This is a genomic window from Pseudomonadota bacterium (assembly GCA_038533575.1).
Lineage (GTDB): Bacteria > Pseudomonadota > Alphaproteobacteria > Rhodobacterales > Rhodobacteraceae > Shimia_B.
This window is the reverse complement of the sequence record JBCAYL010000003.1, coordinates 55,734-235,000: the sequence shown is the minus strand read 5'-3', so window position 1 is coordinate 235,000 and position 179,267 is coordinate 55,734. Positions and strand designations below refer to the sequence as shown.

176 protein-coding genes, 3 tRNA genes and 2 riboswitches (2 of these 181 cut by a window edge) are annotated in these 179,267 nt (G+C 67.2%); of the genes, 90 read left to right on the top strand and 89 right to left on the bottom strand.

What is annotated here, in order from left to right:
• Window positions 1–334, bottom strand: the 5' end (the start) of a protein-coding gene (msrP, locus tag AAFM92_15130) for a protein-methionine-sulfoxide reductase catalytic subunit MsrP (GenBank protein ID MEL7301713.1). It extends 578 nt beyond the left edge of the window; only the first 334 of its 912 coding nucleotides appear in the window; its start codon is at window positions 332–334; the stop codon falls past the left edge of the window.
• Between the two features lie 340 nt (window positions 335–674).
• Here msrP and AAFM92_15125 point away from each other — a divergent pair, with 340 nt between their 5' ends.
• A complete protein-coding gene (locus AAFM92_15125) occupies window positions 675–1,157 on the top strand; it encodes a fasciclin domain-containing protein (GenBank protein MEL7301712.1) in 483 nt (160 codons plus the stop codon).
• 93 nt (window positions 1,158–1,250) lie between these two features.
• Window positions 1,251–2,003: an SDR family oxidoreductase gene (locus AAFM92_15120; protein MEL7301711.1), complete on the top strand. Its 753-nt coding sequence runs from the start codon at window positions 1,251–1,253 to the stop codon at window positions 2,001–2,003.
• A 133-nt stretch (window positions 2,004–2,136) separates the two neighbouring features.
• Here the strand turns inward: AAFM92_15120 and clpB are convergent, their stop codons facing one another.
• Window positions 2,137–4,749, bottom strand: coding sequence for an ATP-dependent chaperone ClpB (gene clpB / locus AAFM92_15115; GenBank protein ID MEL7301710.1), 2,613 nt, complete (start codon window positions 4,747–4,749; stop codon window positions 2,137–2,139).
• A 189-nt stretch (window positions 4,750–4,938) separates the two neighbouring features.
• Between clpB and AAFM92_15110 the strand changes: the two genes are divergently transcribed.
• The gene (locus AAFM92_15110; GenBank protein ID MEL7301709.1) at window positions 4,939–5,253 is read left to right on the top strand and encodes a hypothetical protein; all 315 of its coding nucleotides are present in this window, start codon (window positions 4,939–4,941) and stop codon (window positions 5,251–5,253) included.
• A 101-nt stretch (window positions 5,254–5,354) separates the two neighbouring features.
• Complete coding sequence (gene pyrF / locus AAFM92_15105; protein ID MEL7301708.1) at window positions 5,355–6,074, top strand: orotidine-5'-phosphate decarboxylase; 720 nt, start codon at window positions 5,355–5,357, stop codon at window positions 6,072–6,074.
• 74 nt (window positions 6,075–6,148) lie between these two features.
• Here pyrF and AAFM92_15100 read toward each other — a convergent pair whose 3' ends face one another.
• The 4 genes from AAFM92_15100 to AAFM92_15085 all read right to left on the bottom strand — a co-directional run bounded on the left by AAFM92_15100 (window position 6,149) and on the right by AAFM92_15085 (window position 9,362).
• Window positions 6,149–6,433, bottom strand: coding sequence for a hypothetical protein (locus tag AAFM92_15100; GenBank protein MEL7301707.1), 285 nt, complete (start codon window positions 6,431–6,433; stop codon window positions 6,149–6,151).
• Entirely contained in the window at window positions 6,430–7,323 is an 894-nt protein-coding gene (locus AAFM92_15095; protein ID MEL7301706.1) for an SPFH domain-containing protein, read from the bottom strand. The genes AAFM92_15100 and AAFM92_15095 overlap by 4 nt, the downstream gene beginning before the upstream one ends.
• 60 nt (window positions 7,324–7,383) lie before the next feature.
• Window positions 7,384–8,631 (bottom strand): D-amino acid dehydrogenase, encoded by a 1,248-nt coding sequence (locus tag AAFM92_15090; GenBank protein MEL7301705.1) that lies wholly within the window; start codon window positions 8,629–8,631, stop codon window positions 7,384–7,386.
• Window positions 8,632–8,775: 144 nt separating this feature from the next.
• A riboswitch (glycine riboswitch) is annotated at window positions 8,776–8,863 on the bottom strand.
• A 61-nt stretch (window positions 8,864–8,924) separates the two neighbouring features.
• Entirely contained in the window at window positions 8,925–9,362 is a 438-nt protein-coding gene (locus AAFM92_15085; GenBank protein MEL7301704.1) for an NUDIX hydrolase, read from the bottom strand.
• 83 nt (window positions 9,363–9,445) lie between these two features.
• Between AAFM92_15085 and AAFM92_15080 the strand changes: the two genes are divergently transcribed.
• The gene (locus tag AAFM92_15080) at window positions 9,446–10,696 is read left to right on the top strand and encodes a DNA polymerase IV (GenBank protein ID MEL7301703.1); all 1,251 of its coding nucleotides are present in this window, start codon (window positions 9,446–9,448) and stop codon (window positions 10,694–10,696) included.
• A gap of 3 nt (window positions 10,697–10,699) precedes the next feature.
• On the opposite strand, the gene AAFM92_15075 is transcribed toward AAFM92_15080, so the two are convergent.
• Complete coding sequence (locus AAFM92_15075) at window positions 10,700–11,560, bottom strand: N-formylglutamate amidohydrolase (protein MEL7301702.1); 861 nt, start codon at window positions 11,558–11,560, stop codon at window positions 10,700–10,702.
• A gap of 128 nt (window positions 11,561–11,688) precedes the next feature.
• Between AAFM92_15075 and AAFM92_15070 the strand changes: the two genes are divergently transcribed.
• Window positions 11,689–11,763 (top strand) — tRNA-Val (locus AAFM92_15070).
• A 46-nt stretch (window positions 11,764–11,809) separates the two neighbouring features.
• Entirely contained in the window at window positions 11,810–11,935 is a 126-nt protein-coding gene (ykgO, locus tag AAFM92_15065; GenBank protein ID MEL7301701.1) for a type B 50S ribosomal protein L36, read from the top strand.
• Window positions 11,936–12,032: 97 nt separating this feature from the next.
• Here ykgO and AAFM92_15060 read toward each other — a convergent pair whose 3' ends face one another.
• Together AAFM92_15060 and AAFM92_15055 are read right to left on the bottom strand one after the other, a co-directional pair.
• On the bottom strand, window positions 12,033–13,640 hold the full coding sequence (locus AAFM92_15060; GenBank protein ID MEL7301700.1) for a peptidoglycan-binding protein: 1,608 nt from the start codon (window positions 13,638–13,640) through the stop codon (window positions 12,033–12,035).
• A 57-nt stretch (window positions 13,641–13,697) separates the two neighbouring features.
• The gene (locus tag AAFM92_15055; protein ID MEL7301699.1) at window positions 13,698–14,912 is read right to left on the bottom strand and encodes a phenylacetate--CoA ligase family protein; all 1,215 of its coding nucleotides are present in this window, start codon (window positions 14,910–14,912) and stop codon (window positions 13,698–13,700) included.
• A 68-nt stretch (window positions 14,913–14,980) separates the two neighbouring features.
• On the opposite strand from AAFM92_15055, the gene AAFM92_15050 reads away from it, so the two are divergent.
• Together AAFM92_15050 and AAFM92_15045 are read left to right on the top strand one after the other, a co-directional pair.
• Window positions 14,981–15,796, top strand: a complete 816-nt coding sequence (locus AAFM92_15050; GenBank protein ID MEL7301698.1) for a hypothetical protein — start codon at window positions 14,981–14,983, stop codon at window positions 15,794–15,796.
• 68 nt (window positions 15,797–15,864) lie between these two features.
• The gene (locus tag AAFM92_15045; protein ID MEL7301697.1) at window positions 15,865–17,169 is read left to right on the top strand and encodes a dienelactone hydrolase; all 1,305 of its coding nucleotides are present in this window, start codon (window positions 15,865–15,867) and stop codon (window positions 17,167–17,169) included.
• A 7-nt stretch (window positions 17,170–17,176) separates the two neighbouring features.
• Here AAFM92_15045 and AAFM92_15040 read toward each other — a convergent pair whose 3' ends face one another.
• From AAFM92_15040 to AAFM92_14995, 10 genes are all read right to left on the bottom strand, one after another.
• Window positions 17,177–18,142, bottom strand: a complete 966-nt coding sequence (locus AAFM92_15040) for an NADPH:quinone reductase (GenBank protein MEL7301696.1) — start codon at window positions 18,140–18,142, stop codon at window positions 17,177–17,179.
• A gap of 54 nt (window positions 18,143–18,196) precedes the next feature.
• A complete protein-coding gene (locus tag AAFM92_15035; GenBank protein MEL7301695.1) occupies window positions 18,197–19,021 on the bottom strand; it encodes an ABC transporter ATP-binding protein in 825 nt (274 codons plus the stop codon).
• Complete coding sequence (locus AAFM92_15030) at window positions 19,018–20,178, bottom strand: patatin-like phospholipase family protein (GenBank protein MEL7301694.1); 1,161 nt, start codon at window positions 20,176–20,178, stop codon at window positions 19,018–19,020. The genes AAFM92_15035 and AAFM92_15030 overlap by 4 nt, the downstream gene beginning before the upstream one ends.
• 56 nt (window positions 20,179–20,234) lie before the next feature.
• Window positions 20,235–21,530 carry an ABC transporter substrate-binding protein gene (locus tag AAFM92_15025; GenBank protein MEL7301693.1) on the bottom strand — a complete coding sequence of 432 codons (1,296 nt, stop codon included), beginning with the start codon at window positions 21,528–21,530 and terminating at the stop codon, window positions 20,235–20,237.
• Between the two features lie 44 nt (window positions 21,531–21,574).
• Entirely contained in the window at window positions 21,575–22,642 is a 1,068-nt protein-coding gene (locus AAFM92_15020; GenBank protein MEL7301692.1) for a branched-chain amino acid ABC transporter permease, read from the bottom strand.
• Complete coding sequence (locus AAFM92_15015) at window positions 22,642–22,884, bottom strand: hypothetical protein (protein MEL7301691.1); 243 nt, start codon at window positions 22,882–22,884, stop codon at window positions 22,642–22,644. Before AAFM92_15015 ends, AAFM92_15020 begins: the two co-directional genes overlap by 1 nt.
• The gene (locus tag AAFM92_15010) at window positions 22,884–23,054 is read right to left on the bottom strand and encodes a hypothetical protein (GenBank protein ID MEL7301690.1); all 171 of its coding nucleotides are present in this window, start codon (window positions 23,052–23,054) and stop codon (window positions 22,884–22,886) included. The genes AAFM92_15015 and AAFM92_15010 overlap by 1 nt, the downstream gene beginning before the upstream one ends.
• 212 nt (window positions 23,055–23,266) lie before the next feature.
• Entirely contained in the window at window positions 23,267–24,220 is a 954-nt protein-coding gene (locus AAFM92_15005) for a branched-chain amino acid ABC transporter permease (GenBank protein ID MEL7301689.1), read from the bottom strand.
• Between the two features lie 22 nt (window positions 24,221–24,242).
• The gene (locus tag AAFM92_15000) at window positions 24,243–25,058 is read right to left on the bottom strand and encodes an ABC transporter ATP-binding protein (GenBank protein MEL7301688.1); all 816 of its coding nucleotides are present in this window, start codon (window positions 25,056–25,058) and stop codon (window positions 24,243–24,245) included.
• Window positions 25,059–25,184: 126 nt separating this feature from the next.
• Entirely contained in the window at window positions 25,185–27,161 is a 1,977-nt protein-coding gene (locus tag AAFM92_14995; protein MEL7301687.1) for an AMP-binding protein, read from the bottom strand.
• Between the two features lie 298 nt (window positions 27,162–27,459).
• Between AAFM92_14995 and AAFM92_14990 the strand changes: the two genes are divergently transcribed.
• Window positions 27,460–27,972, top strand: coding sequence for a DUF2087 domain-containing protein (locus AAFM92_14990; GenBank protein ID MEL7301686.1), 513 nt, complete (start codon window positions 27,460–27,462; stop codon window positions 27,970–27,972).
• A 49-nt stretch (window positions 27,973–28,021) separates the two neighbouring features.
• Complete coding sequence (locus tag AAFM92_14985; GenBank protein MEL7301685.1) at window positions 28,022–28,420, top strand: STAS/SEC14 domain-containing protein; 399 nt, start codon at window positions 28,022–28,024, stop codon at window positions 28,418–28,420.
• 90 nt (window positions 28,421–28,510) lie between these two features.
• Here AAFM92_14985 and fdhF read toward each other — a convergent pair whose 3' ends face one another.
• Window positions 28,511–31,303, bottom strand: coding sequence for a formate dehydrogenase subunit alpha (gene fdhF, locus AAFM92_14980; GenBank protein ID MEL7301684.1), 2,793 nt, complete (start codon window positions 31,301–31,303; stop codon window positions 28,511–28,513).
• Window positions 31,304–31,627: 324 nt separating this feature from the next.
• Here fdhF and AAFM92_14975 point away from each other — a divergent pair, with 324 nt between their 5' ends.
• Together AAFM92_14975 and AAFM92_14970 are read left to right on the top strand one after the other, a co-directional pair.
• Entirely contained in the window at window positions 31,628–32,272 is a 645-nt protein-coding gene (locus tag AAFM92_14975) for a histidine phosphatase family protein (GenBank protein MEL7301683.1), read from the top strand.
• 10 nt (window positions 32,273–32,282) lie between these two features.
• Entirely contained in the window at window positions 32,283–33,332 is a 1,050-nt protein-coding gene (locus AAFM92_14970; protein MEL7301682.1) for a saccharopine dehydrogenase, read from the top strand.
• 123 nt (window positions 33,333–33,455) lie between these two features.
• On the opposite strand, the gene AAFM92_14965 is transcribed toward AAFM92_14970, so the two are convergent.
• The 5 genes from AAFM92_14965 to AAFM92_14945 are packed head-to-tail and all read right to left on the bottom strand — an operon-like array spanning window position 33,456 to window position 38,036.
• Complete coding sequence (locus AAFM92_14965) at window positions 33,456–34,184, bottom strand: SDR family NAD(P)-dependent oxidoreductase (protein MEL7301681.1); 729 nt, start codon at window positions 34,182–34,184, stop codon at window positions 33,456–33,458.
• Window positions 34,184–34,741: a DUF3833 domain-containing protein gene (locus AAFM92_14960; protein ID MEL7301680.1), complete on the bottom strand. Its 558-nt coding sequence runs from the start codon at window positions 34,739–34,741 to the stop codon at window positions 34,184–34,186. Before AAFM92_14960 ends, AAFM92_14965 begins: the two co-directional genes overlap by 1 nt.
• A gap of 9 nt (window positions 34,742–34,750) precedes the next feature.
• The gene (locus AAFM92_14955) at window positions 34,751–35,995 is read right to left on the bottom strand and encodes an MFS transporter (GenBank protein MEL7301679.1); all 1,245 of its coding nucleotides are present in this window, start codon (window positions 35,993–35,995) and stop codon (window positions 34,751–34,753) included.
• The gene (locus AAFM92_14950) at window positions 35,992–36,753 is read right to left on the bottom strand and encodes a DUF1365 domain-containing protein (protein ID MEL7301678.1); all 762 of its coding nucleotides are present in this window, start codon (window positions 36,751–36,753) and stop codon (window positions 35,992–35,994) included. The genes AAFM92_14955 and AAFM92_14950 overlap by 4 nt, the downstream gene beginning before the upstream one ends.
• Window positions 36,750–38,036, bottom strand: coding sequence for an FAD-dependent oxidoreductase (locus AAFM92_14945; GenBank protein ID MEL7301677.1), 1,287 nt, complete (start codon window positions 38,034–38,036; stop codon window positions 36,750–36,752). The genes AAFM92_14950 and AAFM92_14945 overlap by 4 nt, the downstream gene beginning before the upstream one ends.
• 115 nt (window positions 38,037–38,151) lie before the next feature.
• Between AAFM92_14945 and AAFM92_14940 the strand changes: the two genes are divergently transcribed.
• The 3 genes from AAFM92_14940 to AAFM92_14930 all read left to right on the top strand — a co-directional run bounded on the left by AAFM92_14940 (window position 38,152) and on the right by AAFM92_14930 (window position 40,252).
• Window positions 38,152–38,826: a sigma-70 family RNA polymerase sigma factor gene (locus AAFM92_14940; protein MEL7301676.1), complete on the top strand. Its 675-nt coding sequence runs from the start codon at window positions 38,152–38,154 to the stop codon at window positions 38,824–38,826.
• Between the two features lie 44 nt (window positions 38,827–38,870).
• A complete protein-coding gene (locus AAFM92_14935; GenBank protein ID MEL7301675.1) occupies window positions 38,871–39,524 on the top strand; it encodes a ChrR family anti-sigma-E factor in 654 nt (217 codons plus the stop codon).
• A gap of 131 nt (window positions 39,525–39,655) precedes the next feature.
• Window positions 39,656–40,252, top strand: coding sequence for a YceI family protein (locus tag AAFM92_14930; GenBank protein MEL7301674.1), 597 nt, complete (start codon window positions 39,656–39,658; stop codon window positions 40,250–40,252).
• 108 nt (window positions 40,253–40,360) lie between these two features.
• On the opposite strand, the gene rmuC is transcribed toward AAFM92_14930, so the two are convergent.
• The 9 genes from rmuC to AAFM92_14885 all read right to left on the bottom strand — a co-directional run bounded on the left by rmuC (window position 40,361) and on the right by AAFM92_14885 (window position 51,771).
• A complete protein-coding gene (gene rmuC / locus AAFM92_14925; GenBank protein MEL7301673.1) occupies window positions 40,361–41,476 on the bottom strand; it encodes a DNA recombination protein RmuC in 1,116 nt (371 codons plus the stop codon).
• Complete coding sequence (gene mutL / locus AAFM92_14920) at window positions 41,473–43,278, bottom strand: DNA mismatch repair endonuclease MutL (protein MEL7301672.1); 1,806 nt, start codon at window positions 43,276–43,278, stop codon at window positions 41,473–41,475. Before mutL ends, rmuC begins: the two co-directional genes overlap by 4 nt.
• Window positions 43,279–43,317: 39 nt before the next feature.
• Window positions 43,318–44,628, bottom strand: coding sequence for a pitrilysin family protein (locus tag AAFM92_14915; GenBank protein MEL7301671.1), 1,311 nt, complete (start codon window positions 44,626–44,628; stop codon window positions 43,318–43,320).
• The gene (locus AAFM92_14910) at window positions 44,625–45,965 is read right to left on the bottom strand and encodes a pitrilysin family protein (protein MEL7301670.1); all 1,341 of its coding nucleotides are present in this window, start codon (window positions 45,963–45,965) and stop codon (window positions 44,625–44,627) included. Before AAFM92_14910 ends, AAFM92_14915 begins: the two co-directional genes overlap by 4 nt.
• 74 nt (window positions 45,966–46,039) lie before the next feature.
• Window positions 46,040–46,513 (bottom strand): DUF3035 domain-containing protein, encoded by a 474-nt coding sequence (locus AAFM92_14905; protein ID MEL7301669.1) that lies wholly within the window; start codon window positions 46,511–46,513, stop codon window positions 46,040–46,042.
• 47 nt (window positions 46,514–46,560) lie between these two features.
• On the bottom strand, window positions 46,561–47,031 hold the full coding sequence (gene lspA, locus AAFM92_14900; GenBank protein MEL7301668.1) for a signal peptidase II: 471 nt from the start codon (window positions 47,029–47,031) through the stop codon (window positions 46,561–46,563).
• A gap of 1 nt (window position 47,032) precedes the next feature.
• On the bottom strand, window positions 47,033–48,613 hold the full coding sequence (gene purH, locus AAFM92_14895; protein ID MEL7301667.1) for a bifunctional phosphoribosylaminoimidazolecarboxamide formyltransferase/IMP cyclohydrolase: 1,581 nt from the start codon (window positions 48,611–48,613) through the stop codon (window positions 47,033–47,035).
• A gap of 14 nt (window positions 48,614–48,627) precedes the next feature.
• The gene (locus AAFM92_14890; GenBank protein MEL7301666.1) at window positions 48,628–50,352 is read right to left on the bottom strand and encodes a heparinase II/III family protein; all 1,725 of its coding nucleotides are present in this window, start codon (window positions 50,350–50,352) and stop codon (window positions 48,628–48,630) included.
• Window positions 50,353–50,499: 147 nt separating this feature from the next.
• A complete protein-coding gene (locus AAFM92_14885; GenBank protein ID MEL7301665.1) occupies window positions 50,500–51,771 on the bottom strand; it encodes a transcription antitermination factor NusB in 1,272 nt (423 codons plus the stop codon).
• Between the two features lie 44 nt (window positions 51,772–51,815).
• On the opposite strand from AAFM92_14885, the gene AAFM92_14880 reads away from it, so the two are divergent.
• On the top strand, window positions 51,816–52,046 hold the full coding sequence (locus tag AAFM92_14880; GenBank protein MEL7301664.1) for a DUF1674 domain-containing protein: 231 nt from the start codon (window positions 51,816–51,818) through the stop codon (window positions 52,044–52,046).
• Here AAFM92_14880 and AAFM92_14875 read toward each other — a convergent pair.
• Both AAFM92_14875 and dapB read right to left on the bottom strand, forming a co-directional pair.
• Window positions 52,043–52,411, bottom strand: coding sequence for a dihydrodipicolinate reductase (locus AAFM92_14875; GenBank protein ID MEL7301663.1), 369 nt, complete (start codon window positions 52,409–52,411; stop codon window positions 52,043–52,045). The two genes, AAFM92_14880 and AAFM92_14875, sit on opposite strands and share 4 nt — an antisense overlap.
• Window positions 52,412–52,500: 89 nt before the next feature.
• Complete coding sequence (gene dapB, locus AAFM92_14870) at window positions 52,501–53,313, bottom strand: 4-hydroxy-tetrahydrodipicolinate reductase (protein ID MEL7301662.1); 813 nt, start codon at window positions 53,311–53,313, stop codon at window positions 52,501–52,503.
• A gap of 116 nt (window positions 53,314–53,429) precedes the next feature.
• Between dapB and rbfA the strand changes: the two genes are divergently transcribed.
• The 12 genes from rbfA (at window position 53,430) to AAFM92_14810 (ending at window position 61,852) form a co-directional block, all read left to right on the top strand.
• Window positions 53,430–53,825 (top strand): 30S ribosome-binding factor RbfA, encoded by a 396-nt coding sequence (rbfA, locus tag AAFM92_14865; protein ID MEL7301661.1) that lies wholly within the window; start codon window positions 53,430–53,432, stop codon window positions 53,823–53,825.
• Entirely contained in the window at window positions 53,809–54,513 is a 705-nt protein-coding gene (locus tag AAFM92_14860) for a phosphodiester glycosidase family protein (GenBank protein ID MEL7301660.1), read from the top strand. Before rbfA ends, AAFM92_14860 begins: the two co-directional genes overlap by 17 nt.
• A 16-nt stretch (window positions 54,514–54,529) precedes the next feature.
• Window positions 54,530–55,432 carry a tRNA pseudouridine(55) synthase TruB gene (truB, locus tag AAFM92_14855; protein ID MEL7301659.1) on the top strand — a complete coding sequence of 301 codons (903 nt, stop codon included), beginning with the start codon at window positions 54,530–54,532 and terminating at the stop codon, window positions 55,430–55,432.
• A gap of 85 nt (window positions 55,433–55,517) precedes the next feature.
• Window positions 55,518–56,702 (top strand): leucine-rich repeat domain-containing protein, encoded by a 1,185-nt coding sequence (locus AAFM92_14850; GenBank protein MEL7301658.1) that lies wholly within the window; start codon window positions 55,518–55,520, stop codon window positions 56,700–56,702.
• Between the two features lie 39 nt (window positions 56,703–56,741).
• Window positions 56,742–57,254: a DUF1643 domain-containing protein gene (locus AAFM92_14845; protein ID MEL7301657.1), complete on the top strand. Its 513-nt coding sequence runs from the start codon at window positions 56,742–56,744 to the stop codon at window positions 57,252–57,254.
• Complete coding sequence (locus AAFM92_14840; GenBank protein ID MEL7301656.1) at window positions 57,251–57,511, top strand: DUF5665 domain-containing protein; 261 nt, start codon at window positions 57,251–57,253, stop codon at window positions 57,509–57,511. Before AAFM92_14845 ends, AAFM92_14840 begins: the two co-directional genes overlap by 4 nt.
• 107 nt (window positions 57,512–57,618) lie before the next feature.
• On the top strand, window positions 57,619–58,707 hold the full coding sequence (locus tag AAFM92_14835) for a calcium-binding protein (GenBank protein MEL7301655.1): 1,089 nt from the start codon (window positions 57,619–57,621) through the stop codon (window positions 58,705–58,707).
• Between the two features lie 141 nt (window positions 58,708–58,848).
• A complete protein-coding gene (gene rpsO, locus AAFM92_14830; GenBank protein ID MEL7301654.1) occupies window positions 58,849–59,118 on the top strand; it encodes a 30S ribosomal protein S15 in 270 nt (89 codons plus the stop codon).
• Window positions 59,119–59,255: 137 nt separating this feature from the next.
• Window positions 59,256–59,615, top strand: a complete 360-nt coding sequence (locus tag AAFM92_14825) for a hypothetical protein (GenBank protein MEL7301653.1) — start codon at window positions 59,256–59,258, stop codon at window positions 59,613–59,615.
• On the top strand, window positions 59,612–60,172 hold the full coding sequence (locus AAFM92_14820; GenBank protein MEL7301652.1) for a helix-turn-helix domain-containing protein: 561 nt from the start codon (window positions 59,612–59,614) through the stop codon (window positions 60,170–60,172). The genes AAFM92_14825 and AAFM92_14820 overlap by 4 nt, the downstream gene beginning before the upstream one ends.
• Before the next feature lie 45 nt (window positions 60,173–60,217).
• On the top strand, window positions 60,218–60,949 hold the full coding sequence (locus AAFM92_14815; GenBank protein ID MEL7301651.1) for a sterol desaturase family protein: 732 nt from the start codon (window positions 60,218–60,220) through the stop codon (window positions 60,947–60,949).
• Between the two features lie 39 nt (window positions 60,950–60,988).
• Window positions 60,989–61,852, top strand: coding sequence for an NAD(P)H-binding protein (locus AAFM92_14810; protein MEL7301650.1), 864 nt, complete (start codon window positions 60,989–60,991; stop codon window positions 61,850–61,852).
• Here the strand turns inward: AAFM92_14810 and AAFM92_14805 are convergent.
• Window positions 61,849–62,517 (bottom strand): DUF2306 domain-containing protein, encoded by a 669-nt coding sequence (locus tag AAFM92_14805; GenBank protein ID MEL7301649.1) that lies wholly within the window; start codon window positions 62,515–62,517, stop codon window positions 61,849–61,851. The two genes, AAFM92_14810 and AAFM92_14805, sit on opposite strands and share 4 nt — an antisense overlap.
• Window positions 62,518–62,728: 211 nt before the next feature.
• On the opposite strand from AAFM92_14805, the gene pnp reads away from it, so the two are divergent.
• On the top strand, window positions 62,729–64,858 hold the full coding sequence (gene pnp / locus AAFM92_14800; GenBank protein MEL7301648.1) for a polyribonucleotide nucleotidyltransferase: 2,130 nt from the start codon (window positions 62,729–62,731) through the stop codon (window positions 64,856–64,858).
• Between the two features lie 95 nt (window positions 64,859–64,953).
• Here the strand turns inward: pnp and AAFM92_14795 are convergent, their stop codons facing one another.
• Window positions 64,954–65,817 (bottom strand): glycosyltransferase family A protein, encoded by an 864-nt coding sequence (locus AAFM92_14795; GenBank protein MEL7301647.1) that lies wholly within the window; start codon window positions 65,815–65,817, stop codon window positions 64,954–64,956.
• A 90-nt stretch (window positions 65,818–65,907) separates the two neighbouring features.
• Between AAFM92_14795 and AAFM92_14790 the strand changes: the two genes are divergently transcribed.
• Both AAFM92_14790 and AAFM92_14785 read left to right on the top strand, forming a co-directional pair.
• Complete coding sequence (locus AAFM92_14790) at window positions 65,908–66,885, top strand: glycosyltransferase (GenBank protein ID MEL7301646.1); 978 nt, start codon at window positions 65,908–65,910, stop codon at window positions 66,883–66,885.
• Complete coding sequence (locus AAFM92_14785) at window positions 66,882–67,748, top strand: glycosyltransferase family 2 protein (protein MEL7301645.1); 867 nt, start codon at window positions 66,882–66,884, stop codon at window positions 67,746–67,748. The genes AAFM92_14790 and AAFM92_14785 overlap by 4 nt, the downstream gene beginning before the upstream one ends.
• A 15-nt stretch (window positions 67,749–67,763) precedes the next feature.
• Here AAFM92_14785 and AAFM92_14780 read toward each other — a convergent pair whose 3' ends face one another.
• Window positions 67,764–68,417 (bottom strand): peroxiredoxin, encoded by a 654-nt coding sequence (locus AAFM92_14780; GenBank protein ID MEL7301644.1) that lies wholly within the window; start codon window positions 68,415–68,417, stop codon window positions 67,764–67,766.
• Window positions 68,418–68,596: 179 nt separating this feature from the next.
• On the opposite strand from AAFM92_14780, the gene AAFM92_14775 reads away from it, so the two are divergent.
• Window positions 68,597–70,024 (top strand): aldehyde dehydrogenase family protein, encoded by a 1,428-nt coding sequence (locus AAFM92_14775; protein ID MEL7301643.1) that lies wholly within the window; start codon window positions 68,597–68,599, stop codon window positions 70,022–70,024.
• 9 nt (window positions 70,025–70,033) lie between these two features.
• Here AAFM92_14775 and AAFM92_14770 read toward each other — a convergent pair whose 3' ends face one another.
• The 10 genes from AAFM92_14770 to AAFM92_14725 all read right to left on the bottom strand — a co-directional run bounded on the left by AAFM92_14770 (window position 70,034) and on the right by AAFM92_14725 (window position 80,938).
• Window positions 70,034–70,492: a hypothetical protein gene (locus AAFM92_14770; protein MEL7301642.1), complete on the bottom strand. Its 459-nt coding sequence runs from the start codon at window positions 70,490–70,492 to the stop codon at window positions 70,034–70,036.
• Window positions 70,493–70,632: 140 nt separating this feature from the next.
• Entirely contained in the window at window positions 70,633–71,286 is a 654-nt protein-coding gene (locus AAFM92_14765) for an RluA family pseudouridine synthase (GenBank protein ID MEL7301641.1), read from the bottom strand.
• Window positions 71,273–72,154, bottom strand: a complete 882-nt coding sequence (gene rarD / locus AAFM92_14760; protein ID MEL7301640.1) for an EamA family transporter RarD — start codon at window positions 72,152–72,154, stop codon at window positions 71,273–71,275. The genes AAFM92_14765 and rarD overlap by 14 nt, the downstream gene beginning before the upstream one ends.
• A gap of 170 nt (window positions 72,155–72,324) precedes the next feature.
• On the bottom strand, window positions 72,325–74,763 hold the full coding sequence (locus AAFM92_14755) for an FAD-dependent oxidoreductase (GenBank protein MEL7301639.1): 2,439 nt from the start codon (window positions 74,761–74,763) through the stop codon (window positions 72,325–72,327).
• Window positions 74,764–74,766: 3 nt separating this feature from the next.
• Window positions 74,767–75,642, bottom strand: coding sequence for a homocysteine S-methyltransferase family protein (locus AAFM92_14750; protein MEL7301638.1), 876 nt, complete (start codon window positions 75,640–75,642; stop codon window positions 74,767–74,769).
• 49 nt (window positions 75,643–75,691) lie between these two features.
• Entirely contained in the window at window positions 75,692–76,147 is a 456-nt protein-coding gene (locus AAFM92_14745; protein MEL7301637.1) for a pyridoxamine 5'-phosphate oxidase family protein, read from the bottom strand.
• Complete coding sequence (locus tag AAFM92_14740; protein MEL7301636.1) at window positions 76,144–78,594, bottom strand: FAD-dependent oxidoreductase; 2,451 nt, start codon at window positions 78,592–78,594, stop codon at window positions 76,144–76,146. Before AAFM92_14740 ends, AAFM92_14745 begins: the two co-directional genes overlap by 4 nt.
• Before the next feature lie 47 nt (window positions 78,595–78,641).
• Window positions 78,642–79,211 (bottom strand): helix-turn-helix domain-containing protein, encoded by a 570-nt coding sequence (locus AAFM92_14735; protein ID MEL7301635.1) that lies wholly within the window; start codon window positions 79,209–79,211, stop codon window positions 78,642–78,644.
• 84 nt (window positions 79,212–79,295) lie between these two features.
• Complete coding sequence (locus tag AAFM92_14730; GenBank protein MEL7301634.1) at window positions 79,296–79,793, bottom strand: GAF domain-containing protein; 498 nt, start codon at window positions 79,791–79,793, stop codon at window positions 79,296–79,298.
• Window positions 79,793–80,938 (bottom strand): acetyl-CoA C-acyltransferase, encoded by a 1,146-nt coding sequence (locus AAFM92_14725; GenBank protein MEL7301633.1) that lies wholly within the window; start codon window positions 80,936–80,938, stop codon window positions 79,793–79,795. Before AAFM92_14725 ends, AAFM92_14730 begins: the two co-directional genes overlap by 1 nt.
• Window positions 80,939–81,018: 80 nt before the next feature.
• On the opposite strand from AAFM92_14725, the gene AAFM92_14720 reads away from it, so the two are divergent.
• The 3 genes from AAFM92_14720 (at window position 81,019) to AAFM92_14710 (ending at window position 83,769) form a co-directional block, all read left to right on the top strand.
• On the top strand, window positions 81,019–81,357 hold the full coding sequence (locus tag AAFM92_14720; GenBank protein ID MEL7301632.1) for an STAS domain-containing protein: 339 nt from the start codon (window positions 81,019–81,021) through the stop codon (window positions 81,355–81,357).
• A 9-nt stretch (window positions 81,358–81,366) separates the two neighbouring features.
• Window positions 81,367–81,822, top strand: coding sequence for an ATP-binding protein (locus AAFM92_14715; protein MEL7301631.1), 456 nt, complete (start codon window positions 81,367–81,369; stop codon window positions 81,820–81,822).
• A 369-nt stretch (window positions 81,823–82,191) separates the two neighbouring features.
• Complete coding sequence (locus tag AAFM92_14710) at window positions 82,192–83,769, top strand: gamma-glutamyltransferase family protein (protein MEL7301630.1); 1,578 nt, start codon at window positions 82,192–82,194, stop codon at window positions 83,767–83,769.
• 34 nt (window positions 83,770–83,803) lie between these two features.
• Here AAFM92_14710 and hspQ read toward each other — a convergent pair whose 3' ends face one another.
• Window positions 83,804–84,130 (bottom strand): heat shock protein HspQ, encoded by a 327-nt coding sequence (hspQ, locus tag AAFM92_14705; protein ID MEL7301629.1) that lies wholly within the window; start codon window positions 84,128–84,130, stop codon window positions 83,804–83,806.
• 62 nt (window positions 84,131–84,192) lie between these two features.
• On the opposite strand from hspQ, the gene AAFM92_14700 reads away from it, so the two are divergent.
• On the top strand, window positions 84,193–85,074 hold the full coding sequence (locus AAFM92_14700; GenBank protein MEL7301628.1) for an AEC family transporter: 882 nt from the start codon (window positions 84,193–84,195) through the stop codon (window positions 85,072–85,074).
• 74 nt (window positions 85,075–85,148) lie between these two features.
• Window positions 85,149–85,736, top strand: coding sequence for a lytic transglycosylase (locus tag AAFM92_14695; GenBank protein ID MEL7301627.1), 588 nt, complete (start codon window positions 85,149–85,151; stop codon window positions 85,734–85,736).
• A gap of 103 nt (window positions 85,737–85,839) precedes the next feature.
• Here AAFM92_14695 and AAFM92_14690 read toward each other — a convergent pair whose 3' ends face one another.
• From AAFM92_14690 to AAFM92_14675, 4 genes are all read right to left on the bottom strand, one after another.
• Window positions 85,840–86,439: an outer membrane lipoprotein carrier protein LolA gene (locus AAFM92_14690; GenBank protein ID MEL7301626.1), complete on the bottom strand. Its 600-nt coding sequence runs from the start codon at window positions 86,437–86,439 to the stop codon at window positions 85,840–85,842.
• 91 nt (window positions 86,440–86,530) lie between these two features.
• On the bottom strand, window positions 86,531–89,479 hold the full coding sequence (locus AAFM92_14685; GenBank protein MEL7301625.1) for a DNA translocase FtsK 4TM domain-containing protein: 2,949 nt from the start codon (window positions 89,477–89,479) through the stop codon (window positions 86,531–86,533).
• Between the two features lie 4 nt (window positions 89,480–89,483).
• Complete coding sequence (locus AAFM92_14680; protein ID MEL7301624.1) at window positions 89,484–90,674, bottom strand: aminotransferase class I/II-fold pyridoxal phosphate-dependent enzyme; 1,191 nt, start codon at window positions 90,672–90,674, stop codon at window positions 89,484–89,486.
• 138 nt (window positions 90,675–90,812) lie between these two features.
• A complete protein-coding gene (locus AAFM92_14675; GenBank protein MEL7301623.1) occupies window positions 90,813–92,144 on the bottom strand; it encodes an amidase family protein in 1,332 nt (443 codons plus the stop codon).
• Window positions 92,145–92,197: 53 nt separating this feature from the next.
• Between AAFM92_14675 and AAFM92_14670 the strand changes: the two genes are divergently transcribed.
• Window positions 92,198–93,418, top strand: a complete 1,221-nt coding sequence (locus tag AAFM92_14670) for a UbiH/UbiF/VisC/COQ6 family ubiquinone biosynthesis hydroxylase (protein MEL7301622.1) — start codon at window positions 92,198–92,200, stop codon at window positions 93,416–93,418.
• A gap of 132 nt (window positions 93,419–93,550) precedes the next feature.
• Here AAFM92_14670 and AAFM92_14665 read toward each other — a convergent pair whose 3' ends face one another.
• Genes AAFM92_14665 through trxA form a run of 3 tightly spaced genes read right to left on the bottom strand, consistent with a single transcriptional unit; the run spans window position 93,551 to window position 95,297 of the window.
• Entirely contained in the window at window positions 93,551–93,703 is a 153-nt protein-coding gene (locus tag AAFM92_14665) for a Trm112 family protein (protein MEL7301621.1), read from the bottom strand.
• A 20-nt stretch (window positions 93,704–93,723) separates the two neighbouring features.
• Window positions 93,724–94,362 (bottom strand): LON peptidase substrate-binding domain-containing protein, encoded by a 639-nt coding sequence (locus AAFM92_14660; GenBank protein ID MEL7301620.1) that lies wholly within the window; start codon window positions 94,360–94,362, stop codon window positions 93,724–93,726.
• Between the two features lie 26 nt (window positions 94,363–94,388).
• Window positions 94,389–95,297, bottom strand: a complete 909-nt coding sequence (trxA, locus tag AAFM92_14655) for a thioredoxin (GenBank protein MEL7301619.1) — start codon at window positions 95,295–95,297, stop codon at window positions 94,389–94,391.
• 238 nt (window positions 95,298–95,535) lie between these two features.
• Between trxA and AAFM92_14650 the strand changes: the two genes are divergently transcribed.
• The 3 genes from AAFM92_14650 to AAFM92_14640 all read left to right on the top strand — a co-directional run bounded on the left by AAFM92_14650 (window position 95,536) and on the right by AAFM92_14640 (window position 99,678).
• Window positions 95,536–96,747: a Hint domain-containing protein gene (locus AAFM92_14650; protein MEL7301618.1), complete on the top strand. Its 1,212-nt coding sequence runs from the start codon at window positions 95,536–95,538 to the stop codon at window positions 96,745–96,747.
• A 134-nt stretch (window positions 96,748–96,881) separates the two neighbouring features.
• Complete coding sequence (locus AAFM92_14645) at window positions 96,882–97,601, top strand: heparin lyase I family protein (protein ID MEL7301617.1); 720 nt, start codon at window positions 96,882–96,884, stop codon at window positions 97,599–97,601.
• A 145-nt stretch (window positions 97,602–97,746) separates the two neighbouring features.
• Window positions 97,747–99,678: a calcineurin-like phosphoesterase family protein gene (locus AAFM92_14640; protein ID MEL7301616.1), complete on the top strand. Its 1,932-nt coding sequence runs from the start codon at window positions 97,747–97,749 to the stop codon at window positions 99,676–99,678.
• 57 nt (window positions 99,679–99,735) lie between these two features.
• Here the strand turns inward: AAFM92_14640 and xth are convergent, their stop codons facing one another.
• From xth to AAFM92_14615, 5 genes are all read right to left on the bottom strand, one after another.
• Complete coding sequence (xth, locus tag AAFM92_14635; GenBank protein MEL7301615.1) at window positions 99,736–100,524, bottom strand: exodeoxyribonuclease III; 789 nt, start codon at window positions 100,522–100,524, stop codon at window positions 99,736–99,738.
• Window positions 100,525–100,623: 99 nt separating this feature from the next.
• Entirely contained in the window at window positions 100,624–101,034 is a 411-nt protein-coding gene (locus AAFM92_14630; protein MEL7301614.1) for a VOC family protein, read from the bottom strand.
• A 31-nt stretch (window positions 101,035–101,065) separates the two neighbouring features.
• The gene (locus tag AAFM92_14625) at window positions 101,066–102,568 is read right to left on the bottom strand and encodes a hypothetical protein (protein MEL7301613.1); all 1,503 of its coding nucleotides are present in this window, start codon (window positions 102,566–102,568) and stop codon (window positions 101,066–101,068) included.
• A gap of 183 nt (window positions 102,569–102,751) precedes the next feature.
• Window positions 102,752–103,552 carry a methyltransferase domain-containing protein gene (locus AAFM92_14620; protein ID MEL7301612.1) on the bottom strand — a complete coding sequence of 267 codons (801 nt, stop codon included), beginning with the start codon at window positions 103,550–103,552 and terminating at the stop codon, window positions 102,752–102,754.
• 206 nt (window positions 103,553–103,758) lie between these two features.
• Complete coding sequence (locus AAFM92_14615; protein ID MEL7301611.1) at window positions 103,759–104,445, bottom strand: response regulator transcription factor; 687 nt, start codon at window positions 104,443–104,445, stop codon at window positions 103,759–103,761.
• Window positions 104,446–104,603: 158 nt separating this feature from the next.
• On the opposite strand from AAFM92_14615, the gene ribA reads away from it, so the two are divergent.
• Together ribA and AAFM92_14605 are read left to right on the top strand one after the other, a co-directional pair.
• Window positions 104,604–105,650, top strand: coding sequence for a GTP cyclohydrolase II (ribA, locus tag AAFM92_14610; GenBank protein MEL7301610.1), 1,047 nt, complete (start codon window positions 104,604–104,606; stop codon window positions 105,648–105,650).
• A 138-nt stretch (window positions 105,651–105,788) separates the two neighbouring features.
• On the top strand, window positions 105,789–106,283 hold the full coding sequence (locus AAFM92_14605; protein MEL7301609.1) for a L,D-transpeptidase family protein: 495 nt from the start codon (window positions 105,789–105,791) through the stop codon (window positions 106,281–106,283).
• On the opposite strand, the gene AAFM92_14600 is transcribed toward AAFM92_14605, so the two are convergent.
• A complete protein-coding gene (locus AAFM92_14600; protein MEL7301608.1) occupies window positions 106,280–106,933 on the bottom strand; it encodes a YggS family pyridoxal phosphate-dependent enzyme in 654 nt (217 codons plus the stop codon). The two genes, AAFM92_14605 and AAFM92_14600, sit on opposite strands and share 4 nt — an antisense overlap.
• A gap of 240 nt (window positions 106,934–107,173) precedes the next feature.
• Here AAFM92_14600 and AAFM92_14595 point away from each other — a divergent pair, with 240 nt between their 5' ends.
• From AAFM92_14595 to AAFM92_14570, 6 genes are all read left to right on the top strand, one after another.
• On the top strand, window positions 107,174–108,307 hold the full coding sequence (locus AAFM92_14595; GenBank protein MEL7301607.1) for a porin: 1,134 nt from the start codon (window positions 107,174–107,176) through the stop codon (window positions 108,305–108,307).
• Window positions 108,308–108,443: 136 nt separating this feature from the next.
• Entirely contained in the window at window positions 108,444–108,872 is a 429-nt protein-coding gene (locus tag AAFM92_14590) for a DUF3576 domain-containing protein (GenBank protein ID MEL7301606.1), read from the top strand.
• A 179-nt stretch (window positions 108,873–109,051) separates the two neighbouring features.
• Complete coding sequence (gene leuS, locus AAFM92_14585; protein ID MEL7301605.1) at window positions 109,052–111,634, top strand: leucine--tRNA ligase; 2,583 nt, start codon at window positions 109,052–109,054, stop codon at window positions 111,632–111,634.
• Window positions 111,621–112,127, top strand: coding sequence for an LPS assembly lipoprotein LptE (gene lptE, locus AAFM92_14580; GenBank protein MEL7301604.1), 507 nt, complete (start codon window positions 111,621–111,623; stop codon window positions 112,125–112,127). Before leuS ends, lptE begins: the two co-directional genes overlap by 14 nt.
• On the top strand, window positions 112,124–113,149 hold the full coding sequence (gene holA, locus AAFM92_14575; protein ID MEL7301603.1) for a DNA polymerase III subunit delta: 1,026 nt from the start codon (window positions 112,124–112,126) through the stop codon (window positions 113,147–113,149). Before lptE ends, holA begins: the two co-directional genes overlap by 4 nt.
• Window positions 113,149–113,739: a glutathione S-transferase gene (locus AAFM92_14570; protein ID MEL7301602.1), complete on the top strand. Its 591-nt coding sequence runs from the start codon at window positions 113,149–113,151 to the stop codon at window positions 113,737–113,739. The genes holA and AAFM92_14570 overlap by 1 nt, the downstream gene beginning before the upstream one ends.
• Before the next feature lie 59 nt (window positions 113,740–113,798).
• Here AAFM92_14570 and AAFM92_14565 read toward each other — a convergent pair whose 3' ends face one another.
• Window positions 113,799–114,992, bottom strand: coding sequence for a TIGR03862 family flavoprotein (locus AAFM92_14565; GenBank protein MEL7301601.1), 1,194 nt, complete (start codon window positions 114,990–114,992; stop codon window positions 113,799–113,801).
• A gap of 43 nt (window positions 114,993–115,035) precedes the next feature.
• Here AAFM92_14565 and AAFM92_14560 point away from each other — a divergent pair, with 43 nt between their 5' ends.
• Window positions 115,036–115,350, top strand: coding sequence for an HNH endonuclease (locus AAFM92_14560; protein ID MEL7301600.1), 315 nt, complete (start codon window positions 115,036–115,038; stop codon window positions 115,348–115,350).
• Window positions 115,351–115,383: 33 nt separating this feature from the next.
• On the opposite strand, the gene AAFM92_14555 is transcribed toward AAFM92_14560, so the two are convergent.
• Window positions 115,384–115,983, bottom strand: a complete 600-nt coding sequence (locus AAFM92_14555) for an enoyl-CoA hydratase/isomerase family protein (protein ID MEL7301599.1) — start codon at window positions 115,981–115,983, stop codon at window positions 115,384–115,386.
• A gap of 89 nt (window positions 115,984–116,072) precedes the next feature.
• Between AAFM92_14555 and AAFM92_14550 the strand changes: the two genes are divergently transcribed.
• The 5 genes from AAFM92_14550 to lpxK all read left to right on the top strand — a co-directional run bounded on the left by AAFM92_14550 (window position 116,073) and on the right by lpxK (window position 122,144).
• Window positions 116,073–117,641 (top strand): DUF2125 domain-containing protein, encoded by a 1,569-nt coding sequence (locus AAFM92_14550; GenBank protein MEL7301598.1) that lies wholly within the window; start codon window positions 116,073–116,075, stop codon window positions 117,639–117,641.
• Between the two features lie 74 nt (window positions 117,642–117,715).
• Window positions 117,716–119,068 (top strand): metallopeptidase TldD-related protein, encoded by a 1,353-nt coding sequence (locus tag AAFM92_14545; protein ID MEL7301597.1) that lies wholly within the window; start codon window positions 117,716–117,718, stop codon window positions 119,066–119,068.
• A 22-nt stretch (window positions 119,069–119,090) separates the two neighbouring features.
• Window positions 119,091–119,849, top strand: coding sequence for a 3'(2'),5'-bisphosphate nucleotidase CysQ (locus AAFM92_14540; GenBank protein MEL7301596.1), 759 nt, complete (start codon window positions 119,091–119,093; stop codon window positions 119,847–119,849).
• Between the two features lie 106 nt (window positions 119,850–119,955).
• Window positions 119,956–121,146: a glycosyltransferase N-terminal domain-containing protein gene (locus AAFM92_14535; protein ID MEL7301595.1), complete on the top strand. Its 1,191-nt coding sequence runs from the start codon at window positions 119,956–119,958 to the stop codon at window positions 121,144–121,146.
• A complete protein-coding gene (lpxK, locus tag AAFM92_14530) occupies window positions 121,146–122,144 on the top strand; it encodes a tetraacyldisaccharide 4'-kinase (protein ID MEL7301594.1) in 999 nt (332 codons plus the stop codon). The genes AAFM92_14535 and lpxK overlap by 1 nt, the downstream gene beginning before the upstream one ends.
• A gap of 54 nt (window positions 122,145–122,198) precedes the next feature.
• On the opposite strand, the gene AAFM92_14525 is transcribed toward lpxK, so the two are convergent.
• Together AAFM92_14525 and AAFM92_14520 are read right to left on the bottom strand one after the other, a co-directional pair.
• Window positions 122,199–122,861 carry a thioredoxin domain-containing protein gene (locus tag AAFM92_14525; protein ID MEL7301593.1) on the bottom strand — a complete coding sequence of 221 codons (663 nt, stop codon included), beginning with the start codon at window positions 122,859–122,861 and terminating at the stop codon, window positions 122,199–122,201.
• Window position 122,862: 1 nt separating this feature from the next.
• A complete protein-coding gene (locus AAFM92_14520; protein MEL7301592.1) occupies window positions 122,863–123,369 on the bottom strand; it encodes a DUF721 domain-containing protein in 507 nt (168 codons plus the stop codon).
• Between the two features lie 109 nt (window positions 123,370–123,478).
• On the opposite strand from AAFM92_14520, the gene mutY reads away from it, so the two are divergent.
• The 4 genes from mutY (at window position 123,479) to AAFM92_14500 (ending at window position 127,702) form a co-directional block, all read left to right on the top strand.
• On the top strand, window positions 123,479–124,606 hold the full coding sequence (gene mutY, locus AAFM92_14515) for an A/G-specific adenine glycosylase (GenBank protein MEL7301591.1): 1,128 nt from the start codon (window positions 123,479–123,481) through the stop codon (window positions 124,604–124,606).
• A gap of 3 nt (window positions 124,607–124,609) precedes the next feature.
• A complete protein-coding gene (locus AAFM92_14510; protein ID MEL7301590.1) occupies window positions 124,610–125,752 on the top strand; it encodes an alkane 1-monooxygenase in 1,143 nt (380 codons plus the stop codon).
• Window positions 125,753–125,798: 46 nt separating this feature from the next.
• Window positions 125,799–127,235 carry an alpha/beta hydrolase gene (locus tag AAFM92_14505; GenBank protein MEL7301589.1) on the top strand — a complete coding sequence of 479 codons (1,437 nt, stop codon included), beginning with the start codon at window positions 125,799–125,801 and terminating at the stop codon, window positions 127,233–127,235.
• 89 nt (window positions 127,236–127,324) lie between these two features.
• The gene (locus AAFM92_14500) at window positions 127,325–127,702 is read left to right on the top strand and encodes a hypothetical protein (GenBank protein ID MEL7301588.1); all 378 of its coding nucleotides are present in this window, start codon (window positions 127,325–127,327) and stop codon (window positions 127,700–127,702) included.
• A gap of 147 nt (window positions 127,703–127,849) precedes the next feature.
• On the opposite strand, the gene AAFM92_14495 is transcribed toward AAFM92_14500, so the two are convergent.
• Window positions 127,850–128,776: a hydrogen peroxide-inducible genes activator gene (locus AAFM92_14495; GenBank protein ID MEL7301587.1), complete on the bottom strand. Its 927-nt coding sequence runs from the start codon at window positions 128,774–128,776 to the stop codon at window positions 127,850–127,852.
• Window positions 128,777–128,904: 128 nt separating this feature from the next.
• Here AAFM92_14495 and AAFM92_14490 point away from each other — a divergent pair, with 128 nt between their 5' ends.
• Entirely contained in the window at window positions 128,905–130,035 is a 1,131-nt protein-coding gene (locus tag AAFM92_14490; GenBank protein MEL7301586.1) for a calcium-binding protein, read from the top strand.
• Window positions 130,036–130,137: 102 nt separating this feature from the next.
• Here the strand turns inward: AAFM92_14490 and AAFM92_14485 are convergent, their stop codons facing one another.
• From AAFM92_14485 to AAFM92_14470, 4 genes are all read right to left on the bottom strand, one after another.
• Window positions 130,138–131,241: a site-specific DNA-methyltransferase gene (locus AAFM92_14485; protein MEL7301585.1), complete on the bottom strand. Its 1,104-nt coding sequence runs from the start codon at window positions 131,239–131,241 to the stop codon at window positions 130,138–130,140.
• A gap of 126 nt (window positions 131,242–131,367) precedes the next feature.
• Complete coding sequence (locus AAFM92_14480; GenBank protein ID MEL7301584.1) at window positions 131,368–131,988, bottom strand: ribonuclease HII; 621 nt, start codon at window positions 131,986–131,988, stop codon at window positions 131,368–131,370.
• Between the two features lie 82 nt (window positions 131,989–132,070).
• A complete protein-coding gene (locus AAFM92_14475) occupies window positions 132,071–132,265 on the bottom strand; it encodes a hypothetical protein (protein ID MEL7301583.1) in 195 nt (64 codons plus the stop codon).
• 189 nt (window positions 132,266–132,454) lie between these two features.
• Window positions 132,455–132,874 carry a hypothetical protein gene (locus AAFM92_14470; GenBank protein MEL7301582.1) on the bottom strand — a complete coding sequence of 140 codons (420 nt, stop codon included), beginning with the start codon at window positions 132,872–132,874 and terminating at the stop codon, window positions 132,455–132,457.
• A 159-nt stretch (window positions 132,875–133,033) separates the two neighbouring features.
• Here AAFM92_14470 and AAFM92_14465 point away from each other — a divergent pair, with 159 nt between their 5' ends.
• Together AAFM92_14465 and AAFM92_14460 are read left to right on the top strand one after the other, a co-directional pair.
• Window positions 133,034–133,327, top strand: coding sequence for a hypothetical protein (locus AAFM92_14465; protein MEL7301581.1), 294 nt, complete (start codon window positions 133,034–133,036; stop codon window positions 133,325–133,327).
• Window positions 133,299–134,003, top strand: coding sequence for a hypothetical protein (locus AAFM92_14460; GenBank protein ID MEL7301580.1), 705 nt, complete (start codon window positions 133,299–133,301; stop codon window positions 134,001–134,003). The genes AAFM92_14465 and AAFM92_14460 overlap by 29 nt, the downstream gene beginning before the upstream one ends.
• A 6-nt stretch (window positions 134,004–134,009) precedes the next feature.
• Here AAFM92_14460 and AAFM92_14455 read toward each other — a convergent pair whose 3' ends face one another.
• Window positions 134,010–134,303: a hypothetical protein gene (locus AAFM92_14455; GenBank protein MEL7301579.1), complete on the bottom strand. Its 294-nt coding sequence runs from the start codon at window positions 134,301–134,303 to the stop codon at window positions 134,010–134,012.
• Between the two features lie 205 nt (window positions 134,304–134,508).
• On the opposite strand from AAFM92_14455, the gene AAFM92_14450 reads away from it, so the two are divergent.
• Window positions 134,509–135,297, top strand: a complete 789-nt coding sequence (locus tag AAFM92_14450; GenBank protein MEL7301578.1) for an alpha/beta fold hydrolase — start codon at window positions 134,509–134,511, stop codon at window positions 135,295–135,297.
• Window position 135,298: 1 nt separating this feature from the next.
• Here AAFM92_14450 and AAFM92_14445 read toward each other — a convergent pair.
• A tRNA-Arg gene (locus AAFM92_14445) sits at window positions 135,299–135,375 on the bottom strand.
• Window positions 135,376–135,501: 126 nt separating this feature from the next.
• Between AAFM92_14445 and AAFM92_14440 the strand changes: the two genes are divergently transcribed.
• From AAFM92_14440 to AAFM92_14395, 10 genes are all read left to right on the top strand, one after another.
• Window positions 135,502–137,364, top strand: coding sequence for a hypothetical protein (locus AAFM92_14440; GenBank protein ID MEL7301577.1), 1,863 nt, complete (start codon window positions 135,502–135,504; stop codon window positions 137,362–137,364).
• A 24-nt stretch (window positions 137,365–137,388) separates the two neighbouring features.
• Complete coding sequence (locus AAFM92_14435) at window positions 137,389–138,477, top strand: LacI family DNA-binding transcriptional regulator (protein ID MEL7301576.1); 1,089 nt, start codon at window positions 137,389–137,391, stop codon at window positions 138,475–138,477.
• A gap of 115 nt (window positions 138,478–138,592) precedes the next feature.
• Window positions 138,593–139,531, top strand: a complete 939-nt coding sequence (locus AAFM92_14430) for a hypothetical protein (GenBank protein ID MEL7301575.1) — start codon at window positions 138,593–138,595, stop codon at window positions 139,529–139,531.
• A 176-nt stretch (window positions 139,532–139,707) separates the two neighbouring features.
• Window positions 139,708–140,361 (top strand): ABC transporter ATP-binding protein, encoded by a 654-nt coding sequence (locus tag AAFM92_14425; GenBank protein MEL7301574.1) that lies wholly within the window; start codon window positions 139,708–139,710, stop codon window positions 140,359–140,361.
• The gene (locus tag AAFM92_14420) at window positions 140,361–142,739 is read left to right on the top strand and encodes an ABC transporter permease (protein ID MEL7301573.1); all 2,379 of its coding nucleotides are present in this window, start codon (window positions 140,361–140,363) and stop codon (window positions 142,737–142,739) included. The genes AAFM92_14425 and AAFM92_14420 overlap by 1 nt, the downstream gene beginning before the upstream one ends.
• Complete coding sequence (locus AAFM92_14415) at window positions 142,729–143,772, top strand: lipocalin-like domain-containing protein (protein MEL7301572.1); 1,044 nt, start codon at window positions 142,729–142,731, stop codon at window positions 143,770–143,772. Before AAFM92_14420 ends, AAFM92_14415 begins: the two co-directional genes overlap by 11 nt.
• Entirely contained in the window at window positions 143,765–144,325 is a 561-nt protein-coding gene (locus AAFM92_14410) for a pyridoxamine 5'-phosphate oxidase family protein (GenBank protein MEL7301571.1), read from the top strand. Before AAFM92_14415 ends, AAFM92_14410 begins: the two co-directional genes overlap by 8 nt.
• Before the next feature lie 459 nt (window positions 144,326–144,784).
• Complete coding sequence (locus AAFM92_14405) at window positions 144,785–146,386, top strand: hypothetical protein (GenBank protein MEL7301570.1); 1,602 nt, start codon at window positions 144,785–144,787, stop codon at window positions 146,384–146,386.
• Window positions 146,387–146,422: 36 nt separating this feature from the next.
• Window positions 146,423–147,532 (top strand): phosphatase PAP2 family protein, encoded by a 1,110-nt coding sequence (locus AAFM92_14400; protein MEL7301569.1) that lies wholly within the window; start codon window positions 146,423–146,425, stop codon window positions 147,530–147,532.
• A gap of 41 nt (window positions 147,533–147,573) precedes the next feature.
• Window positions 147,574–149,541: a hypothetical protein gene (locus tag AAFM92_14395; protein ID MEL7301568.1), complete on the top strand. Its 1,968-nt coding sequence runs from the start codon at window positions 147,574–147,576 to the stop codon at window positions 149,539–149,541.
• 65 nt (window positions 149,542–149,606) lie between these two features.
• On the opposite strand, the gene AAFM92_14390 is transcribed toward AAFM92_14395, so the two are convergent.
• Window positions 149,607–150,836, bottom strand: coding sequence for a hypothetical protein (locus AAFM92_14390; protein ID MEL7301567.1), 1,230 nt, complete (start codon window positions 150,834–150,836; stop codon window positions 149,607–149,609).
• Between the two features lie 259 nt (window positions 150,837–151,095).
• Here AAFM92_14390 and mnmH point away from each other — a divergent pair, with 259 nt between their 5' ends.
• The gene (gene mnmH / locus AAFM92_14385) at window positions 151,096–152,187 is read left to right on the top strand and encodes a tRNA 2-selenouridine(34) synthase MnmH (GenBank protein ID MEL7301566.1); all 1,092 of its coding nucleotides are present in this window, start codon (window positions 151,096–151,098) and stop codon (window positions 152,185–152,187) included.
• Here mnmH and selD read toward each other — a convergent pair.
• Both selD and AAFM92_14375 read right to left on the bottom strand, forming a co-directional pair.
• Entirely contained in the window at window positions 152,136–154,205 is a 2,070-nt protein-coding gene (selD, locus tag AAFM92_14380) for a selenide, water dikinase SelD (protein ID MEL7301565.1), read from the bottom strand. The two genes, mnmH and selD, sit on opposite strands and share 52 nt — an antisense overlap.
• Before the next feature lie 81 nt (window positions 154,206–154,286).
• A tRNA-Lys gene (locus AAFM92_14375) sits at window positions 154,287–154,362 on the bottom strand.
• A gap of 224 nt (window positions 154,363–154,586) precedes the next feature.
• On the opposite strand from AAFM92_14375, the gene dapF reads away from it, so the two are divergent.
• The 4 genes from dapF to AAFM92_14355 all read left to right on the top strand — a co-directional run bounded on the left by dapF (window position 154,587) and on the right by AAFM92_14355 (window position 157,662).
• Complete coding sequence (dapF, locus tag AAFM92_14370) at window positions 154,587–155,423, top strand: diaminopimelate epimerase (protein ID MEL7301564.1); 837 nt, start codon at window positions 154,587–154,589, stop codon at window positions 155,421–155,423.
• Entirely contained in the window at window positions 155,420–156,685 is a 1,266-nt protein-coding gene (mtaB, locus tag AAFM92_14365; GenBank protein MEL7301563.1) for a tRNA (N(6)-L-threonylcarbamoyladenosine(37)-C(2))-methylthiotransferase MtaB, read from the top strand. The genes dapF and mtaB overlap by 4 nt, the downstream gene beginning before the upstream one ends.
• 84 nt (window positions 156,686–156,769) lie before the next feature.
• Entirely contained in the window at window positions 156,770–157,051 is a 282-nt protein-coding gene (locus tag AAFM92_14360) for a hypothetical protein (GenBank protein MEL7301562.1), read from the top strand.
• Between the two features lie 5 nt (window positions 157,052–157,056).
• Window positions 157,057–157,662 (top strand): glutathione S-transferase family protein, encoded by a 606-nt coding sequence (locus AAFM92_14355; GenBank protein MEL7301561.1) that lies wholly within the window; start codon window positions 157,057–157,059, stop codon window positions 157,660–157,662.
• Window positions 157,663–157,669: 7 nt separating this feature from the next.
• Here the strand turns inward: AAFM92_14355 and AAFM92_14350 are convergent, their stop codons facing one another.
• Window positions 157,670–158,332 (bottom strand): outer membrane beta-barrel protein, encoded by a 663-nt coding sequence (locus AAFM92_14350; GenBank protein ID MEL7301560.1) that lies wholly within the window; start codon window positions 158,330–158,332, stop codon window positions 157,670–157,672.
• Window positions 158,333–158,614: 282 nt separating this feature from the next.
• Here AAFM92_14350 and petA point away from each other — a divergent pair, with 282 nt between their 5' ends.
• From petA to AAFM92_14335, 3 genes are read left to right on the top strand one after another with little or no spacing between them, the layout of a single operon-like run.
• A complete protein-coding gene (gene petA, locus AAFM92_14345; GenBank protein ID MEL7301559.1) occupies window positions 158,615–159,187 on the top strand; it encodes a ubiquinol-cytochrome c reductase iron-sulfur subunit in 573 nt (190 codons plus the stop codon).
• Window positions 159,188–159,198: 11 nt separating this feature from the next.
• Window positions 159,199–160,545: a cytochrome b N-terminal domain-containing protein gene (locus AAFM92_14340; protein ID MEL7301558.1), complete on the top strand. Its 1,347-nt coding sequence runs from the start codon at window positions 159,199–159,201 to the stop codon at window positions 160,543–160,545.
• 13 nt (window positions 160,546–160,558) lie between these two features.
• Window positions 160,559–161,374 carry a cytochrome c1 gene (locus AAFM92_14335; GenBank protein MEL7301557.1) on the top strand — a complete coding sequence of 272 codons (816 nt, stop codon included), beginning with the start codon at window positions 160,559–160,561 and terminating at the stop codon, window positions 161,372–161,374.
• 105 nt (window positions 161,375–161,479) lie between these two features.
• On the opposite strand, the gene AAFM92_14330 is transcribed toward AAFM92_14335, so the two are convergent.
• Genes AAFM92_14330 through thiB form a run of 3 tightly spaced genes read right to left on the bottom strand, consistent with a single transcriptional unit; the run spans window position 161,480 to window position 164,686 of the window.
• Window positions 161,480–162,172 (bottom strand): ATP-binding cassette domain-containing protein, encoded by a 693-nt coding sequence (locus tag AAFM92_14330; protein MEL7301556.1) that lies wholly within the window; start codon window positions 162,170–162,172, stop codon window positions 161,480–161,482.
• Window positions 162,159–163,733, bottom strand: coding sequence for a thiamine/thiamine pyrophosphate ABC transporter permease ThiP (locus tag AAFM92_14325; GenBank protein MEL7301555.1), 1,575 nt, complete (start codon window positions 163,731–163,733; stop codon window positions 162,159–162,161). The genes AAFM92_14330 and AAFM92_14325 overlap by 14 nt, the downstream gene beginning before the upstream one ends.
• On the bottom strand, window positions 163,709–164,686 hold the full coding sequence (gene thiB / locus AAFM92_14320) for a thiamine ABC transporter substrate binding subunit (GenBank protein ID MEL7301554.1): 978 nt from the start codon (window positions 164,684–164,686) through the stop codon (window positions 163,709–163,711). The genes AAFM92_14325 and thiB overlap by 25 nt, the downstream gene beginning before the upstream one ends.
• 32 nt (window positions 164,687–164,718) lie before the next feature.
• Window positions 164,719–164,818, bottom strand: a riboswitch (TPP riboswitch).
• Between the two features lie 75 nt (window positions 164,819–164,893).
• Here thiB and aroC point away from each other — a divergent pair.
• The gene (aroC, locus tag AAFM92_14315; protein MEL7301553.1) at window positions 164,894–166,006 is read left to right on the top strand and encodes a chorismate synthase; all 1,113 of its coding nucleotides are present in this window, start codon (window positions 164,894–164,896) and stop codon (window positions 166,004–166,006) included.
• Window positions 166,007–166,112: 106 nt separating this feature from the next.
• Here aroC and AAFM92_14310 read toward each other — a convergent pair whose 3' ends face one another.
• From AAFM92_14310 to ade, 7 genes are all read right to left on the bottom strand, one after another.
• A complete protein-coding gene (locus AAFM92_14310) occupies window positions 166,113–166,526 on the bottom strand; it encodes a thioredoxin family protein (protein ID MEL7301552.1) in 414 nt (137 codons plus the stop codon).
• 11 nt (window positions 166,527–166,537) lie between these two features.
• Window positions 166,538–167,251: a cytochrome c biogenesis protein CcdA gene (locus tag AAFM92_14305; protein MEL7301551.1), complete on the bottom strand. Its 714-nt coding sequence runs from the start codon at window positions 167,249–167,251 to the stop codon at window positions 166,538–166,540.
• A 51-nt stretch (window positions 167,252–167,302) separates the two neighbouring features.
• Window positions 167,303–168,214 (bottom strand): DMT family transporter, encoded by a 912-nt coding sequence (locus AAFM92_14300; GenBank protein ID MEL7301550.1) that lies wholly within the window; start codon window positions 168,212–168,214, stop codon window positions 167,303–167,305.
• Window positions 168,215–168,265: 51 nt separating this feature from the next.
• Window positions 168,266–168,646: a VOC family protein gene (locus AAFM92_14295; protein MEL7301549.1), complete on the bottom strand. Its 381-nt coding sequence runs from the start codon at window positions 168,644–168,646 to the stop codon at window positions 168,266–168,268.
• Between the two features lie 122 nt (window positions 168,647–168,768).
• Window positions 168,769–169,056 carry an HU family DNA-binding protein gene (locus AAFM92_14290; protein ID MEL7301548.1) on the bottom strand — a complete coding sequence of 96 codons (288 nt, stop codon included), beginning with the start codon at window positions 169,054–169,056 and terminating at the stop codon, window positions 168,769–168,771.
• A gap of 142 nt (window positions 169,057–169,198) precedes the next feature.
• Window positions 169,199–170,677 (bottom strand): AMP nucleosidase, encoded by a 1,479-nt coding sequence (locus tag AAFM92_14285; protein MEL7301547.1) that lies wholly within the window; start codon window positions 170,675–170,677, stop codon window positions 169,199–169,201.
• 69 nt (window positions 170,678–170,746) lie between these two features.
• A complete protein-coding gene (gene ade, locus AAFM92_14280) occupies window positions 170,747–172,540 on the bottom strand; it encodes an adenine deaminase (GenBank protein ID MEL7301546.1) in 1,794 nt (597 codons plus the stop codon).
• An 81-nt stretch (window positions 172,541–172,621) separates the two neighbouring features.
• Between ade and AAFM92_14275 the strand changes: the two genes are divergently transcribed.
• From AAFM92_14275 to AAFM92_14255, 5 genes are all read left to right on the top strand, one after another.
• Window positions 172,622–173,593: a DNA topoisomerase IB gene (locus AAFM92_14275; protein MEL7301545.1), complete on the top strand. Its 972-nt coding sequence runs from the start codon at window positions 172,622–172,624 to the stop codon at window positions 173,591–173,593.
• A gap of 55 nt (window positions 173,594–173,648) precedes the next feature.
• Window positions 173,649–174,404, top strand: coding sequence for a class II aldolase and adducin N-terminal domain-containing protein (locus AAFM92_14270; GenBank protein MEL7301544.1), 756 nt, complete (start codon window positions 173,649–173,651; stop codon window positions 174,402–174,404).
• Window positions 174,394–174,696, top strand: coding sequence for a hypothetical protein (locus tag AAFM92_14265; protein MEL7301543.1), 303 nt, complete (start codon window positions 174,394–174,396; stop codon window positions 174,694–174,696). The genes AAFM92_14270 and AAFM92_14265 overlap by 11 nt, the downstream gene beginning before the upstream one ends.
• A gap of 215 nt (window positions 174,697–174,911) precedes the next feature.
• Window positions 174,912–175,049: a hypothetical protein gene (locus AAFM92_14260; GenBank protein ID MEL7301542.1), complete on the top strand. Its 138-nt coding sequence runs from the start codon at window positions 174,912–174,914 to the stop codon at window positions 175,047–175,049.
• Window positions 175,030–176,190: an acyl-CoA dehydrogenase family protein gene (locus AAFM92_14255; GenBank protein ID MEL7301541.1), complete on the top strand. Its 1,161-nt coding sequence runs from the start codon at window positions 175,030–175,032 to the stop codon at window positions 176,188–176,190. Before AAFM92_14260 ends, AAFM92_14255 begins: the two co-directional genes overlap by 20 nt.
• A 61-nt stretch (window positions 176,191–176,251) precedes the next feature.
• Here AAFM92_14255 and AAFM92_14250 read toward each other — a convergent pair whose 3' ends face one another.
• Complete coding sequence (locus tag AAFM92_14250; GenBank protein MEL7301540.1) at window positions 176,252–176,449, bottom strand: hypothetical protein; 198 nt, start codon at window positions 176,447–176,449, stop codon at window positions 176,252–176,254.
• 173 nt (window positions 176,450–176,622) lie between these two features.
• Between AAFM92_14250 and AAFM92_14245 the strand changes: the two genes are divergently transcribed.
• Window positions 176,623–178,647, top strand: coding sequence for an acetate--CoA ligase family protein (locus tag AAFM92_14245; protein ID MEL7301539.1), 2,025 nt, complete (start codon window positions 176,623–176,625; stop codon window positions 178,645–178,647).
• Window positions 178,644–179,267, top strand: partial view of a carnitinyl-CoA dehydratase gene (locus AAFM92_14240; GenBank protein MEL7301538.1) — the 5' portion only. 162 nt of this gene lie beyond the right edge of the window; the window shows 624 of its 786 coding nt (coding positions 1–624); its start codon is at window positions 178,644–178,646; its stop codon lies off the right edge, out of view. The genes AAFM92_14245 and AAFM92_14240 overlap by 4 nt, the downstream gene beginning before the upstream one ends.

Below are 179,267 nucleotides of genomic sequence, written 5' to 3'. Positions count from 1 at the left end.
CGTCGAGCCCGCCGATGAGGTCCTCGAGGGCGTATTCGCCGGGATTGTCTACGAGGCCATCGACCACGATGGACCAGGGCTGCGTGGTGAGCTGCCCGGCAAAGCGTGCCGGGTCTTCCTTGCCCGTGCCGAACTCGTAGAAGTTGTTGTAGGAGGTGATCTCCTCCCAGGTGTTGGGCTCGAGGTTGGAATTATCGACCTGCGCGGCGAGCGGACCGGCGATGGAGGCCGCGCCGGCACCGAGCGCACCGGCGATGATCTGGCGACGGTTGAGCCAGCCCGCCTCGGGCGTGACGTCGTTCCAACCCAAGGTGTTTTTCCAGCGCTGCGCCATTCCGTTCTCCTGCGACCCTTGCCTTGGCGTTTAATGAAGAGCGAGCAGCGGGCCAAAGCAACTCCACTGACAGCCTCGTGCACGGCTGTAACACGGCGCGCCCGAGGCGTGACGTCCCCCGAAGCCCAATAAATGCGCACTATCGCCTCACGGCGGGACCGGCCCCGTTGACACTTACGTGACTGGAAACGCGCGGCATGCGCGGCTTAGCGCGGCCACGGGCCCGGTCAATCGGCAGAACCGGGCCACAAGCGGGTCCGCGCGCATGGAAGCCCGCGGAAGCACACCCATCTCTCACGCATCCGCGGCTGGTGCCGCACTGTATGATCAGGAGAAAGCCATGATCCGTAAGACCCTTTTCGCACTCACCGCCTCCGCCGCGCTCGCCACGTCCGCCCTCGCGATGAGCTCGAAGGATATCGTCGACACCGCAGCCGAGGCCGGCTCGTTCGAGACGCTGCTCGCAGCCGCCACCGCCGCGGGCCTCGTGGATACGCTGAAGGGCGAAGGCCCGTTTACCGTCTTCGCGCCCACGGATGAGGCTTTCGCCGCGCTGCCCGAGGGCACCGTCGAGACGCTTCTGATGCCGGAGAACCAGGACCAGCTCGTGGCGATCCTCACCTACCACGTCGTGCCGGGCAAGGTGATGTCCACCGACCTCTCCGACGACATGATGGCCGCCACCGTGAACGGCGCCGAGATCATGATCGATCTTGATGACGGCGTCATGGTCAACACGGCCAGCGTCGTCTCCGCCGACATCGAGGCCTCGAATGGCGTGATCCACGTGATCGACAGCGTCATCCTCCCGCCGGAGAGCTGATTCCCCACCTGAGGATCTCGAGAAGGCCCCGCCCATGCGGGGCCTTTTTCGTTTGCGCTTGCTCGCGGCGCGCGAAGCGGCTTTCGTCGCGCCATGACAGAACCGAAGACCGCACTCATCACCGGCGGCGCCCGCGGGATCGGCCTTGCAACGGCGCTCCAGTTTCTCGCCGATGGCTGGCAGGTGGCCCTCGTGGACTGGGACGAGGCAGAGCTCGCCCGCAGCGCGCCCGAGGGCGCGCTGGCACTCCCCCTCGATATCTCAAATCCGCAGCACGCCCCGCAGATGGTGCGCGAGACCGTGGCGCGCTTCGGCCGGATCGATGCGCTGGTCAACAATGCCGGCATCGCCGATTTCGGCCCCATCGAAGAGACCGACTTCGAGCGCTGGCGCCGCGTGATGAGCGTCAATCTCGACGGCACCTTCCTCGTGAGCCAGGCCTCGGTGCCCGAGCTGAAGAAGACCCGCGGCGCGATCGTCAATATCGCCTCGATCTCTGGCCTGCGCGCCTCCACGCTCCGCGTGGCTTACGGCACCTCCAAGGCCGCCGTCATCGCGCTCACCGAACAGCAGGCCGCCGAACTGGGCGAATACGGCATCCGCGCCAACGCCATCGCACCCGGCCCCGTGCGCACGAAACTCGCCATGGCCGTTCACACACAGGACATCATCGACGCCTACCACGACGCGATCCCGCTCGGGCGCTACGGGACGGAGGCGGAACTGGCGAACGCCATCGTGTTCCTGTGTTCGGAAAAGGCCAGCTACATCACAGGCCAGACGCTCGCCGTAGATGGCGGGTTCGAGAGCACGGGCATCGGTCTCCCCTCCCTGCGCGACGGCTAAGAGCGGGAGCCTCCGGCGGCCCTCCGGGGGAGGTACAGGGCACAAAGAAGGGGCGGCCTCGTATCATGAGCCCGCCCCAGTTTCTTTGTGCTCCGTACCTCGTGGAGCGCGAGGGGCAGCGCCCCTCGCATCGTCAGTGGATGACAGCGTCATCCGGGCGCGGGCGCTCGGAGGCGCTGAGCCTGTCGCCCACGATGAGGCCGTCCGCGCCGGCCGAGACGGTGATCGTCTCGCCATCCTTCACGTCGCCCGCGAGGATCATCTCGGCAAGCTGATCCTGTAGCGCGCGCTGGATGACCCGCTTCAGGGGCCGCGCTCCGAAGACAGGGTCGTAGCCTTCATCCGCCAGCCATTTCTGCGCGCCGTCATCGAGCTCGAGCGCGATCTTGCGGGCCTTGAGCCGCGCCTCGAGGCGGGCGAGCTGGATCGTGACGATGCCGTCCATGTCCTGCCGCCCGAGGCGGTCAAAGATGATCGTCTCGTCGAGCCGATTGAGGAACTCGGGGCGGAAATGCGCGCGGACGGCGTCCATCACGTCCCGCTTGGCCTGCCCTGCATCCGCGCCGTCGGGCAGCTGGCTGAGCGCTTGCGCGCCGAGGTTCGACGTCAGCACGATGAGCGTCTGCTTGAAATCCACCGTCCGGCCCTGGCCATCGGTCAGGACACCGTCGTCGAGCACCTGCAGGAGCACGTTGAAGACATCCGGATGTGCCTTCTCCACCTCGTCGAAGAGCACGACCTGGTAGGGCTTACGCCGCACGGCCTCCGTGAGCACGCCGCCCTCGTCATAGCCCACGTATCCCGGGGGCGCGCCGATGAGGCGGGCCACGGCGTGTTTCTCCATGAACTCGGACATGTCGATACGCACCATCGCGCTGTCATCGTCGAAGAGGAACTCGGCCACCGCCTTCGTCAGCTCTGTCTTGCCCACGCCGGTGGGCCCGAGGAAGAGGAAGGAGCCCAAGGGCCGGTTCTCGTCGTTGAGCCCGGCGCGCGCCCGGCGCACGGCATTGGCCACCGCGCGCACGGCGGGCTCCTGACCGATCACGCGGCCATGGAGCGCCTCCTCCATGCGGAGGAGTTTCTCGCGCTCGCCCTCGAGCATCTTCGAGGTGGGGATGCCCGTCCAGCGTTCGACGACCTGCGCGATCTGTTCGGGGCGCACGGCCTCCTCGACCATCACGTCCTCGGCGTCTTCGGCCTCGCCGAGCTTTTTTTCGAGTTCGGGGATGATGCCGTAGCTGAGCTCGCCTGCGCGGGCCAGATCGCCCTCGCGCTTCGCGCGGTCGAGGTCTGCGCGGGCACGGTCAAGCTCTTCCTTCACCTGCTGGGCGGAGGCCATCTTGTCTCGCTCGGCCTGCCACTTGGCGGTGAGCTGCGCGGATTGATCCTGCAGATCGGCAAGCTCCTTTTCGAGCGCGGCGAGGCGGTCCTTGGAGGCAGCATCATCCTCCTTCTTCAGCGCCTCGGCCTCGATCTGAAGCTGGAGGATCTGGCGGTCGAGCGCGTCGAGCTCCTCGGGCTTCGAATCCACCTGCATCCGGAGCCGCGAGGCGGCCTCGTCCATCAGGTCGATCGCCTTGTCCGGCAGGAAGCGGTCGGTGATGTAGCGGTGCGAGAGCGTCGCCGCGGAGACGAGTGCGCTGTCGGCGATCCGCACGCCGTGGTGCAGCTCGTACTTCTCTTTGATCCCGCGGAGGATGGAGATCGTGTCCGGCACCGTGGGCTCGTGCACCATGAGCGGCTGGAAGCGCCGGGCTAGGGCCGCGTCCTTTTCCACGTGCTTGCGGTATTCGTCGAGCGTCGTGGCGCCGACGCAGTGGAGCTCGCCCCGGGCCAGGGCCGGTTTCAGGAGGTTCGAGGCATCCATCGCCCCGTCGGCCTTCCCCGCGCCCACGAGCGTGTGCATCTCGTCAATGAAAAGCACGATTTCGCCCGCTGCCGCCGTCACCTCATTCAGGACGGCCTTCAACCGCTCCTCGAATTCGCCGCGGTACTTCGCGCCCGCGATGAGCGCGCCCATGTCGAGCGCGAGGAGCCGCTTGTTGCGCAAGCTCTCCGGCACATCGCCGTTGACGATCCGCAGCGCGAGGCCCTCGGCGATGGCGGTCTTGCCCACGCCGGGCTCACCGATGAGGACGGGGTTATTCTTCGTGCGGCGCGAGAGCACCTGCATGGCGCGGCGGATCTCCTCGTCACGGCCGATGATGGGATCGATCTTGCCCTCGCGCGCCCGCGCGGTGAGATCGGTGGCGTATTTCTCGAGCGCCTCGTAGCTGTCCTCGGCCGAGGCGCTGTCGGCCTTGCGGCCTTTCCGGAGATCGTTGATCGCGCCGTTGAGCGCCTGCGCCGTCACGCCGCCCTGCTCAAGCGCCACCTTCGCGGCTGATTTCACCATCGCGAGCGCCATGAGGATGCGCTCCACGGGCACGAAGCTGTCCCCGGCCTTCTTGGCGATGGCTTCCGCCTCGCCCAGCACCTTGGTGAGGGTCTGGTCGACATAGACCTGCGCGGCGTCGCCGGAGACCTTCGGGAGCTTCCCCACGGCGAGATCCACGGCCTGCAGCACGGCGCCCGGCTGACCGCCGGCGCGGCTGATTAGGTTGGCTGCGAGCCCTTCGGCATCGTCGAGCAGGGCCTTCAAAAGATGTTCGGGGGTGAGCCGCTGATGGCTTTCGCGGGCGGCAATGGTCTGCGCAGCCTGCAGAAACCCGCGGGCGCGCTCGGTGAACCTCTCCAAGTTCATCGGTCTCTCCTTCTCTCAGCACCCATGTTGCGCCCGCCCATCGCGGCACGCCCCTCGGGCCTCTCACGTAAATGGGAGCTGCAGGCCCCCGGCGCAAGCTCCGGGGTAAGGCGCGCAAGGAAGCACGGCATCGCTTTACGTCTCATTAAGGCTGCCTCGCTACCCTGTGATCAGCAGGCGGAGGGGCCCATGACACTTCTCGATATCGTGGTCTTGAGCATGGCGTTCACCGCCATGGGAGACGAGGTCTTTGGCAAGGTGCAGGTCATCCTCGCGGAGGATGACGGCACGCGGGTGATGACGCTCCAGTGCCGCGCGCCGGCCTCCCGGCGCATCCAGCCCGATGCCATTCTCATCGGCGAGGCCATTCGGCAGGTGCGCCGCATGCCGGAGGTGCTTAGTGGCGAGGTGCGGCTGAAGTTCTCCCGCTCCCTGCGCCCCATTGGGAAGGCGGGCAGAACGGGCCGGGCGGATCGCGTGGGGAGCAGCGGCCACGTCGCCTAAGCGCTACGCCCGCATCACCCAGAGACTTCGGCGCGCTCCCCGGGGCCGTCCGCGCGAAGCAACCGCTTGTCATTCCCACGCCGCACGCCTACCCCGCCGCCATGGATGACAGATTGATCGTCGCGATGGATGTCCCCAATGCGCTGGCGGGCCTGCAATTGGCCGAGCGGCTCGGGGAGAGCGTGTCGTTTTACAAGATCGGGCTCGGCATGCTCACCGGCGGCGGGCTCGCCCTGGCCAACGAGCTCAAGGACGAGCACGGCAAGCGCATCTTCCTCGACATGAAGCTCTTCGATATCGGCGCGACGGTCGAGGCCGCCGTGCGCGGCCTGGCGCAATTCAACCTCGATTTCCTCACCGTGCATGGCGACCCGCACGTCGTGCGCGCGGCCAAGGAGGGTGCGGCAGGCAAGGACCTCAAGATCCTGGCCGTGACGGTGCTCACCTCGCTGGACCGCGCCGACCTCGATGCCGCGCTCATGCAGCCGGGGGACCTCTCCGAGATCGCCACGGAGCGTGCTGCACGCGCCTTCGAGGCGGGTGCGGACGGTGTCATCTCCTCCCCGCGCGAGGCCGCTGCGATCCGCGCGCTCCCGGGCGCGCAAGACCGCCTCATCGTCACGCCGGGCGTCCGTCCCGCGGGAGCAGCGCTGGGAGACCAGAAGCGCGTGACGACCCCTGCCGAGGCCATCGCCGCGGGCGCTGATCACGTGGTCGTCGGTCGCCCCGTCTGGCAGGCCCCAGACCCGCGCGCGGCGGCAGAGGCCATCGTCGCCGAGCTCAGCTCGGCGCAGGCTAAACGACCGAACCGCCTCCACTGACAGCCGGTCCACCTATCACTGGAAAAATGCGCCCGTGGGCCAGCAGCGCGAGGCGCATCCCCGCGCCGACCTCTTCAGTCGTTGATATCGGACTTGAAGACCTTCACCTGCTGCCCGATGCGCAGCCGGAACACATAGCGCAGGATGAGCCACGCGATGAGCGAAGTCGCGGCGAAGATCACGAGCATCCAGCCCACGGATCCGCCCACAGCGGTGGCCCCGCCGATCGCCAGAAGGATCGCCACCACGCCCGCGCCGATGGCAAACCCGAGGAAAACCGCCGCGGGGACCACGATCTCGAGGATCCCGAGCACGAGGCCGAAAATCGCCCAGACCCACCAGACAAATGCCAAGTTCATGACCGTCCTCCCAGGAGCTTGAATGCGTCGCCAAAGGCTTCGAGCGCGTTGGCAGGCAGGACGATCGTCTGCTGCCCCTGGCCGCCGCCCAGCGCATTGAGCGCCTCCACCTGCTTGAGCGCCACCTGGTATTGTGCGGCCTCGAGCCCATTCTCGGCGATGGCCGCCGCCACGACGGCGGTGGCGAAGGCCTCCGCCTCGGCTTCCACCCGCCGTGCCTCGGCGGCGCGTTCGGCGGCATAGAGCTCGGCATCCGCGGCAAGCTCGACGGAGCGCTTCTGCCCCTCCGCCTCGGTCACCGCCGCGCGACGCGCGCGCTCGGCGTTGAGCTGCTGGAGCATGGCGGCGCGGGTCTGCTCATCGAGATTGACGTCAAGGAGTTCCGCCCGCGTCACCTCGATCCCCCAATCATCCACCACCGTGGCGAGCGAGGATTTGATCGTCGCCGTGAGCGTGGAGCGGTTGGTCTGCACCTCGTCGAGCTCGAGGCGCCCGATCTCCGAGCGCACGATTCCCGCCACCGTCGTCTGGATCGCCGGGTCGATGTCGCGGATCCGGTAGACCGTCTTTTCCGGCTCGGTCACGCGGTAGAAGACGCTCGTCTCCACCTGCACGAGCACGTTGTCGGTGGTAATCGCGTCCTGGCTCATCGTCGGCAGCTGCCGCTCGAGAATCGAGACACGGTGCGCCACGCGGTCGAGGAAGGGGACGATGAAGTTGATCCCCGGCCCGAGCACCGAGCGCAACCGCCCGAAGCGCTCCACCACGAATTGCTCGGATTGCGGCACGATCCGCACCCCGGCGAACACCACAACGATGAGGAAGATCGCCAGAACGATCAGGAAGGCATTGTCACCGAGAAAGGCGAAGAGGAGCTGCTCGAAATCCATGTGATGTGTCCTTAATGGCTTTTGCCACAACATAGCGACACATTCACGGCCCGTGAAGCGCTAGACGACCGCCGCGCCTCCCATCGCGACGGCGCGTTTGCCGTGCCGTTCCCGCGCCACCTCGGCCGCAACCATCTCCGCCGTGGCCGCGCTCAGCGTCCAGCCCAGATGCCCGTGCCCTGTGTTGTAATAGACCCGCGCCGAGCGGCCCTGGCCCACCCGCGGCATCATCGAGGGCATCATCGGGCGCAGCCCGGCCCACGGCACGACCTCCTCGGTGGACACGCCGGGGAAATGCGTCTCCACCCAGCGCACGAGCGGTCGGATCCGGTCATCGCGGATGTCGCGGTTCTCCCCGTTGAACTCCGCCGTCCCCGCCACGCGGAACCGGTCCGGCCCGAGGCGCGAGGTGACGATCTTGGCCTTGTCATCGAGGAGGGAGACCTGCGGCGCGGCCTGCTGCGAGGCACGGTCGCGGAGCATCACGGTGATCGAGTATCCTTTGACGGGGTAGATATTCACCCGGTCGCCCAATTGCTGCGCGAGCGTGCGGGAGCCGATGCCTGCGGAGACGACAACGGCGTCGCTGTGGATGGTCTTGCGCCCGGTATCGATCTCGATGCCAGCCTGCGTCTCGCGGACGGCTTCCACCGGCGCGCCGTAGACAAAGCGCACGCCCTGCCGCTCGAGCCAGCCGGCGAGGCCAGCCGTGTATTTGTGGATGTCGCCGGTATAGTCGCTCTCCGTAAAGAACGCCCCCGCGTAGTTTCCGCTCAGCGTGGGCTCGATCTCGCGGATCTCGCGCGGCGTGAGCGCGCGGCGGGTGAGCCCGCCCTCGGCGTAGAGCTTGGTGACCTTGTGGGCGGCGGCGAACTCCCGGTCGGTCTCGTAGAAATGCAGGATCCCCTCGCGCGCGAGGTTGAAATCCACCCCCGCGATATCGGCCATCGCCTGGTGCGTGGCGCGCGCCGCCAGCGCCATGCGCACGGTCTCCACCGTGTGCTTGCGGTAGTTCGGGATGTTGCCGAGGAATTCGGCCATCCAGCTGATCTTGTGCCAGGAGGGCTTCGGGTTCACGAGGAGCGGCGCGTCCGAGCGCAGCATCCATTTCAGGCCCTTGAGCACCGTGCCCCAGTTCGTCCACACCTCCGCGTTCGAAGCCGAAAGCTGCCCGCCATTGGCGAATGAGGTCTCCATGCCCGCGTAGCGCTGCCGGTCGATCACCGTGACGGCAAAGCCCCTCTGGTGGAGCTGGAAAGCGGTGGTGATGCCGGTGATCCCGGCTCCGATGACGGCGATGTGATCCATGTCCAAGCTCCTCTCGGCGCACGCGGCGCGCAAAAGCAGCCCCCTCCGTTCATGACCTGAGCGTTTTCGCGGTACAGCCCTTGGGAAGCTGTCTCGCTTGCGCCTTCGGTGCCCGCGTGATGTGCGCGAGCTCTCCGGAGTATTGCCCTCTGACCGGTCCCTTTGCCTGAGAGTTTACCGGGGCGGTTGCTCCTTCGGCGGCAGCAATGCTGCGCTCTCCCGACCAGAGGTCTGATGCCGAACATATTGCGCGCGTTGGCCCGAGTCGCGCAATTCAATTCGCGTCATAGTGATCATGACGCCAAGTGATGATGCAAATATGCGCGAAGCCGCTGCTTGAAGTGCGGGATGCCCCTGGGATGGGCAAGATAGGCCTCCGGGTGCCATAGTTCCCAGCGCTGCCCCTCCCCGCCGAACATCACGCCCGTCTCCGCCCCGGCCGGCAAGTGCTGCACGAAGAAGTAGGTCCCCTCCCGCGTCGAGGTCAGGTAGCGCCGCTTCCAGACGAAGGCGCCGGGGTCGAGGGCGAGCCCGACCTCCTCGCGGGTTTCGCGGATCGCCACCGCCTCCGGCGTCTCGGCGCCTTCGCGCCCGCCCCCGGGGAAATCCCACCAGCCGGGCCAGGGGATGTCGCGATCCTCGTCCCGCAGGATCACGAGAAGCCGCGCGCCGATGAAAAGCGCCACTTTCGCCCCGATGAAGGGGCCCTCCTCCGCCGCATCCTGGTCCATGGGAGTGCGCTCCACGCTTCTTTGTGCTCCGTACCTCCGCCGGAGGCATTCCGCCGCCCGCCGAAAGCGCATAAATAGGGGCCATGCCCGCTCTCTGCCGAGATTGCCTGGAGACCTTCGAGGAAGGCAAGCGCTGCCCGGCCTGCCGGAGCCCGCGGATCATCTCGCATCCAGAGCTCTTCGATCTCACCATCGCCCACATGGATTGCGACGCCTTCTACGCCTCGGTGGAAAAGCGCGACAATCCCGAACTCGCCTCGAAGCCGGTCATCATCGGCGGCGGGCGGCGCGGTGTCGTCTCCACGGCCTGCTACGTGGCCCGCATCCGCGGCGTGAAATCGGCCATGCCCATGTTCCAGGCGCTCAAGCTCTGTCCGGACGCCGTCATCGTGAAGCCGCGGTTCGACGCCTATGTGGAGGCCTCCCGCGCGATCCGGGCGATGATGGAGGAGATGACCCCCTCCATCGAGCCGCTTTCCCTCGACGAGGCCTTCATGGATCTTTCCGGCACCACGCGGCTCCACGGTGCGCCGCCGGCCGTCATGCTGGCGCGGCTCGTCAAGCGCATGCGCACCGAGCTCGGGCTTACCGGCTCCATCGGGCTTTCGCACAACAAGTTCCTCGCCAAGGTCGCAAGCGACCTCGAAAAGCCCCGCGGGTTTTCGATCATCGGCAAAGCCGAGACGGCGGACTTCCTCCATGACAAGCCCGTCCGCCTCATCTGGGGCGTGGGCGCCGCGGCCCAGGCCTCCCTCGACAAGGCTGGCATCCGCACCTTCGCCGATCTCAAGCGCTGGGAGCGGGACGACCTCTTTGCCCGCTTCGGCTCCATGGGCGCGCGGCTCTGGCATCTCGCGCGCGGCGAGGATGCGCGCCGCGTGGCCCGGGACCCGAGCGTCAAAGGCATCTCCAACGAGACGACCTTCGGCGCCGACACCGCCGACCCCGACATCCTCGACGGGCATATCTGGCGCATGGCCGAAAAGGTCGCCGACCGCGCAAAGGCCAAGGGCATGGCAGGCCGCGTCGTCGTGCTCAAATTGAAGCGCGCCGACCATTCCCTCGTCACCCGCCGCGTGACGCTCCACGAGCCGACCAACATCGCCGACAAGCTCTACCGTACCGCGCGCGGGCTCTTCGACGCCGTCGATCACAAGAGCCCCTACCGCCTCCTCGGCGTGGGGCTCTCGGACCTCAGCGATGCCGAGGCGGGGCTCGCGGGCGATCTCCTCGATCCGCTGGGCGAAAAGCGCGCCCGGGCCGAGCTCGCCACCGACAAGATCAGGGAGAAATTCGGGGCAGATGCGATCTTGAAGGGCCGCACGCTCCGCTAGGCGCTACTCGGCCGCGAGCTGATGCCCGAGAGGCCGCCCGATCTCGCAGACCTCGCGCACCACTTCGGAGATGAGCGCGCGGAAGGCCGCGAAGTTCGCGCTCGGCTGCACCGTGGCCTCGTTCATATAGAGCGCGCGATCGAGCTCCACCTGCACCACGTGCTGACGCCGCGAGGGGCGCCCGTATTGCTGCGCGATATAGGCGCCCGCGAAAGGCGCGTTGCGCGCCACGCGGAGCCCGGCATTGGTGAAGGCCGACTCTACGCAATCCACGATGTCCGAGGCCGCCGCCGCGCCGAAGCGGTCGCCGAGCACCACATCCGCGCGGCGCGCGCCGCCGCGACTGTTCTCGATGGCCTCATGGGGCATGGAATGGCAGTCGATCAGGACGGCGGTGCCGAAATTCGCCCGCGCCTCGTCGAGGAGGCCCTGCAGGCGCGTGTGGTAAGGCTGCCAAAAGCTCTCGATCCGGGCCTCCGCCTCCGCGCGGGTGATCTTGCCCCGGTAGATGGCGCGGCCGTTGGAGACAACGCGCGGCACGACACCGAGCCCCGAGGCCACGCGGGGATTGTGCGCCGATTTGTTCAGGTCCGAGATCAGCGCGGGATCGAGTTCTTCTGCCGCGCGGTTGAGGTCGATGAAGGCCCGCGGCGCGCCCGCGAGCAGGAGCGGCGCCCCGAAGCTCGGCGCGCGTTCAAAGAGCCGGTCGACAAAAGCGTCCTCGGAGGAGCGAATCGTCCGCTCGTCGAGCACCGTCTGCTTCAGGAACCATTCCGGGTAGTCGCGCCCCGAATGCGGCGACGCGAAGACCACACCGGTCGTCTGAGCTTCCGGGCGAAGCAATGTATAGGCGCTCTTTGGCACGGGCCTGCTCTCCTCCAACACGAGAGACAATAGCACGCGAAGGCCGGTCCAAAAGGCCTTGATCCCTGACAAGGCCGCATTTATACGCCGCATCCTGACGCAGGGCTTGCTCTGCGCACGGCTTCAACGGACGCGTAGCTCAGCGGTAGAGCACTTCGTTGACATCGAAGGGGTCACTGGTTCGATCCCAGTCGTGTCCACCATGTTCACCCCGGGCTTCACCGCGGCCCGATGGAGAGGAGACAGGCCATGAAGGTCAAGAACTCGCTGCGTTCTCTCAAGAACCGCCATCGCGACTGCCGCATCGTGCGTCGCAAGGGGCGCGTCTACGTCATCAACAAGACGCAGCGCCGCTTCAAGGCACGCCAGGGCTGACGCCCGGGTCGCATCATGCAGAAAAGGCCGCTCCCTCGGGAGCGGCCTTTTTCGTTGCCGGCTCTCAGCGCGTTCTTGTCCGGGCGGGAAGACCCGCCTACCGGCCCGCCGAGGCCAAGAGTGCCACCCCGGTGGCCCGGCTCACGAAGCCCGTGGCCGGCAGGTTGCGGCTGCGCTGGAAAGCCTGGACCCCGCGCCGCGTGGCATTCGTGAAGCGCCCGTCCACCGGCCCGATATCGAGCCCGAGCGCGGCGAGCTGGCGCTCGGCGAGAAGCCGGGCGATCGGGTTGGCGAGCACTTCCGCCTCCTGCGCGCGATCTTGGGCGATCTGTGCATCGCTCGCCCCGCGCGATGCACCGTTGAGCTCGGCGATGCGAGCCTGTGCATCCCCGGCGAAGCGACCCTCCGGGTAGCGCTGGAGAAAATCACTGTAGGCCGCCTGCGTGTCGGTGGCGCGCGCCTCGTCCCAGGCGGCGCGCTCGGCGGCATCGCGTTCGGCCTGCCGCGCTCCCTCGATCTCGGCGAGGTCGGCGCGGGCCGTCTGCGCGAAGCGGCCCTCGGGATAGCGCTCGAGATAGGCGCGCAGGTCCGCCTCCGCGCCGCTCGCCCCCGTCCGCGCCCAGAAGGCCTCGTCTTCTGCCGCGATCTGCGCGCGCCGGGTTTCTGCCTGGTTGCGGAGTGCGATGAGCTGGTTGCCGGTCAGAAAGCCCGTCGCCTCGAAGCCCCGCGTCTCCTGCCACGCCGTGATCGCGCCCCGGGAGCCGGGGCCGAAGATCCCGTCCACGCCGCGCGTGTTGTAGCCCAGAAGCACCAGATCCTGCTGCACGCCGCGCCGCTCGTTGCGATCAAGTCCGAGCGCCGCTTCGGCGGCCTCGGCCTCCTCCTCGGGGCTGAGTGCCGGCGGCGGAGCTAGCGCGGCCAATGCCGCCTCGGCCTCCGCGCGAAACGCACCGTCGGGGAAGCGCCGGAGGTAGGCGGTGTAGGCGCCCTCGCTGGCGATCTGCTGCGTGAACTGCCAGAAGAGCGCATCCTCGTCGGGCGCAGCATCAGCCCCGGTCTCCTCGGTCTCCTCGGGGATGAAGGCGGCGACCGCACGGGCAAACGCCACGCCTTCGGGTGCAAAGCCCGAAATCTCCGCCCCGGCAAAGGCCCGGGCAAGCGAAATGGGCTCCTCGGCGTCGAGCGCCGCCAGACCGGCGAGGAGCGCGTCTTCCCGCCCCTCCACGAGGGCCACGCCCGCAGGCATCTCCGTCACCCGCGCCTCGACGGCGCCAGGCCCCACACGCACGGCGTCGGCCTCCGTGGCGATGAGAAGCGCCGCGCGCCCCGGATAACCCGCCAGCGCCTCGAGCACGGGGCCGAGTTCCACGCCGTCACGCGCCACAGTGAAGGTGTTCGCGCGGTCCGTCACCCGGGAGAGTTGGTAGGTCCGGGTGCCCACGAGGGCCGTCTGCCCACCCATGTAGACGATGACCCGCTCCTCCGGCGCGAGCGCCTCGAACCCTTCGGCCAAGGCCTGCGTCACCGCGCCCGTCGCGGCGGAGCGCTCCGTGACCACGGTGAAGCCCTGGTCCGAGAGGGTGCGCGACATCTGTCGCTCCGTGCTGCGGCTCGTCGTGTCCATGGACAGAAGGATCGCCACGTCGGCGAGGGCGGGGGCGCCCGCGAGGCAGAGCGCGGCGGCAAAGAGGTGGCGGCGGGGCATGGCAGTCTCCCAGGTGGTCTCGGCAGCATGTGGCGCGGGGGCGGCCGTTATGCGATATCAGCCGCCCTCGTAGCTGCGCGTGTCCTCTATCAACACGCCGTCCTTGGGCAGCGTTCCCGCCTCCACGACCTCGATCTCGGCGCTCAGCTTCAGAAGCTCCTTGACCGACGCGGCGTAGGCTGCGGCTGCGTCAGCGGTGCCCTCGAGGCGCACGAGCATGGTGTCTGCCTCCCCGTCGCGCCCCGCGATGACCCGCGCGCGGCCCACCTCGGGGTGCCGCGCCACGAGCGCCGCCACCTGTTCGGGGCGCACGAACATGCCCTTGATCTTCGTAGTCTGGTCGGCCCGGCCCATCCAGCCTTTGATGCGCATGTTGGTGCGTCCGCAGGGGCTCTCGCCGGGCAAGACGGCGGACATGTCCCCCGTGGCGAAGCGGATGAGCGGGTAATCGGCGTTGAGGGACGTCACCAGCACTTCGCCCACCTCGCCCGGCGGCAGCGGGTCGCCGGTGCCTGGTGTCACGATCTCCACGATGACGCCCTCGTCGCAGATGAGCCCCTCCATCGCCTCGCTCTCATAGGCGATGTTGCCCAGATCGGCGGTGGCATAGCACTGCCGGCAGGCGATGCCGCGCCCAGTGTAGTAGTCCCGAAGCGACGGGAAGAGCGCCCCGCCAGAGACCGCCGCCTTGGCGAAGGACAGCGCGAGGCCCAACTCATCGGCCTTCTCGAGGATCACCTTCAGGTAATCCGGCGTGCCTGCGTAGGCGGTGGAGCCCAGATGCGCCGCGGCGGTGGCCTGCTGCTCCGTCTGGCCTGTGCCCGCGGGCAGCGTCACCGCGCCCACGGCCCGCGCGCCGTTTTCGAACATGATGCCGGCGGGCGTGAGATGGTAGCTGAAGCAATTCTGCACGACATCGCCCGCGCCGATCCCCGTGGCATGGAGAAAGCGCCCGAACCGCCACCAATCCTGCCCGAAGCGGCCGGGCTCGTAGAGCGGGCCCGGGGACTGGAAGACATGGGTGAAATCCACGGGCCCCGTGAACCCGCCAAAGGGCGGGGCGGCCTTCTGCGCCGCGCCGAGCTCGGATTTGCGCAGGACTGGCAGCTTGGCCAGCGCGGCCGCGTCGGTGACCGCTGCGGCGTCGAAGTCCTTCAGCCCCGCATAGCCGGGAAGCGTCTGCACGCCCGCGATGAGCGCGGGCAGGCACTCCGCCAGCCCGGCCGCCCGCGCATCGGCGCTGCGGGTCTCAAGTTCGTCGAAGAATGTCATGGTCGTCCTCCCGAGCCTTACCCTAGGCCCGCTGGCGCGGCTGGCGCAATGGCGATAGGACAACGGCCATGGACGCCTTTTCTCCCGAAGCGCTCGACGCGCGCATCACGCTCCACGAGGCCGCCGAGGTGCTCGAGATCGACCTCGCGGGTCTCGTCTTCAAGGAAAGCGCCCATGCCAATGCCTACTATGACCGGCTCGAGGCCCGCATCGCGGAAAGCGGCGAGGGGCTCTGGTTCTTTCTCGTTAAGAACGGCGATTACCGCGTGTGGGACGAGGCATGGTTTGCCTATACCCGCCGCGGGAAGGAGTGCCACGCGGCCCATTCCATGGGCACCGTCCATGTGGACGAGAGCGATCTGACACGGCAGCAGATCGCGCGCACCAGAGGCACCGATCTCTATGACGAAAATCTCTTCGCCAGCCGCACCGACGCATGGGAGGCCCTGAAGGCGCGGCCCTCGAAACGTCGCGAGCGCGTGGTGCATATCCCCAACTTCCGCCGCGCCTCGTTCACCAAGCGCTTCGTCTTTCGGCCCAAAGAAGACCGCCTCGACATCGATTTCAGCTATGTCGACATGGAGCACAGCCGCGATGTCCACGACATCTACAACTGGCTGGAACACGCCATCCGGGCGACGGGGCGCAAGTGGTGGTTTCTCGTCGATTACAATCACTTCCGCATCCAGTCTGGCGCCTGGGTGGCCTATGACCAGCGCAAGACCGCCTGCGAAGCCGCGTATTCTCTCGGCACCGTCCGCTATGCGCCGGGCGCGGAGACGGAGACCGACATCCGCCTGCGCATGGAGGCCCGCGGGACGCGCCCCAATATCCGCAACAGCCGCGCGGATGCTCTCGCGCGGCTGGCCGAATTGCAAAGCTGAGAAACCCCGCCGCTGCCATGGGCGCATCTCAGGCTAGGTAATGCGCGAGCAGCCCTCGGAGGAGCCCCATGTCCCATCTCGCCCGCGCAGTCCTCGTCCTCGCAGCCCTTCTCGCCGGAGCCCGAGCCATGGCTGAAAACCGGATCGATCTCATCCGCCCCGACGCGCCCGCGCTCGCGGCCCATGGCGACCTGCTTGTGGGCGTGCGGACGCTCACGCTCACCGATCCCGGCCGGATCGACATCCTGGGCGTCACCGAGGCCGCGATCCCCACCTATGACCGCCCGCTCACGGTGGAGCTCTGGTATCCGGCGGCGGCAGGAACGGTGCCCGGCACGACCTACGAGACGGTCATCCGCGACGGTCTCACCCCCGCGACGCTCACCGGCATGGCCACCCGTGACGCTCCACCCGCGGCAGAGGGGAGCTTCCCCGTCGTCGTCATCTCCCACGGCTATCCGGGCAACCGGATGCTCATGGCCCATCTGGGCGAAAACCTCGCCTCGAAGGGCTACGTCACCGTCTCCATTGACCACACCGACAGCACCTATTCGGATCAGGCCGCCTTCGGCTCCACCCTCGTGAACCGCCCGCTCGACCAGCGCTTCGTCCTTGACCAGATGGGCGAGGCCGCCGTCGTGGGCGCGGATATCGCTGCCATCGCCGACACTTCGAGCGCCGCCGTCATCGGCTATTCCATGGGCGGCTACGGCGCGCTCATCTATGGAGGCGCGGGGGTGACGCAAGCCTCCACCGAATACGCATGGGGCGCGCCGCGCGGCCTCCTCGGCGCCCATCTTGCGGGCTCCGAGAGCCATGCCGCGCTTGCAGACGACCCGCGCCTCAAGGCCGTCATCGCCATCGGCCCCTGGGGCCGCAATACGGGCTTCTGGGATGCCGAGGGCATGGCAGGCTTTTCCCGCCCGCTGATGGTCATGGCCGGCAGCATGGACGACGTCTCGATCTACTCGGCCATGCGCGCCATCTTCGAGGAGGCCACGGGCACCGAGCGCCACCTCCTCACCTTCAACCACGCCAATCACAACGCCGCAGCCCCCATGCCAGCGCCGCTTGAAAGCTTCGCGCCGGTCGACACGCTCGATTTCATCCCTTTCGAGCACTATGCCGATGCCGTCTGGGACACGACGCGCATGAACAACATCGCCCAGCATTTCGCCACCGCCTTCCTCGACCTCCATCTCAAGGGCGAAGAAGGGCGCGCCGCCCTCCTCGATCTCGTCGAGGTCTCGGACGAGGGGGTGGTCTCGCTCAACGAAGACGGCAGCGAGGCCGAAGACCATACCTATTGGGAGGGGTTCGCCCCCCGCACGGCGCTCGGTCTGCGTTTCGAGACGCGGGCGGCGGGCCAGTAGCCGGGCGTCAGCCGTCTGGCATCTCGAGGACCACGGTCCCGAGCTTCTCGCCTGTCGCCACGCGGTCATGGGCCGCGGCGATATCCTCCAGACCGCCACCGGGGACGACCGCGTGGCGCAGTGCCCCTGCCGCGAGCCACGCATTGAGCGCCTCCGTCCCCCGGGCGCGGTCGGCGCCCGCGAGCTGGTAGACGATCAGCATCCGCAAGGTGATGTTCTTGAACATGAGCGGGTAGAACTGGAGCTCCGGCACCATGCGGGAGGCCGAGGCATAGCTCGCCACGACACCGCCGGGCTTCAGGCAGGCCACCGCCACCGTCTGGTTGGCGGCGAAATCCACGTCCACGATCCTGTCGAGCCCCGCCTCGCCCGTCAGGTCCATCACCGCTTCCGGGACATCCGCGTCGCGGTAGTTGATCCAGTCCGCGCATGTCGAATGGGCCGCCTTCTCGGCGGAGGAGACCGTGGTGATCACACGTGCGCCCAGGAGCGCGCCCATCTGGCAGGCATAGCGCCCCACGCTGCCCGCCCCGCCCGTGACGAGGACGGTGTCGCCGGGCCCCACGCCGTCGAGCGCGTACCACGCCGTCATCGCCGGGATGCCGAGGCAGGCCCCTTCGGCGAAGCTGGTCCCGTCAGGCAGTTCAGCGACCTGTGACACCGGCAAACACACATATTCCGCCGCCGTGCCCATGGCCCGCTGCCAACCCGCGTTCCAGACCCAGACCCGCGTGCCCTCGGCCATGGCGCCGCCCACGACGACGCCCGCGCCATCGGAATGCGGGACCACGCGCGGATATGCCATCTCCGCCCCGGGCCGCGCCCCGGCCCGCAATTTTACATCGCTCGGATTGATCCCAGACGCGTATAGACGGATCAGCACCTCGCCCGGCCCCGGCTCAGGCACGTCCATCTCCCCCACCTCCAGCACCTCGGAGCCCGCGCCGAACCGCTCATACCACGCCGCACGCATCCTATCTTCCATTGGCCAAAAATACTCCGGGGGTCTGGGGGCTGGCCCCCAGGGTCAACTCAGCCAGCGCTTGCGGCGGCGGTAGGAGCGCACGTCGCGGAAGGATTTGCGTCCCTCCTCGCTGACGCCGAGGTAGAATTCTTTCACATCCGGGTTCTCGCGCAGCTCGGCGGCGGGCCCGTCCATCACCACGCGCCCGTTCTCGAGGATGTAGCCGTAATGCGCGAAGCGCAGCGCCACGTTCGTGTTCTGCTCGGCGAGGAGGAAGGACACGCCTTCGTTCTCGTTGAGCGATTTCACGATCCCGAAGATCTCCTCCACGAGCTGCGGCGCGAGCCCCATGGAGGGCTCGTCGAGCAGGATCGTCTCGGGCCGCGACATCAGCGCGCGCCCGATGGCCGTCATCTGCTGCTCGCCGCCCGAGGTATAGCCCGCTTGGCTTTTCCGTCGCTCCTTGAGCCGCGGGAAGTAGGAATAGACGAGCTCCAGATCCTCGGCGATCTTCGCCGCGCCATCGCCGCGCGTATAGGCCCCGGTCAGGAGGTTCTCTTCCACCGTCAGGTGCTGGAAGCAGTGCCGCCCCTCCATGACCTGCACGACGCCCCGCTTCACGAGCGCGGCGGGGTTCAGGGATTGGACCCGCTCCCCGCGGTAGACGACGGAGCCCTTCGTCACCTCGCCCCGCTCGTTGTGAAGGAGGTTGGAGATGGCCTTCAGGGTCGTCGTCTTGCCCGCGCCGTTGCCGCCCAGAAGCGCGGTGATCCCGCCCTTCGGCACGCTGAGCGAGACGCCCTTCAGGACGAGGATCACGTGATTGTAGATCACCTCGATGTTGTTGACGTCGAGGAGCACCTCCTCCTCCACGGCCATATCCTTCATCGTTCCACTCTCCCTTGTTCCAGGGCGTCCCTGAGTTCGCGGACGCTGAGCCACGGATCGGCCCGCTGCGCCAATTCCTGCCCGTGATCGAAGAGGCCTTCGGTCACGCAGCGCGAGAAGAACGCGCCGTCGGCGTCGCTGCACTCCGGCAGCTCCTCGATGGCCGCCGCGCGCAGCGTCCAGCCGTTGAGTTCAGCGCGCGCGAGCACGCGGAGAATCGAGGCGCGCATCCCCTCGTCCGTGAGGATCTCGAGGTTGCGCCCCACGAGCGACAGGAGCCGTGGCTCCACCGCGCTATCGGGGAACTCGAGGGTTCCATTGATGAGAAGGTAGACGTCCGTGCCGCCCGCGCCCCGGCGCGCGTTCAGTTCCTCGACGATCTCGTCGAGAAAGATCGCCTGCCGCACGCCGGCATCCACGAAGAGCCGGTCGTTGATCTTGCGCGGCGGGAAAAAGCCCGGGATCGCGGCGGAGGCGAGCGTGGCCTCCACGAGGCACTCTTTCTTTGAGTCCACCGGTTTGTCGGCACGCAGCAAGCTCGCGAAATCGAAGCGCTGGAAGCGACCCGTCTCGATGTCGGTGGCGCCGATGAGGAGGAGGCGTCGCGATTGCGTTTGCGCGATCAGCGCGTCCCAGAAATCCGTGCGCGCATAGAGCTCCCGCACCCGCCGCTCGAGGGGCGAAGTATCGAAAAAGGAGGTCGATAGGAGGGCCGTCAGGGTGCCGCGGCGGCGGAAGATGTCCTCGTCCCCGATCCCGGTGTTGCGCCTGAGGTCGGCGTCGAAGTCGGGGCCGAGGAAGGCCACGGGGGCCACGAGCGCGCCGGCGGATGCTCCGGTGACGATGTCGAAATCGGGCCGGTCGCCACGGGCCGTCCAGCCGGTCAGAAAGCCGCTGGCGAAGGCGCCGTTCTGGCCCCCCGCGGAGATCGCGAGGACGGAGCGGCGGGCGCTGTTTCTCGCCGCCATCGGCGCGGACATGGCATTTGCGATGTCATCTTCGAGTGCAGCGCCCATGCCGTCGCTCAGCGCCGCCGCCCGCGCGGAAGCATCCGACCCGCCGAAGGACTCGAGGGCCACGCAGGTGGGCCCCGTGGGGCTGCCCGTGGCGCAGGCCGACAGGACGAAGAGGCCTATGATGGCAAGGAGGCGCAGCATGGGAGGCAAGGCGTCGGCGGCGCGCGCATGAACGCGGCGCGCCGCCAGGGCCGAGATCAGCTCTCGGCGTTGCAGTCTTCGTTCACGGCCCAGGGCGCGTTCTGCTCGGCATAGTCGGCGGCAGAGGCGGCCAGGAGCTCGCGATACTCGTCCACGCGGGGCTTCAGAAGCTCGGAGGCGCGGTCGAACTCGGTACCGTTCCACTCGATCACCCAGCCACCGGCATGGCCGGTGTGGTTGGCGCAGGAGGTGGAGAACGGCGGGACCATGCCCTGCATGCCGAGCTCCTCGAGGCGGGCCTCGGTGATGTCGAGGTTCTCGAGCCCCCAGCGGAGCTGCGTGGCATCGATCATCGCGGTCCCGAACTCGGCCTGCGCACCGGCGATGGCCTCGGCGAGGATCATCGACATGACGAGCCCCCGCTGGTAGAACACGCCCTGCATTTCCTCCGGGTTCGAAAGCGTCTTGCCCGTGTCGACGACATGGGTCTTCAGCTCGGCCTGGATCGGCGCATCCTGGTTCGGGTAGGACCAGGAGATGGCCTTGTAGCCCGCGCCGTCCTCACCCACGAGGCGGAGGTCTGCGTCCTGGCCGGACCACCAGACACCGATGAACTGGTCCATCGGGTAGCGCGTCTTGACGGCTTCGGTGATGGCGCCCGCGTTCATCGCGCCCCAGCCCCACATCACGACGTAATCGGGACGCTCGCGGCGGATCTGCAGCCACTGGGAGGACTGGTTCTGCATCTCGTTGAGGCCCACCGGGATCGGCAGAAGCTCAAAGCCGTTGGCGGCCGCGAGGGCCTCGAGCAGCGGAAGCGGCTCTTTGCCGTAGGGATGGTCGAGATGGAGGAACGCGATCTTCTTGCCTTCGAGCGGCTCCTCGGAGCCGAGATACTGCACGATCATGTCAGCGGCATCCCAGTATCCGCCCGGCACGTTGAAGGCCCACTGGAAGGTGCGCCCGTCGGCCATGGGCGAAAAGCCGTAGCCAGGTGCCAGGATCGGGATCTGGTCCACATTGGTCTGCGGCAGGACCTGCAGCGTGATGCCGGTGGACCAGGGCTGCGTGACGATGGCTTCGTTCTTCGTGCGCTCGTAGCACTCCACGCCCTTCTCGGTGGAATAACCCGTCTCGCATTCCTCGAAGTCGATCATGACCCCGCCGATGCCGCCGTCGCGTGCATTGAGCATCTCGAAATAGTCGAGCTGCCCGTTCATGAGCGGGATCCCGGTGGAGGCGAAGGGGCCAGTCCGGTAGCTGAGATTGGGCACGTAGAGGCTCTCTGCCGCCGCGGCCACGCCGCTCACGGCCAGAGCCGCAGCCGCGGCCAGTTTGGTGAAGTGCTTCATTGTGGTGTCTCCTCCCTGAGACGAGTGTGGAGGGCCTGCCCGTTCTAGTGCGGGAATGGCCAGATGATGAGCTTTTCACGGATCAGCGCCCAGAGGCGGGCGAGACCGTGCGGCTCGATGATAAGGAAAAAGACGATGAGCGCACCCACGATCATGACGTTGATGTGCTCCACCGTCGCGGACTTGATCTCGAGCCCGATGAGGCCCGGCACCGTGTTGAGCACGACCGGAAGGCCCACGATTAGGATGGCGCCGAGGTAATTGCCGAGGATCGAGCCCAGCCCGCCGATGATCGCGATGAAGAGGATCTGGAACGAGAGCGGGATGTCGAAGAGGTTGGGCTCTGCCGCGCCGCGCCACATGAAGACGAAGAGCGCCCCCGCCACACCCACGATGTAGGACGAGATAGCGAAGGCGGTGAGCTTCGAGCGCATCAGATTGATGCCGATGAGCTCTGCGGCGATGTCCATGTCCCGCGTGGCTTTCCATGTCCGGCCGAGGGTCCCGCGGGTGAGGTTGATGCAAAGCATCGTCATGACCGTGACGATGCCGAGGATCACGTAGTACTGCGTCATCGAGGTGGCCTGCGGCCCGGTGACGAAGATGCCGAACGTGTCGAGATTGGGCACCTGGATCGCGCCGGAGGCGTTGTAGTTATAGAGCCAGGCCCATTTCTCGAAGAGCCAGACGAGGAAGAACTGCGCGGCGAGCGTGGCGATGGCGAGGTAGAAGCCCTTGATGCGCAGGGAGGGGATACCGAAGATCACGCCGATCCCGGCGCTGAAGACACCCGAGGCGAGGATGGCGAGGATCGGGTCCATGACCTCGATGAGCTTGTAGCAGGCATAGGCCCCCACCCCCATGAAGGCCGCGGTGCCGAGGCTGAGCTGCCCGGCGTACCCGGTGAGGATATTGAGCCCCATCGCCGCGAGCGAATAGATCAGGATGGGGATGAGCAGCGTCTGGAAGGTGAATTCCGACGCCGTCATCGGGAAGATCACCCAGGCGAAGACGAGGATGACCCCGAGGAGAAACGCATCCTGCCGGACCGGGAAAAGCGCTTGGTCGGCGCGGTAGGTCGTCTTGAACTGTCCAGCGGTCCTGTAAAGCATCAGAGGGTCCTTCCCGTCCAGAAAGCCAGCACGCTCAGCGCGGCGCAGAGGAGCGCCACCGCACCGTAGAAAACCATCGCGAAGCGCGCGTCAGGCGCCCCGAGGCTGTCGGCGCCGCGAAAGGCCAGATCGTCCTGCGCCACGGTAAAGAGCAGGATGGCCAGACCGGCACAGAGGGCGAGCCCGATCCCGGCGCAGAGCCACGCGACGCGCCAGGCGCGGTGAAGGGCGGATGCGGGCATCACTTCCCCTCCATCTGCTTGATCCGCAGATAGGCCACGGCGGCGCAGAGCGCACCGAGGATCACGGAGGTGGTCACCTGCCCCGTGGCCCCATCCTGGAACGCCAGCCAGCCGATGATGGCGTTGGCCACGACCCCGAGAAGCAGAAGGATGATCCAGACCTGTTGCATCCTAAAGCGCCCAAAATTTTTCAAAAAATTTTCCATGCGCGGCGGTGGCCGCTGGGCGGGAAGACTTTTGGGAAAAGTCTTGGCAAATTCCTTTGAAGGAATTTGGGCCGGGCCCGGCGCTCAGCGAGCCGAGGAGACAACCCTCTCCGCCCGGCCCAAGGCTTTTCGAAAAGCCGTGGACGCGATCTTGAGATCGCTTTGCGCCCGAGGCCTCAAACGCGCTCAATGATCTTCTCCCCGAAGAGGCCCTGGGGCCGGAAGAGCAGCACCACGAGCGCCAGCACGTAGGCAAACCATGCCTCGGTGCCGCCGCCGAGGAGCGGCTGGCCCCAGTAGATCTCGAAGAGCTTCTCGAGCATCCCGATCATGAGCCCGCCCACGATGGCGCCCGTGATCGACTCGAGCCCGCCCAGCATCAGCACCGGGAGCGCCTTGTAGGCGATGACCTCGAGCGCGAAGGACACGCCCGCCCGGCTGCCCCAGGCAATGCCAGTGACGAGCGCGATGATCCCCGCGATGAACCACACGAGCACCCAGATTGTCTGCAGCGAGATGCCCACCGAGAGCGCCGCCTGGCTGTCATCGCCCAGTGCGCGGACGGCGCGGCCCATCCGCGTGTAATTTAGGAACCCGAGCAGCGCCACGACGAGGAGTGCCGCGACCACCACCGCCGTGATGTCCCGTTGCTCCAGGATCAGCAGCCCGCCGAAGGGCTCGAGGAGCACGGAGCCCGTGGGAATGCCCAGCTCCTCCGTGATCATCTGCTTGTTCTCGCCGCCGAAGACCGTCTCGCCGAAGCCAATGAGAAAGAGCGTGATCCCGATCGTGGCCATGAAAAGAATGATGTCGGGCTGGCCCACAAGCGGGCGCAGCACAACGCGCTCGATCGTGACCGCGAGCACGAGCATCACGCCGAGCGTCAACCCCACGGAGATCCACGCCGGTACGCCGGCCGCGTGAAAGCCCACGAGCGTCAGCGCGGCAAAGACCACCATGATCCCCTGAGCGAAGTTGAAGATCCGGCTCGAGCGGAAGATGAGCACGAAGCCCAACGCGATGAGCGCGTAAAGGATGCCCGAGACGAGCCCCTCCCACAGCACCTGCAAGAGGAAGTCCGGCGCCGCGAACATCTCGATCCAGGGCCCGATGAATATATCGTACATCAGCCGCGTCCTCCCATGACCGCCCTCATGCCTCGACCCCGAGATAGGCCTCGATCACCGTGGGATCGCTGCGCACCTCGACGGGCGTGCCGTCGCCGATCTTCTTGCCGTAATCCATCACCACCACGCGGTCGCTCAGGTCCATGACCACGCCCATATCGTGCTCGATGAGCGCGATGGTGGTGCCGAATTCATCGTTCACGTCGAGGATGAAGCGGCTCATGTCCTCCTTCTCCTCTACGTTCATGCCGGCCATGGGCTCGTCCAGCAGCAGGAGTGAGGGCTCGGCGGCCAGCGCCCGCGCCAGCTCCACGCGCTTTTTCAGGCCGTAGGGCAGCCGCCCCACGGGCGTCTTCCGGATGGCCTGGATCTCGAGGAAGTCGATGACCCGCTCCACGTGTTCGCGGTTTGCGATCTCTTCGTCGCGGGCCTTCCCCCACCAGACCGCCTGCGCGAGGATGCCGGCCTTCATGTGATTGAGGCGGCCGGTCATGACGTTGTCGAGCACCGTCATCCCCTCGAAGAGCGCGATGTTCTGGAAGGTCCGCGCCACGCCCATCCGCGCGACCTCGTAGGGCTTCATCGCGGGGCGCGGCTTCCCCTTGTAAAAGACCTCGCCCTCCTGGGGCGTGTAGAACCCCGAGATCACATTGAGCATGGAGGACTTGCCCGCGCCGTTGGGCCCGATGATCGCGCGGATCTCGCCTTCGTGGATGTCGAAGGAGATGTCCTTGATCGCCGTCACGCCCCCGAAGCGGAGCGTGATGTTCTTCATCTCCATCAGAACGCCGCCGATCTGGCGGCCGTCGGGGGTGGTGTAGCCTTGGGTTTGGTCAAGCATACTTTTGGTCTTTCGGCGATGGCGTGGCCTGGGGCCCCACACGCTCCGGGCCTGACCCGGAGCCTCCACCTTCCGCAGGGGAGAGGTCCCGGGTCATGCCCGGGACGGGAAATGCACGTTCAGGTCTCACTCCGCGGCCTCCAGCGTCTTCACTTCCACCGGCACGGTGGCGGCATCCATCAGCTTGAGCGTGGCCTTGATCGAGCCTTTGCGGCCGTCCTCATAGGTCACTTCCGTTTCCGTGCTCACGGTGTCGGAGCCGTCATAAAGCGCGGTAATGAGGTCGGCGTATTTCTCCTCGATGATCCGGCGGCGGACCTTGCGGGTGCGCGTCAGCTCGCCATCATCGGCGTCGAGCTCTTTATGCAAAACAAGAAACCGGTGGATCTGGCAGCCGTTGAGCATCTCATCCTCTGCCACCGAGCGGTTCACCTCTTCCACGTGCTCGCGGATCGTCTCGCGCACTTGCGGGTGCTGGGAAAGCTCCTGGTAGCCGCCATAGGCGATGTTGTTGCGCTCCGCCCAGTTGCCCACGGCAGTGAGGTCGATGTTGATAAAGGCCGTGCAGGTCTCGCGACCATTGCCGAAGACCACCGCCTCGAGCACGTTGGGGAAGAACTTGAGCTTGTTTTCCACGTATTTCGGCGCAAAGAGCGCGCCGGAGGCCATTTTGCCCACGTCCTTGGCGCGGTCGATGATCCGGAGATGGCCCGTGTCGGTCTCGAGGAAGCCCGCGTCGCCCGTGGCGACCCAGCCCTCTGCATCCTTGGTCCCGGCGGTGCTTTCGGCGTTCTTGTAGTACTCCACGAAGACACCGGGCGAGCGGTAGTAGACCTCTCCGCTGTCGTCGATCCTGATCTCTACCCCCGGCGTGGGCGTGCCGACCGTGTCGGGCCGGACCTCGTCGTCCTTCTGCTGGGTGATGAAAACCGACGCCTCCGTCTGCCCATAGAGCTGCTTCAGGTTGATGCCGAGCGAGCGGTAGAAATCGAAGATCTCGGGCCCGATGGCCTCGCCCGCCGTGTAGCCCACGCGCACCCGGGAGAGGCCCAGCGTGTTCTTCAGCGGCCCGAAGACGAAGAACTCTCCCAGCGCGTAGATCAGGCGGTCGAGCGCGCCCACCGGCTTCCGGTCGAGGCGCTTCGGCCCCACGAACTTGGCGTGATCCATGAACTTCTTGAAGAGCCACTGCTTGAACTTTCCGGCATCCTCCATGCGGATCATCACCGTGGTAAGCTGCGTCTCGAAGACACGCGGCGGGGCAAAATAGTAGGTCGGGCCGATCTCGCGAAGATCGTGCATGACCGTGTCCGCGCTCTCGGGGCAATTGACGCAGAAGCCCGTCCAATAGGCCTGCCCGATGGAAAAGATGAAATCCCCCACCCAGGCCATGGGCAGGTAGGCCAAGACCTCGTCACCCACGCGCAGCCGGTCGAACTCTGCCGAGGCCCGCGAGGTCTCGATGATGTTGCGGTTCGAGAGCACCACGCCCTTTGGCCGCCCCGTGGTGCCCGAGGTGTAGAGCATCACGCAGGTGCTGTCGTAATCGAGCGCGCCCTTGCGCGCGGCGAGCTCCGCGGTGTCGCCCGCGGCACGCCCCGCCTCCTGTAGCTTGTCGAACTGCGTGAGCTTGGCGTGGTCGTATTTCCGCATGCCGCGCGGATCGAGGTAGACGATGTGCTCGAGCCCCTCGAGGCTCTCCTGGATGTCGAGGACCTTGTCCACCTGCTCCTGATCGCCCGCGATGATGAAGCGCGCGCCGCAATGGTCGAGGACATAGGCGATCTCCTCGCCCACCGCGTCTTGGTACAGCGGGACAGGCACCGCGCCCACGCATTGCGCCGCAACTATTGACCAATAGAGATAGGGACGGTTGCGCCCGAGGATGGCCACGTGATCGCCCGGCGCCACGCCGAGCGTCAGGAGCCCGAGCGCGAGGCCTTCGATCTCCCGCGCGGTCTCGGCCCAGCTCCAACTCTGCCAGATGCCGAGCTCTTTCTCCCGGTAGGCCGCCGAGGCACCGAACTCCGTCGCGTTCCTGTCGAGGAGCGCAGGCACGGATTGGAAACGGGGCGCTGGGGCGCTTGGGGTCGTCGCAGCCATCAAGGGTCTCCCTCGCCCTTGCCGCCTCTCTGGGCAACTTCCTGGGCGCAAAGTAGACAATGGAGGAATGATCTTGCGCGTCAAATTCTTTTTTTGAACGATCGTTCAATTAGAGGGTCTGGGCAGCGTGCGGCCCCTGCGCTAACCTGCGGTGCGGTCGGCAGAAACCGAGGCGTCGCCACCTCCCGCACGGAGGGCTAAACCTGCCAAATTTGCGACCCGGAACGCTTCACCTTGGGGCGCCGTGTCACCAAGGGCGACCAGTGACACGATGGCACGCGCCCTTCGAGGACAGATCATGACCCGGACAACACTTTCCCTGCCTGTCGAGGATGTCTCGGCCTTCGCGAGGGCGCTCGCGCGCGAACTCGGCGATGCCACGCCCGGCCACCTGCGGCTGATGCATGCCCTGGCCCGCGCAGCGGGCTTCGAAAATGTGCAGCACCTGCGCGCGCGCCAAGCCGCCGCACGCAGGCTCGCGCAGCCAGTATCTGCCATCGACGCGCGGCTCGTCGAACGCACGCTCACCCGCTTTGACGGCGCGGCACGCCTGACGGCGTGGCCCGCCAAACGCGCGGTGCAGACCCTTGCGCTTTGGGCACTCTGGGCGCGCCTGCCCCGAGGGGAGATGACGGAAAGAGAGGTGAGCCGCGCATTGGACAAGCTCCACACCTTCCAAGACGCCGCCACGCTACGCCGGGTCATGAACGGCGCCGCCATGCTGGAGCGGACGACCGATGGCACCGTCTATCGCCGGACGGGGACGCCGCCCCCGGAACTGCCCGTCCTCATGGCGCGGCTGCGTCGCTGACATTGCGGCAGCGGAGGCGGGTGCCCATTTAACGAGTGGAGGACCTGCCATGATCAAAGTCACCAAAACCGCCCAGAACCGCATCGATCTAACCATTCAGGGCCAAGTGGACAGCGCCGGCATGACCGAAGGGCTCAATGCCCTGCTCGAGGCCGCCGAGGGCATGGAGGAAGGCCGGATGCTCTACCGCATCACGGGCTTCGCGATGCCCACGCCCGGCGCCTTCGCGGTGGAGTTCGGCTACATGCCCAAGCTCTTCGGGCTCATCGGCAAGATCCGGCGCGCCGCCGTCGTGAGCGATCAGGCCTGGATCCGCACCGCTGCCGAGATCGAGGGCGCGATCATACCAGGGCTCTCGATCCGGGCCTTCGAGCCCGGGCAGGAGGCCTCGGCCGAGGCCTGGCTCGCCGAGGACGGGGGCGATGCCTCCGAAAACGTGCCGGTCTAGGGGCAGAAAGAAAGCCCTGCGAAGGGCTTTGAAGCGGATGGGTCCGGCGCGGCGAAGAAGGCGTGCCCAATCGCCTTCGAGGGCGCTTCCTTACTCCGCCGCGATCTTCCGCTCGACGGGCTCCGCACGGACCGCCGAGTACTTGAATTCGGGGATCTTGCCGTAGGGGTCGATCGCCGGGTTCGTGAGGATATTGGCCGCCGCCTCCACGTAGGCGAAGGGCAGGAAAACCATGTCCGGCGCCACCGCCCGGTCGGCCCGCGCCATGATCTCGATGGAGCCCCGCTTCGTCGTGAGCCGGATCATGTCCCCCGGCTCCATCCCCAGCTGCCTGAGCGTGCCGGGGTGCAGCGTGCAATTGGCCTCGGGCTCCACCGCGTCGAGCACCCGCGCGCGCCGCGTCATGGAGCCCGTGTGCCAATGCTCGAGCTGCCGCCCCGTCGTCAGGATCATGGGGAAGTCTGCATCGGGCGTGTCATCGGGCGGGATGACTGAGGCGGGCGTGAACCGCGCGCGCCCCTCGGGCCGCGGGAAGCCGTCGCCGAACACCACTGTCTGCCCGGGATCATCGGGCGCGAGCGACGGGTAGGTCACGGCCTCTCCTTCGAGCCGCGCCCAGGTGATGTTGGAAAGCGAGGCCATGTTGAGCGTCATCTCGTGGAACACCTCGCGCGGATGCGTGTAGGTCCAGGGCAATCCGCAGCGCTTGGCGAGCTCCACCTGGATCCACCAGTCCTCGCGCGCCTCGCCGGGCGGCGCCACGGCGGGCCGCACCATCTGCACGGTGCGGTTCGTGTTCGAGACGGTGCCTGCCTTCTCGTAGAGCGAGGAGGCGGGCAGGATCACATCGGCATAGTTCGCCGTTTCGGTGACGAAGATGTCCTGCACGACGAGGTGATCGAGCTTGGCGAGCGCGGCCCGCGCATGGGCCACGTCGGGGTCCGACATGGCCGGGTTCTCGCCCAGGATATACATCGCCTTGATCTGGTCCTCGTGGACCGCGTCCATGATCTCGGTGACCGTGAGCCCCTTCTCGCTCGAGAAATCCTCCGTCCCCCAGACCTCCGTGAAGGCCGAGCGGACGCCGTCATCCATGACGCTCTGATAGTCCGGCAGGAACATCGGGATGAGCCCGGCATCGGAGGCGCCCTGCACGTTGTTTTGCCCCCGGAGCGGGTGGAGCCCGGTCCCCGGGCGCCCCACATGCCCGCACATGAGCGCCAGCGAGATCAGGCAGCGCGAATTGTCGGTGCCGTGGATGTGCTGGCTCACGCCCATGCCCCAGAAGATCATGCCGGCCTGCGATGTGGCCCAGTCCCGCGCGACGGCACGGACCGTCTCCGGAGCGATCCCCGTCAGATGCGCCATGTCCTCGGGCGCAAAGCCCGACAGATGCGCCTTCTCGGCCTCCCAGTTCTCGGTATAGGCCTCGATGTACTGCGCGTCGTAGAGCCCCTCCTCCACGATGACGTGCATGATCGAATTGAGCAACGCCACATCCGCTCCAGGCCGAAACTGCACCATGTGCGTGGCAAACCGGCTGAGCGCCTGTCCGCGCGGATCCATCACGACAAGCTTGCCGCCGCGCTTGGCGAACTGCTTGAAATACGTCGCCGCGACCGGGTGGTTCTCCAGCGGGTTGGCCCCGATCACGATGGCCACGTCCGCGTTCTCGATCTCGTTGAAGGTGGCCGTGACAGCGCCCGAGCCCACGTTTTCGATGAGCGCGGCCACCGAGGAGGCGTGACACAGCCGCGTGCAATGATCGACGTTGTTGTGGCCGAATCCCTGCCGGATGAATTTCTGGAAAAGGTAGGCCTCCTCGTTGGTGCACTTGGCCGAGCCGAAACCCGCCACCTCGCGCCCCCGACCGCGAAGCCCGCCGGCGGCGATGTCGAGCGCCTCGTCCCAGCTCGCCTCGCGGAACACCTCTCCCCAATTGCCGGGATCGACGTTGAGCCCCTTCGGCACGCCCGCCCGGCGGACAAGGGGCACGGTGAGCCTGTGCCCGTGATGGATGTAGTCGTAGCCGAACCGACCCTTCACGCAGAGCCGCCCCTCGTTGGCCGGGCCGTTGATACCCTCGACATACTTGACGCGCCCGTCCTTCACCTTGATCGAGATCTGGCAGCCGACGCCGCAGAACGCGCAGACACTCTCGACGGCGCTGTCGTAATCCTTGCTGTCGCCCACGCCCGCACCCTCCGTCACCGAGGAGGGCATCAGCGCACCCGTGGGGCAGGCCTGGACGCATTCCCCGCAGGCCACGCAGGTGGAGGCGCCCATGTCGTCGCCCAGGTCGAACACGGGGTAGGCATCGGCCCCGCGACCGGCCATCCCGATGACATCGTTCACCTGGACCTCGCGGCAGGCGCGCACGCAGAGCCCGCAGGAAATGCAGGCATCGAGATTGACGGCCATGGCCACGTGACTGTCGTCGAGAAGCGGGATGCGCTCGGCCTCGAGGGTTGGAAAGCGTGGGGCGGCTTCGGTGCCCTGGACCCCGTCGGCCCCGTCTCCCGTGCCGCCCGCATCGGCCATTTCCCAGAAATGCGAGGAACGATCATGGGCCCGCTCGGGCTCCGGCTGGTCGGTGACCAGCATCTCCATCACGAGGGCGCGCGCCGCCTCGGCCCGCGCGCTCTGGGTGTGCACGACCATGCCCTCCGAGGGCTGCCGTATGCAGGACGCAGCCAGCGTCCTCTCGCCCTCGATCTCCACCATGCAGGCCCGGCAATTGCCATCCGCGCGGTAGCCGGGCTGGTCTTTGTGACACAGATGCGGGATCGTGAGACCGCCGCCCCGGGCGACCTCCCAGATCGATTGCCCCGGCCGCGCCTCGACCTCGCGCCCATCGAGCGTGAATGTGACTGTTTGTGCCATCAAGGCCTCCCTCCGACCCGACGATAGAGCATGGCACGGGTCTGGCGCGAGCCCCCGTATGCGACGGCGAAGCGGCGAATTCCGCCATGGGGGCCGTTCGCGTTTCCGATCGGAGCCGCGCGCCACTGGCCACGGCGGGAGCGAGGGGCCAGCCCCTCGCGCTCCCCGAGGTACGGGGCACAAAGAAACCGGGCACAAAAAGAAGCGGCGATGCGCGTCTTGGGGCTTCTTTGTGCCCCGTACCTCCCCCGGAGGGCCGCCGGAGGCATCCAGTGCTTGCAGCGCGCGCAGCCCTTTGAAAGGAAGCGCGGGAGGAGGCGCACCATGGGCGAGATCATCCTTGTCCGACACGGGCAGGCGAATTCGGAAGCGACCGACGAGGCGAGCTACGACCGGCTCTCGGAGCTCGGCCACGCGCAGGCACGGTGGCTCGGCGCGCACCTGCGGGAGACCGAGGCCGCGTTCGACCTCGTGCTCTCGGGCTCCCTGCGGCGGCACCGAGAGACAGCCGCGGGCATGGGGCTCACTCCGGCGCGGCTCGATCCACGGCTCAACGAGCTCGACTACTTCAACCTCTCGGACGCCCTTGAGCAGGCGAGAGGCATCCCGCGCCCCGATGGAACGGGCTTCGCGGCGCACATCCCCATCGTCATGGAGGCCTGGCACGCGGCCGAGATCCAGGGACAGGAGAGCTTTGCCACCTTCGAGACCCGCATCGCCGAGGTCATCGCCGAGGCCCAGCAGCCCGGGCGGCGTGTCATCTGCATCACCTCGGGCGGGGTCATCGGCATGGTGATCCGCCAGATCCTCGGTCTCGATCCCACGCGCATGGCCCATATCCTCCTGCCGATCTTCAACACCTCGATCCACCGCGTGGCGGTGCGACCCGAAGGGGCGATGCTCGCGGGCTTCAACGCGACGCCGCATCTCGACGGGCCCGAGCGCGCACACGCCAAGACGAATTACTGAGGAGGCCGCCATGCATCTCTGGGTCAGAGCCGAACCACGCGCCAACGAGGCCCGTGTGGGCCTTACGCCCGAGGGCGTGACCGCGCTCCGCTCGCGCGGCGCGCGGGTGACGGTGGAAGAGAGCGCGGCGCGCGCGATCCCGCTCGCGGGCTACCGGGACGCCGGCGCAGAAATCGCGGCCGAAGGCAGCTGGCCCGACGCGCCCGGGGACGCCATCATTTTCGGCCTAAAGGAACTGCCCGACGATGGCACGCCGCTCCGCCACCGGCACATCATGTTCGGCCACGCCTATAAGGGCCAACCGGCGGGCAAGGCCCTCCTCCGGCGTTTCCGCGCGGGCGGCGGCACGCTGCTCGATCTCGAGTATCTCACCGATGGCGCGGGGCGCCGGGTGGCGGCCTTCGGCTACTGGGCAGGCTATGCGGGTGCAGCCGTGGCGCTGAAATGCTGGGCCGCGCAGCAGCGCGGGGGCCTCGCGGGGCCGGTGCACCGCTACGACAGCGCCCCGGCCCTCCTGGCCGACCTGCAGGCGGAGCTCTCGGGGCTCTTCACGCGGCCCTCCGCGCTCATCATCGGCGCGCTTGGCCGGGTGGGCCGGGGCGCGGCAGACCTCTCGACGCATATGGGCGTGCCCACCACGCTCTGGGATCTCGCGGAGACCGCCCATGGCGGGCCGTTTCCCGAGGTGCTGGCCCACGATATCTTCTTCAACTGCATCCTTGCGCGCCCCGGCACGCCGGTCTTCGTGCCCGCATCGGCCAAGACCGCCCCGCGCAAACTCTCGGTGATCGGCGACATCGCCTGCGATCCCGATAGCGACTTCTCCCCGGTCAAGGTCTACGACCGCGTCACCCCGTGGGAGGCGCCAGCGCTGCGTGTCCACGAGACGCCCCCGCTCGACGTCACCGCCATCGACAACCTGCCCGCGATGCTGCCGGTGGAAAGCTCGGAGGATTTCGCGGCCCAGCTCCTGCCCGCGCTGCTGAAACTTCCGACCATGCCGGACGAATGGATGCGCGCCGAGGCGGAGTTTGAGCGGGCCTTGGCCGCGCTCGACTGAAAGGATTTTACGAATACCCTTCCAAGAGTTTTTGCGAAGGCTCTTGGATGTCGCGACCAACGACCGCCACGTGGGCCAAGGACCTTCGCAAGGTCCTTCCCAAAAGTCTTCGCAAGACTTTTGCTAGGAGAACACCCGGTAGTAGAGCCAGTCCGGCCAGAATTGCGAGAACCGGAAGAGGAGCGAAAATCCGTAGGGAAAGCTCCGCTTGAAGCCGCCCAGCTTCATGTGATCGAAGAACACCTTCGCCGCCTCCCCGGGCTCCATGATGAAGGGCATCTGGAAATCGTTCTTGTCGGTGAGCCGGGTCTTGATGAAGCCCGGGTTCACCAGCTGCACGTCGATGCCGGTATCCTTCAGATCCGCGTGCATCCCCTCGGCGAGATACATCACCGCCGACTTCGACGCGCCGTAGCCCACCGTCTTCGGCAGGCCGCGGAACCCGCTGAGCGAGCCCGTGATCACCACGTGCCCGGCGTCGCGCTCGAGCATCTGCGGCAGCACCGCTCCAATCGTGCGAAACGCGCCCATCACGTTGATCTCGGCCATCATCGTGGCCTTCTCGGCATCCCACTCCTGGGCGGCCATGGGCCAGTAGACCCCGGCCAGGTAGACGATCCCATCCACCTGGCCGATCTTTTCCACCGCGGCATCAACGCTTTCCTGGTCGGTGACGTCGCAGGCCACCGCCTCCCCGGAGCCCATCTCCTCCACCAGCTCCTCGAGACGATCCTGGCTGCGGGCGGAGACGATGACCTCCGCCCCTGCCTTGGCCATCTCCAGCGCCAGCGCCCGACCGAGCCCCTCGGAGGCACCTACGAGCCAGTAGCGTTTGCCGCGGACTTTGCGCATCAGCTTTCCTTCGGGCGCATGGTGGCCACGAGCTCGGCCACCTTGATGCCAAACTTGCGGAACTGGCTGCGGTTCATGATCGTCCCGTTCTCCACGAGATACATCCAGTCCGTGGTGCTGAGCACGTGCCCGCCGCTCTTCTCCGGCAGGCGAATGCTGTAGTTGAGCTGCACGGCATTGCCTTCCTGCCGGCCGGAGCCCTGGCCCACGAGGTCGTCCGCATCGGCCTTGATCGTGCCGTCATTGCCCAGCGTCAGCCGCCACTCGCGGTCCTGCACCTCGCCGCTGTCATAGCGGAAGGTTTCTTTCATGACGCCGGTATTGCCTTCCCACTGCGCGTCGAAATCTGCCACGAAGCGGGAGGTCACGCGGCCCGTGGGCCCATAGATCACACCTTCGCAGAGGATCGGCCCCTGCAGATGCTGACGGATGTCGAATTGCGGGCCCTTGGTGGCATAGTCCTGCGGCTTTTGCGCGGTGAACGACCAGCGCGTCGCGACGAGAAGTGACGCGCCAACCACAAGCGCCGCCCCCGCCAAGAGATAGATCAATTCCATCTGTTCCTCCTAAATCCTCGTCAGATCCGTCCGGGCGAGTATCGCGATGGCAATCAGCTTCAGGCCACACGGTACAAGTGCGTATAGGATCGTCAGAAGTGTCAGCGCCTCGGGGGGTTGTGTTGCGGACCCCGCTTCAAACCCCGAGGCTTCAAGAAGCGGTAGAAGGGCGATGGCGGCAAACGCCAACGTGAATTTCTGCACGAGCGACCAAAGACCGAACCCCTGCCCTCCGTTGGGGGAGATCGCCGCCATGCGCGCGCTGAACAGGGCGGGAAGTAAAACGAGATCCGCTCCGATCGTTGCACCAGATGTTACGCAGATGACGGCGAAAAGGATCACATCGCCCTCATCTAAAAATGCAGCTCCGCCAAAGGCCGCGATCGCGGTGACCATGGCGGTGAAGAGGACGGGCTTCGGGCCGAAGCGTTCGGCGGCCTTCGACCAGAACGGCGCGGCCGCCGCGCCTGACAGGAAGAAGAGCACGAGAAGCGGCCCCTCCCATCCCGGCGCAGCCAGCCGATCCTCCACGAAAAAGAGAAAGAGCGTGGATGAGACGGCGAGCGGCGTCGCATTCACGAGCGCCAGCACGAGGAGCTTCAGCGCCAGCGTGTCCTGCAGGATCACCTTCACGGGCGTGGCCTGCGCCTCCATCTTGCGGGTCCATTCCGGCGCCATGGCGAGCACGGCGAAGAACACGACGACGGCAAAGGCGAAGGCGAAGGTGGCAAAGGGCGCAGCGACGTAGCCCTCGAGCAGAGTGGGCGCCACGGCCGCGATACACACGCCCAGGAGCGCGCCGCCCTCGCGCCACATGGCGAGCCGCACATGGCCCCCTTCGATTGACTCCGATTTCTGCACGCCCTGGGCGTAGAAGTTGATGTTGAGGAAGGAGAAGCTCGAGAAGAGCAGCGTGATCGTCAGCGCGAACCACGCCAGCGGCCAGAAGGGCGGTGTGACCGCGAAAAGCCCCACCATCGCGAGCGCGAGGCACCCGCCTCCCAGCGCCACGGCGAGGCCGCGGCGGCCACCCAGCCGCTCGCTCACCCAGCCCAGCGCCGGGTCCTGCACGGCATCGAAGAGGCGCAGCCAGAAGAGTACCGCGCCGATCCCGGCGAGGCTCACACCGTAGGTCTCGGCGTAATAGGGGGGCGCGTAGATGTAGATCGGCAGCCCCGCCGCCGCGAGGATCGCGCCGAACAGGGTATAGGCTGGAAGCCTGTTCTGGAGTGGGGAGACCGCCGCAGCAGTCACCGGGAGACCTCCTCCGAGGGCGCCACGGGCTGCGGGCGATAGCGCACGCCCTTCCACCAGAGCTTCAGAGCCTGCCAGTGAATGAGCGCGAGCACCCGGCGCGAGCCCATGGGCCGGCGCAGCGCCGCGCGCAGCAGGCTCCACGTCGTCATCGGGCGGCGCGCGCCTGTCAGAGTGGCGATGAGCCCGTTTTCATTGCCCTGCCGGTAGTCGATCCAGACGCCTATGGCGTCCGCGGTGATGTCAAACCGGAAACGGTAGCCACCCTCCACGGGCATGAAGGGAGAAACATGCATGACCTTGGTCGCACGCACCTCCACGTCGCGGGTGAGCGCGCGCAGGTCCTCTGTGTGACAGAGATAGGAATGCCGGTCGCCGAAGGTATTGGTGACTTCCGCGATCACGATGGTCAGGTCGCCCGACGCATCGTAGCAAAGCCAGAAGGAGACCGGGTTGAAGACATGGCCCCAGAAGCGCGGCTGCGCGAGGAGCGCGATGCGCGCGGGCTGCGGCAGGTCATGGGCACGCAGTACATCCCGCACCCAAGGCGCTCCGCGGCCCGCATGGGGCGGCCCGCCATGGTCGCTGTCATGGAGCGACGCGATCCCGGCGCGGTTGCGCCCGAAGCCCAGCGGCCCGCGGACCGGGCCCTCGGCCTCGCTGAGCACGTAGTCGATGGAATAGCGAAAGGCGTTCTTCGTCTCGCCGCGGCGGCCGTGATAGGTCTGACCCTCGATATGCTCGATGGGCGCGCTCACTGCGCGGCGACCCCCATCGCCGCCTGCGTCTCGATGGCCTCGACCACGTCCACGGCGCTCGAGATACCGTCTTCGTGGAAGCCGTTCTTCATCCAGGCGCCGCAGAACCACGTGTTGTTGGCCCCGTTGAAGCGGCGCACGGCCTCCTGGGCCTCGAGCGCGGCAGTGTCGAAGACGGGGTGGCGGAAGGTGTAGGTGTCGTGGATCAGCTCCTCCCGGATCGCCTTCTGCGAATTGAGCGTCACGAAGTAATCCGTGGGCCCGGGAATGTTCTGAAGGCGGTTGATCCAGTAGGTGAGGTCGATCACGTCGCTCTCGGCGCTTTCGGTGTAGTTCCACGCGGACCAGACGGCCTTGCGCTTGGCCATCACGGCCGGATCGGAGTGCATCACGGCGTGATTGGGCTGGTAGGCCACCGCGCCGAGCGCGGCGCGCTCCTGGGGTGTGGCATCGGAGAGAAGGCGCAGCGTATCGTCGGAATGGGTTGCAAAGACCACCTCGTCGAAGAGCTCCCACTCGCCGCCCCGGGCCTTGATCTCGACCCCGGCCTGCAGGCGGCGCACGCCCTCGATGGGCGCGCCGAGCCGCAGGTCCGCGCCCCGCTTTTCCAGCGCGGCCTGGAGCCGGCGGACATACTGGATGGAGCCACCATCGACCGTGTACCAATCGTGCTGCTCGTTGTCCTTCATGAGCCCGTGATTGACGAAGAAGTTCACCATCGCCCGCGCCGGGAAATCGGTGATCTTCGTCGTGGGCGTGGACCAGATCGCCCCGGACATGGGCAGGAGGTAGTAGTCGCGGAACCACGTGCCGAGCCCCATGACCTCGATGAGCTCGCCCACCGTCATCTCGTCATCGACGATGCGGTCGGCCTCTTTGCCGAAGCGGATCATGTCGGCGAGCATCTTGTAGAATTGCGGGCGCAGAAGGTTGCGTTTTTGCGCGAAGATCGCGGAGCGCTCGAGGATGCCGTATTCCATCCAGCCGTCCCCGATGGAGCAGCCAAAGCTCATGTCCGAGAGCGCCACCGGCACGGCGAGCTCATGGAAGAGCGCGGTCAGGTGCGGGTAGGTCGCGTAGTTGAAAACGAGGAAGCCGGTATCGACGGGCTGTTCTTTTTCGCCGACGAAGATGGTGCGGGCATGGCCGCCCAGCCGGCCTTCAGCTTCGTAAAGAACGACAGCATTGGCGCCGGAAAGCATGTGCGCGGCGCTGAGCCCGGAAATGCCGCCGCCGATGACAGCGATACGCTTGGGGCCGCCGGCCCCGTGTTCAAATGGCATATAGCTGCCCTCTTACCCCGTGAATTCTCGTCCTCTTACGCACGCAGGAAGTCCATGGATGAGTTTCAAAAATTCTTTTGCATGCGGTGATCCACCGGAGCGCAGGGCGCGTATCATGAACATGTTAACGTCTGCACGCCTGGGTCAGGAAAAACGTGCATCCAACCCGGATGTGTCTTATGGTGTTGTCGCCAAGCTGACAACCAGGGCTGACACTTTCGCCCAGAAAGATGCCGACGTGAACGTACAGGAACGCGTGAGCGCAGCTCCGTGGGTGGCTGAAATCGAGGCTATCCGGCTGCATCAGGACCAGGCCGCCTTCGCGGCGTTGTTCCAGCACTTTGCCCCGCGGGTGAAGGCGTTTCTGATGAAATCGGGCGCCAACGCGGCGCTCGCGGAAGAAACGACGCAGGAGGTGATGGCCACCCTGTGGACGAAGGCACACATGTTTGATCCGGCCCGCGCCTCCGCGGCCACCTGGATCTTTACAATCGCGCGGAACCGCTCGATCGACGCCCTTCGGAAGCAGAGACGACCAGAGCCCGAGGACCTCCCCTGGGGGCCCGAGGCCGAGCCGGACCAAGAGGACGCGCTGGCCCTGCAACAGGAGAGTTCACAACTGGCTCGGGCCCTGTCCGAGCTGCCGGAGAAGCAAAGGGTGCTGATCGAGCGCGCGTATTTCGGAGACCTGAGCCACAGCGAGATCGCTGCGGAAACCGGCCTCCCGCTCGGCACGATCAAATCCCGCATCCGCCTGGCGCTTGATCGATTGCGCCATGCGATGAAATAAAGAGAGAGAGGCGCGTTGGGGAACGCGAATGATGGGACCGCAAGATGACTGAGCAGAAGATCAAACATCACCTCAGTGACCAGCTGTTGATGGGCTACGCTGCCGGCACCCTGCCGGAGGCTTTCAACCTCGTGGTCGCCACGCACATTTCGCTCTGCGACGAGTGCCGCGCGCGCCTCGGGGAATTCGAGGCCGTGGGTGGCGCCGTGCTCGACGGAGCAGAGGCCGCAGAGATGTCGGAAGGATCCCTCGACGCGACGCTGAAGCTTATCAGCCGCCGCGCAAAGGACCCGATCAAGACGGCACGCGTCTCGCAGGGCGTCTTCCCGAAGCCGCTTCAGGATTACGTTGGCGGCGACGCCGAGGCCGTCAAATGGCGGCGCGTGGGCGGCGGCGTTAAGCAGGCCATCCTGCCCACGTCGAAGGATGCCAGCGTGCGCCTGCTCTACATTCCCGCCGGGATGGAGGTGCCGGATCACGGCCATCACGGGACTGAACTGACCCTCGTACTGCAGGGCGCCTTCGTCGATGATGACGGCCGCTTCGCTCGGGGCGACATCGAGATCGCCAACGAAGAGCTCGAGCACACGCCCGTCGCAGATATCGGCGAGGATTGCATCTGCCTCTCGGCCACCGATGCACCGCTCAAGTTCAACAGCCTCCTGCCCCGGGTCGCGCAGCGCTTCATGCGCATCTGAGACCCCGCCGGAGGGAACACTGACAGACGCTGACACGCCGCTCCCCCGGGAGCGGCGTTTTGCTTTTCCGTGATCGGGCTCGCCACGGCCACCCCTGACGCTACGTCATGTCGCATCAAAGGGAGGATGACATGATCAAACCGCTACTCACCGCCAGCGTATGGGCCGCCACGCTCGCCACCGCCACCATCGCACAGGCCGAGATGTGGACGCTAGACGGCGCGAATTCCAAGATCGGCTTCGGCTCCGTCAAATCCGACGTCATCGGAGAAAGCCACAGCTTCTCGGGCCTCTCGGGCACGGTCTCCGAGGAGGGCATGGTCGCCCTCACCATCGACCTCGCCACCGTTGATACCGGCATCGACATCCGCAACGAGCGCATGCAGGAGCATGTCTTTTCCATGATGCCCACGGCTGAGCTCATGGCCGAGGTGGACATGGGCGCGATGGAGGCCCTCGGCGTGGGCGAGACCATGACGAGCACCGTGGAGGGCACGCTGATGTTCCTCGATGAGGAAGTCTTTGTGGATCTCCCGGTCATCGCCGCGCGTCTGGGCGAGGACCAGGTGCTCATCGTCTCCGATGGGATCACCTACGTCTCCACCGAAGAGCTCGGCATCGACGCAGGGATAGACACGCTCATGGAGATCGCGGGCCTCGAGCGCATCGACCGCGCCGTGCCCGTGAGCGTGCGCCTTATGTTCAACGCGGGCGACGGCAGCACCTGACCCCGCACCGCCACCCGCCTCGGCGCGGGTGCCGACCCACTGCCCCTGCCCCCCGGCAGGGGCTTTTTCTTACCGCAAAGTGAAGACGTGGCGTCGATCGCTGTCCCGTTACCGGCGCACGATGCGGCTCTGGACGGCGGCGTCCTCTGCCTCGAGCTCTTCGAAATCAAAGGCATCGAGGCGCCGCGCCCGCGTCCCCGCCTTCTCGGCGCTGATCTTGATCTCCGCGAGGTCCTTCGACGCCATGCCGAAATGCCGGTCGAGATTGCCCACCCGCGTCGTCAGCCGCTCCACATCCCCGTGCAGCATGGCGAGCTCCTTGCGGATCGCGCCCGCCTGCTCGCGCATCCGCGCATCCTTGAGGATCGCGCGCATGGTATTGAGCGTGGCCATGCAGGTCGTGGGCGACACGATCCAGACCCGCGCAGCAAAGCCTGCGCGCACGAGCTCCGGGAAATTCGCGTGGAGTTCCGCGTAGATCGCCTCCGACGGCAGGAACATCAACGCGCCATCGGCCGTCTCACCCTCGAGGATGTACTTCTCGGAGATCGCGCGGATATGGGTCTTCACATCGGCCTTGAGTTGCCGCGCTGCCGCTTGCACATCCGCGTCGGTCGCGGCGTTCCGCAGCCGCTCATAGGCCTCCAGCGGAAACTTCGCATCGACGACGATGGGCCCCGGCGGGTTCGGCAGATGGATCAGGCAATCGGCGCGCTTCCCGTTCGAGAGCGTGGCCTGCAAGCTGTAGCTGTCGGCAGGCAGCGCCTTGGAGACGATGTCGGCGAGCTGGATTTCCCCGAACGCGCCCCGCGTCTGCTTGTTTGACAGGATATCCTGCAGACTGAGGACATCGCCGGACAGCTTGGTGATGTTGTCCTGCGCCTTGTCGATGGCCTGCAGTCGCTGCTGGAGCGCGCCGAGCGAGGCCGCCGTGGCCTTCGCACTGGTCGTGAGGTTCTCATTCATCTTGTCGGAGACGGTGGCGAGGCGCTGCTCCACGAGCCCCATCATCTGCGCCTGGGACGCGGCCTGCGCATCGCTCACATGGGTGAGCCCGCCTGCCAGCCTCTGCTGACCTTCAGCGAGCTGGAGCTGAACTTGCGCCAGCTGCTCCATACGCCGCCCCACGCCGCGCATCGACAGAAAGACGATCACGATCAACAGGGCAAACCCCGCCGCCGCCAGCACGCGCGGGTCGTCGAGGGGAAGGTCTGCGAGCGTCATGACCGCCCGAAAAGCCGCTCGATATCGGCGAGCTTCAACTCCACGTAGGTGGGCCGCCCATGGTTGCACTGCCCGGAATGGGGCGTGGCCTCCATCCGGCGGAGGAGCGCGTTCATCTCGTCGGCCTGCATACGCCGCCCCGTCCGAACCGAGCCGTGGCACGCCACCCGTGACAGCACCGCCTCGATCCGCTCCGAGACGACCCGGCTCGTGCCCCCATCGGTGAGTTCATCCACCACGTCGAGAAGGAGGGCGCGCGCGTCACAGGCCCCGAGGATCGCGGGCACTTCGCGGACGGCCACGGAGCCCGGCCCAAAGGCTTCGATCACGAGCCCGAGCGCGGCAAGCGCCTCCGCCTGCTCTAGGATCGCCGCCGCGTCGCCCTCGGAAAGGTCAACGATTTCGGGGATGAGAAGCGCCTGCGAGGCCACGCCCCGCGCGGCCATCCCAGCCTTGAGCTCCTCGTAGACGAGCCGCTCATGGGCCGCGTGCGCATCGACAAGGATCATCCCGTCCGCTGTCTGCGCGACGATGTAGTTCTCATGCAAATGGGCCCGCGCGGCGCCGAGCGGATGGTCCCCCTGCGCGTCGGGCTCCGGCTCGACGCGCGCGGCGGGGGCCTCCTCGAAGCCCTGAGGTTCCCGGGCCATGGGCGGCATCTGGCGGGCCGGGCGAGAGGCGAAATCCATCTGATAGACAACCGCCTGCGGCGCCTCGGGCCGCATGGCGCCCAGCGTCTCCGTGGCCACGGTGGTCGACGCGCGATGCCCCGCCCGCGCCAGCGCCTGCCGCAGGCCGTTGACGACGAGGCTCCGCACCGCCGCGGGCTCCCGAAAGCGCACCTCCGACTTCGCCGGATGCACGTTCACGTCCACGCGCATGGGCGGGCATTCCACGAAGAGCGCCACGGCCGGGTGCCGGTCCCGGCTGAGGAAATCCGCATAGGCCCCGCGCAGCGCCCCGAGCAGAAGCTTGTCCCGCACGGGCCGGCCATTAACGAAGAAGAACTGCGCCACCGCCGCGCCGCGCGAATAGGTGGGAAGCGCCGCAAAGCCCGTCAGGTGCACTCCCTCCTTCTCCGCCTCCACCGGCACGGCGTTCTCGATGAACTCCCGCCCGAGGATCTGCCCGAGCCGTGCGCGCAACGCGTCGACCGGCCCGCCCATGCAAGGCTCGGCCCGGAAGACCTCGCGCCCCGTGCCGAGGTCGCGCAGCGTGAAGCCTACGAAGGGCTCGGCCATGGCGAGGCGTTTGACGACATCCGAGATGGATTGCGCCTCGGCCCGTTCCGAGCGCAGGAACTTGAGCCGCGCGGGCGTGGCGAAAAAGAGATCGCGCAGCTCCACCACCGTCCCCCGGCTGAGGGCCGCGGGCGCGACCGGGGCCATGTCCCCGCCGGCCACGGCGAGCTTTGCCGCCTCCGCCGCGCCCTCCGCGCGGGAGATGACGGAGAGCCGTCCCACCGCGCCGAGCGATGGCAGCGCCTCGCCCCGAAACCCGAAGGTGTGGATGTTGAGCAGGTCCGAGCCGTCGATCTTCGACGTGGCGTGCCGCGCCAGCGCCAGCGGCAGGTCAGAGGGCGGGATGCCGCAGCCATCATCTGTCACCCGGATCAGGGTCTTGCCCCCCGCCTCGTAGGCCACGTCGATCCGGGACGCGCCGGCGTCGATGGCGTTCTCCACGAGCTCTTTCACCGCGCTCGCGGGCCGCTCCACCACTTCGCCGGCAGCGATGCGGTTGATGGCGGCCTCGTCGAGCTGCCGGATGGTTGGGGCGCTTATCTTGGGGTCCGGGCTGGCCATGACCCAAGGGGTAGCATGGCCAGCGCAGATTCGGAACGTCTAGTTGGTGGTCGTCGTCAGCCCGACAGGCTCGCCCACCACCACGAAGTGAAGCTCATCCGGCAGCAGGATCTCACGCGCCACCTGGTTCACCTCCTCCAGCGTCACGGCCTCGATGTTGTCGTTGCGCGTGGCGATGTAATCGATCCCGAGATCGGCCTGCTGCATCCCCGCCAGGATGTTGGCGATGGTGCCGTTGCCATCGAAGCGGAGCGGATAGGCCCCGGTCAGATAGGTCTGCGTGCGCGCGAGTTCCGCGGGCGTGACGCCCTCGGTCGCGGTCTGTTCCCAGACGTCGCGGGTCACCTCGATGGCCTCCGCGATGGTCTCGTTGGAGGACCGCACGCGCCCGAGGATCATCTCGGAGAGATCGCGCGGCACGAGGAAGGAGGAGATGCCATAGGTGAGGCCGCGCTCCTCGCGCACCTCGAAGCCGAGCCGGCTCTCGATGCCGCCCCCACCGAGAATCTCCATGAGGATGAAGGCCGCGAAATAACGCGGATCATCGCGCTCGATGCCCACATGGCCGAAGAGCGCGGTGGATTGCGGGCCCTCGAATTCGATGACCGTCGTGCCTCCCGGCAGCGCGAAATCCACGCGCGGGGGCGTGTCCGGGCCGCTGGCGGGCAGGTCGCCCAAGAGCTCGTCGAGCAGCGCACCGAGTTCGTCGGCCGTGATATCGCCCACCGCGCCGACATGGAGCCTGTCGAGAGCCAGCGCGTTCTGCCGGGCCGTCTCCAGATCCTCCCGCGTGATCGCGGTCACGGAGGCCTCCGTCCCAGCGAGGTCGCTGCCATAGGGATGGTCGCCGAAGGCCATCTCGAAAAAGCGCGCCGACGAGATCTCATCGGGGTCGAGCAGGTCGGAGCGGATGCCCGTCAGCACCTGCCGCTTCACGCGCTCCACGGCGATCTCATCGAAGGTGGGCTGGGTGAGCGCCTGGCGCAGCAGCGCCACGGCTTCGTCGCGGTTCTCGCTGAGGAAGGACGCGCTGATGGATACGCTGTCGCCGAAGGCATCGAATTCGAAGCGCGCCGCCAGCGTCTCGCGGGCCTCGGCGAAGGCGCGGGCGTCCATGTCGCCAGATCCTTCTTCGAGCATGCCCATCATCAGGTTGGTCACGCCCCGCAGGCCCTCGGGGTCGAGCGAGGCGCCCCCGTCGAAGCGAAGCTCGAGCGCGGTGAACGGGATGGAGCTTTCCTCCACGAGCCACGCGTCGATGCCGCCGGGCGAAGTCACTTCCTGGATATCCACTTCGGCCCAGGCGGGCAGGGCGAAGAGGGCGAAAACGGCGGTCAGTCGGGCGATCATTGCGTCACCTCCGGCTGGTCTGGTTGCATGAGATAGCCGGTGACGGCGTTGGTCCGGTCGAAGACGCGCGCGGCGGCGGCGACGATCTCGTCGCCCGTGATGGATTGGATGATCTCCGGCCACTCCTGCACGTCCTGCACGGTGAGCCCGGAGGTGAGCGCGGCGCCGTAGCGGCGGGCGATGCCGCCCACGTCGTCGAGCGCGTAGACCTCCGAGGCGCGCCACTGCGCCTTGATCCGCTCGAGCTGCTCGGGGTCCACGCCCTCCTCGAGGAAGCGGGCGATTTCGGCATCCATGGCAGCCTCGAGCTCTTCGAGGGAGGTGCCCGGCGATGGCACCCCGATCAGGCCGAAGGTCGTCTCGTCGAGCGAGGTCCCCTGGTAGTATGCGGAGGTGTAGACGGCGATCTCCTGCTCGAATTCGAGGGTCTCGCCAAAGACGGAGGTCGCCCCCGACCCGCCGAGCACCGATGCGAGGAGCCGCAGGGCGGCTGCCTCCCGCTGATCTCCGGCGTTCCGCTCGGGCGCGAGGTAGGTGCGTGTGAAATAGGGCTGTGCCACCCGTGCATCCCGGTAGACGAGGCGGCGCTCGGCCCGCTGCGGCGGCTCTGCCGGGCGTGCGCGCTCGGTGATCGCCGGGTTCGCAGGGATGACACCGTAGTGTTCCTCGGCAAGCATGCGGACCTCTTCGGGCGTCACGTCTCCGGCCACCACGAGAATGGCGTTGTTGGGCGCGTAATGCGCCTCGTAGAAGGCATTGGCATCCTCAAGCCCCAGCGTCTCCATCTCGTGGCGCCAGCCGATGATCGGCACGGCGTATTGATGATTGAGGAATTGCGCGGCCCGGACCTGCTCTTGCATGAGCGCGCCGGGCGAGCTGTCGGTGCGCTGGTTGCGCTCCTCGATGATGACGCCGCGCTCCGTGGCGATGTCGTCCTCGTCGAGCGCGAGGTTGACCATCCGGTCGGCCTCCATCTCCATCATCAGACCGAGGCGGTCGGAGGCCACGCGCTGGAAATATCCGGTGTAATCGTAGCTCGTGAAGGCGTTATCGGTGCCGCCGTTCTCGGTGACGATCCGCTGGAATTCACCGTCCTCGAGGGTGTCGGTGGCCTTGAACATCAGGTGTTCGGTGAAATGCGCGATCCCGCTCTTCGTCTCTGGCTCGTCGGCGGAGCCGACCTTGTACCAGACCATGTGCACGACGACCGGGGCGCGGGTGTCCTCGATGACGACGACCTCCATCCCGTTGTCGAGAAAGAAATTCGTTACGGCCTCGGCGGCGGCAAGCGGGGTCGCGGCCAGCGCGACGGCGGCGGCGGTGAGCATTCGGATCATCAGGCATCGTCCTCCTGCGCCATAAGGTACGGCCGGCGCGGGCGGCTTCAAGCGCGGTGACAGCGATGTGACGGCTAGTTGGGCGGCGCGGTGGGGACGGAGACCCCTGCCTCGCGGAAGCGCGCAAGCTCGGCCTGGGCGTCGAGAGTTTGTCGCGCATAGGCGCTGAAATACCGGTCGCCGCGGCCAAGCCCGAGGAACCGCAGGCGTCCCCTTCGGTCGCGGAATTGCTCGTCCGCCGCGAAAAGCTCCGCGCGGATGTTGGGGTCCACGCCAAACCGCGAGGCGAAGCTCACGAGCCCACCGTCACCGGCTGGGATGCCCGGATCGCGGAGCGTGCCGCCGAGGGCGGCGGCGGCATCGGCTGTGGGGGTCACATCGGCCCGGTTACTCGCGCCGGGCGTGGGCGGCGGCAGGTCGGAGAAGGTAGGGGGCAGCTCGAGAGGCAGCGACGGGACAACGCCGAACTCGTCGGGCCCCTCGCTTCCATCGGCGTTCGCACAGGCCGATAGGGCCAAGGCCACCAATCCCAAGACGATCCAACGCATGACACACCCCATTCTTTCTGCTGGGTTACACCAATGCGCCGGGCGCGTCACGCCTCCGCCTCCGGCGCATCCTTGACGAAGAAGACGAGCCCGAGCGCGCCGATGAAGATCGCGATATCAGCCAGATTGAAGGCGTAAGGGTTGTTAATCCCGCAGCAGGACATGTTGAGAAAGTCCGCCACACCGCCATAGACGATCCTATCGATCACGTTGCCCGCGGCCCCGCCCACGAGGAGCCCCGCGGAAACGAGCGCCAGCGTCCCCTGGCCCTTGCGCATCCACCACAGCACGACCGCGCAGATCACCACGGCGATAGCGATGAGGATCCACCGCGTATTGCCGCCTCCCGAGAAGAGCCCGAAATTGACCCCGTAATTCCAGGTCATGCGCAGGTTGAGAAAGGGCGGGAGAACGTCGATCGCCCGGATCCGGTCGAGATCGAGCACGTGCAGGATGTAGTACTTGAGCGCCTGGTCCCCCAGGAAGGTCAGCGCGGCCGTGATCCAGAGCGCCCGCATCTCAGTGCCGGAAATGCCGTTGACCGGTGAAGACCATGGCGAGCCCGGCCTCGTTGGCGGCTGCGATCACCTCGTCGTCGCGCATGGAGCCTCCAGGCTGGATGACCGCCGTGGCTCCGGCCTCGGCCACGGTGAGGAGGCCGTCGGGGAAGGGGAAGAAGGCATCAGAAGCCGCCACCGAATTCTGCGTGAGCGGCGTCTTCAGGCCGAGCTCCTTGGCCATGTCCTCGGCCTTGCGCGCGGCGATGCGGGTCGAATCCACCCGGCTCATCTGGCCCGCGCCGACGCCTACCGTGGAGAGGTGATTGGCATAGACGATGGCGTTGGATTTCACATGCTTGGCCACGGTCCAGGCAAAAGCCAGGTCGCGCAGCTCTTCCTCGGATGGCGCCCGCTCGGTGACCACGGTGAGCGCGCCCGGCGCGCCCACGTCCTTGTCCTGGAGAAGAAAGCCCCCGGCCACCTGCTTGAGGTAGGCGCGCGCAGTGGCGGTGTCCGCGAGGCCCTCGGTGGTCAAGAGCCGCAGGTTCTTCTTCTTGGCAAAAACGGCACGAGCCGCGTTGCTCGCGCCGGGGGCGATCACGACCTCAGTGAAGATCTTGGTGATCTCCTCTGCGGTGGCCTCGTCGAGCGGCTGGTTGAGCGCGATGATCCCGCCGAAGGCCGACGTGCGGTCGCAATCGAAGGCGCGCGCATAGGCCTCCGCGAGGGTTCCGCCGCGCGCCACGCCGCAGGGATTGGCGTGCTTGATGATGGCGCAGGCCGGGCCCTCGGCCGGGTCGAACTCGCTGACGAGCTCGAAGGCCGCGTCGGTGTCGTTGATATTGTTGTAGCTAAGCGCCTTGCCCTGGTGCTGGGTGGCCGTGGCCACCCCCACCTGCGCGGAGCCGTCGACGTAGAACGCCGCCGCCTGGTGCGGGTTCTCGCCGTAGCGCATCTCCTGGCGGAGCGTGCCGGCGGTGGCGTAGCGGCGCGCGCGGGTCTCAAGCGCCCCTGCCATCCACCCGGAGACCGCCGCGTCATAGGCCGCCGTGCGCGCATAGGCCTCGAGCGCGAGTTTCTGGCGGAAGCCGTAGCTCGTGGCGCCGTCATGTTCTTCGAGCTCGGCGAGGAGCGGCGCGTAATCCTCTGGGTCGGTGACGACGCTCACATAGGCGTGGTTCTTGGCCGCCGAGCGCAGCATGGCAGGCCCACCGATGTCGATATTCTCGATCACCTCGGCATAGCCCGCCCCCTGCGCCACGGTGGCCTCGAAGGGGTAGAGATTGACGACGACGAGATCGATCGCGCCGATGCCATGGGTCTCCATGGCGGCCGCGTGGGCCGCGTCCTCGCGCACCGCCAGAAGCCCGCCATGGACGACCGGATGCAGCGTCTTCACACGCCCGTCCATCATCTCGGGAAAGTCAGTGAGATCGGAGATATCGCGCACCTCGAGCCCCGACTCGCGCAGGCTCCGCGCTGTACCGCCCGTGCTCACAAGCTCCACGCCGCGCGCCGCCAGCGCCTGCCCCAGCTCCACGATCCCCGCCTTGTCGGATACGGAAAGCAGCGCGCGTCGGAGCGGCACGAGATCGGGCATGGGCGGAAGTCCTTCTAGTCGTCGTCTGTGGCGAGCGGATCGTCCCGCCGGAGGTCGCGGACAGATAGCGGAGTTTCCTGCGCTTTGGCCAGAGACCACCTGACGCGCGACTGGTCGGTCAGGGCGCTGCCCGAAAGCACGATCTGCTCGGCGCCGCGGGGCTTGAGCCGCCCGCGCTCCAGGTAGACACTCGGCTCGATCGACAAGGTCGCCTTGGCATCGTGCCGAAACACCCAGATTTCGCCGCTGCGCAGGGCCAGCGAGACCGCCGCGCCCCCCATGTCGAGGGCGGCGTCGACATCGGGATGCAAGTGAAAGCGGATGCTGAAGGGGACGCCCTTGAGCCCGCCGCCATCGAGGTGGCTTTCGAAGCGGCCGCGATCCGCGGCGTTGAGCGCGAGCAGGAGCTCCTCGCCGACGAGGCCGCGCCCGTCATGGCCGAGCTCGAGCGTGCGGACATGGATGAGACCGTGAGTGGCGCGGTAGCCATCGTGGCTCACCTGCAACCGGGTGGCGAACTCGGTGTCGCGCCAATCGCAGCTCAGCTCCCTGGGCACATCCGTGAGAAGCTCCCGCGCCCGCCCTGACAGGAACTTGCGCGGCCCGAGCCGGGAGGAGGAGTAGCCAGCGAGCGAGAGCGTGGAATGGGAGGGCGTCGCCCGGCCCGCGCGCCGCCAGGCTTCGCCGAACGCCGCGCCTGAGCCGCAGCTCACCACGAGCGGACGCCGCCCCGATGTGAGCTCGAAGGCCAGGGTGGAGGCATGGGCGTTGTAGCTGGCCGCGCCCTTGGGCGGTGCGGCGACATCCACGAGGACCGATGTCCGCCCCACGGCGAGCCTGGCATAGCCCATGGCCTCGCGGCCCTGCGGCCCCGCCGGTTCGGCCTTCACACCCGAGAGCGCGAGCGCCGCGTCGAGTCGCCCCTCGAGGCCACGCCCTCCCCCGTGAAAGCGCGCGAGCCCGCCATCGGCGTGCCTCAACGTGCGCAGCACGGGTGCGATCCGCTCGATGGCGGCGAGATGCGCCGGGGCCGCCGCGCGGCCCGCATCGTCGAGGGCAAGCGCTGCCCAGTTCAAGAGCGTGAAGATCTCGAGCAGCTCTTCGGGGTTGCGCGGGGCCATGGCTCCCGTCTTGTCGATCTGCCGTTCGCAGGCGCGACCGAGGGCCGAGATGGCCGTGGGCACGAAACGCTCCATGCCCGTGAGCGAGAGGCCCGCATAGATGAGCCCCGTGAGCGCCTCGATCCGAGGCAGGCCCGCCGTTGTCGAGTGCCAGCGACGCCCGAGGAAGCGGGTCTGCTGGGCGAGCGAGCGAAAGAAGAGTTCGCCATGAATGCTGCCATTGCCCGACAAGAGGAACAGCGCGTGGTTGATCCAGCGGATGAGCCTGCGCCCGGTAAGGTCCGGGCTCCAGCCCGGCCCGCGCCCGCGCCCGAATTCCCTGATCCAGCCCGCGGCCCAGTCCTGCGCCAGCGCGCGGGCGGCCCCGTCTCCCACAGCGGCCAGATCGTCGAGCCAAAGGAAGCCATGCGCCTCCTCGGCGAAGGTGTCCGAGGGCGCGGCCACATCCCAGAGTGACGTCCCCGGAGCGGTCTCCACGAGGTAACCGGCGAAGAGGTAATTGCCCGCGATGAGCTGCTTTCCCTTGGCGAAATGACCGATGGAGCGGGGCTCGGGCTGGCTCACGAAGGCCGTGGCAGGCCGCCCCATGGCCGCGAGCCGGGCGTGAAGCTGCGTCATCAAACGCGTGCGTGGGGCCGGCATATCGGGGTGGGTCGACACGTCTGTCCGAGACCTATTGCGGGGGCTGCTCTTCTTCTGGTTCAGGCCGCGCGGGCCCGTGCCGCTCTGCTACCTGAGCCCCCGCCGCAAGTCACGCGCCATACGTCACGTCCGGCGAAGAAGCGCCATGTAAAAGCCGTCCATGCCGCCGGCCTTGGCCCAGTAATCGGGGCGGAGGCGAAGGCCGCCTTCCTCGGTGATCCAGACTGGTTCGATCCCCGGACGCGCGAGGGCGTCGCGGTCCACGGTGAAGCCACTGTGGCGCTTGAGCGCTTCCTCCACCTGCACCTCACCCTCGTCGGGCAGAAGCGAGCACGTGCAGAAGACGAGCCGCCCGCCAGGCTTCACGAGCTTGACCGCGTGGTCGAGGAGCCGCGTCTGAAGCGCGATGAGGTCGCTGATCTGCTCGCCGCGCTGGCCATGGGGTAGATCGGGGTGGCGGCGCAGCGTCCCCGTGGCCGAGCAGGGCGCATCGAGAAGCACGGCGTCAAAGCGTCCCGCCGTCGCGGTGACATCAGCGACCTGCACATCGGCGGAGAGACCTGTCCGCGAAAGGTTCTCGCGGAGACGCCCCATCCGGTATTCATTCGAATCCACCGCCGTCACGAGCGCGCCCGCAGCGGCGAGCTGCATGGTCTTGCCGCCGGGCGCGGCGCAGAGATCGGCCACTCGCTCCCCGGGCTTAACGTCGAGAAGCTGCGCGGGGAGGGCTGCGGCGGCATCCTGCACCCACCACTCTCCTTCCGCGTAGCCCGGAAGGGCAGAGATCTGCCCGGCGTCCCGCAGCCGCACGGAGCCCCAAGGCAGGAGCTCGCCGCCGAGCCGCTCCGCGAGCGCGCCCGGTTCGGTCTTGGCGGTGAGATCGAGGGGCGCGCCGCGCATATGGGCCGTCTCGATGCCCTGAATGGCGGAGTTGCCATAGGCTTGCCCCAACGGCTTGCGCAGCCAGTCAGGCATGCGGCCCACCGGCAACTTGCCCCACTTGCCGTCAGCGGCCTCGATGGCCCGGCGCAGGACGGCATTCACCATCCCTTTGAGCCCCATCGTCCGCTTGTCGCCGCCTGCGGCATTGACCATGTCGGAGACTACGCCGTGCGCCGCCCCATCGAGCGCGGCCACCTCCACGAGACCGAGCCGCAGCATGTGCTGCACCGCCTCGGGCGGCGTTTTGCGCAGAAGCGGCTTGAGCACCCGGTCCGCCCGATCGAGATGGCGGAAGGCCTCCGTCGCCAGCCGCTGCGCGCGGGCGCGATCAGCCGGGGCAAGCTCGAGAAACCAGGGCGCGCCCGTGAGTTCGGAGAGGAGCCGCCCCTCCTCGGTCACGCCGGTCATGAGCTTCAGGGCCGCGGCGCGGGCGGGATGGGGTTCTTGCGGCACGGGAACTCCTTGGAGCGGCGAGACCGGCGGGCTATATCAGCGCCATGGCCGATGACAAGACACCCGCAGAAGACACCGCCCCCGCCACAGGCGAGGCCCCCGTCTACGATCCGTCCACTCTGCCGCCCGCTGCCCAGCGCGCGCTGGCGGAGGCTGCCGAGCGGAAGAAGGCCGAGAAGGCGCAGGATATGCCCAAGGAGTTGGGTGGCCGCGAAGGCCCAGAGCCCGTGCGCTTTGGCGATTGGGAAAAGAAGGGAATCGCCTACGACTTCTAGCGGAGGTCGAAGACGGCGTTGCGTCCGGCGCCACGGTCAGTCGTGAAGCGCATTTCCTCGCCGTTATACTCCACGAGCTGGCAATTGTAGGGGATGGGGGTCGAGCCCCAGCTCATCTCGCGGCAGAAATAACCGTCCTGCCAGGCCCAGTCACCGGTGATGTCGGCGCCCAGCGCGCGGCCCACAATCTGCCCTTCCTCGAAGACCTGGAGGTTGATGGCGACGCCGAGGTAGCGGGTCTGCAGCACCTGACCCTCAACCCGGTCGACGAATTCGCCGCGGTCCGAGATCTTTTCCATGGCCATGGCCGGGAGCGCCGCGAAGAGCGCGAAGGACGTGGCGAGAAGATGTATCCGAGCAGACATGCGAGACCTCCTTTGGAAGTGACGCAAAATATACGCCCCAGACCCCTCCTCGGATGCATGTAGCCGGGAATTTCGGCGAAAATTCGCCTTCAGCGCAGCCCGAGCACGTCGATCATGTCGTACTGGCCGGGAGCCTTGTCCTGCCCCCAGAGCGCGGCCTTGAGCGCACCGCGCGCGAATATGGCGCGATCCGTGGCCACGTGGCGGAGCACGATGCGCTCGCCCTCGCCGGCGAAGAGCACGTCATGCTCGCCCACGATGTCGCCCCCGCGGATGTTGGAAAAGCCGATGCGCCCCCGGTCCCGCGCCCCGGTCATCCCGTGGCGGGCATGGTCCGACACTTCCTCGAGCGAGACGCCTCGGCCCTCGGCCGCGGCCTGCCCCAGCATGAGCGCGGTCCCCGACGGGGCATCCACCTTGTGCCGGTGATGCGCCTCGATGACCTCGATGTCGAAATCAGCGTCGAGCGCCTCGGCCACCATGCGCGTGAGCTGGGTCAGGAGGTTGACCCCGAGGGACATGTTCCCGGCACGCACCTGAACGGCGTGCCGCGAGGCGGGCTCGAGCGCGGCGATGGCGTCAGCGTCCATGCCGGTCGTCCCGATCACGTGGACGGCGCGGGCCTGCGCGGCCAGCGCTGCAAACTCGAGCGTGGCCGCGGGTGCCGTGAAGTCAACGATCGCCTGCGCCTGCGCGAAGGCCTCGAGCGGGTCGTCCGTGACCGTCACGCCGAGCGCGGTGCCGCCCATTGCGACCCCTGCATCTTGGCCCACCCAGTCATGGCCCGCGCGCTCCACCGCGCCCACCAGCCGCGCCTTGTCCGAGCTCGTCACGGTTTCGATGAGCATGCGGCCCATGCGGCCGGACGCGCCGGTGATCACGATCCCTGGTAGCTCTGCCATGGCGATCTCTCCTTTGCGCGGCCTTCTGCACGAAGCGCACGGTGCTGGCAACGCGCCCGCGCCTCGGCGGGTGTCGCCCCCTTGGCAAGCGACGCCCCCGCCCGTATCTGGCGCCCATGGCAAAGAACAAGTTCCATGACGGGCCCGGCCCGAGCCAGCGCCAGCTGCGCGTGGGTGAACTGATCCGACGCACGCTCTCCGAGGTGCTGGCGCGCGGCGATATACACGACCCCGATCTCACGGGCCGCTCGATCACCGTGAGCGAGGTCGCAGCCTCGCCCGATCTCAAGATCGCCACGGTCTACGTGATGCCCCTCGGTGGGACGGGCCATGACGAGGTGATCGAGGCCCTGGCCCGCAACAAGGGCGAGATGCGCCGCATGATCGGCAAGAAGAGCGCGCTCAAGTTCACCCCCGACCTGCGCTTCCGGATCGACGAGACGTTCGACCGCCTCGACGAGACGCGCGCCATGTTTGCCCGCGACGAGGTGCGCCGTGATCTGGAGGATTAGCGCACTCCTGGCCCTCTTCGCCGCGCCGGCCCTCGGAGCGAGCTGCGATGACGTCACGGTGGACGGCGACCGTTTCACCGTCTGCGAAGTCGATCTTTCGGCACACGGCGCGCGCCTCTTCTGGCGGGACGGGAGCGGCGCGCTTTACGGAGATTTCTCCGCGCTGCCTGACGACGTGCTCATCGCCACCAACGGCGGGATGTATCACGAAGACAGGCGACCCGTCGGCCACTACCTCGAGGCTGGCACCGAGGTCGTGCCGCCGATCACATCGGACGGGCCCGGGAATTTCGGGCTCCTGCCCAACGGGGTCCTTTGCCTCAACACGGGCCGCGCGGCGATCATCGAAAGCCGTGCCTACGCCGCCGCGCGGCCCGACTGCACCTACGCGACCCAATCGGGGCCCATGCTTGTCATCGACGGCGCGCTTCATCCCCGCTTTCTCGCCGACAGTGACAGCCGCAAGCGCCGGGGCGGCGTGGGCGTCTCCGAGGACGGGAAGACGCTCTTCATCGCCGTCACCGGAAACGCCGTGAACTTCCACACCTTCGGGCGTGTTTTCCGCGACACGCTGGGCACGCCTAACGCGCTCTTCACCGACGGGACCATCACCCGCCTTTACGATCGCGCCGGGGGACGCGCCGATCCCGGGCCACGCATGGGCCCCATCCTCGCGATCACGAACTGACAAAAAGAGGCCAGTCATGGCACGCAAGAAGAAAGGCCGGCCGATCTCCGGCTGGCTCATCGTCGACAAGCCCGCCGGGCTCACCTCCACCGCCGTCGTCAACAAGGTGAAATGGGCGCTCGACGCGCAGAAAGCGGGCCATGCCGGCACGCTCGACCCCGCGGCCACCGGCGTTCTTGCCGTGGCGCTGGGGGAGGCGACGAAGACCGTCCCCTACGTGACCGACGCGCTCAAGGCCTACCGCTTCACCGTCCGCTGGGGCGAGGCCACCAACACGGACGACGCCGAGGGCGAGACCATCGCCACCTCCGAGGCGCGCCCGACCGAGCAGGCGATCAAGGACGCGCTGGGGCGCTTTGTCGGCGAGATAGAGCAGGTCCCCCCGGCCTTTTCAGCCGTGAAGATCGACGGCGTGCGCGCCTACAAGAAGGCCCGCGATGGCGAGGAAGTGACGCTCGCCGCGCGCCCGCTCTGGGTGGAGGAGCTCACGCTGATCGACCGCACCGAGGACACGGCAGAGCTCGAGCTCGTTTGCGGCAAGGGCGGCTATGTCCGCTCCATCGCGCGCGATCTGGGCGAGGTGCTGGGCTGCCACGGTCACGTGGACCGGCTGCGGCGCACGTGGTCGGGCCCGTTCGAGGTTGAAAACGCCTTGTCCTGGGAGGCGCTCGAGGCCGAAGCCCGCACCGACGCGCTCGAGGCGCGCTTGCTGCCTGTCGAGACCGGCCTCTCGGAGCTGCCGGAGCTGCGAACGACGCTCGAAGGTGCCGCGCGCCTGAGAAACGGCAACCCCGGCTTCATCTATCCAGGGGACGCGGACTATGGCGACGAGGCCTGGGCCTCGCTCGACGGGCGTGCCGTGGCCGTGGGCATCCTCAAGGGCGGCGAGCTGCATCCCAGCCGGGTCTTCGCCACCTAGGCCGGGAAAAACCTCGCTGGATGCCGCATTCCTGCCGGAAACATGGGCGAGGCGTTGGGCGATCATTGCCCTGCCGGAGCCTTCTATGCGCACTCTCTTTCTCTCGGCCTCCCTCGCCGTGTCGGCCATCGCGACCCAACCCGCCGCCTGCATCGCCATCGGCGCCGACTGCGTCGATGCGAGCGCGGAGCGGGTCGGCATCACGCTCCGGGAGGACGCCCACGACCTGACCGCGCTCAGCGAGCTCACGCAGGTCACGGATTTGCGCATATCGAGCCTGGGCTTCCCGGAGGCCGAGATCGACCTGGCGCAGATCGCCTCGCTGGAAGGGCTCGAACGCCTGACGCTTGACCGCGTGGCCGTCTCCGATCTCGCCGTGCTGGCCCGGCTCCCGGAGCTCACGCGCCTCTCGCTCGAGAACCTGCCGGAGACAGATCTGAGCCCGCTCGGCGAGCTCACCCAGCTCGAAACGCTCAGCCTGCGCGGCAATGCGTGGCTCACGGAGGCGCCCCTTGAAAACCTGCGCAACCTGCGCAGCCTGAACCTCGCCAATACCGGCGTCACGAGCCTCGCGGGCGTGGAGGCCATGGCCGATCTGCGGAGCCTCTTCGTCTTCCGCACCGCGCTCACGGATCTGGGCCCACTCGGCACCACGTCGTCGCTCACTTTCCTCGACATCTCGTTTTCGCCGGTGACCTCGCTCGCGCCGCTCGGCGGCCATACCGGCCTCGTGCAGCTCTGGATGAAAGACACGTCCGTGACGTCGCTCGCGGGCCTCGAGAACGCCGCGAGCCTCAAGGTCATCGAAGGGGACGGAACGCGTGCGCTGCGCGATATCTCGGCCCTCACGGCCAAGCCCGCTCTCGAAACGCTGAACCTCAACGGCAGCGATATCGCGGACCTGTCGCCCCTAGGGGATGCGACCGCGCTTCGCGAGCTCGGTTTCAACGGCAGCCGTGTTACGGACCTGACGCCTCTTTCAAGTCTCACGAGCCTCCGCGACCTCAAGTTCAAGGAGACGCAGGTAACCGATATCTCGGCCCTCGGGGGAATGACGCAGCTCCGGGGCCTGAGCCTGCCTCAACAGGACCTCGATCTCTCGGTCCTACGCGCACTCCCGATGCTGAGCGTGCTGCGCGCCCCCGATCTGCCGGGTGTCGACATGCGCCCGATCCTTGCGCTCGACCTCGCGCTCTTTCTCCCTGGCGAAGCCCGCATGCCCCTGGGAAGCAAGGAGGAGGTGACCGCCTTCATCGAGGCACGCCCGTAGTGCATTGCACTCCGAGGGGTGCAGCGCGACAAGGCGCGGATGATCACCCGCACCCACATAAAGGGCGACGCGCCCTCCACAGCGATCTACTCGGACTGCGAGCGCTACCGCTACATGCTCACCCGCGTCTGGGACGCGGGCGGGCGGAAGGCGCTCTTCATCATGCTGAACCCGTCCACCGCCACCGAGGTGCAGAACGACCCCACCGTCGAGCGCTGCGAGCGGCGCGCGCGGGCGCTGGGCTTCGGCGCGTTCCGGGTGTTGAACATCTTTGCGTGGCGCGACACGGACCCCAAAAAGATGCGCGCGGCCGCTGATCCGGTGGGCCCGGGCAATGACGCGGCCATCGCCGAGAGCCTGCCCTGGGCTGACCAGATCATCGCGGCCTGGGGCACGCACGGCGCGCACCTCTCGCGGGGTCCCGCCGTGGCCGAGATGCTGCGCGCGTCGGGCTTCCCGGTTTACCATCTCGGGCTCTCCAAGGGTGGTCATCCAAAACACCCTTTGTATATCCCCTATGAACGGCAACCCGAGCTTTGGAGCGCCCCATGAGCCAAGAGACCGACGACCTGACCCGTGAATTGCGCAACCTGCAGGGCCACTACGCCATGCGGTCCATGTCGTCGCGGTTCAGGATGATGCAGGCGCAGTTCCTGCGAGGGCTCGCCTTCGGCCTCGGCTCGGTGGTGGGTGCGACGTTTCTCGTCTCCGTCCTTGCCTTCGCATTGAGCCAGATCGATTTCGTGCCGATCATCGGCGATTGGGCGACGCAGATCGCCGAGGAAATCCAAGCCCCCGACAGCCAGTAGGCGCGCGCTCGCGGCCCCGCACGCGCGTTAACCCTGATCCCACGTCTTCAAGGATTGTTCACTCCCGGGCGCGTATGACGCGGCAGGTTGGTGTGGAGTGAGTGGATATGTTGATGCTGGCGGGCCTTTTGGGCGTGATGATGATGGGAGCGGCCTTCGTCGGCGGGCTCGAGACGGATGGCGAGGAGACCGAGGGCGACGATGACGCCGCCCCGGAGCTGAAGGACGAGGCTCCCGTGGGCGACCTCGGCACGCTCTTGATCGAAGCCGATGCGCCGGGCGCAGCGCCCACTGACCCGTCGCCAACCGCAGCAGCGCTGTCCGAGCCGGCGGCGGATACAGGCCCGCCCGCCATCGAGGGCACCGAGACCGCCGACCGCCTGGTCGGGGGTGACGGCGACGAGCGGATCTTCGGCCTCGGCGGCAATGACGAGCTCGGCGGCGGCGGCGGCGACGACCTCATCGATGCAGGCAGCGGTAAGGACATCGTTCATGGCGGCGCGGGCGATGACAGCGTGCAGGCAGGCGCGGGCGATGACACGGTCTTCGGCCACGATGAGGACGACGACTTGCACGGCGAAGACGGCGACGATCACCTCTTCGGCGGGCTGGGAGACGACGCCCTCTCGGGCGGAGAGGGTGACGATTCTCTCGTGGGCGGAAGCGGGCACGACGCGCTCACAGGAGACACAGGCGACGACTCGCTCGAAGGCATGTCCGGCGATGACAGCCTCTCGGGCGGGCTTGGCGAGGATGTCCTCTTTGGCGGCTACGGTGCCGACAGCCTCGACGGGCGCGTCCTGGACGAGGCGAGCACAGACGTCGATGCACCGGACTTCCTCAATGGCGAGGCGGGGGACGACACGGTCTTCGCCGGGCAAGGAGATCACGTCTCCCTCGGCAGCGGCGCGGACACGCTCTTCGTCGGCGACTGGATCGAGGGCAAGAACGCGACCCTCTCCGACTACGACCCGGCGGAGGACAACCTCGTCGTGGTGTTTGATGACAGCGCGGGCAGCGCGCCGCACCTCGCAGTGCAGGCAAGCGATGCAGACCCCGACGCCGCCGTTCTCACGCTCGATGGCCATCCCATCCTCACGGTGAACAACGCCGCGGGGCTCTCGCTCGAGGATGTTTCCCTCGTCCCGCAGAGCACGCTTATCGACGTGCAGAGCGGCACGGGCACCGACCGGTAGCCACCGCCGCCGCCCCTCTTTCCTCTTTCCAACGGCGCACAATCTGCTATCAGGCCGCGTCCCGCGACGGGACACCCTCCATGGGCCTTGCTGGACGACATCCCGGCTCGCGCCATCCACACGAACCGATAGGAGACCCCGATGTCGATCACTGCTGAAGAAAAAGAGCGCCTGATCAAGGAATTCGCGACGAAGGACGGCGATACCGGCTCCCCCGAGGTGCAGGTGGCAATTCTTACCTCGCGCATTTCCACGCTCACCGAGCACTTCAAGACCCACAAGAAGGACAATCACGGCCGCCGTGGCCTTCTCAAGATGGTCGCCCAGCGCCGCAAGCTGCTGGATTACACGAAGGCGAAGGACGAGGCCCGCTACCAGGATCTCATCAAGCGTCTCGGCATCCGCCGCTAAGCACGCGCACCCGGAATTCGGAAAGGCCGTGCCTTTGGGCGCGGCCTTTTTTTTTGGCCCAAGCGCGAAACATACCAAAAGGTATTGTCAGGCTCGCAAAAGCATACCATAAGGTATGGAGACCAACGGAGCCCGCCATGACCGCTTTCCTGATCGCCACCTGCCTCTCGCTCGCCTGGGCGCTGGTGCATACCTTCGTCGGCGGGCGCCAGGTCGCGCGGCCCCTTCGCGCGGTGTCGATGCCGCACACGGCGCGCGCCACGGCATGGATGTGCTGGCACTACGTCACCGTCGCGCTCTTTCTCATGTCCGCCTTCTTTCTCGCGGCGGCCCTGGGCGAGGTCGGTCTCGGCCTCGCGGCCACGCTCCTCGCCGGCGCGTTCTTCCTCACGGGCCTCTGGGCCAAGGTCGCCACGGGCGAAGCCTTCGCGCGGCTGCCGCAGGGCTGGCTCTTTCTGCCGGTGATGCTCGCCGGGATTTGGGGACTGCTGGCATGAGCGCAAAGCGCCTCGCACGCGAGGATTGGCTCGCGCTCGGCCTCGCGCAGCTCGCCGAGCATGGTCCCGGCGCGTTGAAGCTCGCGCAGATCTGCGCGGCCGCTGGCATGACGCGGGGCTCATTCTACCACCACTTCGCCGATCACGGTGCTTTTCTCGAGGCGCTTGTCCTCCACCGCCACGCGGAGGAAGAAAACGTGCTCGCGGAGATGCTGCCCGCGGGCACGCCACCCGCGGACGCGCTCGACCGGTTGACCGATCTGGCGCTCGATCTGGATTTCCGGCTGGAGCTCGGCCTGCGCGAACTGGCGCGGGAGCATGAACCTGTCGCCGCGGCCATGGAGCGGGTCGATGCCACCCGCCTCGCGCTCATGGTCCCGCTCTACGCCGCGCGCTACGGCATCGCCGAGGCGGAGGCGCGCGATGCGGCGCTTCTCGAATACGCCACCTTCCTCGGCCTCATGCTCATGGATCCGACCCGCAGCACGGAAGAGCAGCGCCGCCTCTACGAGGTCTACCTCGCCATGCAATCCGCCCGCTACGAGCGCCCCGCTTGACGCGGCGCAGCCCCTGCCCCAGCCTGATCCAACGGAGGACAAGCCATGTTAGCCACCCTACGCGTCCTGATCCACATGGGCGGTCTCCAGCGCCTCGCGCCGTTCTGGCTCTCGGGCGTGGCGGCCATGGCGGTGTTCTGGACGCCGTGGTTCCTTTTGGCGCTGGTCTACGGCGTGGTGATGCAGTTCTTCGTGGAATACCTGATCCACCGCTTCCTGCTGCACCGCGAACCGCCCACCGACCAGGGCACGTTCAACGCGCTCTACCGGAGCCATATCGGGCACCACGAGTTCCCGAAGGATCCCGAATTCTTCACCGGTGATGATCATTGGTACGCGGTGCGCTTCGGCCTGATGTCGGTGGCCCTCCACGCGCTGGTGCTGTGGCCGTTCGTGGGGCTCCCCTACGCGGTGCTATGGCCCGCCGTGGCGGTCTTCGTGGGATCTGTCTCGGCCTTCGCGTTCTACGAGTATTGCCACACGCTCTCCCATCTCAACGTGCCCAAGGGGTGGTTTGGCCGGAAGGTCACCGAGAGCCACATGCGCCACCACTTCGCCGATCACGAGGCGACCTTTCACGTGAGCTTCGGCATGGGCTGGATTGATCGCCTCTTCGGAACACCCTATGACCGCGGCGCCGCCAAGGAGCGCTACGACCCGCAGACGATCCTCTCCATGGGCATGGACCCGGACGATCTGCGCCTCGTGACCGCGCGCAAGGCCTATGGCATCTCGAAGCATCCGCGCCGCAAGGCACCGGTGACGCCCGCGGAGTGAGACCTTTCGCGCACGCGCCTGCCCGCCTAGACTGTCGACATGAAAGTCACCCTACTCGGCGCCACGGGCACGATCGGGCGCGCGGTCCAGTCCGAGCTGCGTCTAGCAGGGCATGACGTCGCCACGCCGGGCCGCGCTGATCTCGCCACGCTCGATCTCAAGGGGCAGGAGGCGGTCATTTCCTGCATTGCATCGCGCAACGGCACGCCGCGCGATGCCTGGGCGGTGGATCACGATCTCAATCTCGGCGCGCTCGAGGCCGCGCAGGCGGCTGGCGTGCCGCGCTTCGTGCTCCTGTCCGCGATCTGCGTGCAAAGACCCCGCCTCCCGTTCCAGTTCGCCAAGCGCGCCTTCGAGGAGAAGCTCGCAGCCTCCGGGCTCCGCTACGCGATCATCCGCCCCACGGCCTATTTCAAATCCCTCTCGGGACAAGCCGACCGCCTCCGCGCGGGCAAGCCGTTTCTCACCTTCGGAGACGGGACGCGCACCGCCTGCAAGCCGATCTCCGACCGCGACCTTGCACGCTACATCGTGCGGGCGCTGACCGACCCGAACATGGAAAACCACACCCTGCCCATCGGCGGTCCGGGCCCCGCGCTGACGGCGCGGGAGCAGGGCGAACTCCTCGCCGAGGCGCTCGGCGTCCCTTTCCGAACGCGCAGCGTCCCGCCGGGGCTCCTCAAGGGCATCGCTGCGATCCTCGGCGCGCTCGGCATGAAGGAGAAAGCCGCCCTCGCCCGCATCGGGCACTACTACGCCACCGAATCCATGCTCGTCTGGGATGGCCAGCGCTACGACGCCGACGCCACGCCCGAATTCGGGCAGGACAGGCTCGCCGATCACTACCGCCAGCTCGCCCGCGGCACGGCGCCGGATGATCGCGGCGCCCACGCCGTCTTCTAGGCGAGGCCGGGCACCGCCCGCCGCCCACGCCATAGCCGCACGGCCTCGTAAAGCGCGAGCCACGGCAGGTAGAACCCGAAGACCATCGCCCTGTCGAACGCGCCCGTGAAATCCTCGGCCATGCCCACCTCGCCCACGGCCAGCACCCAGAGCCCGTACTGAACCCGGTAGAAGAAGGAGGCGAGCGCGAGGATCACGAGCCGCCCCGCCCAGGCCGCGTGCCGCGCATCTCGAGCCACCGCGAAGCGTACTGTCTGCAAAGCCGCCAGTACGAGGAGCGCTCCGTAGAGCGTAAAGCCCGCGCTCATCCACGCCCCCCCGATGGTGCCCTGCCGCGCGATGTAGAAGAGCCCGGCGAGGCCGGTCGCAAGCGCCAAGGCCGCGACGAGCCGCCCGTTCCAGTGGTGCAGGCGGGGAAAGCGGCGTCGCAAAGCGCCGGAAAGCTGCACCGGGGCCAGCGCCGTCAGGAGGCCACCCACGACCATGTGCGCATAAACGCTCAACGTCGCCGCGCCATCGGCGCTGATGAACCGCGACACCGCCTGCTCCTCAGCCGAGCCGAGCGAGAGCCCCCGCCCCACGGAATGCACGTAGAACGGCAAGGCCAGGAGGAGGATCGCCCCGATCCCCAGCCCGCCCCGATATCGCCGCCAAAGCCCTGCCATGCCCCGGAAAGTGACACCTCGCCGCCGAGGGTCAACCGGCGGGGGGAGCGCCGCTTTCCATTCCAGCCCAAACCGTGTATGCGCCACGCATCTGAGACGTAACGCTAAGGCCCTGGCGTTGTGCAAAGGAAATAGGGGCCGGCGGGATGGGCCCGCCATTGAAACGGAGGACCCGCGACCGCGCGGGAGCGCCTCCAGACAGGATACGCATATGTTTACCGAAACCAAGAAAAGCATCCAGTGGGGTGAGGAAACGCTCACGCTGGAAACCGGCAAGGTCGCGCGTCAGGCCGACGGTTCCGTCATCGCCACGCTGGGCGAGACCTCCGTCATGGCCAACGTCACCTTCGCCAAGACCGAGAAGGAAGGCCAAGGCTTCTTCCCGCTCACCGTCCATTACCAGGAAAAATACTACGCCGCGGGCAAGATCCCCGGCGGCTTCTTCAAGCGTGAGGCACGGCCCACGGAGAAGGAGACGCTGACGGCCCGCCTGATCGACCGTCCGATCCGCCCGCTCTTCGTGCCGGGCTTCAAGAACGAAGTGCTCGTGATGTGCACCGTTCTCTCCCATGATCTCGTCAACGACCCCGACATCGTCGCCATGATCGCGGCATCCGCGGCGCTGACGATCTCCGGCGCGCCCTTCATGGGCCCGATCGCCGGTGCGCGTGTGGGCTTCGAGGACGGCGACTACGTCTTGAACCCCACCGTCGACGACATGACGAAGCTCCGCGAAAACCCCGAGCAGCGGCTCGACCTCGTCGTCGCGGGCACCAAGGACGCCGTGATGATGGTGGAATCCGAGGCCTACGAGCTCACCGAGGAAGAGATGCTCGGCGCCGTGACCTTCGCCCATGACTCGATCCAGCCGGTCCTCGATCTCATCATCGACCTGGCAGAGGAATGCGCAAAAGAGCCGTTCGACTTCCAGCCGCCGGATTACTCCGAGCTTTTCGAGGCCGTGAATGCTGCGGGCGAGAGCCAGATGCGCGACGCCTACGCCATCGGCGACAAGCAGGAGCGCACCGCCGCCGTGGCCGCCGCGAAGGAAGCCATCGTGGCAGCGCTCTCCGAGGAGCAGCAGGCCGACAGCAACCTGGGTTCCGCGCTCAAGAAGCTGGAAGCGGGTGTGCTTCGCGGTGACGTCGTGAAGAACGGCCGCCGCATCGACGGGCGCAAGCTCGACGAAGTGCGCGATATCGTCTGCGAGACGGGCATGCTGCCCCGGACGCACGGCTCCGCGCTCTTTACGCGCGGTGAAACGCAGGGCCTCGTGGTCACGACGCTGGGCACCGGCGACGATGAGCAGATGATCGACGCCCTCGAAGGCACCTACAAATCGAACTTCCTGCTGCACTACAACTTCCCGCCCTACTCGGTCGGTGAAGCGGGCCGCGTGGGCCCTCCGGGACGCCGAGAGATCGGCCACGGCAAGCTCGCCTGGCGCGCGCTTCAGGCCGTGCTGCCCGCCGCAACGGACTTCCCCTACACGATCCGCGTGGTCTCCGAGATCACGGAATCGAACGGCTCCTCCTCCATGGCCTCGGTCTGTGGCGGGTCGCTCTCGATGATGGACGCGGGTGTGCCGCTCAAGGCACCGGTCGCCGGTGTGGCCATGGGCCTCGTGCTCGAGGATGACGGCTCCTACGGCATCCTGACGGACATCCTCGGCGACGAGGATCACCTCGGCGACATGGACTTCAAGGTCGCCGGTACGGAAAACGGCATCACCTCGCTCCAGATGGACATCAAGGTCGCTGGCATCACGCCCGAGATCATGAAAGCCGCGCTGGCGCAGGCGAAGGAAGGCCGGATGCACATCCTGGGCGAGATGGCGAAATCCATCACGTCCGCGCAGGAATTCTCCGTCCACGCCCCGCGCATCGAGACGATGAACGTGCCCACCGACAAGATCCGCGAAGTGATCGGATCGGGCGGCAAGGTCATCCGCGAGATCGTGGAAGTCTCCGGTGCCAAGGTCGACATCAACGATGACGGCGTGGTGAAGATCGCATCGCCCAACGGCGACGCGATCAAGAAAGCCTACGAGATGATCCACGCCATCGTGGCCGAGCCCGAAGAGGGCGCGATCTACAAGGGCAAGGTCGTCAAGATCGTGGACTTCGGTGCTTTCGTGAACTTCTTCGGAAAGCGCGACGGCCTCGTGCATGTCTCTCAGATCGAAAACCGCCGCCTGAACCATCCCTCCGATGTTCTGAAGGAAGGTCAGGAAGTCTGGGTGAAGCTCCTGGGCTTCGACGACCGCGGCAAGGTCCGCCTCTCCATGAAGGTCGTCGACCAGGAGACCGGCGAGCCCGCCAAGAAAGAAGAAGAAGCCTGATTGCCCTTCTCGCGCAGCCGTTGCCTAGATCGGCTGCCGTAGGGTGCGGTTCCAAATAGGACCAAAGCAAGATCAAAGAGCGCCGAAGTTAGCCACTATCGGCGCTCTTTTTCTGTGCGCAGCCAAGTCAGGCGCAGCTGTTCCCAGATTAGCGCGCGGCGGATCCGGTTGTGCTCTGCGATGACTGCTCGCTTTTTGTCGACGCTGATGCCGCTTTCGCGCGCCATAAGGCGGCGGATCCCCACAGAGGGCAAAAGCCGCCTGAGCGGCGGCAAATAAAAGGCAAGCCGCCCCGGCCCGGAGGCGGCAGCGATGCGCCCCCCCAGAAGACGCCGGGCTTTAGTCAGGTTGTCCTCAAAGGACGCGCGCGCCGGATGATCGACTTTGACGTCAGGCGCAAAACGCAGTGCCAGGCCAGCCGTCGTCGCCCGCTCGGCCCATTCCATGTCACCGCCAGACAGGCGCGTCTCGTCGAAAAGGCCCACCATCTCGAAAGCTGCGCGTCGCATGAACACGTTCGCCGTCGCGGCTCGATTCTGGCTGGCGTAGCGGGCCTGATCGAGGCTTTTGATCCGATCGTAAAGCTCAGAGGGCGTCCACTCGTCCCCCTGAGGCACCAGCTCGATCCCACCAGCGAAGCGGAAGGTGTCTGGATGGTCTTCAACAACTGCCCAGCCGGTCGACAGGTAATCAGAATGGGGTCGGCAATCGGCATCAGTGAAAAACAGGACATCGGCTCTGGCAGCGCGGATGCCAGCATTGCGCGCCGCGTAAGACCCAGGCCGTGCCTCTGAAATGACACGCAAGGGCGCGTTCCTCGGAAGGTTGTCCGGCACGGGGTCGTCAGGATCGTTGTTAACCACGATAACTTCGTAGCGCGCAGGGTCGAAGTCTTGGCGAGCGAGGCAATCGAGGCACAGCTCCAGCGCATCCCACGACCTGTAAGTCGGTATGATCAATGACAAGTCCGGACTGGATGCAGAACGAGGGACAGTCACAGAACTCCCTTCCTCCTTGCGGCGCCTATTTTCGGACTGATACAGCGAGTTATGGAAAGGGAAAAGCACCTGAAGGTCGTCGTCGCCACACTGACGCGCGAGCGGCCCGAGATGCTCAAGAAGCTCCTTTTCAGCTGGTCGAACATGGCCCTACCGCCCAACATTGACGCGCAGTGTTTAGTTGTCGAAAACGACGACTCTCCCAAATCTCTCTTGGTGGTGGAAGCGTGCTCGACCTTCGCCAATGGGCTAGCGCTAAAGTACGTGCACGAAACCGAACTTGGCATCCCGTTCGCGCGTAATCGCGCCGCGCGGGAAGCGCTGGAATCTGGCGCGGACCTCCTCGCCTTCGTCGATGACGATGAACGCGTCGACAGTGAGTGGCTCGTTGAATTGGTCCGCACCCACCGCGAGACCGGTGCCGAACTTATAGGCGGCCCCGTGCGCGTGGAGCTTGGCCTCGCCGATCCTAGCCTGACAGAGCGGATGATCTTCGGCTCACTGGAGCAACGCTTCCGGCGGAAGGAAAATCGCGCCTGCGCCAAGACCCGTCAAGGAGGCACTGATGGGGTCACGATCGTGACCAGCAACTGGCTCGCGCGGACTGGGCTCTTCCGTGACCATGGCCTCTGGTTCGACGAAAAGATGCGCTTCACCGGTGGCACCGACGCGAAGTTCTACGCCGAGGTCAGAGAGAAGGGCCTGAAAACAGCCTGGTCGCACAAAGCCATCGTCTACGAGGAAATCCCTTCAGGCCGCCTGTCGTTGGGCTACCAGTTCAAGCGCGGGCGTAACCAATCCTCCAGCGCGTTCCACCGCAAGCTGATGAAGAACCGGCTGATGGCGCTGACGCTGCTGGTGATCGTGCCGTTCAAGCTCCTTGCGGTAGTGGCGCTGATCGTGGCGCTGCCCTTCACGCGGGGCCTGACGCTGGCCGATATCGCGCGGACATCGGGTGGGCTCCTGGGCCGCTTCGACGCGCTCCTCGGGCGCCGCTCGGACCTTTACGAAGTGGTGACGGGAGAATGATCGGCCGCCGCGCAGTCAAGGCCCATATCCGTGACTTCAAGCAGGCACGGGAGGCCGCGCGCCGCCACGCGCTGGAGGTCGAGGTCCCGCGCCTAGGCGCCCTGGCACTGTCGGAGTTTCCCGAAAGCCCGATGCACACCTTGCCGCATCCGGTCATCGTCACCCTGACCTCATACCCCGCGCGCTTCGCGACGCTGCACCTGACACTCCGGTCACTCCTGTTGCAGACGGTGCGGCCGGACGCTATCGCCCTGTGGTTGACCCGCGAAGACCGCGCCCTCGTACCCGAAAAGGTCACGGAGTTGGAGGCGCTGGGCCTCAAGATCGAAACCTGTACGGAGCTTCGGTCCTACAAGAAGATCGTGCCCGCGCTGAAAGCTTGGCCCGAGGCAGTGCTCATCGCCGCCGACGATGATCTCTACTTTCCGCAGGACTGGCTGGAACGACTGCTGGCGGCCTATGACGGAAAGTCGGTGCAATGTCACCGCGCCCACCGCATCCGCTCCACTTGGTCCGGCAGACCGCGACCTTATGCTGATTGGGACCGCTATTTGACGGCGGCAACTAGCGGTAGCATGATTTTTCCGACCAGCGGCGGAGGAGCGACCTACAGCGCAGACCTGCTGCACGAGGATGTCACGCGCGAGGACTTGTTTACGGAACTTGCACCCACGACCGACGACGTCTGGCTCTATTTCATGACGCGCTTGGCGGGGCGCCACGCTTCGAAACTGGCAGGCCAATTCCACTTAATCGAATGGCCCGGGAGCCAAGAGACCAACCTCAAGGGAGCCAATCTCTACGGAGAAGGCAACGACAAAGCCCTATCAGCGATGACCCGCTACTATGGCTGGCCTCGCTGATAGGGCGCCGCACGGTCAGGAGGCGAGTTTCGCTGTCCGCAGGTAGGGCAGGCGCGTTTCGATGGCGCCGTATTTCGCGATGGCGTCGGCGTCGCTTACGGCGACGGGCACGACGATGTCGTCGCCCACCGACCAGTTCGCCGGCGTCGCCACGTTTTCGCGGCCGCTCGTTTGGAGAGCGTCGAGGGCACGCAGGATCTCTGAGAAATTGCGGCCCACCGTCATCGGGTACGTCATGGAGAGCTTCAGCTTCTTGTCCGGCCCCACGATGAAGACCGAGCGCACTGTGGCGCTGTCGGCGGGCGTGCGGCCATCGGGGAGCACGGCCTCGGCGGGCAGCATGTCAAAGGCCTTCGCCATCTCGAGGCCGTCATCGGCCACGATGGCAAATTCAGGCTTCGCGCCCTCGAGGCTCTCGATATCGGCCTTCCACTTCACGTGATCTTCCACGCCGTCCACGGAAACGCCGAGCACTTTCGTGTCGCGCTTGGCCCATTCCTCGGCCAGCTTGGCGACGGCGGAGAACTCGGTCGTGCAGACCGGGGTGAAATCCTTGGGGTGCGAGAAGATGATCGCCCAGCTGTCGCCCACCCAATCGTGGAGCGCGATCTCGCCCTTGTCGGTGGTGAGCTTGAGATCGGGGATCGTGTCGTTGATGCGCAGGGTCATCGGAAAAAACCTCGTGAATGTTCAACATGCAAACTAAGCTCTGGGCCGAATTTTGTAGAGGCCCCCGCGAGATATAGGGACGGTTTCCTCTCCCGCGCGCCACGCTGGAACGCGCGGCCTTGACGATGCCTCGGCGGCGGGACAACTCTGGCCCAAACCACGCCAGCGGAGGCCGTCCCATGATCGAGAACCGTCAATTCTACATCAATGGCGCGTGGGTCGATCCGGCCGCGCCCAACGATTTCGCCGTCATCGATCCCTCCACCGAAGAGCAATGCGCCGTCATCTCGCTGGGCGACGCGGCCGATACGAATGCCGCCGTCGCAGCGGCGCGTGCCGCCTTCGAGAGCTGGTCACAAACCAGCCCCGCCGAGCGCAAGGACCTCATCGAGGCGATCTTCGCCGCCTACGAGGCCCGCGCCGAGGACATGTCGCGCGCGATCTCGCTCGAGATGGGCGCGCCCATCGACATGGCCCGCGCCAGCCAGACCACCTCGGGCACCTGGCACATCAAGGGATTTCTCGAAGCCTTCGAGGCCATCGAATGGGAGAGCGTGCGCAGCGAGAAATCTGGCGAGCGCATCCACCGGGAGCCCATCGGCGTCGTCGGCATGATCACGCCGTGGAACTGGCCTATGAACCAGGTGACGCTGAAGGTCATCCCCGCCATCGCGGCGGGCTGCACCATGGTCCTCAAGCCCTCCGAGATCGCGCCACTCTCTTCCTATGTCTTCTCCGAGATCATGCATGAGGCCGGCTGCCCTGCGGGCGTCTACAACATGGTCAATGGCGATGGGCCGGGCGTCGGCACGCAGCTCTCCGAGCACATGGATGTGGACATGATCTCCTTCACCGGGTCGACGCGGGCCGGGCGGCTGATCACCGCCGCTTCGGTGTCGAACCTCAAGCGCGTGAGCCTCGAGCTTGGCGGAAAAGGCGCGAATGTCATCTTCGCGGATGCCGATGAAAAGGCCGTCATCCGAGGCGCGCGCCACTGCTTCAACAATTCCGGCCAGAGCTGCAACGCGCCCACGCGCATGCTCGTCGAGCGCGCGCGCTACGACGAGGCTGTGGAACAGGCCGCGGAGACCGCGGAAGCCACCAAGGTCGCCGCTGGCTCAGAGGAAGGCCGCCATATCGGCCCCGTCGTCTCGGAGACGCAGTTCGACAAGATCCAGGGCCTCATCCAGGCGGGCGTCGACGAAGGCGCCCGTCTCGTTGCCGGCGGCATGGGACGCCCGGACGGGCTCAACCGCGGCTATTACGTGCGCCCCACCGTCTTCGCCGATGTGACGAACGACATGACCATCGCGCGCGAGGAAATCTTTGGCCCGGTCCTGTCCATCATCCCTTTCGACACCGAGGAAGAGGCGGTGCGCATCGCCAATGACACGCCCTATGGCCTGACGAACTACGTCCAGACCAGCGATGACGACCTCCGCCTGCGCATGGCGCGCAAGCTCCGCGCGGGCATGATCGAAACGAACGGCAAGGGCTTCGGCCGCGGCTCGCCCTTCGGTGGGATGAAGCAATCCGGCAATGGCCGCGAGGGCGGGCTCTTCGGGATCGAGGAATTCCAGGAGGTGAAGGCGATCAGCGGCTGCTGATCCACTGGATTACTCCGATGCCGTGGGCCGCGCACCGGGGCCATGGCTCAATGCACGCGTGTAGGACGGGGCGTCGTCGCAGACATAGCTGCTCTCGGCCACCTTCCAGGCCCCGTCTTCCTCCACATAGGTGGAGTAGATCACAAACGGCGCGCGCACGAGGATCTGCCCTGCGAGCACGCGGCACTCGAGCGTGCCCCTGATTGTACCGTCCACATATTCGGCGGCGATCACGCTGCGCACGATGTCGGTCGCGCCGATCCTTGCGTAGTGGTCGCAAACGCCTTCGAAGGTTTCTTTCACTTCCGCGCGCGTGCGCAGTTGCCGACGTCCGTCGAAGGTTTCCACGGTCGTGGGCACTTGGGTCATCGAGAGGAAGCTCTCGAAATCCTTGGAAAGCAGCGCCTCGGCACTGCGGGCCGCGAGCTCCTCACAGATTGCTCGCGCGTCGACATGCGTCTTCGCCATTCGCCTCGCCCGTCTTCACCCACGCCACACATGCCGGATGTGTCACCCTACATCGCGAACCTAAGGGCGCGGGGACGGGAGGCGAAAAGAAATCGTGGCACGCCCGCGCCCGTGCTCGCTTTTCCGCCGATGCCCGACGACTAGAAGGGCGGTTGCGCCCGAAATTCGAGGCGTTCGCCCCCGTCGGGATGCCGGAGGCTCAGTTTCCAGGCGTGGAGCATGAGCCGCGGGCGGCTCTGGCGCGTCTCCTCCGTGCCGTAAAAGACATCGCCGAGAATCGGGTGCCCGATATGCTCCATGTGCAGCCGCAACTGGTGGGAGCGGCCGGTCTGCGGGCGCAGCTCCACGCGGGTCGTCTCGCCAGGGCTCTTGGCGCGCCACTCGGTGAGCGCCGCGCGGCCTTCCCCAGCGTCGATCTTCTGGCGCGGGCGGTTCGGCCAATCGACGGTGATGGGCGCATCGATGACGCCCTGCCCCTCGAGCCGCCCGGCCACCTCGGCGAGATAGACCTTCCGCACCTGCCGCTTCTCGAATTGCAGCCCCAGGTGGCGCTGGGCGAGGGCCGAAAGCGCAAAGATCATGACGCCGGAGGTGTCGCGGTCGAGCCGGTGCACGAGCCGGACGCCGGGATAGGTCGCCTCCAGACGGCTCAGAAGACAGTCCGCAAGGTGCGCGCCCTTCCCCGGGACGCTGAGAAGCCCGGCGGGCTTGTCCACGGCCAGAAGCTCATGGTCGAGGTGCAGGATCGTGAGCGGGTCGCTGGGCGGATTGTAGGGATCCTCAAGGGCGGGCACGGCGCACCTGCCTGAAGAGCGAGATCGAATAAAGGGCAAGCGCGGCCCAGATCATCGGGAAGGCCACCGCGCGGGCGGTCCCGAAGGGCTCGCCAAAGATCACCACGGCGATGATCAGGATCATCGTCGGCGCGAGGTATTGCAGCATCCCGATGGTCGAGAGCTTCAGCCGCTTGGCGCCGTTGGCGTAGAGCATGAGTGGGACTGCCGTGACGAGCCCGCAGCCGAGGAGAAGCCAGGGCGCGGCAGCAAAGCTGCCCGCGCCGGTGCCTTCGAGCCACGCGATATAGGCCAGCGCGGGGGGCGTCAGGATCAGCACCTCGAGGAGAAAGCCCTGGTTCGGCCCGATGGGCAGCTGCTTCTTGGCCAGCGCGTAGAAGCCGAAGGTGAGCATCAGCGCGAGGCCGATGATCGGCACCTCGCCCGCATCCACCGTGAGCACGGCGACGGCGATGCCGGCGAGCCCGATCGCCGCCCATTGCAGCCCGTCGAGCCGCTCGCCCAAGAGGAGCGCGCCGAGGAGGACGGAAAAGAGCGGGTTGATGTAGTAGCCGAGCGCAGCCTGAACGGCCTGCTCGCTTGCGATGGCATAGACGTAGACGGCCCAGTTCGTGGAAATGAGCGCCGCCGTCACCGCCGCCATTCCGAGCGCCCGGGGATCACGGAGCGCGGCGCGCAGCGTGTCCGTCCGCCCGAGCGCGATGAGCACCGCGCCCGCCACCGGGACCGACCAGATGACGCGATGCGCCACCACCTCCACGGCAGGCACATGCTCCAGCCATTTCAGGTAGAGCGGAAGGAAGCCCCAGAGCCCGAAGGCTCCGAGGGCAAAGGCGAGGCCTTCGGGCGTGTCGCGGTTCTCGGTCATGTGATGCCCTTACGCCCTTCGTGTAGGGCGCGGAAGCCGTCTCTCCCCTCCTCGGGCCTGACCCGGGGCCTTCACCAACAAGGGAACTGTAGCTGACGGGAGAAAATCATGCCATCGAGGAAAACGGAAAATGCCCCGGATCAAGTCCGGGGCAGAGCGCGCCCGCTGTTTCAGGCCTTCGCCCGCGCGCCCATCGGATCGTAGAGCGGCTTCAGCGAGGCCTCTGCCCGCACGCGTGCGCCCATGACATCGATCTCGTAGGTGGAGGCGAGCACGTCGTCGGCCGTCTCCCCCGCGCAGGGCACGTAGCCCATCCCCATGGCCCCGCCTAGCGCATGCCCGTAGCTCCCGGAGGTCAGGAAGCCCACGATCACCCCGTCCCGGAGCACCGGCTCGTTGTGGTAGAGGAGCGGCTCGGGATCGGTGAGCTTGAACTGGAGAAGCCGCTTCTCGAGCCCTGCCTCCCGCTTTCGCAGCACGGCCTCGCGCCCGATGAAATCGGGCTTGTCGCGCTTCACGGCAAAGCCCAGCCCAGCTTCCAGCACGTGATCCTCGGCGGTGATGTCATGGCCGAAATGGCGGAAGCCCTTCTCGATCCGGCAGGTATCCATCATGTGCATGCCGCAGAGCTTAAGCCCGTGATCCTCGCCCGCCTCCGCGAGCGTCTCGAAGACATGAGCGGCCATATCGGCGGAGACATAGACCTCCCAGCCGAGCTCCCCCACATAGGTCACGCGGTGGGCCCGCGCGAGGCCCATGCCGATCTCGATCTCCTGCGCCGTGCCGAAGGGGTTGGTGTCATTGGAGAAATCAGCGGGCGACACGGAAGAAAGCAGATCCCGCGATTTCGGCCCCATGACAGCGAGCACGCCCTCGGCGGGCGTGACATCCGTGATGACGACGAGGAAATCGCCCCGGTGCCGCTCCATCCAGGTCTGATCGGCGAGCCGGGTGGCCGCGGGCGTCACCACGAGGAAGGCAGTCTCTGAGAGCCGGGTGATCGTCACATCCGCCTCGATCCCCCCGCGTGAGTTCAGGAACTGCGAATAGACGATTCTACCCACCGGCACGTCATACTGCCCGCCGGCCACGTAGTTTAGGAAGGCCACCGCATCAGGCCCCTCCACGCGGATCTTCCCGAAAGAGGACATGTCATACATGCCCACACCCTCGCGGATGGCCATGTGCTCCTCGCGGACGTTCTCGAAGAAGTTCTGCCGCTTCCAGCTATACTTGTACTCCGCCTCCTGGGAGCCGCGCGCGAACCAGTTTGCCCGCTCCCAGCCCGCCAGCTCGCCGAAGACCGCGCCGCGATCGGCGAGCTGTGCGTGAAACGGCGAGCGACGCACGCCCCGCGCCGTGCGCTTCTGGAGATAGGGGAAGTGGTCCGCGTAAAGGAGGCCCAGCGTCTCCCGCGACCGCTCCCAAAGGTAGGTCTTGTTGCCCTGGAAGGGCTCCATGCGGGAGATGTCCACGTCGCCCAGATCGAAGGGCTTCTCGCCCGCTTCCATCCATTGCGCGAGCGCCATGCCCGCGCCGCCCGCGGACTGGATGCCGATGGAATTGAAGCCCGCCGCCACCCAGACATTGTCCATCTCCGGGCAAAGGCCGAGGTGGTATGCGTCGTCGGGCGTGAAGCTCTCGGGCCCGTTGAAGAACGTGTGGATGCCCGCCTCCACAAGCATGGGCATGCGCGCCACGGCCTGTTCGAGGATGGGCTCGAAATGGTCGAAATCCTCGGGCAGCTGATCGAACTCGAAATCGTTCGGAATCGGCCCCCAGGGCTTGGCCTCCGGCTCGAACGCGCCGAGGAGCATCTTGCCCGCGTCTTCCTTGTAGTAGGCGCATTCATCCGGCACGCGCAGCACGGGCATCTGGGTGAGGCCCGCGATGGCCTCGGTGACGATGTAGAAATGCTCGCAGGCCTGTAGGGGCACGTTCGTGCCGAGCATCCGCCCCACGTCGCGGCCCCACATGCCCCCGCAATTGACCACGTGCTCGCAGGCGATTTCGCCCTGTTCGCCCGCTTCATTGGCCCAGGACACGCCGGTGATACGGCGCCCCTCGCGGCGCACGTCCACGGCCCTCGTCCGCTCGAGCACCGTCGCGCCACGCTGCCGGGCGCCCTTGGCGAGAGCATGGGCAATGTTGGCCGGGTCACCCTGCCCGTCGAGGGGGAGCCATACGCCGCCCGTGACGCCCGCGATGTCGAGATGGGCGTATTTCTCCTTCACCTCCGCGGGGCTGATTTCTTCGACCTCCACGCCAAAGGCGCGCGCCATGGCGGCCTGGCGGTTGATCTCCTCCCGCCGTTCCTCGGTGAGGGCGACGGTGATCGACCCGCAGCGCTTGAAGCCGGTGGCCACGCCCGTCTCCTCCTCGAGTGCGCCGTAGAGCTCCTGCGAATACTTGGCGAGGCGGGTCATGTTGGCCGAGGCCCGCAGTTGCGCGATGAGCCCCGCCGCATGCCACGTCGTGCCGGAGGTGAGCGATTTGCGCTCGAGCAGCACCACGTCCTGCCAGCCAAGCTTCGTGAGATGGTAGGCCACCGAACACCCGATGACCCCGCCCCCGATGATTACGACACGTGCATGGGAGGGCGGGGTCATTGCTCAGTCTCCTTTGAAATGCGCCGAAAGGGCTGCGATATGATCGGGGCCCACTTCGCAGCAGCCGCCGATGAGCGTGGCACCGAGCGCGGCCCAAGCCTTCGCATGCTCGAGATAGGCGGCGGGGCCGAGATCCGTGCGCGCAGACAAGAGATCCACCGTGGCGTTGTCGCTGTTGAAGGCGTCCACGATGCCGGTGAAGCCGTTGGCATAAGCGCCGAGCTTGACCTTCGTCTCGCGCAACATCTCGACGGCGACAGTCACGGCTTCAGGCCGCGCGCAATTGATGAGGAGCGCGTCAGGTCCAAATTCGTCTACTAATGGCAGGATATCCGTCACCGCTTCGCCCGAGCGCAGCTTCGTGCCATCCGCATCCGACACGCTCACCGCGAGCCAGACGGGCTTCCCCTTGCCCGAGCAGCCCATGAGCGCGCCGCGCGCCTCTTCCACGCCACCCATGGTTTCGAGGATGTAGGCATCCACGTAGGGCTTCTGGAGCTCGCACATCTCCGCGAAGGTCCGCGCCGCCTCCTCGGCGGGCGGCGCCTGCTCCGGCCGATAGGAGAAGCCGAGGGGCGACATGCCACCGAGCACGAGCCCCCCGCCATGGGCATCGCGTGCCTCCATGGCGATGCGGCACGCAAGGACCTGCAGCTCCTCGTAGCGCTCGGAGATGCCGTGGTGCTTCATCCGGTTAGGGCGCACGGAATAGGTGTTGGTCGTGGCGACCTGCGCACCGGCCGCGAAGAACTCGTCATGGACCTGCCGCACGAGGCCCGGATTGTCGATCAGGGCCTGCACCGACCAAAGCGAGGTCGCCTTGCCCGCGCGCTTCACGAGCTCCTGGCCCATGCCGCCGTCGAGGATCATCACGCCCATGGACTGACCCCGCCGCGGACACGAATTTTTGCAAAGATTCGTGGCGCTCTCATGGGTACATCTCCGCGAACTTCGTCTTGTACATCGCCACCATCTCTTCCTCCGTTGCACCGTCGTCGTAGGGTGGGGTGCGATATGTGGCGACCGAGAAAATATCAACCAGAACGAAGGCCCGCATGCGGTGGCTGAGATCGGGCCAGACCGCGTGCCAACAGGGCAGGAGCGCGTCGTACTCCGCCTCGCCCTTGGGCACGATCCGCGCGCGCCCGGCAAGCCGCGCGCCCTTTCGCTTCAGAATATCGATGAAATTGATCTCACAGGCCGGGTTGGCCCGCAGATTGCGCAGCGTCCCCGGCGAGCGGATATCGGCAAAGCCCAACGTAGCGTCATCCAGCACGAGGAACGTCCCCTTGGGTGCCACGGCGGGCGCGCCCTCGGGCGTCACCGTCGCCGTGAACCCGAGCGGGAACGCGGCAATCAGAGCTTTGACGCCCGCATCGATCATGCGCGCAGGCGGCTGTTGTCAGGGTCCCAGAGCGGGCCGTCCGGCTGCACCGTCGCGCGGAACTTCTCGCCGAAGATATCGACCTCAAGCTCCGTGCCTTCGACAGCCAGATCGGTCCTGAGCATGCCGAGCGCCACCGAATGCCCCACGCGGTAGCCCCACGCGCCGGACGTCGTCTCCCCGACGATCTCATCGCCCGACCACAGCGTCGACATGTTGGGCGCATCGTGGCCGTTCGCCTCGACCTTAAGCGTGACGAAGCTCTTCTTCGAGCCTTGCTGCTTTTCGTTGAGCAGCGCTGCCTTGCCCGGGAAGTCCTGCGGCTTGTCGAGCTTTGTGAACCGGTCGAGACCGCCTTCAAGCAGCGTGTAGTCGGTGCTCAGATCACCTTTCCACGCGCGGTAGCCCTTTTCGATGCGCATGGAATTCAGGGCATACATTCCAAAGGGCTTCACGCCTGCGGCGTAGAGAGCGTCCCAGATCGCGGGCATGGCTTCGGGGGCGGCGTGGATTTCCCAGCCGAGCTCGCCGGCGAAGGAAACGCGGATAAGCGCAGCTTCCTGCCCCGCCACAGTGCCCTCGAAGCTCACCGAGAGCCAGGAGGCCGAGAGGTCGTGCCCCTCGCAGAGCGGCGCGAGAATCTCGCGGGCCTTGGGACCGGTCACGAGGAGACACTCGACCTCCTTCGTGTGGTCGGTCACGGTGATCCCCTCCGGCGCCTGGCGCGAGAAAATTTCCGCGTCGTGCCATTGCGCCGTGGCCGCGGTGATGAGGCCCACATCGTCCTCTCCATGAACCATGACCGAAGTCTCGGTCAGGATGCGGCCGCGCGAATCCGGGAAGTACGCCAGCGATACGCGGCCGGGCTTCGGCAGGCGCGAGGCGGTAAGGCCATCGACGAAGTCGCGCGCGCCAGGCCCCTCGACCTTGAAGCGCGAGAACCCGGTAATGGGCAGCATCCCGCATTGGTCGCGCACGGCCTCGCATTCCTCGCGGATGCGCGGCTCCCACGGGCCATTGCGGCTCCAGGTCTCGGTCGCCTCGAGCGAAGTGTCGTCGCCCTCTTTGGCAAACCAGTTCGCCCGCTCCCAGCCATTGTAGGCGCCGAATTGCGCGCCTGCGGCCTCGAGCCGGGAATGCAGCGTGGAAAGCTTGCGCCCCCGCCCCGCCGGCCATTCCTTGTAGGGGAAGTGCATGCCGTATTCGTGGCCATAGACCTCCATGGCCTTCTCGATGCAGTAGTCGCGATCCGTGTGGTCGGTGTAGCGGCGCGGATCGACGGCCCACATGTCCCACTCGGTCTCGCCCTCGACGATCCATTCGGCGAGCACCTTGCCCGCGCCGCCGCCCTGCGTGATCCCGAAAGTGAAGACGCAGGCCTCGAAAGCATTCTTCACGCCGGGCATCGGCCCGACGAGCGGCAGCCCGTCCGGCGCGTAGGGGATGGGGCCGTTGATGTTGCGGCCCACGCCGCCTTCGCCGAGGATCGGCACGCGCGCCATGGCATCCTCGATGTACCATTCCAGCCGCTCGAGATCGTCGGGGTAGAGCTGGAAGGAGAAATCGTCGGGCATTGGATCGTCAGGCGTGATCCAGTGCGCCTTGCAATTCCTCTCGTAGGGGCCGAGGTTGAGCCCGTTCTTGTCCTGCCGGAGGTAGTAGGAGCTATCGACGTCGCGCAGGAGCGGGATCTTGCGGCCGTTGGCCTCCGTCCATTCCTTGAGCGCCGGGATTTCCTCGGTGAGGAAATACTGGTGGCTCATCACCGCCATGGGCACCGTGCGCCCGCCATAGGGCTTGAACCATTCGCCCACCCGCTGAGCGTAATATCCCGCAGCGTTCACAACGAATTCACAGCGGATCTCGCCTTTTTCCGTCTCAACGACCCATTCATCGCCCTCGCGACGCACGCCCGTCGCGGGGCAGAACCGTGCGATTTTCGCGCCCATCTCGCGCGCGCCTTTGGCCAGCGCCTGCGTGAGCTGGGCTGGGTCGATATCGCCATCGTCGGGGTCCCACATGCCGCCCGCGAGGTCGTGGGTCTCCATAAAGGGATAGGCTTCCTTCATCTCGGCATTGGTCATCATATGAAGATCCATGCCCTGGTAGCGGCCCATGCCCACGGCGCGCTCGAATTCCTGCATCCGCTCCTTGGAATGCGCGAGCCGGATGGAGCCCGTGACGTGGTAGTTCATCGGGTAGTCGACCTCTTCCGCGAGACCGGCATAAAGCGACAGCGAATAGCGCTGCATGTTCATCACCGCCCAGGAGGTGGAGAACGAGGGGCAGTTCCCCGCGGCATGCCATGTGCTGCCTGCCGTGAGTTCGTTCTTCTCGAGGAGCACGCAATCGCTCCAGCCCATCTTGGCCAGGTGATAGAGGCCAGAGACGCCCACGACGCCTCCTCCGATGATGACCACGCGGGCCGTGCTGGGCAGGTCAGACATGTCGGTTCTCCTTTCGTGGCGCGGCGGGCGCGGGCCGCGGGCTCAATTCAATAGACCGGGGGCGCGATCACCCAGATCGCGACGCAGGCGGTGTCATGGGGGTTGGCCCAGCGGAAGCTCTCGCCGCGTATGCGGAAGCTGTCCCCGGCACGCAGCTTGTGCAATGCGCCGTCGATCCAGAGATCGAGCTGGCCTTCGATGATGTATCCCACCTCTTGTGTGGGGCGGCTCACGGGCACGGCGAGCGCCGAGCCCGGCTCGAAGACCGAGCGCACCATCTCGAAATCGTCGGTGAGGTCAGGCGACAGGAGCTCTTCCGTCAATCCAGCCTCCCGGGAGCCGATGGGCCGCCGCGCGGCAGCGCGCACTACCCGGCCCGCATCGTCGGCGGCCATGGCGTCAGAGCGGAAGAGCGAGGAAACAGAGACGTCGAGCGCCGCGGCAAGCTGCCTCAGATCGCTCACGGAGGGCTCAGAGAGATCGCGCTCCACCTGGCTCAGCCACCCCACAGAGCGCTCGAGCCGCTCCGCGAGATCCTGCAGCGTCAGCCCACGCGCCTTCCGGAGGGCGCGAAGATCGGCCCCGAGGGAAAAGGTCGTGCTGGCTTGTGTGTTCACGGCGCGCCTCGCATGCTCGAAATATCAGGCCCCGCTGCCGTGAAATTTTCAAGCGAAATTTCACGGCAGCGCCGGGTGCGCGCCCTAGGCGGGGGCCGTCGGCACCGCGCGAAAGGTCGCTTCGAGGATCCGTATCAGGAGCTCCGCATCGGCTTCGGTAAAGGCGGCGGGCTGGTCGCTGTCGATGTCGAAGACCCCGAGCAGGGAACCGTCGCCCGCAAAGACCGGGAGCACGAGCTCCGAGCGCGTGCTCGACGCGCAGGCGATGTGGCCGGGGAAGGCCTCCACATCGGGCACGAGCTGCACCCGCCGCTCGCGGGCCGCCGCGCCGCAGACCCCGCGCGCGAAGGGGATCGTAAGGCAGCCATGGCCGCCCTGGTAGGGCCCGATCTTCAGGAGCTCCGGCGCCACGACGCGGTAAAAGCCCGTCCAGTCAAAGCGCGCGTCACTCCGGTGCACCTCGCAGGCCACCGTGGCCATGAGCGCGATGACGTCGGTCTCGCCTTCCGTGAGCGCGGCGATGCGGGCCTCGAGCCCGCCGAGCCCGTCATGACCTTCCAGCCCCTCCGCCGCGCCGTCCATCAGACGCGCTCCACGGCGATGGCCGTCGACTCACCCCCGCCGATGCAGATCGCGGCCACCCCGCGCCGCCCGCCCGTCACCTCGAGCGCGTTGAGCAGCGTCACGAGGATGCGCGCGCCCGAGGCTCCGATGGGATGGCCCAGCGCGCAGGCCCCGCCATGGATGTTCACTAAGTCGTGGCCGAGCCCCATCTCTTTCATGAAGGCCATGGGCACGACGGCGAAGGCCTCGTTCACCTCCCAGAAATCCACGTCGCCCACGCGCCAGCCGATCCGCTCGAGAAGCTTTTGCGCGGCGGGCACGGGCGCCGTAGTGAAGAGGCCGGGCGCCTGGGCGTGGGAGGCGTGGCCTACGATGCGCGCCCGGGCGCCCGCCCCGTCGGCGGAGAGCTCGAGCGCCGCCGCGCCGTCGCTGATGCTGGAGGAATTGGCCGCCGTCACCGTCCCGCCCTCGCGGAAGGCGGGCTTCAGCTGGGGGATCTTGTCGGGGCGCGCGGTCTTTGGTTGCTCATCCTCGCCCACGGTCAGGGCGCCCTTCCGCGCGGGCACCTCCACCTCCGTGATTTCAGCGGCAAGCGTGCCCGCGCCCTGCGCCGCCAGGGCTCGCTCGAGCGAGGTGAGCGCGTAGCCGTCCTGCGCCTCGCGGGTGAACTGATAGGCCTCCGCGCAATCCTCTGCGAACGTGCCCATGAGGCGACCGGGCTCGTAGGCGTCCTCGAGCCCGTCGAGGAACATCGAATCCATCACCTGCCCGTGGCCCAGCCGCGCCCCGCCGCGCATCTTGGGCAGGAGATACGGCGCGCGGCTCATGCTCTCCATTCCGCCAGCGATGATGCGCTCCGCGTGGCCCAGCGCGATCTGGTCGTGCGCCAGCATCACGGCCTTCATGCCGGAGCCGCACATCTTGTTGACCGTGGTTGCAGGCACCTCCTCACCCAGACCCGCGGCAAAGGCCGCCTGCCGCGCGGGGGCCTGTCCCTGCCCGGCTGGAAGCACGCAGCCCATGATGACCTCGTCCACCGGCGCGCCCGTCATCGCGGCCTTGATCGCAGCCCCGCCGAGCACTGCCGCTGGCGCCGAGCTGAGCGCGCCCTGCAGCCCGCCCATGGGCGTTCTCTTGGCCCCGGTGATGTAGACATCGCGCATGGCAGCGCCCCCTTCGTAGTCAAACGGTTTGGTAATCCTTCCTGCGTAGCCTCTCGAGAGGGCGACAGGAAGGGCAGTCCATGGAAGTGCGCACACGCGATATCGGCCAGACGCGCATCGTTGAGGTCATCGACACGCGCATCGACGCGGCGGTGGCGATCCAGTTCAAGGATGCCCTGCGCGCCGCGACAGAGGGCGGGCCGGAGCGCGTGGTGCTCGATCTGTCCGGCGTCAATTTCATCGACAGTTCGGGCCTCGGCGCCGTGGTGGCAGCCAAAAAGCTCCTGAACGGCGCGCACAGGCTGGAGCTCGCGGGGCTTACGCCCGTGGTCGCCAAGGTCTTCAAACTCACCCGCATGGACACGATCTTCGAGATCCACGCCGATGTGACCGCCGCCGTCCCGGCGCGCGCCTCCTGAGGTCCCTCGATGATCGAGGTGGAAACCGACGAGAACACCATCCGCGTTCGGTGCCTCTCGGACAGTTTCGAGGTCCGCTCCTCGCTGGAGATGCTGATGTCGGACATGGCGGGGCGCGATTTCCTCCCCGAGGAGCGCGGGACGGTGGAGCTCGTGCTCGCCGAGGTGCTCAACAACGTGGCCGAACATGCCTACGAAGAGGCTGGTGATGGGCGCATCGAGCTCGATCTCAGCTACGTCCCCGGAGGCATCTCGATCGCACTGCAGGATTTCGGCAAGCCCATGCCCGGCGGGCAGACGCCACTGGGAATGCCCGCCAACCTCGACGTACCCGTGCAGGACTTGCCCGAGGGCGGCTTTGGCTGGTTTCTCATCGGGGAGCTCGCGAAGGATCTCTGCTACGAACGGCGCGGGGAGGCAAACCACCTGACCTTCCGCATGACTCTCGGCGCTGGGCCGGGGTGACGGCGCACCGTCGGTTCTCCCAGGCTGCCTGGCACCCTCTCGGACGCCCGGAATGACAAGGGGAACGGACGAAGACACTTTGTTTCTCGCGCGGAGCGCTTTGCCCCGATTCTGCCACCATCCCTCCGCTTGAGCGGCCCGATCCGACGTCAATCCTAAGGGCGTAGCTGCTAAGAGCTTCACCCCGGCGTCGTGTGTCATAGCCCCCACCCAGAACGCGACGCCGGGGTTTTTCCCCTTCCAAGCGGCCTCCCGGCCCCAAAAGCGGCTCACAGCGCCCCTGCGCCGGTGCACGTCGTTTGCCATTGCGCTTCCGGACGACCGCTTTAGGTCTGCGCTCGCGAGAAAATTCCGAAGGGGGCGCTGCCCATGCGCGATTTCCACCTGCCCGGCCGGTCCGCGGTCTACGCCACGAATGGCATGTGCGCGACATCCCATCCGCTCGCGGCCAAGGTCGCCGTTCAGATCATGGAATCAGGTGGAAACGCGGTGGACGCGGCCTTGGCAGGGGCCGTGCTGCTCGGCATATGCGAGCCGCAGATGACGGGGATCGGTGGCGATCTCTTCGCCCTCGTCGCGCCCTCGCGCGAGGCGGACATCATCGCCCTGAATGGCTCTGGCCGCGCGCCCGCCGCGCTTTCGGCAAAGGCGCTGCGCGATGCGGGCCACGGTACCGTGCCCCCCTACGACCCGGCAGCCGTGACCATCCCCGGTGCGGTCGACGCGATCTGCCGCCTGTCGGAAGACCACGGCAAGATCGGCCTCGCCTCGATCCTCGCCCCCGCGATCTACTACGCCGAGGCGGGCATCCCCGTGGCGCCCCGCGTCGCATTCGACTGGGCCGCGGCCGTGGGCAACCTTCAGCCATCGGGCCTGCCCGGATATTCCGACGACGGCGCGCCCTTCACCGCCGGGCGCGTCTTCAAATCCCCCATGCAGGCGGAGGTCCTGCGCCGCGTGGCCGCCGATGGCCGTGCGGGCTTCTACGAGGGAGAGGTGGCCGAAGACATGGTCGCCAGCCTCCGCGCGCTGGGCGGCGTGCACGCGCTGGAGGACTTCGCCGCCAATACGCCCGACTACACGCAGCCCATTTCCGGCCAGTACGGGGATCTCGAGCTCGTGGAGCATCCGCCCAATGGGCAGGGTGCAACGGCGATCCTGCTCCTCAACATGCTCAAGCATTTTGACCTCGCGCGCATGGATCCGTGGGGCGCGGCGCGCGTCCATATCGAGGCGGAAGCGACGCGGCTTGCCTACGATGCGCGCAACCGGCTCCTCGCCGATCCCGACCACACCGCCCGGCTGGAGCATATGCTGTCTGAGGAGACGGCCGCCCGGCTCGCCGGGCTCATCGATCCCAAGCGCGCGATGGCCGATCCCGCGCCGCTCTCGGAAGCGGTCCACAAGGATACCATCTACATCACCACCGCGGACGCGAGCGGCATGAGCGTGAGCCTGATCTACTCGATCTTTCACAGCTTCGGATCCGGCATCGCCTCCGACCGCTTCGGGATCCTCTTCCAGAACAGGGGCGCGGGGTTCACGCTCGAAGCCGGCCACCCCAACGAGGCGGGCCCCGGCAAGCGCCCGATGCACACGATCATCCCGGGCATGCTGCGCAGAAACGGAAGCGTGACGATGCCCTTTGGCGTCATGGGTGGGCCCTATCAGGCCACAGGACATGCGCGTTTCGTCACGAACCTTGTTGATTTCGACCTGGATGCGCAATCAGCCATCGATGCGCCCCGCTCATTCGCGGATCAAGGCGCGCTCAAGGTGGAGCGCGGCTACTCCGATGCGGTCCGCGCGGAACTCTCCGACATGGGCCACGCGGTGACGATCCCGGCCACGGCAATCGGCGGCGCACAGGCCATCGAGATCGGGGCGGACGGGGTCCTCATCGGCGCGTCTGATCCGCGGAAAGACGGCTGCGCGCTCGGCTATTGAGCGCTCCGCGCCGGGAAATCGGCTTGCGCGAGGCTCAGTTCAGCTGGAATTGCAGCGGGTACCCGCCGTCTTCGAAGGGTCCGAAAAGATCGCCGATATCGGGATGGTCCACCGGCCGCCCCGAGTAATCGGCCACCAGATTCTGCTCGGAGACGTAGGCCACGTAGTAGCTTTGATCGTTCTCGGCGAGGAGATGGTAGAAGGGTTGTTCTTTCGGAGGTCTCGAATCTTCGGGAATGGACTCGTACCATTCTTCGGTATTCGCAAATTCGGCGTCGACGTCGAAAATCACTCCACGGAACGGATGCTTGCGGTGCCGGACGACTTGGCCCAGGTGATATTTCGCGCGCGTCTTAAACATTACAGCCCCTACCACTGCCTTGGGTGTCGGCGATTCTCTAGAAATATCAAAGGAAACACTGTGTGAACCTCGCCCTGACAGTGCTCGAAATTGTGGCGCCCGTCTTCGCCTTGGCGGGCATCGGCTTTGCCTGGGTGAAGCTCGGGCTAGAGTATCGGGTCGAATTCGTGACCCGCCTCGCGATGACGCTCGGCATCCCCGCGCTCATCTTCGTGGCGCTGATGGAGACCGAGATCGCGCCCGCCGCGCTCACACAGCTCACCGTGGCGGCCATCGTCACCTATGCCGCGCTCACGCTTGTCATGCTCGCCGTCGTGACACTCGGGCGGCTCGATCCGCGCACCTGGCACGCACCGCTCGTGATGTCGAATACCGGCAATATCGGGCTGCCGCTCGCCTTTTTCGCCTTCGGGGACGAGGGGCTGGGATATGCCGTTGTGGTCTTCGCCGTCAGCACGGTGTTTGCGTTCACCATCGGTCTCTGGCTCGTCACACGGTCCTCCAATCCGCTCACCCTAGTCAGGGAGCCCATGGTGGGTGCGACGCTTCTCGGCGCGCTCTTTCTTTGGCAGGGATGGGAGACGCCAGACGTTGTCACCAACACACTCCGCCTCGTGGGTCAGCTTGGCATCCCGCTCATGCTGATCACGCTGGGTGTGGCCATCGCGCGCATCTCGCCGGGCAATATCGGGCGCGCGGCGGTGATGGCGGCGCTCAAGCTCGGCCTCTGCAGCGGGGCCGCCGTGGTGATCGGGATCATCTTCGCACTCCCGCCCGTGGCCTTCGGGATCCTCGTGCTGCAATTCGCGGCCCCCGCCGCCGTCACGAGCTACCTCATCGCCGAGAAATACGGAGCCGACGCCGCGCCAGTGGCGGGCCTTGTGGTGCTGACCACCGCCGTTTCCGTCGTCACGCTCCCGCTCCTCCTCGCGCTCGTCCTCTGATCCCGCCAAATCGTGATTTCGCCACTGGGGCGAATGCGGTAGAGTACCGAAAAACCAATAAGCGAGTGAGGCAGATGAGCAGATCCCTCCGCGCATTGATTCTGATGACCTTTCTGGCGAGCTGCGCCGGCGGAGGGTCAGGCGAGGCACCGCGCAACCTCGACAACGCCTGTTCGATCCTCGATCAGCGCTCCGGCTACCTGCGCGCCTTCAAGGCCGCGGAGCGCAAATGGGGCGTGCCGGTCGCCGTGCAGATGGCGACGATCTACCAGGAATCGAAGTTCATCTCGGACGCGAAGACCCCGTTCCGGTACCGGCTAGGCATCATCCCCGTGGGACGCCAGTCGAGCGCGTTCGGCTATTCGCAGGCCCTCGACGGCACGTGGGACGAGTACCGCGACCAGGAGGGGGGCTTCCGCTCCCGACGAGACAACATCCGCCACGCCGCCGATTTCATGGGCTGGTACATGGCCAAATCGCATCAGGAGCTCGGCATTCCGCTCAACGACGCCACGAACCAGTACCTCGCCTACCACGATGGCCGCACCGGCTATCGCCGCGGCAGTTATCGGAGCAAGCCCTGGCTGATGCGCGTGGCACGGGAGGTAGGCGACCGCTCGGTGCTTTACCACAGCCAGCTTCAGGCCTGCCGCAAGATCTGAGCCGCGGTCTACCTGCGTGCGCCAAAAGTCTTCGAAGACTTTTGCGAAGGGTTTTCGAAAACCCTTGTAAGACTTTTCGAAAAGTCTTGGGCGCGCGGGGCCGTCATTGTGCCCAGAGACGGGCCTCGGTCACGATGTTGAAAAGCCGGTCCCGCACACGCCCGCCGGTCTCGAGCGCGCCGAGGATCACGGTGGTCTCCGCGCCATTGCCGTCTCGGATCACCCACTGGCGCAGCTCCACGGGATTGGCCGTGAAGACGAGGTCGATGGACCCGTATTCCGGATTGTCGGGGTCTTGCGCGCGCACGGTCGTTGTCTGCCCGTCGCTCCTGACGCCGGTGACCATGTTCGCCCGCGCGAGATCCACGTCCCGCGCCAGTATGATCGAGAGCGGCGTCTGGTTCAGCGGGTAGCGCGTGGGCTCGTCGGAGCGGGGATCGAAGATGGCGAGCTGCCCGCCTGCCGCGATCACCATGGCACGTTCGGGCGGATCATACTCGAACCGCACCCGCCCGGGCCGCTTGATGTAAATCGTCCCCGTGCTCACGTCGCCCGCCTCGGTGACTTGCGTGAAGGCGCCCGTGGCCGTGGTGAGCCCGTTGAGATAGGCGCTGAGCTCCGAAAGCGGGATTTCCTGCGCCCGGACGGGCAGCGCGGCGAAGGCCAGCGCGGCGGCGCCGAAAGCTCTGCGGGTCAGTGTCATCTCGAACCTCTCATCGGTGGGCCATGCGTACATAAGCCCACCAGACGTCATTGCCGAGTGCTAGGCGATAGCAGCCGCGTGAACGCGCCGATCAGCCTTGCTCGGGGACGAGGATTTCGCGTTTGCCGACGTGGTTGGCTGGGCTGACGACCCCCTCGTCTTCCATCTGCTCCACGAGGCGCGCGGCCTTGTTGTAGCCGATGGCGAGCTTGCGCTGGATGTAGGAGGTCGAGCACTTCCGGTCCTTGATGACGATCGCCACGGCCTGGTCGTAGAGCGCATCCTCGCTGTCGGTGTTGCCGCCGATCCCGCCCGCAAGCCCGAGCACGAGGTCGATGTCGTTCTCTTTTTCCTCCGCGGGCCCTTCGACCACGCCGCCCACGTAATCAGGCGGGCCGTAGGCCTTGAGATAGGTCACGATCTCTTCGACCTCCTCATCGGAGCAGAACGGCCCGTGGACGCGGGTGATCTTCGCACCGCCGGCCATGTAAAGCATGTCGCCCATGCCCAGGAGCTGCTCGGCGCCCTGCTCGCCGAGGATCGTGCGGCTGTCGACCTTGGACGTCACCTGGAAGGAGATCCTCGTCGGGAAGTTCGCCTTGATCGTGCCTGTGATGACATCGACGGAGGGCCGCTGTGTGGCCATGATGAGGTGAATGCCGGAGGCCCGCGCCATCTGCGCCAGGCGCTGGATACAGGCCTCGATCTCCTTGCCGGCGACCATCATGAGGTCGGCCATCTCGTCCACGATGACGACGATGTAGGGCAGCTTCTCGGGCTGCATTTCCTCGGTCTCCCAGACCGGCTCGCCCGTATCATCGTCAAAGCCTGTCTGCACCGTCCGCGTGAACATCTCGTCCTTTGAGAGCGCGTCGGCCACGCGGGAATTGTAGCCCTCGATATTGCGCACGCCCATCTTGGACATCTTGCGGTAGCGGTCCTCCATCTCGCCCACGACCCACTTCAAAGCGACGACCGCCTTCTTGGGGTCCGTCACCACGGGAGAGAGGAGATGCGGGATGCCGTCATAGACACTGAGTTCCAGCATCTTCGGGTCGATCATGATGAGGCGGCATTCCTCGGGCGTGAGCTTGTAGAGGAGGCTTAGGATCATGGTGTTGATCGCCACGGACTTACCGGAGCCCGTGGTGCCCGCGATCAGGAGGTGGGGCATCTTGGCGAGGTTCGCCACGATGGGGTCGCCGCCAATATCCTTGCCCAGCGCCAGCGGCAGGCGCATGTTCGTGTCGCCGAAATCGCGGCCAGACAGGATCTCGCGGAGCGCGACCATCTCGCGCTTCTCGTTCGGCAGTTCGATCCCGATGACGCTCCGGCCCGGCACGGTGGAGACCCGCGCGGAAAGCGCGGACATCGAGCGGGCGATATCGTCGGCGAGGCCAATGACGCGGGAGGCCTTGAGGCCCGGCGCGGGCTCCAGCTCGTACATCGTGACCACGGGGCCAGGGCGCACGCTCACAATCTCGCCCTTCACACCGTAGTCATCGAGCACGTTCTCGAGCATGCGCGCATTCTCCTCGAGCGCCTCGTCGCTCAGGTGATGACGCTCCACCTTGTCCGGGTTCATCAGGAGCGAGAGCGGCGGGTGCTCGTAGTCCGGCTTGTCCTCGGCGAAGGCGAGCTTGGGCTGCGCCTCCTGCCGCGCGCGGGTCGACGGCTTTACCGGCTTCTTCGTTGCGTGCTGGACGACGCGCTTGGGCTCGGGCGTGGGGATCGCGAGGGCCTCACCCTCCATGGCATCGAAGGCCGCGCCATCATCGAAATCGTCGAAGATGTTCTCGTCTTCATCGTCGTTGAACATGACCGGCGCGGGCGGTGCGGCCGACACCGGGCCCCGCGTCAGCTGCGGCTCGGCGCGGAGCAGCTGGGAGACAGACGCCTCTGGCTCGAGCTTCATCGTGCGGTCGGTGGCCTCGCGCCCGCGGGTGCGGATCGCCTTGGCGATCTTCGAGCGCACCCGATCCTCGGAGACGGACGGCACGGCGGCCTCGAAGGGGGCCGGGGTCACGAGCTCGGGCTCGGGCATCTCGGCGGGAGCGGCGGCAAGCGGCTCCCGGCGGGTGAGCGGCGGCAGAAAGGCGCGGAGGCCACCGGCCCGTTCCGCGGGCTTGGGCGCGGGGGCCGCGGCCCCATGGCTCGGCTCTGCGAGAGCGCCCGCAGCCTGCTGCGGCGCGGCCACCTGGCCTGCGAGCTTCTGACGGATGACCTGCGCCACGCGCGCGCGCTCCTCGGCGGTGGCATCGGCCTCGGCCTCGCCCACGGCCCCCATGTGCTGGGCCCAGAGCTCCTCGTTCGCGGCTGCATCCTCGCGGCGCGCGGCACGGGTCGCCTGATAGGCCTGCGCGGCAGCGAGGCTCTTCTCGTAGGAAATCTGCGCGCCCCGCCCGAGGACCCGCATGGCATAAGCATAAAGCAGAACGAGGCCCACGAGCATCCAGCGCGACAGCCGGTAGAGCTCGTTCCACGTGAAGCCCAGCACGAAGGCGGTGAGGGAGAGCATGAGAAGCGCCGCGACAAAGGAGATGAGTTTTGCGCCCAGCGCCGCAGACCACGGCACGATCTGCAACACCATGAGCAGGACCGTGTCCCCGAAAAGGCCGCCAAGCCCGAAGGAATGCCCCCAATCAGCCGGCGGGGCCAGCGTCGCGGCGTAGATCGCCATGAGCGCCACGGCGATGGGCGCGAAGATCAGCCGGCTGAAGGCGCGCTCGCGCCCGAGATCAAGCGTGAAACGTGCGCCCCAGACCATGAAGAGCACCGCAAGGCCGAGCGCGCCCCAGCCCACAATCATGAAGAGCGGCGCCGCCACCGTGGCCCCGGTGCGCCCGAGCCAGTTCTGGACCGGCGCATCTGTGGCCACCATCCAGTTCGGATCATCGGGCGAATAGGTCAGGATCATCACCGCGGCCGCGAGTCCCACTGCCGCCAGAAGCACGCCGAGAAGCTCCCGGCCCCGGCGCTCAAGCGCCTCCTGCATGCCTTGGTCAAGTAGCGGGTCACGCCCCTGGGTCTGATACGCCATGTCGTCAGCCTCGTCCTGTAGTCACGAGAAAGTCCCGCAGCGTGGTGAGGCCGCGGATCGTCTCTTCCATGGGGGCCACGAGCGCCACCCTGATGTAATCAGCGCCGGGGTTCATGCCCCGGACGTCTCTGCTCAAATACGCCCCCGGCAGGGTGCGCACGCCGGTGTCCTTCCACAGCGCTTCTGCGAACGCTTCGCCCCCGCCCACGCGGAGCCAGAGGAAAAAGCCGGCCTCGGGGCTGTCGTAGCCCTCAATCTCGGCGAAAATGTGGTCAGCTTGTTGAAATTTGTCCGAATATTGGCGGCGGTTCTCGACCACGTGGTCTTCATCGGCCCAAACCGCGGCGCTCACACGCTGCACCGGATTGGGCAGGGGCGCGCCCGCCAGCGCGCGCATCCGCTTGATCTCTGTCATCGAGCGTGGCCCGCCCGCCACGAAGCCCGAGCGCAGGCCCGGCAGGTTCGACCGCTTCGAGAGCGAATGGAAAACGGTGACACGCTCAGGATCTGCGCCGTGGGCGGCGGCCATCTCCAGCCCGCCCGGCGGCGGCGCGTGGCGGTAGATCTCGGAGTAGCATTCGTCTGAAAAGATGCGGAAATCGTAGCGCTCCGCGAGGGCCAGAAGGTCATTCCAATAGTCGGGCGTGGCCACACGGCCCTGCGGGTTCGCGGGCGAGCAGATATAGGCGATGGAGGTCCGGTTGAGCACCTCTTCAGGCAGGCTGGCATAGTCCGGCAGGTGGCCCGTCTCCGCCGTGGCGGGCACATAGATAGGCTCCGCCCCCACCGAGAGCGCCGCGATGCCGTAGACCGGATAGAACGGATTGGGCAACAGCACCGCGGGCTTTGCCCCGCTCCCGGCATCGGGCGCGAGCGCAAGCGCGGCGTTGAAGAGCCCCTCTCGCGTCCCGTTCAGGGCCATGACTTGGCTGTCGGGGTCGACAGTCACCCCGTAGCGCCGCGCGATCCAAGCCGCGATCGCCGCGCGCAGCTCCGGCAGGCCGGTATTGTCTGGGTAGCGCCCGTATTCGGCACTGTGGCTGGCGAGCATTTCGGGCAGCCAGTCGGGAAACGGGTGCTTCGGCTCCCCGATGGTCATGTTCACAGGCACGCCCCCCGGCGCATGGGCGTCGAGCAGCGCCCGCAGACGCGGCCACGTGGCATCAGGGAGGGAACGGTACCTCTCGGGGGTCATCACTACTGCCTCAGATCGGGGTCTTTTGCCCCGTATTGCAGGAGTTCTAGCCCAGCACGGACTCACCCGTCCATATGAAAGGTCGCGCGCCGCGCGGCAGCGCCACGGCGATGCACCCTATCGGCCACACTCCCGCGCTCACGCCGCAGCCAGCGCCCGTTCCGCCGCAGCGCCCAGCCTCAGGAGCCGCTCCTCCTGCATCGGCGGCACCATCAGCATGAGCCCGCAAGAGGGCACCCCGGTGGGCAGGGTCAGCGACGCCGCGCCCATGAGGTTGGCCACGCGCGTGTTCCGCAGCGTGTAGAGATTGCGCGAGACGTAGTAGTCATGGTCGGTGCCAAGCCGTGCGATCTGGGGCGGCAGGATCGGGCAGGAGGGCATGATGACCGCGTCGTATCCCGCCGTCGCGGCAAAGAAGGCCTGCCTGAGCCGCGTGAGGCGCGCCCAGCCGGCCACGTAGTCGGCCGCGGAGACGCCCGCGCCGAGCCGGAAGCGTTCGAGGATCTCGGGAAACATCTTCTCCGGCGCGGCTTCTATCACGTCCCGCCAGAGACCGTAGGCCTCCGCCGTGTAGAGAGAGAGCGCAAAGGAAAACGCCTCCTCAATCTCCACCGACGGCGCACGCTCAAGAACCGCCCCCGTCGCCGAGAGCCGCGCAGCGGCCATCTCGTAGGCGGTAGCGGGCGCTTCCTCGATGTCGTCGAAGACGATGCTCTCGAGCACGAGGAGCCGCGCGCCAGACAGCCCGGCGCCGAGCAAATCCGCGGGCCGCCGCCCTTCGAGCGCCGCGAGGAGGAGCGCGGCATCCTCCACGCTGCGCGTCAGAGGGCCCACCGTGTCAAACCGCGCGCAGAGCGGGACGAGGCCTGCATTGGAAATCCGACCGGCCGTGGTCTTGAGCCCCACGAGATCGTTCCATGCCGCGGGGATCCGCACCGAGCCGCCGGTATCGGTGCCGATTCCTGCCGCTGCGAGCCCGTGAGCCACGGAGGCCGCCGCGCCGGAGGAAGAGCCGCCCGACACGCAGTCCGGATCATGAACGCAAGGCGATGTGGCCGTGATCGGATTGTAGCCCAACCCGGAAAAGGCCAGCTCCGACATGTGGGTCTTGCCGAGGCAGACGAGCCCCTGTGCCGTGGCCGCCGCCAGGACCTCCGCGTCCCGCGCGGGTACCCGACCTTCGAGGAGGGCCGAGCCCGCCTCCGTGACCACGCCCGCCGTATCGAACAAGTCCTTCCAGGAGATCGGCACCCCGTCGAGCGGGCCGCGGCGCGTGCCGGTGCGGGCCCGGGCGCGCGCCGCCTCCGCTTCCGCGCGGGCCCGCGGCGCTGTGAGGCGCGCATAGATCCTGTCGTGCAAGGGGTGAGCGGCGGACGCCTCCAGATAGAGCTCGGCGAGCTCCACAGGATCGAGCGCGCCTGTGCCGATCGCGCGGCCCTGCTCCGCCGCCGTTTTGTCGCGCCAGTCCATTCCGCGCCGCCCCTCGCATTTACTTCGCGCCATCCTTCGCCATATCTCATCCCGTGCAAAGCGATATCCTCATCACCGGCGGCGGCATCGTCGGCTCCACCCTCGCCCTCGCCCTCGCGCGGCAGGGCTTCGACGTGACGCTCCTCGACGCGCTCCCGAAAGCCACGCGGAAAAAGCGCGGCTTCGACGGGCGGAGCTACGCCATGGCGCTCGCCACGACACGGATGCTGGGGCAGCTGGGGCTCTGGGAGGCGCTCGCGCCCAATGCGGAGGCGATGCGCGCCATCAAGGTCAGCGACGGCCGCACCGGGCAGCGGCCCGCCCCTTTCTTCATGCATTTCGACCATGCCGAGATCGGGCCCGATCCCATGGGCTACATGGTCGAGGACCGCCACGCCCGTCTCGCACTCCTCGAGGCCGAGACGGCAGAGCCGCGTTTCACCCACCTCGCCAAGACCCGCGTCGTGGACCAGCGCGTGTCACCCGGACATGCGGAGGTGGCGCTGGAAGACGGCAAGACCCTCAGCGCGCCCCTTCTCATCGGCTGCGACGGGCGCGGTTCGGGAACGGCCCAGCGTGCCGGGATCGGCCGGATGGCCTGGCCCTACGGGCAGACTTCCCTCGTCTGCGCGCTCCACGTGGAAAAGCCCCATGGCGGCGTCGCGCACCAGCTCTTCCTCCCCGAGGGCCCGTTGGCGATCCTGCCCCTCACCGAGAATCGCGTGGGCGTCGTCTGGACCGAGGCCGAGGCCCGCGCTCGGGCCATCGCGGAGATGGATGACGCGGCCTACCTCGCCGTTCTCCGCCCGCGCTTCGGCGATTTCCTCGGCGCGGTGTCGCTGGCAGGCGACCGCTTCACCTACCCGCTCAACCTCTCACTCGCGAAGAGCTTCGTCGCCGACCGCGTGGCCCTCGTGGGGGACGCCGCCCACGGCATCCACCCCATCGCGGGCCAGGGCCTCAACGCGGGCATGCGCGACGTCGCGGCCCTCACCGAGGTCCTCTCGGAGGCCCGCGCCCGCGGCGAAGACATCGGCAGCGGCGCCGTCCTCGCGCGCTACCAGCGCTGGCGGCGCTTCGACACCGCGACGCTCGCGCTGGCCACCGACAGCTTCAACCGGCTCTTCTCCAATGACCGCCCCGGCCTGCGGGCGCTGCGCGATCTCGGGATGGGCGCGGTCAACGCGCTGCCCGGCCTGCGCCGCGGCTTCATGCGGGAGGCGGCGGGTCTGACAGGGGATCTTCCGAAGCTGCTTCGCGGCGAACCGATCTAGCGGGACCGGCCTCCGGCGGATGTACGGGCACAAAGAAGGCGAGGCCGAGCGCCGATCCCGGTTTCTTTGTGCTGGGTACCTCGGGGAGTTTGAGGGGCTGGCCCCTCGATCCCGGTCCACCCGCACGCGCCGTCAGTCGAGCTGACGCGCCTCGTCCACCAAGAGCACGGGGATCCCGTCGCGGATGGGGAAGGCCAGGTGCGCGGCCTTGGAGATAAGCTCCTGCGCCTCGGCGTCGTAGCTCAGGCGCTGGCGGGTTTGCGGGCAGACGAGCACTTCGAGCATCTTGCGATCGAAGGCGACGGTCACTGCATGACCTCGTCGGCCTGCCCGCCGCGGAGCGCGTATTCGATGAGCGTGACAAGGGTCTCGCGGCGGGTGCCGAGGGAGGGTGCCTCGAGCAGCGCCTGCTTTTCCTCGGGCTCGAAGGGGCAGAGCATGGAGAGCGAATTGACGAGGAGCTCGTCCTCGGCCTCCTGCAGGCTCTCCCAGTCGGTCGAGAGGCTCTGGGAGGCGAAATAGCGCCGCAGGAGCTCCATGAACTCTTTGCGTTCGAAATGGCCGTCCTTCTCGGCAGGACCGATGTCGCGGTCAAATCCCGACCAGTCCACCTCGCAGCGCCGGTAGGGCGTGAAGCCGGAGACCTCCTCCTTCACGCGGAAGCGCGAGATGCCCGCGAGCGTGATCATGTAGCGGCCATCGTCTGTCTCGGAGAACGCGCTCACGCGCCCTGCACAGCCGATGGTATGGAGCTTTTCGCCGCCCGGGCTCTCGTAGGGAGCGATCATCCCGATGAGCCTGTGCCGTGTCTTGAGGCAATCCTCGAGCATGGCGAGGTAGCGAGGCTCGAAGAGGTGCAGGGGCAGCCGGGACCGTGGCAGGAGCAACGCCCCCGGCAGCGGAAAGATCGGGATCGTGTCGGGGAGGTCGCCAGTCCAAGCCATGCTTTGATCGTAGTGCCTGAGGCACCTCAGACAAATATCATGGAAGAAAGCCGACGCCGCCCATTCAGAACGACGGGGTCGTTGGGCTTGAGCGCATCGAAGATCGTGAAAAGCTGCGCCTTGGCGGCGCCATCGTTCCACTCGCGGTCGCGGCGGAAGAGCTCGAGGAGCTCGTCCACGGCCCCCGCGGCATCGCCGGTGGCATGCATGGCCTGCGCGAGGTCAAAGCGCGCCTGATGATCCTCGGGATTGGCCTCCACGGCCGAGCGCAGCTCCGCCACGGGGCCCGCCCCGGCCGCCTGCCGCGCAAGCTCGAGCTGCGCGCGGGCCGCCTCGAGCTCGGCGGCGTCGCTGATCTCGGCAGGCGCGCCGTTCAGAATCGCCTCCGCCTGCTCGAGATCGCCCAGCGCGAGATGGGCCCGAACGAGCCCGCCATAGGCCGGAGCATTGGCCCCGTCTTCCTCAAGGATCGCGGCGAAAGTCTGCGCCGCGTCCACGGCCGCGCCTTCCTCGAGCATCTCTTCGGCGGCGGCCACCGCGTCCGAGAGCCCGCCATCGGCGCTGCCGCCCGCGGCCTGCGCGACCTTCTCGATGAAGGCGTCCACCTCCGAGGGCGGCAGCGCGCCCTGGAAGCCGTCGATGGGCTGGCCCTTGTAGAAGGCGTAGACCGTGGGGATCGACTGGATGCGCAGCTGCGCGGCGATGGCCTGGTTCTGGTCGACATCTACCTTGACGAGCTTCACCGCGCCCTTCGCCTTCGTCACCGCCGCTTCGAGGGCCGGGGTCAGCGTCTTGCAGGGGCCGCACCACGTGGCCCAGAAATCCACGATGACGGGCACCTCCTCGGAGGCTTCGACGACGTCGGCCATGAAGGTGGCTTCCGTTCCGTCCTTGATGAGATCGCCCGCTTCGGGGCCTGCGTTGAGCTCGAGCATGTCCGGCTCCGTCATGTTGGTGTGTCGCGGCACATATGCGCGCGGGCCGCCTGAAAGTGAAGGGCTGGGGCGAAACCAGGGCATTGGCGCGAGTGGGGAACCACCGCGTTTCAAAATTTAGGACAATCCTGCGCATTTTAGGCGGGCATCGGCCATCCGAGCCCATCTTCGCCGACAGAGGTGGACGTGCGCCGACCGCCCATCACGCTACCTTGAGTTGAGTCGCCGGGAGCGCGCCATGCCACTGACCTTCCTGATCGTCACCCCAGACAACATCAATGACGGCCTCGGAGACGAGGACGAGGACGAAGATGAAGATGAGGACGAAGACGAAGACGAGCTGGCCCTAGAGACCAATCCCGGCAACGAGACCAACGGCGGCGAGGCGGAGGAGGGCGCGCGCATATCCTTCGACAGCTTTGGTGATGCCCGCGTCACCATCGAGGGCGACGTCCTCGGCGATGACAATAACTCCACCCTCGCAGCCTCCGTTACCATTGGCGGCGAAACCTACGCGGCCGGTACGCGCATCGAGACGGATTACTCCTTCATCGCGTTCGACGAGGACACCGGCCAGTATTTCCGCATCAGCCACGTCACCATCGACAACGACTACGTGGGCGCGATCGTGTCCCGTGGGTTCGACGCCGACAGCGACAGCCTCGGCGACGTCTACACGCCGGGCAACACGCTCCAGCTCGTGGATCCCGATGACGTGTCCGACCGCCCGGGATGGGAGGCCTTCGTCTTCGATCCGGACTACTCGAGCGGCGAGGACGATATCTACAGCAACGACGTGGACCTCTCGGATGACGGCTCCGTCGTCGTGTGCTTCACCGCGGGCACCCGCATCGAGCTCCCCGGGGGCGAGGTCACCACGGTGGAGGCGCTCGGCTCCGGCGATTTCGTCCAGACGCAGAGTGGCGTGCCGCGGCCCATCCGCTGGATCGCCCGGCGCCGGCTGTCCCGCGCCCATCTCGAGGCCAATCCGAAGCTGCGCCCGGTGAAGATCGGGCCGGGGGCGCTGGGCTGCGGTCTCCCTCATCGCACGCTCCGCGTTTCGCGCCAGCACCGGGTGCTCGTCTCCTCCCCCATTGCGCAGCGCATGTTCGACACGCCCTCGGTGCTTGTCGCCGCGATCCACCTCGTGGGGCTGCCGGGCATCGAGATCGACACGGACTGCACGGAAGTGGAATACGTGCATTTCCTGCTCGACCAGCACGATATCGTCTATGCCGAGGGCGCCCCCTCCGAGAGCCTCTTCACGGGGCGCGAGGCCCTGCGGGCGGTGAGCCCAGCAGCCCGGGCCGAGCTCACAGCGCTCTTTCCCGATCTCATGGAGCACGCCCCGCCCGCGGCCCCCATTCCCCCGGGCAGACGCCAGAAGCGCCTCGTCGCGCGGCACGGAAAGACGGCGAAGCCCCTCCTTTCAGGGCGCGACCTGCACTGAGCGCACCTGTGTCGCAGCGTATTCTCGATTTCGACCTTTGACGCGGGCGCCAGCGCTACGCTACCGTCCCCCAAATCGAGGGAGTTTTTATGTATCTTATCAGAGGCTTGTCGCTCGCGTTCGGAGTGGCACTCATGGCTGCGTCAGCCGCTGCTCAGGACATCGCGGGCCTTCGCGTCGAGCACACAATCCGTAACAACAAACCCCAGACGATCTCTTCCCCCGTCAGGGAGGGCGATACGGCCTTGGTGTTCCGTGTGGCTGATGGTCAGTGCGGCCGCTCGCCGGGTGGCTTCAACGATTGTGCCAAAGATCGCGAACGCTCTGAGATCCGTGATCGCGGCAATGTCGCGCTCGACCGGCCCGAATGGTACGCGGTGTCGATCCTGATCCCCGCCTCCACGCCGCCCATCGACCCTGCCAATACGAACCTGCTTCAGTTTCAGGACATCAGCGGGTCGGGTGAAGTCACGCTTGGCCTCAACCTCTACCAGGAGGGGCTCGTTCTCATCCAGTCCGACCCCACCAATCCGCAGACCGATGACATGAACCCCCCGAAGCCGCTCGTGGACAAGGTGATCGTGCGCGCAGGCCAAAGCCGAAACCGCTGGCTCGACATCAAGGTGGAAGCCGTCTGGTCCACCGGGGCAAATGGCAAGATCAATGTCTGGGTGGGGGATCGCCTCGTCCACCAGCACAGAGGCCGCAATCTCGTGCGAAACGTGGCGCCCACGATGAAGTTCGGCATCTACCGCACCTTCGTGTCACGCTACCAAGGGACCGTGCCGACCCAGACCGTGGTCTTCGACCATATCCGACGGGGCAGGTCCGAGGCGGAGGTGCGACTGCCCTGATGACCGCAGGCGTCACGCGCTGCGGACGCGCGGATAAGCGTGCGCTGTCATAAATATGTATGCAAAAATTCACTCGCCTTATGCGAGCAAGTTACCAAGCGCGCTCAGACTCGCTGCCACGCAGATAGTGAAGCTGGAGAGCGCCATGACTTTCAAATTTCTATACCTTGCCCCCCTTGCCGTGCTGCTGAGCACGAGCGCGTTGGCCAAGGACACCTCCTATGTCGGAAGCGTCGAGACGATCGCAGGAGAAGCGGACGCCGCCCGCGGCACCGTCTTCCTCGATGCCAATCGCAACAGCATGCTCGACGCGGGCGAGACCGGCATCGCCGGTGTCATGGTTTCGAATGGGCGCGAGGTCGCCACGACGGGCGAGGACGGCACCTATGAGCTGCCGATCTACGACGACATGAACCTTTTCATCACGAAGCCCGCGGGCTACGCCGCGCCGGTGGACGAATTCCTCGTTCCGCAGTTCAACTACATCCACAAGGTCGCGGGCTCCCCCGATCTGCGCTTTGGCGGGATCGAGCCCACGGGACCCATGCCCGCAGCCATCAACTTCCCACTGGTGGAGGATGACAGCGACCGGGCCGCGTTCGAGTGCCTCGTGTTCGGCGACGCGCAGCCCTACTTCAACATGCAGGTGTCCTATGTCCGCGAGACCGCCGGGCACATGCTGGCCGCGCGCGATAACAGCGACACCGAATGCCTGCTCTTCGAAGGCGACGTGATGGGCGATGACCTGTCGCTCTACCCTCGCTTCAAGCAGATCATCGCCGTGGGCGACACGCCGCAATACTACGTGGCCGGAAACCACGACCTCGATTTCGACGCCGAGGACGACCAGCATTCCTTCGACACGTTCCGTCGCGAATGGGGGCCGGAATACTACTCCTTCGACATCGGCAACGTGCATTTCGTGACGCTCGATAACGTGCGCTACCCCTGCAACGGCGTCGACCCGCACCCGTTCTGCGCGGCCGATGCACGCCCCACCTACAATGGTATCGTCACCGGGCGGCAGCTGGAGTGGCTGGCCAACGACCTGGCCAACGTACCCGAGGACAAGCTCATCGTCCTCAACGCGCATATCCCGTTCCAGACCTTCACGGACAACACCGCTGCCAAGCACCAGACGGATAACCTCGCCGATCTGGTGGCGGTGCTGGGCGACCGGCCCGTGCTCGGCCTCTCGGGCCACACGCACACGACCGAGAATATCCTGACCGGGGAATACTACGAGGGCTGGGAAGAGAATACCGGGGTGGGCCCCGCGCCCTTCCACCAGATCGTGACCGGCGCGCTGTCGGGCTCTTGGTGGTCGGGCAGCCTCAACGACGATCTCGTGCCGGGAGCGAACCAGCGGCTGGGCTCCCCCCGCGGGTTCTACGCCATCTCTTTTGACGGCTCGGACTACGTCGAGGATTTCAAGTCCTTCACCCACTCCCACGAGGAACAGTTCCACGTCTCCTTCAACTCCCCGCGCTACCGCGACTGGGCGCAGAGCCTCGTCGACTACGTGGAGCTCTACGGGGGGAACCGCGGCGACGTGATGCCGCCCGTGAGCCTCAACGACATGGGCGACGTGAACATGCTCACCCGTGCGGACCTCGAGGGCGGCACGCGGGCGGTCGTCAACGTCTGGAACGGCACGACCGAAAGCGAGGTCATGCTCTTCATCAATGGCGGGCAGGGCTTCTTGGCCACGCGCACCCAGGCGGGCGAGGGCGAGGCAAAGCTCCGCTCCATCGAGGCCTCGGACCCCTACGCCATCTTCCGACAGTTCTCGGACACGCGGCGTGCCATGGCCTCGGCCACGGGCAATAATGGCTACGAGATGTTCCAGGGTTCGATCTGGGAAGGCGCGGCTGGCCCTCTCGACAGCTGGCTCTGGACGAACTCCTCTCAGCATCTGTGGACGGTGGAGCTTCCCTCGGATCTGCCCGCTGGCATCCACAGCCTCACGGTGATGGTCACCGACCGCCATGGGCGCAGCTTCACCGATACGATGGCCTTCGAAATCGTGGAGGAGATCCCTGACATGGGCTGGCAGGAAGCCTTCTGGGAGGACTGATCCTTTCCCGACAGACACAGACGGGGCCCATCGCGGGCCCCGTTTTCTTTTTTCGGGTCAGAGATCGAAGGTCGCGAAAACCGGCGCGTGATCGGAGGGCTGCTCCCACCCGCGCACGTCGCGCAGGATGCGGGAGCCAGAGGCCGCCCCCGCGATGTCGGGGGTGGCCCAGACATGATCGAGCCTGCGGCCCTTGTCGCTCTCGGACCAGTTGGGCGAACGGTAGGACCACCAGCTGTAGAGCTGCCCCTCGGGGATGTCAGCGCGCGTGACATCGACCCAGCCGCCCGCCTCCCGCGCGGCCTCCATGTGCTCCACCTCGATGGGCGTGTGCGAGACCACCTTCAGGAGCTGCTTGTGGCTCCAGACATCGTCCTCCCGCGGCGCGATGTTGAGATCGCCCACGAGGATCGACTTCGCGGGCGTCTCGGCCTCCCACATCTCGCGCATCTCGGTGAGGTAGCGCAGCTTCTGGTCGAACTTCTCGTTCTTCTTGCGGTCAGGCACGTCGCCGCCCGCGGGCACGTAGTGATTGTGAATCACGACCCCGTTTTCCAGACGGGCGGCCACGTGCCGCGCATGGCCCAGCGACGCGAGATCGAGCGATCCGGCATCTTCAAGGGGCTGCTTCGAAAGGATCGCCACGCCGTTATAGCCCTTTTGCCCGCGCGCCACGCAATGCGCATAGCCCGCCGCCTCGAACGCCTCGAGGGGGATCTTCTCCACCGGGCTCTTGCACTCCTGAAGGCAGAGCACGTCGGGCGCCTCCTCGGTCATGAGCTTGACCACGAGATCGGCGCGCAGCCGCACGGAGTTGATGTTCCAGGTGGCCAGGGTGAAGGGCATGGGCAGGGTTCCGTGATGGTGGATGTGTCGGCTTGGCTCTAGCGGCTTTCGCCGCCGGGAGCACCCGGAGATGTACGCCGCGCGCCGCCGGAAGAAAGCCTAGGGCGCGCTCACCTCGTGAACCTCGATCACGTTACCGTCGGGATCGTAGAAGAAGATCTGCGCCCAGCCCGCCACGGCCGTATGGCCCCAATCCGCATAGGGGATGCCTTGCGCCTCGAGATGTGCCTTGAAGGCGGCGAGATCGTCCGTGCGGTAGGCGATATGCCCGCGCGAGAGCGGGTTGAGATGCGAGCCCGTTTTGAAGGCCGCGTGCACGTCCTTCCGCGCCAAATGCGTCTGCACCGCCCCGTCGGTGACGAAGGCCACGTCGCCGTCATAGCCCTTCGTCTTGTCGAGCGTGGGCAGGCCTTCGGTCTCCCGGGCAAGGCCCAGCACCTCCCGGTAGAAGGCGTCCATCTCTTCGACCTTGTCGGTGGAGAGGTTGATGTGGTGCAGCGTCAGCTTCATGGGCGGAGGCTAGGCCGCGCGCCGCGTCATTTCAATCTTGGGACAGGCGCCAGGCGGCCTGCATGAGATCGCGCGGCGCGCCCCGGCGCAGGGCGACCCGCGCAAAGAGCACCTCGGCGCGGCTCTCTAGATCGGCCTCGCCCGCGCGGGCGGCGAGGGTGGCGACATGCGGCAGGCGGCGCAAAGCGTCCCGCCCGCGCCAGGTTTCCATCGTCTCGCCCGCCCAGGGGAGTACCTTGGATTGCAAGGCCGTGCGCATGGGCTCTGGAGCCCGGATCGCGAGACGAAGCTCGACATCGCGAAGGGCCTCGGTGCCCAGTTCGCGGGCGGCTTGGTCAGTTACCCGGTCTCGCGCTTTCTCCGGCAAAGGCTCCGCCAGAACCCGCTCCCAGGCGTTGGCGTCACGCGTGTCTTTCAGGCGTAGAAGAGCGGTATCCACATCGCCCAGCTTCACCAGGAGGGTTGCGAGTGGCACGGCAGAGTCGACGCTTAGCCTGCGGTTCCCGAAGCTCTCGAGAGCGCGGGCCAAGGCGGCGCGAATTTCGGGTGCGGGTGCGCCTGTTTTGTGGAGCGCAGCAGCCGCCGCGAGATGCATGTCGCTTGGCAGAAATGTCTCGCGCGCTTGAGCTGCGATATCGAAGTCCCGCGCGAAGCGAAGCGCGAGGTCTGCTTCACCCACGTCGAGCGCGGCCTCCACCACCCGAGTGAGATGGTCGCGATCAGGCCAGGGCCCATCGTCGCGCGCCATCCTGAATGCCCGGCTCAGGTAGCTCACACGCACTTCGGGCGTCGGAGCAGCGCGCGACGCATTGAGGAGCGCAAAGACGCTCGTCTTGCCCGCGCGATCGATCACCTCGAGGGCGCGCGCGACCCCGATGGCCTGCATCGCTTCTGCCGATATTCGCATGACCGAGATCTGCGTGCCCTCGCCGCCTTCTGCGTACACGGCCTCTAGAAGCGCAAAAGCACGGTCGGCCTGCCCGAGCTCGGCAAAGATTTCCGCGGCCTCGAGCCGCGTCTGAGCGGAAACCGGCCCGGCCCCTTCGGACATGCGCACGGCCAAAGCCGCGCGCGCGGCGCGGCGGTCCATCTCTGGGAGCTGGGGAGGCGCGGGTCGGAGCCCCGCATAGGCAGGGCCGAAGGTCAAAAGGCCGGACAGGTGCACCAGCGCGAGCGCATCGGGTGGCGGACTGCCGGTGACCTGCGCCTCGAGCGGCGTGCCGTCTTGAAGCACGCGCCAGGTCTCCACCGCCCAGAGCAGTGAAAAACGCGAACGCCTAGAGGCGTCGGACTGCCAGCTGTAGTCTTCTGCCACGACAGCGCGCGCGGCCTCGGCCCTACCTAGAAGTACCAATTGCGCGGCGATTTGATTGATGCCTTGGAGTCGTGTCGCCGCGGGCAAGGCCGCGAGCGCCTCGTCGATCAAGCAGTCAACATTCGGCTCCGCACAGGGCCGCTCCTTGGCGCAGAGCGCGAACGCGACCGCCAGAATGGCACAGAACCCGATGAACCCAATACGCATCGTTCTGCTCATATCACGCTGCAGCCAAAAAAAACCCGGACCAAAAGGCCCGGGCAAGTCAAACAGGGAGGTTGCCGGCCATAACCCGGGCCGACGCGGGATTCATCTGAGCGCTCAGCTTCGCGCCCAGTCGTTAAAATATGATGAAAAATTCGGGCAGCGGCGCGCCGGAAGCGGGGTGCGGGCGCGGCTTTATCAGGGCTTCACCGCGATGGCGGTGGCGAAGGGCTGAAATCCGTAGAACCGCCCGCGCGCCGTGCGATCGTGCATCTCGGCGACGAGCGCCTCCGCAAGCCCCGCCCCGATATCGCCCCGCGCGACCATGAGTTTCGTGGTCTCCACGACCCAGGGCAGGAGCTTCTCGCCCTCGGTCACTGTGCGGGCCGTTACAGTGAAGTGGCGGATTTCAAAGCCCGCCGCGATCAGCAGCGCGCGCAGCTTTGCCACGAGGTCCGGATCGGTGACGAATTCCCGCACGAAGGCCCGCGCACAGGCATCGAGCGGGTCATCGGGGAAGCTGCCCAACGCGGCCTTTGAGAAATCGCAGTCGCACACCACAAGCGTGCCGCCGGGCTTGAGCACCCGGCGCGCCTCCGCGATCAATGCTTCGGGCGCGGTGACATGGGTGAGCACGGTATGGAGGACGGCGTGGTCGGCGACCCCGGCATCGAGCGGAAGCGCCGCGCCGTCCGCCTGCTCGAAGTGCAGGTTGCCCACGCCCTCGGCCCGCGTCTTCGCCTCGGCCACGAAGCCCGCCGAGGGCTCATAGCCCATCACGCGCGCCGGGGCTGCCCGGGTCGCGATCCGGCGCGAGATCGCACCCGCCCCCGCGCCGATCTCCACGGTGAGCGTGTCCTCTCCAAAATCGAGCTGGTCGAGATAATCTGCCACGATCCGCTCCATCGTGGGATCGGATTGGCGCATCTCCATGCTCTCGGCGAAAGCCGCGATGAAATCCGCCCCCGCCGCGTCCACGTCCTGAAACGGGTCTGCCATCTGTCGTCCCCCCGCGGCGAGACTACCACGGGACGCGCAGGCTCAGGCAAGAAATCGGGCCAAAAAAAACCCGGGCCAGTTTTTCAACCGGGGCCCGGGCAAGTCCAACAGGGAGGGTGCGGATCATAACCCCGATTCGCGAAGGGATACTTAATCTACGGCGCATGCCCGGACTTGGATCATCGCAATCCGCGATCACCCCGGGATCACGCGACGAGACGATAGCCACCGCTTTCCGTCACGAGGAGCCGTGCATTGGAGGGATCGGGCTCGATCTTCTGGCGCAGGCGGTAGATGTGGGTCTCGAGCGTGTGTGTCGTCACCCCGGCATTGTAGCCCCAGACCTCGTGGAGGAGCACGTCGCGGGCCACCACGCCCTCGGTGGAGCGGTAAAGGAACTTCAGGATGTTCGTCTCCTTCTCCGTCAGACGCACCTTCTTGTCGTCCTCGGTGACGAGAAGCTTCATCGACGGGCGGAACGTGTAGGGCCCAAGCTGGAAGACGGCGTCTTCGCTCTGCTCGTGCTGGCGGAGCTGGGCGCGGATGCGGGCGAGGAGCACCGGGAACTTGAAGGGCTTCGTGACGTAGTCGTTGGCACCCGCGTCGAGGCCGAGGATCGTGTCAGCGTCAGTGTCGTGGCCCGTGAGCATGACGATGGGGCTCTTCACGTTCTGCTTGCGCATAAGTCGGCAGAGCTCGCGGCCATCGGTGTCGGGCAGGCCCACGTCGAGGATGATCAGGTCGTAAAGGCCTTCCTTGATCTTCTCCATCGCCTCGGCGCCGGAGCCGCCTTCGAAGACGTCGAACTCGTCGGTCATGAGCAGCTGCTCACCGAGAGCTTCGCGCAGATCTTCATCGTCGTCGATGAGGAGGATGCGTTTGAGCTGTGCCATAAGTCTGGTCTCCATCGTGCTGTTGCATGTCAGTTGGGCGCGGGGCGAGGCCGGGCAATATTTGCAACATTTCTCTCACGGAGCCGTGTCGCACCGGCCCGCATTGTTTCAATTGCGGGCCGTCTGGCCCTCTTCGAGCGTCCAGCCTATGAGAAGACATGACCTTCGCGCCCACCCCAGACGAGCTCATTGCCCGCGCCCGCGCCGACCTGCGCATGGGGCTTCCCGTGGTGATCGAGGGGCATCTTGTCTTCGCCGTGGAAACGATCTCGCCCGCGCGCTTCGCGGCTGCCATGGCGCTGCCGAAGCCCGCCGTCCTTGCGATCACGGAGTGGCGCGCACGGACGCTCAAGGCCCGCGCCTATGACGGAGACGTGGCGCGAATCGCCGTGCCCGCCGGGGCGGGCCTGCCCTGGGCCTGCGCCGTGGCGGATCCCAAGGACGATCTCTCCATGGCCATGAAGGGCCCATTCCACACTTTGCGCGAAGGCGACTCGGCCGTGGCACGGGCCGGCATCGCGCTGGCCAAGGCCGCGCACCTCCTGCCCGCCGTGCTCATCGCCCGCGCGCAGGGGATCGAGGCGCTCACCGCCGTGCCGCTCCAGACCATCGAGACCTCGCCGCTGAATGACGTCGTCAGCGCGGGCCTGCCCATGGCGCTCGCGGGCCGCGGGCGGCTCCATGTCTTTCGCCCCGATGACGGCGGGGAGGAGCACTATGCCGTGGAGATCGGGCAGCCCGACCGCGCCAAGCCCGTGCTCGCGCGGCTGCACTCGGCCTGTTTCACCGGCGATGTGCTGGGCTCGCTCAAATGCGATTGCGGGCCCCAGCTCCACGCCGCGCTCGCGGCCATGGGCGAGGCAGGCGCGGGCGTCCTCCTTTATCTCAACCAGGAAGGGCGCGGCATCGGGCTCGCCAACAAGATGCGCGCCTACGCGCTCCAGGATCAGGGCTTTGACACCGTCGAGGCCAATCACCGGCTTGGCTTCGAGGATGACGAGCGCAATTTCACCACCGGCGCGGACATCCTGCGCAAGCTGGGCTTCAAGGCCGTGCGGCTGATGACGAACAACCCCGCAAAGGTGGCGCGGATGGAGGAACAGGGCCTGGAGGTCGCCGAACGCGTGCCTCTGAAAGTCGGGCAGAACCCGCTCAACCTGGGCTACCTGGCAACGAAGGCGGAGAAGTCGGGGCATTTTCTGTGAGCCCCGTCCGTCACGCTCCGGGCCTGACCCGGAGCCTCCGCGTCAGAAGGCGCATCAGATCCATGGGCGCATGACGGCTGGCAGCAGAACGGGCACAAGCAGAGGTCCCGGATCAAGCCCGGGACGGGGGGCGATTGGATGAAACCCACTGACCTCGTGCTGACTCCGCAGGGCCTCCGCGCCTTTGGCCGGACGCTCCCCTGCACCATCGGGCGCGGCGGGCTCACGCGCCGAAAGCGCGAAGGCGATGGGTCGACGCCGCGGGGCACGCACCGCCTCGTGGGGATGCTCTACCGCCCCGACCGCCTCGCGCGGCCCGCCGACTGGGCACTGCCCATCCGCCCAGGGGACCTGTGGTCCGACGATCCGGACGACGCCGATTACAACATGATGGTGCGCGCGCCCTACAGGGCTTCCCACGAGGTCCTGCGCCGCGCGGACCCGCTCTACGACCTCGTGATCCTGACGGACTGGAACTGGCCCTATCCCGTGAAGGGGCGCGGCTCCGCGATCTTCATCCATGCGTGGCGGGGGCCGGGGCGCGCCACGCAAGGGTGCATCGCGCTCAAGCGCGCGCACCTCCTCTGGCTCGCGCCGCGCATCCGCCACGCCACGCGGCTCATCGTGCCCTAGCCCGCATCGCGCGCGCCGAAGATCGCCGATCCCACGCGCACATGCGTCGCGCCGAGCCGCACTGCCGTTTCGAAATCCGCGCTCATCCCCATGGATAAGCCTTTGAGCCCGTTGCGCGCCGCGATCTTTGCCAGCAGCGCGAAGTGGAGCGCGGGCTCCTCCTCCACCGGCGGGATGCACATGAGCCCGATGACGGGTAGATCGAGCGCGCGGCATTCAGCGACGAAGGCATCCGTCTCGGCGGGTGAGACCCCCGCCTTCTGGGGCTCATCGCCGGTATTCACCTGGATGAAGAGGTCCGGGCACGCGCCCTCCTCCTGCGCGATCCGGGCGATGGCGCGGGCCAGCTTCGGGCGGTCGAGCGTGTGAATGACGTCAAAGAGCGCCATGGCGGCCCGCGCCTTGTTGCTTTGCAGCGGTCCGAGCAGGTGCAGCGAGATACCCGGGTGAGTCTCTTTCCACGCGGGCCATTTGCCCTGCGCCTCCTGCACGCGATTCTCCCCGAAGATTCGGTGACCTTCATGCAACACTGCCTCCACCCGGTCGGACGGCTGCACTTTGGAAACTGCGATGAGTTCGACGCTGCCCGCGGGCCTCCCGGCAACGGCTTCCGCGGTGCTGATACGCGCCTCGATGTCAGCCAATCCCATGTTTTATAGCCCTTATTTGCATAGCTTCCCAGCAGGGTACCGGTTTAGTCCGCCCCGCATGGCTTGTCATGCGGGAAAGACGGCGGGCGGGTGTGTGGCAGCTTTGCATCAATTTTGAGGCACCGCCCAAAAGCCGATCTGGGGTCGCTTGACCCTCGGGGCATTGCGGAGCCAATACCCTCGCATCCTAAATCGGTTCCCGACGGCAAACGGACGGGGACTCAACCACGAGGGAATAACATGAAACGCATCCTTCTCGCTTCGACGGCCATCGTGGCCTTCGCAGGCGCAGCAGCAGCAGACGGCCACGCCACGGACGGCGTGTCCTTCTCTGGCGACGCAGAGTTCGGCTACAACGACGAGTTTGACAACGGCTTCTTCTGGTCCGTTGGCGCATCGCTTGCCTACTCCGCAACGCTCAACAACGGCCTGACGGCATCCGTCTCCGGCGACGTTGAGTTCAACAACGATGACAACTCCACGCTCGACGGCAACGACATCCAGATCGACGATCTCGTGATCTCGCTGTCCTCCGACATGGCATCGCTTGCATTCGGCGACACCCCGCCGGCAGCAGACGCTCTCTTCTCCTCCCCGGTCACGAACCTCGACGCGGACGGCTTCGCTGACGAAGGCGACGCGGAGGCAGTGGGCGAAGATGGCATCATCATCGGTCGCGTGACCGTGGGCCCCGCCGAGCTTGGCGTGTCCTACTACGTCTTCTCCTCGGATGAAGGCCCGAACGACGACTTCCAGAACCTGCAGCTCGGCGGTACGGCCACGCTCGGCACCGTCGACGTGACCTTCGGCTACCAGGAAGGCGGCACCACGGGTGACGGCGTCACCGGCCCCGGCACGGTTGACCTTCCGCAGATCTTCGCCATCGGCGCGTCCACGACGCTCGCCGGCGTCGAGCTGGGCTTCGCATATGCCGACAACGAGACCGTTCAGTCCATCGGTGTGCAGGGTGCATACACGATCGGCGACGTGACCGCGACGGTGTTCTACGTGTCCCAGGACGAACTTGACGACAACTACGGCATCGCGCTTGACTACGCGTCTGGCCCGATCACGGTTGGCTTCCTCTTCCACGACGGCAACGACGAAGACCTGCAGCTCAACGTCACCTACGACGTGGGCAACGGCCTCGAGCTCTTCGGCGGCTACCGCGACGAGCGTGAGAACGGCGCAGGCCTCGCAGGCTCCGAAGTCTTCTACGTTGGCGGCGACTACGACCTCGGCGGCGACGCAACGCTCCGCATCTCCTACGCGGACGTGACGACGGGCCCCGGCGACGACCTGACCCTCGACGAGCTCGGTGCAGCCGAGGACGTCAAGGAAGGCGTGACGGTCGCAGTGTCCTTCTCCTTCTAATCGAAGGCGAAACGATCAAGTCAGAGCGGTCCTTCGGGGCCGCTCTTTCTTTTTGCGCCCATGCCAAGACGGCCTAAGCCCTTGGCAGCCTGCGAGAACGCTAGTATTCGACAGAAGATCGAGGGGCGGGGACGACATGACCGTATTGCGTATTTTCGGGCTTGTGAGCCTGATCGTGCTGACCGGGTGCAGCGGCGGGCTCTTCGGGGGCCGCAATGACGCCCCGCCGACGGAACAGGCCGCGCGCGTGCGCGGCGGCGATACCGTGGCCGTCAATCGCTACATCTGGAATGCCTCGCTCGATGTCCTCAGCTTCCTGCCGATCCAGACGGTGGATCCCTTCACCGGCGTCATCGTCACGGGCTTCGGCACGCCCCCGGGCGGCGGACGCGCCTACCGCGCCACTGTGCTGGTGAGCGATCCCGCGCTCGATGCCCGCTCGCTCAAGCTGTCGCTCCTGACGCGCTCCGGGCCCGCGAGCCCCTCCACCGTGCGTGCCGTCGAGGATGCCATCCTCACCCGCGCCCGGCAGCTCCGCACCGGCAACATCAACGCCCGCCGCTAGGCTGCGCTGCGCCCGGCAAGACGCCCGCGCATCGCCCAGCCGCCGCGCGCCGCCGGGGCGCCGCTGCTACCCTCTGGCCTCCCCCGCCCGAAGCGCCTAAACCTCCGCAAAGCGCCGCGGCGTCCCGCGGCTATGCGCGCGCCGCGCCTGTCACGTCAGCACCGAGGAACGGACCCTCCATGCCCGCCTACGCCCCCGCAGAGATCGAAGCACGCTGGCAGAAAGCCTGGGAAGAGGCCGGTCTCTTCACCGCCAAAGAGGACCCGGAGAAGCCGAAATACTACGTCTTGGAGATGTTCCCCTATCCGTCAGGGCGGCTCCACATGGGCCACGTACGCAACTACACGATGGGCGACGTCATCGCGCGGTATAAGCTCGCCACAGGCCACGCCGTGCTGCACCCGATGGGCTTCGACGCCTTCGGCATGCCCGCCGAGAATGCCGCTATGGCGAGCGGCGGGCACCCCAAGGATTGGACCTACGCCAATATCGACACGATGGTCGATCAGATGAAGCCGCTGGGCCTCTCGCTCGACTGGTCACGCATGTTCGCCACCTGCGACCCGGAGTATTACGGCCAGCAACAGGCGCTCTTCCTCGACATGCTGGAGGCCGGCCTGATCGACCGGAAGCCCGCCGTCGTGAACTGGGACCCGGTGGACATGACCGTGCTCGCCAACGAACAGGTGATCGACGGCAAGGGTTGGCGCTCGGGTGCCGAGGTGGAAAAGCGCGAGCTCACGCAGTGGTTCTTCAAGATCTCGGACATGGCCGATGAGCTCCTCGACGCTCTGGACGGTCTCGATGACTGGCCCGCCAAGGTGCGTCTCATGCAGGAGAACTGGATCGGACGCTCCCGTGGCCTCCAATTCGCCTTCGATGTCGTGGGCGAGGAGGAAAAGCAGATCGAGGTCTATACCACGCGGCCCGATACGCTTCTGGGCGCGTCCTTCGTGGGCATCGCCGCCGATCATCCCATCGCGAAAGAGCTCGAGGCGGTGAACCCCGCCGTCGCCGCCTTCTGCGCGCAGTGCCGAAAGGGCGGGACCACCGCCGAGGCCATCGAGAAAGCCGAGAAGATGGGCCTAGATACCGGGCTGCGCGTGCGCCACCCCGCCGATCCCGATTGGGAGCTGCCCGTCTATATCGCGAACTTCATCCTCATGGATTACGGCACGGGCGCTATCTTCGGCTGCCCGGCGCACGACGCGCGCGACCTCGACTTCGCGCGAAAGTACGAGCTGCCGGTGATCTCCACCTACGTGCCGGTCGACGGCGAGCTCACGCTGCCCGAGGATGGCGGCGAGGCCTATGTCCCCGGCAAGGAGGAAGAGGTCACCTACGTGAAGCTCCTCGCCGGAGAAGAGCGGCAGACGGGCCTCGCGGGCATCGACGCTGCCATCGCCTGGGCCGAGGAAAAGGGCGCGGGCACGGGCCAGACGAAATTCCGCCTGCGGGACTGGGGCCTTTCGCGGCAGCGCTACTGGGGCTGCCCGATCCCCGTCGTCCACTGCGCCGATTGCGGCGTCGTGCCCGAGAAGAAGGAGAACCTGCCCGTCGAGCTGCCCTATGACCAGGGCAACGAGCCGATCGATTTCTCCATCCCCGGCAATCCGCTCGACCGCCATCCCACCTGGCGCGATGTGCCCTGCCCAGCCTGCGGGAAGATGGCCAAGCGCGAGACCGACACGATGGACACGTTCGTGGATTCAAGCTGGTACTTCACCCGTTTCACCGCGCCCCGCGCGGAGACGCCCACCGAGATGGAGGCCGCCAGCTACTGGATGAATGTCGACCAGTATATCGGCGGCATCGAGCACGCGATCCTGCACCTACTCTATTCCCGCTTCTTCGCCCGCGCGATGATCAGGACGGGGCACTTGCCTGAGAAGAGCGCCGAGCCCTTTGACGCGATGTTCACGCAAGGCATGGTGACCCATGCGATCTACAAATCCGAGAAAGGCGGCCGCCCCGTCTATCACTACCCGGAGGACGTGACCCTCGAAGGCGGCAAGGCCTATGTGGGCGACGCGGAGGTTGAGATCGTCCCCTCAGCCAAGATGTCGAAATCGAAGAATAATGTCGTCGATCCCAATGCCATCGTGAGCCAATTCGGCGCCGATACCGCGCGCTGGTTCGTCCTGTCCGACAGCCCGCCCGAGCGCGACGTGGAATGGACGGCATCGGGCGCCGAAGCGGCCTCCAAGCATCTGGGCCGGATCTGGACGCTCTCGGACAAGATCGCGAAGATGGAGGAAGAGGCCCCGGGTCAGGCCCGGGGCGCGGAGGACGAAACGCTCCTTCGCGAGATGCACAAGACCATCCGGGACGTGACGCTCGGCGTGGAATCCTTCGGCTTCAACGCCGCCATCGCCAAGCTCTATGCCTTCACCGCGACCCTCTCGAAATCGAAGGCCACCCCGGGCGCGCAACGCGAGGCCATCATGACCCTCGCGCAGCTCATGGCGCCCATGACCCCCCATCTCTCCGAGGAGGTCTGGACCCTCCAGGGCGGCGAGGGGCTCTGCGCCGCTGCGCCCTGGCCCGTGGCAGACGAGGCCATGCTGGTGGAAGCCACGGTGACACTGCCCGTCCAGATCAACGGCAAGCGCCGCGACGAGGTGACCGTACCGAAGGACATGCCCAAGGACGAGCTTGAGGCTCTCGTGCTCGCCAATGAGGCCGTGCAGCGTGCCTTGGACGGCAGCAGCCCCAAGAAGCTGATCGTCGTGCCCGGGCGGATCGTGAATGTCGTCGTCTAGGCTGACCCGCCGCAGCGTACTGGGCGGCCTCGCGCTACTGCCCGCCTGCGGCTTCACGCCTGTCTTCGCGCCCGGCGCGGGCGCCACGGCGCTGCGCAGCGCCGTCGTTCTCGGCACGCCCGACAGCGCCAACGCCTTTCTTCTCACGCGCGCCCTCCGCATTCGGCTGGGCGACGTGGAGACCCCGCGCTTTTCCTTGGCGGTGGATGCGAGGCTGACCGAGGCGGGCTCGGTCATCACGCGCACGCAGCAGATCAACCGCTTCACCCTCACCGGCACGGCCACCTATACCCTCGCCACCACCGACGGCGTGGTGGCGGCAGAGGGCGAGGTGCGCGGCTTCACCGCCTATTCCGCCTCGGGCACCACCGTGGCCACCCGCGCCGCCCGCGCCGATGCCGAGGCACGGCTGATGGAAATCCTCGCCGACCGGATCCTGACGGCGCTCGCGGCAGATCTCTCCTCCTCGGGCGCAGGCGGGCCCCCCGCATGAAGCTCGCCCCGCGCGACGCCGCCGCTTATTTCGCGCGCCCCGATCCCGCCAAGACCGGCATCTTGATCTACGGCGCGGATGCCATGCGCGTGGCGCTGAAGCGCCAAGAGCTCATCGCCGCCCTCATCGGGCCCCAGGGCGAGGAGGAGATGCGGCTGACCCGCATGACCGGCGCCGAGCTGCGCAAGGAGCCTGCCCGCCTCCTCGATGCGCTCAAGGCGACGGGCTTCTTCCCCGGCCCCCGCGTGGCGTTCGTGGAAGAGGCCACCGACGGCCTCGCCAGGATCGTGGAGGCCGCGCTGGAGGATTGGCGCGACGGGGACGCGCAGGTGGTCGTGACCGCCGGAAGCCTCACCGCGCGCTCCGCGCTCCGCAAGCTCTTCGAAGGCCACGCCAACGCCTACGCGACCGGTATATACGACGATCCGCCCAGTCGCGGCGAGATCGAGGCGATGATGGCCCGGGCACAGATCGGCGAGGTGGCGCGCGACGGTATGGACGCGCTCACCTCGCTCTCGCGGATCCTCGATCCCGGCGATTTCGCGCAGACGCTGGAGAAGGTCGCGCTCTACACCCGCGGACAGGAGGCCCCGGTGAGCGCCGCGGATGTCGAAGCCTGCGCGCCCGCCAGCACCGACGCCGCGCTCGATGATCTGCTCAACATCGTGGCCGAGGGCCGCACCCCGGAGCTCGGTCCCATGCTGCGCCGCCTCGAAGCGCAGGGCGTGGCACCCGTGGCCCTCGCGATCCAGGCCAGCCGGCATTTCCGCGCGCTCCACAGCGCCGCCTCCGATCCCGGGGGCGCGGCCCAGGGCATCTCGCGGCTCCGTCCGCCCGTGTTCGGCCCGCGGCGCGACAGGATGCTGCGTCAGGCGCAGGCCTGGGGCGCCATGAAGCTCGAAGGCGCGCTCAGCGACCTCACGGAGACGGATCTCAGGCTCCGCTCCGCCGCTCAAACCGCGCCACAGATGGCGCTCATGGAACGCACGCTCATCCGCGTGGCCATGCGAGGGAGACGATGATGACCTACGACCTCCACGGAACCGGCCGCAGCCGCGCCTTCCGCGTCCTCTGGATGCTCGAAGAGCTGGGCCTCGACTACACGCACCACACGACGGGCCCACGCACGCCCGAGATCACCGCGCTCAATCCCCTGGGAAAGGTGCCGGTCCTCGTGAGCGAGGGCCACGCCCTCACCGACAGCACCGCGATCCTCACCTATCTCGCTGACAAGCACGGCGCGCTCAGCTTCCCGCCCGGCAGCCTCGCGCGCGCCCGCCAGGATGCCCATACCCAGTTCCTCCTCGACGAGCTCGACAGCCTGCTCTGGCTCGTGTCACGCCACACGTTCGGCCTCCCCGAGGCGCTCCGCGTGCCCGCCGTGAAGGAGAGCGCGCGAGAGGAGTTCCACATCTCCGCAGAACGCCTCGCCGCCCGCATCGAGGGCCCGTTTCTCATGGGCGAGACGATGACCATCCCCGATATCATCGCCGTGCACTGCCTCGGCTGGGCCCTCGTGGCGAAATTCCCCATGGAGCGTCAGGACCTGAAGGACTACGCCAAGCCGATCCGCGCCCGCGAGGCCTACAAGCGCGCGCAATCCAAGGGTTGAAGCGGCATCTTTGTGCCCCGTACCTCCCCCGGAGGACCGCCGGAGGCGATCCGGCCCCCTCAGCGCGCGAGGAAATCCGCGGCCGCGCGCCCGGCCCAGCGCCCCGTGGCCAGGCATCCGGTGATGAGATAGCCCCCCGTGGGCGCCTCCCAGTCGAGCATTTCTCCCGCGCAGAACGTGCCGGGCCGGGCCCGCAGCATGAGCCCGGTATCGAGCGCCTCCCAGGCCAGCCCGCCCGCCACGGAGATCGCCTCGTCGAGCGGGCGCGGTCCGCCGTGGCGGAGCGGCAGCGCCTTGATCTTCTGCGGCAGCGCCTCAGAAAGCGGGCGTCCGAATTCCTGCAGGAGCGCGCGGGCCGGGCCAGCGATGCCTAAGGCCTTGCGCAGGCGGTTGGGCAGGCTCTCCTTCGCGGGCCGCGCCGCGAGCCGCCGGGTCACCTCTGCGTGTGTGAGGCCGGGCTTGAGGTCGAGCACAAGCGGCGCGCCGGTCCGGAGCTCGGGTGAGAGCGCGTAGACGAGGCTCCCCTCAAGGCCCGCGCGGGAGAGGACGAACTCCCCCTCCACCCGGCGCCCCGCGCAGGTCAGCGCCACGCCCTTGAGCGGCGCACCGAAATAGGGCGCCATGTGGTCGGACCAGTCAACGTAGAGCCCCATATTCGCGGGCAGGAAGGGGCGTAAGGGTAGCCCCGCGGCGCGGAACGGCGCGGCCCAGGCCCCGTCAGAGCCGAGCCGGGCCCAGCTGGCCCCGCCCAGCGCGAAGACCGTGACACGCGGCACGATCATTCGCGGGCCATCCGGGGTCTCGAAGCTGTGGCCGTCCCCGGCAAAGCCCGTCCAGCGCCAGCCCAAGCGCCGGTCCAGGGGGTCGAGCCGTGCGAGCCAGGCGCGCAGAAGCGGCGAGGCTTTCATCGCCACGGGGAAGACCAGCCCGGAGCTGCCGGTGAAGAGCTGCTGCCCCAGCCCCTCTGCCCAATCCCGCACGCCGCGCGCGTCGAATGCCGCGAGGATCGGGTCCATCCGGGGGCAGCCAATGGCGGCCTGAAGGCCCGCAAGATCCTCGTCCTTGGTGATATTGAGGCCGCTCTTGCCGGCCATCAGGAACTTGCGCCCAAATGAAGGTCGGGCCTCTGCGAGCACGACGGAGGCCCCCCGCTCGGCGAGGATTTCTGCCGCTGCGAGGCCCGCCGGGCCGCCGCCGATGACGAGCGCCTCCACCGGCTCCGGTGCCATCGCGCGCTGCTCCGCTTTCTCCATCTCGCGCCTTGCCCCTTTCCGGTCGCGCGCCATCCTTCGCCCGGTGAGCCACACCGAACAAGACGAGACCCTGCCGGTCTGCCCGCTTTGCGGGCGCGACATCCCGCCCGGGGTGCCGCAGAGCCTGCATCACCTGATCCCGAAACTCAAAGGCGGCAAGGGCGGGCCCACCATTCTCATGCATCACATCTGCCACAAGGAAGTGCACGCCACGCTCACCGAGGCAGAGCTCGCGCGGAGCTACAACACGCCCGAGGCGCTGCGCAGCCATCCGAGGCTCGAGAAGTTCGCCCGCTGGGTGGCCAAACGCCCGCCGGAGTTCATGAGCCGTGTGCCGGGCGGAAAGCGTAAGCGCTGAGCCGTGAAGCTGGGGCCCGGCCCGTGCAGCCGCTCAGTCGAACAGGGCCTTGATGGCAGCGGCATGACCCGGCTTGGCCTCCCGCGCCGCGGCGCTCCAGACCGCGGCCTGCGCCAGCGGATCCTCCGCGATGGCATCGAAAAGGCCCCAGTCGCGCGCCGTCTCCGCGCTGATCTTTTCTCCGGCCATGAGGATGCGCTTGGCGCGCGGCGCACCGATGAGGGCAGCCATGCGACGCGGGTCCGAGGGCTGGGGCAGGAAACCGAGCTTCATCACCGGGTAGAAGACGCTCGCAGCGGGCACGGCGACGCGCAGATCGCAGGCGAGCACCATGCCGAGCGCGCCGCCCGCCGCTGTCCCGTTGAGAGCAGCGATTGTGAGCCCCGGGAAGCGTGCGATGGCGCCCGAAAGCTCTTCCCAGACCGGAGACGTGGCGAGCCCCTCCTTGGCGGCCGCGAGGTCCATCCCGGCGGAGAAGACCTGGCCTGCTCCGGTCAGTACGAGCACGGGCGTCCGCGCCGCGCGCACCGCGTCCCGCAGCCCTTCGAGCATCTCCCGGGTGAGCGCGTTGGCCTTCTCCGGCCGCGCCAGCCTGAGCTGCGTCACGCCACCAGTCTCTTCCACTTCGATCACGATTGCCTCCCCGTCTGCACCTGCCCTTGACCCCTGCCGCGCGAGACCCGAACACTCAACCAGAGATTTCACGAAGGACCTTGTACCCCATGCCCTCCACTGCCCTGCGCGCCCTCCCGGCGATCGCGTGTCTTGCTCTTCCAGCCCTGCCCGCCGCGGCCCAGGTCTCGCCCGCGGAGGTCTGGGCCTCCTGGCAGGCCTCCTTCGGCGCGGACGGGGAGCAGATCACGCTCCGCACGGGCAGCGTCTCCGAGGCCGGGGGCACGCTCACCGTCACCGATGCGGAGCTCGTCTTCGAGCCCGACATGGAGGGCGCCGACGGCAATGCGCGCATTTCTATCGGACTGGGCGACATCGTCTTCGCGGATCAGGATGACGGGACCATCGCCATCACGCTGGCCGAGGAGATGCCCATCTCGCTCACAGGTGTGGACGAAGACGGCATCCCCTTCGACGCCCGCTTCGGCGTTTCGCTCCGGGGCACGGAGATCGTGGCCTCCGGCACTGCGGAGGCGCTCCAGCATGACGCGCGCAGCAATGCCATCGCCGTCAGCCTCGAGGAGATGCGCCCGATGGAGGAAGGCACCGATCTCGAGATCTCCGTCATCCTCAACGGGCTCGTGCAGCGCTCGCTCGTGGAAGAGGGCGCCGTGCGCCGCACCACCTTCAGCTCCGCCGCCGACAGCCTCGCCTACGCGCTCGCGGCCCGGATCGACGGCGACGGCTCCTTCTCGCTCGACTACGAAAGCGCAGATTACACCGTTACCGGCAGCGTCGCGATCCCCGAAGGCCGAGACGGCACCGAGAATGTGGGCGTGCTTCTGGCCGACGATGCCTACGGCGTGCGCTTCACCTCCACCACCAGCGGCTCGGCCGCCAATCTGAGCTTCGAGGACACCGCCCCGGGCGGAGACGTGGATTTTGCCGGGGCGGCGGGGAGCGTCGACCTGACGATCAGCGCCGGCGAGCAGACCGTTTCCCTGGCAGAAGGCGGCCTCTCGGTCGCCAGCCGCGCGGAGGCGATCACGGGGGCCATGATCTCCGACCAGCTGCCCGTGCCCGTGGCGATCACGCTGGGCTCCACCTCCTTCACCCTCGCCAGCCCGCTCTCGCCTCGCGAGACGGAGGGCGAGATGCGGCTCGGCCTCTCCCTGCGCGACCTCAGCATCGATGATTTTCTCTGGGATCTTTTCGATCCCGCGGCCGTCCTGCCGCGCGATCCGGCGACCTTCGTGCTCGACATCGCCGCGCTCGGGCGCTGGATCGTGGACCCATTCAATGAAAGCGCGCTCGCGGCCCAGGAAGACGATGAGCTTCCGGGCGAGGTAAGCAGCGCGCGGATCGAGACGCTGGAGGTCCGCGCCGCGGGCGCGCGAGTCACGGCGGAAGGCGGGATCAGCTTTGACTATTCCGACCGCGAAACCTTCGACGGACTGCCCGCCCCCGACGGCGAGGTCTCGGCCCGCATCGAGGGCGTGGGCGGGCTCATCGACAAGCTCGTCATGATGGGCCTCGTGCCCCAGGAGCAGAGCATGGGCGCACGCCTCATGCTCGGCCTCTTCGCGAGCCCGGTGCCGGGAGAAGAGGATGTCTTCACCTCCAACCTCGTCGTGGCTCCCGACGGCAGCGTCTTCGCCAACGGTCAGCAGATCCGCTGACGCGCGCCGCGCTTGGCAAGGGTGGGGCGGCGGATTACGTCCCTCCCCAACGCCAGACGACGCCCGGAGCCCCCATGACAGCACAGCCCACCCTCACCGCGCTTGCAGAGGAGACCCTCGCCGCCGCACAGCACGCCGGCGCGGAGGCCGCAGACATCCTCGCCGTGAAGGGCACCTCGGTCAGCATCGACGTGCGCGCGGGCAAGCTGGAGGAAGCCACGCGGGAGGAGGGGCTCGATCTCTCGCTGCGCGTGCTTCTGGGCCAGCGGCAGGCCGTGGTCTCGATCTCTGAGCGCACGCCCGAGGCCCTCGCCGAGATGGCCGCGCGGGCCGTGGCCATGGCGCGCGAAGCCCCGGAGGACAGCGCGCTCGGCCTCGCCGAGGCCCACCAGCTCGCCGCCGAGACCGACCCCGCTTCCCTCGACCTGCTCGACCCAGCCGAAGAGCCGGACCCGGCCGCGCTGCAGGCCGTGGCGACGGAATGCGAAGCTGCCGCGCTCGAGGTGGCGGGCGTGAGCCAGACGCAAGGGGCAGGCGCGAGCTTTGTCAAACGCGAGCTCGTCCTCGCCTCAACCAACGGATTTCTGGCGGAAGCCATGCGCACGGGATCGAGCCTCTACTGCGGCGCGATCAGCGGCACGGGGACAGGCATGGAGCGCGACTTTGACAGCGACAGCCGTGTCTACCGCGCGGACCTGCGCCCGGCCGCGGAGATCGGCCGCCGTGCAGGCGAGCGCGCCGTCGAACGGCAGGGCGCGCGGAAGCCTCCCACGGGGAGCTTCCCCGTTCTTTACGACGAGCGGGTCTCGAGCTCCCTCATCGGGCACCTTCTGATGGCGATCAACGGCTCAGCCATCGTGCGCGGCGCGTCCTGGGCGCGCGGGCTCGAAGGCGAGCGCGTGCTCCCCGAAACGCTCTCGCTCACCGAGGATCCCCACCGCCGCCGGGTGATGGGATCCCGGCTCTTCGACAGCGAGGGGTTGCCCACCCAGGCGCGGCACTGGGTCGAGGCGGGCCGACTGACCGGCTATGTCTGCGACCTCGGCACGGGCCGCAAGCTCGGGCGCGAGAGCACGGCCAATGCGAGCCGGGGCCTTTCCGGCGGGCCGCAGCCCTCCACCTCCAACATCGCGCTCACCCAGGGCGAGGCCAGCCGCGGAGACCTGCTGCGCGACATGGGCACCGGGCTCCTCATCACCTCCATGATCGGGCAGACGATCAACCCCAATACCGGCGATTACTCCCGCGGGGCGTCGGGCTTCTGGGTGGAGGATGGCGAACTCGCCTACCCCGTCAACGAATGCACCGTTGCGGGCAATCTCAGGGACATGCTGCAGAGCCTCACTCCCGCCAATGACGCGCGGCCCTGGCTCTCCACCGTCGTCCCCTCGCTCCTCGTCGAAGGGCTCACCCTTGCCGGGGCCTGACCCCCGCGCCGCGCTCGAGGTCATGGAAGAAGCAGCGCGGGACGCCGGAGAGATCGCGCTCGCGCATTTCCGCGCCGACCCCACCGTGTGGGAAAAGAGTGGGGGCGCGGGCCCCGTGACAGAGGCCGATCTCGCCGTGGACCGGCACCTCAGGGAGCGGCTCCTGAAGGCGCTGCCCGGCGTGGGCTGGCTCTCGGAAGAGACAGAGGACGGGCCGGAGCGGCTCTCTCGCGAGGCGACCTTCATCGTCGATCCCATCGACGGCACCCGGGCATTCATCGAGGGCTCTCGAACCTGGGCCATCAGTATCGCGCTCGTCACCGGGACAGAGCCCGTCGCCGCCGCCGTGCACCTGCCCGCGCGGGGGCTCACCTTTACCGCCCATGCCGGCGGCGGGGCGGCGAAGAACGGGCAACCGATCCAGGCCACGCAAGACATCGCGCCCGATCGCGCCCACCTCCTGAGCGCGAAATCGAACTTCACCCCGCGCTACTGGCAGAGCGTCCCGCCCCGCCCGCAGCTCTCGTTCCGCTCCTCGCTCGCCTACCGGATGGCACTGGTGGCCGAGGGCCGCTTTGACGGGATGCTCACGCTCCGCAACACCTGGGAATGGGACGTGGCCGCGGGCGCGCTTCTGGTGACGGAGGCCGGCGGGCGCGTGGCCACGACTGAGGGCGCGCCGCGCTTCAACAGCCCTGCCGCCGCGCTGCCCGGCCTTATGGCCGGTGCCGCGCCCCTGATCGACGCCTATGCCGCCCACGGGCCGCGCCTGCCCGCCTGATAGGCTCGGTCCCTTGTCGCGCCGCGCACCTTGGCTTGACGCACCCTTGGCGCCGGGTACGGTGCCCGCGCCCATGGGCCGCAAAGGACACCATCCATGACGTGGCATGACGCCGCCTCTGCCTCCGCCGAGGGCCGCCCGCGCCTTGGCCTCTAGCGCCTCTTCCAAGGCCGGGGCTGGCCCGCGGATCTGGTTTCACGTGCCCCGCGAGAGCGCGCTCGACGTGGTGGAGATGCTCACGGACCGCCTCCTTGCCGCAGAGACCGATCTCCGCATCCTCGTGAGCGCGGCAACCACCCCGCTGCCCTCCACCGATCCCCGCGTGGACTTCGCGCGCGCCCCGGCGCCCAAACGCGCGGAGGCCCAGGCCTTCCTGAGGACCTGGGCCCCGGATCTCGCCGTTTGGTTTCCCGGCGAGGACGAGACGCCGCTCCGCGCGGAGCTCGAAGCGGGCGCGCGCAAGATGCCGGTCATCCTGCTCGACGTGGACGAGGGCAGCTTTCCCACCCACCGCGCACCTTGGGCGAAGATCAAGCTACGCTCCCGTCTGAAGCGGTTCCATGCCCTCCTTACTGTCTCGCAGGCCGCAGCCAACCAGCTCGTGGCGCTGGGAGCCGCGCCCACGCGCGTGCAGGTAACGGGGAAGCTCCGCCCCGGCCCCACCGCGCTGCCCTACAACGAGGCAGAGCGTGACGAACTCATCGCCTCCCTCGCCACGCGGCCCGTCTGGTACGGCGTGGACGTCCCCGATGCGGAGGCCGCGGGCGTCATCGCTGCGCAGGCCCATGCCCAGCGCCGCGCGCACCGTACGCTGGCCATCCTCGCCCCCGCCGACGAGGCCGCCGAAGACGCATTCCTGCGTGAGGCGGAGGCGCAGGGACTGCGGGCCGCGCGGCGCAGCGAAAGCTACGACATCGACGAGGAGGTGAACGTCTTCATCGCCGACGACCCGGGCGAAGAGGGGCTCTGGTATCGGCTCGCACCCCTTACCTATCTCGGTGGGACGCTCTCAGGCGCGGCGAGCCGCACGCCCTTCGAGGCGGCGGCCCTCGGATCGGCGATCATCCACGGACCCGCTATTTGGCGGCACGGCGCAGCCTATGGCCGCCTCGCCCGCGCCGCGGCCACAGAGCCGATCCCAGACCTCACAGCACTCGGCCCCGCCATCACCCGCCTCAACGCGCCGGACCGCAGCGCAGCCCTCGCCCACGCCGCCTGGGACGTAGCCACGGAGGGCGCTGAGATGACCGACCGCGTTGTGACGCTTCTCCTCGAGACGCTGGCGGAGGAGGCCTGATGCGGGCGCCGAGCTTCTGGTTCGAGCCCGCCGGGCTGCGCACGGCCCTGCTCTCGCCCGCGGCATGGCTCTATGCCCGGGCCACGGCAGCCCGCGTGGCGCGCCCCCCGCGCTACCGCCCGCCTGTGCCGGTGATCTGCATCGGCAACATCAACGCAGGCGGGACAGGCAAGACCCCCACCGCCATGCTCGCGGCCATGATGCTCACCGAGGCCGGGGAGCGCCCCGTCATCCTGTCTCGCGGCTACGGCGGCAGCCTCGAGGGGCCGGTGACGGTCGATCCCGCCCGACATGGCGCCGCGGAGGTCGGGGACGAGCCCCTTCTCCTCGCCGCCTTCGCCCCGGTCATCGTTGCGCACGACCGCGCCGCCGGGGCCCGGAGCGCTGTGGCTGCGGGCGCGAGCCATATCCTCCTCGATGATGGCTTCCAGAACCCGGACCTGCCCAAGGACCTGAGCATCGTCGTGGTAGATGCCCATCGTGGCTTCGGCAATGGGCGCGTGCTGCCCGCGGGCCCGCTCCGCGAGGCGGTCGTCACCGGTCTGGCGCGCGCGGATTTCGTCCTGTCGATCGGCGCGCCCGGGGCACAGCAGCGTTTCAGCGAAAGGTGGGGGCCAGCGATCAGCGTGCCGCGCCTCGCGGGCCAGCTCGTGCCGCTGCCCACCGGGATGCCCTGGGATCAGATGCGCGCCCTTGCTTTCGCGGGCATCGGCCACCCCGAGAAATTCTTCGCGACGCTGCGCGTCCTTGGGGCCAATGTCCTCCGCGCGGAAGCGCTGAGCGATCACCAGCCACTGACGGAGCCGCTCATGGCCCGCCTCGCGGAAGAGGCCAAGCTCCTCGGCGCGCAGCTCGTGACAACTGAAAAGGACGCCGTGCGCCTGCCGGATAGCTTCCGCGCGAAAGTGGTGACATTGCCGGTGCGCCTTCAGCTCGACGCGCCCGAAGTGCTTCGGGAGCGCCTTCTCGGCCTCGAGGTCAGTACCCCCCCGGGGTAATCCCAAAAAGCCCGAGACAGGCGTCACCGTGGCCCGAAAAACCGGGCCAGCGGCTCAGAGCTTCCCGTCGATGATCTCGCGGAACTCGGCCATGGACATGTTGCCGTAACGCACGCCGTCGATGATGAACGAAGGCGTGGAGCGCACCCCGTCCTCGGCGGCATTGGCCTCGTACCACGCCACGAGGCTCTGCGCCTTCTCGCCGTCGGAGAAGCAGGCATCGAGCTCGGCCTCGCTCAGGCCCGCCGTGAGCCCGATCCGGCGCAGGTTGGCCGCGATCTCGGCAGGCTGGCCCTGGGTCCATTCGCTCTGCTGGCCATAGATCAGATCGGTGATGCCGAAGAAGCGTTCCGCCCCGCCGCAGCGCGCGACCATGGAGGCCCAGAGGCCGAAGCGGTCGAAATAGACCTCGCGGTAGACGAACTCCACGAGCCCGGTGTCGATGTATTCGGACTTCAGCTCTTTGAACGCGCCCTCGTGGAAGGTCCGGCAGTGCGGGCAGGTATAGGAGGCATACTCGATGATCTGCACGGGCGCGCCGGCCTCGCCCAGCGTCATGTCCTCGATCTCGAGCATCTCGGCGGCCTCGACCGTCTGCGCGTTGGCGGCGCCGAGCTGCGGCAGGTCGCGCGCGCCCTGGGAGCCCGGCGCGAAGAACCACGCACCGCCCAGTGCCAGGACAGCTGCGCCGATCAGGATGGGGACAAGTCGTCTCATGTCAGGATGTCCTCTTCGAAGATGTCATCACGTTTTCGCCGAGCGCGGTCAGGGCCGCGCGCAGGCCTTCATCTGTTACGTCGCCCGCGAGCCCGCGCGCCTTGGCCGCTGCCACGGGATCGCCCTCCGGCGCCTCGGGCGCAAAGTCAGCCTGCCCCTCGGCAAACCCCGTCGCCGCGGTCTGGGTGATACGTATGCGCGAGATGGCATTATAGCCATAGCAGGCATTCACCTTCTCTCGAATGCCGGGGAGCTGCATCTGGAGCATCGGTGCGCGTGCCGCCGTCGTCAGGATGGTCAGCGTCGCGCCGAAGCCGCCCTTGGCATAGCTCACCTTCACTGGCCGCGCCGTGGCCGCGATGTCGGCCCCCACGATCTCCGCCCAATGGGTCAGGAGGCGCGTGACGGCAAATCCCCGCGCCTCGCCCGCGTTGCGGATCCGCTTCTCCAAAAGCGTGGAGGCGCGCTGGAAGCCCTTCCTGCGCTGATATGAACCGGGGGTGGCCAAGGTGGCGGTCTCTTTCTCCGTGCTACGTCCTCCTCTATACCCGGGCTTTCGGCGGGCTGCACGGGGGCCCGGGCGGATATCAGCGCGATATCGGGGCATATAGCGAGGGGTGAGCAAACAATTGCGTGATGTGCCGGAGACAACGGCGGAACTGATCTCGGAGACGCTCCTCGACTGGTACGACCGTCATGCGCGCACCATGCCTTGGCGCGTGGGGCCTGCGGAGCGCGCGGCGGGCCACAGGCCCGACCCCTACCGCGTCTGGCTTTCGGAGATCATGCTCCAGCAGACGACCGTGGCCGCCGTTCGAGACTACTTCCTCAAGTTCACATCGATCTGGCCCACCGTGGCGGATCTCGCCGCCGCCGAGGATGCCGATGTCATGGCCGCCTGGGCCGGGCTCGGCTACTACGCCCGCGCCCGCAACCTCCTGAAATGCGCCCGGGTCATCGTCGCCGAGCATGACGGTGCCTTTCCCACGAGCCGCGCAGCGCTCCTCACGTTGCCCGGCGTCGGGCCCTATACGGCCTCCGCCGTCGCCTCCATCGCCTTTGACGAGCCCGCCACCGTGGTGGACGGCAATGTGGAGCGTGTCATGGCACGGCTCCACGATGTGCACACGCCACTGCCGCGCGCGAAGGGCGAATTGACCGAACTCGCCGAACGCTACACACCCAGCGAGCGCCCGGGCGACTACGCGCAGTCCATCATGGATCTCGGCGCCACCATCTGCACGCCGCGGTCGCCCGCCTGTGGCATCTGCCCCGTGCGGACCCCTTGCCGGGCGCGCACCGAGGGCACGGCGGGCAAGCTGCCGAAAAAGGAACCGAAGAAGCCGAAGCCCACGCGCCGCGGCACGGCCTACGTGGCAATCCGCGAAGACGGCGCCCTGCTCCTCGAAACCCGTCCCGAGAGCGGGCTCCTCGGCGGCATGCTCGGCTGGCCCGGGTCGGCATGGACAGAGACTGTTTCACCCAAATCCGAGCCAGATGCGCCATCAGAAGGCCACCCTGACCAGCCGGTGGAGGCGAAGTGGCAGCGCCTCGGCACCGAGGCGCGGCATACCTTCACCCATTTCCACCTCGTGCTCGAGATCGAGATCGCAACCGTCCCGAGCGACGCCCCCGCGAAGCGCGGCAAATTCATCCCGCGCGCCGCATTTCGGCCATCGGATTTGCCCACGGTCATGCGAAAGGTCTATGATCTCGCCACGTCCGCAAAGCACCTTAACGAGTAAACCATGGCCGATATCACCACGCCCCCCGCCCGCAACGGGCTCGCCCAAGCGCTCCCGTTCTGGCTCTCGCTCGCGCTACCGCCCGTGGCCGTGCTTGGCGCGATGACGGGCGGCTGGGCCGTGCTCCTGATGCCCATCTGCACGTGGTATCTGTTTTCCATCATCGACGCTTTCGCGGGCCTCGACGAGGACAACGCCGATCCCGCCACCGATGACGCGCAGCTCTTCTGGTACAAGGCCATCACGATCATCTGGGCGCCCGTGCAGGCGTTCACGCTCTTCGGCATCCTCGCCTATGTGAGCTGGACGGATCACCTGAACGGCTGGGAGAAGACGGGCCTTTTCTTCGGCATCGGCGTCATCACCGGCACGATCGGGATCAACTATGCCCACGAGCTTCTGCACCAGCGCCCGCGCGTGGAGCGCTGGATGGCCGACCTGCTGCTGGCGATGGTGCTCTATTCGCATTTCCGCTCCGAGCACCTGCTTGTCCATCACCGCTATATCGGTACCCCGCGGGACCCCGTGACCGCGCGCTACAATACCGGCTTTCACCGGTTCTTTCCGCGCGTGATCTGGCGCACAGCCGCGAGCGCGTTTCACGCCGAAAAGGCTATGCTTGCGCGCAAGAAACTGCCCTGGCACGACGCGTCGAACCCGTTCTGGCGCTATGCCGTGCTGCAGGGCGGCTTTTTCGCGCTGGCCTTCGCCATCGGCGGCTGGGCGGGGCTGGGGCTCTTTATCTTTCAGGCTTTCGTGGCGATCTGGCAGCTCGAGCTCGTCAATTATATCGAGCATTACGGCCTCACCCGGAAGCATCTCGGCGAGGGAAAGTACGAATACGTCCAGCCGCGCCACTCCTGGAACTCGGCGCACAAGGTCTCGAACTGGCTTCTGATCAATCTCCAGCGCCATTCGGACCATCATTTCAAGGCCGATCGCCGCTTCCCGCTGCTCCAGACCTATGACGAGACCGAGGCGCCGCAATTGCCCTACGGCTACCCTGTGATGACGATGCTGGCGATGTGCCCGCCGCTCTGGCGCCGCGTGATGAACCCCAAGGTGCGGGAGTGGCGCCGCCGCTTCTACCCGGAGATCGAGGACTGGACGCCGTACACCGAGGGCACGACCGACTGGCCCAGGTAAGTCGCGTGCCCTTGCGTCGGCATGCTGCGGCCCACAGGGTGACGGCATGAGCGAAATGGACAGAGATGAGGCTGTGGGTTTCCTGACCGCAGCGGTGGACGAGAGCCACGACAGCCTCGTCCGGTTCACCGACAAGCTTGCCCATATGGGCGAGGCACCGGCCTTCTGGCTTCGCGACTTCCCGGTCCATGTGCGGGCGAAAGGGGCCAACCGCTGCGCTTGGCCCATCCTCGCGCGTCGAACCTACTGGATGACGATATCCGGCCGCGCCGCGGACTATGAGCTGCCCCGTCGCGCGCTTGCTGAGGCGACAGTCACGCTCGCAGGTACGCCGCTCACCCCTGCCGAGGCGACGCTGTTCGAAGACCTCGCTGCGGGCTTCTCGCTTGAGGACAGCGCGCAAGAGGCCGGCGTCGCCGTCACCACCCGCCGCAAACAGGTGCAGCGCGTCTTTCGCAAGCTTGGCGTTAGCTCCCAGGTTGAGCTCGTGGCGCTGGCGAGCCGATGGCTTCACGATCTCGCCGGAGAGATCGGCGACCTGCACCAGAGCGCTTCGAAAGGATGGGAACCCTATGCGCGGTTCCTGCCAGAAGGCGCGCGCCATGGTGTCCTTTGTAGCACGGGCGAGACCGCTACGCGTTACCTTGATGTCGGTCCGGTGGGGGGCAAACCTGTGATGGTCCTGCACCCCATGGTGTTTCCAAATATCGGGCTGGAGGAGGTCGCCCTATGTCACGATCTCGGCTGGAGGGCGCTGTGGCCAATCCGGCCCGGCTGCTTGAGCACGGCCACCCACACCTCCACGGGTTGGGAGGCCCACTGCCGCGAGGTCGTCTCCGGCATGGCGGCATTGCACGAGATGATCGGTGGCGGGCCGATCCCGCTGATGTCGCTCGTCTCCGGCGGGGCCTATGCGACGGCCTATGCGGAAACGTACCCAGAACGGGTCTCCCGCATTGACCTCGTCTCAACCTGCTTTTCGGGTGGCAAGTCATCCTCGCGGGACATCTATTTCGGCGAAGCCTTCCTGCGCAGCGTACGGCAGAATGGGCGGATGGCCTTTGCCGCCGTCCAACACCTCGCTGGGAGCCTGGCCCGGCACCGCGACTACCGGGAAAAAACCGCGCGGCGTGTTTTCGGGGATTGCGAGATCGACCAGGCTCTACTTGATGAGGACTTTGGCACGCCCGAGCGTGACGATCGTTTCACCTTTGCGACCCTGCATTCGATGGATTCGATGCGCTACGATTACATGGCGCAGATCAAGTTCTCTTGGCGGCGCGCGGCGGCGCTCCCGATTCCCAAGGTATTTTGGCACGGCGCGGAGGATCGGGTGCACAACGCCGACGACCTCAAACGCCTCGCCCAAACGGTAATGGGCGCGCCGGCGCGCATTCTGCCGGGGACGGGGCACCTGACCCAAGGCGCGCCGCTGCGCGACATCTTCCGGCGTATCGCAGCCGATATACCCCAAACGGGGTAGCGTCTCCTACTTCGTCATTTCTCGCTGCCCTGTCATGTCGGACACCCGAAGCAGGACAGGCAAGTCCGGGCATTTGGGAAGGAAACACCATGTTGAGACCAAGTCTGATCGCGGCCAGCCTCGCAGCGCTGGCAGGCTGCATGGAGACGGGCTCCGCCGGAGAGAGCGCGCCAGCCGGAGTCGCGATCACCAGCGAAGCCGAATTCCGCAGCGCCATCGTGGGCCGGGAACTCGGCTTCAACGGCAACACTTTCACTGTAAACGCGGATGGCACGTTCTCTGGCCCATGGGATGGCAACGGGATCTCCGGCACCTGGAGCTGGGAGAACGGCGCATTCTGCCGGACGGGCCGAGCCGGGACCCGCGTGCTGGAACGCGATTGTCAGGCATGGGCCGTCAACGGCAACACCGCCACGGTGACCCGTAACCGAGGCGCGGGCACGAGCTTCGACTACACGATCAGCTAGTCCCTTAGGAAATCAGGGCGCGCATTCTCCGCCCTGCCTCCCCGGCGCCGTGTGAGGGCGCCGGTCCGGCGCGGTCCTTCAGCGTATTTCCATTGGAGGCCGCGCCACCTCCATTCTTGAAGACAGCATATGAGCGTAGCTGCGGCGCTAGCCGATCAGCGTCACGTCCTTGGAGAAGCTTTCCTTCACCACACGCCGCGTGATCTCTGCGAAGGCTTCGAAGGCGGCGGGATTGCCGCTTGTGATGCGCGAGGCGAGCCCGATTTGCCGGTAGTGCTGCGGCTTCATCGGCAGGATCGCCACGTCAGGGTCCTGCTGGCCCACCTCCGAACGCACATAGAGCGCCGGCAGGAGCGTCACCCCCATGCCCAGCGCCACCATCTGGCGCAGCGCGTCGAGGCTCGTGCCCTCGAAGTCTTCCCGCATGTTCGCCCCCGCATCCACCGCCAGCGCGGCCATCTGATGGTGCAGGGCGTAGGAGGAGCTGAGCGTCAGGATGCTCTGCCCCGCGAGATCGGCCTTGCGCGCCGTCTCCTGCCGGGCCAGCCGATGCTCCTGCGACACGGCAAGTCCCAGGGGCTCGCGGAAAAGCGGTAGGACGCGATACTCCTCCGCCGGGAGCGGGAGCTGGGTCAGGATCATGTCGTGCCGTCCCGCGGACAGCTCTTCGGCCAGGACCCGGGGCGGCGCGTCGCGGATGATGAGCTTGACCGATGGATGATCGAGGTGCAGCCGGTGCAGTACCTTCGGCAGGAGATACGGCCCGACCGTTGGAGACGTACCGAGCCGGAGCGTGCCGCCCAGATCGCCCTCCGACGTTACCGCCGCCTGCGTAAGCGCATCGACAGCCTGAAGCACCGTCTGCGCATGGGCAGCGACCTCCCGGCCCAGCGGTGTCAGGATCAAACCGGTGCGGCGCCGCTCCACGAGCATGCCACCAAGCGCATCCTCCAGGGCCTTGATTTGCAAGCTCAAGGAAGGCTGGCTAATCCCCAGCACCCGCGCGGCACGCGCGTATTGCCGCTCTGCGACGAGCGTCGCGAGGTAGCGGATCTGGCGGAGTGACACATCCATCACCGACGATACTCATCTTTCTATCGATAGGTTTTTCCAATGCAAATCTAGCGTGTCATTGTATTTACCCTGCGTCAACACCGCCCATATCCGCGTCAGACACCCGGCGCCCCTCGCGGAGAGACATCATGGAAATCTACGGCAACAACGACGACAACACCCTCACCGGCTCCGGCGGCAATGACGAGATCAAGGGCCGCGGCGGCGATGACATCCTTCGGGGCCTCGGCGGCAATGATGAGCTCATCGGCGGTTCGGGCGACGACCGACTCGTCGGCGGCGCAGGCAATGACGAACTGATCGGCGGCTCCGGCAACGATACATTTGTCTACGAGGCCGGCGCGGACATGATCGAGGATTTCGGTGATGTCGACATCATCGAGATCGATGCCAGCCTCGGCGTCTCAGACTTTGCAGCGCTCATGGCGCTGGCGTCCTCCGTCGGCGGCGGCGACGACACCCGCATCGACTTTGGCAACGGCAACACGCTGCGCCTCGAAGACGTGCGGAAGAACGATCTGACCGCCGCCGACTTCGATTTCGGAGGCGTCAGCCCGCCTCCACCCGACACGACAGACCGGCCGACGGGAGGCGACGACGATCTGGAAGGCACATCCGGCAACGACGTCATTGACGGTCTGGACGGCAATGACACGATCCGCGGCAACGAGGGCAACGACGAGCTCGACGGCGGCGCCGGGAATGACCGCCTTCTGGGCAATGCTGGCAACGACGAACTCGACGGGGTCAGCGGAAACGACACCGTGAACGGCGGCTCGGGAGATGACGACCTGAGCGGCGGCGCGGGCCGAGACCGCCTCAACGGCGGTGGCGGCCGCGACGATCTGGACGGCGGCGATGGCAACGACCGCCTCAACGGCGGCAGCGGGCGCGATGACCTCGACGGAGGGCGCGGCAGCGACATCCTCAACGGCGGAAACGGCAAGGACGACCTCGATGGGGGGAACGGACGCGACCGTCTTGACGGCGGAGCAGGCGACGACATCCTCAACGGCGGCAGCGGGGCAGACACCTTTGTCTTCAACGGCGGCGCCGACGTGATCGAGGACTTCACCGACCAGGACCTCATCGAGATCGACACCGCGCTCGGCGTCACGGATTTCGCGACGTTGATGGGTCTCGCCTCGGCCACAGGCGGCGGCGACGATACGCTTTTTACCTTCGCGAGCGGCGACACCCTACGCGTCGAGGACATGCGCGAGGCCGCATTCACGGCCGACGATTTCGATTTCGTCTGACGACCGGCAATCAAAAAAAGCCCCGCCGTTTGACGGGCGGGGCTGAAGTTGGTGCCATGCGTCAGGCCACAGGCACCGGCGGTAGTCTGTTTCGAGCGGTCCTCAGACCGATCCTTGGCGCATTTCCGAGCGGATCTGCTGGCGCAGGAGGTCGATGGAGACCTCCTTGCCGTCCTTTTCGAAATTCCAGTAGGCCCAGCCATTGCAGGAGGGCGCGCCTTCGAGCTTGGCGCCGACCTGGTGAATGGAGCCCGCGAGCTTGCCGGAGACGAGCGTGCCATCGGCGCGGACCTTGGCGGTCTGCCCGCGCGGGCCGGTTAGCACCTCGCCCGGGCGCAGCATGCCGCGCTCCACGAGTTGGCCGAAGGGGACGCGGGGCTCGGCGCGCTTCGAGGCCGTCACGGCGAGCGCCGCGGCATCGAGCCGGCGCACGTCGCCGATGCGGCGCGCGGCGATCTCGCGGTAATCTTCCTCGCGCTCGATCCCGATCCAATGTCGGCCGAGCATCTTGGCCACCGCGCCCGTGGTGCCGGTGCCGAAGAACGGATCGAGGATCACGTCGCCCGGATTGGTCGTGCCCACGATGATGCGATGCAGCAGGCTTGCGGGCTTCTGCGTGGGATGGGCCTTGTCGCCCTTGGCATCCTTGAGCCGCTCATGGCCGGTGCAGATCGGCAGCACCCAGTCGGAGCGCATCTGCACACCCTCGTTGAGCGCCTTCAGCGCCTCGTAGTTGAACGTGTATTTCGCGCCCTCCCCGCGGGAGGCCCAGATCAGCGTCTCGTGGGCATTGGTGAAGCGTTTGCCGCGAAAATTGGGCATCGGATTCGACTTGCGCCAGACCACGTCATTGAGGACCCAGAAGCCCGCATCCTGCAGCGCAGCGCCCACGCGGTAGATATTGTGATAGCTGCCGATGACCCAGAGCGCGCCGTGGGGCTTCAGGATGCGCTTTGCGGCCGAAAGCCACTCCCGGGTGAAGCGGTCATAGGCGGCAAAGCTCGCGAACTGATCCCAATCGTTGGTGACGGCGTCCACGCGGGAGGCGTCGGGCCGGTGCAGCTCCTGCCGAAGCTGGAGATTATAGGGGGGATCGGCGAAGATGAGATCCACGGACGCCTCCGGAAGAGCCTGCATCGCCGCGATGCAATCGCCCGCAAGAATAGTGTCCAAAGGAAGCGCCCCCGCGCCCTTCGCGTCGTTCATCATCACTGCCTCTTTACCGGGTGTCCCCGGGCCACGTTGCCGCCTCTGACGGGCGATCTGCTCGTTGGTCTCAAAATGAATCAGAGCCGATTCCCAAGTCAAAAACTATAAGAATCAGGGGTTTACTTATTTTTCTTGCCACAAGATGTTGTGTACCGGCTTGAAGGACCGTCTATGGTGTGGGGTCACCCCCAGATTTTGAAGCGCTGAAATATGGCTTTTTGTGGGATAGCCCTGGTTCGTCTCCCAGCCGTAGCCGGGATGGTGTTGCGCCAAATCATACATGACACGATCGCGACAGATTTTGGCCACAATGGAGGCCGCCGCGATGCTCAGCGAGCGGGCGTCGCCCTTCACGATCGCGTCCCCCGGACAGCCCAGATCGCGGGGGATGATGTTGCCGTCGATCAACGCGAGGGAGACCGGCGCGAGCTGCGCCACGGCGCGGACCATGGCGAGGTGAGAGGCGCGCAGGATGTTGATCCGGTCGATCTCTTCCACGCTCGCGACGCCCAGCGCCCACTCCGCTCGGGCGGTGATCTCGGTATAGAGGGCTTCGCGGCGCGCCTTGCTCAAGGCCTTGGAATCGTCGAGCCCCGCGGGAATGTCATCGGGATTGAGGATCACTGCCGCAGCCATCACGGGCCCGGCCAGCGGGCCGCGGCCCACCTCGTCGACACCCGCGACGCGCAAAAGGCCGCGCGCATGCGCGGCTGTTTCGGTGCTGTAGTCAGGGGGCCCGGCCATGGCGCGACACTTCCACGGAAGGCCGCCTCTCACAATGCACGGTGCTATGTGGGATTAGCGCGACCTCCGTCGCGATTTGGGACTAGCGCGCTGGCCCCGCCGCGCGGCAGATCTCGTTGACGCAATCGGCCACGCCTTCGACGCCGATCATGTCGCCTGAGCCCAGGGCACTGATGCCTGTGAGACCAATGCCGCCCACCGCGACGGCGAGCACCAGAAGGTCGAATACGGACCAACTGCGCCCGCGCTTCTTGGCCGGGATAACGTTGTCAGCCATCTTCACCCCTTCAAGTACACGTTGCTCTCTCTCCGAGGGCAGGAATGCCCGAGAATTGAGGCAAATGCATGAAGTCCCCATGCCGCTTGTGCGGTCATATGAAGAGGGGGAGGAGCCCATGCTCTCCTCCCCCTCCCCGCGCCGGGCAGGACCAATGCCCGGCACGCCTGCCTCAACGAGCCGGGATACTCACCACACAAAGCCCGCCCGGCGCAGGCATCTCGGGCCAAATCCGGGCCGGGGGCCCTGCGCGGTCGCGAACCGGCGGAAGCACTGCTCCGGGAGCTTGGCGTAATGGGGGAATGAGGTCCTCAGGCAGCGATAGCCGAAGAACTGGGGCGGCCCGCCGCGGCCATGGGCGGCGGTGGCGCGGATGCAGTGCTTGGGCAAGCGCTTCGCGAGGTTGGGCTGCGGGCGCACCTGCCGAGTGGCGGTGGCGGCCTTCTTGCGGCGGTCATCCTTGGCCGCCTCGGCGATGCCGTAGAGGATGAGCGCCCCGAAGAGCAACGCGGCGAGGTCCTCGCCATCGGCGGCCCGCGCCGGGGTGGGAGAAAGCGACGTGACCGCGATCACGCCGGAGAGCAGAAGGGCAGCGAATGGTTTGAGCATTGTCTTTCCTCATCTTGGGCGGGCAGCGTGCCCGGGTGATGGGAGAAGGCTGGGGCCGGGCCCTTTGAGCAGACAATATCGCCCGCCTGATAGGCGATAACCGGGCGCGCCAGACAGCGGGATATTGAATAACGGCAGCGCGGCGGGCACGGTCCGCCCATGACACGCTTCCTTCTCTCCCGGCTTCTTCTACCGGGCGCCTTCGCGCTCCTCGGCGCCGCGGCGCAGGCCGCTTGCTTTGCCGATTACAAGGCCAAGCAGGACGATCCGCTGCGCCTCCATTACGGCGTGGCCGAGATCAGCGGCGCCTGCACGCCCGCCAATGCCCGCGTTCAGCTCGCGCCGCGCGTGGCCGAGGGCGGCTGGACCCTTCTCAACATCGTCTCGGTCTTCGACGATACCGGGCTCGCGGAAAGGCAAGAGAGTGCAGGAAACTACTTCCTCCGCTTCTGAGACCCGCGCGGCGGGGACCCGCGTGGTGCTTCTCGGCGTCATCGCGATCGTGGCGATCCTCGCCGTGGCTGGCGCCGCGCTCCTGCTGACGCTGCCTGACGCCGACGCCTTCAACCAGCGCGTGGAGGCGATTTTCGTCGAAAACGACACCCTCACGAGCGCGGCCGAGATCAAGCTCCTCGAGATCATCGCGCAATCGGGCACCGCCTTCTCGGACGTCCTGGCGAGCTACCGGCTCGTGATCTTCGTGCTGCTCGTCTTCGCCACGGCACTCCTTGTGGCCACGCTCGTCTTTCTCGTGGCGCTCGTGGCGCTGACCCGCCGCATGGGCGAGATCGAGAGGACGGGGATCCAGGTGAACTCCCTCCTCATCTCGCGCGACGAGAACGTGGTCTACCTCAACAACATGGAATTCAAGCTGACGCCCGCGGCCATCGAGACGCTCTCGGTCCTCGCCGAGGCGCGCATGGACGGCGATGTCCTCACCGGCGCGGAGCTCGAAGGCGTCATTTCTGGGCGCAGCGCATCGGATTGCGAGGAGGCCGCCGGGGCCACCCGCATCAAGCGCCTGCGCGACGCTCTCGGCAACCAGATGGTGAGCGAGCTTCTCGTGAAGAACATCGCCCGCAAGGGCTACATGCTCTCCATCGACAAGGACGTCATCAAGATGGTCTGACCCGGCTCAGTGCGCCGGGACGGTCGTGCAGGTCCCCGGATAGGGATGGCACACGAGCTTCACCGGCTGCCGGGCCACGTACCGATCGTTGGCCACGGGCGTGCCCTGCCCGGTCAATGCATATTCCGTATTAGCCGACGTGGCCCCCTGCAGCCGCTGCGGCGTACCGAGCACGACGCCCAGCCCCACGAGAAGCTGCACGCCGAGGATCGTCGTCGCCACGTCTGTCGCGCGCGCCGGCGTGGCCGCACTGGTCAGCAGCAGCGCGGACAGGGCCGCGCCCATCAATGTCTTGGTCATAATACCCCACCTTTCGGGCCTCACCCAGGCCCACACCGATTCCCCCCGGACTCGGCACCCGTTAACGCTACGGTAAGGCGACGCCCGCGCAACCCCGCACACGGGAACGCACCGTTTCCGCCGAGGGCACAACACCCGGTGTCGCTTTCGGGCATTCCCGGCGGGGCAGGCCCAGCTATCCGGACGGAAGCGGGAGGAGGCGCCGATGCATTTCACGTTCAACGGCGTTTTGCCGGAGCCCGGCGCGCCGACGCTCGTGCTCATCCACGGGGCAGGCGGCTCGCATCTCGATTACGCGATCCCCTGGCGCAACGTCACCGCCGCGCCCGAACCGGGCAAGACCCGCGCCCCCGGGCAGGGCGGGCACGCGCTTCAGGCGCGACCGGTCTATGCGCTCGATCTGCCGGGCCACGGCGACAGCGGGGGGGAGAGTGCGGATGACGTGGCGGTCTACGCCGCCGCCGTCGCCGCCTTCCTGACCGAACACGACCTGCGCGATGTCTGCCTCGTGGGCCATTCCATGGGCGCGGCCATCGCGGTGGCCACGGCCCTCGACGCCCCGGACAGGCTCCATTCCCTCTGCCTCATCGGCGGTGGCGCCAAGATCAACGTGAGCCAGGAGCTTCTCAACGGGCTCGCAACGAACACCGACGCCACCGTGGGCGCGATCTCCCGCGCCTGCTGGCACAAGTCGACGATGCCCATGTACCGCGAAGTGGTGCGCCGCCGAATGACGACCTCGGGCGCCACCGTGCTCGTCAATGATTTCACCGCCTGCGCCCGCGTGGACCTGCGCGCGCGCCTGCCCGAGATCGACGTGCCCGTGCTGCTCCTTGCCGCCGTGGAAGACCGGATGGTGCCGCTCAAGGATGTGGAGGCGATGCAATCCGCCTTCCCCAAGGCCAGCCTCGTGGCCATCGAAGGCTGCGGCCACTTCCTCCACTTCGAGCGCTCCGAGGAAGCCGCCGAAGCGCTCCATGCCTTCCTCGGATAAATGGCGACCCCGGCAGGATTCGAACCTGCAACCTGCCCCTTAGGAGGGGGCTGCTCTATCCAGTTGAGCCACGGGGCCACGTGCCCCCTGTAAAGGCCCGCCTACGCCTTGGGTCAACGGCAATCTGACCTCGATCCTCCGTTTGCCCGAAACGGGTGCGCGCGGTAGGCTCACGCATACTTTCGAGACATAGCGCGCCCAGCCATGACCCTCTCGCAGATCTGGGCCCAAGGCGCCCGGATTTCAGAACTCGCCGGTTGGGCCGTCATCCTCCTTCTCTTGCCGATCTCCACGGATATCGGCGCCCTGAGCGTGAGCCTTGGCCTCTTGATATATCCCATCGCGATCCGCCTCGCGCAGCAATTCGGGGTGGCGGGCCTCGCTGTGCTCGCTCTTTTCTCGCTCCCTGGCGCCATCGGTTGGGAGGCGTTCGAGGAGATCACCTACCGGGCGTCTCTGGGCCACCTGCTCAACGCCCTTACCCTTGCCTTCGTGCTGCACCGGGGTCCCGAGGCCGTCCTCCGCGTTGCGGCGCAGCCGGCATGGTGCATCGCACTTCTCCTTTGCGTGCTTCCGATCCAGGTCACCGCGGAAATCGGCTTAGTTGCCGTGACGGAGGCGGACAGGCTTGCCATTGAGCTCCGCTTTTTCTCCGCCGTCCTCGCCTACGGTCTTGTCGCTCTGCTCGGTGTCGGGGCCTATCCCCGTCGCTTGCTATTTCTGATGCTCGTCGGTGCGGCTTTCTTCGGCGCGGTCGTCGATGCGGCCGCGCCGTGGCTTCTTGACGTCGTCGGCGTGGGCCCGGCGCTCGAGAGTGCGCTTTATGTCTTCAATCCGCGGAGCGGCTTTTCTGATCTGGGCGCCATTTTCTCCGCGATGCTGATCTACGAGATCGCACGCTACCTCGCAGCGTTCGACACGCGCTTCCCACAAAGCTTGCCGGGACGGGCCCTGCCCGCGCCGATGGTCAGCGTCGCGATCATCGCATTGCTCGGCGTCAGCTATGCCTGGCCGGTCTCGGACATCTGGATTGCACTTGTCGATCTCGGATTACCCCACTGGGTCGCCTGGCTTCTCGATCCCTCCCTGTCTTCGCCGGTGTTCCTGGCGACCTGCGTTCTCGCCGGGTTCTTGTTGCGGCTGCCCGGGGCGATGGTGCTGGCCGCAGGAGCCTTCGGGGCCGCCGCGATTTTCGTGGACGGCTTCGGCGAAGAGATCCCGCTGCAGCACGTCATTCTTCCGTTCGTCCTCGGTTGGTACGGGCAGCTTTGGGGCGCCCATGTCCGCGGCGCGGCGCCCTTTCGCATCCCGTCATTCTGGATCCGCTATGGCGTGCTCCTCGCAGCCCTTGTCGCCGGCCTTGCCGCCCTCCACCCGAGGCTCGCGGCCGCGATCGGTGGGCCGCTCTGGCTCAGCTTGATGCTGTGGAGCTGGGCCCTCCTGCGTCCGGGCGGGGCAGCCGGGCGCATGGGCCTCGTGGCAGAGGGCAAGCAGCTTCAGGTTCTGAACTTCTGCCTCCTAGTGGCGGTCGTCCTCGGGTTCGGCAGCGCCGTCACCGGCTTTTACAGCCAGGCCATGACGGCCCTCTTCTTGACCGCGCGCGGCGGCGACGTGTCGGATCTCTTCGATGCGCCCGTGGTGGCCTTCTTCGTCGTCGCAGTGGCGTTGGGCGGGCTCCTCTTTGCGCTCCATGCGTTTCTCGGTGCGGTCGTCGAGGCGCGCGCCGCGATCGCGAAGATCGCCCGGCGGACCCACTTGCGCATCGCGGCCCCCGGCTCGGAGATGGCCGCGCTGCTCGGGCTGGCGCGGCCGGACGAGGGGACAGGCCTCCGCGGCGTCCGCGCGCTCGGGACAGGTGCGCTCCTCTCCCCCGTCGCGCTCGCCCTCGCGCTCCTTTGGGCGGCCACGGGCCTCGGCCCAAGCCTCGCGGACTGGCAGACCGCGCGGGAAAACTGCGCCGCACGCTCCAGCTTCGCCGTGATCGGCGCGGAGGATGGCCCCGCCTCCGTGCCGGGCCCGGGCGAGCCCGTCCCACGGTTCGGCCCGTGGCTCACCCTTCCATGCTGAGCGCGGCGACCCGCCTCCGACATCATGCCTTTGAGCCGCCTCGAAGATGGTCTAACAAGTGAGCGATCAAAGGAATGCGCCCCCGTGAACGTACCCCCCCGCCGCCCGCTGACCCTCCGCGATGTCTCCGAGGCCTCGGGCGTCAGCGAGATGACCGTGAGCCGTGTCCTCCGCAATCGAGGCGATGTCAGCGAGGCCACCCGCGAGAAGGTCCTCACCGCGGCGAAGTCGCTGGGCTACGTGCCCAACAAGATCGCCGGCGCGCTCGCTTCCCAGCGGGTCAACCTCGTGGCCGTCATCATCCCTTCGCTCTCCAACATGGTCTTTCCCGAGGTCATGGGCGCCATCTCCGACACGCTCGACGGCACCGGGCTCCAGCCCGTGGTCGGCGTCACCAACTACTCGCCCGAGCGCGAGGAAAAAGTGCTCTACGAGATGCTCTCCTGGCGGCCCTCCGGGGTTGTCATCGCCGGCCTCGAGCAGACCGATGCCTCCAAGGCCATGCTCGCCAATTCCGGCATCCCCATCGTCCAGATCATGGATATCGACGGCACGCCCGTGGACAATGCCGTGGGCATCTCGCACCGCCGCGCGGGCCGCAAGATGGCGGAGCAGATTCTCAAGCAGGGCTACGAAACCATCGGCTTTCTCGGCACCAAGATGCCCCTCGATCACCGCGCCCGCAAACGCTTCGAGGGCTTCACCGAGGCGCTTGCGAAGGGTGGGCGTCAGGTCGAGGACCAGGAATTCTACGAGGGCGGCTCCGCGCTGGCCAAGGGCCGGGAGATGACGGCGGCCATGCTAGAGCGAAACCCGGAGCTCGACTTTCTTTACTACTCCAACGACATGATCGGCGCCGGCGGGCTTCTCTACCTGCTGGAAAAGGGCATCAGCATCCCGCACCAGATCGGGCTCGCCGGGTTCAACGGCGTGGAGCTCCTCGACGGGCTGCCACGGCAGCTCGCAACCATGGACAGCTGCCGCACCGAGATCGGCACGCGCGCCGCCGAGATCATTCGCGCCCGCGTGGAAGATCCCGACACGCCGCCCGTCATTGAGGAACTCACCCCCAAGATCGCCCCCGGCGACACCCTGCGCCGCAAGCTGGGATAGGCCGACCTACGCCTCATTGGCTGAGCTTCCACTCGTCGCTCGCCAACCATCTCGCCCGCGCAAGCGCCCCATGCACACAACTTGCACGCGTGTTAAAAGGGATTAGGCTCACAACATGAGCAGGCGCGCCCGTGCCATTGAGACCGTGAAAGTCTGCCTCTGGGCCCTCTCGTCGGCGACCGGCTCCTCCTCCATCGCAGGCGCGGAAAAGGCGTTCTCGAAGGTCTCCGGCTTCACAAAGTTCATCCCGGGCAATGAGCCGGAAGCCGCAAGCCGGGCCGCCGCCGCGCTCACCGCGATGCTCGAGAGCAATGCCGAGTTTTCGGACCACGCCCTCGACATCGCCAACGCTCTCCTGCGCGAAAAAGCAGGCGCCATCCGCACCGACGCCGCGCTGTTGAAGACGCCCGAGGCCCGCCGGGATTTCCCATCCGCGCTATACGCGCACATCTTCGCGAAAGCTCCACCCCAGGATGATGACCGCGTGGATGATCTACTCCGCGCCGTCATCGAAGAAGCATTCAAGGAGCTTCGCAAAGACGACACGTTCCACACGGTTTTCGTGCAGGAGGGGATCATCGGCATCGAAAGCCGCCTCGAGTCGATGGAAAGCCGTCCCATCGCCGCCGCCAGGCAGCTCGACCGCGGCGCACTGACCTCCTACCTAGATGAGGCGGTGGACACAATCATAGCCGAAGTTCGCGCGCTCAACCATGCGGGCGACACGCCGCGCAGGGAAGCAACTCGGACGAAGGGCGCCACGGCCCCAGCGATCCTCGCCAGGGCATTCGCGGCCTACGACGCCGCGCTTGAGGTCTACACGCGGGAGCAGCACGCCGTGGACTGGGCGATGACGCAGCACAACCTCGCGCTCGCGAAGGCGGGCTGGCTGGAAGTCGAAGGTACCTCCGATCCGTGTCCGCATCTCGCGGAGGCGCTTGTGTACGTGGAATTGGCGCTCAGTGTCCTCGACCGGGCGCAAATGGGCCACAGCCATGCCGCCGCCGTGCAGCTTCGCGACAGCATTCGCGCGGAGCTCAACACCTTATTGTAGGGTGCGTACCGCGCACCGCCGCGCAAAGGTTAACGCCTCGAAGCCAGCGCAGCGGCCATACGCCAGCCTTACGCGAACCAGACGCAAGCTGGCGCCGCGATTTTCGCGGCCGGGGGCAAAAGGTTACCGCGTCGCACGGGGTTTACGGGCCCGGACGCGCGGCTAAGTCCCCCGCCATGCTGCTCAGTGTCAAAGACGTCTCCAAAACCTTCCCTGGGGAGCCTCCGCTCGAGGTATTGAAGGGCGTGTCGTTCACGCTCGAGGCGGGTCAAACCCTTGCTTTGACCGGGGAATCCGGGTCCGGGAAATCGACGCTCCTCCATGTCGTGGGCGGGCTCGAGCCAGCGGGTGGCGGCTCCATCGCGCTCAACGGCCAGGAGGTCGTGGGGCTGGGCGACGCCGCACTCGCCGAGATTCGGCGCAAGGATATTGGTGTAATTTTTCAGCAGTTTAACCTGATCCCGTCCCTCACCGTCGCCCAAAACCTCGCCTTCCACGCGCGCCTCTCGGGCCACGTGGACGCGCCGTGGATCACCGAACTCACCGCCTCGCTCGGCCTCAAAAGCCTCGGCACGCGCTTCCCCGAGCAGCTCTCCGGCGGCCAGCAGCAGCGCGTCGCCATCGGGCGTGCGCTCGCGTCGAAACCGGCGCTGGTGCTGGCCGACGAACCCACTGGAAACCTTGACGAAGACACCGGCGACGAGGTCATGGCGCTGATGGTCCGCCTGGCGCGCGAGGCGGGCGCGGGCCTCCTGATGGTCACGCATTCGCGCGCCCGCGCCGAGGCGCTCGACCGCCGCATTCACCTGAGCCACGGCGAGATTTCCTGATGTGGGTCAGCGGCTTGACCGCGCTCCTGAGCCATTGGCGGCGCCACCCCCTCCAGCTTCTGACGCTGGTGGCGGGCCTCGCCGCGGCCACGGCGCTCTGGACCGGCGTGCAGGCGATCAACGCCGAAGCCCGCGCGAGCTACGACGAGGCCGCCACCGCCCTCGGGCAAGGCACCGAGACCCGCCTCACCCGCCGCGACGGAGAGGCCATGCCCACGGAATCATTCGCGGAATTGCGCCGTATGGGCTGGCTCGTCTCGCCCGTGGTCGAGGGGCGACTGGGCCGCGTGACGCTCGTTGGTATCGATCCGTTTACGCTGCCGCCCTCGCCCACGCGCCCGGCGCTGACGGATGGGGAAAGCCTCGGCCGGTTCGTCTCGGAGGGGGTCGTGCAGGCTCACCCAGAGACGCCAGACGTCCCCGGGATCAGGTATGAGATCGCCGCGAACCTGCCCGTGGGCGAGGCGGTGACGGACATCACGACCGCCTGGGAGCTGCTCCACCGGCGGGAGATCAGCTACTTCGTGCTCCTGCCCGACCAGCCCCGCGGGCTGCCGCCGCTTCCGGAGGGGCTCGTGCGATCCGAGCAGGACACCGGCGCTGAGATCGCGCGCCTCACGCGGTCCTTCCACCTCAATCTCACGGCCTTCGGCTTCCTCAGCTTCGCGGTGGGCCTCTTCATCGTGCACGCCGCTATGGGCCTCGCCTTCGAGCAGCGGCGCGCGATGTTCCGGACGCTGCGCGCCCTGGGCCTGCCCACGGGCACGGTCACCACGCTCATCGCCGCGGAGGCGCTCGCGCTCGCCACCGTCGCAGGCGCGCTCGGGATCGGCCTGGGTTACCTCATCGCCACGGCGCTTCTGCCCGGTGTCGCCGCGACGCTGGGCGGGCTCTATGGTGCGTCTGTTCCCGGGAGCCTGACGCTCGATTGGCGCTGGATGGCTTCGGGCGCGGCGCTCGCCTTCGTGGGGGCCATGGCGGCCACGGCCACCAATATCTGGCGCGCAGCGCGCATGCCGATCCTCGCGCCTGCGCGCCCCCGCGCCTGGGCCATGGCCAATGCGCGTGCGTTGCGCTGGCAGGCTGTGGCGGGGCTCGTCTTCCTCGCAATAGCAGGGATCATAGCGGCCACGGGGCACCGGTGGGAGGCTGGGCTCCTGGCGGGCTTCACCATGATGGGCGGGCTCCTCTTCGGGGCGGCGCTCATCCTGCCGCTCGCGCTCGACGCCGCGCTGAGCCTCTTGCAACCCCTCGCCAAAGGGCCGGTCGCCGCGTGGACGATCGCCGACACGCGCCAGCAGGTGCCGGGTCTATCGCTCGCGCTCATGGCGCTGCTTTTGGCCCTCGCGGTCAATATCGGGGTGGGCACGATGGTGTCGTCCTTCCGCGCCACATTCACGGGCTGGATCGAGCAACGCCTCGCCTCCGAGCTCTATGTCACCGCCTCCACCGCCGATCAGGCGCGGGAGCTCGAAGCCTTTCTCGAAGCCAACACCGACAAGGCGATCCCCCTGCGCACGACAGAGGCGCGCCTGCGTGAGGCGCCGGGCGATATCCTCGGCGTTATCGATCATGTGACCTACCGGGAGGGCTGGCCGCTCGTCGTCTCCGAGCCCGATGCCTGGGCGCGGGTGGCGGCGGGCACCGGCGCGCTCGTCAACGAGCAACTCTGGCGCCGTGAGGGGCTCTCGCTCGGCGATCCGCTGCGCCTCCTCCCGGATTGGGAGCTGCCGGTGGCGGGCTATTACACCGACTACGGGAACCCGCGCGGGCAAGCGATGGTGGGGCAAGAGGAGCTTCTCGCACGCGTCCCAGACATCTCGCCCCTACGCTATGCTGCGCGGCTCGATCCCGCGCGCATCCCGGAGCTGCGCGAAGAGCTCGAGGCTCTGGGCATCCAGCCGGGCGCGATCCTCGACCAGGCGACGGTGAAGCGCTTCTCTCTCGATGTCTTCGAGCGGACGTTTCTCGTGACCGGCGCGCTCAACGTGCTGACGCTCGGCGTCGCGGCCTTTGCCATTCTCGCCTCGCTCACCACCTTGGGGACGATGCGCCTGCCGCAGGTGGCGCCGGTCTGGGCCATGGGCATCACGCGGAGCCGCCTCGCCTGGCTAGAGCTTGCACGCGCGGCCCTTGCTGGCGCGCTCACCTTCATCCTCGCGCTGCCGCTGGGGCTCGCCGTAGCCTGGGCGCTCCTCACGGTGGTGAACGTGCAGGCCTTCGGCTGGCGGCTGCCGCTCCTGCCCTTCCCGCTGGACTGGGCCCGGCTAGGGGTACTGGCGCTCCTTGCCGCCGTGGCCGCAGCCCTAATCCCGGCGCTCCGCCTCGCGCGCACCGATCCCTCACGCTTGCTCAAGGTCTTTGCCGATGAACGCTAGAGCGTTTCTGCTTTGCCTCCTCCTCGCCCCCGTGGCGCTCGCGCAGAGCTTTGCAGGGCTTGGCGAGGATGCGGAGGGCTTTGCCATTCCGCAGCCGGGCGATCAGTTCGTTTTTCCCGAAGATCACGGTCCGCATCCCGAATACCGCATCGAATGGTGGTACCTAACGGCCAACCTCGTGGGCGAAGACGGGCGCGATTACGGGGTACAATGGACGCTCTTCCGCTCTGCCCGCGAGCCACGTGACGACGGCAGCTGGCAAACGCCGCAGACCTGGATGGGCCACGCCGCGCTCACGACACAGGAGGCGCATTTCGCGGCGGAGCGGTTTGCCCGCGGGGGCAGCGGTCAGGCGGGCGCGCAAGCGGAGCCCTTCGCCGCCTGGATCGACGATTGGCGCATGGAGGGGCCGGACGGGCTCCGCGTCTTGCGGCTCACTGCGCGGGACGACGCCTTCGCCTACGATCTCGCGCTCGAAGCGCAGGGCCCGCTCGTCTTCCACGGCGATGACGGGCATTCGGTCAAGAGCGCCGAGGGGCAGGCGTCCCGCTACTATTCGCAGCCCTTCTACACGCTCGAGGGCACCATCGAGACGGCTGCCGGCGCGGTCGCCGTGACGGGGCAGGCCTGGCTCGACCGGGAGTATTCCTCGCAGCCGCTGGGGCGCACGCAATCGGGCTGGGACTGGTTCGCGCTCACCTTCGAGGACGGCAACCGCATGATGGCCTTCGGATTGCGCGACAGTGAGAACGCCGCCTTCGGCTCGGGGTCGTGGATCGAGGCGGACGGGACGGTGACGAAGATCGAAGACGGGACCTTCGCGCTCGAACCGCACGGCACGGCGGAGGTGGACGGCCGCAGGATCCCGACACGCTGGCGCATCACCTACCCCGCCGAGGGCATCGACATCACGGTGGAAGCATTGAACGATCAGGCCTGGAACGACCTGGCCTTCGCCTACTGGGAAGGGCCGGTGCGCGCCACGGGAAGCCATACCGGCATGGGGTATCTGGAGATGACCGGCTATGAGTGATGAAGACTGGCACGAGACGCTCCCGGGCGTACTGAACCGCGCATGGGAGCTGCTCATTCGCGGGGCCCACGACGCCAAGCACCCCGCGCGCACGCCCACCTTAGCGACGATGTCCGCCGAGCACGGCCCCCAGGCACGGACGCTCGTCATGCGGCAGGTGGACCGGCAGGCCGGGACGGTCACGCTCTTCACGGACGCCGCCACGCCCAAGGTCACCGAGCTCAAGGAAGACCCCCGCGCTCAGCTCCACATCTGGGACAAGCGCAGCCAGATTCAGCTGCGGCTCTCCGTGGAGGTATCGATGGCGCCCGGCGCGCACGAGACATGGCAGCAGATGCCCGAGGGCGCGCGAGAGGTCTACGGCGTGGAGCCCGCGCCCGGCACGCCCATCGCAGGGCCAGAGGCCTTCGACCGGACGCCCAACGAGGAGAAGTTTCTCGAACTGACGCTCCGGCTGACGCGGCTCGAGCTCGTCACGCTGGGCCTGCCCATCCACCGGCGCGCGGCCTTTCGCCCCGACGATGGCTGGGCCGGAGAATGGCTGGCGCCCTAGGACGCAAATAACCCGGCCAACACGAAGGCTGGCCGGGCGGAACGCACTCAAAATTGGATTGGCTGGCCGGGCTAGGAGCTTGCCGTGCCCCGCGGATGGTCATCGCCGGGATCCGCGATGTCCAAAGGTCCCACCCTATCCGCCAGGCGTTTTAGCCACACCACTACCTCGCGCTCTTCCTCGGACAAGGAAGGCTGCGCAATAACTCGGTCAACGATGCTCCGTTGGCTTGGCCAGCGTGTATAAAAATCTGCTAGGTCCTTGATCGGACCCGAAGAAAAACTGCGATCAATCATCATGGGCCGAGCATAGGCAAAGCCCTCGCAAGGGCGGCGTGAAAAAAGTGTGAAACGCTTTGCCGGTGATTTAGCAGGTGTTACCCCGGGTCAGCGCCGAGGGATGCGGAGCATTGAGTTGGGTCAGCCCGTCGTAGAAATCAGCCTCTTTGGGGCGTGTATTGTGCGTGCCACCGGGAACGGTGCGCCGGAGGTGACGGGTGCCAAGCACAAGGCACTTTTCGCCATCCTCGCGACCTCGCCCAATGGCCGCGCGACGCGGGCGCATCTTCAGAACATGCTCTGGGGGCGCAGTTCCTACGATGGCGGGCAGATGAGCTTGCGCCGGGCCCTTTCGGATATCAAGCGCACGCTGGGCAGCGACATCTACGAGGCGATCATTGCCCCGACCAATGCCGAGATCAGCCTCGATCTCGGCGGCGTCCGGCTCGCGGGCAGCCCCGGGCGCGGCACCTTTCTCGAGGGGCTCGACATCCCGGAAAAGGGCTTCACCGCCTGGCGCGACGAGATCCGCGAAAGCCCCGGAAAGCTCGACGCGCTCTTCGGCACGGTCCGCGCGCGGCCCACGATGGCCGTCCTGCCCTGCGTGTCGATCCTGCCCTTCAGGGTCGTCGTCGGCGACAAGCAGCACGACGTGCTGGGCGATTGGCTCGCCGAGCAGATCTGCCGCTCCATGTCGCGCTCGCGGCTCGTCGCGGTGATCTCCCACATGTCCGCGCGCAACCTCGCCAACACGACCATGGCGCTCACCGATGTGCGTGAGAAGCTCGCGGTGGATTACGTGCTCACCGGCTCGATCCGCGCCATGGGCGACGAGATCTTGCTGGATACCGACTTCATCGATGCCCGCACGGGACGCATCCTCTGGACCCGCCACCACCGCGGCGAGATGGCCGATTTCATCAGCGGCGAGAGCGAAGCGGAGTTCGAGATCGTCTCGGCCATCGGGCGGGCGATCGCCGCCGAGGCGATCCAGCACACCGCGCATCGCCGCCTCGCTGATATCGAGGATCACCATCTCCTCATCGCCGGCGTGGGCCAGCTGCACCAGCTGAGCCTTTCCTCGTTCGCCGAGAGCCGCGAGATGATCAACGAGGCGATCCGGCGCGCGCCTCAAACGGCGGAGGCCCATGCCTGGCTCGCCGACTGGTATGTCAAGAGCGTCTTCAACGGCTGGAGCACCGACCGCGCCGCCGACACCCGCCATGCGCAGGATGCCACGGCGCGCGCGCTCGACATCGACCCCGAGAATGCTTTCTGCCTCACCATGGACGGCACCGTGCAAAACACGCTCATCGCCGATCCCGACGCCGCCATGCAGGCCTTTGACCACGCGCTCGAGATCAATCCCAACGAGGCGCTGGGGCACTTGCAGAAGGGCGTCTTGCACGCCTTCAATGACGAGGCCGACATGGCGCTGAGCTCTGTGACCAATGCCAACCGTCTCTCTCCCACGGACCCGTTCGGCTACTTCTACAACTCGATGACCGCCACGGCCTATCTCTCCTCCGAGCTCTGGGAGGACGCGCTCCACTTCGCCGACAAGTCCCTCCTGCACAACGACCGGCACGTCTCCACGCTGCGCGCCAAGCTCACCGCGCTCTACAATCTCGGGCGGATCGAGGAGGCGCGGGAGGTCTCCACATTGCTCTTGCGGCGCGATCCCGATTTTTCGGTCGCGCATTACGAACGCTTCCACCCGGCCTCGCGCTTCAATTCCGGCCGCCTCGTCGCAGAAGCCCTCCGCGCCGTGGGCATGAAATAGCGCCCCGGCACCCAACGCATTTGAAGGAGAAAGTTCATGTCAGGATATAATGGTCTGAACGGGCTCAATGGGCTCAACGGATTGAACGGCCTCAATGGCCTCAACGGATTGAACGGGCTCAACGGCCTCAATGGGCTCAACGGACTGAACGGGCTCAACGGCCTGAACGGGCTCAACGGTCTTGTGGGCTATCCCTCCAGCGAGAGCCAGACCACCGGCTTCGGGATCCGCCACGTGGCCGGCCACGACCCCATCGACCCCGCCGGCATCTCTCCCGAGGACACCAAGAACGACGCGCAGCTTTCGCTCTGGTCCGATCAGGTGCGCGGCTGGATCTACATCGCCGAATTCCTGAAGAATTATAGCTGGGCCACCGCGGAGGGCGAAGTGACCTTGCGCTGGGGGAGCCGGCCCATGCTCACGTTGGGCACGCCCGCGCCAGAGCTCCTCGTCAGCCAGCTGCGCTTCCTGACCTCTTACATGGATCTCCGGCCCGACCGGGGCGCGGAGATCGTCGGGCAGATGGGCGCGCTCGCCCCGCACTACGCCTTCATCCTCGGGCTCACCCCCGCGCGGAACCCCAAGCTTTTCGAGTTGATCGACCTCGTGCAGCTCCTGTGCACGCACTGCGTCATGATCCCGAAGCACTACCTCACGGTGCGCCGCCCTGATCAGATCGACGGCCGCATCATGCCGATGATCCAGACGCCGAGCCACGGCTCCTTCCCGTCCGGCCACGCGACGCAGGCCATGGCCATCGCCGCGCTCCTCGCCGCCGTAGTGGACGAAAAGCCCGCCCACTACCCCGACGGTGAGGCCCGAAAGAAGCTCCTCTTCAAGCAGGCGGAGCGGATCGCGGCCAACAGGACGGTGGCGGGCGTGCACTACCCGATCGACAGCTGGGCGGGCGCGATGCTCGGGCGCGAAATCGCGGGGATCGTGGTGGATGCCGCCACCACGCCCAAGAACCGGTCCGCCGTGCGCGCCGCGCAGGCCTACGCTCCGACGCTGGCCGCAGGCGATGTCGACTACTTCGTCGATGATTTAATGGCGGCCGATCACGCGGACGCGGCCAAGACCTACAAGGTGGCGCATTCCGGCCCGCTGGCCTGGCTGTGGACGGAAGCGATGAAGGAATTCCTCTGATCCGTCGGCCGTACTGAGACCCAGTTGAAAGGAGGCATCCCATGGCCGCCGACCCGCATACCCAGAACCTCGATCCCTATACGGCCTGGCGCTACGGGCCCGGCCGGGCCTTCGAATTCTTCGCCTCCGCGCGCGCCGCGCGGCCACACCTCCTCACCGGCATGCTCGAGCGCCCGGACGGCCACACAGCGACAGCCGCGCCCGCGCCCCTCACTGGAGCAGGCAAGACGGTGCCGCTCCACGCGCCCACGCTCTGGTCCGGTCTCGGCGCGCCGCGCTTTCTGCCCTTCATGATGTCGGGTGAAACCGCGCAATCGCTCGACACAGGCAGCCTCGACGCCCTCTTCGAAAGCGCCGATGGCGCGGGCGTAGCCACTGCGGGCGGCGGCTTCGGCCCGGGATCCGGCATAACGCGGATCACGGCGGGCGCGCCGATCAGGCAGGATACGATCACGGCCGCGGGCTCCGGCGCGGTGAACCTGTCGCCCGACCCTGCCGTCGATCCCTCCATGCCTCTCGTGGTCCTCGGCATCATCGACGACGGGATCCCCTTTGCCCACGCGGCCCTCGCCGACCGGGTCGAGGCGGTCTGGCTGCAAGGGATGAAAGCCGACGGCAGCGGCACCGTCCGCTTCGGGCGCGAGCTCACCCGGGAAAGGATCGCGGACCTCCGTACCGCCCATGGGGCGGATGAAGACGCTGTCTACCGCGCGGCCGGGGCCCTCGGTGGCGACGACCTGCGCGCGCAATCGGCACTCATCGGCGATGCAGCCCACGGGGCGCATACGCTGGGCGCGCTCGCCTCCGGGGGCGACGTGAACACCCGGATCATCGCCGTGGACCTGCCCCCTGACGTCACATGGGACACCTTCGGCCATGGCAAGGAGGCATTCATCGTCTCCGCGCTCCACTACATCTTCGATCGCGCGGACCGGCTCGCCGCCGCCCATGGCCGCAAGGCGCTCCCGATGGTGATCAACCTCTCCTATGGCTTCGCCGGAGGCGGGCATGACGGGGAAGGCATCATCGAGGCGGCGCTCGACGAGCTGGTGGAGGCGCGCCGCGCGCAAGCTCCGACAGCGCTCACGATGCCCTCTGGAAACGGCTACCTCGACCGCGGCCATGCCACGCTGGCACCGGGTGCGGCACCCATTGCCTGGGTCCTGCCGCCCGATGACCAGACGTCGACATTCCTCGAGGCCTGGTGGCCCGAGGGCGTGACGCCTGCGCTGCGCCTCCATGGCCCCGGCCCCGATCACGGCGACCTAGGCCCCGTCATCGCGGAGCTGAGCCAGGTCACCTATCGCGAGACGAAAGAGATCATCTGGCAAGGCCGCGTGGTGGGCCATCTCAGCGCGGAAGAGACCCGCTCGGGCCGCTGGCGCGCGCTCGTCGCGCTCGCCCCCACCGAGGCCAAGGGCGACGCCGCCCCGGCGGGCCGCTGGCACGTATCGCTCCCGGCGTCGGCGGGCGCGCCCGCGCGGCTCCGCATCCAGCGCGACCTGAGCTACGGGCGTGGCTATACCGGCGCACGCCAGAGCTATTTCGACGACCCGCGCAACGCGCTCTTCACCCGAAATGGCGCATTGGCCGAGACCGACACGGCGGGCGCCGCTGTCACCCGGGAAGGGGCATTCAACGGCATGGCCACGGGCAACACCTCGCTCATCGTGGGCGGCGCAAAGGGCTGGGGAAGCGGCGCGGAGACCTATGGCGGCGCGGCGGCGGCAACTGATGCGGCGCAGACCGACCTCTCCGTCGAGATCAGCCACACGCTCGCAGAAATGGGCCGCCTCGGCCTCGCCTCGCGCAGCGGGCCACGGCACCGCATGACCGGCACCTCGATGGCCGCCCCGGCCATCGGCGCGGCCCTCGCCGCAACCATCGCGGGGGCCGAGCCCGGTGAGGAGGCGTCAAACTACGCCGCGACCCTCGCGCGGACGGGTCACCTCGCGCCGGCGACGCCGGGGGAGGCCCCGCGGCTCGGGTCCGACACGCTCGAGGAATAGAAAGACGAAACGAGGGGCGGCCCGGGAAAGCCGCCCCTCTCTCAACGCGCGGTAGGTGGGAGAGCCTACCGCCCGCGCTCCAGGCCCGTGGGGATAACGAGCTCAGGAAGAGACTTTGCCGCGCGCTGCCGCTCCTGCCGTGTGGAGAGGAAACGCAGCGCATTGAGCTGGGAGAGCGTCTCGGCGGCCTCCGCGGAGCCGAGATCGGCCGCCACCGAGAGATCGTCCCAGATCGCGCCGGTGCGGAGCGCCGCGAAGGCGGTGCCGTCTGCGCCCACCCGCGCGGTGACGATGCCCAGAAGCGTCCAACCATCGCAGAAGATGAAGCTCCCGGGGCGCACCTGCGCGGCGGCGGCCGGATCGGCTGCCACGAGATGCAGGTGCCGCGCGCCGTGACCAAGGACGCGCAGCGCCGAAATCGCCGCGCGCCCCTTTCCCCCGGCCACGGACAGGACGTGCACCATTTCATGCTTGAGGACCTTGCCGGGCCGCGGGTCGAAAATGACAGCCGGACCACCCTCCCGGCGCGGACCACGATCAAAGAGCGTGACTTCGGCCCCCGCTCCGCCGAGGCGCAGCATGTATCCCCGACCCAGATGGAGAGACGCTTCCTGCGCGCGGTCCACCCCCGGTATGAGCGCATTGGAGGCCGCGGCCCCGTGGCCATGGAGAGTGGCCCCTGCCCCTCCATCGTCCGGGTACCGCGCCTGCCGCGGCGCCTTGGCGAGGCTCGCCTCCCGCAGATGCGCCATCCGCTGTGCCACGCGCTCCGGTGACTCTGGCGCGTCGAGGTCCGCGAGGAGCGCGTCGTGTTCGGCATCGAGGTCTTCGAGCTCGAGGCGCAAGCTCGGGGCAGGACCCCCGCATTCGGCAACAGCCACCCGGCGCGGCAGCGGCCGCAGGTCTTGCGGCGTCACCACCTGGTCCGGCCAAATCGTGAGCGCCCGCTCGAGCGCCAACGATGCGGCTGCATCTTCCAGCACCACCTGGGCGTGAGGCAGCGCCTCCCAGATCGTGAAGAGCGCGGCACGCAGATCCTCGAAAGGCGTGCCCGGCCAGCCCGCGAGCGTCACGCGGTCGGCGGCGGAGGAGGCAAGCCAGCTCACGAGCCGGGCATCCTCCGGCAGCGCGCCGGGCGTCGTGGCATAGCCTTCGCTCTCCGGCGAGACCGTGATCCGCGCCACGCCAGACGTGGGCACCGGCACGGAAAGCTCGGCCCAGGAGAAGGCTTTCGGGAGCGCGTGGTCCGACCCGCGCTCTTCCTCAGCAAAGTGGCGTCTCTGTGCCTCGGCCATTGTCTGGTCTCCTTGATTGCGCGAAGTGACGTTGGGGTAAGCATGGCGCGGGCCCGGCAATTCACGCAGTGAGGAATGCGTGAGTTCGTACGCGAAAAGCGTGAGCAGGCGGTCTCCGGAGCCGAATTCGCGCCCGCGAAGGGCTCTGACGCCGAAAATCGCGGCGACAGGGCGAATCTCGACCTGAAGCGAGAAACTGGTGCCGCAGCGCAGAAAGCAGCCGAGTTTACACGGCCCGTCCGAAGGCTATCCTCGGCGGATGGTCAAGCTCACCAGCCTTTCGGCGCTCGCGGCGCTCGACGTCGACACCATCATCGACGTCCGCTCCCCGTCCGAGTTCGCAGAGGACCACGTGCCCGGCGCGATCAACCTGCCTGTGCTCGACGATGCCGAACGCGCAGAGGTGGGCACGATCTACAAGCAGGAGAGCCCCTTCGGCGCGCGCAAGATCGGGGCGGCCAAGGTCTTTCACAACGCCGCCAGCCACATAGAGACGACGCTCGCCGACAAGGATGGCGGCTGGAAGCCTCTCGTCTATTGCTGGCGCGGGGGGCAGCGCTCGGGCTCCTTCGCCTGGATGCTCAAGGAGATCGGCTGGCGCGCGGACGTCATCGAGGGCGGGTATCGCACCTATCGCCGCCTCGTCTCGGAGGCGCTCTACGACGCGGAGCTGCCGCACCGCATCGTCAAGCTCGGCGGCCTCACGGGCACGGCGAAGACCGAATTGCTCCCGCTCCTCGAGGCGCGTGGCGTGCAGGTGATCGATCTCGAGGGCCTCGCGCGGCACCGCGGCTCCCTCCTTGGTGCGTGGTCCGTCCCGCAGCCCTCGCAAAAGGCATTCGAGACGGCGCTGGCCCGTGCCTTGCTGCGCTGCGATCCCGCGCGCCCGGTCCTCGTGGAATCAGAAAGCAGCACCATCGGGCAGATCACGCTCCCGCCCGCGCTCTGGGCCGTCATGAAGACCGCACCCGTGATCGAGCTCGAGGCCCCGCTCGAGGCCCGCGCGCGCTATCTGGCGGTGGCCTATGCGGAAGTGCTCGCCGACGCGGATGCGCTCATGGCCAAGCTCGCCCCGCTCCGGCGCGTGCGCGGTCAGGCGCTGCTCGATCAGTGGCGTGCCCTGATCGACGCGGGAGAGAAGGTGGCGCTCTGCCGGTCCCTGGCGGAGGATCACTACGACCCGGCCTATCGGCGCTCGCGAAAGAGCCATCGCGCGCCGGACCACCATGTGCACTTGCCGGGGCTCGCCCCCGCCGAGCTCGCCACCGCCGCGGGCGACATCGCGGGGCTCATTGCGCGCTACGAAAAGCGACCGAGCAACGCCGCCGAGATGCCCGCCGCCGCGAGCTGATCGATCGCGGCCTCCCCGTCCGGCACGGCCGCCAAAAGCCCGCCGGCCGTTTGAGGATCGAAAGCGAGGGCCTCCAGCGGTGAGAGGGCGTCATGCCCGCCATTGGCCTCGAAGATCGAGGAGCGCACCCCCGCCTCGGCCATCTCCAGCGCGCCGGGCTGGAGCGGGACCACGCCCATGTCGAGATCGAAGGAGACGCCAGAGGCCGCGCAAATCGTGTCGATATGCCCGCGCAGCCCGAAGCCCGTCACGTCCGTTATGGCGCGCGCACCTGCCGCGCGCAGGATCCGCGACGCTTCATGGGAGGGCTCCTGCATGACCCGCAGCGCCTCCACAACGTGATGTCCGCTCACCCGGTCCTGCATCGCCGCGGCCATGATCGTCCCGCTGCCGATGGGCTTCGTGAGGATGAGGGCATCGCCCGATTGCGCGCCGCCCTGCGTGAGGGGTGTCTCCGTGCGGCCCGTCACGGTAAAGCCGATGGTCAGCTCCGCGCCCTGGCTCGTATGCCCGCCAATGATCTTCGCGCCGAAATCAGCGAAGGTCGCGCGGGCGGTCTCCATGATCTCGGCCAGCGCGCGCTCGGCCAGCGCCTCCGATTGCCGCGGCAAGATGATCTGTGCGAGCGCGGCCTCGGGCGCGGCGCCCATGGACCAGACATCGCCCAAGGCATGGATGGCGGCGATGCGCGTCATCACCACCGGGTCCTCGACGAACGCGCGCAGGTGATCGGTGCTCAGCACCTGCCCGCCTAGCGTGGCCGCGTCATCCCCCAGCGCGCCGATCCCTTGCGCCAGCGCGCCGCGCCCGACCTTGGAGCCACAGCCCGCGCACATCATCGCCGGCAGCTCCGCGCCGCCGCGCGCCCGGGGCCAGGGGAGCTCGGCCTTCATCGGGGCCATGCGGCCGTTGAGCTTGCCCATGAACTTCTCGTCGATCCGGTCTTTCAATCGCCAGAGCCAGTCGCCTTCCGTGCTCAGCCCCCACTTGTTGCCCACCGCCGATTTGCGGCCGGTGGAGATGAGGCGGAGGTAGTCCTTTTGTGCCGGATAGGGCTTCATCGCGCCCGCGCGGGAGAGGACATGGCGCAGATTGTTGAAGAGGATCGGTGCCTGCCGGACGGCGAAGACCCCGGCCTTGGGCCGCGGGGTCGTGACCATCTCGGCGCAATCGCCCACGGCGAAGATGCGGTCGTCGTCGCTGCGCAGATATGTGTCCACCGTCACGAAGCCCGCCGCATCGGTGAGGCCCGTCTCGGCGAGCCAGGGATACGGATTGGAGCCTGCGGCGCCCACGGTGAGGTCACTCGCGATCTCTTCCCCGCTTTCGAGGATGAGCCGGTCCGGCTCCACACGGGCAGGGCGCGCCCGCTCGATGAGGCGCACGCCATAGCTCGCGATCTCCCGAAGCATCCGCCGCCGCGCGCCCGCGCTGATCGCCGAAAGCGCGGGCCCCTGGTCGACAAGCGTGATCTCCGCGGCCCGGCCGGCTGTCCGGAGGGCATAGGCCATGGCCATGGCCACCTCCGCTCCCGCAACGCCCGCACCGATGACGGCCACGCGGGCCGGGCCGGGCTCGTTGATGAAAGCGTCCCATGCCGTCGCGAAGGGGCCGAGCGGCTTGGCCGGGAGCCCGTGCTCCACGAAGCCCGGCAGGGCCGTCAGCGTGCTCGTGATGCCGATGTCGAGGGAGGCGTAGTCGTAGCCCACGGACGGGCGGCCTTCGACAGCGATGCGCCGCGCCGCGCGGTCGATACCCGTGGCCTTCGCCATCACCACGCGACCGCCCGCGCGCCGCACGAGGCGCACGAGGTCGATATCGAGCTCGTCGCGCCGGTAGTGCCCGGCGATAAAGCCCGGCAGCATCCCCGAATAGGGCGCGGTGGGGCCCGGATTGATCACCGTGAGGCGCACGCCGGCCAGCGGATCCATGGCCCAGCTCTTGAGGACAAGCGCATGGGTGTGTCCGCCACCGATGAGGACGAGGTCACGCGTGAGAGGAAGGGACGGCTGGTGCATGGCGCGGCACGTAGCCTGCCCGGGCCGTTAAAGCAAAGCGGCAACACGACAAAGTGCGCATTCGGTGCGGCGGGAGGAGAGTGGTGAGCCGTGCAGGGTTCGAACCTGCGACCCACTGATTAAAAGTCAGTTGCTCTACCAACTGAGCTAACGGCCCACTCAGAGCGTGCACATAGAAAGCACGTCCGGAGGGGTCAAGCGGAAACCTGCGGCGCGCCTGCCACAACGCCCCGTCATGGCGTGCTGCACGCGCTCATTGCGGTGGGGCGTGTGCCGTCGCGCATAGCAGATGACAGACGGCGCGTCAGGAGACCGCGCAGCGCGCTGCAGCGCTGCCCGCTCTCTGGCCAGCGGGCGCGCGCTGCGCTAAGCCCTCGCGCCATGATGGATGCACGCATCACCCCCCTGCCGTTCATGAAGATGCACGGCCTCGGCAACGACTTCGTCGTGATCGACGGGCGCGGCAGCGACGTCGTGCTGGCCGCCGCGCGCGTCAGGGCGCTGGCCGATCGGCATCGCGGTGTGGGGTGCGACCAGCTCGCGCTCCTCGGCGGGGCAGACGGCGCCGATATCTCCATCACTTTCTACAATGCCGATGGCTCCCCCTCGGCAGCCTGTGGCAATGCCACGCGCTGCATCGCGGCCTGGGAGATGGAGCGCACGGGCGCGGAGGCGCTCTCCATCGACGTGACCGGTCGCGGCGGGCTCGAGGCCGTGCGCCGCGCCGACGGCCTCGTGGCCGTCAACATGGGACACCCGCTGCTCGACTGGCGGGGCGTGCCGCTGGCCCGAGAGTTGGAGACGCTCACCCTCCCCATCGAAGGCGGCCCCGCGGCCACCGGCATGGGGAACCCACACTGCACCTTCTTCGTGCCCGATGCCGACGCGGTGGACCTCGCGGCGCGCGGCCCGGAGATCGAGCACCACCCGCTCTTCCCTGAGCGCACCAATGTGCAATTTGCCACCATCCTAAGTGAGACGCGGATCCGGATGCGTGTCTGGGAGCGGGGCACTGGCATCACGCTCGCCTCCGGCTCTTCCTCCTGCGCGACAGCTGTGGCCGCGGCGCGGCGCGGGCTCACCGGGCGGCAGGTCGAGATCGTTCTCGACGGCGGCACGCTCGAGATCGACTGGCGCGAGGACGGCGTCTGGATGACGGGGGACACGGCCCATGTCTTCGACGGGGTGCTCACGGCGGACTATCTCGCCGCACTATGACCAAGATCCCAACCCTGAACGCGCCGGTCTTCTCGAACCACGGCTGCCGGCTCAACGCCTACGAGACCGCCGCCATGGGCGAGCTCGCCGCCGCGGCGGGGCTCGGGGATGCCGTCGTCATCAACACCTGCGCGGTGACGCAGGAGGCGATCCGCAAGGCAAGGCAGGACATCCGCAAGCGCCGGCGGGAGAACCCGGAGGCGAAGATCATCGTCACCGGCTGCGGCGCGCAGGTGGATGCGGCGGGCTTTGCAGCCATGCACGAGGTCGACCACGTCATCGGCAATGACGAGAAGATGAAGGCGGACACGTGGTCGCTTCTCTCGACGGGCGACACCGAGCGCGTGCAGGTCAACGATATCATGTCCGTCACCGAGACCGCCGGGCACCTGATTGACGGCTTCGGCACGCGGAGCCGGGCCTACGTGCAGGTGCAGAACGGCTGCGATCACCGTTGCACTTTCTGCATCATCCCATTCGGCCGGGGAAATTCCCGCTCCGTCCCCGCGGGCGTCGTGGTCGAGCAGGTCAAGCGGCTGGTGGATCGGGGCTTCAACGAAGTGGTGCTCACGGGCGTCGATATGACGAGCTGGGGCGCGGACCTACCCGCCACGCCCAAGCTCGGCGATTTGGTGCGGCGCATCCTCAAGCTCGTGCCCGACCTGCCGCGGCTCCGTATCTCCTCCATGGATTCGATCGAGGTGGACGAGGCGCTCATGGAGGTTATCGCCACCGAGCCCCGGCTCATGCCCCATCTCCACCTGTCGCTCCAGCACGGAGACGACCTGATCCTGAAGCGCATGAAACGCCGGCACTTGAGCGAGGATGCGATCCGGTTCTGCGAGGAGGCGCGGCGCATGAGGCCAGGGATCACCTTCGGCGCCGATATCATCGCGGGCTTTCCCACCGAGACGGAGGCGCATTTCAAGAATTCGCTCGCCCTCGTCGATCATTGTCACCTCTCCTGGCTGCATGTCTTTCCCTACTCGCCGCGGCCCGGCACGCCCGCCGCGCGGATGCCGCAGGTGGATGGACGCGCCATCAAGGAGCGGGCCGCACGACTGCGCGCGAAGGGTGCAGAGGCGGCGCAGGCGCATCTGGCGGCGCAAGTGGGCATCGAGCGCGACGTGCTCCTCGAGAGCCCGCGCATGGGGCGTACAGAGCATTTCGCGGAGGTCCATTTCACCACCGACCAGCCGGTGGGCGAGATCCGGCAGGTGCGGATCGAGGGGTGCACCGACAAGTCTCTTCTTGCCGCCTGAAGGCGGCGCGCGAAGATCTTTGTGCCATTGCATGCTGGGCGTTTCGCGCGGCCATGGCTATGTAGAAGGGCAGGAGGTGACGACATGGCGATACCCTTGGCACCCATCGGCGCGGTCGTGATCCGCTACGGCGCCGTGGCTCTCGCGGGCTACGCGGCAGCTCGCGCGATCCCCAAGCTACGCCGCGACCAGCGCGTGGAGGACACGCTCGACACCGTCGAGGAAGGGCTCGAGACGCGCCGCGACGCCGAGCAGGTGAACGCCACCGGGCGGTTCCGTCGCGTGGTGCGCCTCGGCACCCGTGGCCCCGCCGTCGAGATCGACGTCGCCGCCATGGGGCGCATGCGTCTGCGGCGGGTCCCCTAGTGGCCATGGAGCTCACGCAGTCCCCCGCCTCGCCCTTCGTGCGCATGGCGGTGGTTGCGGCCCACGAGGCGGGCGTCATTGACCAAGTCACGCTGACGCCTGTGGCCACGTCCCCGGTGAATACCGCGGCCGCGGTGGCGGCCTCCAATCCCCTCGGCAAGATCCCGGTTCTCACCCGCGACGATGGCGGCGCGCTCTACGACAGCCGCGTCATATGCCGCTACTTCGCACGGCTTGGCGGGGTTGCGCTCTACCCGGAGGCGCGGGAATGGGAGGTGCTGACGCTCGAGGCCACAGGGCACGGCATCGCGGAGGCGGCGGTGCTCATGGTCTATGAGCGGCGCGTGCGCCCGGAGAGCGAACAATCGGAGACCTGGATCGAGGCCCAGTGGGAAAAGGCGCGCCGCACGCTCGATGCGCTCGAAGCGCGCTGGATGTCCCACCTCCACGGGCCGCTCCACATGGGCCAGATCGCGGTGGCCTGCGCGCTGGGCTACATCGATTTCCGCCATCCGCACCGCGACTGGCGCGCGGGGCGCCCCGCCCTTGCGGCGTGGTACGAGAGCTTCGCGACGCGGCCCGCCATGGAGGCCACCGCTCCCTCCGGCTAGGCGTCGCCTAGAAGCTGTAGCTCACGCCGAAATTCAACGCGTTGGTTATGATGTCGGTGCGGAGTTCCCCGCCGCCCTCGAGATCGGCAGTGTTGGAGCTGAACGAGCCCTTGTACTCCACGAAGCCCGAGAAGCTCTCTGTCAGGGGGTAGGACGCGCCCGCCATCCAGACCACGGCAGGCCCGGTGAGCTGGTATTCGAAGGTTGTCGATGATCCGTCGGACACGTCCACATGGGGAATGGCGAGGCCCGCGCCCGCACCGACATAGGGCGTAAAGGCCGCGAAGGCGCCGCTGAACTGATCGGGGAAGCGGCGCATGTAGTTGACCGTCAGAAAGTTGAGGCCGTCGGAGAATTCGAGATCCGTGAAGCCCAGATCCGCGAGGTCCTCGTCGGAGGCGTAGACCTTGGCGTGGTTGAGCTCCACGCCCCAGCCGGTGGTGTCGTTGAGCCAGTTGGTGGCACGGAAGCCGTAATAGATTGGGTTCTCGAAGGAACGCCCCTCCCAGGCCACAAACTCCTCGAAGGGCGCGCCCGAGATCGTCCCTTCCACGTCGGAATGTGGTGCCGTCTGATAGCCAAGATAGACGCTGAGCTCCCATTCTGCCTGCGCGACGGCGGGGCTCAGAACGGCGGCGAGGGCAAGGGCGGAAAGGGCAGAGCGGCGCATGACGATCTCCTGACTTCGGTGTTTCCATGGATAGCGGGCTGGGCGGCGGTTGCAACGTGCGCTTGCCAAGAAGGCCCGCGCCCGGCAATAAAGCGGCCCCAGCGCGCCCGAAAAGGCAGTGCTAGTACGCATTTAATTGAAGGCAAGTGCGCGGGATTGTCCGCTGGACCACCCGGCCTAAATCGTTACAAAGCGCGTGATTTGCGAGGGGGCAACCCCGCGCCGCGATTCCATTGCCACGCGCCGCTCACGCGGCCTGCGCAGCGAACAGGAGGGATAGGGTTGTCAAATCCTGAGGACGACCTCGAGGGCCACGATACCGGCCGGAGAGACTTTATCTACTACGCCACCGCCGGTGCTGGCGCCGTGGGCGTTGGGGCGGCGGTATGGCCGCTCATCAACCAGATGAACCCGTCGGCAGACGTGCTCGCCCTCGCGCAGATCCGCGTGGATGTGAGCGCGCTCAGCGAAGGTTCGCAGATGACGGTGCTTTGGCAGGGCAAGCCTGTCTTCATCCGTCGGCGCACGCCGGAGGAGATCGAAGAGGCGCGTGCCGTGTCGATCGACGATCTGCCCGATCCCGTCGCGCGCAACGAGAACATCGACTCCACCTCGGATGCATCCGATGCAAACCGCGCCCTCGACGACACGGGCGAATGGCTCGTGCAGATGGGCGTGTGCACCCACTTGGGTTGCGTGCCGCTCGGCAATGCCGGTGACTTTGGCGGTTGGTTCTGCCCCTGCCACGGCTCTCACTACGACACGGCCGGTCGCATCCGGCGCGGGCCCGCGCCGCAGAACCTGCCCGTGCCGCCCGCAATCTTCGTCGACGACGTCACAATCGAGCTCGGTTAAGAGGAGAAACCATGTCCGGAATTCCCCACGACCATTACGAACCGAAGTCCAATTTCGAGAAAGGCATGGCCAAGCGCCTGCCGATCATCGGGCTTCTCTATGACACCATCATGATCCCCACGCCCAAGAACCTGAACTGGATGTGGATCTGGGGCATCGTGCTTACCTTCACGCTGGCGCTGCAGATCATCACCGGCGTCGTCCTCGTGATGCACTACGTGCCCCATGTGGACATGGCGTTTGCCTCCGTTGAGCACATCATGCGCAACGTGAACGGCGGCCACATGATCCGCTACCTGCACATGAACGGCGCGTCGCTCTTCTTCATCGCGGTCTACGCGCACATCTTCCGCGGCCTCTACTACGGCTCCTACAAGGCGCCGCGCGAGGTCACCTGGATCATCGGCATGCTCATCTATCTCCTGATGATGGGCACGGCCTTCATGGGCTACGTTCTGCCCTGGGGCCAGATGTCGTTCCACGGGACCGCCGTGATCACCGGCCTCTTCGGCACGGTGCCCTTTATCGGTGAGGCGCTGCAAACATGGCTCCTCGGCGCACCGGCAGTGGGCCAGGCGGCGCTCAACCGCTTCTTCTCGCTGCATTACCTGATGCCGTTCATCATCGCGGGCCTCGTGATGGTGCACATCTGGGCCTTCCACACCACGGGCAACAACAACCCGACCGGTGTCGAAGTGCGCCGCACCTCGAAGGAAGAAGCCGAGCGCGACACGCTCCCGTTCTGGCCCTACTTCGTCATCAAGGATCTCTACGCGATGGCCATCGTGCTCCTGGTGTTCTTCGCCGTGGTCGGCTTCATGCCGAACTATCTCGGCCACCCGGACAACTACATCGAGGCCAACCCGCTGGCGACGCCCGCGCACATCGTGCCCGAATGGTACTTCCTGCCGTTCTACGCGATCCTGCGCGCCTTCACGCCGGACGTGTGGCTCGTGATGGGTGTGAACTGGATCACCGGCGGCATCATCACGGCGGACTTCTTCGGCGTGCTCGCGATGTTTGGCGCGATCGTGGTCATGGCGCTCGCGCCCTGGCTCGACACCTCCACGGTGCGCTCCGGCCGCTATCGCCCGATGTTCAAGATCGCCTTCTGGGTGCTCGTCGTGGACTTCATCTTCCTGATGTGGCTCGGCGCGATGCCCGCGGAACCGATCTATGCCAACCTTTCGCTCCTCGGGTCGACCTACTGGTTCGCCTACTTCCTGGTGATCCTGCCGCTCCTCGGCCTCATCGAGAAGCCGACGGCACCGCCGGCCACCATCGAGGACGACTTCAACGCCAAGTATGCCAAGATCTCGGGCTCCACGCCCGCCGGCGTGGCAACTCCGGCCGAGTAAGGAACAGACAAGTATGTTCAAGCAACTGACCCTCTCCGCAGCCCTCGCGCTCGGACTCGCTGGCGGCGCCCACGCCGCTGGCGCGGCGGGCGAGGTGATCAACTACGAGTTCTCCTTCGAGGGCCCGTTTGGCACCTTTGACCAGCAGCAGCTCCAGCGGGGCCTGCAGGTCTACACCGAGGTCTGCTCCAACTGCCACGGCATGAAGTTCGTGCCGATCCGCACGCTCGCCGATCCAGGCGGCCCGGAACTGCCGATGGAGCAGGTTCGCGCCTATGCCGAGTTCTACGAGATTTGGGATCCGACGCTCTTTGATGGCGAAGGCGATTTCCGCCCCGCCACGCCGAACGACAACTTCCCCGAAGGCCTCGTGTCGAACGCACCGGACTTGTCGCTGATGGCCAAAGCCCGCGCTGGCTTCTCTGGCCCCTACGGCACCGGCATGGCGCAGCTCTTCAACGGCATGGGCGGCCCGGAATACATCGCCTCCCTGCTGACTGGCTATACCGGCGGCGACAAGGAAGAGGCGGGCGTCTTCCTCTACGAAAACACCGCCTATGGCGGCTACTTCGCAATGTCGCAGCCGCTCTGGGGCGACGACGTCTTCTACGAGGACGGCACCGAGGCAACTATCGAGCAACAAGCGCTCGACGTGGCAGCGTTCCTCACCTGGGCCGCAGAGCCCAAGATGATGGCGCGCAAGCAGTCCGGCCTCGCGGCAGTGATCTTCCTCGGCGTCCTGGCCACGCTCCTCTACTTCACCAACAAGCGCCTCTGGGCCCCGGTGAAGGCACGGGCGAAGAAGCAGGGCCAGACGCCCGCGGAGTGATCTGCATCTCAGATTTAACAAGGCCCCGGCTCATAGCCGGGGCCTTTTTCTTTGCATGCGTCGCTGCCCTTTGGGATGGCCCGCCCCGGACCTGATCCAGGGCCTCTACCTCTTCCCCAGATACGCGCTCAGCCCGGGCGGAGGGTTCGCCAAGAGTGGGCCGCTGGGCTCCGGCGGAGCCACACATCCGTCATCCACCACCACGATCTCTGACATCCGCGTCGCTTCCTCGGGATCGTGCGTAACCATGAGGAGGACGGTCTCGACCGTCACCAATCGGTCCAAGAGATCGAACATTTCACTCTTTAGCGCCGGCCCGAGCGCCGAAAACGCCTCATCGAGCAAGAGCACGGGCCGCGCCCTCAGAAAAACCCGCGCCAGCGCCGCCCGCGCCCGCTGCCCGCCGGAAAGCGCGCCGGGCTTGCGGGCCTCAAGCCCGCCAAGGCCCACGTCGCCCAGCATCGCGTTCACCTGCGCGCGGTGATCCCCCGAGAGCTTCAGCCGCGGATCGAGGCCCAGCGCCGTATTCTCGAAAAGCGTCAGATGCGGAAAGAGATTGCCCTCCTGAAAGAGGATCGAGACAGGGCGTTCTCCCGGCGCCGCGCCGCCGAGATTCTCCCCGTTCCACGTCACGCGGCCCGCAGCCGGCGCCTCGAACCCGGCAATGAGATCAAGCAGCGTGGACTTCCCACCGCCCGACGGGCCCAGCACCGCCGCACGCGTACCCGGCGGCAGGCTGAGATCGGCATCGAGCGTGAACCCCTCCCGCGCGAAACGGACCTCTTCAAGCGTCAACATCGGCGCGCCCTCCCCGGTCGAGCGCGTAGAACAGCCCGAAGCTCAAGACCACCAGCACGAGCCCGGCTCCGGCGGCGAGGTCCGTACGGTAGGCGGCCATCAGGCGGTACATGGCAAGCGGGAGCGTCTCCGTCTCCGGCGCAGAAAAGAGCGCGATCACGCCGAGATCTCCCATGCTGAGCGCCGCCGCGAGCCCCGCGGAAAAGCCCAGCGGCCGACGCAACCGCGGCAGGATCACGCGGCGCAGGAGCGCCCAGCCCGTCAGCCCGAGGGAGGCGGCTAGCTTGCCATAGGCCTCCTCAATGTCGGCCACGGCGGGAGCAAGGACGCGCAATGTGAAAGGCACGGTGATCGCCGCATTAACGAGCGCCGTGACCGGAAGTGCGAGGGCCTGTGGGCTCGTCCAGCCAAAGAGCAGGATGAAGAGCCCCGTCCCCATGACGAGCGGCGAGGCTGTCAGCGCGAGGCCCGAGATGATATCTCCCCCGATCCGCGCGGCGCGTCCGCCGCGGGCCACCCAGAGCGCGAGCGAGAGCGACAGGGCCAGCGCAAGCAGCGTTGAGAATAATGCGACGACGAGCGAGGCACCCGCCGCCTGCCAGACCGACGTGGGAAGCGCGGCCACGAACGGCACACCACGGAGCACGACAATCCCCATGGGCAAGAGGAGGAAGGCGCAGGCCAGGCAGATCACCGCGTTGTCCTGCACGCGCAGCCACGCGCCACGGGCATCCCACCGCGCCGCCACGCCATCGAGCCCGGCCATGGCCACCTTCGGCACGGTCACGAGCCCCGCCACGAGGGCCGCCACCGCGCAGACCGCGAATTGCACGAGGCCGAGAAGCGCCGCGTCCCCGAGGGCAAAGTCAAAGCGGAAGAGCTCGTAGATGCGGAGCTCGATCGTCGTCGCCCGCGGCCCCCCGCCCACGGCGAGCGCCACGGCAAAGGAGGTCAAACAGATTAGGAAGATCGCGAGGAAGGCGCCGGGCACCACCGCGCGCAGCATGGGCCATTCGAGGTACCGCGCCACGGCCGCGGGCGTGAAACCGAGGCTCGCGGCGAGGCGGAACTGCTCGGCGGGAATGCCAAGCCAGCCTTGCAGGAGAAAGCGCGTGGCCAGCGGCATATTGAAGAAGACATGGGCGAGGATGACGCCCTGGGGCCCGTAGATCGCGAGCTCCGGCAGGCCGAGGGCCGCACTCGCCTGGTTGAGCAACCCGGCCCGCCCAAAGACGGCGATGAGCCCGAAAACGGCAACGATGACCGGGAGGATAAAAGGCGCGCCGAGCAGCGCGACGACAAGGCTCCGGCCGGGGAAGCGCCGCCGCCCAAGGGCGCGCGCGACGGGCACGGCCAGCAGCACAGAAAGCGCCGCCGAGACGAGCGCCTGCCCCAGTGTGAAGCGGATCGCGGCCCAATCCGCCGCACCGAGGCCCGAAAGACCGTCTGCGCGCCACGCCACGGCCCCGAGGGTCCCCAGCGTGAGCGCGAGCAGGAACGCCGCCGCCGCCCCGCCTGCCAGCGCCCGCACGGGGCTTACTGCGACAGCGCCTCGAGCCATATCTCAAGCGCCGCTTCCCGTGCGGCGGGGGCCTCGGCAGCGGGCAGGAGCAGCGCGGTATCCGGTGTCATGAGCGTCTCGAAGCCGTCTGGCAGCCCGGCCTCCGGCGTCACGGCGGGATACATCCAGTTCGTCGTCGGGATCACCGATTGGAAGGCATCGGAGACCATGAACGCGAGGAACTCATCGGCGAGATCAGGCACATCGGAGCTCGCCAGCTTCCCCGCCACCTCGACCTGCATGTAATGCCCCTCCGCGAAGGGAAGCGCGCGCTTGGAGGCATCGTCTTCAGCAATGAGATGATAGGCGGGCGAGGTCGTGTAACTCAGCACGAGGTCCGCCTCGCCTTCGAGGAAGAGGCCGTAGGCTTCGGACCAGCCTCGGGTGACGGTGACGATGTTGTCCTCGAGACCCTCCCAGAGGGCAGGCGCATCCTCGCCGTAGACACTGTCGACCCAAAGGAGCAGCCCTAGCCCCGGCGTCGAGGAGCGCGGGTCCTGGATGACGATGCGGGCATCGGACGTGGCGAGGTCGGTGAAGCTCTCCGGCGCGGGGCCGTCCACATTGCCGACGAAGGCGAAAAAGCCCCAATCGAAGGGCACGAAGAGTGGATCGTCGAATGCGATGGGCAGGTCGTACTCCGCCGTAACTCCGTGCGGCGCAAAAAGGCCGGTCTCCGCCGCGGCGGCGGTGAGGTTGGTATCGAGCCCGAGCACAACATCGGCCTCCGAGCGCGCGCCTTCGAGCCGGATGCGGCCCAGGAGCGCCGCGCCGTCGCCCGCGCCGACGAACTGCAGATCGCAATCGCACGTGGCCTCGAATGCTTCCTCCACCGCGGGGCCCGGACCCCAATCGGTGACGAAGCTGTCATAGGTGTAGACGGTGAGCACGGGGGTGTCTGCCGCTGCTGCGGTGCCGAGTGCCAGTCCTGCGAGAAGGGGAAGGGATTTCATCAGATCCTCCAATATCGCCGAACGAAGAGTGAGGAGCTTATGGCCACCTTCCCTCCGCCGGTATGAGCCGGTTCAGGTTCAACGGGTTCGCATGATGCATCTCAGCCCAGCCGGGCACCCCGAGGTGTGGCAGACCATAGCGAGATCGGCCGGGACGGCAAGCCGCGGCGTCTTGCCGAGGCCCGGGCCCCCGGCTACACGGCTCTTATGAGTATGAATTCCTTCGGACATCTCTTTCGCGTGACCACCTGGGGCGAAAGCCATGGCCCGGCCCTCGGATGCACCGTGGATGGATGCCCCCCGGGGGTACCGGTGAGCGAAGACGCGCTGCAGGTCTGGCTCGACCGGAGGAAGCCCGGGCAATCGAAATACACCACCCAGCGGCGAGAGCCTGATGCCGTGCGCATCCTCTCGGGCGTCTTCGAGGGGGTGACCACGGGCACGCCTGTCCAGCTCATGATCGAGAACACCGACCAGCGGTCGAAGGATTACGGCGACATCGCCGAGAAGTTTCGCCCCGGCCATGCCGATATCACCTACTGGCAGAAATACGGCGTGCGGGATTACCGCGGCGGCGGGCGCTCCTCGGCGCGCGAGACCGCCGCGCGCGTGGCCGCCGGCGGGCTCGCCCGGGCGGCGCTCTCGGAGCTCTGCCCGGAGATGGAGATCGTGGGCTACATGGTCCAGATGGGGCCCCACGGGATCGACCGCGCGCGCTTCGACCGGGAAGAAATCGGGAATAATCCGTTCTGGGTGCCGGATGCACGGGCCGCCGAGCACTGGGCCACCTACCTCGACGACCTGCGCAAAAGCGGCAATTCCTGCGGCGCGGTGATCGAAGTGACGGCGAAAAACCCGCCGCCGGGCCTCGGCGCGCCGATCTACGGCAAGCTCGACACCGAGCTCGGCGCCGCCATGCTCTCGATCAACGCCGTGAAGGGCGTCGAGATCGGGGAAGGCATGGCCGCCGCCGCACTCACGGGTGATGCAAACGCAGACGAGATCCGCATGGGGCCCGACGGCCCGGTCTACAGCTCCAACCATGCCGGCGGCATCCTCGGCGGTATCTCCACGGGACAGGACATCACCGTGCGCTTCGCGGTGAAGCCCACGAGCTCCATCCTTACGCCGCGCGCCACGATCACGAAGTCAGGCCAAGAGACCGAGATCATCACCAAGGGCAGGCATGACCCCTGCGTGGGCATCCGTGCCGTGCCGGTGGGCGAGGCGATGATGGCCTGCGTGCTGCTCGATCACGTGCTCATGAACCGCGGCCAGACTGGCAGCGCGCCCTATCAGAGCCTGGGCACGATCGGGTAGGCCGGATTGAGGGGCCAGCCCCTCAAACTCCCCGAGGTACGAGGCACAAAGAAGCCTGATGGGCCGCGAAACCCGCGCGTGTCTCGTCCCCCGTACCCGCGCAAGCTCAGGCGCTGGCGGCGGTGAGCGCGGTATCCATGAGCGCTTGGATGTCAGCCTTCCGCGTGCCGGCCACGATGCGGCCGAGCTCATCCTCGCCTTTAAGCACAACAAGCGTGGAGCGGCGTGGAATGCGCAGGTCCTGCACGATCGGCGCGTTCTTGTGGTCATCCCAGTCGAGGCGCACGAAGGTGACGGCCTCGGCATAGGCCGGGTTCTCGCCCATGAGCGCATTGATCGTCCGCTCCTGACTGCGGCAGGTAGTGCACCAATCCGCGGCCACGTCGAGAAAGACGGTCTCTCCCGCCGCGAGGCGGTCGCGCACGAGGCCGGGGATGTAATCGACCCAGCCCGTGGCGCCCATGGCGCGGGTGGCGAGCGGCGCAGCCGCGGCGGCGAGGAGGAAGGTACGGCGGTGCATGGATATCTCCTTCAGAAGCGGACCGAAAGGTCCTGTAGCCAGACGGGCAGCGTGTCGAGCGCCCAGATTTCGATCATGTGGTGGACCTTGAAGAGGATGCCCGTGCCGACGACGACGAGGATCACCCCCATGAGCGGGCGGGCATAGGCCGCCATCCGGCGCATGGCCGCGGCGCGCCCGCGCAGCGCCGATTGCGCTCCGTAGCCGAGCGCCAGGATGATGGTGGAGACGCCCAGCGCGAAGCTCGCCATGATCGCCGTGGCCCAGCCGAGGCTCTGCCCGGTGGAGGCCAGCGCGATGGCGCCGCCCAGCGTCGGGCCCACGCAAGGGCTCCAAACCGCGCCGAGAAGCGCGCCGGTGAGGAACTGGCCGCGCAGGGAGCCCCCGTCCATCCCGTCGAGCTGGGCATCGGCGGAGCCCGCGAAGCCGCCCGTTGCAGTGGCGAAGCGCGCCGAGAAGCGGGGCACAAGCAGGACGAGGCCGAAAAGGATCATGAGGACCGCGCCGGCATTGGCGATCGTCTCCGCGTCGATGCCCAACGCGTAGCCGAAGGCGGAAATGCCCACACCCAGCGCCACGAAGGCAAGGCTCATGCCCGCCGCGAGTGCCAGCGGCCCCGCTCGGGAAGCCTGCAGCGCCGAGGCAAGCACGATGGGCAGCACAGGCACGACGCAGGGATTGATCAGCGTGAGCAGCCCGGCGAGATATCCGAAGACGAGGTCCATCCCCGTCTCATGCCCGATCCTGACCCGCCTGTCAGCTTTGCTACGTCCTGATCACCGGGCTGTGTTTGGCCGTGTGTCCGGCGTATGGTTCGCTGTGCGCGCGCTCGCGCGGGAGGTCTGCACGGCAAGGATCGCCCCCGCGATGAGCACGACCCCCGCGATGTCGGTGAGGCTCAGCGCCTCGCCCAGCATGAGCGCCGCGATGGCCACGCCGAAGAACGGATTGAGGAAGTGGAACGTCGCGGCCTTCACCGCGCCGACCCGCGCCACAAGGTGGAACCAGATGAGCGTCGCGAGAAGCCCCGGCACCAGCGTGGTATAGACGAAGGCCGCCGTGAGGCGCGGGGTCCAGGTGACCTCCCAAGTCTCGAGCGCGAGCCCCGCGGGGAGAAGTGCCGTGGCACCGATGAGCATCTGCAGGCCCACGATGGCCATGTAGTTGCCCCCGCTCGAGGCCTGCCGCAGGGCCAGCGTGGCCGCCGTGAGCGCGATGACACCGAGGATACAAAGCGCGATGCCGAAGCTATCCGCGCCGCCGCCGAGCCGTGCCCCCATGATGAGGATGACGCCGCCTGTACCTACCACGAGCCCTCCGACGCCCGCCGCGCCCACGCGCTCCCGAAAAAGGATCCAGCCGGCCCCGGCCACGAGGAGCGGCATGGCCGAGGCGATTATGGCTGCGAGCGAGGCCTCCACGCTCTGCATGGCCACGAAGTTGAGCCCGAGATAAAGCGCGTTCTGGCAGATACCGAAGAGGATCGTCGCCCGCCATTGCGCCGCCGAGAGCCGAAAGCTCTGCCCCAGCGCCCATGCAAGCCCGCAGGCCAGCGCGCCGGACAGGAAAAAGCGGAGCGAGAGGATCAGGAGCGGTGGCGCGCTTTCGACGATGATGCGCGCCGAGGTGAACGCGGAGGACCACGCGAGGGCGAAAACGAGGCCGAGACAGATCGCGCGAATATCCATCCAAGCGCCATACGCGCCCCGGCCCCCGGGGGCCAGAGCCCGCGCGCGATGTCAGGCGGCGGGCTCCCAGAGCTCGATGGGATTGCCCTCCGGATCGTGAATACGCGCGAAGCGGCCGGTATCGTTGTCCCATTCGCCGGGGCGGGTTTCGACGTGGATGCCCGTGGCGGTGAGCTCTTCGATCATGGCGGCGAGGTTGTCGACGCGGAAATTCAGCATGAAAGACTGGTCCTGGCGGCCGAAATACGTGCTGCGTTCGGCGTAGGGCGCAAAGATCGTGGGCCCCGGCGCCTGCTGCCAGACCACGTCATCGGAGCGCCCGATCCCCAGCACATCGCGGTACCACGCGCGCATCTTGCCGGGATTGCGGGCCCGGATGAAGAACCCGCCAATTCCGGAGACCTTGGCGGAATTCACTTCACGTACATGCATGTCTCTCTCCTTTGGTTAATCGTGCTTACCCGCAGAAAGCTTGCCAAAGGCTTAACCTTGAAGAGACGAAAAAGGCCGCTCGCGCGGGGCGAACGGCCTTCGAAAAAATCGGGGATCGGCGTTTAGCCGTTGACGCTTTCCTTGAGCGCCTTGGCGATCGTCATCTTGACGACCTTGTCGGCGTCTTTCTTGATCTGCTCGCCGGTGGCCGGGTTGCGCACCATGCGCTCGGGGCGCTCACGGCAGTAGATCTTGCCCACGCCGGGCAGCGTGACGGCACCGCCGCCGGACACTTCTTTGGTGATGACGTCGCAGACAGCGTCGAGTGCGGCACCCGCGGATTTCTTGTCGCTGTCCATCGCGTCTGCGAGGGCGGCCACGAGCTGGGTCTTGGTCATTGGTTTGGCCATGTTGTTATCTCCTTCACTGCCCAAATCTCGGGCCTCATTTGTGCAGATTAGCGTCATGTTGGGGCATCACACAAGAATTAGTGGCGCAAAAAGCCTTAAATCATGCGATTTTTCACACCGAAACGTGGCGGGAAGGCCGCGATCAGAGGAACGCGGTCTCCTCGAAGGAGCGCAACTTGCGGCTGTGGATACGCTCGAGCGGCATGTCGCGGATCGTTTCCATGGCGCGAATGCCGATCTTGAGATGCCGCGCGACCTGCGTCCGGTAGAAATCGGTAGCCATGCCCGGCAGCTTCAGCTCGCCGTGGAGCGGCTTGTCAGAGACGCAGAGCAACGTGCCGTAGGGGACGCGGAAGCGGTAACCGTTGGCGGCGATGGTGGCGCTTTCCATGTCGAGCGCGATCGCGCGTGATTGGCTGAGCCGCTGCACCGGGCCGGACTGGTCGCGGAGCTCCCAGTTCCTGTTGTCGATGGTGGCCACCGTCCCCGTCCGCATCAGCCGCTTGAGCTCAAAGCCTTCGAGCCCCGAGACCTCCGCCACCGCGCTCTCGAGCGAGGTCTGGATCTCCGCCAGCGCCGGGATCGGCACCCAGACGGGCAGATCATCGTCGAGCACGTGATCCTCGCGCAGGTAGCCGTGGCCGAGCACGAAATCGCCAAGCTGCTGGGAGTTCCGCAGCCCCGCGCAATGCCCCACCATCAGCCACGCATGGGGGCGGAGTACGGCGATATGGTCCGTGGCGGTCTTCGCGTTGGAAGGCCCGACCCCGATATTGACGAGCGTGATCCCCGCCCCGCCCTCGCGCTTGAGGTGGTAGGTGGGCATCTGCGGCAGCTTCGCGGGCGGCTCTATAACCCCGTCAGGCGTCGTGATTTCCTGGTCGCCAGTGGCCACGAAAGACGTGTAGCCCGAGGCGGGGTCGCCGATCTTCTCCCGGGCATAGGCTTCGAACTCCTCCACGTAGAACTGGTAGTTGGTGAAGAGCACGTGGTTCTGGAAGTGATCGGGATCGGTGGCGGTGTAATGGCTCAGCCGAGCGAGCGAATAGTCGATCCGCTGGGCGGTGAAGGGCGCGAGCGGCCCGGCCCCGTCGGGGTAGCTATAGCCGTAGCCGTTGACGATCTCGTCATTGGTGGTCGAGAGATCCGGCACGTCGAAGACGTCGCGCAGCGTGAAAGGCGCGGCACCCTCCTGCGGCACCACGAGATCGGGCTGGCCGGCCACCGCGAAATGCACGGGCATCGGCGTGGTCGACGGCCCGATCATGACCCGGATGCCGTGGTTCTCCATCAAGAGCTTGAGCTGCTGGCGCAGGTAATTCCCGAAGAGATCGGGCCGCGTGATGGTGGTGACGTAGGTGCCAGGCTCAGCCACGTGGCCGAAGGAGAGCCGCGAATCCACGCTGGCATAGCTCGTCGTGGAAATCCGGATCTCCGGGTAGAAGGCGCGCATCCGCGCGCTCGGCACATCGCCCGAAAGCGCCGCGGTAAACCGCTCGGTGAGAAAGTGCACCGAGGCTTCGTAGAGCTCCTCGAGGCGCGCGACGGCCGCGACGGGATCGTCGAAGAAGGCGGCAGGCGGAAGGTCCGGCGTGGCGATGGGTCGGTTCTGGTCGTTCATATCGGGTCCTACGGATGGTCCACCGCGCGGATCGCGGCCAGGCAAGTGTATCATCGAAGCGGTGGGCGCTTATGACACTTCCTCAAAGAGCGGCACAAGCTCGAAGCTCCGGACATCCACGAGACCGAGATCGGAGATGCGCAGCTCCGGGATGACGACGAGCGCGAGGAGCGAATGCTGCATGTTGGCGTTGTTGAGCGTGCAGCCGGCGGCTTTCATCGCCGCGAGTATCGCGTCGGCCTTCTCGGCCACCTCGGCGGCGGGCGCATCCGACATGAGCCCCGCGATCGGCAGTTCCACGAGGGCGGCCTCCCGGCCATCGCGGAAGACGCACATGCCACCGCCCACCTCGGCGAGCCTATTGGCGGCGGCGGCCATATTGGCCCGATCAGTGCCCACGACGATCATGTGGTGGCTGTCATGGGCCACGGTGGACGCCATGGCCATGGGACCCTGGTAGCCGAAGCCGGAGACGAAGGCATTCGTCACGCCGCCTGTGGCGCGGTGGCGTTCGACGAGGGCGATCTGGCAGACATCGCCCTCCGCCTCCACGAGGCCGTTTTCCACCGGCAGCTCAGCGCTCAGCGCCTTCGTCGGCGCCTGGTTCTCCACGACGCCGATGACCCGGGCCGTGACGCGGTTGGCCCCCTCGGGCGCGCGGATCTCGAAATCCTCGGCGGTCTTTGCGGCCCCTATATGGACCGTTTGCCGCGCGCGTGCGGGCCAATTGTAATGCGGGCAGTCGACCTTGAGCGCGCCCGCTTCGGCGACGGTGACGCCCCGGGCGATAACATGCTCGATGGGGAGCTCTTCGAGGCTCGAGGTCAGGATAAGATCGGCGCGGCGGCCCGGCGCGATGGAGCCGAGCTCCCGCTCGAGGCCGAAATGCGTGGCGGTGTTGATCGTGGCCATCTGCAAAGCGATCAGGGGATCACAGCCGCAGGCAATCGCATGGCGCACCACGCGGTCCATGTGCCCGTCGCGCACCAGCGTCCCTGCGAAGCAGTCATCGGTGCACAGGATGAAGCTGCGTGGATCCATGCCCTTTTCCGTCACCGCCGTGATCTGGCTTTCCACGTCGTACCAGGCAGAGCCCAGGCGGAGCATGGCACGCATGCCCTGCCGCGTGCGCGCGATGGCGTCGGCCTCGGAGGTGCCTTCATGGTCATCCGCCGGCCCGCCCGCGGCGTAGGCATGGAAGGCAGGCCCGAGATCGGGCGACGCGTAATGCCCCCCCACCGTCTTTCCCGCCGCCTGCGTGGCGGCGATCTCGGCCAGCATCTGCGCGTCACCGTTCACGACACCGGGGAAGTTCATCATCTCGCCCAGACCGATGATGCCGGGCCAGGCCATGGCCTCGGCCACGTCCTCGGCGGTGATCTCGAAGCCAGTAGTCTCGAGCCCGGGCGCCGAAGGCGCGCAGGAGGGCATCTGCGTGAAGATGTTGACGGGCTGCATCAGGGCCTCGTCATGCATCATGCGCACGCCTTCGAGGCCCATCACGTTGGCGATCTCGTGGGGGTCGGTGAACATCGTCGTCGTGCCGTGGGGGATGACGGCGGCGGCGAACTCGGCGGGGGTGAGCATGCCGCTCTCGATATGCATGTGCCCGTCGCAAAGGCCGGGAATGGCGTAGCGCCCGCCCGCGTCGACCACCTCCGTCTCAGGCCCCACGCAATGCGCGGCATCGGGCCCCACATAGGCAAAACGGGCCGCGGCGATTGCGATCTCCCAGTCGAGCACCTCGCGGGTATGCACGTTGACCACGCGCGCGCCCCGGATCACGCGATCTGCCACTGCGCGCCCCGCGGCCACCGCCACGAGATGCGGTGCGACCTCTGCCCATGTCTTGAGTTGTTCCATGGCGCAGCATTTCACCGCCCGCAGGCGCCCGCAAGTGACATATCGATGAAACCGGACACCCCGCGTGCCGGTTGAGAACGCATGGATGCCACCCTGCCTGCCTCCCTCGTCTGGTACCCCGATGACCGCCCGGGCATCACGCGCCGCCGCGCGGGCCGGGGCTGGAGCTACCGCGCCCCCGACGGGACGCGTATCGAGGACCGACGGGAGCGGCGCCGGATCGAGGCGCTGGCCGTGCCTCCGGCCTATGCGGATGTCTGGATCAGCCCGAAGCCCAACGGGCATTTGCTGGCCACCGGCCTCGATGCGCGGGAGCGCAAGCAATACCGCTACCACCCCGACTGGACCGAGCACCGCGCGCGCACCAAGTTCGACGAGCTCGCGCGCTTCGGCGTGGCGCTGCCCGCGCTGCGGCGGCGGCTGACGCGGGAATTGACCGAAGGCAGCCCAGCCGAGCCCGCCTTTGCCATCGCCGCCTGCCTGCGCCTTATCGACCGGGCCGCGCTCCGCGTGGGGACGCCGGACTACGCCGACGAGAACGAGACCTACGGCGCCACGACGCTGCGAGCCGATCACGTGAGCCTCGGGCGGGACGGCATTGCCGTGAGCTTTCCGGGCAAGGGCGGCGCACAGGTCGATAAGGCGCTGAAGGATGCCACGCTCCAGCGCGCGCTCGAGGCGCTCGAGGACCTCCCCGGCGCGGAGCTCATGGCCTACGATCCCGGCGACGGGCCCCGCACGATCGGGCCTGATCATGTGAACGACTGGCTGCGCGAGGCGACGGGGCAGGACGGCCTCACCGCCAAAACGTTTCGCACTTGGGCGGGCTCGGCGGCCGCGCTCGACGTGGCACTCGCCACGCCGCAGCCCACGATCAAGGCCATGGCGGAGGCCGCGGCTCAGCGGCTACACAACACGCCCACGATCGCGCGCACGAGCTACATCCACCCCGATGTCATCGCGCTCGCCGAGCGCGATGTGCCGCCGGTGCCCGCGCGTCCGCACGGACTGCGCCGGGCCGAGCGCGCGCTCCTGGCGCTGCTCGGACGTTGACGCGGGGCGCCGCGCGCTCCAACACTCGGGCCCGAAGAGCGAGGGAGCCCGGCCCATGACCGTCACAGATATCCGCCCCAACATGGACCACTGGCAGGACAGGGTGGACATGGCAGCGGCGTTCCGTTGGACGGCACGGCTCAATCTCCACGAGGCAGTGGCCAACCACTTCTCACTTGCCATCAACGATGCGGGCACGCGGGTGCTCATGAACCCGAACCAGATGCACTTCGCGCGGATCAAGGCCTCCGACCTTATCGAGGTGGACGTGAACGACCCCGCAACGATGGAGGGGCCCGACGCGCCGGACCCCACGGCTTGGGGGCTCCACGGCGGTCTCCACCGGCACTGCACCCACGCGCGCTGCGCGATGCACGTCCATTCGCCCTTTGCCACCGCGCTTGCCGCGCTCGCCGACAGCACGCTGCCCCCCGTCGACCAGAATTGCGCAACCTTCTACGACCGCACGGTCATCGACGAGGCGTATGGCGGCCTCGCCTTCGAGGAGGAAGGCGCCCGATGTGCGGCGCTCTTCGCGGACCCGAAGCGGAAGGTGATGGTCATGGGCAACCATGGCATTCTCGTCATCGGGGACACCGTCGCCGATACCTTCAATCGGCTCTACTACTTCGAGCGCGCGGCGCAGACCTACATCCTTGCGTTGCAAACGGGCCGCGCGCTGCGCGTGCTGCCCCATCACGTGGCCGAGAAGACCGCGCGTGAGCTCGAGGACTACCCCGAGCAAGGCGACCGGCACCTCGCCGAACTGAAGGCGATCCTCGACGCGGAGGGGAGCGACTATGCCAGCTGAGGCAGGCGAGAAGATCGAGGTGCGCAACGTCAACGTGCCCGGGCATGTGACGCGGGTGGACCGGGCGAAATACGAGGCCATGAAAGCGGCCCTCCTCGTCGTACTGCCCCGGGAGGCGCCGGGGCTCACGGCAGCCGAGGCCAAGGCCGCGCTTCTGCCCCACCTCGACGCCGCGCTCTTTCCCGGCGGCAAGACCTCCGGCTGGTGGATGAAGACCGTGCAACTCGACCTAGAAGCGCAAGGCGTCATCGCGCGCGCGGCGACGAAGCCGCTGCGCTTCAGCCAGACCTGAGCGCCCCGCCGCGGGCACCGCGCGCGTTTCGGGAAAGGCCCCGCCGTTCGCGTCCTCTCTCGAACGATTGGCGGCCAGACGCTCACACCCCTCAGCCTGGAAAGCTTCGGCCTTCGGTGGCGCGCTGCGCGCGCGACCGCACCCGAGGGCAGCCAGCGGCACGTCAGGCCGGAGAAAACGCTGGCGCGGGGCGTGATCCTCGCTAGGCTGCCGCCATGGTCTTTGATCTGGGCATGGCGGCGCTGGATGATCCCAAGCGCTGGACGAGCACGCGGCGGCTGGGCCGGGACGCGGATGCTTCGCCTTCCCGTCACCCGATCCGGAGCCAGCCCGATGCAATACGGCCTTACTGACGAACAAGAGATGATCGCGGCCACGGTCCGCACCTTCGTCGAAAAGGAAATCTACCCCCACGAAGCGGAGGTGGAGCGCACCGGTGCCGTGCCCCCCGACCTCGCCCAAGAAATCAAGCGCAAGACGCTGGAGCTTGGATTTTATGCCTGCAACTTCCCCGAGTCCGTCGGCTGCGCCGGGCTCTCGCATCTCGAATTCGCGCTCGTGGAGCGCGAGCTCGGCCGCGGCTCCATGGCACTCACCCATTTCTTCGGCCGCCCGCAGAACATTCTCATGGCCTGCGAAGACGAGCAGGTGGAGCGCTACCTGATGCCCGCCATACGCGGCGAGAAGATGGACGCGCTCGCCATGACGGAGCCCGGCGCGGGTTCGGACGTGCGTTCCATGAAATGCAGCGCGCGGCGCGATGGCGGCGACTGGGTCCTGAATGGGACGAAGCATTTCATCTCCGGCGCGGAGCATGCCGATTTCTGCATCGTTTTTGTCGCCACGGGCGAGGATGCAACGCCCAAGGGCCCGAAGAAACGGATCACCTGCTTCCTCGTGGATCGCGGGCATCCCGGCTTCTCCATCCGCGACGGCTACGCCTCCGTCTCCCACCGCGGCTACCGGAACATGATCCTTGAATTCGACGAGTGCCGCCTGCCGGACGCGGCCGTCCTCGGCGCGGTGGATGGCGGCTTTGCCGTCATGAACGAGTGGCTCTACGCCACCCGCATCACCGTGGCCGCCATGAGCGTGGGCCGCGCGCGGCGGGCCTTCGACTACGCGCTCAGCTACGCCGCCGAGCGCGAGCAGTTCGGCCAGAAGATCGGCAAGTTCCAAGGGGTGAGCTTCCAGCTCGCCGACATGATCACCGAGATCGACGCGGCGGACCTGTTGACGCTCGCGAGCGCCGACCGGCTCGACAAGGGGCTGCCCGCCAATCGCGAAATCGCGCAGGCCAAGCTCTACGCCTCCGAGATGCTCGGCCGCGTGACCGATGCCGCCATCCAACTGCACGGCGGGATGGGGCTCATGGACGATTACCCGCTCGAGCGCTTCTGGCGCGATGCCCGGGTGGAGCGGATCTGGGACGGGACCTCGGAAATCCAGCGCCACATCATCAGCCGGGACCTCCTGCGCGCGCTGGGAGCGTAAGGATGGCGCAGCTCAGGCGGCGCGGCCGGGATCACAGGTACGGGGCACAAAGAAACCGAGCCTATGGGAGCGACGTCTTCTTGAGGCGCGCGGCGGCATCCTCCTGCGGGGCGTTGGTACACCAGAGGTCTTCTGCGTTCGGGGTCCAGTGCGCGTCGGTGGCTGTGGCGTGGACGGTGATGCGGCCCGGCTCGGTGGTAACGAGGTCACTGCCGACGAGCGTGAGAAAAAGCGCGAGGGCTTCGAGGGAGATGCACATGGGACGGGTCCTTTCCGGTCTGGTGGCGCGGCCCTCCCTTGCGACGCTTTTTCCCGTCATAGCCCGCGGGACCTTAAGGGCGGCTTACCGACATGCTGCAGCGCAGCATTTTCTGCGCACCGCTCCGACCGCCGCCCAAAAATGCAGCGCCGAGGCGCGGAAAGAGGCGCGATATGTCCCGCTTTAGCCGCCTCCTCGCCCCTCGGCGCATCGCCGTCATTGGCGGCGGGGCCTGGTGCGCCGCCATCGTGGATGCGGCGGAGGCGCTGGGATATCACGGCGAGATCGTCCCGGTGCATCATACCAAGGACAGTGTCGCCGGGCGCCGGGCGGTCCCGCGCGTGGCTGATATCGAGGGGCCGGTGGACGCGGCGTTCATCGGGGTCAACAGGCACGCCACCGTGGAGATCGTGGCCGCGCTTCGCAAAGCGAAGGCGGGCGGCGCGATCTGCTTTGCCTCTGGCTTCTCTGAGGCGGGCGACGAGGATGCCAGCGCGCGGGATCTTTCAGCCGCCCTCATCGCGGCGGCGGGAGAGATGCCCATCCTCGGACCCAATTGCTACGGGATGATCAACGCTCTCGACGGCGTGGCGCTCTGGCCGGACCAGCACGGGCTTCGGCCGGTGCCGCGCGGCGTCGCGATCCTCACGCAGAGCTCGAATATCGCGCTCAACCTCACCATGCAGAGCCGCGGACTGCCGGTGGCCATGGTCGTCACCTGCGGAAACCAGGCGCAGGTGAGCCAGGCGGAGCTTGCGCAGGCCCTGCTCGATGACCCCCGGATCACGGCCATCGGGCTCCATATCGAGGGCTTCGGCAACCTGCGCGCCTGGGAGGCGCTGGCCACCGCGGCGCGAGCGCGCGGCGTGGCGCTCGTCGCCCTCAAATCCGGGCGATCGGCGCAGGCGCAGGCAGCCGCGCTCTCACATACAGCCTCCCTCGCGGGAGGCGATGTGGGGGCCGAGGCCCTCCTCGCGCGGCTTGGCATCGCGCGGCTCGGGACGCTGCCGGGCTTTCTCGAGGCGCTCAAGATCGCACATCTTTTCGGGCGGCTTCCGGGGCGCGCGGTTGGCTCCATCTCCTGCTCGGGCGGGGAGGCGGCGCTGGCGGCGGATATGGCGGCGGCGGCGGGCGTGGCGCTTCCGACGCTCTCAAAGTCCCAGGAGGCGGCCCTGCGGGAGTCGCTCGGGCCCCGTGTCGCGCTCGCCAATCCGCTCGATTACCACACGTATATCTGGCGCGATGAAGCGGCGATGACCGCGGCCTGGGCCGCCATGGCCGCGCCCGGAATCGACCTCGTGCTGGTGATCCTCGACTATCCCCGCCCGGATCGCTGCGACCTTCAGGACTGGGCCATCGCCACCCGCGCGGTAATCGCGGCGGCGCGGGAGACGGGCGCGCGCTACTCCGTCTGCGCCACGCTGCCGGAGCTCTTGCCCGAGGACACGGCGGCGGAGGTACTCGCAGCGGGGGTCTTGCCACTCCACGGGCTTCACAGCGCGATGGAGGCGGTGGCGGCCATGGGAGGGCCCGGCGCGGCCCCGGCGCAGCCGGTGCTCCTGCCGGGGCCGGAGCGCAAAGCAGAGCTCCTCGATGAAGCCGAGGCCAAGGCGACGCTCGCGCGCCATGGCCTCGATGTACCGCGGGGCACGCGGGCCGGGCGGGACGCGGCAGTCGCCGTGGCCGAGGGCTTCTCTGGCCGCCTCGCCGTGAAGGTCCTCGGGCTCGCGCACAAGTCGGGCGCGGGCGGGCTCGCGCTTGGGGTGGCGCCTTGCGACGTGGAAGCTGCCCTCGCCAGCCTTGCGCCCGGCGAACTCCTGATCGAGGAGATGGTCACGGGCGCGGTGGCGGAGCTTCTCGTCGGTGTCATGCGGGACGCGGCCCATGGCTTCGTCCTCACGCTCGCGGCAGGCGGCACCGAGACCGAGCTCCTCGCCGACAGCGCGCATCTTCTCCTGCCGGCCACGCGCGGCGAGATCGAGGCCGCACTGCAAAGCCTGCGCATGGCGCCGAAGCTCCACGGCTACCGGGGTCGCCCGGCGGCGCATCTGCCATCCACCCTCGACGCGATCGAGGCGATCCAGGCCTATGTCGTGGACAATGCCGATACGCTGGAGGAGGTTGAGGTCAACCCGCTCCTCTGCACCCCGAGCGCCGCCATCGCCGCCGACGCCCTCATTCGAAAGGCCCGCCCATGACCACAGGACCGATCCGCACGGAGCGCCGCGGCGCAGTCCTCGAAGTCACCCTCGACAGGCCAAAGGCCAACGCCATCGACCTCGCCACATCTCGCATCATGGGCGACACGTTTCAGACATTTCGCGACGATCCAGCCCTGCGCGTCGCCATCATTACCGGCGCGGGCGAGAAGTTCTTCTGCCCCGGCTGGGATCTCAAGGCCGCCCATGATGGCGACGCGGTCGATGGCGATTACGGCGTGGGCGGGTTCGGCGGGCTGCAGGAACTTCGCGATATGGGCAAGCCCGTCATCGCGGCGGTCAACGGGATCTGCTGCGGCGGCGGACTGGAGCTCGCGCTCAGCGCTGACATTATTATCGCCGCTGACCACGCGACTTTCGCCCTGCCCGAGATCCGGTCCGGCACGGTGGCGGACGCCGCCTCCGTCAAACTGCCTAAGCGCATCCCCTACCACATCGCCATGGAGCTCCTGCTCACCGGGCGCTGGTTCGACGCGGAGGAGGCGCACGGCTGGGGTATCGTCAATCACATCCATCCCGCCGCGACGCTCATGGAGGAGGCGCGGCGGATGGCCGACCTCCTCGCCTCCGGTCCGCCCCTCGTCTACGCCGCGATCAAG

Excerpts from the sequence above, each read along its gene's own strand:
- ykgO (MEL7301701.1), top strand. The coding sequence starts at position 11,810 with ATGAAGGTCAAGAACTCGCTGCGTTCTCTCAAGAACCGCCATCGCGAC.
- AAFM92_15040 (MEL7301696.1), bottom strand. The coding sequence starts at position 18,142 with ATGCGTGCGGCGTGGTATGAGCGGTTCGGCGCGGGCTCCGAGGTGCTG.
- AAFM92_15080 (MEL7301703.1), top strand. The coding sequence starts at position 9,446 with ATGCCCGCTCTCTGCCGAGATTGCCTGGAGACCTTCGAGGAAGGCAAG.
- AAFM92_14590 (MEL7301606.1), top strand. The coding sequence starts at position 108,444 with ATGACCGTATTGCGTATTTTCGGGCTTGTGAGCCTGATCGTGCTGACC.
- AAFM92_14475 (MEL7301583.1), bottom strand. The coding sequence starts at position 132,265 with ATGGCTGACAACGTTATCCCGGCCAAGAAGCGCGGGCGCAGTTGGTCC.
- AAFM92_14535 (MEL7301595.1), top strand. The coding sequence starts at position 119,956 with ATGACGCCGCCTCTGCCTCCGCCGAGGGCCGCCCGCGCCTTGGCCTCT.
- AAFM92_14820 (MEL7301652.1), top strand. The coding sequence starts at position 59,612 with ATGAGCGCAAAGCGCCTCGCACGCGAGGATTGGCTCGCGCTCGGCCTC.
- xth (MEL7301615.1), bottom strand. The coding sequence starts at position 100,524 with ATGCCCTTCACCCTGGCCACCTGGAACATCAACTCCGTGCGGCTGCGC.
- AAFM92_14325 (MEL7301555.1), bottom strand. The coding sequence starts at position 163,733 with ATGGCTCGAGGCGCTGTCGCAGTAAGCCCCGTGCGGGCGCTGGCAGGC.
- AAFM92_14290 (MEL7301548.1), bottom strand. The coding sequence starts at position 169,056 with ATGGCCAAACCAATGACCAAGACCCAGCTCGTGGCCGCCCTCGCAGAC.
- AAFM92_14425 (MEL7301574.1), top strand. The coding sequence starts at position 139,708 with ATGCTGCTCAGTGTCAAAGACGTCTCCAAAACCTTCCCTGGGGAGCCT.
- AAFM92_14645 (MEL7301617.1), top strand. The coding sequence starts at position 96,882 with ATGGCTGCGTCAGCCGCTGCTCAGGACATCGCGGGCCTTCGCGTCGAG.
- AAFM92_15100 (MEL7301707.1), bottom strand. The coding sequence starts at position 6,433 with ATGAACTTGGCATTTGTCTGGTGGGTCTGGGCGATTTTCGGCCTCGTG.
- pnp (MEL7301648.1), top strand. The coding sequence starts at position 62,729 with ATGTTTACCGAAACCAAGAAAAGCATCCAGTGGGGTGAGGAAACGCTC.
- AAFM92_15055 (MEL7301699.1), bottom strand. The coding sequence starts at position 14,912 with ATGACATTCTTCGACGAACTTGAGACCCGCAGCGCCGATGCGCGGGCG.
- lspA (MEL7301668.1), bottom strand. The coding sequence starts at position 47,031 with ATGCGGGCGCTCTGGATCACGGCCGCGCTGACCTTCCTGGGGGACCAG.
- AAFM92_14435 (MEL7301576.1), top strand. The coding sequence starts at position 137,389 with ATGCCTTTGAGCCGCCTCGAAGATGGTCTAACAAGTGAGCGATCAAAG.
- AAFM92_14630 (MEL7301614.1), bottom strand. The coding sequence starts at position 101,034 with ATGAAGCTGACGCTGCACCACATCAACCTCTCCACCGACAAGGTCGAA.
- AAFM92_14250 (MEL7301540.1), bottom strand. The coding sequence starts at position 176,449 with ATGTGCATCTCCCTCGAAGCCCTCGCGCTTTTTCTCACGCTCGTCGGC.
- AAFM92_14650 (MEL7301618.1), top strand. The coding sequence starts at position 95,536 with ATGCCACTGACCTTCCTGATCGTCACCCCAGACAACATCAATGACGGC.
- AAFM92_15035 (MEL7301695.1), bottom strand. The coding sequence starts at position 19,021 with ATGAAGGATATGGCCGTGGAGGAGGAGGTGCTCCTCGACGTCAACAAC.
- rbfA (MEL7301661.1), top strand. The coding sequence starts at position 53,430 with ATGGCAAAGAACAAGTTCCATGACGGGCCCGGCCCGAGCCAGCGCCAG.
- AAFM92_14255 (MEL7301541.1), top strand. The coding sequence starts at position 175,030 with ATGCAATACGGCCTTACTGACGAACAAGAGATGATCGCGGCCACGGTC.
- AAFM92_15000 (MEL7301688.1), bottom strand. The coding sequence starts at position 25,058 with ATGCTTGACCAAACCCAAGGCTACACCACCCCCGACGGCCGCCAGATC.
- AAFM92_14275 (MEL7301545.1), top strand. The coding sequence starts at position 172,622 with ATGGATGCCACCCTGCCTGCCTCCCTCGTCTGGTACCCCGATGACCGC.
- AAFM92_14910 (MEL7301670.1), bottom strand. The coding sequence starts at position 45,965 with ATGATCCGAATGCTCACCGCCGCCGCCGTCGCGCTGGCCGCGACCCCG.
- mnmH (MEL7301566.1), top strand. The coding sequence starts at position 151,096 with ATGGTCAAGCTCACCAGCCTTTCGGCGCTCGCGGCGCTCGACGTCGAC.
- AAFM92_14340 (MEL7301558.1), top strand. The coding sequence starts at position 159,199 with ATGTCCGGAATTCCCCACGACCATTACGAACCGAAGTCCAATTTCGAG.
- AAFM92_14960 (MEL7301680.1), bottom strand. The coding sequence starts at position 34,741 with ATGGAATTGATCTATCTCTTGGCGGGGGCGGCGCTTGTGGTTGGCGCG.
- dapB (MEL7301662.1), bottom strand. The coding sequence starts at position 53,313 with ATGGCAGAGCTACCAGGGATCGTGATCACCGGCGCGTCCGGCCGCATG.
- AAFM92_14940 (MEL7301676.1), top strand. The coding sequence starts at position 38,152 with ATGAACATGTTAACGTCTGCACGCCTGGGTCAGGAAAAACGTGCATCC.
- AAFM92_15120 (MEL7301711.1), top strand. The coding sequence starts at position 1,251 with ATGACAGAACCGAAGACCGCACTCATCACCGGCGGCGCCCGCGGGATC.
- AAFM92_14355 (MEL7301561.1), top strand. The coding sequence starts at position 157,057 with ATGGAGCTCACGCAGTCCCCCGCCTCGCCCTTCGTGCGCATGGCGGTG.
- AAFM92_14660 (MEL7301620.1), bottom strand. The coding sequence starts at position 94,362 with ATGGCTTGGACTGGCGACCTCCCCGACACGATCCCGATCTTTCCGCTG.
- AAFM92_14905 (MEL7301669.1), bottom strand. The coding sequence starts at position 46,513 with ATGCGTTGGATCGTCTTGGGATTGGTGGCCTTGGCCCTATCGGCCTGT.
- AAFM92_14815 (MEL7301651.1), top strand. The coding sequence starts at position 60,218 with ATGTTAGCCACCCTACGCGTCCTGATCCACATGGGCGGTCTCCAGCGC.
- AAFM92_15110 (MEL7301709.1), top strand. The coding sequence starts at position 4,939 with ATGACACTTCTCGATATCGTGGTCTTGAGCATGGCGTTCACCGCCATG.
- AAFM92_14965 (MEL7301681.1), bottom strand. The coding sequence starts at position 34,184 with ATGCGCAAAGTCCGCGGCAAACGCTACTGGCTCGTAGGTGCCTCCGAG.
- AAFM92_15020 (MEL7301692.1), bottom strand. The coding sequence starts at position 22,642 with ATGCTTTACAGGACCGCTGGACAGTTCAAGACGACCTACCGCGCCGAC.
- AAFM92_14780 (MEL7301644.1), bottom strand. The coding sequence starts at position 68,417 with ATGACCCTGCGCATCAACGACACGATCCCCGATCTCAAGCTCACCACC.
- lptE (MEL7301604.1), top strand. The coding sequence starts at position 111,621 with ATGTCGTCGTCTAGGCTGACCCGCCGCAGCGTACTGGGCGGCCTCGCG.
- AAFM92_14875 (MEL7301663.1), bottom strand. The coding sequence starts at position 52,411 with ATGTCTGCTCGGATACATCTTCTCGCCACGTCCTTCGCGCTCTTCGCG.
- AAFM92_14805 (MEL7301649.1), bottom strand. The coding sequence starts at position 62,517 with ATGGCAGGGCTTTGGCGGCGATATCGGGGCGGGCTGGGGATCGGGGCG.
- AAFM92_15030 (MEL7301694.1), bottom strand. The coding sequence starts at position 20,178 with ATGCTGCGCCTCCTTGCCATCATAGGCCTCTTCGTCCTGTCGGCCTGC.
- AAFM92_14395 (MEL7301568.1), top strand. The coding sequence starts at position 147,574 with ATGGCCGCCGACCCGCATACCCAGAACCTCGATCCCTATACGGCCTGG.
- AAFM92_14420 (MEL7301573.1), top strand. The coding sequence starts at position 140,361 with ATGTGGGTCAGCGGCTTGACCGCGCTCCTGAGCCATTGGCGGCGCCAC.
- AAFM92_14550 (MEL7301598.1), top strand. The coding sequence starts at position 116,073 with ATGCCCTCCACTGCCCTGCGCGCCCTCCCGGCGATCGCGTGTCTTGCT.
- AAFM92_14310 (MEL7301552.1), bottom strand. The coding sequence starts at position 166,526 with ATGCACCGCCGTACCTTCCTCCTCGCCGCCGCGGCTGCGCCGCTCGCC.
- AAFM92_14485 (MEL7301585.1), bottom strand. The coding sequence starts at position 131,241 with ATGAACGACGCGAAGGGCGCGGGGGCGCTTCCTTTGGACACTATTCTT.
- AAFM92_14625 (MEL7301613.1), bottom strand. The coding sequence starts at position 102,568 with ATGAGCAGAACGATGCGTATTGGGTTCATCGGGTTCTGTGCCATTCTG.
- AAFM92_14755 (MEL7301639.1), bottom strand. The coding sequence starts at position 74,763 with ATGACCCCGCCCTCCCATGCACGTGTCGTAATCATCGGGGGCGGGGTC.
- holA (MEL7301603.1), top strand. The coding sequence starts at position 112,124 with ATGAAGCTCGCCCCGCGCGACGCCGCCGCTTATTTCGCGCGCCCCGAT.
- rarD (MEL7301640.1), bottom strand. The coding sequence starts at position 72,154 with ATGACCGAGAACCGCGACACGCCCGAAGGCCTCGCCTTTGCCCTCGGA.
- truB (MEL7301659.1), top strand. The coding sequence starts at position 54,530 with ATGGCACGCAAGAAGAAAGGCCGGCCGATCTCCGGCTGGCTCATCGTC.
- AAFM92_14335 (MEL7301557.1), top strand. The coding sequence starts at position 160,559 with ATGTTCAAGCAACTGACCCTCTCCGCAGCCCTCGCGCTCGGACTCGCT.
- AAFM92_15085 (MEL7301704.1), bottom strand. The coding sequence starts at position 9,362 with ATGGACCAGGATGCGGCGGAGGAGGGCCCCTTCATCGGGGCGAAAGTG.
- AAFM92_14745 (MEL7301637.1), bottom strand. The coding sequence starts at position 76,147 with ATGATCGATGCGGGCGTCAAAGCTCTGATTGCCGCGTTCCCGCTCGGG.
- mtaB (MEL7301563.1), top strand. The coding sequence starts at position 155,420 with ATGACCAAGATCCCAACCCTGAACGCGCCGGTCTTCTCGAACCACGGC.
- AAFM92_15010 (MEL7301690.1), bottom strand. The coding sequence starts at position 23,054 with ATGCAACAGGTCTGGATCATCCTTCTGCTTCTCGGGGTCGTGGCCAAC.
- AAFM92_14640 (MEL7301616.1), top strand. The coding sequence starts at position 97,747 with ATGACTTTCAAATTTCTATACCTTGCCCCCCTTGCCGTGCTGCTGAGC.
- rmuC (MEL7301673.1), bottom strand. The coding sequence starts at position 41,476 with ATGACGCTCGCAGACCTTCCCCTCGACGACCCGCGCGTGCTGGCGGCG.
- AAFM92_14990 (MEL7301686.1), top strand. The coding sequence starts at position 27,460 with ATGACCCGGACAACACTTTCCCTGCCTGTCGAGGATGTCTCGGCCTTC.
- leuS (MEL7301605.1), top strand. The coding sequence starts at position 109,052 with ATGCCCGCCTACGCCCCCGCAGAGATCGAAGCACGCTGGCAGAAAGCC.
- AAFM92_15095 (MEL7301706.1), bottom strand. The coding sequence starts at position 7,323 with ATGGATTTCGAGCAGCTCCTCTTCGCCTTTCTCGGTGACAATGCCTTC.
- AAFM92_14465 (MEL7301581.1), top strand. The coding sequence starts at position 133,034 with ATGACACGCTTCCTTCTCTCCCGGCTTCTTCTACCGGGCGCCTTCGCG.
- AAFM92_14720 (MEL7301632.1), top strand. The coding sequence starts at position 81,019 with ATGGAAGTGCGCACACGCGATATCGGCCAGACGCGCATCGTTGAGGTC.
- AAFM92_14750 (MEL7301638.1), bottom strand. The coding sequence starts at position 75,642 with ATGGGCGTGATGATCCTCGACGGCGGCATGGGCCAGGAGCTCGTGAAG.
- AAFM92_14350 (MEL7301560.1), bottom strand. The coding sequence starts at position 158,332 with ATGCGCCGCTCTGCCCTTTCCGCCCTTGCCCTCGCCGCCGTTCTGAGC.
- AAFM92_14605 (MEL7301609.1), top strand. The coding sequence starts at position 105,789 with ATGAAACCCACTGACCTCGTGCTGACTCCGCAGGGCCTCCGCGCCTTT.
- AAFM92_14675 (MEL7301623.1), bottom strand. The coding sequence starts at position 92,144 with ATGGACTGGCGCGACAAAACGGCGGCGGAGCAGGGCCGCGCGATCGGC.
- pyrF (MEL7301708.1), top strand. The coding sequence starts at position 5,355 with ATGGATGACAGATTGATCGTCGCGATGGATGTCCCCAATGCGCTGGCG.
- ribA (MEL7301610.1), top strand. The coding sequence starts at position 104,604 with ATGACCTTCGCGCCCACCCCAGACGAGCTCATTGCCCGCGCCCGCGCC.
- AAFM92_14330 (MEL7301556.1), bottom strand. The coding sequence starts at position 162,172 with ATGTTGACGCTTGAAGAGGTCCGTTTCGCGCGGGAGGGGTTCACGCTC.
- aroC (MEL7301553.1), top strand. The coding sequence starts at position 164,894 with ATGAGTATGAATTCCTTCGGACATCTCTTTCGCGTGACCACCTGGGGC.
- AAFM92_14840 (MEL7301656.1), top strand. The coding sequence starts at position 57,251 with ATGAGCCAAGAGACCGACGACCTGACCCGTGAATTGCGCAACCTGCAG.
- AAFM92_14285 (MEL7301547.1), bottom strand. The coding sequence starts at position 170,677 with ATGAACGACCAGAACCGACCCATCGCCACGCCGGACCTTCCGCCTGCC.
- AAFM92_15045 (MEL7301697.1), top strand. The coding sequence starts at position 15,865 with ATGTCCCATCTCGCCCGCGCAGTCCTCGTCCTCGCAGCCCTTCTCGCC.
- AAFM92_14260 (MEL7301542.1), top strand. The coding sequence starts at position 174,912 with ATGGTCTTTGATCTGGGCATGGCGGCGCTGGATGATCCCAAGCGCTGG.
- AAFM92_14615 (MEL7301611.1), bottom strand. The coding sequence starts at position 104,445 with ATGGCACAGCTCAAACGCATCCTCCTCATCGACGACGATGAAGATCTG.
- AAFM92_14985 (MEL7301685.1), top strand. The coding sequence starts at position 28,022 with ATGATCAAAGTCACCAAAACCGCCCAGAACCGCATCGATCTAACCATT.
- AAFM92_14730 (MEL7301634.1), bottom strand. The coding sequence starts at position 79,793 with ATGGACGGCGCGGCGGAGGGGCTGGAAGGTCATGACGGGCTCGGCGGG.
- hspQ (MEL7301629.1), bottom strand. The coding sequence starts at position 84,130 with ATGTTTAAGACGCGCGCGAAATATCACCTGGGCCAAGTCGTCCGGCAC.
- AAFM92_14620 (MEL7301612.1), bottom strand. The coding sequence starts at position 103,552 with ATGGCAGACCCGTTTCAGGACGTGGACGCGGCGGGGGCGGATTTCATC.
- AAFM92_14825 (MEL7301653.1), top strand. The coding sequence starts at position 59,256 with ATGACCGCTTTCCTGATCGCCACCTGCCTCTCGCTCGCCTGGGCGCTG.
- AAFM92_14410 (MEL7301571.1), top strand. The coding sequence starts at position 143,765 with ATGAGTGATGAAGACTGGCACGAGACGCTCCCGGGCGTACTGAACCGC.
- AAFM92_14510 (MEL7301590.1), top strand. The coding sequence starts at position 124,610 with ATGGCCGATATCACCACGCCCCCCGCCCGCAACGGGCTCGCCCAAGCG.
- AAFM92_14245 (MEL7301539.1), top strand. The coding sequence starts at position 176,623 with ATGTCCCGCTTTAGCCGCCTCCTCGCCCCTCGGCGCATCGCCGTCATT.
- AAFM92_14890 (MEL7301666.1), bottom strand. The coding sequence starts at position 50,352 with ATGACGCAGCTTCACGCCCGGCTCGCGGCCATGGGGCGGCCTGCCACG.
- AAFM92_15015 (MEL7301691.1), bottom strand. The coding sequence starts at position 22,884 with ATGCCCGCATCCGCCCTTCACCGCGCCTGGCGCGTCGCGTGGCTCTGC.
- AAFM92_14880 (MEL7301664.1), top strand. The coding sequence starts at position 51,816 with ATGGCCGATGACAAGACACCCGCAGAAGACACCGCCCCCGCCACAGGC.
- AAFM92_14265 (MEL7301543.1), top strand. The coding sequence starts at position 174,394 with ATGCCAGCTGAGGCAGGCGAGAAGATCGAGGTGCGCAACGTCAACGTG.
- AAFM92_14770 (MEL7301642.1), bottom strand. The coding sequence starts at position 70,492 with ATGGCGAAGACGCATGTCGACGCGCGAGCAATCTGTGAGGAGCTCGCG.
- dapF (MEL7301564.1), top strand. The coding sequence starts at position 154,587 with ATGATGGATGCACGCATCACCCCCCTGCCGTTCATGAAGATGCACGGC.
- lpxK (MEL7301594.1), top strand. The coding sequence starts at position 121,146 with ATGCGGGCGCCGAGCTTCTGGTTCGAGCCCGCCGGGCTGCGCACGGCC.
- rpsO (MEL7301654.1), top strand. The coding sequence starts at position 58,849 with ATGTCGATCACTGCTGAAGAAAAAGAGCGCCTGATCAAGGAATTCGCG.
- clpB (MEL7301710.1), bottom strand. The coding sequence starts at position 4,749 with ATGAACTTGGAGAGGTTCACCGAGCGCGCCCGCGGGTTTCTGCAGGCT.
- AAFM92_14295 (MEL7301549.1), bottom strand. The coding sequence starts at position 168,646 with ATGCATGTACGTGAAGTGAATTCCGCCAAGGTCTCCGGAATTGGCGGG.
- AAFM92_14495 (MEL7301587.1), bottom strand. The coding sequence starts at position 128,776 with ATGGATGTGTCACTCCGCCAGATCCGCTACCTCGCGACGCTCGTCGCA.
- AAFM92_14390 (MEL7301567.1), bottom strand. The coding sequence starts at position 150,836 with ATGGCCGAGGCACAGAGACGCCACTTTGCTGAGGAAGAGCGCGGGTCG.
- AAFM92_14810 (MEL7301650.1), top strand. The coding sequence starts at position 60,989 with ATGAAAGTCACCCTACTCGGCGCCACGGGCACGATCGGGCGCGCGGTC.
- AAFM92_14970 (MEL7301682.1), top strand. The coding sequence starts at position 32,283 with ATGCATCTCTGGGTCAGAGCCGAACCACGCGCCAACGAGGCCCGTGTG.
- AAFM92_14725 (MEL7301633.1), bottom strand. The coding sequence starts at position 80,938 with ATGCGCGATGTCTACATCACCGGGGCCAAGAGAACGCCCATGGGCGGG.
- AAFM92_14505 (MEL7301589.1), top strand. The coding sequence starts at position 125,799 with ATGAGCGAAATGGACAGAGATGAGGCTGTGGGTTTCCTGACCGCAGCG.
- AAFM92_14935 (MEL7301675.1), top strand. The coding sequence starts at position 38,871 with ATGACTGAGCAGAAGATCAAACATCACCTCAGTGACCAGCTGTTGATG.
- AAFM92_14360 (MEL7301562.1), top strand. The coding sequence starts at position 156,770 with ATGGCGATACCCTTGGCACCCATCGGCGCGGTCGTGATCCGCTACGGC.
- AAFM92_15050 (MEL7301698.1), top strand. The coding sequence starts at position 14,981 with ATGGACGCCTTTTCTCCCGAAGCGCTCGACGCGCGCATCACGCTCCAC.
- AAFM92_14775 (MEL7301643.1), top strand. The coding sequence starts at position 68,597 with ATGATCGAGAACCGTCAATTCTACATCAATGGCGCGTGGGTCGATCCG.
- AAFM92_14415 (MEL7301572.1), top strand. The coding sequence starts at position 142,729 with ATGAACGCTAGAGCGTTTCTGCTTTGCCTCCTCCTCGCCCCCGTGGCG.
- trxA (MEL7301619.1), bottom strand. The coding sequence starts at position 95,297 with ATGCTCGAGCTCAACGCAGGCCCCGAAGCGGGCGATCTCATCAAGGAC.
- AAFM92_14600 (MEL7301608.1), bottom strand. The coding sequence starts at position 106,933 with ATGGGATTGGCTGACATCGAGGCGCGTATCAGCACCGCGGAAGCCGTT.
- AAFM92_14995 (MEL7301687.1), bottom strand. The coding sequence starts at position 27,161 with ATGGCTGCGACGACCCCAAGCGCCCCAGCGCCCCGTTTCCAATCCGTG.
- AAFM92_14455 (MEL7301579.1), bottom strand. The coding sequence starts at position 134,303 with ATGACCAAGACATTGATGGGCGCGGCCCTGTCCGCGCTGCTGCTGACC.
- AAFM92_14545 (MEL7301597.1), top strand. The coding sequence starts at position 117,716 with ATGACAGCACAGCCCACCCTCACCGCGCTTGCAGAGGAGACCCTCGCC.
- AAFM92_14930 (MEL7301674.1), top strand. The coding sequence starts at position 39,656 with ATGATCAAACCGCTACTCACCGCCAGCGTATGGGCCGCCACGCTCGCC.
- AAFM92_14570 (MEL7301602.1), top strand. The coding sequence starts at position 113,149 with ATGACCTACGACCTCCACGGAACCGGCCGCAGCCGCGCCTTCCGCGTC.
- selD (MEL7301565.1), bottom strand. The coding sequence starts at position 154,205 with ATGCACCAGCCGTCCCTTCCTCTCACGCGTGACCTCGTCCTCATCGGT.
- AAFM92_14270 (MEL7301544.1), top strand. The coding sequence starts at position 173,649 with ATGACCGTCACAGATATCCGCCCCAACATGGACCACTGGCAGGACAGG.
- AAFM92_14440 (MEL7301577.1), top strand. The coding sequence starts at position 135,502 with ATGACCCTCTCGCAGATCTGGGCCCAAGGCGCCCGGATTTCAGAACTC.
- AAFM92_14695 (MEL7301627.1), top strand. The coding sequence starts at position 85,149 with ATGAGCAGATCCCTCCGCGCATTGATTCTGATGACCTTTCTGGCGAGC.
- AAFM92_14975 (MEL7301683.1), top strand. The coding sequence starts at position 31,628 with ATGGGCGAGATCATCCTTGTCCGACACGGGCAGGCGAATTCGGAAGCG.
- AAFM92_15090 (MEL7301705.1), bottom strand. The coding sequence starts at position 8,631 with ATGGATCACATCGCCGTCATCGGAGCCGGGATCACCGGCATCACCACC.
- AAFM92_14915 (MEL7301671.1), bottom strand. The coding sequence starts at position 44,628 with ATGATCGCCCGACTGACCGCCGTTTTCGCCCTCTTCGCCCTGCCCGCC.
- AAFM92_14480 (MEL7301584.1), bottom strand. The coding sequence starts at position 131,988 with ATGGCCGGGCCCCCTGACTACAGCACCGAAACAGCCGCGCATGCGCGC.
- AAFM92_14680 (MEL7301624.1), bottom strand. The coding sequence starts at position 90,674 with ATGACCCCCGAGAGGTACCGTTCCCTCCCTGATGCCACGTGGCCGCGT.
- AAFM92_14685 (MEL7301625.1), bottom strand. The coding sequence starts at position 89,479 with ATGGCGTATCAGACCCAGGGGCGTGACCCGCTACTTGACCAAGGCATG.
- AAFM92_14835 (MEL7301655.1), top strand. The coding sequence starts at position 57,619 with ATGTTGATGCTGGCGGGCCTTTTGGGCGTGATGATGATGGGAGCGGCC.
- AAFM92_14490 (MEL7301586.1), top strand. The coding sequence starts at position 128,905 with ATGGAAATCTACGGCAACAACGACGACAACACCCTCACCGGCTCCGGC.
- thiB (MEL7301554.1), bottom strand. The coding sequence starts at position 164,686 with ATGAAATCCCTTCCCCTTCTCGCAGGACTGGCACTCGGCACCGCAGCA.
- AAFM92_14850 (MEL7301658.1), top strand. The coding sequence starts at position 55,518 with ATGCGCACTCTCTTTCTCTCGGCCTCCCTCGCCGTGTCGGCCATCGCG.
- AAFM92_14565 (MEL7301601.1), bottom strand. The coding sequence starts at position 114,992 with ATGGAGAAAGCGGAGCAGCGCGCGATGGCACCGGAGCCGGTGGAGGCG.
- AAFM92_14430 (MEL7301575.1), top strand. The coding sequence starts at position 138,593 with ATGAGCAGGCGCGCCCGTGCCATTGAGACCGTGAAAGTCTGCCTCTGG.
- AAFM92_14690 (MEL7301626.1), bottom strand. The coding sequence starts at position 86,439 with ATGACACTGACCCGCAGAGCTTTCGGCGCCGCCGCGCTGGCCTTCGCC.
- AAFM92_14945 (MEL7301677.1), bottom strand. The coding sequence starts at position 38,036 with ATGCCATTTGAACACGGGGCCGGCGGCCCCAAGCGTATCGCTGTCATC.
- AAFM92_14500 (MEL7301588.1), top strand. The coding sequence starts at position 127,325 with ATGTTGAGACCAAGTCTGATCGCGGCCAGCCTCGCAGCGCTGGCAGGC.
- fdhF (MEL7301684.1), bottom strand. The coding sequence starts at position 31,303 with ATGGCACAAACAGTCACATTCACGCTCGATGGGCGCGAGGTCGAGGCG.
- AAFM92_14790 (MEL7301646.1), top strand. The coding sequence starts at position 65,908 with ATGGAAAGGGAAAAGCACCTGAAGGTCGTCGTCGCCACACTGACGCGC.
- mutL (MEL7301672.1), bottom strand. The coding sequence starts at position 43,278 with ATGGCCAGCCCGGACCCCAAGATAAGCGCCCCAACCATCCGGCAGCTC.
- AAFM92_15060 (MEL7301700.1), bottom strand. The coding sequence starts at position 13,640 with ATGCCCCGCCGCCACCTCTTTGCCGCCGCGCTCTGCCTCGCGGGCGCC.
- AAFM92_14740 (MEL7301636.1), bottom strand. The coding sequence starts at position 78,594 with ATGTCTGACCTGCCCAGCACGGCCCGCGTGGTCATCATCGGAGGAGGC.
- AAFM92_14665 (MEL7301621.1), bottom strand. The coding sequence starts at position 93,703 with ATGCTCGAAGTGCTCGTCTGCCCGCAAACCCGCCAGCGCCTGAGCTAC.
- AAFM92_14525 (MEL7301593.1), bottom strand. The coding sequence starts at position 122,861 with ATGAGACGACTTGTCCCCATCCTGATCGGCGCAGCTGTCCTGGCACTG.
- AAFM92_14595 (MEL7301607.1), top strand. The coding sequence starts at position 107,174 with ATGAAACGCATCCTTCTCGCTTCGACGGCCATCGTGGCCTTCGCAGGC.
- AAFM92_15125 (MEL7301712.1), top strand. The coding sequence starts at position 675 with ATGATCCGTAAGACCCTTTTCGCACTCACCGCCTCCGCCGCGCTCGCC.
- AAFM92_14450 (MEL7301578.1), top strand. The coding sequence starts at position 134,509 with ATGCATTTCACGTTCAACGGCGTTTTGCCGGAGCCCGGCGCGCCGACG.
- AAFM92_14300 (MEL7301550.1), bottom strand. The coding sequence starts at position 168,214 with ATGGATATTCGCGCGATCTGTCTCGGCCTCGTTTTCGCCCTCGCGTGG.
- AAFM92_14540 (MEL7301596.1), top strand. The coding sequence starts at position 119,091 with ATGGAAGAAGCAGCGCGGGACGCCGGAGAGATCGCGCTCGCGCATTTC.
- AAFM92_14710 (MEL7301630.1), top strand. The coding sequence starts at position 82,192 with ATGCGCGATTTCCACCTGCCCGGCCGGTCCGCGGTCTACGCCACGAAT.
- AAFM92_15025 (MEL7301693.1), bottom strand. The coding sequence starts at position 21,530 with ATGAAGCACTTCACCAAACTGGCCGCGGCTGCGGCTCTGGCCGTGAGC.
- purH (MEL7301667.1), bottom strand. The coding sequence starts at position 48,613 with ATGCCCGATCTCGTGCCGCTCCGACGCGCGCTGCTTTCCGTATCCGAC.
- AAFM92_14715 (MEL7301631.1), top strand. The coding sequence starts at position 81,367 with ATGATCGAGGTGGAAACCGACGAGAACACCATCCGCGTTCGGTGCCTC.
- AAFM92_14785 (MEL7301645.1), top strand. The coding sequence starts at position 66,882 with ATGATCGGCCGCCGCGCAGTCAAGGCCCATATCCGTGACTTCAAGCAG.
- AAFM92_14400 (MEL7301569.1), top strand. The coding sequence starts at position 146,423 with ATGTCAGGATATAATGGTCTGAACGGGCTCAATGGGCTCAACGGATTG.
- AAFM92_14845 (MEL7301657.1), top strand. The coding sequence starts at position 56,742 with ATGATCACCCGCACCCACATAAAGGGCGACGCGCCCTCCACAGCGATC.
- AAFM92_14305 (MEL7301551.1), bottom strand. The coding sequence starts at position 167,251 with ATGGACCTCGTCTTCGGATATCTCGCCGGGCTGCTCACGCTGATCAAT.
- ade (MEL7301546.1), bottom strand. The coding sequence starts at position 172,540 with ATGGAACAACTCAAGACATGGGCAGAGGTCGCACCGCATCTCGTGGCG.
- AAFM92_14470 (MEL7301582.1), bottom strand. The coding sequence starts at position 132,874 with ATGCTCAAACCATTCGCTGCCCTTCTGCTCTCCGGCGTGATCGCGGTC.